At 72.7% G+C, this 230686-nt stretch carries 174 protein-coding genes, 5 pseudogenes and 1 riboswitch (1 of these 180 cut by a window edge); of the genes and pseudogenes, 90 read left to right on the forward strand and 89 right to left on the reverse strand.

The window, feature by feature from the left end; all coding sequences use genetic code 11:
• From AB0I06_RS00005 to AB0I06_RS00015, 3 genes are all read left to right on the forward strand, one after another.
• Positions 1-731, forward strand: a 731-nt coding sequence (locus AB0I06_RS00005) for a cbb3-type cytochrome c oxidase subunit I (protein ID WP_363116410.1), incomplete at its 5' end; no start/stop codon positions are given.
• Entirely contained in the window at positions 728-1087 is a 360-nt protein-coding gene (locus tag AB0I06_RS00010; protein WP_363116411.1) for a hypothetical protein, read from the forward strand. The genes AB0I06_RS00005 and AB0I06_RS00010, both read left to right, overlap by 4 nt.
• Before the next feature lie 88 nt (positions 1088-1175).
• The gene (locus AB0I06_RS00015; RefSeq protein WP_363116412.1) at positions 1176-1445 is read left to right on the forward strand and encodes a VOC family protein; all 270 of its coding nucleotides are present in this window, start codon (positions 1176-1178) and stop codon (positions 1443-1445) included.
• Here the strand turns inward: AB0I06_RS00015 and AB0I06_RS00020 are convergent.
• Both AB0I06_RS00020 and AB0I06_RS00025 read right to left on the reverse strand, forming a co-directional pair.
• Positions 1411-1827: a DUF4259 domain-containing protein gene (locus AB0I06_RS00020; protein ID WP_363116413.1), complete on the reverse strand. Its 417-nt coding sequence runs from the start codon at positions 1825-1827 to the stop codon at positions 1411-1413. The two genes, AB0I06_RS00015 and AB0I06_RS00020, sit on opposite strands and share 35 nt — an antisense overlap.
• Before the next feature lie 61 nt (positions 1828-1888).
• On the reverse strand, positions 1889-3490 hold the full coding sequence (locus AB0I06_RS00025) for an ISL3 family transposase (protein WP_363116414.1): 1602 nt from the start codon (positions 3488-3490) through the stop codon (positions 1889-1891).
• Between the two features lie 367 nt (positions 3491-3857).
• Between AB0I06_RS00025 and AB0I06_RS00030 the strand changes: the two genes are divergently transcribed.
• A complete protein-coding gene (locus tag AB0I06_RS00030; protein ID WP_363116415.1) occupies positions 3858-4412 on the forward strand; it encodes a GNAT family protein in 555 nt (184 codons plus the stop codon).
• Between the two features lie 92 nt (positions 4413-4504).
• Positions 4505-4924 (forward strand): annotated as a pseudogene (locus tag AB0I06_RS00035) (transposase); the annotation flags it as partial.
• A 24-nt stretch (positions 4925-4948) separates the two neighbouring features.
• Here AB0I06_RS00035 and AB0I06_RS00040 read toward each other — a convergent pair.
• A complete protein-coding gene (locus tag AB0I06_RS00040) occupies positions 4949-6118 on the reverse strand; it encodes a hypothetical protein (RefSeq protein WP_363116416.1) in 1170 nt (389 codons plus the stop codon).
• A gap of 646 nt (positions 6119-6764) precedes the next feature.
• Between AB0I06_RS00040 and AB0I06_RS00045 the strand changes: the two genes are divergently transcribed.
• Complete coding sequence (locus tag AB0I06_RS00045; protein WP_363116417.1) at positions 6765-8471, forward strand: M4 family metallopeptidase; 1707 nt, start codon at positions 6765-6767, stop codon at positions 8469-8471.
• Positions 8472-8824: 353 nt separating this feature from the next.
• Here AB0I06_RS00045 and AB0I06_RS00050 read toward each other — a convergent pair whose 3' ends face one another.
• Positions 8825-9484, reverse strand: a complete 660-nt coding sequence (locus AB0I06_RS00050) for a TetR/AcrR family transcriptional regulator (RefSeq protein ID WP_363116418.1) — start codon at positions 9482-9484, stop codon at positions 8825-8827.
• A gap of 180 nt (positions 9485-9664) precedes the next feature.
• Between AB0I06_RS00050 and AB0I06_RS00055 the strand changes: the two genes are divergently transcribed.
• A complete protein-coding gene (locus AB0I06_RS00055; protein ID WP_363116419.1) occupies positions 9665-10906 on the forward strand; it encodes a YncE family protein in 1242 nt (413 codons plus the stop codon).
• Here the strand turns inward: AB0I06_RS00055 and AB0I06_RS00060 are convergent.
• Positions 10899-12773 (reverse strand): cellulase family glycosylhydrolase, encoded by a 1875-nt coding sequence (locus AB0I06_RS00060; RefSeq protein WP_363116420.1) that lies wholly within the window; start codon positions 12771-12773, stop codon positions 10899-10901. The two genes, AB0I06_RS00055 and AB0I06_RS00060, sit on opposite strands and share 8 nt — an antisense overlap.
• 82 nt (positions 12774-12855) lie before the next feature.
• Positions 12856-14829: a translation factor GTPase family protein gene (locus AB0I06_RS00065; RefSeq protein ID WP_363116421.1), complete on the reverse strand. Its 1974-nt coding sequence runs from the start codon at positions 14827-14829 to the stop codon at positions 12856-12858.
• A gap of 190 nt (positions 14830-15019) precedes the next feature.
• Between AB0I06_RS00065 and AB0I06_RS00070 the strand changes: the two genes are divergently transcribed.
• A complete protein-coding gene (locus tag AB0I06_RS00070) occupies positions 15020-16126 on the forward strand; it encodes an XdhC/CoxI family protein (RefSeq protein WP_363116422.1) in 1107 nt (368 codons plus the stop codon).
• 85 nt (positions 16127-16211) lie between these two features.
• Positions 16212-16814 carry a carboxymuconolactone decarboxylase family protein gene (locus tag AB0I06_RS00075; RefSeq protein WP_363116423.1) on the forward strand — a complete coding sequence of 201 codons (603 nt, stop codon included), beginning with the start codon at positions 16212-16214 and terminating at the stop codon, positions 16812-16814.
• Here AB0I06_RS00075 and AB0I06_RS00080 read toward each other — a convergent pair.
• Complete coding sequence (locus tag AB0I06_RS00080) at positions 16807-17628, reverse strand: methyltransferase domain-containing protein (RefSeq protein WP_363116424.1); 822 nt, start codon at positions 17626-17628, stop codon at positions 16807-16809. The two genes, AB0I06_RS00075 and AB0I06_RS00080, sit on opposite strands and share 8 nt — an antisense overlap.
• Before the next feature lie 34 nt (positions 17629-17662).
• Positions 17663-18172 carry a metallophosphoesterase gene (locus AB0I06_RS00085; protein ID WP_363116425.1) on the reverse strand — a complete coding sequence of 170 codons (510 nt, stop codon included), beginning with the start codon at positions 18170-18172 and terminating at the stop codon, positions 17663-17665.
• A gap of 208 nt (positions 18173-18380) precedes the next feature.
• Between AB0I06_RS00085 and AB0I06_RS00090 the strand changes: the two genes are divergently transcribed.
• The gene (locus tag AB0I06_RS00090) at positions 18381-20327 is read left to right on the forward strand and encodes a glycosyltransferase (protein ID WP_363116426.1); all 1947 of its coding nucleotides are present in this window, start codon (positions 18381-18383) and stop codon (positions 20325-20327) included.
• 4 nt (positions 20328-20331) lie between these two features.
• Positions 20332-20937 (forward strand): dTDP-4-dehydrorhamnose 3,5-epimerase, encoded by a 606-nt coding sequence (rfbC, locus tag AB0I06_RS00095; protein ID WP_363116427.1) that lies wholly within the window; start codon positions 20332-20334, stop codon positions 20935-20937.
• 119 nt (positions 20938-21056) lie between these two features.
• Here rfbC and AB0I06_RS00100 read toward each other — a convergent pair whose 3' ends face one another.
• The 7 genes from AB0I06_RS00100 to AB0I06_RS00130 form a co-directional block, all read right to left on the reverse strand.
• Positions 21057-21860: a class I SAM-dependent methyltransferase gene (locus AB0I06_RS00100; protein WP_363116428.1), complete on the reverse strand. Its 804-nt coding sequence runs from the start codon at positions 21858-21860 to the stop codon at positions 21057-21059.
• Positions 21847-22734: a dTDP-4-dehydrorhamnose reductase gene (gene rfbD, locus AB0I06_RS00105; RefSeq protein ID WP_363116429.1), complete on the reverse strand. Its 888-nt coding sequence runs from the start codon at positions 22732-22734 to the stop codon at positions 21847-21849. Before rfbD ends, AB0I06_RS00100 begins: the two co-directional genes overlap by 14 nt.
• A complete protein-coding gene (gene rfbB / locus AB0I06_RS00110) occupies positions 22731-23711 on the reverse strand; it encodes a dTDP-glucose 4,6-dehydratase (protein WP_363116430.1) in 981 nt (326 codons plus the stop codon). The genes rfbD and rfbB overlap by 4 nt, the downstream gene beginning before the upstream one ends.
• On the reverse strand, positions 23708-24775 hold the full coding sequence (locus tag AB0I06_RS00115; RefSeq protein ID WP_363116431.1) for a glucose-1-phosphate thymidylyltransferase: 1068 nt from the start codon (positions 24773-24775) through the stop codon (positions 23708-23710). Before AB0I06_RS00115 ends, rfbB begins: the two co-directional genes overlap by 4 nt.
• 104 nt (positions 24776-24879) lie before the next feature.
• Positions 24880-25062: a hypothetical protein gene (locus tag AB0I06_RS00120; RefSeq protein ID WP_363117034.1), complete on the reverse strand. Its 183-nt coding sequence runs from the start codon at positions 25060-25062 to the stop codon at positions 24880-24882.
• Between the two features lie 180 nt (positions 25063-25242).
• Positions 25243-25662, reverse strand: coding sequence for a CBS domain-containing protein (locus AB0I06_RS00125; RefSeq protein WP_363116432.1), 420 nt, complete (start codon positions 25660-25662; stop codon positions 25243-25245).
• A gap of 74 nt (positions 25663-25736) precedes the next feature.
• Entirely contained in the window at positions 25737-26672 is a 936-nt protein-coding gene (locus tag AB0I06_RS00130; protein WP_363116433.1) for a LysR family transcriptional regulator, read from the reverse strand.
• 154 nt (positions 26673-26826) lie between these two features.
• Between AB0I06_RS00130 and AB0I06_RS00135 the strand changes: the two genes are divergently transcribed.
• On the forward strand, positions 26827-27522 hold the full coding sequence (locus AB0I06_RS00135; protein WP_363116434.1) for a type 1 glutamine amidotransferase domain-containing protein: 696 nt from the start codon (positions 26827-26829) through the stop codon (positions 27520-27522).
• Between the two features lie 31 nt (positions 27523-27553).
• Here AB0I06_RS00135 and AB0I06_RS00140 read toward each other — a convergent pair whose 3' ends face one another.
• Complete coding sequence (locus AB0I06_RS00140) at positions 27554-30001, reverse strand: SpoIIE family protein phosphatase (protein ID WP_363116435.1); 2448 nt, start codon at positions 29999-30001, stop codon at positions 27554-27556.
• 265 nt (positions 30002-30266) lie between these two features.
• Between AB0I06_RS00140 and AB0I06_RS00145 the strand changes: the two genes are divergently transcribed.
• On the forward strand, positions 30267-32423 hold the full coding sequence (locus AB0I06_RS00145) for a SpoIIE family protein phosphatase (protein ID WP_363117003.1): 2157 nt from the start codon (positions 30267-30269) through the stop codon (positions 32421-32423).
• 194 nt (positions 32424-32617) lie between these two features.
• On the opposite strand, the gene AB0I06_RS00150 is transcribed toward AB0I06_RS00145, so the two are convergent.
• Entirely contained in the window at positions 32618-34015 is a 1398-nt protein-coding gene (locus tag AB0I06_RS00150; RefSeq protein ID WP_363116436.1) for a S1 family peptidase, read from the reverse strand.
• Positions 34016-34759: 744 nt separating this feature from the next.
• On the opposite strand from AB0I06_RS00150, the gene AB0I06_RS00155 reads away from it, so the two are divergent.
• From AB0I06_RS00155 to AB0I06_RS00195, 9 genes are all read left to right on the forward strand, one after another.
• Positions 34760-34975 (forward strand): type A2 lantipeptide, encoded by a 216-nt coding sequence (locus AB0I06_RS00155; RefSeq protein WP_351416474.1) that lies wholly within the window; start codon positions 34760-34762, stop codon positions 34973-34975.
• A 117-nt stretch (positions 34976-35092) separates the two neighbouring features.
• On the forward strand, positions 35093-35899 hold the full coding sequence (locus AB0I06_RS00160; protein WP_363116437.1) for an HlyD family efflux transporter periplasmic adaptor subunit: 807 nt from the start codon (positions 35093-35095) through the stop codon (positions 35897-35899).
• Positions 35896-38121: an NHLP family bacteriocin export ABC transporter peptidase/permease/ATPase subunit gene (locus AB0I06_RS00165; protein ID WP_363116438.1), complete on the forward strand. Its 2226-nt coding sequence runs from the start codon at positions 35896-35898 to the stop codon at positions 38119-38121. Before AB0I06_RS00160 ends, AB0I06_RS00165 begins: the two co-directional genes overlap by 4 nt.
• 1 nt (position 38122) lies before the next feature.
• Complete coding sequence (locus AB0I06_RS00170) at positions 38123-40948, forward strand: NHLP bacteriocin export ABC transporter permease/ATPase subunit (RefSeq protein WP_363116439.1); 2826 nt, start codon at positions 38123-38125, stop codon at positions 40946-40948.
• Positions 40949-41025: 77 nt separating this feature from the next.
• Complete coding sequence (locus AB0I06_RS00175) at positions 41026-42033, forward strand: Ppx/GppA family phosphatase (RefSeq protein WP_363116440.1); 1008 nt, start codon at positions 41026-41028, stop codon at positions 42031-42033.
• A 43-nt stretch (positions 42034-42076) separates the two neighbouring features.
• Positions 42077-42277: a hypothetical protein gene (locus AB0I06_RS00180; RefSeq protein ID WP_363116441.1), complete on the forward strand. Its 201-nt coding sequence runs from the start codon at positions 42077-42079 to the stop codon at positions 42275-42277.
• Between the two features lie 86 nt (positions 42278-42363).
• Complete coding sequence (locus AB0I06_RS00185; RefSeq protein ID WP_363116442.1) at positions 42364-43371, forward strand: iron-containing redox enzyme family protein; 1008 nt, start codon at positions 42364-42366, stop codon at positions 43369-43371.
• 21 nt (positions 43372-43392) lie between these two features.
• A complete protein-coding gene (locus AB0I06_RS00190) occupies positions 43393-44049 on the forward strand; it encodes a HemK2/MTQ2 family protein methyltransferase (RefSeq protein WP_363116443.1) in 657 nt (218 codons plus the stop codon).
• A complete protein-coding gene (locus AB0I06_RS00195) occupies positions 44030-44239 on the forward strand; it encodes a CDGSH iron-sulfur domain-containing protein (protein WP_363116444.1) in 210 nt (69 codons plus the stop codon). Before AB0I06_RS00190 ends, AB0I06_RS00195 begins: the two co-directional genes overlap by 20 nt.
• A gap of 172 nt (positions 44240-44411) precedes the next feature.
• Here AB0I06_RS00195 and AB0I06_RS00200 read toward each other — a convergent pair whose 3' ends face one another.
• Positions 44412-44846 (reverse strand): protease inhibitor, encoded by a 435-nt coding sequence (locus AB0I06_RS00200; protein WP_363116445.1) that lies wholly within the window; start codon positions 44844-44846, stop codon positions 44412-44414.
• A gap of 463 nt (positions 44847-45309) precedes the next feature.
• On the opposite strand from AB0I06_RS00200, the gene AB0I06_RS00205 reads away from it, so the two are divergent.
• The gene (locus AB0I06_RS00205; RefSeq protein ID WP_363116446.1) at positions 45310-46479 is read left to right on the forward strand and encodes a lactate 2-monooxygenase; all 1170 of its coding nucleotides are present in this window, start codon (positions 45310-45312) and stop codon (positions 46477-46479) included.
• A gap of 58 nt (positions 46480-46537) precedes the next feature.
• Here the strand turns inward: AB0I06_RS00205 and AB0I06_RS00210 are convergent, their stop codons facing one another.
• The 3 genes from AB0I06_RS00210 to AB0I06_RS00220 form a co-directional block, all read right to left on the reverse strand.
• Positions 46538-48157 (reverse strand): RICIN domain-containing protein, encoded by a 1620-nt coding sequence (locus AB0I06_RS00210; protein ID WP_363116447.1) that lies wholly within the window; start codon positions 48155-48157, stop codon positions 46538-46540.
• A 329-nt stretch (positions 48158-48486) separates the two neighbouring features.
• On the reverse strand, positions 48487-48864 hold the full coding sequence (locus AB0I06_RS00215; protein ID WP_363116448.1) for a toxin Doc: 378 nt from the start codon (positions 48862-48864) through the stop codon (positions 48487-48489).
• 3 nt (positions 48865-48867) lie between these two features.
• On the reverse strand, positions 48868-49113 hold the full coding sequence (locus AB0I06_RS00220) for a hypothetical protein (RefSeq protein WP_030845137.1): 246 nt from the start codon (positions 49111-49113) through the stop codon (positions 48868-48870).
• A gap of 175 nt (positions 49114-49288) precedes the next feature.
• Between AB0I06_RS00220 and AB0I06_RS00225 the strand changes: the two genes are divergently transcribed.
• Complete coding sequence (locus AB0I06_RS00225) at positions 49289-50221, forward strand: sigma-70 family RNA polymerase sigma factor (RefSeq protein ID WP_363116449.1); 933 nt, start codon at positions 49289-49291, stop codon at positions 50219-50221.
• On the forward strand, positions 50218-51732 hold the full coding sequence (locus tag AB0I06_RS00230; RefSeq protein WP_363116450.1) for a cytochrome bc complex cytochrome b subunit: 1515 nt from the start codon (positions 50218-50220) through the stop codon (positions 51730-51732). The genes AB0I06_RS00225 and AB0I06_RS00230 overlap by 4 nt, the downstream gene beginning before the upstream one ends.
• Here AB0I06_RS00230 and AB0I06_RS00235 read toward each other — a convergent pair.
• The 3 genes from AB0I06_RS00235 to AB0I06_RS00245 all read right to left on the reverse strand — a co-directional run bounded on the left by AB0I06_RS00235 (position 51692) and on the right by AB0I06_RS00245 (position 58052).
• Positions 51692-52483 (reverse strand): alpha/beta hydrolase, encoded by a 792-nt coding sequence (locus AB0I06_RS00235; RefSeq protein WP_363116451.1) that lies wholly within the window; start codon positions 52481-52483, stop codon positions 51692-51694. The two genes, AB0I06_RS00230 and AB0I06_RS00235, sit on opposite strands and share 41 nt — an antisense overlap.
• A 76-nt stretch (positions 52484-52559) precedes the next feature.
• Entirely contained in the window at positions 52560-54803 is a 2244-nt protein-coding gene (locus tag AB0I06_RS00240; protein WP_363116452.1) for a glycoside hydrolase family 9 protein, read from the reverse strand.
• 153 nt (positions 54804-54956) lie between these two features.
• A complete protein-coding gene (locus AB0I06_RS00245; RefSeq protein ID WP_363116453.1) occupies positions 54957-58052 on the reverse strand; it encodes a glycoside hydrolase family 2 TIM barrel-domain containing protein in 3096 nt (1031 codons plus the stop codon).
• Positions 58053-58309: 257 nt separating this feature from the next.
• Between AB0I06_RS00245 and AB0I06_RS00250 the strand changes: the two genes are divergently transcribed.
• Together AB0I06_RS00250 and AB0I06_RS00255 are read left to right on the forward strand one after the other, a co-directional pair.
• Positions 58310-60700, forward strand: a complete 2391-nt coding sequence (locus AB0I06_RS00250) for a SpoIIE family protein phosphatase (protein ID WP_363116454.1) — start codon at positions 58310-58312, stop codon at positions 60698-60700.
• Positions 60701-60822: 122 nt separating this feature from the next.
• Positions 60823-62082, forward strand: coding sequence for an SLC13 family permease (locus tag AB0I06_RS00255; protein WP_363117004.1), 1260 nt, complete (start codon positions 60823-60825; stop codon positions 62080-62082).
• A gap of 37 nt (positions 62083-62119) precedes the next feature.
• Here AB0I06_RS00255 and AB0I06_RS00260 read toward each other — a convergent pair whose 3' ends face one another.
• Complete coding sequence (locus AB0I06_RS00260; RefSeq protein ID WP_363116455.1) at positions 62120-65056, reverse strand: ricin-type beta-trefoil lectin domain protein; 2937 nt, start codon at positions 65054-65056, stop codon at positions 62120-62122.
• Between the two features lie 372 nt (positions 65057-65428).
• Positions 65429-66340 (reverse strand): helix-turn-helix domain-containing protein, encoded by a 912-nt coding sequence (locus tag AB0I06_RS00265; RefSeq protein WP_363116456.1) that lies wholly within the window; start codon positions 66338-66340, stop codon positions 65429-65431.
• Between the two features lie 90 nt (positions 66341-66430).
• Between AB0I06_RS00265 and AB0I06_RS00270 the strand changes: the two genes are divergently transcribed.
• Positions 66431-67273 (forward strand): phytanoyl-CoA dioxygenase family protein, encoded by an 843-nt coding sequence (locus tag AB0I06_RS00270; protein ID WP_363116457.1) that lies wholly within the window; start codon positions 66431-66433, stop codon positions 67271-67273.
• A 16-nt stretch (positions 67274-67289) separates the two neighbouring features.
• Here the strand turns inward: AB0I06_RS00270 and AB0I06_RS00275 are convergent, their stop codons facing one another.
• The gene (locus AB0I06_RS00275) at positions 67290-68258 is read right to left on the reverse strand and encodes an aldo/keto reductase (protein WP_363116458.1); all 969 of its coding nucleotides are present in this window, start codon (positions 68256-68258) and stop codon (positions 67290-67292) included.
• Between the two features lie 138 nt (positions 68259-68396).
• Entirely contained in the window at positions 68397-68855 is a 459-nt protein-coding gene (locus AB0I06_RS00280; protein WP_363116459.1) for a nuclear transport factor 2 family protein, read from the reverse strand.
• Between the two features lie 92 nt (positions 68856-68947).
• Between AB0I06_RS00280 and AB0I06_RS00285 the strand changes: the two genes are divergently transcribed.
• Complete coding sequence (locus tag AB0I06_RS00285) at positions 68948-69499, forward strand: TetR/AcrR family transcriptional regulator (RefSeq protein ID WP_363116460.1); 552 nt, start codon at positions 68948-68950, stop codon at positions 69497-69499.
• 20 nt (positions 69500-69519) lie between these two features.
• Here AB0I06_RS00285 and AB0I06_RS00290 read toward each other — a convergent pair whose 3' ends face one another.
• Both AB0I06_RS00290 and AB0I06_RS00295 read right to left on the reverse strand, forming a co-directional pair.
• Positions 69520-69717, reverse strand: coding sequence for a ferredoxin (locus AB0I06_RS00290; RefSeq protein WP_363116461.1), 198 nt, complete (start codon positions 69715-69717; stop codon positions 69520-69522).
• A gap of 11 nt (positions 69718-69728) precedes the next feature.
• Entirely contained in the window at positions 69729-70925 is a 1197-nt protein-coding gene (locus AB0I06_RS00295; RefSeq protein WP_363116462.1) for a cytochrome P450, read from the reverse strand.
• A 351-nt stretch (positions 70926-71276) separates the two neighbouring features.
• Here AB0I06_RS00295 and AB0I06_RS00300 point away from each other — a divergent pair, with 351 nt between their 5' ends.
• Positions 71277-71909: a LysE family transporter gene (locus AB0I06_RS00300; protein WP_363116463.1), complete on the forward strand. Its 633-nt coding sequence runs from the start codon at positions 71277-71279 to the stop codon at positions 71907-71909.
• A gap of 103 nt (positions 71910-72012) precedes the next feature.
• Positions 72013-72462: a nitroreductase family deazaflavin-dependent oxidoreductase gene (locus tag AB0I06_RS00305; RefSeq protein ID WP_363116464.1), complete on the forward strand. Its 450-nt coding sequence runs from the start codon at positions 72013-72015 to the stop codon at positions 72460-72462.
• An 86-nt stretch (positions 72463-72548) separates the two neighbouring features.
• Here AB0I06_RS00305 and AB0I06_RS00310 read toward each other — a convergent pair whose 3' ends face one another.
• Complete coding sequence (locus AB0I06_RS00310; RefSeq protein ID WP_363116465.1) at positions 72549-73595, reverse strand: cation diffusion facilitator family transporter; 1047 nt, start codon at positions 73593-73595, stop codon at positions 72549-72551.
• 13 nt (positions 73596-73608) lie between these two features.
• Here AB0I06_RS00310 and AB0I06_RS00315 point away from each other — a divergent pair, with 13 nt between their 5' ends.
• Entirely contained in the window at positions 73609-74634 is a 1026-nt protein-coding gene (locus AB0I06_RS00315; RefSeq protein ID WP_363116466.1) for a glutathione S-transferase C-terminal domain-containing protein, read from the forward strand.
• A gap of 40 nt (positions 74635-74674) precedes the next feature.
• Positions 74675-74971 carry a DUF4235 domain-containing protein gene (locus AB0I06_RS00320; protein WP_363116467.1) on the forward strand — a complete coding sequence of 99 codons (297 nt, stop codon included), beginning with the start codon at positions 74675-74677 and terminating at the stop codon, positions 74969-74971.
• An 87-nt stretch (positions 74972-75058) separates the two neighbouring features.
• Here AB0I06_RS00320 and AB0I06_RS00325 read toward each other — a convergent pair whose 3' ends face one another.
• Positions 75059-75451, reverse strand: coding sequence for a VOC family protein (locus AB0I06_RS00325; RefSeq protein ID WP_363116468.1), 393 nt, complete (start codon positions 75449-75451; stop codon positions 75059-75061).
• Positions 75452-76097: 646 nt separating this feature from the next.
• Here AB0I06_RS00325 and AB0I06_RS00330 point away from each other — a divergent pair.
• The gene (locus AB0I06_RS00330; RefSeq protein ID WP_363116469.1) at positions 76098-77834 is read left to right on the forward strand and encodes a hypothetical protein; all 1737 of its coding nucleotides are present in this window, start codon (positions 76098-76100) and stop codon (positions 77832-77834) included.
• A gap of 106 nt (positions 77835-77940) precedes the next feature.
• Here AB0I06_RS00330 and AB0I06_RS00335 read toward each other — a convergent pair whose 3' ends face one another.
• The 6 genes from AB0I06_RS00335 to AB0I06_RS00360 all read right to left on the reverse strand — a co-directional run bounded on the left by AB0I06_RS00335 (position 77941) and on the right by AB0I06_RS00360 (position 83531).
• A complete protein-coding gene (locus AB0I06_RS00335) occupies positions 77941-79191 on the reverse strand; it encodes a cytochrome P450 (protein WP_363116470.1) in 1251 nt (416 codons plus the stop codon).
• Positions 79188-79790, reverse strand: coding sequence for an ATP/GTP-binding protein (locus tag AB0I06_RS00340; protein ID WP_363116471.1), 603 nt, complete (start codon positions 79788-79790; stop codon positions 79188-79190). The genes AB0I06_RS00335 and AB0I06_RS00340 overlap by 4 nt, the downstream gene beginning before the upstream one ends.
• A complete protein-coding gene (locus AB0I06_RS00345; RefSeq protein WP_031133588.1) occupies positions 79771-80142 on the reverse strand; it encodes a DUF742 domain-containing protein in 372 nt (123 codons plus the stop codon). The genes AB0I06_RS00340 and AB0I06_RS00345 overlap by 20 nt, the downstream gene beginning before the upstream one ends.
• Positions 80139-80549, reverse strand: a complete 411-nt coding sequence (locus tag AB0I06_RS00350) for a roadblock/LC7 domain-containing protein (protein WP_003994857.1) — start codon at positions 80547-80549, stop codon at positions 80139-80141. The genes AB0I06_RS00345 and AB0I06_RS00350 overlap by 4 nt, the downstream gene beginning before the upstream one ends.
• Positions 80546-82324: an ATP-binding protein gene (locus tag AB0I06_RS00355; protein ID WP_363116472.1), complete on the reverse strand. Its 1779-nt coding sequence runs from the start codon at positions 82322-82324 to the stop codon at positions 80546-80548. Before AB0I06_RS00355 ends, AB0I06_RS00350 begins: the two co-directional genes overlap by 4 nt.
• 262 nt (positions 82325-82586) lie before the next feature.
• The gene (locus tag AB0I06_RS00360) at positions 82587-83531 is read right to left on the reverse strand and encodes a helix-turn-helix domain-containing protein (RefSeq protein WP_363116473.1); all 945 of its coding nucleotides are present in this window, start codon (positions 83529-83531) and stop codon (positions 82587-82589) included.
• A gap of 71 nt (positions 83532-83602) precedes the next feature.
• Between AB0I06_RS00360 and AB0I06_RS00365 the strand changes: the two genes are divergently transcribed.
• Positions 83603-84553, forward strand: a complete 951-nt coding sequence (locus tag AB0I06_RS00365) for an NADP-dependent oxidoreductase (RefSeq protein ID WP_363116474.1) — start codon at positions 83603-83605, stop codon at positions 84551-84553.
• 555 nt (positions 84554-85108) lie between these two features.
• Here AB0I06_RS00365 and AB0I06_RS00370 read toward each other — a convergent pair.
• Both AB0I06_RS00370 and AB0I06_RS00375 read right to left on the reverse strand, forming a co-directional pair.
• Entirely contained in the window at positions 85109-86215 is a 1107-nt protein-coding gene (locus AB0I06_RS00370; RefSeq protein WP_363116475.1) for an NAD(P)-dependent alcohol dehydrogenase, read from the reverse strand.
• Positions 86216-86238: 23 nt separating this feature from the next.
• Positions 86239-87693 (reverse strand): aldehyde dehydrogenase family protein, encoded by a 1455-nt coding sequence (locus tag AB0I06_RS00375; protein WP_363116476.1) that lies wholly within the window; start codon positions 87691-87693, stop codon positions 86239-86241.
• 102 nt (positions 87694-87795) lie between these two features.
• Here AB0I06_RS00375 and AB0I06_RS00380 point away from each other — a divergent pair, with 102 nt between their 5' ends.
• From AB0I06_RS00380 to AB0I06_RS00395, 4 genes are all read left to right on the forward strand, one after another.
• A complete protein-coding gene (locus tag AB0I06_RS00380) occupies positions 87796-88233 on the forward strand; it encodes a MarR family transcriptional regulator (protein WP_363116477.1) in 438 nt (145 codons plus the stop codon).
• Positions 88234-88437: 204 nt separating this feature from the next.
• Complete coding sequence (locus tag AB0I06_RS00385; RefSeq protein ID WP_363116478.1) at positions 88438-88815, forward strand: anti-sigma factor antagonist; 378 nt, start codon at positions 88438-88440, stop codon at positions 88813-88815.
• Positions 88816-88943: 128 nt separating this feature from the next.
• Complete coding sequence (locus tag AB0I06_RS00390) at positions 88944-89606, forward strand: DUF4230 domain-containing protein (protein ID WP_363116479.1); 663 nt, start codon at positions 88944-88946, stop codon at positions 89604-89606.
• A gap of 184 nt (positions 89607-89790) precedes the next feature.
• On the forward strand, positions 89791-90336 hold the full coding sequence (locus AB0I06_RS00395) for a VanZ family protein (protein WP_363116480.1): 546 nt from the start codon (positions 89791-89793) through the stop codon (positions 90334-90336).
• A 33-nt stretch (positions 90337-90369) separates the two neighbouring features.
• Here the strand turns inward: AB0I06_RS00395 and AB0I06_RS00400 are convergent, their stop codons facing one another.
• Positions 90370-90606, reverse strand: a complete 237-nt coding sequence (locus AB0I06_RS00400; RefSeq protein ID WP_031133568.1) for a hypothetical protein — start codon at positions 90604-90606, stop codon at positions 90370-90372.
• Positions 90607-90673: 67 nt separating this feature from the next.
• Positions 90674-91483: an SDR family oxidoreductase gene (locus tag AB0I06_RS00405; protein ID WP_363116481.1), complete on the reverse strand. Its 810-nt coding sequence runs from the start codon at positions 91481-91483 to the stop codon at positions 90674-90676.
• 120 nt (positions 91484-91603) lie between these two features.
• Here AB0I06_RS00405 and AB0I06_RS00410 point away from each other — a divergent pair, with 120 nt between their 5' ends.
• The 4 genes from AB0I06_RS00410 to AB0I06_RS00425 all read left to right on the forward strand — a co-directional run bounded on the left by AB0I06_RS00410 (position 91604) and on the right by AB0I06_RS00425 (position 95927).
• A complete protein-coding gene (locus AB0I06_RS00410; RefSeq protein ID WP_363116482.1) occupies positions 91604-92644 on the forward strand; it encodes a PHP domain-containing protein in 1041 nt (346 codons plus the stop codon).
• A 39-nt stretch (positions 92645-92683) separates the two neighbouring features.
• Positions 92684-93349 (forward strand): HAD family hydrolase, encoded by a 666-nt coding sequence (locus AB0I06_RS00415; protein ID WP_363116483.1) that lies wholly within the window; start codon positions 92684-92686, stop codon positions 93347-93349.
• 166 nt (positions 93350-93515) lie between these two features.
• Positions 93516-94691 (forward strand): FUSC family protein, encoded by a 1176-nt coding sequence (locus AB0I06_RS00420; RefSeq protein ID WP_363117005.1) that lies wholly within the window; start codon positions 93516-93518, stop codon positions 94689-94691.
• A 207-nt stretch (positions 94692-94898) separates the two neighbouring features.
• On the forward strand, positions 94899-95927 hold the full coding sequence (locus AB0I06_RS00425) for an SDR family oxidoreductase (protein ID WP_363116484.1): 1029 nt from the start codon (positions 94899-94901) through the stop codon (positions 95925-95927).
• A 121-nt stretch (positions 95928-96048) separates the two neighbouring features.
• Here the strand turns inward: AB0I06_RS00425 and AB0I06_RS00430 are convergent, their stop codons facing one another.
• The 4 genes from AB0I06_RS00430 to AB0I06_RS00445 all read right to left on the reverse strand — a co-directional run bounded on the left by AB0I06_RS00430 (position 96049) and on the right by AB0I06_RS00445 (position 101976).
• The gene (locus AB0I06_RS00430) at positions 96049-96324 is read right to left on the reverse strand and encodes a hypothetical protein (protein ID WP_363116485.1); all 276 of its coding nucleotides are present in this window, start codon (positions 96322-96324) and stop codon (positions 96049-96051) included.
• A 61-nt stretch (positions 96325-96385) separates the two neighbouring features.
• Positions 96386-97675, reverse strand: a complete 1290-nt coding sequence (locus tag AB0I06_RS00435; RefSeq protein ID WP_363116486.1) for an ROK family protein — start codon at positions 97673-97675, stop codon at positions 96386-96388.
• Between the two features lie 116 nt (positions 97676-97791).
• Positions 97792-98754, reverse strand: coding sequence for an aminoglycoside phosphotransferase family protein (locus tag AB0I06_RS00440; RefSeq protein WP_363116487.1), 963 nt, complete (start codon positions 98752-98754; stop codon positions 97792-97794).
• A 30-nt stretch (positions 98755-98784) separates the two neighbouring features.
• On the reverse strand, positions 98785-101976 hold the full coding sequence (locus AB0I06_RS00445) for a cytochrome P450 (RefSeq protein WP_363116488.1): 3192 nt from the start codon (positions 101974-101976) through the stop codon (positions 98785-98787).
• Between the two features lie 152 nt (positions 101977-102128).
• Between AB0I06_RS00445 and AB0I06_RS00450 the strand changes: the two genes are divergently transcribed.
• The 5 genes from AB0I06_RS00450 to AB0I06_RS00470 all read left to right on the forward strand — a co-directional run bounded on the left by AB0I06_RS00450 (position 102129) and on the right by AB0I06_RS00470 (position 107257).
• Positions 102129-102776 (forward strand): PAS domain-containing protein, encoded by a 648-nt coding sequence (locus tag AB0I06_RS00450; protein WP_363116489.1) that lies wholly within the window; start codon positions 102129-102131, stop codon positions 102774-102776.
• Positions 102777-102880: 104 nt separating this feature from the next.
• Positions 102881-103375: an FBP domain-containing protein gene (locus AB0I06_RS00455; RefSeq protein WP_363116490.1), complete on the forward strand. Its 495-nt coding sequence runs from the start codon at positions 102881-102883 to the stop codon at positions 103373-103375.
• 111 nt (positions 103376-103486) lie between these two features.
• Positions 103487-104740 carry an aromatic acid exporter family protein gene (locus AB0I06_RS00460; RefSeq protein ID WP_363116491.1) on the forward strand — a complete coding sequence of 418 codons (1254 nt, stop codon included), beginning with the start codon at positions 103487-103489 and terminating at the stop codon, positions 104738-104740.
• 46 nt (positions 104741-104786) lie between these two features.
• On the forward strand, positions 104787-105935 hold the full coding sequence (locus AB0I06_RS00465) for a hypothetical protein (RefSeq protein WP_363116492.1): 1149 nt from the start codon (positions 104787-104789) through the stop codon (positions 105933-105935).
• A gap of 128 nt (positions 105936-106063) precedes the next feature.
• Positions 106064-107257, forward strand: a complete 1194-nt coding sequence (locus AB0I06_RS00470) for a lactonase family protein (protein WP_363117006.1) — start codon at positions 106064-106066, stop codon at positions 107255-107257.
• On the opposite strand, the gene AB0I06_RS00475 is transcribed toward AB0I06_RS00470, so the two are convergent.
• The 12 genes from AB0I06_RS00475 to AB0I06_RS00530 all read right to left on the reverse strand — a co-directional run bounded on the left by AB0I06_RS00475 (position 107225) and on the right by AB0I06_RS00530 (position 119619).
• Positions 107225-107953 (reverse strand): DUF2470 domain-containing protein, encoded by a 729-nt coding sequence (locus AB0I06_RS00475; RefSeq protein WP_363116493.1) that lies wholly within the window; start codon positions 107951-107953, stop codon positions 107225-107227. The genes AB0I06_RS00470 and AB0I06_RS00475 overlap by 33 nt on opposite strands.
• A 90-nt stretch (positions 107954-108043) precedes the next feature.
• Complete coding sequence (locus tag AB0I06_RS00480) at positions 108044-108886, reverse strand: pentapeptide repeat-containing protein (protein WP_363116494.1); 843 nt, start codon at positions 108884-108886, stop codon at positions 108044-108046.
• Between the two features lie 30 nt (positions 108887-108916).
• On the reverse strand, positions 108917-109828 hold the full coding sequence (sigJ, locus tag AB0I06_RS00485; RefSeq protein WP_363116495.1) for an RNA polymerase sigma factor SigJ: 912 nt from the start codon (positions 109826-109828) through the stop codon (positions 108917-108919).
• A 33-nt stretch (positions 109829-109861) separates the two neighbouring features.
• Positions 109862-110596 carry a PIG-L deacetylase family protein gene (locus AB0I06_RS00490; protein WP_363116496.1) on the reverse strand — a complete coding sequence of 245 codons (735 nt, stop codon included), beginning with the start codon at positions 110594-110596 and terminating at the stop codon, positions 109862-109864.
• A gap of 50 nt (positions 110597-110646) precedes the next feature.
• Positions 110647-111948 (reverse strand): alpha/beta fold hydrolase, encoded by a 1302-nt coding sequence (locus AB0I06_RS00495; protein ID WP_363116497.1) that lies wholly within the window; start codon positions 111946-111948, stop codon positions 110647-110649.
• Positions 111949-112057: 109 nt separating this feature from the next.
• Positions 112058-113083 carry a LacI family DNA-binding transcriptional regulator gene (locus tag AB0I06_RS00500; protein ID WP_363116498.1) on the reverse strand — a complete coding sequence of 342 codons (1026 nt, stop codon included), beginning with the start codon at positions 113081-113083 and terminating at the stop codon, positions 112058-112060.
• An 86-nt stretch (positions 113084-113169) separates the two neighbouring features.
• Positions 113170-114594, reverse strand: a complete 1425-nt coding sequence (locus AB0I06_RS00505) for a BNR repeat-containing protein (protein ID WP_363116499.1) — start codon at positions 114592-114594, stop codon at positions 113170-113172.
• 16 nt (positions 114595-114610) lie between these two features.
• Positions 114611-114931, reverse strand: coding sequence for an L-rhamnose mutarotase (locus AB0I06_RS00510; RefSeq protein ID WP_062930800.1), 321 nt, complete (start codon positions 114929-114931; stop codon positions 114611-114613).
• Positions 114932-114948: 17 nt separating this feature from the next.
• A complete protein-coding gene (rhaS, locus tag AB0I06_RS00515) occupies positions 114949-116031 on the reverse strand; it encodes a rhamnose ABC transporter substrate-binding protein (protein ID WP_363116500.1) in 1083 nt (360 codons plus the stop codon).
• A 30-nt stretch (positions 116032-116061) separates the two neighbouring features.
• Complete coding sequence (locus tag AB0I06_RS00520) at positions 116062-117072, reverse strand: ABC transporter permease (protein ID WP_363116501.1); 1011 nt, start codon at positions 117070-117072, stop codon at positions 116062-116064.
• Complete coding sequence (locus tag AB0I06_RS00525; protein ID WP_363116502.1) at positions 117065-118105, reverse strand: ABC transporter permease; 1041 nt, start codon at positions 118103-118105, stop codon at positions 117065-117067. The genes AB0I06_RS00520 and AB0I06_RS00525 overlap by 8 nt, the downstream gene beginning before the upstream one ends.
• The gene (locus AB0I06_RS00530; RefSeq protein ID WP_363116503.1) at positions 118102-119619 is read right to left on the reverse strand and encodes a sugar ABC transporter ATP-binding protein; all 1518 of its coding nucleotides are present in this window, start codon (positions 119617-119619) and stop codon (positions 118102-118104) included. Before AB0I06_RS00530 ends, AB0I06_RS00525 begins: the two co-directional genes overlap by 4 nt.
• Positions 119620-119879: 260 nt before the next feature.
• Here AB0I06_RS00530 and rhaI point away from each other — a divergent pair, with 260 nt between their 5' ends.
• From rhaI to AB0I06_RS00580, 10 genes are all read left to right on the forward strand, one after another.
• Positions 119880-121040: an L-rhamnose isomerase gene (gene rhaI, locus AB0I06_RS00535; protein WP_363116504.1), complete on the forward strand. Its 1161-nt coding sequence runs from the start codon at positions 119880-119882 to the stop codon at positions 121038-121040.
• A gap of 113 nt (positions 121041-121153) precedes the next feature.
• Entirely contained in the window at positions 121154-123193 is a 2040-nt protein-coding gene (locus AB0I06_RS00540; protein WP_363116505.1) for a bifunctional aldolase/short-chain dehydrogenase, read from the forward strand.
• On the forward strand, positions 123190-124638 hold the full coding sequence (locus tag AB0I06_RS00545; RefSeq protein WP_363116506.1) for a rhamnulokinase family protein: 1449 nt from the start codon (positions 123190-123192) through the stop codon (positions 124636-124638). The genes AB0I06_RS00540 and AB0I06_RS00545 overlap by 4 nt, the downstream gene beginning before the upstream one ends.
• 70 nt (positions 124639-124708) lie before the next feature.
• On the forward strand, positions 124709-125464 hold the full coding sequence (locus tag AB0I06_RS00550; RefSeq protein ID WP_363116507.1) for a (Fe-S)-binding protein: 756 nt from the start codon (positions 124709-124711) through the stop codon (positions 125462-125464).
• Positions 125461-126939 carry a LutB/LldF family L-lactate oxidation iron-sulfur protein gene (locus AB0I06_RS00555; protein WP_363116508.1) on the forward strand — a complete coding sequence of 493 codons (1479 nt, stop codon included), beginning with the start codon at positions 125461-125463 and terminating at the stop codon, positions 126937-126939. The genes AB0I06_RS00550 and AB0I06_RS00555 overlap by 4 nt, the downstream gene beginning before the upstream one ends.
• On the forward strand, positions 126936-127586 hold the full coding sequence (locus AB0I06_RS00560) for an LUD domain-containing protein (protein ID WP_363116509.1): 651 nt from the start codon (positions 126936-126938) through the stop codon (positions 127584-127586). Before AB0I06_RS00555 ends, AB0I06_RS00560 begins: the two co-directional genes overlap by 4 nt.
• Before the next feature lie 144 nt (positions 127587-127730).
• A complete protein-coding gene (locus tag AB0I06_RS00565) occupies positions 127731-128516 on the forward strand; it encodes an ABC transporter ATP-binding protein (RefSeq protein WP_363116510.1) in 786 nt (261 codons plus the stop codon).
• A gap of 4 nt (positions 128517-128520) precedes the next feature.
• The gene (locus tag AB0I06_RS00570; protein ID WP_363116511.1) at positions 128521-129831 is read left to right on the forward strand and encodes an FtsX-like permease family protein; all 1311 of its coding nucleotides are present in this window, start codon (positions 128521-128523) and stop codon (positions 129829-129831) included.
• A 167-nt stretch (positions 129832-129998) separates the two neighbouring features.
• Positions 129999-130856 (forward strand): MoxR family ATPase, encoded by an 858-nt coding sequence (locus tag AB0I06_RS00575; protein WP_363116512.1) that lies wholly within the window; start codon positions 129999-130001, stop codon positions 130854-130856.
• Positions 130853-132211, forward strand: coding sequence for a VWA domain-containing protein (locus tag AB0I06_RS00580; protein ID WP_363116513.1), 1359 nt, complete (start codon positions 130853-130855; stop codon positions 132209-132211). The genes AB0I06_RS00575 and AB0I06_RS00580 overlap by 4 nt, the downstream gene beginning before the upstream one ends.
• An 82-nt stretch (positions 132212-132293) precedes the next feature.
• On the opposite strand, the gene AB0I06_RS00585 is transcribed toward AB0I06_RS00580, so the two are convergent.
• The 3 genes from AB0I06_RS00585 to AB0I06_RS00595 form a co-directional block, all read right to left on the reverse strand.
• On the reverse strand, positions 132294-132653 hold the full coding sequence (locus AB0I06_RS00585; protein ID WP_363116514.1) for a cupin domain-containing protein: 360 nt from the start codon (positions 132651-132653) through the stop codon (positions 132294-132296).
• Positions 132654-132714: 61 nt separating this feature from the next.
• Entirely contained in the window at positions 132715-133689 is a 975-nt protein-coding gene (locus tag AB0I06_RS00590) for a pyridoxal-phosphate dependent enzyme (RefSeq protein ID WP_363116515.1), read from the reverse strand.
• Entirely contained in the window at positions 133686-134366 is a 681-nt protein-coding gene (locus tag AB0I06_RS00595; RefSeq protein ID WP_363116516.1) for a PAS domain-containing protein, read from the reverse strand. Before AB0I06_RS00595 ends, AB0I06_RS00590 begins: the two co-directional genes overlap by 4 nt.
• A 186-nt stretch (positions 134367-134552) precedes the next feature.
• On the opposite strand from AB0I06_RS00595, the gene AB0I06_RS00600 reads away from it, so the two are divergent.
• The 3 genes from AB0I06_RS00600 to AB0I06_RS00610 are packed head-to-tail and all read left to right on the forward strand — an operon-like array spanning position 134553 to position 137196.
• On the forward strand, positions 134553-135473 hold the full coding sequence (locus tag AB0I06_RS00600; protein WP_363116517.1) for a zinc ABC transporter substrate-binding protein: 921 nt from the start codon (positions 134553-134555) through the stop codon (positions 135471-135473).
• Positions 135470-136318, forward strand: coding sequence for an ATP-binding cassette domain-containing protein (locus tag AB0I06_RS00605; protein ID WP_363116518.1), 849 nt, complete (start codon positions 135470-135472; stop codon positions 136316-136318). The genes AB0I06_RS00600 and AB0I06_RS00605 overlap by 4 nt, the downstream gene beginning before the upstream one ends.
• The gene (locus AB0I06_RS00610) at positions 136315-137196 is read left to right on the forward strand and encodes a metal ABC transporter permease (RefSeq protein ID WP_363116519.1); all 882 of its coding nucleotides are present in this window, start codon (positions 136315-136317) and stop codon (positions 137194-137196) included. The genes AB0I06_RS00605 and AB0I06_RS00610 overlap by 4 nt, the downstream gene beginning before the upstream one ends.
• Positions 137197-137202: 6 nt before the next feature.
• Here AB0I06_RS00610 and AB0I06_RS00615 read toward each other — a convergent pair.
• Positions 137203-137673: pseudogene (locus AB0I06_RS00615) on the reverse strand (amidohydrolase family protein); the annotation flags it as partial.
• Positions 137674-137680: 7 nt separating this feature from the next.
• Between AB0I06_RS00615 and AB0I06_RS00620 the strand changes: the two are divergent.
• A pseudogene (locus tag AB0I06_RS00620) lies at positions 137681-138397 on the forward strand (glutamine synthetase); the annotation flags it as partial.
• A 28-nt stretch (positions 138398-138425) separates the two neighbouring features.
• Positions 138426-138725: pseudogene (locus AB0I06_RS00625) on the forward strand (cytochrome P450); the annotation flags it as partial.
• Between the two features lie 84 nt (positions 138726-138809).
• Here AB0I06_RS00625 and AB0I06_RS00630 read toward each other — a convergent pair.
• The 4 genes from AB0I06_RS00630 to AB0I06_RS00645 all read right to left on the reverse strand — a co-directional run bounded on the left by AB0I06_RS00630 (position 138810) and on the right by AB0I06_RS00645 (position 141286).
• Positions 138810-139418 carry a sigma-70 family RNA polymerase sigma factor gene (locus AB0I06_RS00630; protein WP_363116520.1) on the reverse strand — a complete coding sequence of 203 codons (609 nt, stop codon included), beginning with the start codon at positions 139416-139418 and terminating at the stop codon, positions 138810-138812.
• Positions 139419-139634: 216 nt separating this feature from the next.
• Positions 139635-140348, reverse strand: coding sequence for a hypothetical protein (locus AB0I06_RS00635; RefSeq protein WP_363116521.1), 714 nt, complete (start codon positions 140346-140348; stop codon positions 139635-139637).
• 311 nt (positions 140349-140659) lie between these two features.
• Positions 140660-140797, reverse strand: coding sequence for a hypothetical protein (locus AB0I06_RS00640; protein ID WP_363116522.1), 138 nt, complete (start codon positions 140795-140797; stop codon positions 140660-140662).
• 12 nt (positions 140798-140809) lie between these two features.
• Complete coding sequence (locus AB0I06_RS00645) at positions 140810-141286, reverse strand: DUF4396 domain-containing protein (RefSeq protein ID WP_363116523.1); 477 nt, start codon at positions 141284-141286, stop codon at positions 140810-140812.
• 59 nt (positions 141287-141345) lie between these two features.
• Here AB0I06_RS00645 and AB0I06_RS00650 point away from each other — a divergent pair, with 59 nt between their 5' ends.
• Entirely contained in the window at positions 141346-142203 is an 858-nt protein-coding gene (locus AB0I06_RS00650; RefSeq protein ID WP_363116524.1) for an SDR family oxidoreductase, read from the forward strand.
• Positions 142204-142254: 51 nt separating this feature from the next.
• Here AB0I06_RS00650 and AB0I06_RS00655 read toward each other — a convergent pair.
• Positions 142255-142464, reverse strand: a pseudogene (locus AB0I06_RS00655) (SAM-dependent methyltransferase); the annotation flags it as partial.
• Positions 142465-142657: 193 nt separating this feature from the next.
• Between AB0I06_RS00655 and AB0I06_RS00660 the strand changes: the two are divergent.
• The 14 genes from AB0I06_RS00660 (at position 142658) to AB0I06_RS00725 (ending at position 157699) form a co-directional block, all read left to right on the forward strand.
• Positions 142658-143455, forward strand: a complete 798-nt coding sequence (locus AB0I06_RS00660) for a VOC family protein (protein ID WP_363116525.1) — start codon at positions 142658-142660, stop codon at positions 143453-143455.
• A 218-nt stretch (positions 143456-143673) separates the two neighbouring features.
• Entirely contained in the window at positions 143674-144210 is a 537-nt protein-coding gene (locus AB0I06_RS00665; protein ID WP_363116526.1) for a GNAT family N-acetyltransferase, read from the forward strand.
• 64 nt (positions 144211-144274) lie between these two features.
• Positions 144275-145777 (forward strand): ABC transporter substrate-binding protein, encoded by a 1503-nt coding sequence (locus AB0I06_RS00670; protein ID WP_363116527.1) that lies wholly within the window; start codon positions 144275-144277, stop codon positions 145775-145777.
• Positions 145778-145797: 20 nt separating this feature from the next.
• Positions 145798-147675, forward strand: coding sequence for an ABC transporter permease subunit (locus AB0I06_RS00675; RefSeq protein WP_363116528.1), 1878 nt, complete (start codon positions 145798-145800; stop codon positions 147673-147675).
• Complete coding sequence (locus AB0I06_RS00680; protein WP_363116529.1) at positions 147672-148964, forward strand: MFS transporter; 1293 nt, start codon at positions 147672-147674, stop codon at positions 148962-148964. The genes AB0I06_RS00675 and AB0I06_RS00680 overlap by 4 nt, the downstream gene beginning before the upstream one ends.
• Before the next feature lie 292 nt (positions 148965-149256).
• The gene (locus AB0I06_RS00685) at positions 149257-150660 is read left to right on the forward strand and encodes a serine/threonine-protein kinase (protein WP_363117007.1); all 1404 of its coding nucleotides are present in this window, start codon (positions 149257-149259) and stop codon (positions 150658-150660) included.
• A 129-nt stretch (positions 150661-150789) separates the two neighbouring features.
• Positions 150790-150975: riboswitch (cobalamin riboswitch) on the forward strand.
• A gap of 29 nt (positions 150976-151004) precedes the next feature.
• A complete protein-coding gene (locus AB0I06_RS00690; RefSeq protein ID WP_363116530.1) occupies positions 151005-151706 on the forward strand; it encodes an energy-coupling factor ABC transporter permease in 702 nt (233 codons plus the stop codon).
• Positions 151703-152071: an energy-coupling factor ABC transporter substrate-binding protein gene (locus AB0I06_RS00695; RefSeq protein ID WP_363116531.1), complete on the forward strand. Its 369-nt coding sequence runs from the start codon at positions 151703-151705 to the stop codon at positions 152069-152071. Before AB0I06_RS00690 ends, AB0I06_RS00695 begins: the two co-directional genes overlap by 4 nt.
• Positions 152072-152077: 6 nt before the next feature.
• Positions 152078-152827 (forward strand): cobalt ECF transporter T component CbiQ, encoded by a 750-nt coding sequence (cbiQ, locus tag AB0I06_RS00700; RefSeq protein WP_363116532.1) that lies wholly within the window; start codon positions 152078-152080, stop codon positions 152825-152827.
• A complete protein-coding gene (locus tag AB0I06_RS00705) occupies positions 152824-153678 on the forward strand; it encodes an ATP-binding cassette domain-containing protein (protein WP_363116533.1) in 855 nt (284 codons plus the stop codon). Before cbiQ ends, AB0I06_RS00705 begins: the two co-directional genes overlap by 4 nt.
• An 827-nt stretch (positions 153679-154505) precedes the next feature.
• On the forward strand, positions 154506-155162 hold the full coding sequence (locus AB0I06_RS00710) for a maleylpyruvate isomerase N-terminal domain-containing protein (protein ID WP_363116534.1): 657 nt from the start codon (positions 154506-154508) through the stop codon (positions 155160-155162).
• A gap of 73 nt (positions 155163-155235) precedes the next feature.
• Positions 155236-156039 carry an alpha/beta hydrolase gene (locus tag AB0I06_RS00715; protein ID WP_363117008.1) on the forward strand — a complete coding sequence of 268 codons (804 nt, stop codon included), beginning with the start codon at positions 155236-155238 and terminating at the stop codon, positions 156037-156039.
• Entirely contained in the window at positions 156039-157361 is a 1323-nt protein-coding gene (locus AB0I06_RS00720; RefSeq protein WP_363116535.1) for a SpoIIE family protein phosphatase, read from the forward strand. The genes AB0I06_RS00715 and AB0I06_RS00720 overlap by 1 nt, the downstream gene beginning before the upstream one ends.
• Positions 157358-157699 (forward strand): STAS domain-containing protein, encoded by a 342-nt coding sequence (locus AB0I06_RS00725; RefSeq protein WP_363116536.1) that lies wholly within the window; start codon positions 157358-157360, stop codon positions 157697-157699. Before AB0I06_RS00720 ends, AB0I06_RS00725 begins: the two co-directional genes overlap by 4 nt.
• A 79-nt stretch (positions 157700-157778) precedes the next feature.
• Here the strand turns inward: AB0I06_RS00725 and AB0I06_RS00730 are convergent, their stop codons facing one another.
• On the reverse strand, positions 157779-158114 hold the full coding sequence (locus tag AB0I06_RS00730) for a tautomerase family protein (protein WP_363116537.1): 336 nt from the start codon (positions 158112-158114) through the stop codon (positions 157779-157781).
• A gap of 332 nt (positions 158115-158446) precedes the next feature.
• Here AB0I06_RS00730 and AB0I06_RS00735 point away from each other — a divergent pair, with 332 nt between their 5' ends.
• Positions 158447-160261 carry an ABC transporter ATP-binding protein gene (locus AB0I06_RS00735; protein WP_363116538.1) on the forward strand — a complete coding sequence of 605 codons (1815 nt, stop codon included), beginning with the start codon at positions 158447-158449 and terminating at the stop codon, positions 160259-160261.
• A gap of 10 nt (positions 160262-160271) precedes the next feature.
• Here the strand turns inward: AB0I06_RS00735 and AB0I06_RS00740 are convergent, their stop codons facing one another.
• On the reverse strand, positions 160272-160973 hold the full coding sequence (locus tag AB0I06_RS00740; protein ID WP_363116539.1) for a TetR/AcrR family transcriptional regulator: 702 nt from the start codon (positions 160971-160973) through the stop codon (positions 160272-160274).
• A gap of 361 nt (positions 160974-161334) precedes the next feature.
• On the opposite strand from AB0I06_RS00740, the gene AB0I06_RS00745 reads away from it, so the two are divergent.
• From AB0I06_RS00745 to AB0I06_RS00765, 5 genes are all read left to right on the forward strand, one after another.
• Complete coding sequence (locus tag AB0I06_RS00745; protein WP_363116540.1) at positions 161335-162831, forward strand: APC family permease; 1497 nt, start codon at positions 161335-161337, stop codon at positions 162829-162831.
• Positions 162832-162852: 21 nt separating this feature from the next.
• Complete coding sequence (locus AB0I06_RS00750; RefSeq protein ID WP_363116541.1) at positions 162853-164514, forward strand: amidohydrolase family protein; 1662 nt, start codon at positions 162853-162855, stop codon at positions 164512-164514.
• A gap of 72 nt (positions 164515-164586) precedes the next feature.
• On the forward strand, positions 164587-165333 hold the full coding sequence (locus AB0I06_RS00755; RefSeq protein ID WP_363116542.1) for a hypothetical protein: 747 nt from the start codon (positions 164587-164589) through the stop codon (positions 165331-165333).
• Positions 165334-165391: 58 nt separating this feature from the next.
• Entirely contained in the window at positions 165392-165961 is a 570-nt protein-coding gene (locus AB0I06_RS00760; protein WP_363116543.1) for a GNAT family N-acetyltransferase, read from the forward strand.
• A 70-nt stretch (positions 165962-166031) separates the two neighbouring features.
• Positions 166032-166856 carry a chromosome condensation regulator gene (locus AB0I06_RS00765; protein WP_363116544.1) on the forward strand — a complete coding sequence of 275 codons (825 nt, stop codon included), beginning with the start codon at positions 166032-166034 and terminating at the stop codon, positions 166854-166856.
• A 111-nt stretch (positions 166857-166967) separates the two neighbouring features.
• Here the strand turns inward: AB0I06_RS00765 and AB0I06_RS00770 are convergent, their stop codons facing one another.
• Both AB0I06_RS00770 and AB0I06_RS00775 read right to left on the reverse strand, forming a co-directional pair.
• Positions 166968-167741, reverse strand: coding sequence for a hypothetical protein (locus AB0I06_RS00770; protein ID WP_363116545.1), 774 nt, complete (start codon positions 167739-167741; stop codon positions 166968-166970).
• 244 nt (positions 167742-167985) lie between these two features.
• Complete coding sequence (locus AB0I06_RS00775) at positions 167986-169500, reverse strand: MFS transporter (RefSeq protein WP_363116546.1); 1515 nt, start codon at positions 169498-169500, stop codon at positions 167986-167988.
• A gap of 247 nt (positions 169501-169747) precedes the next feature.
• Here AB0I06_RS00775 and proP point away from each other — a divergent pair, with 247 nt between their 5' ends.
• The 3 genes from proP (at position 169748) to AB0I06_RS00790 (ending at position 172085) form a co-directional block, all read left to right on the forward strand.
• Positions 169748-171244, forward strand: coding sequence for a glycine betaine/L-proline transporter ProP (proP, locus tag AB0I06_RS00780; protein ID WP_363116547.1), 1497 nt, complete (start codon positions 169748-169750; stop codon positions 171242-171244).
• Positions 171245-171356: 112 nt separating this feature from the next.
• Positions 171357-171770: an SRPBCC family protein gene (locus AB0I06_RS00785; protein ID WP_363116548.1), complete on the forward strand. Its 414-nt coding sequence runs from the start codon at positions 171357-171359 to the stop codon at positions 171768-171770.
• A gap of 6 nt (positions 171771-171776) precedes the next feature.
• Positions 171777-172085 carry a hypothetical protein gene (locus AB0I06_RS00790; protein WP_363116549.1) on the forward strand — a complete coding sequence of 103 codons (309 nt, stop codon included), beginning with the start codon at positions 171777-171779 and terminating at the stop codon, positions 172083-172085.
• A 23-nt stretch (positions 172086-172108) separates the two neighbouring features.
• Here AB0I06_RS00790 and AB0I06_RS00795 read toward each other — a convergent pair whose 3' ends face one another.
• A complete protein-coding gene (locus AB0I06_RS00795; RefSeq protein ID WP_363116550.1) occupies positions 172109-172588 on the reverse strand; it encodes a MarR family transcriptional regulator in 480 nt (159 codons plus the stop codon).
• Positions 172589-172651: 63 nt separating this feature from the next.
• On the opposite strand from AB0I06_RS00795, the gene AB0I06_RS00800 reads away from it, so the two are divergent.
• Positions 172652-173491, forward strand: a complete 840-nt coding sequence (locus tag AB0I06_RS00800) for an alpha/beta fold hydrolase (protein ID WP_363116551.1) — start codon at positions 172652-172654, stop codon at positions 173489-173491.
• Positions 173492-173515: 24 nt separating this feature from the next.
• Here AB0I06_RS00800 and AB0I06_RS00805 read toward each other — a convergent pair whose 3' ends face one another.
• From AB0I06_RS00805 to AB0I06_RS00840, 8 genes are all read right to left on the reverse strand, one after another.
• Positions 173516-174673, reverse strand: a complete 1158-nt coding sequence (locus tag AB0I06_RS00805) for an aromatic ring-hydroxylating dioxygenase subunit alpha (RefSeq protein ID WP_363116552.1) — start codon at positions 174671-174673, stop codon at positions 173516-173518.
• Positions 174674-174865: 192 nt separating this feature from the next.
• Positions 174866-175402 (reverse strand): AAA family ATPase, encoded by a 537-nt coding sequence (locus AB0I06_RS00810; protein WP_363116553.1) that lies wholly within the window; start codon positions 175400-175402, stop codon positions 174866-174868.
• 51 nt (positions 175403-175453) lie between these two features.
• Positions 175454-175975 carry a GNAT family protein gene (locus AB0I06_RS00815; protein ID WP_363116554.1) on the reverse strand — a complete coding sequence of 174 codons (522 nt, stop codon included), beginning with the start codon at positions 175973-175975 and terminating at the stop codon, positions 175454-175456.
• 228 nt (positions 175976-176203) lie between these two features.
• Positions 176204-179143 carry a hypothetical protein gene (locus AB0I06_RS00820; RefSeq protein WP_363116555.1) on the reverse strand — a complete coding sequence of 980 codons (2940 nt, stop codon included), beginning with the start codon at positions 179141-179143 and terminating at the stop codon, positions 176204-176206.
• 2 nt (positions 179144-179145) lie between these two features.
• Positions 179146-181011, reverse strand: coding sequence for an HSP90 family protein (locus AB0I06_RS00825; protein ID WP_363116556.1), 1866 nt, complete (start codon positions 181009-181011; stop codon positions 179146-179148).
• A gap of 244 nt (positions 181012-181255) precedes the next feature.
• Positions 181256-182242: a hypothetical protein gene (locus AB0I06_RS00830; protein WP_363116557.1), complete on the reverse strand. Its 987-nt coding sequence runs from the start codon at positions 182240-182242 to the stop codon at positions 181256-181258.
• Positions 182243-182419: 177 nt separating this feature from the next.
• Positions 182420-184138, reverse strand: coding sequence for a SpoIIE family protein phosphatase (locus AB0I06_RS00835; RefSeq protein WP_363116558.1), 1719 nt, complete (start codon positions 184136-184138; stop codon positions 182420-182422).
• A gap of 304 nt (positions 184139-184442) precedes the next feature.
• Positions 184443-185309: an endonuclease/exonuclease/phosphatase family protein gene (locus AB0I06_RS00840; protein WP_363116559.1), complete on the reverse strand. Its 867-nt coding sequence runs from the start codon at positions 185307-185309 to the stop codon at positions 184443-184445.
• A gap of 152 nt (positions 185310-185461) precedes the next feature.
• Between AB0I06_RS00840 and AB0I06_RS00845 the strand changes: the two genes are divergently transcribed.
• On the forward strand, positions 185462-186157 hold the full coding sequence (locus AB0I06_RS00845; protein WP_363116560.1) for a GAF and ANTAR domain-containing protein: 696 nt from the start codon (positions 185462-185464) through the stop codon (positions 186155-186157).
• A 37-nt stretch (positions 186158-186194) separates the two neighbouring features.
• On the opposite strand, the gene AB0I06_RS00850 is transcribed toward AB0I06_RS00845, so the two are convergent.
• Positions 186195-186935, reverse strand: a complete 741-nt coding sequence (locus AB0I06_RS00850) for an SDR family oxidoreductase (protein ID WP_363116561.1) — start codon at positions 186933-186935, stop codon at positions 186195-186197.
• 134 nt (positions 186936-187069) lie between these two features.
• On the opposite strand from AB0I06_RS00850, the gene AB0I06_RS00855 reads away from it, so the two are divergent.
• Positions 187070-188755 carry a ribonuclease J gene (locus tag AB0I06_RS00855; RefSeq protein ID WP_363116562.1) on the forward strand — a complete coding sequence of 562 codons (1686 nt, stop codon included), beginning with the start codon at positions 187070-187072 and terminating at the stop codon, positions 188753-188755.
• A 162-nt stretch (positions 188756-188917) separates the two neighbouring features.
• Here AB0I06_RS00855 and AB0I06_RS00860 read toward each other — a convergent pair whose 3' ends face one another.
• The 8 genes from AB0I06_RS00860 to AB0I06_RS00895 form a co-directional block, all read right to left on the reverse strand.
• Positions 188918-189226: an SCO5918 family protein gene (locus tag AB0I06_RS00860; protein ID WP_363116563.1), complete on the reverse strand. Its 309-nt coding sequence runs from the start codon at positions 189224-189226 to the stop codon at positions 188918-188920.
• Between the two features lie 111 nt (positions 189227-189337).
• Positions 189338-190831, reverse strand: a complete 1494-nt coding sequence (locus AB0I06_RS00865) for a DEAD/DEAH box helicase (protein ID WP_363116564.1) — start codon at positions 190829-190831, stop codon at positions 189338-189340.
• A gap of 282 nt (positions 190832-191113) precedes the next feature.
• Entirely contained in the window at positions 191114-191317 is a 204-nt protein-coding gene (locus AB0I06_RS00870; RefSeq protein WP_023586116.1) for a cold-shock protein, read from the reverse strand.
• Between the two features lie 436 nt (positions 191318-191753).
• A complete protein-coding gene (locus AB0I06_RS00875; RefSeq protein ID WP_363116565.1) occupies positions 191754-191963 on the reverse strand; it encodes a DUF6243 family protein in 210 nt (69 codons plus the stop codon).
• 234 nt (positions 191964-192197) lie between these two features.
• Positions 192198-192710: a GNAT family N-acetyltransferase gene (locus AB0I06_RS00880; protein ID WP_363116566.1), complete on the reverse strand. Its 513-nt coding sequence runs from the start codon at positions 192708-192710 to the stop codon at positions 192198-192200.
• 102 nt (positions 192711-192812) lie between these two features.
• Positions 192813-193016, reverse strand: coding sequence for an MbtH family NRPS accessory protein (locus AB0I06_RS00885; RefSeq protein WP_309060599.1), 204 nt, complete (start codon positions 193014-193016; stop codon positions 192813-192815).
• 95 nt (positions 193017-193111) lie between these two features.
• Positions 193112-213025 carry a non-ribosomal peptide synthase/polyketide synthase gene (locus AB0I06_RS00890; RefSeq protein WP_363116567.1) on the reverse strand — a complete coding sequence of 6638 codons (19914 nt, stop codon included), beginning with the start codon at positions 213023-213025 and terminating at the stop codon, positions 193112-193114.
• A gap of 13 nt (positions 213026-213038) precedes the next feature.
• On the reverse strand, positions 213039-230686 hold the 3' portion of the coding sequence (locus AB0I06_RS00895) for a non-ribosomal peptide synthase/polyketide synthase (RefSeq protein WP_363116568.1). It continues 958 nt past the right edge of the window; the window shows 17648 of its 18606 coding nt (coding positions 959-18606); its start codon lies beyond the right edge, outside the window; it ends in the stop codon at positions 213039-213041.

Below are 230686 nucleotides of genomic sequence, written 5' to 3' on the forward strand. Positions count from 1 at the left end.
CCGGCGGTGTGCTGCTGCCGTTCTTCTCCTTCATGACGTTCCTCATCGCGGTCCCGACCGGTGTGAAGTTCTTCAACTGGATCGGCACCATGTGGCGCGGAAGCCTGTCGTTCGAGACGCCCATGCTGTGGGCGACGGGCTTTTTGATCACGTTCGTGTTCGGCGGGCTGACAGGTGTGCTGCTGGCCTCGCCGCCCCTCGACTTCGCCGTCTCCGACTCGTACTTCGTGGTCGCGCACTTCCACTACGTGATCTTCGGGACGGTGGTGTTCGCGATGTTCTCCGGCTTCCACTTCTGGTGGCCCAAGTTCACGGGGAAGATGCTGGACGAGCGCCTCGGAAAGATCACCTTCTGGACCCTGTTCACCGGCTTCCACGGCACGTTCCTGGTCCAGCACTGGCTGGGCGCGGAGGGCATGCAGCGGCGGATCCCCGACTATCTGGCGGTGGAGGGGCTGACGACGCTCAACACGGTGTCGAGCGTCTTCTCGTTCCTGCTCGGGATGTCGATGCTGCCGTTCTTCTACAACGTCTGGAAGACGGCCAAGTACGGCAAGCCGGTGGGCGTCGACGACCCGTGGGGCTACGGCCGCTCCCTGGAGTGGGCCACCTCCTGCCCGCCGCCGCGCCACAACTTCCTGGCACTGCCGAAGGTCCGCTCCGAGTCGCCCGCCTTCGACCTGCACCATGCCGAGGTCGCGGCGGCCGAGCGGGAGCTGACCCTCCGGTGACGGCGACGGACGAACCACCCGCCGATCTGCGGGCGTTCCACAACGAGGTCGAGGGCCATCTGCTCGCGGCAGCGGCACGCGAGGAGGCTCGCAGGGCCGCGGCCCGAGTGATGGCCGGGCTGGACTGGCTCCCGGAGACCCGACGGGCGGAGATGGAGGCGCTGTTCGCGGCGGAGCATCTGACCCTGGCCCGGACCTCCTGGCAGCGCACGGCCCGGCGCGGAGAGGAACTGCGCGGCGAGTACGAGGCGCGGTACCGCAGGCTGCGCGCACGACTGCTGGCCGGATCCCTGCTGGGGGTCACACTGCTGGTGGCGGTGGTGCTGGTGGTGTCGGCGACGGCTTGGAACACCTAAAGCAGGGCCGGAGCCCGCAAATCCGCAGCCGCCGGCGCTCATACTCCAGCCGTAGATCATGATCAGGTGTCGTGAGACGCTGCCCTTCGTGATCGCGAAGCTGCAGTGTGTGGTGTTGGACTGTGCCGATGTCGTTGAGCTGTCCCGGTTCTACCAGTCCCTTCTCGGCGGCGTGGTGAACCAGCCGGATCCGCGGTGGTCGCTCGGCGACGGCTGGGCGACGCTGATCCGGCAGGTCACCCGTTCTGTCTCGTCCGGGACTGACAGGAGTGGTTCTGTCCACGAGTACGGGTTCTGGCACGACTTCCGTGAAGCGGTCACGATTAGTGATCATCGGGTGCTTCGAGTGCTTGGATGATCTGTCGCACTTCCTGGCGCCACTGATCGGCCTCGGAGCTATCCACCCAGCCGGTTGCCATTTCTGATCCGTCCTGGAGAACCAGGTCCAGTGCGAGTCTCGCCGACGCGCGAAGGGAGGCTGGCAGTGTGGGCAGCGGTTCGCTGGGGCCGTCGTCTAGGTCGATCACGATGGGGCTGTCCGGGAGGGTGCTGGCGACGAGAGCGCCAGCGGCAACGGCTTCGGCCCCGTCTCCGCCGTCGACGCGTTCTCCCGAGTCGGTGACACGCTCGAATGCCCGCCCCAGCACGTCAATGACCTGCTGGTGGGGAAGTCCCGCAAGTTCATCGACGAAGTCTGCGGCGAGGTCGCTGTCGAACGGGCCGGCTCCCCACGTTCCCATGCATGGCTCCTGATACGGCTGTCTCGGACGCAGACATGGTTCCAAAAGCAACTGACATCGGTCACGGGGCGAGGAGGATCCGCTTGCGGACCAGTGCGAAGCCAGCGCGACCGAACATCTGGCGCTTGAGCATCTTGATCCGGTTGACGTGTCCTTCGACGACGTCGGAGTTCCAGGGCAGGGTCAGGCCGGCGATGACGGCGTCGCGGTCTCGGTCGATGCCCGCCGCGAGAGTGTGGAGGCTGGGAAGGTCGTCCTGGCGGACGGCGTCGAGCCACTGCGGAAGCCGTTCCCCCTGCCGCTCGGTGAGCATTTCGGCGAAGGACCGGACGTGACCGGTAAGGGCGTCGAGTTCAGGGCAGTTGGCCAGGACGGCCTTGAGCCGGAGCTGTTCGATCTCGGTCAGCGTCTCGGGTCGGTTGAGGATCCATCTCGTCACCACGCGGGGTGCCGGCGGTTGCGCGGTGACCGGCCGTGGTGAGGTGCGCTTCTCTCGCAGGTAGGCGCTGACGCGGCCGTAGCTGCCTCGATAGCCCAAGGGAACGATCTCCTCCCAGAGCTCCCAGGCGTTGGTGCAGCCCTCGTCCCAACGTTCGTCCAGGTAGGGCTTGTACTCGTCGAGGACGGAGGTCCTGTTGTGCTGCCACTGGCCGCGAAAGAGGTCTTCCGGCCTCGCAGCGTCGGCGAGGCTTTTGACGGTGCGGTGGATCATGTGGAGCTGACGCCCGATGGAACGGCGGGTGTGGCCAGCTTCCAGCAGCGCGTGAACCGTGGCGTGCCTGGCTCGGACGCGGTTGGCGAACCGCTCGCTCCGCCATGGAGAGTCCGCCTTCTCCTCGGGCGGCGCCGGTTCATCGACCTTCCCCTCGCGGTCGGGGACCAGGACGCGAAGGCACTGGCGGTGGCGGGCGACAGCCCGCTCAGCGGCCTCCCCGAGGTTGTGCCACAGATGCCAGCGGTCGGCGACCTGCGTCGCCTGGGGTGCCCCGGCTGTGGCGCCTTCCGCGAAGAACGGCGCGCGGTCCCGGCAGAGGATCTCGATCCCGGGACGCTTCTCCAGCCATGCGGCCAGGCTGGACGCTTCCCGGTCATGCAGCATTTCGACTGGCCGACGGGGCTCGACGTCGACGAGCACCGTGCCGTAGACCCGTCCTTTGCGTGTGGCGTACTCATCAACACCCACCACCCGCGGGGCGGGAACTTCGGGTTCGGGCAATGCATTGAGCAGACGCAACACCGCGCTGCGGCTGATGGACACCCCGAATGTCTGGGCCATCCGAGCGCCGGACCGGCCAGCGAGGGCGAGTCCCACCGCGGCGAGAGTCGACCGTAACCGCTCCATCCACCTGCTGTGCCCCCGAGTCAGCCCCGGCATCTGCTCAGCGAACGTCCGCCGAGCACACGAAGACTCCGGACAGAAGAACCGCCGGACTCGCACTTGGAGGACCACCAGACGTCCCCCACTCGGAACGTCCGCAGGAAACCGCAGGTAAGAGCTGTGCACCCGGGTCGACTCGCTCCCACAGTCCGGGCATGCCGCCCCGGCCGCCGTACTGCAGACGTCGATGCGTATTGCCTCGGGACTCACGTCCAGCGACAGCACCGACACGTCCGCGACGGACGGTAACAGCAGGCCCTCCAGACGGGGCGACGTCTCTTCCACGACGCCGCACTGTCGACCACACCAAGATTTTGGCCCTGGTCATTTTCAGGCAGCTTCCCCGAACCTGATCGGAGCACCAGCCTTTACTCAGCGTGCGCGCTTCACGGAAAGCGAGCCAGAACCCGAGAACGGGCAGCGGATGTACACCAGTTTGGGAGGCAGCCGCCATCCGAGAGGCAATCGAAATGTTCACGGGTTTCGACAGCAGCACCGGCACGGAGAGGTTGCTGCCGGGTGCGATGGTCGGCACGGCACTGCGGACTCACCGCCCATCTGGAGCGTCCGCCTTCGCCGCGGACGTACGCGCCCCCAACCGTCCAGATAAACGGATGGTCGAGGGCGAGGGTGACGCGGCAGGATGCTCCCCATGACCTTGCCCACCCCCGAGCTGCACACCGCCCGCCTGCGACTGCGGCCGTTCACCGACGCCGACGCGGCGTCGCTCTACGCGCTGCACAGCAGCACTCACGTGCTGCGTTACTGGGACTCCCCGCCGTGGACCGAACCGGCCCGCGCCCAGCGCTTCATCGCGACCTGCCGGACGATCGAGGAGGAAGGCACGGGAGCGCGGGTGGCCGTCGACCGCGTCTCCAACGGCGCGTTTATCGGCTGGTGCGGCCTGACCAGTTGGAACCCAGACTTCCGCAGCGCGTCCCTGGGCTACGTCTTCGATGCCACCGCTTGGGGCCACGGCTACGCCACGGAGACCGCGCACGCCGTCCTGCGGTGGGCGTTCGACACCCTGGACCTCAACCGCGTCCAGGCCGAGACCGACACACGCAATGTGGCGTCCGCCCGGGTACTGGAGAAGCTCGGATTCGTCCGCGAAGGCACCCTCCGCGAGGACTGCGTCGTCAACGGCGACGTCTCCGACTCCTGGGTCTTCGGTCTCCTCCGCCGCGAGTGGACGGCCGGCCGCTAGGACAGACCCGCCCGCCTTTCGGTCACGATGAGACGGTGGCCGCAGGTCACAGCACAGATCCCGACCGTTGGCGGGAGGCGTTCGAGGTGGCCATGGGCCGGATCGCGGGCCGGATCGCCCGGGTCGAACGACGGCTGCGGGCCGGGCGGTTGGTGCTGGGCCTGCTGTCGGATCTGCCGAGGAATAACTGCTGGACAATCGCGGAGTGGGCCGGGGAGGCCAGCCCGCACGGCATGCAGCATCTGCTGTGCCGGGCCGTCTGGGACGCCGACGCGGTCCGTGGTGACGTGCGCGACTACGTCGTCGAGCACCTGTATGACGAGGCCGCGGTCCTGGTGGTCGACGAGTCCGGCGACGTGACGAAGGGCAGCCACACGGTCGGGGTTCAGCGCCGGTACACCGAAACGGCTGGACGGATCGAGAACTCCCAGGTCGCGGTCTGCCTCGTCTACGCCGGCGAGCGCGGGCACGCGGCGGTGGACCGGGAGCTGTACGCCCCGCGCTCCTGGACGTGGGGAGCGCGAGTTCGGTTCTCGTCATCCTTTTCTTGTTGAGCTCGCCTCGAACCCGCGTTCGGCTCCACGTATGTTATTCAAGACGTCCTTGCCCTGTCGATCTACCAGCCGTGTGACGCTCTCTTGCAGAATTCCGAACAGGACTGCCCATGCAATAATCTGCGGTGCGCTATCCAGATTCGAAAGACCTGGAATAAATCCACCATGGATCAGAACAAGGCCCATGAGGGCAGCCAAGGCGCCGACCGGAATTCGAAGTAGTACCAGCATCAAGGGAACTGAATACGGGGTGGACGTCCCTTGAATACTTTTCAAGGAAACGGCCGCCGCGAAGGCTGCCGCACCTGATCCGAATGCCATGACAAGCAAGACGTCCTGACCCGTTTCCGAGCGCCCGATCGGGCAGATCTTAGGTTTGGCGGGGTCTGGAGTGAAGCAAATGTTCGACGCAATCGAGGATGGCGACAAAAAGCCCCAAAGGATGAACAGGCCAGAAATAACCGTTGTCGTTATTACTGACGCAAGCAATATATTTCGAAAGCTCCGAGCCTTCGCCCGCTCCTTTTCTTCTACCATCTGCGCAGCTAGCAGCGTAGTGACAGCGAGCTCACGCAAGTCTTCGGTGAGCTTATGGCCGTTGTTACGGAGCTGCTTCTCCAATTTGTCGCGGCGGGGATCTTCGCTGCCCAAATGCTGCCGGGCGTTTGCGAGTACGAATGGCCCCCATTCACTGAGCTCTTCCTTGGGAACGAGGCGAAGGATCTTGATTTCTGCCCGGTGTATATTAGCGAACGCCCGGTCGATGTCAGCTCCAGAAATTATCGACCAAAGATTCTTTTTGCGGTCTGCCGCCTGCCGCGCAGCATTGAGATGCGTTTCTATCTTGGCTGCGATTTCCCCTTCATGTGGCGCAAGCCCTTGAGGCTTGAGTGACCTGATTCGATTGAGCTGACACTGGAGTTCTGCTATGTGCGCAACGGTACGCTGCCACCATGAGGATCTAGTGTAGCCAACCACATCTTTATCTGAGTCCAGAGCCATGCTCCTACTGGGCGGCATGATTTGCCAACCTTTCGCATATGCAGGCGGTGACACTTCGGTGCCGAATGCGGTTCGGACAGTGCCTTTCATGCTAAGCACATCGCAGTCCAGTTGCATCTCAGAATTGGCGATACTGAAATCATCCGCCATTCAAACATCAAGAGGTGAAATCGTCGAAGTGTCAAACATTCATGGGGAGGCAGCACACGGCACCCATCCCCTGTCGCGATGCCCGGGGAATTCATCGACGCTACGGCCTTGATCGCAGGTTCAAGATGCGACGCGGATGCGCTGAACCTAATTTGGACATACGGAGTTCCGCTCGCAACTCGCCCGTTTTGACGCAGTCTCGACCGAGGAAGAAGAGGTGCGTTATGGCAGAGAAATTGTCACGGGCCTGGACGGCGGACGAGGATGCTGAATATCGGCGATCACGCGGTCCGGTCGAGCGAGGTCACCGGCGCGATTATCCTCGACCACGGGTCACCCTCCGACCCGCAGTCGCTGTTTGACGATCCATCGGGACCGCCTCGCCCGTCCACGATCAACCTCACCTGACCCGCAGGCTGGGAGCCTCGAGGTTATCGGCTTCGGACGGCTCCCGGCGTTTGATGGCACAGCGCCCTGCCCCCCTCGCCCACCGCCCGTTGGTGAGTGAGAGCGCGGCAGAGAGGGCGATGGCAACCCCGGTCGGTTTCCGGGTATCGCTCCAGCCCCTGCATCTGCATACGCTGCACCTCGTCGAAAGCGAGTTTTTTCGCGAAACCCCACACCCTGCTCCGTAAGGAATAAGGTCATGCCCAACCAACAAGCCGCAGACAATGGTCTGAGCAGCTTCTCGTTGCACACATTCGACGCGTCGTCGTCCCGCACCATCGCGCAATTGCAGGAGGAGCAAGCTGCACGCCCCAGCGTCAGGCCGGAGGGGCTCGAAAGTGAGCGCGACCTCGATCCTGAGATGGCGGCGCGTCGCTACCTCGACCAGGCCCTGGCAAGCGCGACGGTGCCGTCCTTCAGTGCTCCGGTGGCGAACGGAGTCACCAGCCGGTTCAAGACGATCGGCACGGAGACGATCCCGCTCACCGACACCCGCACGGTGAAGTTCCGTCAGACGCTGAATGACATCCCGGTCTACGGCTCACTGGTGACTGTAGAACTCGACAAGGCCAACGCTCTGATCGGCATCGACTCAGCTCTCGGCGAGCCCCAGGAGGTCGACCCGGTCGCCACCGTCTCGGCGAGCGACGCCCTGGCAGCCGCCGCCACCGCGCCGCATGGTTATGTACCCGTCCTGGCCGGTGTGGTTCCTCGCCTGAACCACTACTTCGACGCTACCGCGTCTCGCTGGCGGCTCGTGTACATCCTCGAAGACGTGCCGGTGACCGTGGACCACACAGTTGAGTCTCAGTTGGGCCAGGAAAGCACATTCGAGCCGCCCCGGTTCGTCGACTACGTGGTGGACGCTCACGACGGGCACGTCGTATCCGTCTTGCCGCGCACACCCAGCATGACCACTGGTGAAGAGCAGACGGCGACCGACAGCTTCGACGTCAAGCGCACCTTCCTCGTCTCACGGCAAGGCGAAAGCCTGGTCATGGACGACCCCATCCACAACGTGCAAACCTTCGGCTTCAACTTCGGTGACCCCTCCGTCGACCGTGATCGGCTGCCGGGTGCCCTCATCACCAATCCGCCGACCTGGACACCGAGCGCCGTCAGCGCCCACGCCAATGCCGTCGCGGTATCCGAGTTTCTGCGCAAGGTGCTGCGGCGGGACAACATCGACGGACGAGGTGGTCCCATGCGGTCGACCATCAACTGCGTCGTCGCCGACAGCAGTCCCGGCCTCAAGCAATGGATCAACGCCTTCTGGGACGGCCGGCAGATGGTGTATGGCCAAGTGCTGCATGGAGTCGAACTACGCTCTCTGTCCGCCAATATCGATGTGGTGGCGCATGAGATGTTCCACGGTGTCACGGACCACACCTCACGTCTGGAGTACGCATTCCAGTCAGGGGCCCTCAACGAGTCCTACTCCGACATCTTCGGAACGATCGTCGCCAACTCAGGGAAGGAGGATCCCCGCACCTGGGACTGGCTGCTGGGTGAGAACCTCCTGCCCGGGGACAAGCCGTTCCGTGACCTGTCGGACCCGCCTCGGTTCAGGCAGCCGGCGCACATGGATCAGTTCCGCGTGCTGCCCAACACCCAGGCTGGTGACTGGGGCGGGGTGCACGTCAACAGCGGGATCCACAACAAGGCGGCCTTCCACCTGTTCACCGCACAGGCCGACGACGGCTCACTCAAACTGAGCCCAGCCGAGGTGGCGGCCATGTTCTATCTGGCCCTCACGCAGCGCCTATCGCGAACCTCGCAGTTCACAGACAGCCGACGCGCGGTCGTGGCCAGCGCGCGGACTCTGTTCCGAGTACTGCCCGCAAACCAGCTGACCTTCAAGGTCGCCGCAGTCGAAGCGGCCTTCACTGCGGTCGGGATCCTTTGAACTTCGCGGCACGCTTCATGTTGAGGCACAGAAAGCGCCGCTGAGATTGATCTTGCTGAGGTGCTCGCCGGGCGGCAGGTGAACGTCACCGTCCCGGGCATGAGGAGGCAGCCGCAGCCGGCTCCGTGACCTGCGCCAGGATGTGCCGTCCCGCCCCGGTCAGCCACGAACCAGGCGACGTACTCCAGCGTCGCCGACCGCCGGTCCAACCCCCGACCGTTCCTGCTCGCCAGTCGCAGGCGGCCGACGCCCTGGACTGGACGCGAGCCTGCGTGGCCGGCCCCCGCCGACCGCCCACTCGGCAAGGGGACGGAACGGTCAGCGGTGACCGGAGAAGCCCCCGGTCCCCGGCCTCACCCCTCCGGCTTCCACCCCGGCGGCCACAGGATCCCCAGCAACTGCCGGACCAGTTCGTCGACGACCTCGTCGAGGGTCGCGTCGACCCAGCCGGCGCTCCAGTCGTGCAGCAGGCCGTTGACACTGCCGATGAAGCCCGTCGCGGCGAGGCGGTAGTCGCGGGGGGCGGCCTCTCCGCGTGCGGCGGCGGCGTCGGCCTCGGCGCAGATGAGGTCGACCCAGCCGGCCCGGCGGGCGAGCCGCTGCTCCTCCAGGCGCGGGCTGACGCCGATGATCTCCACGAAGGTGATGCGGATCCGGCGCGGATCGGCCGCGACGTTCCCGGCGTAGGCGCGGAATATCGCGGTGGCGCGTTCGACGAGCGGCAGGTCCGCCGCGCCCACTGCCGCCTCCAGCACCGCCGCCTCGGCCCAGCCGTTGACCTGGAGGTGCAGCGCGGCGAGGACGTCCTCGAGCGTGCGGAACTCCTCGTAGAACTGGCGCGTGGACAGCCCGGCCGTCTCGCTGAGCGCCGCGACCGTGGTGGAGCGGAAGCCGGGGGTGTCGCCGAACAGCTGGAGGGCGGCGTCGAGGAACCGACGGCGCCGCTCGGCCTGCCGTTCCTCGGCGGTCTTGCCGCCGTAGCGGCCGGTCGGCGCTCTGAGTCTGCCCGGCACCGGCTCTCCTTTCGTCGTTCGAACACTGATTTTGTCGTGCCCGCGGTCTTGTGGAGGAGCCGCCCCTTCCTTACTTTGCAGTAAGTTCGCTCTGAAAGCACCTGTGTTCAGAGTTTCGCGCGCCCAGCTTTGGCATGTCCCACTCACGCCGCTCACCCCACAGCAGAGAGGGGAGCAGTCATGCCCGTCTTCCGACGCCGGCACCTGTGCTCCATAGCCGCAGCCCTCGCCCTGACCGCCACCGCCACCGCGGCCGCCCCCGGCTCCTCCGCCGCGCTGCGCGAGGTGCTGTTCGTGGGAAACAACTGGGAAGGCACCGCCGACGTCATACGGTCCTCCGGTGACTTCGCGAAGATCGGGCGGATCGACGTCGTCCCCGACAAGGACGAGCGGATGGCTGTGATCAACGCCGATCCGATCAAGTGGATCTACTTCATGGCGATCCGCAACAGCGTCGGCGAGGGCCACGACCAGTTCGTCGACGACATGTACTCCACGCCGGACGGGAGGTCGGTGGTCGTGTCCCGGCCGAGCTTCGCCGACGTCGTCTCGATCGACCTCGCCTCCGGCAAGCTCAACTGGCGCTTCCCCGTGTCCGGTTACCGATCCGACCACATGGCGGTCTCCCCCGACGGCAAGCGGGTCGCCGTGTCGGCGTCGACCTCGAACACCGTCCATGTGCTGGACATCGTCTCCGGCAAGGAACTGGGCAGGTTCGGTACCGGCGACAAGCCGCACGAGAACATCTTCACGCGGGACGGCAAGTACATCTACAACATGGCGATCGGGGACGTGAACACGCAGACCGACGCCCCGTGGCTGGACTGGACGAAGGGTGACCGGCGCATCACCGTCGTCGACGCCACGACGTTCAAGCAGGTGAAGGTCATCGACATGCGCCCGCAACTCGACGCGCTCGGCCTCAAGGACTACTCCGACGCGGTCCGCCCGGCCGTCTTCTCGCCCGACGAGTCGAAGCTGTACTTCCAGGTCTCCTTCTTCAACGGTTTCTTCGAGTACGACATCGAGGCCGACAAGATCACCCGCACCAAGACCCTGCCGAAGAACCCCGCGACCGGCGACGACCGCACGACCTTCGTCAACGACTCGCGCCACCACGGCATTTCGATGAGCCCGGACGGGCGCAAGCTGTGTGTCGCGGGCACCATGGACGACTACGCCACCGTCGTCGACCGCGCCACCCTCCAGGAGGGCCCGCTCGTCACCGCCTCCAAGCCCTACTGGGCCACGGTCAGTGGTGACGGCAGGTCCTGCGTGGTCTCGGAGAGCGGCACCGACCAGGTCACGGCCATCGACTTCGCCACCGGGAAGAAGGTCGTGTCCGTGCCGGTCGGTGACCACCCGCAGCGCGTCCGGCTCGGCCATGTGGCGGCCGACTGGACGAGCCCGCCGGCTAGTTGACCCTCTTCGGGTCCACCTTCTTCGCCGCCCACGCCGTCAGTTCGGAACGGGCCTCGGCGAGCAGCTCCGCCGAGGGAGCCGTCGCCCCGTTGGTCACCAGCGCGTAGTGCAGGACGCCCGAGTCCGGCGCGGTGAGCAGCAGGCGGCGGCTTCCCGTGCCGCCGGGCTCCCGCGCCACGCCGACCGGGGTCGCCGCCGTGTAGGCCGGTGGGCCGTGGACCGTGTCCAGGTCGGAGACGACCGTGGTGGACGCGGTGGGGAAGCTCGCCGGCAGGTGCAACTCCGTGGGCGCCGGGCCGCCGTCCGAGCGCCACAGCAGCAGCCCGTACTGGCCGGATCCCACCAGCTGCCGCACGCTCGGCAGGGAGGCGGGGACCGGGTTCCAGGTCAGGGTCGCCGAGCCGTCCCGGGAGCGGTCCTCGTAGGTGAAGCCGACGGTCTCGCCGGCCGTGGCGCTCGGGTAGAGGCGGTCCAGCAGCCGGGCGTCCTGGCGCAGCACCGGCTTGCCCGCGTCGTCGAGGCGTACGGCGGACAGGTCCTCGTCGTTCCAGGCGTCGCCGGTGGTGAGCACCTTGTCGGGGTTGCCGTTCATCAGTTCGTGGTGGCGGCCGTTGTAGATGTCCCACTGCCATTGCGAGCCCGAGAGCACGGGCCCCGAGGCGCCCGGGTCGGACCACCAGTCGGCGCCCTTGAGGCGGGAGTCGAGGGCCTGGTACATCGCTTTGAGGACGGTCGGCGCCTTGTCGGACACGGATCCGGCCAGGGGGTGTCCGAACTCGCTGACCACGGCGGCCGTCTGCGCGGCGGCGGCCCGGTCCCGGACGGTGCGGAAGTCACCCGCGTACTGGCCGTCGGCCGCCTTGCCCCACATGAAGACGCCGGAGATGGCCTTCTGGTCGTAGAAGTGGGTGTTGAAGACGTAGCGCGGCCCGAGATTCCCGGCGTCCAGCAGGCCGCCCTCCTGACGCTGGAAGTCGAGGTTGGCGTTCCAGAAGAGGTTGGGCTCCACGAAGGCCGGTTTGTCCCGCCAGCCGGCCGCGTCCATCCGGGCCCGGAACTTCTCGTAGAACGGCCAGAGCACGTCCTTCTCCCAGGCACGGCTGGTCTGCCCCGAGTCGTAAGCACCCGCGTGCGGCTCGTTGTAGGGGTCGAAGCCGGCGATGCCCTTGAACCGGTCGGCGTCCAGGTGCTGCCGCACGTACGCCATGGTCTTCTCGGCGGTGGCGAGGAAGGCGTCCTGCACGCCGTGCGCGTTGTGCCAGAAGTCGTGGGCGGCTCGCTTCACGGCCTCGTTCTGGGTGATGTTCTGCCCCCAGAAGAGGCAGATCCCGCAGGACTCGTCCGGGTAGTTCCCGGCGTCCACCGCCCACTGGGGTGCGCCGTCGCCGGTGTACCAGCTGTCGTCGTCGAAGAGGTACCGGGAGTAGAGATCCTGGTGGAAGTCGGGGTAGACGCGGATGCCGGCGTCGAGGAAGGCCTTCATCTGGTCGGTGGCGGCGGCCAGGTAGGCGGTGTCCACCTGGCCGCGCCGGGGCTCGGCGTAGGCCCAGGAGAGCAGGAAGCGGACGGTGTTGCCGCCGCCGAGGGCGCGCAGGGCGGTCGCCGACGTGCGGGCGTCGGCGACCGACGCGAAGGGCAGGCCCTTGTTCTCGGCGAGTTTGGTCTCGCCGGAGACGTTGTAGCCGCGCAGCACGATCTCACGGCCGTGGGCGTCGGTGAAGCGGCCGTCCCGCACAGTGACGGTGGGGTCGTCGAACCAGAGCGCGTCGGGAGGGGGCGTGGCGGTGGCCGGCGGGACGCCCGCCACCGCCACGGAACCGAAGAGGACGATCAGGACGACCAGGAGACGCGCTCGGATAGTCGGCATGTCCACTACAGTCCGGCGATATCAGGACACCGTCAACACCCCTGACTCTGGAGTAAGTTCCCGCTCGGCCGACGCCCACACCTCAGCCGCCCACCCTTCGTGTCACGTTCAACAAGTACTCCTTCCTGTTCAGCGGGTTGTGATCGGTGCGCGGACGCTCAGGAGGCGTGCCGTGGGTGACCGGGGCGTAATGGGCGAAAGAACTCTCCAACTCCCCCTCACCACGGGTCAGTCCCGGCAGCCGCTGTTCGAGCGCGTGCACCTGGGCGGCCGGCACGGTGCCCTCCAGGACGCAGCGGTCGTCCCGGTTGCGGGTCGTCTCCGGTACGGCCGCCAGCCCGGCGAGGACCGGCAGCAGCGCGCCGAGCGTGTCGGCGGGAGCCTCGATGCGGAAGCGGTGCATCGGCTCGTGGACCCGCGTCCCGGCCCGCCGCAGCGCCTCGATCAGCACCAGTGGCGTCACGCCGCGGAAGTCGGCCCCCGTGCTCGACATGCTCTTGTCGAACCCCTGGTGGGCATGGCTCTGCCGGGGCGAGTAGCCGCTGTGCGTCATGGTGATCACGCAGTCGGTGACCTGCCAGCCGTGCAGCCCCTGGTCGAGCGTCTCCCGCACGGTGTCCTCGACGGCCCTGAAGAACGCGTACGGCATCGATCCGAGCTCCACCTCCAGCCGGAAGCCGACGCCCGAGCCGACCGGTGCCGGGTCGACGCGCAGGCCTACGGTCGCGAGGAACGGATTGGGGTCCACCTTGTTGAACTCCACCGCCTGCCCGGTGCCGACGGGGCGTTCCACGCACAGCGGTGTCGTCTCACGGAAGGTGACGTCGAGGCCGTACTCCTCGACGAGGGTGGCCTGGATGACCTCCTTCTGCACCTCGCCGTACAAGGAGACGGAGGTTTCCTGGCGGCGTTCGTCGTGGCGCAGGCCGATCAGCGGGTCCTGCTCGGCGAGGTGGGTGAGCGCCAGGTGGAGCGCTGCCCTGTTCACTCCCGGGCCGGGCACGACGACCGTCTCCAGGGTGGGCGGGGCGAAGAAGTGCTCGAAGGCCTTGCGGGGTTCGCCGATCGTGTCCCCGATCCGGATGCCGTCGAGCCCGGTGAGACGGGCGATCCGGCCGGCGGCGACGGACTCCTCCCTGCTGTCCGTGCCGTCGCCGAAGACGCTGATCCCGGTGATCCGGCCTTCGGCACCGTCCGCTCCGAACGGCACCCGGTCGCGCACCCGCAGGGTCCCGGAGAACATCCGCGCGTAGGCGGCCCTCTCCCCCGCCGGGCCCCGGTCGATCTTGAACACGGTGGCGGACACCGGACCGCCGGCATCGCCGTCGGCAGCCGGAAGCAGGGTCTCGACGCCGGACAGGAGCGCCTCCACCCCCGCGCCCGTCGCGGCGGAGCCGAAGTAGAGCGGGTGGACGAGCGCGTCCCGGGTCTGCGCGACGAGGGAGCCGTGCAGCAGGGCGTCCGTGACGGTGTCCTCGACGTACGCGGCCAGCAGGGCGTCGTCCTGCCCGGTCAGGACGTCGAGGGCGGCGGCCGGCCCCGGCCCGGGGATGAAGCGGGCCGAGCGGGTGCCGAGACCGGTGACGGACCCCATGGGCACGATCGCGGGGGTCAGCCGGGCCGAGATCTCCCGCAGCAGGTCCTCGTGGCGCGCTCCGCCGCGGTCGATCTTGTTGACGAAGAGCAGGGTGGGGATGCGCAGCCGCTGGAGCGTCCGCATCAGCACCCGTGTCTGCGCCTGCACCCCCTCGACGGCGGAGATCACGAGGACGACACCGTCCAGCACGCCGAGCACCCGTTCCACCTCGGCGATGAAGTCCGGGTGACCGGGGGTGTCGATGAGGTTGACGGTCACGCCGTCGAGCGGGAACGAGACGACGGCGGACTTGATGGTGATGCCGCGCCGGCGCTCCAGGGCGAGGGTGTCGGTGCGGGTGCTGCCGTCGTCGACGCTGCCGATCTCGTCGATCACCCCGGCCGAATGGAGCAGCCGCTCGGTCAGGCTGGTCTTACCGGCGTCGACATGGGCGAGAATTCCAAGGTTGAGCAGGTGCACGAAGCGTCATGTCCTTCACAGAGAGGTCCGTTCCTGGCTGGGGGGGACATGCACGCAGTGCGCATCGGGGCTCCTTCGGACTCGGTGACGTCGCTTCCTGTGCAGTGCAGCAGAACGGCACGGAGGGTCACAACGGAATTAACCGCCGCCGGGGGTACCCGGAGGGGTGCGCGACGGAGAGGAGCGGCTCGTGCGTGACGTTCTCCCGGTGCTCGGCCGCTGGTACGCGGCCGGCGTTCCGTTCGGGCTCGCGACGGTCGTCCAGGTCAGCCGCAGCGCGCCGCGCGACCCGGGCGCGGCGATGGCGGTGGGCCCGGACGGGGAGGTCGTGGGCAGTGTGTCCGGGGGCTGCGTCGAAGGGGCGGTGTTCGAGCTGGCGCGGGAGGCCGCCGCGGGCGGCGAGGCCCGGCTGGAGACCTTCGGCTACAGCGACGAGGACGCCTTCGCGGTCGGCCTGACCTGCGGCGGTGAGATCACGCTGCTGGTGCGGGCGGTCACGCCCGAGCGCGATCCCGCCTTCGGCGCGCTCGCGGACTCGGTCGCGGCGGGTGAACCGGTCGCCCTGGCGACGGTGACCGGCGGCCCGGCGCCGCGCGGGGCGGCGCTCGCCGTCCGGCCGGACCGGACCACCGGCACGCTCGGGTCGAGCGGCCTGGACGCGGCCGTGACCGCCGACGCCCGCGGCGAACTCGCCGTCGGCGCGACGGACCTGCGGCACTACGGTCCCGAGGGGCAGCGCCGGGAGGACTCCGTAGGCGTGTTCCTCCAGTCCTTCGCGCCGCCCCCGCGGATGCTGGTGTTCGGCGCGATCGACTACGCCGCGGCCGTGGCCCGTATCGGTGACTTCCTCGGCTACCGCGTCACCGTCTGCGACGCCCGCCCGGTCTTCGCGACGCCCCGGCGTTTCCCCGAGGGCGTCGAGGTGGTCGCGCAGTGGCCGCACCGCTATCTGCGGGAGACCCACACCGATGAGCGCACGGTCGTCTGCGTCCTGACGCACGACCCCAAGTTCGACGTGCCGCTGCTGACCGAGGCGCTGCGCCGTCCGGCCGCCTACATCGGGGCGATGGGCAGCCGCCGCACCCACACCGACCGGCTGACACGGCTGGCCGAGGCCGGGCTCACGGAACGCGAGCTGTCCCGGCTGCGCTCACCGGTCGGCCTCGACCTCGGAGCCCGTACGCCCGAGGAGGTGGCCGTGTCCGTCGCCGCCGAGATCGTGGCACTGCGCTGGGGCGGCACCGGCATGCCGCTCACCGCGACCGAGGGGGCGGTCCACCCGCGCGCCTCCCCCTGAAACCGAGCCGACCGGCTCCCGGCCCTTCACGGGCAGGCGTTCAGCCGGTCTCCTGGGACGAGTCCATCGGAGACTGGAGGCCCTCATGCCACAGCGTCACCAAGCCGCCCGAGACACCCGTCCGCGGCTGGAGCCGCTCCCCGAGAAGCAGTGGGACCCGCGAACCCGGGAACTGCTGGCCGCCGCCCCCCGCGACCCCGAGGGCGGCATCCCGAACATCTTCACCACGCTCGTGCGCCATCCCGATCTGTACGAGCGGTTCATGCCGTTCGGCGGCCAGCTGCTCGGCAGGGGCCTCCTGCCCGCGCGGGTGCGCGAGTTACTGATCCTGCGCACCGCGTGGAACACCGGCGCGCGGTACGAGTGGGGGCGGCACCTCCCCCTGGCCAGGGCGGCGGGCGTCACGGACGCGGACATCGACCGCATCGGCGAAGGGCCTGAGGCACCCGGTTGGACAGACCTCCAGCGGCACCTGATCCGCGCCGCGGACGAGCTGCACGGTGACGCCGGGGTGTCCGACGCGACCTGGGCGGGTCTGGCCGAGCACTTCGGCGACGCCGAACTGATCGAGATCACTCTGCTGGTGGGGCAGTACCACATGGTGGCCTACTTCCTGAACGCCACCGGGGTGCGACTGGAGCCCGGTTTCGACAGCACCGGGTTCGAGGAGCGGGCGGACTCTAGCTGAGCCGCCGTGAGCCGTCGCCCGCCGGTCTGCGCCCCCAGGCCGAGATCATCGGCGAGGTGGCGAGGTCCAGGCGTCCCGCCTCGACGGCGCTGAGATGCGCGTCGATCTCCTCGTCCGTGGCGAGACCCGCGGCGACGAGCCTGTCCCGTACCTGCCGGACGGTGGCCGCCTCCAGGGCGTCGCAGGCGGGCGAGGTGATCGGGAAGTAGGCGTCGGCCTCGACCTCCACGAGACCCGCCTCGCGCAGCAGCCGTGGCAGTCTGCGTCCGTAGGAGAGGTCCGCGCCGCGCTGCCGCAGCAGTTCGCGGAAGCCGGTGCGCAGCCGGTTGGCCCGCTCCTGCTCGGGACCGTGCTCATCCGGGCAGATCAGGGGCTGGAGCGCGGGGTCGGCGTCCTCGATCAGCAGCACCCCGCCGGGGCGCAGCGCCTGGATCATGGCGCGCAGCGCGGCGTCGCGCTCGGTGACGTGGACCAGGACGAGCCGGGCGTGCACCAGGTCGAAGGGACCGGCCGGAGGGGCGTCGCGGCCGACGTCGTGCCGCAGCACCTCGACGCCCTCGGTGGCGGCCGCGGCGGTCCAGGACACGTCGATGTCCGTGGCGAGCACACGCCCGGTGGGCCCGACGCGCTCGCGCAGCCAGGCCGCGACGCCCGGCCCGCCGGCCCCGACCTCCCAGCAGCGCCACCCCTCGGCGATCCCGGCCGCCTCGACATGCCGGAACGTCGAGGCGTCGAAGAGGGCCGACAGCGCGTCGAAGCGCGTACCGGCCTCGGCCTGCCGGTTGTCCAGGAGGTATCCGTCGTCCTGCCCCATGCGGCGATCATGTCACGCGCACAGCCGGGGCGTTTCAGCGCGGCGGGCGGGGCGGCAGCCGGTGCAGTTCCACGTCCGTGAGCAGCCCCTCGGCGACCGTGGCGGTCAGGTACGTGCAGTGGGGCTGACGGCGGCGGTCCGTCGGCGAGCCCGGGTTCAGCAGGCGCAGGCCGGAGGGGGCCGTGGTGTCCCAGGGGATGTGGCTGTGGCCGAAGACCAGCACGTCCAGGCCGGGGAAGCGGGCGGCGCACCGCTGCTCCCGGCCCTGCTTGGCGCCGGTCTCGTGGATCACGCCGAACCGCACCCCGCCCAGTTCGGCGTACGCCACCTCGGGCAGCCGGGCGCGCAGCTCCGGCCCGTCGTTGTTGCCGTACACGGCGACGAGCCTGCGACTGCGGGCCTCCAGCAGATCGAGGGTGGCCGCGTCGACCCAGTCCCCGGCGTGGAACACCACGTCGGCGCGTGGGAGTTCGGCGAGCAGCGGGGCGGGCAGTTCCCTGGCCCGCCTGGGCAGGTGAGTATCCGACATGAAAAGCAGGCGCACCTCCTCAGCCTAGGCGCCGCCGCACGCTGCCGCCTCCGACCCGCTTGACCGCGAACAGACAGACAGTGCAGCTCAGTTGCCGTGCCGCCGAGATGATCACGGCGAGGTCTCGAAAGGTGAGGCGAGCTCGCCGAGCGGGTTAGCATCGGGCAACACGCAGTACAACAGGACGTCTACGGCGAGCGACCCGAAGGGGCCCGGAAACCCGATGCCGGTCAAGGTCAGCGTCATCGTCCCCGTGTACAACCCGGGGATCTACATCGAGGACTGCATCTCCTCGCTGCAGCGGCAGTCGCTGCCTCCCGACGAGTTCGAGGTGATCTTCGTCGACGACGGCTCGACCGACGAGACCCCGGCCCGGCTCGACCGGCTCGCCGCCGAGGACCCCCGGATGAGGGTCATCCACCAGGAGAACTCCGGCTGGTCGGGCAAGCCCCGCAACGTCGGCATCGAGGCCTCCCGCGGCGAGTTCGTGATGTTCGTCGACAACGACGACTACCTGGGGGACGAGGCCCTGGAGCGGATGTACGACTACGGCGTGGCCAACGGCGCCGACGTGATCGTCGGCAAGATGGCCGGCAAGGGCCGCGGGGTGCCGGTGGAGCTGTTCCGCCGCAACCACCCGCGCGCCACCGTCGAGAACACCCCGCTCATCGACAGCCTCACCCCGCACAAGATGGTCCGCCGGGCCTTCCTGGACCGCATCGGTCTGCGTTTCCCCGAGGGCAGGCGGCGCCTGGAGGACCACGTCTTCATCGCCGAGGCGTACCTGCGCGCGGAGAACGTCTCCGTGCTCAGCGACTACGTCTGCTACTACCACCTCCGGCGCGAGGACGGTTCCAACGCCGGCTTCGAGCGCTTCGACCCGGTCGGCTACTTCGCGAACCTCCGCGAGGCTCTCGACGTCGTGGAGCGGTACACGGAGCCCGGTCCGGTGCGCGACCGGCTGTTCCGGCGCTGGCTGCGCGTGGAGATGGTCGAGCGGCTGCGGGCGCGGCGCTTGCTGAACCTGCCCGACGACTACCGCAGGGAGCTGTTCAGGGAGATCCACAAGGTCGTCGTCGAGCGGTTCGGGCCGGGGGTGGCCGCCGGTCTTCAGCCGACACAGCAGGTCATCGCCGCGCTGACGGCGGCCGACCGGTACGACGACGTGGTGGCCTTCGCGGAGTGGGAGGCGGGTGTCGCCCCCAAGGCGACCCCCGGGGACATCGAGTGGCGCGACGGCTCCCTCACCATCGGCTTCACCGCCGAGTACCTGTCCGGCGGCGAGCCGATGCCGTTCCCCGCCGCCGCCGAGTCCACGCCGCTGACGGATGTGCCGAAGGACGTGCCCGCGGCGGTGCGCTGGGTGGCCTCGGAGACCGCCGCGCGGTTCGGACAGGCCACCGCCGACCTGCTGCTGCGGGAGCGCTCCAGCGCCGCCCAGTACTTCCAGCCGGTGCGGTTCACGCGCGAGAGCGTGCCCGTCGGGGACGGCGAGGAGGTCCGGCTGGTCCTGCGGGCCACCGCCACCGTCGACCCGGCCGCCCTGCCGCGTGACGGCGCCTGGGACGCACTCGTCCGGGTGAAGTCGGGCGGCTGGACCAAGGAGTGCCGGCTGGGCCCGGTGCCGCCCGAGGACCGCTCCACGCCGGGTGCGGGAGTGGTCGGCGACCGCCCCGTCCTGCCGTACTGGACGGCACCGCACGGCAACCTCTCCCTGGAGCTCGGCGCGCACGGCAAGCGGCTCGGGCTCGGCCGTGTGCAGCTGGGGGACGTCACCGTCTCCGAGGGCCGGTTCCGGGTCCTGCTGCCGGTGCACGTCCCGGGCGAGACCCGGGTGCGGCTGAGGTTCGTCTCCTCCCGCCGCATCCTGGAGACGCCCGGCACCCTCTCCCCCCGCGATGACCGGCCGGGTTCGGTGCTGGCCGCCGATCTGCCCGCCGAGCAGGAGCTGTCGGGCGATGTCTGGCGGGTGGCCGTGTGCCTGAACCCGGGTGCCGAGCAGGCCCGCTTCGCCGGTCTGCCGTTCGCGCTGCGGGCCGGTGGCGGGAGCGTGCTGGTGACGCCGGTGCCGGGACCGGGCGTGGCGCTGCGACTGGCCCGGCGGGCGCGACGGGTGCTGCGTGCCGCGCGCCGGAAGGTCGATTCCCGTATCAGGAACGGAGGACGGTGAGGGCATGCGACCCCTGGGGATAGAGGGCGCCTGGGTTCTGGAGCCCAAGGTCTTCCCGGACGACCGGGGCAGCTTCCACGAGTGGTACCGCGGTGCGGAGTTCCGCGAGGCGACGGGCCGCGACCTGTCCCTTGCGCAGGCCAACTGCTCGGTCTCCAAGCGGGGTGTACTGCGGGGCGTGCACTTCGCGGACGTGCCGCCCAGCCAGGCCAAGTACGTCACGTGTGTCCGCGGTGCCGTACTGGACGTGGTGGTCGACATCCGCGTGGGCTCCCCCACCTACGGGGCGTGGGAGGCCGTACGGCTCGACGACGACACACGGCACGCGATGTTCCTGGCGGAGGGCCTCGGTCATGCCTTCATGGCCCTCACGGACGACGCGACGGTGGTCTACCTGTGCTCCGAGGGCTACGCCCCGGACCGTGAACACGGCATCCACCCGCTCGACCCGGCCCTGGGGATCGAGTGGCCCGAGGGCATCACCCCGCTGCTGTCCCCGAAGGACGAACAGGCCCCGACCCTCGCGGAGGCGGAGCGGCGCGGACTGCTCCCGTCGTACGAGGCCTGCCTGGCGTACTACGAGCAACTGCGCGGCGGACAGGGGGCGTAGCCCTCAGCCGACGCCGGACACACCGCAGGCCCGGACGCGAGCGGCGTCCGGGCCTGCGTTTCGTGCGGCCGGGAAGGCCATGGCGCCGGCCGCCCCCGGGCGGTGGCCGGCGCCGTCGTTCAGCGGCTCACACCGACCTGCTGGAGGGCCTTGCGCAGCGGCTCCCAGCCCACGGACCGGGGCAGGCCGCGGTTGCGGGCCTGGGCGAGGGGACGCCAGAACCCCGCTTCGAGCAGGGCTTCGGGGCGGACCGCGCCGGCCCGCTCCAGGATCGCCTCGGGCACCTTCTGCGGGTCGGGGACCTTGTACTCGGCCATGATCTCGTCGTACTTGTCGTGCAGGACCCGGTTGTCCGGGTCGGCGCCGAAGACGACCAGCTGGCCGGTGGGCGCGGTGTCCACCTGCACCGTGACCAGGTCGGGGCGGTAGCGCGCCAGCACCTCGGTGATCTTGTAGACGTCGCCGGTCCAGGCGTTGGTGTGCCGGTCCCGGGCCGCCTCGTCGATGCTGCGCGGCAGCATGTCGTCGAGGACAATCACACTGCCCCAGTCCGAGTACTTCTCGACGTTCATGAAGTCGCGCAGCGCGAACTCGAACAGGTGCATGCCGTCGATGAAGGACAGGTCCAGCGTCGTGCGGCGCCAGTAGCCGATGGGGCTGCGGCCGCGGCGCAGGTTGCGCAGCGGGTGACGGCCGCCCTTGAGGTGCTGGAGGGGGTTGTCGCGCGCGAAGAAGTCGTCACTGGTGGCCTTCACCAGGTGGACGTCGCACCGCAGCTCCGAGACCACCTTGAAGGCGGGGTCGATCGCGATGCTGGGGACGCGGGACAACGTCAGGCTGCGCCCGTCGTTGACGCCGATCTCCAGGTAGTTGCGATTGGCGCTGACCTTGTGCAGTTCCCGGAGGAACTCATGGCGTTTCACGAGGAAGACCTTCCTTGCGGATGCGGGGCAGTGCTTCGTGCAGGGCGGAGCGCCAGTCGCGCGGCGGCGGCAGGCCGATCTCCTGCCACCGGCGGTGTGCGAGGGCGCTGTACGCCGGGCGGGGCGCGGGCCGCGGGAAGGCCGCGCTGCTGGTGGGGCGCACCCGGTCCGGGTCGGCGCCGATGAGGGAGAACACCTCGCGGGCGAGGTCGTACCAGGTGGCCTCGCCGGAGCTGGTGGCATGGAAGACGCCGTGCGCGCCGGGGCCGAGCCGGGGGCCGAGGTCGGCGATGCGCTCGGCGACGTCGGCGCTCCAGGTGGGCTGCCCGCGCTGGTCGTCCACGACGTCGAGGGTGTCGCGACGGGACTCCAGCTCGATCATCGTCCGTACGAAGCTCCGGCCGTGGGCGCCGTAGAGCCAGGCCGTGCGTACGACGGCGCCGGCGCCGGGCAGTTCCTCCAGCACGGCCCGCTCCCCGGCCAGCTTGGTGCGGCCGTAGGCGGTGCGCGGGCCCGTGGGGTGGTCCTCCGGGTAGGGGGTGGTGCGGGCCTCGCCGGAGAAGACGTAGTCCGTGGAGACGTGGATCAGGCGGGCTCCGTGCGCGGCGCAGGAGCGGGCCAGCACCCGCGGGCCGTCGCCGTTGATCTCCAGGGCGCGGGCCTCGTCGGTCTCGGCGTCGTCGACGGCGGTGTACGCGGCGCAGTTCACGACGAGGCCGGGGCGGTGCTCCCGCACGGCGGCGTCGACGGCCGCCCGGTCCGTGATGTCCAGGGCAGCGCGGTCGAGGCCGACGACGCTCTCCCCGCGGCTCGTCAGTTCCTCGACGACGTCACGGCCGAGCATCCCGCCGGCCCCGGTGATCAGCCACGTCATGCCCGCTCCTGGGCGACGCGCCGCTTCAGGGGCTCCCACCAGGCCCGGTTGTCGCGGTACCAGGCGACGGTCTCGGCGAGGCCGGTGGTGAAGTCGTGGCGGGGTTCGTAGCCGAGTTCGTCACGGGCCTTGGAACAGTCCACGGAATAGCGCAGGTCGTGTCCCTTGCGGTCCTCGACGTACTCCACGCGGTCCCAGTCCGCTCCGCAGGCCTGAAGCAGGAGACCGGTGAGCTCCTTGTTGGTCAGCTCGGTGCCGCCGCCGATGTTGTAGACCTCGCCGGGCCGGCCCTTCGTGCGGGCGAGGTCGACGCCCTGGCAGTGGTCGTCGACGTGCAGCCAGTCGCGGACGTTGCGGCCCTCGCCGTACAGCGGCACCTTGTGGCCGTCGAGGAGGTTGGTGACGAACAGCGGGATGACCTTCTCGGGGAACTGGTGCGGGCCGTAGTTGTTGGAGCAGCGCGTGACGCGCACGTCCAGGCCGTGGGTGCGGTGGTAGGCCAGCGCGAGCAGGTCGGAGGAGGCCTTGGACGCCGAGTACGGCGAGTTCGGTTGCAGCGGGTGGTCCTCCGGCCACGAGCCGGACTCGATGGAGCCGTACACCTCGTCGGTGGAGACGTGCACGAAGGGGCCCACGCCGTAGCGCAGGGCGGCGTCCAGCAGGGTCTGGGTGCCGAGGACGTTGGTGCGGACGAAGTCGGCGGCGCCCGTGATGGAGCGGTCCACATGGGATTCGGCGGCGAAGTGCACGACCTGGTCCGCGCTCGCCATCAGCTTGTCGACCAGCTCGGCGTCGCAGATGTCGCCCTGGACGAACTCCAGCCGCGGGTGGGTCAGTTCGAGGTTGTCGAGGGTGCCGGCGTAGGTGAGCTTGTCCAGCACGGTGATGCGCGGCGCGTCGGGCGCGTCCGAGGCGAGCAGTGCGCGGACGTAGCGGGAGCCGATGAACCCGGCGGCGCCGGTGACGAGGAGGTTCATGAAGTGATCTGCACCTTGCTGTGATCTCCGAGGACGAAGCGGTGGGCGCTGGGGACGCTGGGCGCGGGGGTCACCTCGACGTGGCGGCCGATCAGCGAGGCCTCGATGCGGCCGACTCCCTGGATCGAGGAGTCCCGCAGCACTATCGAGAACTCCAGCTCGCTGTCGGTGATGCGGCAGTTCTCGGCGACGGAGGTGAAGGGGCCGACGTAGGAGTTGCTGACGACGGTGCCCGAGCCGATGACGACGGGCCCCACGACCCGGGAGTTGACGATCCGCGCCCCCTCTTCGAGCACCACGCGCCCGATGGTCTCCGAGGTGTCGTCCACCTCGCCGTCGATGCGGCGCTCCACGACTTCGAGGACCGTGCGGTTCACCTCGAGCATGTCACCGACGTTGCCGGTGTCCTTCCAGTAGCCCTTGACGACCGTGGAGCGCACGTCGGCGCCGGTGTCGATCAGGTGCTGGATGGCGTGGGTGATCTCCAGTTCGCCGCGCCAGGACGGTTCGATGGCGCGGACCGCCTCGTGGACGAGGGGCGTGAACATGTAGACGCCGACCAGCGCGAGGTCGCTCTTGGGCTGGTCGGGCTTCTCCTCCAGGCCGATCACCTGGCCGGACGGGTCGAGTTCGGCGACTCCGAAGGCGCGGGGGTCGGCCACGCGCGTGAGCAGGATCTGGGCGTCGGGCCGATGGCTGCGGAACTCGTCGACGAGGCCCGTGATGCCGCCGACGATGAAGTTGTCGCCGAGGTACATCACGAAGTCGTCGTCGCCGAGGTAGTCACGGGCGATCAGCACCGCGTGGGCCAGCCCGAGGGGCCGCTCCTGGGGGATGTAGGTGATCTTCAGGCCGAACGCCGACCCGTCCCCCACCGCTTCCTCGATCTCCTCGGCCGTCTCCCCGACGATCATGCCCACGTCGGTGATGCCGGCCTCGGCGATCGACTCCAACCCGTAGAACAGCACGGGCTTGTTGGCCACGGGCACCAGTTGCTTGGCCGACGTGTGGGTGATCGGCCTCAACCGTGTTCCTGCGCCGCCGGACAGCACGAGAGCCTTCATTCGGTTCACCTTAGTCGTGAACCGGCGGATGTGAACATCACTTCTTTCAGTTGTCGACGTGCGCAGTTGCTCGGATCGTCATCGCACTGTTCCGCGGGGAGGGGTCAGTCCTCACCCCGGACGATGTTCCACTCCGGCCCGGAGCTCACCGCCCCGGGGGTGCCCCGGTCCCCGACGGCGGGGAGGCAGGTCCGCAGCGCGGCCTTTCCGCGCAGACGGCGCGCCTTCGACCAGCCGGTCTCGTGCTGACGGACGACGGGCTTCTCACTGGTGTCCATGGACTCCACGACTCATCATCTTCCTTCTGCTTGCGCTCGTGTTCGAGTCCCCAGTGAAAATCCGAACAAACCCGGACCGGAGCGTCCGCGCCGCGGTCCCGAACTCCGCTCCCGGGGCCCGGTGTTGCAGGACGCACGACGGTCCCGCGCACGACGGGGTGCGCGGGACCGTGCGGGTGGGTGCCGCTGTCAGGCGTTGGGGCGCGCGGCGCTGATGTCGCCGAGCGCCGACTCCGGGTCGCGCTCCATGGCCAGGTCGCCCAGGGAGACGATGCCCACGGGGTGCCCGTGATCGACGACCGGGATGCGGCGCACCGAGTGCTCGCGCATCAGTTCCACCGCGTGCCCCAGGTCCTCGTCGGGGCCGACGGTGACCAGGTCGTCGCTGCACGCACCGGCCACGGTGGTCTGCTCCGGGTCGCCGCCCCGGCTGATGGACCGGACCACGAGGTCCCGGTCGGTGACCAGGCCGCGCAGGTCGTCGCCGTCCGTGACCAGGACGACTCCGAGGTCCTCGTCGCGCATGATGCGCGCCACCTCGGCGACGGAGGTCTGCGGCCCGACGGTGACCGGGTCGCCGGTCATGATGTCGCGGACGTGCTGAGCCATGACGTTCCTCTTCCTTCGGCTCGTGGCGGATTCTCCGTTCTGCGCCGCCACGGGTACCCGGCCGGGCCGCGGTGTCACCAGGTGCGCCCGGCCTCCAGCAGACGGTCGCGGACGAGGGCGACGTGAGGGTTGTCCGAGGTGCCGGGCCGCTGGACGAGGAAGCCGGTGTTGATCGGCGCGTCCTGCGGGGCGTCGAGGAGGACCAGGGCGCCCGACGCCAGTTCCCCGGCGCACAGGTAGCGCGGCAGCACACTGAAGCCGGCGCCGGCCGTGACCAGGGCCAGGACGGCCCTCAGGTCCGGCACCGAGACGGCGGCGCGGCAGTTCAGTCGCCGGCCGAACACGTGCCGCCAGTAGCGGCGCACGATGGGCAGGTCTTCGGCGTAGGTGATCAGCGGGACGTCGTGCAGCGCGGCGGGGGTGTCGGCCGCCGGGCGCTTCGCGATCCGCTCGGCCCAGGCGGGGGCGGCGACCAGGACGAACTCCTCGTCGGTCAGCGGCACCGCCGGCAGGGTGCGGCCGCGGGGCCGGGTGGTGGCGATCACCAGGTCGTGGCGGCCCGCGCGCAGTTCGTCGAGCAGGGGCTCGGTCAGCCCCGTGGCGACGCGCAGCCGTACGCCCTCGGTGACGAGCGGGGCGAGGGCGGGCAGGGCCCGGGTGGACAGCAGTTCGGCGGGCCCGGCCAGGTGGACCGGCTCGGCGCGTGACTCCGCCCGGGGGCCGTGGCCGGTGGCCTCGGCGAGCGCGTCGAGAGGGGCCGCGACCCGGGCCGCGAGTTCGTCCGCCACGGCCGTCGGGGCGACACCGCGCGGCAGTCGTTCGAACAGTTCACGGCGGGTCTGCCGTTCCAGTGAGCGGATCTGCGTGGTGACGGTCGGCTGGGACAGGCCCAGCAGCTGCGCGGCGGCCGTGAAGGAACCGGACCGGTAGACCGCCAGGAAGGTGCGCAGCAGGTTCAGGTCGGGCTGCGCGGGTGCGCCGGTCGCGCCGAGCGGGTCAAGGGGCCTCACGTGATCCGACCCTACCCGGTCCAGCCATTGGAATTCCTATGGCTGCCATTGCCCCTGTCATTGGAAAACCGGCGGTCCGGGCGCCTACGGTCGTGGTCGTCCCTGTCACCGCCGCTGTCCGACCGCGGCTCGTCCCCATGGAGATGCATCCACCATGTCGAAGATCCTCTTCGTCGTCACCGGCGCCGACACCTGGACCCTGGCCGACGGCACCGGGCACCCCACCGGCTTCTGGGCCGAGGAGGCCGTCGCCCCGTACGAGGCGTTCCGGGCCGCCGGGCACGAGGTCGTGGTGGCCACGCCCGGCGGCGTCGAGCCCACCGTCGACCGGGCCTCCCTGGCTCCCGAGGTGAACGGGGGGCAGGAGAACGCCGACCGGATCGCGAAGGCGCTGGAGTCCTTCACCGAGCTGCGGCGTCCCGTCCGGCTCGAGGACGTCCGGCTGGACGACTACGCGGCCGTCTTCTACCCCGGCGGCCACGGCCCGATGGAAGACCTCGCCGTGAACGCCGACTCCGGCCGGCTGCTGGCCCGGGCCCTGGAGTCGGGCAGGCCGCTGGGCGTCGTCTGCCACGGGCCGGCCGCGCTGCTGGCCGCCGTCGGGGCCGAGGGCACCAACGTCTTCGCCGGTTACGAGGTCGCGGCGTTCACCAACGCCGAGGAGATCCAGGGCGGCCTCGCCGACCGCGCCCCGTGGCTGCTCCAGGACCGTCTCACCGAGGCCGGTGTGCGGGTGCGGGCCGGGGAGCCGTGGGCCCCGCACGTGGTCACCGACCGCAACCTGGTCACGGGCCAGAACCCGGCGTCCTCGGCCCCGCTGGCCCAGGAGCTGCTGAAGCGGCTGGGCTGAGCCGCGGGCGCCGCCGGACCGGTCCGGCCGTTCAGCGGCCGAGCGTCAGCTCCGCCCACACCTGCTTGCCGCCGCTGACCGGCAGGGTGCCCCAGGTCGCGGTGAGTGCCTCGACGAGCAGGATGCCCCGGCCGCCGGTGGCCTCCCAGCCGATGCTGGTGGGCCGGACAGGTGAGCGCGGGGAGGCGTCGGCGACGGCGATGCGCAGCCGGTCGTTGACGAGGGTGAGGTCCATCCGGACCTGGCCGTCGGTGTGCACCAGGGCGTTGGTGACGAGTTCGGAGACGACCAGGAGCGCGGCGTCGTGGTCCACGGTGACGCCCCAGGAGCGCAGGGTGCGCCGGGCGAAGCGGCGGGCGTGGCCGACGGCCTGGGGCACGCGCCAGACCGTCCAGCTCTCCCTGAGCGGGCGCAGTTCCATGCCGTCGTAGCGCAGGAGGAGCAGGGCGACGTCGTCGGTGCGCGGGGCGTCGCCCAGGAGGCCGTCGGCGACGAGGCCCATGTCGGCCGGGGCGGCGTCGGCCAGCCGCCGGGCGAGGTGGGCCATGCCTTCGTCGATGTCGGAGTCGGGCGTCTCGACGAGCCCGTCCGTGGCCAGGGCGATCATGGTGCCGGGCGGGAGCCGGAGCGGGCTCATGGGGAAGTCGGCCCGGGTGACGACGCCGAGGGGCGGCCCGCCCTCGGCCTCCGCGATCTCGGTGCGGCCGTCCGGATAGCGCAGCACCGGCGGCAGATGTCCCGCGCGCACGCACCAGGCCGCGCCCTCCTCCAGGTCGACGTCGACGTAGCAGCAGGTCGCGAAGAGATCGCTGTCCATGTCCGTCAGCAGCCGGTTGGCGTGCGCGACGACCACGTCCGGCGGGTGGCCCTCCACCGCGTAGGCGCGCAGGGCGGTGCGCATCTGGCCCATGAGGGTGGCGGCGCCGGCGCTGTGGCCCTGCACGTCGCCGATGACGAGGGCGACGTGATGGTCGGGCAGCGGGATGACGTCGTACCAGTCGCCGCCGAGCTCGAGCCCGGCCGTGCTCGGCAGGTAGCGGGCGACGGCCACCGCGCCGGGCAGCCGGGGCAGGCTGCGGGGCAGCAGCTGGCGCTGGAGCATGCCGACGAGTTCGTGCTCGGCGTCGAAGGCCCGGGCGCGCACCAGGGCCTGTCCGGCCAGGCCCGCGCAGGCGGTGAGCAGGGCGCGTTCGTCGGTGCCGAAGTCGTGCGGGGTGTCCCAGCCGATCAGGCAGGCGCCGGCCATGCGGTTCCCGGCGGGCAGCGGCAGGACGGCGAGGCCGCCGGGGCCCACTTCGGCCAGGGCGCGTTCCAGGGGGCTGCCGGCGGGCCAGATGCGGGCCCTGCCCTCGCGCAGGGCGGCGGCGAGGGTCGGCATGGCGCGCACGGGCGCGTCGGGCCACTCGGTGCGCCACTCCGACCGCCACAGCTCGGGCCAGGCCTCGGGTTCGGGCGGGTCGAGGACGGTGACGACGAGCCGTTCGCTCTCCAGCTCGGCGAGCGCGATCCGGTCCGCCCTGAGCGGCCTGCGCAGCGCGGCGACCACGGCCTTGCCCACGTCGCGGACGGTGACGGCGGTGGCCAGCGCGGCGGCCAGGCGCTGGACGCGGGCCACGTCGGTGACGTCGGAGCGCAGGGTGGAGACGTCGACGACCGTGCCCACGAGCCGGGCCGGGCGCCCCTCACCGCCGGGCAGGAGGCGTCCGCGCAGCCGGAGCCACTTCGGCGGCCCGGCGGGCTGGAGCACCCGGAACTCCAGCTCCCGGTCGCCGATGGACATGTGGTCGGCCTCCACCACGGACATCAGCGAGGGCAGGTCCTCGGGCACGGTCAGGCTGAGCAGCGTCTCGATCCGGCCGTCGAACTCCACGGGGTCCAGTCCGAACAGCTCCAGCAGGTCGTCGCCGATCCGGACCCGGCCGGTGTCCATGGCGAGGCTGAAGGCGCTCGGGGGCAGGTCACCGGCCTCGGCGGGCGTGGGCGGCGCGGTGAAGGCGACCGCCTCGGAGATGAGTTCCAGGCAGCTGAGGTCGTCGTCGGCGAATCCCCCGGGGCGTTCGGTCACCGCCAGCAGGCAGCCGCCGTCCCCCTGCACGGGCAGGGCCGTGAGGAAGAATTCCCCGAAGGGCGTGCGCCGTGCCTGGGCGTGCTCGGCGAGTTCGGCCGGGCCCAGCGACACCGGGCGTCCGGCGCGGTGGGCCTCGGCGACCGGGGACCGTCCGGCGCGCGGGTAGCTGTCGCGCAGCCCGTAGAGCGTCCTCGGGACCCCCGCCGACTCCATGAGGCACAGCAGCTCGCCGTCCTGGCCGGGCGCGTACACGGCGGCGAACACCGCACCGGCGAAGACGAGGGCCTGTTCGAGGACCCGGCGCAGCCGGTCGGGCGCCTCGTGATCGACCGCGATCGCCTTGAGGGCACCTTCGGCACGCAGCGTTCGCGTTCCGCGCTCTCGGGCGCCCTGACTGACCACGTTGGCCATTACAGCGCTAATGAGACACCTGCGCAGCCCCTGTGGGCGTTCCGTGGACCGGCACCGGGGCGGACGCTCGAAAGAAACCGAACATGACGTGACACCTTGCGTTCCGCACGGTGTTCCCGTGACAGGCGTGAGTGATCGGGCACGGTCCGTGGCTGGCGCCCGTGACCGAGGGTGACCAGGCCCGTCACGGGGCCGCTCGTCGTGCGGGACGGGCCGTCAGGGGGGAGATTTGTTCCTGGACCCGGTCGCGCGGCCGTGCGAGGAGGTGGTCGGCGTGTCCGACGGGCAGTCGTCCGCACAGGCGCCGGCAGCCGCCAGGACGCCGGTCGGCCGTCCCCTGCTCTCGCTGGCGCTGGCGTCGATGATGGACGAGGTGCACGCCCACTCCGGCGCGGTCTATCTGATGGCGCCGGACCAGCCGGTGCTGGAGATGGCGGTGATGGCCGGCCTGCCGCGGGCGTTCGCGGCGCCCTGGGAGCGGGTCGGTCTGAGCGCGCCGATCCCGGTCGCCGACGCGGCGCGCGAACGGCGGCTGGTGTGGGTCGGCGGCGAGGAGCAGATGGCCCGCCTCTATCCGCGGATCGCCGTGGTGCTGCCCTATCCGTTCGCCCTGGCCGCCGTGCCCGTCGCCACCGAGACCACCGTCTACGGCGCGGTCTTCGTGACCTGGCCGGGCGCGCACCCGGCGGAGCTGTCCGATCACGAACGCGAGCACCTGACCGCGGCCTGCGGGCGGCTGGCGGTCCGGCTGGAGCGGGCGGCCGAGCACAGCATCCCGCCGCACCCCGAGGCCGATCTGCTCGCCTCTCCCCTCGTCGGCGGCATGGCCGGCACGCTGGGCACGGTCGAGGCGGCCCGGATGGTGAGCCGGCTGCCCTACGGGCTGGTCTCCCTGGACCTGCACGGGCGGATCGGCTTCGTCAACGCGGCGGCGGGCGAGCTGCTGAACGTCCCCGTCAGCCGGCTGCTGGGCACCCAGCTGTGGGCGTCGGTGCCGTGGCTCAACGACCCGGTGTACGAGGACCGTTACCGGGCCGCACTGCTGAGCCAGCACGTCACGTCGTTCGTGGCGCTGCGCCCGCCCGGCGAGTGGCTGTCGTTCCGGCTGTACCCGAGCACGACGGGCCTGAGCGTGCGCATCACGAGGTCCCGTGCCGTGTCCCGGATGAACCGGACCACTCCCCCGCCCGACGGGACCCCCTCGCGACTGGTCACCATCTCGCAGGTGCTGGATCTGGCCGGCGCCCTCACCGAGGCGGTGGGGGTGCAGGACGTGGTGCAGCTGGTCGCGGACGAGATCGCCCCGGCGGTGGGCAGCCAGGCCCTGGTGATGCTGGGCTCCCGGGCGAACCGGCTCCAGGTGCTGGGGCATCGCGGGTACCGGGACCCGCACGTGGTGGAACGCTTCGACGGGATGCCCCTGACCGAGCCGACACCCGGCACACAGGTGCTGCGCACGGGCGTGCCCGCGTTCTTCGAATCGCAGGAGCAGCTGGAGCGCCTGTACCCGGCGCGGCAGGCCACCCCGGACGGGTTCGCGGCCTGGGCCTTCCTGCCGCTCATCGCCCAGGGCCGCCCCGTGGGGACCTGCGTCCTGTCCTACGCCGAGCCGCACCCGTTCCCGACGGAGGAGCGGGCGGTGATGACCAGCATGGCCGGGCTGATCGCCCAGGCGCTGGAGCGGGCGCTGCTCTACGACGCCAAGCACCGCCTCGCGCACGGCTTGCAGGAGGCGCTGCTGCCGCACTCCCTGCCGTCGCTGCCCGGCATCGAGGCGGTGGGCCGTTACGTGCCGGCCACCCAGGGCATGGACATCGGCGGTGACTTCTACGACCTCGTGGGCAGCCGGGGCACGGCGGCGGCGGTGATCGGGGACGTGCAGGGCCACAACGTGACGGCCGCGGGGCTGATGGGACAGGTCCGCACGGCGGTGCGCGCCTACACGACGGTGGGGCAGGCTCCCGAGGAGGTCATGAGCAGCACCAACCGGCTGCTGCTCGACCTGGGGTCCGACCTGTTCACCAGCTGCCTGTACCTGCGGCTCGACCCGGCGCACGGGCGGGCCGTGATGTCCCGTGCGGGGCACCCCCCGCCGCTGCTGAGACGGCCGGACGGCCGGGTGCGCGTCCTCGACCTGGCGGGCGGCCCGCTGCTGGGCATCGACGCCTCTGCGGTGTATCCGACGACGGAGGTCGCCCTGGCACCCGGCTCACTGCTCGTCCTCTATACGGACGGCCTGGTCGAGTCGCCCGGCACGGACTTCGAGGAGGCCCTCGCCGATCTGGGCCGACGGCTGGCCGACGCGGGTGACCGGCCGCTGGACGAACTGGCCGACAGCCTCGTCCACCAGGAACGGCACCGCACCGACGGGGAGGAGCGGCTCGACGACATCGCCCTGCTGCTGATCAGGGCCCTCGGGTAGGGCGGGAAGCCCGCCCGCCGCGAGAGCGGCCCTCCGTCCGGAAGCCCGGCCCGACCGCCACCGGCCGACCGAGTCCGTCAGGGGACGGCCGCGAACGCCGGCGGCCGGCCCGGTCCCGCCGGGAAGGAGGCGGGACCGGGCCGGCCGTATCGGGCCGGTGGTGTCGGACCGGCTGCCGACGGCGTGAGAAGGCGTCAGCGGGACTCGGTCAGGCCGGAGTTGTCCTCGACATTCTGCCCCGCGTCGTGACCGGCACCGGCGTCCTCTCCGGCTCCGGCACCCGCTTCGTCGCCTCCGGCCTGCTCACCGGCACCGGCACCGGCTCCCTCACCGGCACCGGCTTCCTGCCCGGCACCCGCGCCGGCCTCGTCACCGGCACCGGCCTCGTCGCCCGCACCCGCGCCCGCTTCGTCGCCCGCGCCGGCTTCCTGGCCCGCGCCGGCCTCGTCACCGGCGCCGCCGCCCGCGGCACCGCCCGCGCCGAGGGTCGCGCCGACCGCCTCCAGGGCCGTGGTCACGGGCTGGAAGAACGTCTCCCCGCCGGCCGTGCAGTCGCCGCTGCCACCGGAGGTCAGGCCGATCGCGAGACCGTCCTGGGTGAACAGCGAGCCGCCGCTGTCGCCGGGCTCGGCGCAGACGTCCGTCTGGATGAGGCCCGTGACGGTGCCCTCCGGGTAGTTCACCGTGGCGTCGAGGCCGAGGACCTGGCCGTCGTTGAGCCCGGTGGTGCTGCCCATCCGGAAGACCTGCTGCCCGACGGTCGCCTCGGCGGCCTCGGTGATCTGGACCGTCTGGTCTCCGGTGTTGACCTCACTGGGGGCCTCGGTCGCCGGGTCGTCGTACTTCACGAGTGCGAAGTCACCGTTGCCGGGGAAGGTGGCCTGGTCGACCGTGGCGATCGGCTGGCCGCCCTGGGTGTCGGACCACTCGTTGCCGCCGAGGGTGCAGTGGCCGGCCGTCAGGAAGGCCGGGGAGCCGTCGCCCGCGGTGACGTTGAACCCGAGGGAGCAGCGCGAGCCGCCCGCGAAGATGGCGTCGCCTCCGGAGACGAACGGCTTGAAGGTCCCGGAGGACTTCTTGAGGGTGGCCATGCCGGAGCCGAGCTCGCGCACGGTGGACTGCAGTCTGTCCCACTTGGCGCCGGTCACGGTGCTGTCCGCCGTCACCAGGAGCTTGTTGGTGCGCGGGTCGATCGACCAGGAGGTGCCGGCGATGGTCGCCTCGGACTTCAGCGTCGAGGCCCCGTCCTGGAGCTCCGACCAGCTGTTGTCGACCTCGCGGACCTTCGCGCCGGCCGCCTTCGCCTGCACGATGACGTTGTTGTTGTCGCCCGGCACGACGTTGACGACGAGCTGCTTGCCGGCGCTGTCGTAGTAGGACCCGCCGAACGCCTCGCCGAGGAGCCCGGAGAGCCGCGAGGCGAGATCCGAGGCGTCGCCCGCCTTCAGGGTCTTCGGCGCCGCCGCCGCGTCACCGGACGAACCGTCCTGGGAGGCGTTGGCGTTGGGGAGCAGGATCGCGGCCGCGCCGAGCGCCACCACGCTGCCCGCCGCTATCGCGGCCTTGCGCTTCGGAATTCGCTTGTGACTCAAACTTCTCTCCTCCTGGGGAACGGAGTAGGTGCCGCCGTCCGGCAGCTGATGGGGGGCGCCTGGATGGCTGTTGGTACGCACGGGCCGCGCGGGGCGTTCAATTCCGTTTGCGAGTGGTCCCTTCGCATCGCGAAATCAGCCAACTCCCGCCACCCGCGCACCGACCGCGCGGTCTGTGATCGCCGCGCTCACCTGGGCCGGTGCGGCAGGGCGTCCGCGACGGGCGCGAGACGAGCCTTGGCCGGATGACGGCCTTTCAGCGGCGGGCGTGACGCCGGAACGGCGGAACGGAACGCTCCGCATTCGCCCGGGAACAGTCTGTCGATCTTGTGGAGTCGAATCCCGGCTTCAGCGAATCTGCACAGCGCGTGCTCAACCCGGTCACCGAAATCAGGGTTGCCCACAACCTGTCCGGGTGGGTCACGCCTTTGGGGCGGGAGTGCCGGATTCGCCGCCGGGGGAGGCAAGGGCCTGGATGCGCCGATGCGGTGCGGCATGTGAAGAACTCGCTCCCAAGTGGTGTCGAGACCTGCACGGATCGGTGCCCTTGGGGCGCAAGTTGCCTGGTGGGACGGTTGGTTGATTGGAAGCGCGGACCCGCAGCGTGCTTTGATCCATCGCACCGCGGGGGCCGCCCGGGGCACTTGGAAACGGGTGCCCGGCACTCGCGGTCGCGGCCGTCATCTGTCCCCAGAGGGGGCCGCTCCCCCCTTGTGAGATATCCATATGAAGGGAAGTTCCATCATGAACTCCACCCCCCAGGTTGAGACCGTCGAGATCGCCGACGCCGAGCTCGACGCCGTCTCCGGCGGTCTGTCCGTGAACGCCGTGAACACCGTCACCGACACGGTGAACGGCATCGCTCCGGTTTCCGGCCTGGTCGACACGGCCGTCGGCACCGTCGAGGGCGTCACCGGCCTGAACACGGCCCCGGTCACCAACCTGGTCGCCGGTCTCTGATCGAGCCCCAGTGCCGTCGAGTCCCGGAGCCGCAGCCGGCGGTTCCGGGTTCTTCGGCTGCCGTGACGGCTTCCGTCACGGCCGTCAGTACCTCTTCTACGGGTGAGGGAAGTTCCCTTGCAGTTCCGCCAACAGGCCCTCGCCAAGCTCCAGTCGCCGGAGGAACTCGACCTGCCGGTGCGGTTCGCGCGCCCGCAGGGCTGGCTCGTGCTGTCGGTGACCGTGGTCGCGATGGCGGCCGCCTCGGTGTGGGCGGTGACCGGTTCGGTGACCTCGACCGTCAGCGCACCCGCCGTCCTCACGCACGGGCAGGGCAGTTACGTCCTCCAGAGCCCCGTCGCGGGACAGGTCACCGCCGTACTCGCGAAGCAGGGCCAGCAGGTGCCCGCGGACTCCCCCGTGCTCAAGGTCCGTACCGTCAAAGGTGAGGCCGTCGTGCGCACGCTCGACGCGGGCCGGGTCTCCACGCTCGCCGCGACCGTCGGGCAGATCATCCGCACCGGCGCGAACGTCGCCGCCGTCGAGAAGATCGCCCACACCGACGACCCCCTCTACGCGACCGTGTACGTACCCGCCGAGAACGCCGCGTCGATCCCCGGCGACGCCGCCGTGGACCTGACCGTGCAGTCGGTGCCGACGCAGGAGTACGGCGTGCTGCGCGGCCATGTGAAGTCGGTGGACCGCTCGGCGCAGTCCCCGCAGCAGATCGCCGCGTTCCTCGGGGACAGTCAGCTGGGCGAGCAGTTCACCGAGAAGGGCAGGCCCGTGGCCGTGACGGTCCGGCTGGACAGGTCGTCCGCCACGAAGAGCGGTTACGCGTGGTCGTCCGCCGACGGGCCCCCGTTCAAGCTGACCTCCATGACCCTGGCCTCCGGTTCGATCCGGCTCGCCGACCAGCGCCCCGTCGACTGGCTGCTGCCATGAGCGCGACCGCACAGGAGCCGCGGAGCAGGAGACGCGCCGCCCCGCCCCGGCGCAAGGTGCCCAAGGCCCGGGCGAAGACGGTCCGCACACCCACCGTGCTCCAGATGGAAGCCGTCGAGTGCGGCGCCGCCTCCCTGGCGATGGTTCTCGGCCACTACGGCAAGCACGTCCCGCTGGAGGAGCTGCGCATCGCCTGCGGCGTCTCCCGCGACGGCTCACGCGCCAGCAACCTGCTCAAAGCGGCCCGCGGTTACGGCCTGACGGCCAAGGGCATGCAGATGGACCTGGCCGCCCTCGCCGAGGTGACGGCGCCGGCCATCCTGTTCTGGGAGTTCAACCACTACGTCGTCTACGACGGCATGGGCCGCCGGTTCGGCCGCCGCGGCGTCTACATCAACGACCCGGGCAAGGGCCGCCGGTTCGTCCCCATGGAGGACTTCGACGGCAGCTTCACCGGTGTCGTCCTGGTGCTGGAGCCCGGCGAGGACTTCGCCCGGGGCGGCCGCAAGCCCGGTGTCCTGGGCGCGATGCCCGCCCGGCTGCGTGGCACCGCGGGCACCATGCCGGCCGCCGTCCTGGCGAGCCTGCTGCTGGTGGGGGTCGGCGCGGCGGTGCCCGCGCTCAGCCGCACCTACATCGACGAGTTCCTGATCGGGAACAAGACCTCGCTGCTCGGCGTGCTGTTCACGTCGATGGCGGCGTGCGTGCTGCTCACCGTCGTGCTCACCTGGCTCCAGCAGGCCAATCTGCTGCGCGGCCGCATCATCTCCTCCACCCTGTCCAGCGCCCGGTTCCTGCGGCATCTGCTGCGGCTGCCCGTGACGTTCTTCTCCCAGCGCAGCCCCGCCGACCTGGTGCAGCGCCTGCAGTCCAACGACGCCGTGTCCGAGACGCTCTCCCGCGACCTCGCGGCGGCGGGCGTGGACGCGGTCGTGGTCGTTCTGTACGCGGTGCTGCTCTACACCTACGACCCGCAGCTGACGTTCGTCGGCATCGGGGTGGCGCTGCTGAACGTCGTCGCCATGCGCGTCGTCATCCGGCTGCGCGCCACGCGCACCGCGAAGCTGCGCGCGGACACCGCCCGTCTCACCAACACCGCCTACACGGGCCTTCAGCTCATCGAGACCATGAAGGCCACCGGCGGCGAGGACGGCTACTTCCGCAAGTGGGCCGGACAGCACGCCACCACCCTGGAGGAGCAGCAGCGGCTCGGCGTGCCGAGTGCGTGGCTGGGCGTGGTCGCGCCGACCCTCGCCACCCTCAACAGCGCGCTGATCCTGTGGATCGGCGGCATGCGGGCCGTCGAGGGGCACATCTCGGTCGGCCTGCTGGTCGCCTTCCAGGCCCTGGTCACCCGGTTCACCGCGCCGCTGACCCGGCTGAACGGCGTCGCGGGCCGTATCCAGGACTTCGCGGCGGACGTGGCCCGGCTGAAGGACGTGGAGAACTTCCAGGCCGACCCGCTCTACGGCCGCCCCGGCGCCGGCGAGTCCACCCGCCGTCTCCAGGGATACGTGGAGCTGGAGAACATCACGTTCGGCTACAGCCCGCTCGACAAGCCGCTGCTCAGCGGCTTCGACCTGACGGTCGGCCCGGGACAGCAGGTGGCGCTGGTGGGCGGTTCGGGCAGCGGCAAGTCCACGGTGTCCCGCCTGATCTCCGGGCTGTACACGCCGTGGGAGGGCGTGATCCGCATCGACGGGCAGCGCATCGAGGACATCCCGCGCGGGGCGCTGGCCGCCTCGGTCTCCTTCGTCGACCAGGACGTGTTCCTCTTCGAGGGCACGGTCCGCGACAACGTGGCGCTGTGGGACCCGTCGATCCCCGAGGACGCGGTGGAGGACGCGCTGCGCGACGCCGCCCTGTACGACGTGATCACGCGCCGCCCCGGGGGCATCCACAGCAGGGTCGAGCAGGACGGCCGCAACTTCTCCGGCGGGCAGCGCCAGCGCCTGGAGATCGCGCGGGCGCTGGTGCGCCGGCCGAGCATCCTGGTGCTCGACGAGGTGACGAGCGCCCTGGACGCGGAGACCGAGCAGGTCGTGATGGACAACCTGCGCCGGCGCGGCTGCGCCTGCGTGGTGATCGCGCACCGGCTCAGCACGGTGCGCGACAGCGACGAGATCGTCGTCCTGGAGCACGGCACGGTCGTGGAGCGGGGACGGCACGAGGACCTGGTGGCCCGCGGCGGAGCGTACGCGGCACTGGTCAGGGAGCGGTGAGATGACGGCCGTTCACGAAGGGCACGACGGCGACCTCGTGCTGGGTGCCTTCGGGCAGCTGGGCACGCGCATCGACTGCGCCGGGTTCAACCGCCTGGACCTGGAGGTGCCGCAGGTGCTGTGGCTGGTCGCCTCCGGGGCCGTGGACCTGTTCGCGGTCGACGCCGGGCAGCAGGGCCACTGGCACCATCTGGGCCGGCTGGAGGCGGGCTCGCTGGTTCTCGGCCCGGTGCCGGGCCCGCAGCACACCCTGGTGGCCCGGCCGCTGCGGGACTGCGTGGTGCACCGCATCGGCCTGCGCGAGCTGTACCAGCCCGCCGACACCGCGACCTGGTCGTACGACGCGTACGGCAACCCCCAGTACGTGCCGCCGACGACGAGCCCGCTGGAGTACGCGCTCGCCCTGGGGGTCGGCCGCAGCCTGTCGATCCTGTTCCAGGCGCCGATGGCCACCGAGCGGGCCGCGGCGCCCACCGACGACGACGTGTTCTGGATGCAGGTGCCGCCGGGCAGCGTGCAGTACGGCTCGCTGTACGGCGCGGAGGCCGCGGCCGACCTGCTGATGGACCCCGCGCTGTGGCAGTCCGTGGTCGACCAGCAGTACCGGCTGCTGACCACGCTGGACCGCTGGATCGAGCAGCTGGAGCGCACCCACGAGACGCGCACGGCCGAGGGCATCAAGGCCGGTGAGGCGGTGCGCGCCCAGGCCGACCGCACCCTGCTCGCCTCCATCGGCACACGCTCCTCGAAGCGCACGACCGCGGCCGACGCGGACGCCACGTACGCGGCCTGCGAACTGGTCGGGCAGGCTGCCGGGATCCGGATCACCGAGCCGACTCAGAAGGGCACCGGCGGCGACCGTCTCGACCCGGTCGAACAAGTCGCCCTGGCCTCCCGTGTCCGTACCCGGGCGGTACGGCTCGACGGCCGCTGGTGGCGCGACAACGTGGGGCCCCTGGTCGGTCAACGGGCCCTGTCGGGGGCGCCGGTGGCGTTGCTGTGGCGGCGCGGCGGCTATGTCGCGGTGCATCCGTCGACCGGCCGGGAGACGCCGGTCGAGAAGGCCAACGCCGACGAGTTCGAGCCGCGCGCGGTGATGTTCTACCGCCCGCTGCCCGAGCGGGGGCTCAGTCCGCTGCGGCTGCTGCGGTTCTGTGTGCAGGGCATGCGCGGCGACCTGACGGCACTGCTGCTCAGCGGTCTGGTCACGGTGGCGATCGGCGCGCTCGTGCCCATCGCCACCGGCAAGGTGCTGGGCGAGTTCGTGCCGAAGGCGCAGACCGGGCTGATCGTGCAGGTGTGTCTGGCGGTGATGCTGAGCAGCGTGGTGGCGGCGGCCTTCATGCTGTTGCAGAACCTGACCATCCTGCGGCTGGAGGGCCGGATCGAGGCCACGCTCCAGCCGGCGGTGTGGGACCGGCTGCTCCGGCTGCCCACGAAGTTCTTCACCGAGCGCTCCACGGGCGAGCTGGCCAGCGCCGCCATGGGCATCAGCTCGATCCGCAGGCTGCTGGCGGGCGTCGGTCCGACGGTCGCCCAGTCGGTGACGGTCGGTGCGATGAACCTGGGGCTGCTGCTCTGGTACAGCGTGCCGATGGCGATGGCCGCGATCGCCATGCTCGTCGTCATCGCGGCCGTCTTCCTGGCGCTCGGGCTGTGGCAGGTGCGCTGGCAGCGGCGCCTTGTGGTGCTCTCCAACAAGCTGAACAACCAGGCCTTCCAGACGCTGCGGGGTCTGCCCAAGCTGCGGGTGGCCGCCGCCGAGAACTACGCGTACGCCGCGTGGGCCTCTCAGTTCGCGCGCAGCCGTGAGCTCCAGCAGAAGGTCGGCCGCATCAAGAACCTCACGACGGTGCTGGGCGCGGTGTACCTGCCGCTGTGCACCCTGCTGATGTTCATGCTGCTGGCCGGCCCGGCCCGGGGCTCGATGTCGGCGGCGGCGTTCCTGACGTTCAACACCTCGGTGACGATGGTGCTGACCTCCGTCACCCAGCTGACCGGCGCGTTCGTCTCGGCGGTGGCCGCGCTGCCGCTGTTCGAGGAGATCAGGCCGGTCCTGGACGCCACGCCCGAGGTGCGGGCGGCGAGCACCCGCCCGGGGCCGCTGACCGGGGCGATCGAGGCGCGCCGGGTGTCCTTCCGCTACTCCGACGACGGTCCGCTGGTCCTGGACGACGTGTCGTTCGAGGTGCGGCCGGGCGAGTTCGTCGCGGTCGTCGGACCGAGCGGCTGCGGCAAGTCGACGCTGCTGCGGCTGCTGATCGGCTTCGACCGTCCCGTGTCGGGCAGCGTGCTGTACGACGGGCAGGACCTGGCGGCCCTGGACCAGTCGGCGGTACGCCGCCAGTGCGGTGTGGTGCTCCAGCACGCGCAGCCGTTCACGGGCTCGATCATGGACGTCATCTGCGGCACCGAGCCGTACACGCCCGAGGAGGCGATGGCGGCGGCCGAGATGGCCGGTCTCGCCGAGGACATCAAGCGGATGCCGATGGGCCTGCACACCATCGTCTCGGGCAGCGGGGCCGTCTCCGGCGGCCAGCGCCAGCGGCTGATGATCGCCCAGGCGCTGATCCGCCGCCCCCGGATCCTCTTCTTCGACGAGGCGACCAGCGCCCTCGACAACGAGACGCAGCGCACGGTCATCGAGAGCACCAAGGCGCTGCACGCGACCCGGATCGTCATCGCGCACCGGCTGTCGACGGTGATGGACGCCGACCGGGTGGTGGTGATGGAGGAGGGCAAGGTCATCCAGCAGGGCCCGCCCGCGCAGCTCCTCGCCGACACGAACGGCCGGCTGCACGAACTGGTGCGCCGCCAGATGGCGTGAGACCCGGTCGTCCGGATGTGACCGGTACCCCGCCGCGCCGCCTGTTGGCCGGCGCCGTAAATGGGTACCCACCGGCCATGCGAATCAGCGTGGTGGACGTGGGATCGAACACGGTCAGACTGGTGGTCGCGGACGCGGCGGACGGGGTGCCGCTGCCCGTGCACACCGCCAAGTGGCGACTCAGGCTGTCCGAGCAGGTCGCACCGGGGGGACCCATCCCGGAGCAGGCCGTGGGGCAGCTCGTCGAGGCGGTGGCCGAGGCGAGCAGGACCGCCGCCCGGTGGGGCGCGACGGGCCCGCTGGCGTTCGCGACCGCCGTGGTGCGCAACGCGCCGAACCGGCACGAGGTGCTCCAGACCGTCCGCGCCCGTACGGGCGTCGACCTGTGCACCCTGCCGGGTGAGGTCGAGGCCGAGCTGACGTTTCTCGGCGCCCGGCGCTGGATGGGCTGGCGGTCGGGGCCGCTGGCCCTGCTCGACATCGGCGGCGGAACACTCGAAGTCGCCTTCGGGCGCGGCCGGTTGCCCGACTTCGTGGCGTCGCTGCCGCTGGGCGCGCGGCGGCTGACGCACGAGTTCTTCGAGGACGAGGACCCGCCGTCGCCGGAGCGGGTACGGGCGCTGCGCCGCAAGGTCCGCCATCAGCTGCGGGACGTCGCGGCGCGGATCCGCTGGGAGGGCCCGCGCACGGCGGTCGCCACCTCCCGCACGTTCCAGCAGCTGGGGCGGCTGTGCGGCGCGGCGCCCGGACGGCACGGCCCGTTCGTGGACCGGCAGATGCACCGCTCCGACCTGCGGGCGGCCATCACGCAGCTGGCCGCCCTGCCCGCCGCGGAACGCGCGCACCTGCCCGGCATCTCCGCGCCGCGGGCCGCGCAGAGCCTGGCCGGGGCGGTGGTGGGGCACACCGCGCTGAAGCTGACCGGCATCAAGGCCGTCACGGTGTGTCCATGGGCGATCCGCGAGGGGGTGCTGCTGCGCCACATCGAGGACGGCCCCTCCTGGTGGGCGGAGGTCGCCCGCCGCAGTGAGGAGGCCGCCCCACCCGACCCCGTGCCGCTGCGCATCGCCTCCGCCACCAGCTGAAACGCTCACGACCCGACGTACCGAACGCAGGAAGGAGACCGCCGTGTCCGAGCACAAGGACCACGACCGGGACAAGGACCAGCACGGCACACCGCCGCAGACGGCTCTCGAAGAGGTGTTGCGGGAGGTCGAGGACGCCGAGAACCGCACCCGGGACTCCGCCGAGCAGCGCCGTCACCGGGGTGAGGCCGGGGAGGCCATCACCCCCAACGCACGCGCCCAGGAGGAGTCCGAGGGCGACTGACGGCGTCACGGCGGGCGCGCGCCACCGGGGGCAGGGCGGCGGCACCCGGCGGGTGACCTTCGCCGCCGGGCGGGTACCCGGCGCGCATGGAGCACGAAGGACCACCACTGCCCACCCCGCGCGGCCCGCTGAGCAGGGGCGTCGACGCCTGGCTGCGGGGCGCGGGGCGGTTGCCCCGCCTGGAGGACGTCGCCCGGGCCGAGGTGTACGGCGACGACCTCCAGCTCGCCCTGTACATCTGCTACGAGCTGCACTACCGCGGCTTCGCCGGTGTCCCGGCGGAGCGTGAGTGGGACGTCGACCTGCTGCGCGTCCGCGCGGCCATGGAGCAGCGCTTCCTGTCCGCGCTGCGCGCCGACGCCCAGGTCCACGACACCGTGGACGAGGCACTGGCCGACCTCCTGGTCGAGCCCGTCGAGGGCACCGGCGTCAGCCACTTCCTGCGCGAAGAGGGCGAGCTGTGGCAGATACGTGAATACGCGGCCCAGCGCTCCCTGTACCACCTCAAGGAGGCGGACCCGCATGCCTGGGTGCTGCCGCGGCTGTACGGCCGGGCGAAGGCCGGGATGGCGGCGGTGGAGTTCGACGAGTGGGGCGGCGGCCGCGCCGACCGCGTGCACGCCGCCCTGTTCGCCGATCTGATGAGGGACCTGGGCCTGGACACCACCTACGGCCGCTATCTCGACGCGTCGACCGCCGAGGCCCTGGTCACGGTGAACATGATGTCCCTGTTCGGCCTGCACCGGGCCCTCAGGGGCGCTCTGGTCGGCCATTTCGCGGCGGTCGAGATCACCTCGTCGCCGGGGTCGCGCCGGCTCGCCGAGGCGATGCGCCGCACGGGCGCCGGGCCCGCCGCCGAGCACTTCTACGACGAGCACGTCGAGGCGGACGCGGTCCACGAGCAGGTGGTGCGGCACGACGTCATCGGCGGGCTGCTGGAGGAAGAGCCGCATCTCGCTCCCGACGTCGCCTTCGGTATCGACGCGACCGAGTTCGTCGAGGAGCGCTTCGGCGCCCGGCTGCTCGCCCACTGGCGTGCGTCACGTTCGTCACTGCGCGAACCGCTGGCCCGGGAAGTCACTCATATCTCCTGATGACCGGGGTACTCGGCGTCCGTGATCGCACTCGTACTCCCGGGCGTGTACGCCCCGCAGGAAGACACCGAGCTGCTGGCCGGTGCCCTGTCCGACGAGCCGCTGCCCCCGGGCGCGGAAGTTCTCGACGTGGGCACCGGCAGCGGCGCCCTCGCCCTGGAGGCCGCGCGCCGGGGCGCCCGTGTGACCGCGGTGGACGTGTCCTGGAGCGCGGTGTGGGCCGCCCGGCTCAATGCCCGGCTGGCGAGGCTCCCGGTCCGCATCCGGCACGGCAATCTGTTCGATCCCGTGCGCGGGAGGACGTTCGACCTGATCCTGGCCAATCCCCCGTACGTGCCGGCTCCGGACGGCCGTCGCAGGCCGCCCCGCGGCGCTGCCCGGGCCTGGGACGCGGGTGACGACGGGCGTCTGGTCGTCGACCGGATCTGCCGGCAGGCACCCGGTCTGCTGCGGCCCGGCGGGGTGCTGCTGCTCGTGCAGTCGGCGCTGAGCGCCCCCGATGTGACCGTGGAGCAGTTGCGCGCGGCCGGTCTGAAGGCCGCGGTGACCCGTCGGCACCGGATCGAGTTCGGGCCGGTGCTGCGCGGCCGGGAAGCCTGGCTGCGGGAGCGGGGGCTGCTGCCCGCCGCCGATGACAAGGAAGAGCTGGTGGTCGTCCGTGCCGAACTCCCCGTCTGACCGGTCCGCCGCGACGCCGCGACGCGTCGCCGTCCAGCGCAAGGGCCCGCTGCTGATGGAGGGCCCGGTGGAGGTGGAGCTGGAGGACGGCTCCGTCGTCGCCTCCGACCGCTTCCGTGTGGCGCTGTGCACCTGCCGGCGCAGTCGCCGCTACCCGTGGTGCGACACCAGTCATCGCGACCGGGCCTGAGTTTCCGGTCCGGACGGACCGGAAAAGCCCAGAGGCCGGCGGGCGGCCCCACTCCGCCCGCCGGCCCCCTCGCGCGAGATCGCGACTCCCCGTGACAACGGCCCGGCTCCCCAGCCACGGCCCGCTGCGCTTCACGGACTCAGTGCGATCCCGGTCTGTGGGCTCGGCCCGCTCAGAAGGAGAAGACGCCCGTGCCGTAGGCGTTCTTCATGCAGTCGTTGGAGAAGGTGCGCTCGTAGGAGACGCGCTTGCCCTGCCAGACCCCGTCGACGGTGATGACGACCGGGTCGTACTGCTTGGTGCACATCACGCCCTCCTTCGCCGTCAGGGCGTCGAAGTCCCCGCCGACGCCGCGCAGTTCCGCGCAGGCCGGGCCGGCCGCCGGGTGTGTGCCGGCGGGCGTCGGGGCGCAGGTCAGGGTGACCGCGCGTTCCGGCGTCGTCGCGAGCGCGCTCTCACCGTGCCCCACGGTGAGGACGAGGGCCGACGGGGCGTAGAGCGCGGTGGGGGCCTGCCCCGGGGCGGCGAGCGCGGCCCCGGAGAGGGGGCCGCAGACGGCGGTGGCCGTCAGGCCGAGGGTCATGGCCCAGCGCGCGGTGTTCCGCATTGTGTGCATCCTTCCGCATCGATTACAGGGGGTGCCGGTCCGTGCTCGGTCGGTGCCCGGAGCGGCGAGCGCGAGTCTGCCGAGTCCGCCGCGGAAACACACATCGACCCCACGGGTTTCAGTAACCTTGCGTATTGAATCAGTGGCGCGAAGTTACGGAATCCGTGCGGGTGAAGCCCGTAACCGCACGGGCCCCGGGGTCACGAAGCGGCCAGATGGCCGAATTCCAGGTGTTCGTTAATCGGCCTGAAACATTCCGATTCCGCTCTCGGCCGACTGCTTCGTGACCCCTTGTGTTCATCACGCGGCCGGATATTTGTCATTACATGACGGGCTCCACCGCGGCGGGAGGAGCCGTCCGCTGTGCACGGAGACCGCCCTGATCCCCTCCGGGCGCATACCGCTCGGTATCGTCGCCCGCACGGCAGGTCCCGACGAGGAGACGACGAGAGGCGGGGCGTACGTGGGCAAGCACTGGGCCGACTTCCAGTACGAGATCTACCTGAACGGGATGACGGGTGCCGTACCGCGGCTGCCCACCGATCTGACCCGGCTCGAGGAACTCACCGAACAGCGGCTCGGGCCCGGTCCGGTCGGCTACGTGGCGGGCAGCGCGGGCGACGGCAGTACGGCCCGGGCCAACCGGGCGGCCCTGGAGCGTCGCAGGATCGTGCCGCGCATGCTGCGGGACGTCCACGAGCGGGACCTGTCCGTCGAGGTGCTGGGGCGTACCCTGCCCGCCCCTCTCGCGCTGGCCCCCGTCGGAGTGCTGTCGATCATGCACCCGGACGCCGAGTCCGCCGCTGCCCGGGCCGCCGCCGCACAGGGCGTGCCGTACATCCTGTCGTCGGCGTCCAGCACGCCCCTGGAGCAGGTCGCCGAGGCGATGGGGGACGCCGAGCGCTGGTTCCAGCTGTACTGGCCGAAGGACCCGGAGGTGGCCCGCAGCTTCCTCGCCCGGGCGAGGGCGGCCGGGTACACGGCGCTGGTCGTCACACTGGACACGCCCCTGCTGTCCTGGCGGCCCCGCGATCTGGACCAGGCCTATCTGCCGTTCCTGCACGGGGTCGGCACGGCCAACTACTTCTCGGACCCGGCCTTCCAGGCGGGTCTGGCCAAGCCGGTGCACGAGGATCCGGACGCGGCGGTGATGCACTTCGTCGGCATGTTCTCCGACCCCGCCAAGCGCTGGCCGGACCTGGCGTTCCTGCGGGAGAACTGGGACGGCCCGATCGTCCTCAAGGGCGTCCTGCACCCCGACGACGCGCGCCTGGCCGCCGACGCCGGCATGGACGGGGTGGTCGTCTCCAACCACGGCGGCCGTCAGGTGGCCGGCTCCGTGGCGGCCGCCGACGCGCTCCCCCGGGTGGCGAAGGCGGTCGGTGACCGGCTCACCGTCCTCTTCGACAGCGGCATCCGCACCGGCGACGACGTCTTCAAGGCCCTCGCCCTCGGCGCCCGCGCGGTCCTCGTGGGACGCCCGTACGTCTACGGCCTCGGCCTGGACGGCCGGTCCGGCGTCGAGCACGTCATCCGCTGCCTGCTCGCCGAACTCGACCTGACGCTCGCCCTGTCGGGCCACGCCACACCCGGCACGGTCGGCCCGGCCGACCTCGTCGAGGATCCGGTCTGACAGGGGGCCGCGCGGCGCGTCCGCGGCGCAGCCCCGCTCGGGCCGTGGGGCCCGGTCGTCAGGACGTCGCGCCGTGCGACAGCGTCACATGGCGGGCCGCCGGGTCCTGCTGCTCCTCGATCGACAGGGAACCCGACGCCGACGGCAGGGGCTCCGCCCGCCAGTGCTGGGCGTCGGACGAGCGGTCGCGGACCTTGACGACGATGTCGGCGTCCGGATCGTCGTCGGCCGGGGCGAGGGCGAGCCGCTCGTCCCAGCGGGGCAGCAGCTCCCCCCGCACGGTCAGGTCGTAGCGCACGTCGTCGCCCCGCTCGGCATCCTTGCCGGCGCAGGTGCCGAGGACGACCACACCGGCGTCCTTGTGGGAGTCCAGACACAGTCCGGGATCGGCGACGCTGCGCAGCAGACCGTCGTCCTCGTAGGTCCACTGCTGGGTCCACACCGTCGAGCACTCCGCGAGCTTCGTGCCCGAGCCCTCCTTCGGCAGGTCCCGGATGTCCAGGCACAGGTCGGCGCCCGCGTTGCGCAGCCTCGTCACGCCCTGCGCCGCGGGCAGGCCCGCGGTGCCGGGCGGTGCCACCGAGGCGTCGCCCTTGCCACCGGCCGCGCTGCTGGAGCCCGCCGGGTCGGCCTCACCCCCGTCGTGGGAGGACGTGCTGATGATGAGCACCGTCGCCAGCACCCCGGCCGACACCGCGCCCACGCCGGACAGCAGCGCCCGCGAGGAGCGCAGCCCCTGAGGAACCCGGGCCGGCACCGCAAGCCGGGACAGCAGGCCGTGCCGCCCGCCGCCCCGCCGTCCGCCACGCCGGCCCGTGCGGGCGCCCCGTGTGCCGTGCGAGGCCCGTCCGGGGCGCGAGTCGAGGTAGCGGCGGGCGCCCCAGCCGAGCACCGCCTCGGCGATCAAAGGCCCGAGCGGGCCCTCGAAATGGCTCAGTTGCTCGGCCGCGTTCCGGCAGTATCGGCACTCGTCGAGATGCTGCTGGACGTCCGGCAGCAGTGCGCCGCCCCGGCGGATCGGCACATCGAGGAGGCGGTTGTAGAACCGGCAATCATGGGTCGGGGCGAGTTCGCGATGGGCGAGTACACAGCCCTCGCGGAATTTGTCCCGCGCCTGTTCGAGGGCCGCCGACGCGATCTCGGTGTCCATCCCCAGGAGTCCGGCGGGAACGCTTATGGGATCCGCCTCGACCTCGACATGCCAGAGCAAACACCGCGCAGCCGCGGGAAGTGCCTGGAATGCCCGCTCCGCGAGGAGGCGATTTTCCGGGGTCATGGACGTCGCCGCGCGCAGTCCCCGCCCTCCGGCCGGTTTCTGCAAGGCCGGCAGAACGGCTGATATTCGATCGTCACCTGACCACTCGCGGATCGTGTCGCGCACGGTCACCAGCAGGGCCGGGCGCAGCGCGACGGCCGACTCGCCGAAGGCGAGACGGTTGAGGGTGCGGTGGAAGGCGATTCCGGTCACCATGGCCGCGACCTGCGACGACGAGGCCAGACAGATGACCGCGTAGTCGTGCGCCGACTGGTGGTGCCGGGCCATGAGCAGCGCGACGGAATGGGCGGCGACCTGGCCCTCCGGGCTGCCTCTCAGGGGGGCGGCGAGTGATTCATCGGATTCCCCTGGATCCCCGCCGGGCGGGGGATACGGAGGACGAGGGGGGTGGGGGGTGGGCACTGAGATGGTTCCTTCCCACGCGTGTGGCACACAGAAGTCCTGCCGCCGAAAAAGGAGGCCCGGTTGGTGCGTACCTTTTTTGGCGGGGCGCGGGAGGTGCGAATTCACCGACGGCGGGTCGGACGCGGTCAACAACTCACGTGCGACACCCGGCCATCCCCCCGCACGCGCGATTCACTCTTGCACAACCCCCACACGGCCAACAAGGCGCCCGGACAACATCCCCGCCATTGACAGAAAGTCAGAAACGGGGAACGGATACGCGCTGTTCGCACCCGTTTTCGACATTTCCCTGCGGCCCGTGTGAATCGGACACCGGGTCCGGTTCCTCAGATCTGCCAGGACCGCAGCCGGTCCGCCGCTCCGTAGACGTCGGTGGTGCCGGTCAGGAGGTCACGGGCCAGGTCAACGAGGGCGCCGTAGGGCGGGTCGATGCCGACGCCGCTGACGAACATGTACGCCACGGCGGTCGCGCAGGCGAAGCGGGCGTTGGCCGAGGGCAGCGGCCGGAGCACCGTGATGGTGTGCAGCAGCGCGGCGGCCCGCCAGGCCGCGTCGGAGTTCACCCCGAGGCGCGGCGGGTCCACGCGATGCCGGGCGACGGCCGCGACCAGCGCCGAGAAGTCGTTGACGGTGGGCTGGTCCGGCAGGACCTCCTCGTGACGCTGGAGCAGCCAGGGCACGTCGATGTGGATCACGGGTGCCATGGGTCAGGCGGCCCGCCCCTCGCCCTTGGCGGGTGGTTCGTCGTCGGGGAACGCGGCGGCGAACTCGTCGGCGTGGGTGGCGAAGAACCGGCGGAAGGCCTCGGCGCCCTCCTGGAGGGCCCGGTGACGGGCTATGTCGGCCGCGGCCGCCTCCCGCACGAGGGCCTTCATGGACGTACCGCGCTCCTTGGCGATCTGCCGCAGGTCCTCAAGTTCGCGGTCGCTGAACTCCACGTTGAGAGCTGGCATGTCTTCACGGTACCGCTCGGGTACTGGCACGTAAATATCCCCAGGTCAAGAGCGCCCCCAGAAGGTACCAGCCGGGCGCTGGGCCTGAGATGTGGGTCACATTCAGCCGTGCGATGTCACATTTCGGGGTCCTGCCCGGCTCGCAGTGGTGAGCGCGTACCTGGGAGGGCCACGCATGACCGAGATCTCCGCACCCGGCACGGACGCCCCGCTCGACGCGGCGACCGGGGTGTTCGTCGACCATCGCGAGCTGCTGTTCGGCGTCGTCTACAACATGCTCGGCAGTGTCGCCGACACCGAGGACGTCCTCCAGGAGACATGGCTGTCCTGGACGGCGCGCGGCGGCGGCGCGCCCCTGGACGGCGTCGACAACCCGCGCGCCTATCTCGTCCGGGTGGCGGTCAACCACGCGCTGCGCCGCCGTGCCGTGATCAACCGCAGGCAGGAGACGTACGTCGGGCCGTGGCTGCCCGAGCCGCTGGTGGACGCGGAGGACGCCGAGACCGCCGAGACCCCGGCCCTGCGTTCGGAGTCGGTGTCGCTGGCGATGCTGGTGGTCCTGGAGTCGCTGACACCGCTGGAACGGGCCGTGTTCGTGCTGGGCGAGGTGTTCGGCTACCCGCACGCCGAGATCGCGGAGATCATCGACCGCTCCCCCGCCGCCGTACGGCAGTTGGCGCACCGGGCGCGGGGGCACGTACACGCGCGGCGGCCGCGCTACGAGGCGCATCCTCGGGTGCGACGGGAGGCGACCGAGCGGTTCGTGCGGGCGGCGCTCGGCGGGGACATCGCCGAGCTGATGGAGGTGCTCGCGCCGGACGTCACGGCGTGGACGGACGCCGGCGGCAAGCGCCGGCGGGCCGGCCTGCGCCCGGTGCACGGCCGCGACAAGGTGACCCGGCTGCTCACCGCCGGCCGGGGCGGCCCCGACCACCCCGTCTGGCGCTACCGGCGGGTCAACGGCGACGACGCGGCGGTGCTGTTCGACGGCGACGCGCCGTTCGCCGTCCTGGTCCTCGACCTCACCCCGGAGGGCGACCGGGTGCGCGGCATCTACGTCGTGGCCAACCCCGACAAGCTGGCCCACCTGCCCGGGGCGGCGGCGTGAGCGCCGGGCGCGGTGAGCGGCTCGCCGACTGGTTCGACGGGCGGCTCGGCATCCACACGCTCGGCAGGAAGTACCTGCGCAAGGTGTTCCCCGATCACTGGTCGTTCCTGCTGGGCGAGATCTGCCTGTACAGCTTCGTGGTGCTGGTCCTCACCGGCGTGTATCTGACGCTGTTCTTCCACCCGTCGATGAACGAGGTGACGTACCACGGGAGTTACGTACCGCTGAACGGTGTGCGGATGTCGGCGGCGTACGCGTCCACGCTGGACATCAGTTTCGACGTGCGCGGCGGGCTGCTGATCCGGCAGCTGCACCACTGGGCGGCGCTGGTCTTCGTCGCCGGGATGCTGACGCACATGATGCGGCACTTCTTCACGGGCTCGTTCCGCAAACCGCGGGAGATCAACTGGCTGTTCGGCTGGTTGCTGCTGTTTCTCGGCCTGTTCGAGGGGCTGTTCGGCTACTCGCTGCCGGACGACCTGCTGTCGGGCACCGGCCTGCGGTTCGTGCACGGCGCGCTGCTGTCGGTGCCGGTCGTGGGGACGTACCTGGCGATGTTCCTGTTCGGCGGCGAGTTCCCCGGGGACGACATCGTGGCCCGCTTCTACGCGCTGCACGTGCTGCTGATCCCCGGCGTGATGGCGGCGCTGGTCGTGGCCCACCTGCTGCTCGTCGTCCATCACAAGCACACCCAGTTCGCGGGGCCCGGGCGCACCGAGCGCAACGTCGTGGGGACGCCCTTCATGCCGGTGTACCTGGCCAAGGCGGGCGGCTTCTTCTTCCTGGTGTTCGGGGTGCTCGCGCTGATCGCCGGGGTGGCGACGATCAACCCGGTGTGGTCGTACGGTCCGTACCGCGCCGACCAGGTCTCCACGGGGGCGCAGCCCGACTGGTACCTCGGCTTCGCGGAGGGCCTGGTGCGGATCATGCCGGGCTGGGAGGTCACGCTGTGGGGTCACACGCTGGTGCTGGGCGTGCTGATCCCGATCGTGGTGTTCCCGCTGCTGTTGGTCTTCATCGGCGTGTACCCGTTCCTGGAGGCCAGGTTCACCGGCGACCGGGACGAGCACCATCTGCTGGACCGGCCGCGCAACCGCCCGGTGCGCACGGCGATCGGGGCGGCCTGGATCAGCCTCTACCTCGTGCTGCTCGCGGGCGGTGGGAACGACATCGTCGCGACCCGCCTCCATCTGTCGATCAACACCGTGACCTGGGCGGTGCGGACCGGGATGTTCGTCGTGCCGGCGGTGGTCTTCGTCGTCACCCGGCAGATCTGTACCGGGCTGCGGCTGCGCGACAGGGAGCTCGTGGCGCACGGCAGGGCGACCGGCGTGATCAAGCGGCTGCCGCACGGCGAGTACGTCGAGGTGCACGAGCCGCCCGACCCCGGCCGGCTGCACACCCTGACCGCCCATGAACGGCCCGGTGAGCCGGTCGGCCACACACCGCGCCGGGCGGTGGCGGGCCCGGTCAGGAGTGGGCGCGGCAGAACTCCCGGACGGTCCGGTTGAACGGCTCCGGCGCCTCGACGTTGGTGAGGTGCCCGATGCCGGGCAGCACGACCAGCGTGGCCTGCGGGATCGCCGCGAGGAACTGGTGGGCGACCGGCTCCACGGGCGAGCGGGCGTCGAGCTCACCCCACAGCAGGAGCGTCGGCACCTCGATCTTCGGCAGGAGCTCGCGCTGGTCGGCCTCGGCCATGACGGTGAGCTCGGCCCGCATGCTCCGGGCGCGGGTGTCGGCCGACATCACGGACAGCAGGCGGACGGCCTCGGGGGACGGCTGCCCGGCGAACAGGCCCGGCAGGGTCGGCGCGAACTCCTCGGGCGGAACGGCGAGCATCCGTTCCGCCCCCTCCACCCGGGACCGCACCTCCGCCGCGGGCAGCGAGCCCTTCCAGCCGGCGTAGGTGTCCACGAGGAGCAGGGTGCGGACGAGTCCGCGGTGGTGCCGGTAGAGCTCCAGCACGACGGTCCCGCCCCACGACACGCCGAGGACATGCGCCGGGCCGAGGTCCGCGTCCTCGATGACGGCCGCCAGGCAGCGGGCGTAGTCGGCCAGGGCGAAGCCGGGCGGGACGTCGCCGGAGCGCCCGGCGCCCGGTTCGTCCCAGGCGATCACGGTGAACTCGTCGGCCAGCTCCTCCAGCTGGGGGCGGAACAGGCGCGCGTCCGTGAGGGCGCCGTGCGCGAGCACGAGAGGCGGGCCCTGGCCCACCCGGTCGTAGGCGACCTCGATGCCGTCGACCCGCACCGCTGGCATGACACCAGGCTACGCGCGGGTGCCGGGGGCGTCCTGTCGGCGGACTCCCCCGGCACGCGTCGCAGATGTCCGGTCCCTATCCCTGGTCCGCCACGAAGGAGGCCATGCGGGTCAGGGCCGCGTTCCAGTTGATCGTGTGCTCGTTGGTCGACCAGGACTGGATGTCGTCGATGTAGCAGAACTGGCCGACGCAGCCCTGGAGTTTGTTCTGTGCGTAGGGGTCCTGGATCCCGGAGTTCGGCCCGCCCGCGAGGGTGCCCTTCGGCGGGTTGGGCTGAGCGGGGTCGAGTTGGTGGGCGTACCAGCGGCTGTGCTGGTTCTGGGCGCTGACCTCGCCGTAGCCGGTGACGTAGGAGATGTTCAGCGCGTTGCGGCCCAGGATGTAGTCCATGCTCTGGAGCGCGCCGTCCCGGTACTTCGAGGCGCCGGTGAGGTCGTACGCGGTGGCGAGGACGACGGCGTTGTTGAGGATCTGGTGGCTGGAGCCCCAGTCGTAGATGTTGCCGTCGGGTGCGTACGGCATGCCGTAGGGGTGCGCCTTGAGGGTGGCCAGGTAGCGGTCGGCGCCCTTGACGACGGACTCGCGCACCTTGTCCCGGCCCGGCAGCCTGCTCGGCACCGTCGCGAGGTCGAGCCGGCCGGCCGCGCCGGTGCGGGCCCAGTCGAAGCCGATCGGCTTGAAGAGGTCGGCGGTGTGGACCGGGGACTTCTGGATGTACTCCTCGAACCGCTTCTCCCCGGTGGAGAGGTACAGCTCGGCGGCCGCCCAGTAGAAGTCGTCGGTGACGTCGCTGTCGGCGTAGGCGCCACCGCCGACGCCGTCGCTCTCGGAGGCGAGGCGGTCGGGGTGGGCGAGCGCCGCCGCCCAGGCCTTGCGTGCGGCTGCCAGGGCCTTGTCGGCGAAGGACTTGTCATAGGGGCGGTACAGACGGGCCGCCTGCGCGGCCGTGGCTGCCAGGTTCAGGGTGGCGGCGGTGGACGGCGGGTGCAGTTCGCGCTTTTGCGGGTCGTCGCTCGGCAGCAGCGGCAGGCCGGTCCACTGCTCGTCGTGCATCTTGTGGTGGGCCATGCCGGCCAGCGGCTTGCCGTCGGGCACCTGCATCCGCAGCAGGAACTCCAGCTCCCAGCGGGCCTCGTCGAGGATGTCGGGCACCTTGTTGCCGCTCTCCGGGATGGCGAGCGTGCCGTCCCCGAGCCTGTTCGCCTGCCCGGTGCGGGCGTGCCGGGCGCGTTCCCAGGTGCTCAGCAGTTCCCAAGTGGAGATGCCGCCGTTGACGACGTACTTACCGTGGTCGCCGGCGTCGTACCAGCCGCCCCTGACGTCGAGGGTGTAGTCGCACACGCCCGGCTGGCAGGGCACGGCGGTGTCGCCCTGGTTGGGGGCCACGCCCAGGTGACCGGCCGGGCGGCCGTAGCCGGGCCGCAGGTCGTCGCGGATCGCGAGGCCGCTGCGCTGGGTGTAGTAGTACTTCGCCGAGTCCAGCCGGAGCCGCTCGTAGGCGCCCGTGCCGATGTCGAACGGCCGGCTGGTCTCACCGTCGGCGACGAGCGTGAAGCCCGTGCCCTTCTTGCGGTAGGTGCCGAAGTCGATGGTGTGGACGTTCTGCCCGGAGGAGGCGTCCACGCCGCGTGGCACGGTGGTGCCCCGGGCGACGACCGTCCCGCCGGAGTTCTTCAGCTGCCAGGGCAGCTTCGTGGTGGCGTCGGTGACCAGGGTGGCGTTCTTCGGACCGGCCGGCAGGTAGGCGACCTGGTTGACGCGGACCCGGGGCCCGGTGTCCGGCTCGTACGGTTCGGGCGTCACACCGCCGAGCAGCGAGACGTCGTCCATGCAGAAGCGCCAGGCGTCCGCGCTGCCGCCGAGCTGGAAGCCGACCTGCCCCTGGGTGGTGTCGACGGGCGAGGTGAAGGTGTAGGAGTAGGTGTCGCCGGAGACGCTGAGCTGCGGTGACACCTCGTGGTAGGTGTCGTACGGCGACACCGACAGGCCCACGATCGCCCGCACCACGTGCCCTGCGGGTGTCCCGGTCGCGCTGAACGAGAAGCGGTACGACTCCCCCTTCACGAGGGTGATGTCGTTCTGTCCGACGGCGGCGTCCCAGCGGTTGGTGGTGCCGCCGGGGACATCGGCGCAGAGCCGCCCCCCGGACAGGCCCGCGGTGACGTTGCTCGTCGTCCACCAGGGTTCGATCGCGGTGTCGAAGGTGCCGTTCTTGACCTGCTCGGCCTCCTCGGCCCCGGCCGGCGCTGAGGGCAGCGCGGTGAGCGCGGTCGCCAGCAGGGCCGTCAGGGACAGCAGGGCGGTTCTGCGTCGTTTCACGTCTGGGCTCCTCTGGGGAGGTGGGGTGGCGCTCGCCGTGGGAGCGCTCCCAGAAGCGGGCTGCACGCCATGGTTGTGGCTGATGTGACGCCACGTCAATGATCCGGACGGGACTGGCTGTTCACCGCCCGTCCGGATCGGGACGCTCGGGGCTCAGGCGGCCGGGGCGTCCAGCCTGCTGACGCGGATCGCGCCCCTGGGCTCGCCGGGGTGGCGGCTGGTGAGGGTGAGCCGGATCCGGGAGCCGCGGACGGCCTTGAAGGTGATCACCGTGGGGGCGTCGGAGGCGGTGGCCCAGCCGATCTCGGTGTCGCGCACGGCCTGCCAGGTGCGGCCGTCCCACACCTCCACCTCGATCGCCGCGGGCAGGCTGTGCGCGGCGTCCACGGTGAAGGAGACGTCCACCCGGTCGTAGCCGCGCGTGCGACCGTGGTCCACCGAGACCCAGTCCTCGGCCCGCGCCCCCTCGAAGGCGGGCAGCAGGGCCGTGGCCTGCTTGAAGAAGCCGTTGGACCAGCCGGTGGCCGGGTCTGCGTCGAGCATGGCGGCGGGCAGGGTGTCCGGGCGTCCCGAGTAGCTCGCGTCCGCGTGCGGAAAGCCGGCGGGGGCCGGGCGTCCGGGCTCGAAGGCGGCCGGGGCCGTCCGGGCCCGGTCCCGCGCCCGGGTGGCCCGTACGGTCACGGTGCCCGTGCGCAGGCCGTCGGCGCGTGCGGTCACCTTCACGGCGCCCACCCGGGTGCCGGACCGGACGATGGCGAGGGCCTTGCCGTGGAAGGCGGTCCGGGTGCTCGCCTGGTAGCGCTCGGCGCTCTCCTGGCGGCCGTTGTCCAGCCCGGCGATGGAGCCGCCCGCCACCTCGAAGGACAGCAGGTGCTCCGCGCCGGGCACCACCACACCGCGGCGGTCGACGACCTCGGCGGTCACGAAGACCAGGGAGCGGCCGTCCGCGGCGACGGACTCGCGGTCCGCGCTCAGGCGTACGGCGTGCGGGGCGCCCGCGGTGCGCAGCACGTCGGTGGCGACCACCTTGCCGTCCTGCCGGGCCACGGCCTTGAGCTCGCCCGGGGCGTAGGGCACCTTCCAGGTCAGGTGGAGCTTGCCCGCGCTGCCGTTGGGGCTGGTGTAACTGCCGGGGTAGGGGCCGTCGGTGAAGGTCTTGTCGTCGCCGGTCGCCTCGGTCGTCTCCAGGTAGGTGCGGCCGTCGACGGTCTTCTTGGTGTCGAACCGCCTGACCCCCAGGGACTTTCCGTTGAGGTAGAGCTCGACGGTGTCCACGTTCGCGTACGCCCACACCTCGACGGTGTCGCCCTCGGCGTGGTTCCAGGTCATCGGCAGCAGATGGACCATGGGCTCGCTGGTCCACTGGCTCCGGAACAAGTAGTACATGTCCTTGGGGAAGCCCGCGGTGTCGACCGCGCCGAAGAAGGAGGCCTTGACCGGGAAGACGTCGTACGGCGTGGGTTCGCCGATGTAGTCGATGCCGGACCAGAGGAACTGCCCGGCGAACCACCTGCGGTCCCGGTCCTTCTTGTGGCCGTACTCGCCGCTCATGGTCCAGGAGGCGAGGTTGTTGTCGTAGGAGGAGGTCGCCCGTCTGCCCGGAGTGTGGTTCTCGCCGGTGTTGAGGTGCTCGGGTTCCTGGTAGGCGCCGCGGGTGGAGGTCTCGGAGGAGGACTCGGACTCGAAGAGGAAGAGGTGCGGGTAGGCCGCGTGCAGCTGGTCCACCGACTTGGCGGTGTTGTAGTTGAGGCCGAGGCCGTCCAGTTTGGCCAGCATCAGGTCGGCGGCCGAGCCCTTGGCGGGCAGCCGGCGGTACTTGTCGGAGCCGATGACCAGCGGGCGGGTGTCGTCGGCGGCTTTGATCGCCCGGATGATCCGGTCGGCCATGGCGAGGCCGGCGGTGGAGGTGGAGTCGGGCACCTCGTTGCCGATGGACCAGCTCAGCACGGCGGGCGAGTTGCGGGCCGCCAGGACCATCTCGGTGGCGTCCTTCTCGCACCACTCGTCGAAGAACCGGCCGTAGTCGTAGCGGTTCTTTCCGGTGCGCCAGCAGTCGAAGGCCTCCACGAGCATGATGACGCCCAGTTCCTCGCAGACCTGGATCACCTCGGGCGCGGGCGGGTTGTGCGAGGTGCGCAGGGCGTTGACGCCCATGGAGCGCATGATCTCCAGCTGGCGGCGGACGGCGTCGATGTTCACGGCGGCGCCGAGCGCGCCGAGGTCGTGGTGGAGGTCGACGCCCTTGATCTTGTGGTGGGTGCCGTTGAGGGAGAAACCCTCGTCCGGGTCGAAGCGGAAGGTGCGGAAGCCGAAGACGGTGCGGTAGGTGTCGACGGTCCGGCCGCCGACGCGCAGTTCGGTGTGCAGGGTGTAGCGGTGCGGGCTCTCGAAGTCCCACACCTCCGGTCGCCGGACGGTGAGTTCGTGGGTCTCGGTGTGCTCAGCGGCGACGGCGGCGGTGGAGGAGGCGCGCGCGACCGTCCGGCCCTCGCGGTCGGCGATCCGGGAGACGACCTCGACGTCGGCGTCCGCGCCCGAGGCGTTGACGACGGAGGTGGCGACCCGTACGAGGCCCCGCCCGGCGGTGATCTCGGGCGTGGTGACCCGGGTGCCCCAGCGCGCCACGTGCACCGGCTCGGTGATCACGAGGCGGGCCTCGCGGTAGATGCCGCTGCCCGAGTACCAGCGGCTGCTGGGGAGCTGGTTGCGGACCTTGACGGCGATCACGTTCTCGGTGGTGCCGTCGGTGTGGACCAGGTCGGTGAGGTCGAGGGCGAAACCGGTGTAGCCGTAGGGGTGGCGGCCGGCCTCCTTGCCGTTGCAGTGGACGACGCAGTCCATGTAGACGCCGTCGAACTCCACCGAGATCCGCTTGCCGGCGAGGGTGGGCGGCAGGGTGAAGGCCAGGCGGTACCAGCCGAGGCCGCCGGGCAGGAAGCCGGTGCCGCTGGTGGTGCCGTGCTCGGTGGTGGGGGTCTGCTCGATGCTCCAGTCGTGCGGCACGGCGATCTCGCGCCACCCGGAGTCGTCGTACCCGGGCAGATGGGCGTCGGCGTAGGCGCCGGTGGGGTCGGTGATGCCGCCCGGGTTCACCAGCGCGAAGCGCCAGCCGTCGCGCAGGGCGACGGTGCGGCGGCCCGACGCGCCGCGCGCGTCCCCGGCGGCCCACGCCTCCGGGGTGCCGAGCAGCGCTCCGGCCGCGGGGGCGGCGGCGGAGGCGAGCAGGACCGATCTGCGCGTGACCGACATGACGGCTCTCCCTCATGAGAACTCAGAAGCACTCACAACTCATCGCGAACAAACAGATTCTGTCGATGTGTCACACGGGGCCGTCAAGGGTGCGGGAGCATCCTTCTGTCCCGGGGGCCGCTTGGGCCGGATGCGCTCCCCCACCCGGCCGGGGAGGGCCGTACGGGGGTTACCCGTCCACGCCGGCCGCCTACGGACTACGCTGGAACTCAACTGGCCTCCCTGTTCACTGTGAGTGTCCGTATGGAGTCGCGACGATGAGCCCGGACGAGGCGTTCGACGATGGCGTGGCCGCCCGTGCCGTCATCGCCGCCGACGGCACCCTCACCGGTTGGAGCGAGGGCGCCCGCCGCCTCCTGGGCCACACGGCCGACGAGGTCGTCGGCCGCCCGGCCGCCGCGCTGCTGGCCGACGGCGCCGACCCGCCGCCCGTCCCGGCCGACTCCCGCTGGAGCGGCACCCTCACCCTGCGCCACCGCGACGGCCGTGCCGTGTCCGTGTGGGTGCTCGCGCACAGCAGACCGCCGGACGGAACACAGACGACGGACTGGCTCGCGGTGTCCCCGCCCGAGAGCACAGGCCAGGGCCTTCCGGACGACCCGCTGGTGCGGATGGCCCTGACCCAGTCGCCCTGCGCCACGATGATCTTCGACGAGCGGTTGCGGCTGCGCGGTGTCAACGAGGCCATGGCCGACCTCGTGGGGCTGCCCGCCGGGCGGCTGCTGGGCCTGCGGCCCACCGACATCGGCAGCCGGCCGCAGAACGCCGAGCTGGAGGACCATCTGCGCCGGGTGCTCAGCACCGGCCGCCGCCAGGACATGCAGACGCACATGAAGGCGAGCGGCGAGAGCCGGGGGCCGCATGCCTGGCTGGCCCGGCTGGCACCGCTCACCGACACCACCGGCCGGGTGCGGGGCGTGTGCGTGACCGCCCACGACTTCTCCGACCAGTACCGGTCACGGGAACGGCTCCAGCTCGTCAACGAGGCGAGTGTGCGCATCGGCACCACCCTCGACGTCACCCGCACGGCCCAGGAGCTGGCGGACGTGTGCGTCCCGGCGCTCGCCGACTTCGTCAGCGTCGACCTGCTCGACCCCCAGGAGCACGGCGGCGAGTCCGCCGGGCCGCCGGCCCCGCCGGTCAGCCTGCGCCGGGCGGCCCACCAGTCGGTCAACGCCGGCAGTCCCGAGGCCGTCGCCAAGCCGGGGCAGGTCGACGTCTACCCCGAGAGCTCACCGCAGGCCGCCTCGCTGGCCGCCGGGCACACGGTCGTGGCCTCGGGAGCCTCCGGCGACCTGGAACAGTGGCTGGCCTGGGACCCCGCACGCTTCCGGCGCATCCGCGAGTACGGCATCCACTCCACGATGTCCGTGCCGCTCCAGGCCCGGGGCACCACCCTCGGCGTCGCCGTCTTCACCCGCTTCAGGCAGCCCGAGGGCTTCACCGACGACGACGTGCTGCTGGCCGAGGAGGTCACAGCCCGGGCCGCCGTCTGCATCGACAACGCGCGCCGCTACTCCCGCGAGCGCGAGACGACCCTCACCCTCCAGCGCAGCCTGCTGCCGCGCACACTGCCCCGTACGGCGGCAGTGGAGGCGGCCTCCCGCTATCTGCCGGCCACCCGCTCGGGGGTGGGCGGCGACTGGTTCGACGTGATCCCGCTGTCCGGGATGCGGGTCGCCATGGTCGTCGGGGACGTCGTCGGCCACGGCATCCAGGCCTCGGCGACCATGGGCCGGCTGCGCACCGCCGTCCGCACCCTCGCCGACATCGACCTGGCTCCCGACGAACTGCTCACCCACCTCGACGACCTCGTCGTGCGGCTGTCCCAGGAGTCCGGCGGCGGCGACGCCGGCACCGGAGAGGTGGGCGCCACCTGCCTGTACGCGGTGTACGACCCGGTGTCGCGGCGCTGCACCCTGGCCCGGGCCGGGCACCCGCTGCCCCTGCTGGTGCCGCCGGACGGACCGGCACGCCAGCTCGACCTGCCCTCGGGTCCCCCGCTGGGCGTCGGCGGCCTGCCGTTCGAGTGTGCCGAGGTGGAGCTGCGGGAGGGCAGCGTCCTGGCGTTCCATACGGACGGGTTGCTCGTCAGCCGCGAGCGGGACGTCGACGCGGGCACCCGGATACTCCGTGAGGCCCTGTCGGCGCCCTCCGACTCCCTCGACGAGACCTGCGACCGCGTGCTGCACACCCTGCTGCCGCCGGGCGGCTCCACCGACGACGTGGCCCTGCTGCTGGCCCGTACCCGTGGCCTGCCGTCCGCCCAGGTGGCGACCTGGGACATCCCCGCCGACCCGGCGCTGGTGGCCCCCATCCGCAAGCAGGTCGTCGACCAGCTCGAACGGTGGGGGCTGCTGGACGCCACGTTCACCGCGGAGCTGGTGGTCAGCGAGCTGGTGACCAACGCCATCCGCTACGGCGCCCCGCCCATCCGGCTCCGGCTGATCCACGACGCTGCCACGCTGATCTGCGAGGTGTCCGACACCAATCACACGGCGCCGCACCTGCGCCGGGCCAAGACCTGGGACGAGGGCGGCCGCGGTCTGCTCCTGGTCGCCCAGCTCACCCAGCGGTGGGGCAGCAGGCACACCGCCGAGGGCAAGACGATCTGGGCGGAGCTGGCCCTGCTCGACGACGAGTTCTGAGGCCGGACGGCGCCCGGTACGGGTGAGGGGCCCCGGCCGGCGCCGGGGCTCCTCACCGGTCTCTTACCGGTGCCTGATTACATGGACGGGCACCACCTGACCGCGCCCCGGAGGACCCCGCCCTGAACGCCCCGCTCGCCGAAGTCCTGTCCGTGGCGCTGCTGGCCGCCGTCCTCGTCTGGGCCGTCGCCCGCCCGAAGGGGCTGCCCGAGGCCGTCCTGGCGGTGCCTGCCGCCGGGCTCGCCGTCGCCCTGGGAGTGATCTCCCCGGACCACGCCTGGGAGGAGGTCCAGCGGCTGGGGTCTGTGGTCGGCTTCCTCGCGGCCGTGCTGGTGCTCGCGCACTTCTGCGACGTCGAGGGACTGTTCACGGCGTGCGGGGCGTGGATGGCCCGCTGGGCGGCGGGGCGCCCCACGCGGCTGCTGACCGCCGTGTTCGCACTGGCGTCCGTCATCACGGCCGTGCTCAGCCTGGACGCCACGGTCGTCCTGCTGACACCGGTGGTGCTCGCCACCGCGACCCGCATGGGCGTGCGGGCCCGGCCGCACCTGTACGCCTGCGCCCATCTGTCGAACACGGCCTCGCTGCTGCTGCCGGTCTCCAATCTGACGAACCTGCTGGCCTTCACGGCGAGCGGCCTGAGCTTCACCCGGTTCGCGGTGCTCATGACCCTGCCCTGGCTGGTCGCGATCGCCGCCGAGTACCTGATCTTCCGTCGCTTCTTCGACGACGAACTCACGGCGCCGCTCCCCTCCCCCGACGAGGCCTCGCGTCCCGAGCCGCTCCCGCTGTTCGCCCTCGTCACGGTCGGCTGCACGCTCGCCGGGTTCGTGGTGGCGTCGGCCGTGGGCGTCGCGCCCGCGTGGGCCGCGCTGGCCGGTGCCCTCGTGCTGGCCGGGCGGGCGCTGCTGCGGCGCCGGGCCACCCCGCTGACGGTGGTGCGCTCGGCGAGCCCTGCGTTCCTGGCGTTCGTGCTCGCGCTCGGTGTCGTGGTGCGCGCGGTCGTCGACCACGGGCTCGCCGACGCGCTCCGGCGTGTGCTGCCCGGTGGGTCGGGTCTGCTCGCGCTCCTGGGCGTGGCCGCGCTGGCCGCGGTCCTGGCGAACCTCATCAACAACCTGCCCGCGGTGCTGGTGCTGCTGCCCCTGACCGCCGGGTCCGGGCCCGGCGCCGTGCTGGCGGTGCTGCTCGGTGTGAACATCGGCCCGAACCTGACCTACGCCGGATCGCTGGCGACCCTGCTGTGGCGGCGGATCGTGCAGCAGCACGGGCAGCGGGTGGGGCTCGGGGAGTTCACACGGCTGGGGCTGCTCACCGTGCCGGGCGCGCTGGTTCCGGCCGTGGTGGCGCTGTGGCTGTCCCTGACCGTCGTCGGGGCGTGACGGCGGGGCCGCAACGCCGGCGCCGAGCGCGCGGGGGTCAGCGGCGCCCTCCGTAGCCGTATCCGCCGTACCCGTACCCGCCGCCGTACCCGTATCCGGGGTAGCCGTAGCCCGGGCTGCCGTACCGGCCGTCGCTGTCGCAGTAGTACCCGTGGCGTTCGCAGGCCGGGTCGGTGGCGGCCGGGCTGCTCGGCGCCGGCTGCGGTGACGCGGAGGTCGGGGACGGGGTCGGGGTCGGCTCGGGCGTCTTCGACGGGGTCGGAGCGGGGGGCGGCGTGGGCGTGGGACGCGATGCCGGGACGGCGGCGTTCCAGTTGACGGACTCCATCTGGAGGTCGGCCCTCGAGGTGTCGATCACCCAGCGCTGGGCCTCGTCGTCCGTCCGGTTCTTCAGGACCAGGGCTCCCGATCCGTCGGTCGCGGCCGGGGCCAGGGCGAGATCCTGGTCCGAGCGGGGCACCAGGGCGCCCTGGAGGGTGAAGTCGTAGCGGATGTTTTCGAGCTCGGGCCGGGACGGGCCCGAGCAGGAGGCCAGCCGCACCGAGTAGCCGAGCCCGGAGTCCAGGCACAGGTCCGGGGCGGCGCCGTTGCGCAGCAGCCCGTCGGTCTCGTACGTCCACTGCTGGGCGGACTCCGCCGAGCAGGCCGTGAGCTCGGCCTCCCCGCCCTGGACGGCCTTCTTGCCGTCGATGCCGACGCACAGCCCCGAGGCGACGTTGTGCAGCCGGCCGCGCAGGGCGCCCTTCTCGGCGTCGCCCGCGTCGGCCCACGACGGGTCGGTGGCCGACTCGCCGGCGTCGGAGTCGGGGGCGCCCTCGGAGGGACGGTCCTGCCCGGCCGGGGCTCCGTCGCCCGAGTTGCCGGTGGACCACAGGACCAGGGGCAGGACGACGAGACCGCTGACGGTCAGGATGCCGACGGTGAGGTTGCGTCGCCGGTTGGCACGGCGGGCCGCCTTGTGGGCGGTTCTCCGTGCGGCGGTCCGTGGGCCGACCGGTCGCGGACCCGGGGGCGCGGTGGCGGGCGGTGCGGGCAGCCCGGGGGCGGCCGGGGCGGGAGACTGCGCGGCGTTCCCGGCCGTGTTCACGCCCTCCGCCGGAGCGGGGCGCGGTGGCACGCCCGCCGGACCGCCTGGATCCGTGAACGACTCACCGACGGCACCGGCGAGGGCGACCGGGTCCGGGAAGACCTCGCGCCCCGTGCCGGCAGGGCCGGGGAAGCCCCCGTGAGCCGCCGTACCGGCAGGGTCACGCACCGCGCGATCGGAAGAGCCCGGGGTCATCGCATGGGGCACACCAGCCGCGTCCGGGTAGAGACCCTGCGGCCCTCCGGAAGGCGCCTGGAAGGCCTCCCCGGCCACATCGGCCGCGTCCGGGACCGCCCCGTGTGTCCTCCCGGAGAGGTCCGGGAACACCTCGCCGGCCCCACCCGCCGGTTTCCGAGAGCCTCGACGACCCCTCCCGGAAGGACCCGAGGAGGCCCCGTCGGCCCCACCACCCGCACTCGGGACCACTCCACTCGCCCTACCGGACGAGTCCGGGAACACCTCGCCGGCCCCACCCGCCGGTTTCCGAGACCCTCGACGACCCCTCCCGGAAGGACCCGGGGCAACCCCGTCGGCCCCACCACCCGCGCCGGGGGCCATCCCGGAAGGGCCCGGGGAGACCTCGCCGGCCTCACCCGCCGGTGTGCGGGACCCTCGACGACCCCTCCCGGAAGGGCCCGACAGGGCCTCGCCGGCCGGTTTGCGGGACGCTCGGCGCGTCCTCCGGGTGGGGCCCTGGAAGGGCTCGGACGCCGAGCCGGCCGGGTCGGGAGAGACCTCGCGCGCCCCGCCCAGCGGATCCGGAAACGCCCCGCCCGCCGTACCGGAAGGGTCCGGGGACAGACCGTGCGCCGCACCCGTGCCGCTGGAAGGGTCCGGGAACACCTCGTCCGCCGCACCCGCCGGGTAGCGGGACGCCCCGCGCACCCTTCCCGCCCGGGGCGGAATGATCTCGTGCGCCACCACCGGCGGGTCCGGGAAGACCTCGCGCGCCAGACTCATCGGGTCGGGGAAGAGCTCTCGTGCCGCACCGGCCGGCATGCTCGCCGGGGCCGCACCGGCCCCCTCCCCGGGCCGTCCGCGGCCGCCCTCGGCGCTCTCCCCCGCCTCGCTCGCCCGGCTCTGCGCGTAGCTCCGGCCGCCCCAGCCCAGTACCGCCTCCGACAGGGCGGTACCGAGGGCGTGGTTGAACTGGTCGAGCTGGTCCGCGGTGGCGCTGCAATGCCCGCAGCCCTCGATGTGGGCGCGCAGGTCGGGGTCGATGGCGGCGCCCCCGCGCCGGTAGGTCACGTCGAGCAGCCGCAGATAGCGCCGGCACTCCTCGTCGGGGGCGAGTTCACGGTGCAGTTGGAGGCACTCCTCGCGCAGCCGGTCCCGGGCCCGGCCCAGTTCGACGCGGGCGCCCTCCTCATCCAGGCCGAGCAACCCGGCCGGGGAGGAGAGGGGTTCGGCCTCGACCTCGACATGCCACAGCAGGCAGCGGGCGGACTGGGGCAGCCGCTGGTACGCCCCGGACAGCAGACGCCGGTGCGGCGAGGGCAGCAGCCGGGCGGCGGGCCGCTCGGTCCCGGACAGCAGCTCCGGGTGGAGCGTGTCGCACCTGTGGTCACCGGCCCACTCGGCCGCGATGCGCCGCACGGTGACGAGCAGTTGGGGCCGCCAGGCGGAGGTCGGGCCGTTCTGACGGAGGGTCTCGCCGAAGAGCCGGGTGAACGCGGCCGTGGTGAGCATGCCCGCGGCGCGGGGGCCGTCGGTGCACAGGCGGGCGTAGGCGAAGGCCGCCTCCCAGTGCCGGTCCAGCAGTTCGCCGACGGGATGGAGCGCGGGCGTCGCCCCGGTCCACTTCCTGAGCTCCGCGCTCAGTTGCTCGTCCGTCGCGCCGAACCCGCGGGCCGAGGCCGGAGAATTCGACGGGCCTGCGTCTTTCACGGCTGCATTCCTCTCAAGGACATGCGGAATAAAGTCCGTACCAAGGGGTATGCCGGTCCGGCGGCCTCGCGCATACGAGGAAAGGCGTGGTGTGGACACGCCGACACGCACACCTTTGCACAGCTCAGGGACAGGGAACAAGTGATCGCACAGTTTCGCGCATTGCCTGCGCGGCCGCAGCCTTTTGACAAAATGTCAATCAACGGAGCGAAAGGCATTTCCGTGCCGTCTGCCCCCTTTTAGCGGCTCGCATTTCCCGCCCGGCAGTGGCCACCCGGAAACCATTGGATCACCGCCTGCCCAGCAGCTCACGCGGTTGCCGCCCTTTCCGCGCCGGTCTTTCCGGGACGCCCGAGAAACCAATGGCGGTGGTCAGCCGGGCAGGCCGGCGTGGGTCGTGCGGTACGCCCCGGGCGGGGTGCCGTAGCGCGCTCGAAAGGCGCGGTTGAAGTGGAAGGGGCTGACGAAGCCCGAGGCCGCGCCCACCCGTTCGACGGGCAGGTCGGTGTTCTCCAGCAGCCGGGCGGCATGGCGCAGCCGCGCCTCGCGCAGAGCGCGCATGGGTGACTGGCCGACCTGCCGGCTGAACAGATGGGCGAAGCGGGAGGGTGACAGCGCGACCGCCTCGGCGAGGGAGCGGACGGTGTGCGGGGCGCCCGGGTCGGCGTCGATCAGGTCCCGGGCGCGGCGGATCCGCGGGTCCAGCCCCGGCCGGGGCGCCGTCGGCCGGGCGGCGGCGGTGGTGAGCAGGACGATCTCCTCCAGGGCGCACAGGGCCAGTTCACGGGCCGCGCTGCCGTGCGCCACGGCGACCTGCCCGTCCTCGGACGCCCCGTCGGGCGGCGCCCCGGAGCCGGTCCAGCGGGCGTCGGCCTGCATCCGCCGGAACGCCGCACCGACGCGGTCGTGCACCCCGGCCGGTGCGGAGGTGACCACGTACATCCCGTCGCCGGCCTCGTACGGCCGCAGCCACGCGCCCCAGGACGGGCGGGCCTGGCAGTGCACCCACCAGAACCGCCAGTGCCGGGCCCCGGCCTGGACCTCGTAGCCGTGCCGAACGCCGGGGGCGAGTACGACGAGGTCACCCGCACCGGCCGAGGCCCGCGCCCCGCCCTGCCACAGCCGTCCCCGGCCCGCCGTGGTCCAGGTGAAAAGCCAGCTCGCGGACCCGCGCGGCCGGCTGACGCCGTAGCCGGGCGGCTGGTCGTAGTGGCCGAGCACGACCAGCCCGGGCGGCGGAGCGGGGACGCCGGGGTCATCGTTGTCCGGCCGGTCAGCAGGCACGGGCAATCCGTCAGCACGCACGGGCATCCTCCTCTGCGGCCCGCAGGCCTAGCGTTTCGCACCGAGGACACCTGACCGAGGAGTACGTTCATGACAGTCACGGGCAAGGGCGCCACCGGCGCTTCCATCCTGGACCCGACCGGGCTCGCGCGGTACCGGGAGGCTTTCGAGGAGGACGGTTTCACGGTGGTGCGCGGGCTCTTCGGGGCCGACGAGATCGACCGGCTGTGCGACACGTTCGCGGCGCTGCGTGCGGCCGGCCCTGTCCCGGGGCACTTCGAGCCGCGCGCGGCGGACACGCCGGGCGCCGATCCGCTGCACGTGTGGCCCCGGGTGATGCACCCGCACGAGATCGACGACCTCGCGGCCGAGGTGCTGCTGGACGCCAGGCTGCGGACGGTGCTCGAGGTGCTGCTCGGTGAGGAGGTGCTGGCCGCGCAGAGCATGTTCTACTTCAAGCCGCCGGGCGCGCGGGGACAGGCGCTGCACCAGGACAACTTCTACCTGCGGGTGGAGCCGGGGAACTGTGTGGCGGCGTGGGTGGCCTGCGATGTGATCGACCGGGAGAACGGCGGGCTGGAGGTCGTGCCGGGCACGCACCTCATGGACCTGTTCTGCCCGGAGCTCGCCGACCCGGAGGTGTCCTTCGCGCGGGAGTACGTCCCGCCGCCGGCCGGCCTGGCGCCGGTGCCGGTGGACATGGCTCCGGGGGACGTCCTGTTCTTCAACGGGAGCCTGGTGCACGGGTCGCGGCCCAACCGGTCGGCACAGCGGTTCCGGCGGTCGTTCATCGGGCACTACGTGGGGCGGTCGGCCGAGCGGATCGGGCGGTTCTACCGGACGCTGGCGATGAGCGGGGCGAGGGTGGAGCTGGCGGAGAGCGAGGGGGCGGGCCCCTGCGGAACGGAGTTCGCGCCGCAGGGGCCGCACTGACCTCCGGGGCGTGTGTTCAGTGCCCGGCGACGGGGTGGGGGCCGTAGGGCAGCTGGAGCTCCTCCAGCTCCTTGTCGCTCAACCGGAGCTCCACCGCGTCCACCGCGTCCTCCAGGTGCCCGGGCTTGGACGCCCCGACGATCGGGGCCGTCACCGTGGGCTGGTGGAGCAGCCAGGCCAGGGCGACCTGCGCGCGGGGGACGCCCCGCTCCTGGGCGATGCGGGTGACCGCCTCGACGATGGCGCGGTCGCCCTCCCGGTACAGGCTGCCGCCGAAGGCGTCGGTGGCGCTGCGCTCGGTGGTGGTGTCCCAGTCCCGGGTGAGGCGGCCACGGGCCAGCGGGCTCCACGGCAGGACGGCCACGCCCTGGTCGGCGCACAGGGGGAGCATCTCCCGCTCCTCCTCGCGGTAGATCAGGTTGTAGTGGTTCTGCATGGAGACGAAGCGCGTCCAGCCGTTGAGCCGCGCGGTGTACTGGGCCTTGGAGAACTGCCAGGCGTACATCGAACTCGCCCCGATGTAGCGGACCTTGCCCGCCTTGACGACGTCGTGCAGCGCCTCCATCGTCTCCTCGACGGGTGTGTGCGGGTCGAAGCGGTGGATCTGGTAGAGGTCGACGTAGTCGGTGCCGAGGCGGCCGAGGCTCCGGTCGAGCTCGGACAGGATCGCCTTGCGGGACAGTCCGCCGCCGTTCGGCCCGGGCCGCATCCGGCCGTGCACCTTGGTCGCGAGGACGATCTCGTCGCGGCGGGCGAAGTCGCGCAGGGCCCGGCCGACGATCTCCTCGCTGGTGCCGTCGGAGTAGACGTTCGCCGTGTCGAAGAAGTTGATCCCCGCTTCGACCGCCTGCCGGATCAGCGGGCGCGAGGCCTCCTCGTCGAGGGTCCACTCGTGCGTGCCGCGGTCCGGAAGGCCGTAGGTCATGCACCCCAGACAGATCCGCGACACGTCCAGGCCCGTCGAACCGAGCTTCACGTACTGCATCGTTGCTGCTCCTGCCTTCGGGAGGATTCGTCTCGGGAGCCTACGCGTCCGCGATGAACGGCCGGGGCCGGCCGGGTCGAGACAGGGCGGGCGCGCGGCCTGTCCGGTCACCGGGGAACCCCGGCGACTGCCCCGGGGTCACCGGACGGGGAGGGTGTCCGCGCGTTCCGTCTCCGGGCGGGGGCCGTGGATGCGGCGCTCGTTCTCCTCGATCGGGACGTCGTTGATGCTCGCCTCGCGGCGGGTCATCAGGCCGTGCTCGTCGAACTCCCACAGTTCGTTGCCGTAGGAGCGCCACCACTGCCCGTCGGTGTCGCGGCACTCGTACTGGAAGCGGACGGCGATGCGGTTGCCGTCGAAGGCCCACAGGTCCTTGCGCAGGGCGTACTCCTGCTCGCGCTCCCACTTGCGGGTCAGGAACGCCACGATCCCGGCGCGGCCGGTGACGAAGGTGTCGCGGTTGCGCCAGACGGAGTCCGGTGAGTAGGCGAGGGAGACCTTGTGCGGGTCGCGGGTGTTCCAGGCGTCCTCGGCGGCCTGCACCTTGCGCGCGGCACTCTCGCGGGTGAAGGGCGGCAGCGGCGGGCGGTCGGTCATGGATCCTCCCCGGGAGCGCGGGAGAACGAGCGTTCTCCGGCTGGCTGCTACCGTAGGAGAACGCTCGTTCTCGCGTCAAGGAAGGGTCGTTCATGGACAGCGCAGCGGCCCGGGAGCGGGCCTTGGACGCCGCCGAGGAGCTCTTCTACGGGCGGGGGGTGCGCGCCGTCGGCATGGACGACGTCCGCGGCACCTCCGGTGTCTCGCTCAAGCGGCTCTACCAGCTGTTCCCGTCCAAGGAGCATCTGGTGGTGGCGTATCTGGAGCGGCGCGACACGCGCTGGCGCGGTCAGCTGGCCGCGCATGTCGAGCGGCACGGGGAGCCGCGGGAGCGGATCCTGGCCGTCTTCGACCGGCTCGGCGAGTGGTTCGGCGAGCCGGGCTTCCGCGGCTGCGCCTGGCTGAACGCGTACGGCGAGCTGGGGGCCGGCTCGGTGCGCGTGGCCGCCCTGGTGCGCGCGCACAAGCGGGCGTTCCGGGAGTACCTCGGCTCGCTCACGGCGGACGCGGGGCTGCCCGACGCGCTGGCCGGGCAGCTGTTCCTGTTGGCCGAGGGCGCCATGGTCACGGCGGGGGTCACCGGGAGCGCCGGGCCCGCGGCCGAGGCACGCGAGGCCGCCCGGCGGCTCCTGGACGCCGTGTGAGATCCCGCCTCAAAGCACCGTCAGCGCACCGTCTCGGACACGGTGATGGCGCTGACCGGGCAGGCGCGGGCCGCCTCCCGCAGCAGCGGACTGCCGCTGTCCGACGCACCCGGCAGGAGGGTGCTGAAGCCCTCGTCGTCCTGGGTGAACACCGCCGGGGCGGTGAGGGCGCACTGCCCCGCGCCGATGCAGAGGTCCTGGTCGATGTCGATGTGCACGGCGCACGCCCTTACCAGGTCACGGGGAGTTCCAGCATCCCCTGGATCGTGTCGCCCGGCTTGAAGGGGATCTCCTCGGCCGGTACGGCCAGGCGCAGGGTGGGCAGCCGGTCGAAGAGGCTGTGCAGGGCGATCTCCAGCTCGGCGCGGGCGAGGTTCTGCCCGAGGCACTGGTGGATGCCGAAACCGAACGCCACGTGGTGACGGGCCGGGCGGCTCCAGTCGAGTGTGTCCGGCTCCGGATAGACCGTCTCGTCGCGGTTGATGAGGGAGGTCGCGAAGACCACGCCCTCGCCCTTGCGGATGGTCGTCCCGGCCACCTCGATGTCCTCGACGGCCAGGCGCAGCATGCCGTCCGCGATCGACAGCATCCGCATCAGCTCCTCGACCGCGGCCGGCAGCAGCCGCCGGTCCGCGCGGAGTTCGGCGAGCCGTTCGGGGTGCTGGAGCAGGGTGAAGGTGCCGAGGGAAATCATGTTGGCGGTCGTCTCGTGTCCCGCGACCAGCAGGATGAGGGCCATGGCGATCAGGCCCTCGCGGTCGAGGACGCCCTCGCTCGGCCGGCGGTGGACCAGGTCGTCCAGCAGGCCGGTGCCGGGTTCGCGCCGCTTGCGGTCGATCAGCTCGCCGAAGTAGGTCTCCAGCAGGTCGCGGGCGTCCAGCACATCGGCGGTCTCCGGGCCGCGCAGCAGCCGTCGCGACTGGGTCTCGAAGAAGTCGTGGTCGGCGTACGGGACGCCCAGCAGGGCGCAGATCACCATGGACGGCACGGGCAGCGCGAAGGCGCTCACCAGGTCCGCGACGGGGCCCTCGGCGATCATCGCGTCGAGTCGTTCGTCCACGATCTGCTGGATGCGTGGCCGGAGTTCGACGGCCCGCTTGAGGGTGAAGTCCCCGACGACCATCCGCCGCTGGGCGCGGTGCTCGGGGTCGTCGACGCCGAGGAGGGCCGTCCTGCGGTTGCGGATCCCGGCGAAGCGCTCGGTGGGGGCGGGGAAGCCGGGCCGGTCGCGGTTGGACGACAGGCGCGGGTCGGCCAGCAGCGCGCGGGCGGTGGCGTGTCCGCTGACGAGCCAGGCCTCGCGTCCGTCGAAGAGGGTGATCCGGCTCAGGGGGCGCTCGGCGCGCAGGGCGTCGTAGGCGGCGGGCGGGTGGTAGGGGCAGGTCCGGCTCTGGGGGAAGGCGACGGGTGCGGTCGTGTCCGTCATGAAGACCTCGCAGACGAGTAGTACGTCGTGCCGATCTTCATTAGATGCCCCAGGCATCTAAGGGGGCGACACGAAGTTCGGCCAGATCGGCCGCGGGGTGGACATGGCCGGGGAATGCCGTCCTCGTGTTCGAACCGGGGGACCGTCACAGGTGGTACGGCCCCGATGCCCCCCGTCTCCGGGCCCACAGACGCCGGCGCGGTGCGAAAACCGGTTGTCCGCGCGGCGGGTCAGGCCGCAGGATCCGGCCATGTCTACGTTCACCGCTCTCCTGCCGCCGTCCGTCGCCGCTCCCGCCGCGGCCCGACAGCAGCGCACCGGCCGCCGGGGAGGACCGACGCCGCCGCGGTCATGACGGCCGCGCTCGTCGCCGGGCTGCTCGCCGGGTACGGCATCGCCGTGCCCGTGGGCGCCGTCGGGACCTACCTCGTCTCCCTCACCGCCCGCACCTCCCTGCGCACCGGCGTCTGCGCCGCGCTCGGCGTCGCCACCGCCGACGGGCTCTACGCCCTCGCCGCCACCCTCGGCGGCACGGCCCTGGCCTCCGCGCTGCGGCCGGTGCTCGGGCCGCTGCGGTGGGTCTGCGTGCTGGTGCTGCTCGCGCTCGCGGCACGGGGCGCGGTCACCGCGTTGCGCGAGTACCGCGGCCGGCGGCTCGCGGCCCGTACCGCCCCCGCTCCCCCGGGCCCCGCCCGGGCCTATCTGGGCCTGCTGGGCATCACCCTGCTGAACCCCACCACCGTCATCTACTTCGCGGCCCTCGTGCTCGGTTCCCGGGCCACCGGTCCCGCCGGTCTGCTGGAACAGGGCGTCTTCGTCCTGGCGGCCTTCGCCGCCTCCGCGAGCTGGCAGGTGCTGCTGGCCGGGGGCGGAGCCCTGCTGGGCCGCGCGCTGACCGGCCGTCGGGGGCGACTGGCGACGGCACTGGTGGCGAGCGCCGTGATGACGGCTCTGGCCGTGCGGATGGCGCTCGCCCCGGGGTGAGGTCCGGTTCCGGCCGGATCCGGCGGGGGCGGATGATTCCCGCGTGTACGGGTGTTGACGACAGGTGGCAAGGAGCCGCGGACGCGACGATGGGACGGATGTCATGCCTCTCGAGGGCGAGTACGAACCCAGCCCGACACAGTGGGTGCGCAAGCAGGTGGAGCTGTACGAGAGCTCCGGCGGCACGGAGGGGACGACGCTTCAGGGCTCGAACATGCCGGTCGTCGTCCTGACCTCACGCGGTGCCAGGAGCGGGAAACTGCGCAAGACGCCGGTGATGCGCGTGGAGCACGAGGGACGTTACGCCGTGGTGGCCTCCCTCGGCGGGTCGCCCAAGCACCCCGTCTGGTACTTCAACCTGCTGGCCCACCCGCACGTGGAGCTCCAGGACGGGCCCGTGAAGCAGGACATGACCGCCCGTGAGGTCACGGGCGAGGAGAAGGCGCTGTGGTGGGAGCGGGCCGTCGCGGCCTATCCCCCGTACGCCGACTACCAGAAGAAGACGGACCGGGAGATCCCGGTGTTCGTCCTGGAGCCGGCCACGGCCGGCTGAGACGGGTCCGGCCGCCCGGTCGGGGCAGCCGGCGCAGAACTTCCTCCCCCGTGGGTGTGAACCTGCCTCGACGGGGCACGCGAGGTTCAGGCCCCGCCGCGTTCCCCCGTCGCGGCGGGGCTTTCCGCTGCCTCGCGCGCGGGCCGGTCGGTCACGTCCAGGAATATCTCGTCCGCCTCGGGCACCGTATGGGCGATGGAACGCTTGATGCGGACGGCGACCTCCTCCACGCGCTCGCTGTCCAGGCCGGGCATCAGGTCGACGCGGGCGGCCACCAGGGCCGTGTCGAGGCCGGTCTTCATCGTGAACAGCGCCTCCACGCTGTCGATCTCCGGCTGGGCCCGCAGCAGCGACTCGATCCGCGCACTCGACTCCGGGTCGGCCGCCTCGCCGATCAACTGGTCGCGGGCGTCACGGCCCAGCCGGAAGGCCACGTAGACCAGCAGCGCGCCGATCGCGAGCGAGGCCGACGCCTCCCACACCACCTGGCCGGTGACCATGTGCAGCGCCATGCCCACGATGGCCAGCGTGACGCCCAGCACCGCCGTGCCGTCCTCGGCGACGACCGTGCGCAGGGCCGGGTCGCGCATCCCGGCGCCCGCACCGCCCTGCCGGCGCACCTGGTACAGCGCCCGCACCAGTGAACCGCCCTCCGCGAGGAGGGCGATCCCGAGCACGATCAGGCCGGCCACATAGCCGCCGAGTTCCTCCTCCGCCCCGCTCGCGAGGGCCTCGAAGCCCTGGAAGAAGGAGAAGCAGCCTCCCATCACGAAGATCCCCACGGCGGCGAGGAGCGACCAGAAGAACCGCTCCTTGCCGTACCCGAAGGGATGACGGCGGTCGGCGGGGCGCCGGCTGCGGCGCAGCGCCGCGAGCAGGAACACCTCGTTGAGACTGTCGGCCACCGAATGGGCTGCCTCGGACAACAGGGCCGGCGACCCCGCTGCCAGTCCTCCGATGGCCTTGGCCACCGCGATCACCAGATTGGCCGCGAGCGCCACCAGCACGGTGACGCGTGTCCTGCGATCACTTCCCTCATCAGTCACCTCCGCCGATTGCCCCGGTCGGCGGTGCTCACACCGTGCCGTCGGCGGAAAACGGGGAACGCGTTCACCAGGGTCCACGTACGGCAAGGAGGTCACCCCCATGAGCCGCGACGACGGCGACGACGGCAACACCGGTTACGGCAGGAAGGCGTTCAAACGGTCCAAGGCGCATTTCGCGGACCGCATCACCGCGGACGGCCGGGACGGCTGGCCGGTGGAGGCCGGCCGCTACCGCCTGGTCGTCAGCCGCGCCTGCCCCTGGGCGAGCCGGTCGCTGGTCTCCCGTCGGCTGCTCGGGCTGGAGGACTCCCTGTCCCTGGCCGTCGCCGACCCGATCCAGGACGACCGCAGCTGGCGCTTCACCCTGGACGAGGACGGTCGTGACCCGGTCCTCGGCATCCGCTATCTCAGCGAGGCCTACGACCGCCGCGAGAGCGACTACCCCGGCGGGGTCAGTGTGCCGGCGATCGTGGACGTGCCCAGCGGGCGGCTGGTGACCAACGACTACCAGCAGCTCACCCTCGACCTCGCGACGGAGTGGACGGCCCTGCACCGGGACGGCGCCCCGGACCTGTACCCGGACAAGCTGCGCGACGAGATCGACGAGGTGATGGCGGACGTCTACGAGGACGTCAACAACGGCGTCTACCGAGCGGGTTTCGCCACCGGGCAGGAGGAGTACGAGGCAGCCTGCGCGGGCGTGTTCGGACGGCTGGAGTCACTCGCGGCCCGGCTGGAGCGGCAGCGGTACCTCGTCGGCGACACGATCACCGAGGCGGACATCCGGCTGTTCACCACGCTGGTCCGCTTCGACGCGGTCTACCACGGCCACTTCAAGTGCAACCGCTGGAAGCTGACGGAAAATCAGGTGCTGTGGGGTTACGTCCGCGACCTGTACCAGACGCCCGGGTTCGGCGACACCGTCGACTTCGACCACATCAAGCGCCACTACTACCAGGTGCACACGGGCATCAACCCGACCGGCATCGTGCCGCTGGGCCCGGACCTGTCCGGCTGGCTGACCCCGCACCGGCGTGAGGAGCTGGGCGGCAGGCCGTTCGGTGACGGCACACCGCCCGGGCCGGTCCGCGCCGAGGAGCGGATCCCGGCGGCACACACCCCCTGACCACCTCATCCCCCCTTTTACGAGCGATCAAGGAGTTCTCGTGGCCAAGAAGAAGAAGATGTCCCTCGCGTACCAGCCCATCGGGTTCGTGCTCGGCTGGTCGGGCGGCTGGCTGGGCGGGCTGGCCTTCCGCAAGGCGTGGATGGCGATCCGGCACGAGGAGGACGCGCCGGACGCGCTGGACAAGGACCGCGGCTGGGGCGAAGTGCTGCTGGCCGCCGCGATCCAGGGCGCCATCTTCGCGGTGGTGCGCAGCGCCGTGGACCGGGCGGGCGCCAAGGCCATCGAGCGTTCGACGGGCACGTGGCCCGTCGGCGAGAAGGGCGGCCGGGACTGACGACGGCGCGGCCCCGCCCGGCTTCTGCCGGGCGGGGCCGTTTCCTGTGCGCCCTGCCGTCCGCCGCCGTCCGTGGGGTGCTGGTGCTCAGCCCTGTTTGGGCGCCGTCGGCGCGGTGCGCCGCAGGGTGAAGGAGTGGCCCGCCGGGTCGGCGTAGCCGCGCTCCTCCAGGGGACCCGAGGGCTCCTTGGCCTCCAGGGGGCGGCCTCCGAGGCCGATGACACGGCGTTCCACCGCGTCGAGGTCGTCGACCACGAACTCCAGGTGGGCCTGAAGGGAGTTCTCGGGACGTGGCCAGCTGGGCGGGGTCGCGTTGACGTCCCGGCGCAGTGCGATCCGGAAGCCGTCGGCGCTCTTGATCTCCACCCGGTTGGCGGTGGCGTCCGACTCCTCCCCTTCCAGCAGTTCCTTGTAGAACACGGCGAGTTTCTCGGGCTCGGCGCAGTCGAGCACGAGGACCCCCGCTTTCACCAGTGCCATGTCTCCTCCGCAGGATTCCGGTCGCGGAGCGGTCGTGCCCCGCGGACCCGTACCTTGCGGATATCCCGGACCGGCGGATTCAGTCGGTCTTCAACCACCGTCCGTCGCGCGTGAGTTCGCGCCGCGTGTGGGGGCGGTGAGGTTCTGGTTCCGGTGTGACGGCGTCTCCCCCGCGCTCCCGCCGCCCGACCGGGGATTCCGGTTGTCCGAGGGAGGGTGGGAGTGTACGCAGCTCAAGACCTTTCGGCAGTAACCGAGATCACGGTCCGGTCACGAATGGCGCATTAGCGCCTTGGGCAGCCTCGTACCGCTTCTCGCTTCAACTTTCGAGGCGGGAAGCCCAGTTCGAGTGTGCGGGCGGTCCTGCTGACCGTCCCCTCCCAGGAGTGGGGGGACTGCGCGTTCCGTCTCCCGAAAGGAAACGCATGTCTCAGGACGTCCGGTTCGACCTGCCCTACGACACCTCGTGGTGTCGACGCGGCGGTCGTGCCCCCCGCGGTCGTTCGTAGCAAGCCGAAGCCGGTCGCGTGAGTCCGGCTGTCCGGCGAGGCCGTCGCGGAAAGTACAGAAGATTCCCGGACACGGCCGTCAACGACCACGGTCGATCGATTCCGTTGCCAGGACCACAGTTCATTGGGAGACCGGTGTGAAATCTCGAGTCGCAGGTGCCGTTCCGAAGACGTCCGCCGACAACTCGCTGCCGGCGCAGCCGAGCGCCCAGCTTCAGCCCACGGAGGCGGCGAACGCCCTGGCCCGCCTCCTGGTGGACCACATCAACGGGAGCACGGAGCAGTACCGAAGGTCCCGGGACGCCGTTCAGCAGCGGCTGAACGCATGGGGCTCCCCCCACTCCTCCAGCACCACGCTGCATGTGGAGGGAGCCCTCCATCTGGCGCGGCCCGCGTTCCTCCCGCCCGACGAGGAGGGCTACGCCAGGTTGCGGCACCTGGAGGCCGGTCTGCGCATGATCGAAGCAGCCTTCCCCCAGGTCAGCACCGACATCGAGGTCTGCAGACTCGCCTGCGCGATGCTGGAAGGGGCCTGGAGGAGCCGGGCGCTCACCCCGCCGCCGCGCGAGGAGGAGCAGACGACCGCCTGTGCCTGCCCTCTGTGCCGCCGGCTGCCCACGCCCCCCGCGCGCACGCTGGACGACTACCGCTGGCGGCAGAGCGCCGGCCGTCCCCTCACCGTCAAGACCTGGCCGTACCGCCGGGAACTCGACAGCGTCCTGACCGGTGGCTGGTCCTGGACCCGGCAGATGAACGACCTCGAACGAGACCTCGGCCATCGCCACCGCTTCGAGGACGACATCCTCGTCTTCCACGAGTACAAACGCGTGGTCGACACCATCGACACAGCGCTCCTCACCCGGCACGTCGAAGGCCGCCTGGCCGAGGAGTTCAGCACCAACAGCGCACGGGCCCTGGTCTCCGGACTCTTCGCAGCCCACAAGCGATCCGTCGACGAGTACTGGCTCCAGCAGCACGAGGCGGGCAGCGTCGTGCTGCCCCAGACCAACCCGCTCAGCCAGAGCGCCTACTCGGCCCTGCAGATGCTGGACTGCCTGTTCTGGCACGTCGCCCCCGACACCGAACTGTGGCAGGAGGAGAACCTCGCCTCCCTGCTGCTGTGCCGCGTCATCGACGACATGGCCGATGTGCGGGCCGACGCCCTCACCGGCGAGATCAGCAACTTCTGGCTCGCCGACATGCCCACCCACACCAAGGCGCTCTACGCCGCCTGCGCGATAGCCCTCGTCAAATACGGCTGCACGCCCGAGGCCCACAGCGCGATGTGGAACACCTGGCTGATGACCACCACCATCGTCTGGATGGGGCTCACGGGCCGCCACGCCCTGTGGTTCGACGGCATCACCGAGGGCCTCCCCCCGGCCGAGGAGTGCCCGCTGTGCGACCTCCAGCCCAACCCGTGCACCGGCATCCTCACGAACGGCACCACCCTCACCATCGCCCCGCGGCCCACCGCACCGGAACTGAGCCCCCGCACGGCCGAGCTGTCCGCACGCTGCCGGGCCCAACACCCCGGGGCATGGGCCCTCTTCGACGCCGAGCTCCATGCCTTCGAGGCACTGCACGGCCCCTGGCACGGCAACACGGACAGCACCTGGGAGATCCTGCGCCGCACCTACATCGCCGCCGTGGAGGCATCCAGCGCCGCCCCCTCGCCGGACCGCGCCCGTCAGATCCAGCAGGACGCCGGCGTAGTCGGATCCGAGACGTTCCACACCCTGCACGATCACCGGACCGGGCGGGAGGACACCGCACTGCTCGCCTACATGTTCGGCTGTGCCCACCCGCATTTCCTCTGGAACGCCACGGGCTACCGTCCCACGGGCGTCGCGGGCGACTGGCTCGACGGCTGACGCCTCGATGCGGTGACGGCCTGCCGAGCGGATGAGCCGCCGCCCGCACCCACGCACGAAAGCCGCCCGGCCGGAAGCCGGCCGGGCGACGGACTCGCGGTGTGGCCTAGACGGTGAACTCGACCGGCAGGCTGTCCAGCCGGGACTCCCACGTGGAGGCGGTCGAGCTCAGTTCGTCCGGCGGTACGGCCAGGCGCAGGTCCGGCAGCCGGTGCAGCAGGACGTCCACGCCGATCTCGATGATGGACTGGCCGATGTTCTGCCCCGGGCACTCGTGCGGTCCTGCGCTGAACGCCAGGTGCGACTGGTTGCCCTGCACGGCGACGGCCGCTTCGGGCCGTACCTCCGGGTCGACGTTGCCGGCGGCCAGGCCCAGGATGAGCAGTTCTCCCTCCTGGACGTGATGGCCTCCCAGCTCCAGGTCGGCGGTCGCGAACCGGCCCGGCAGCACGGACAGCGGCGGGGCGTCCCACATGACCTCTTCCACCACCGAGGAGATGTTCAGCTCCCCGCTGACCAGGCCGGACAGCCGGGCGGCGTCGGTGAGGACCCGTTGCAGGACCCGGGCCAGCAGATTGCTGGTGGTGGTGTGCGCGGCGATCAGCACCAGGCGCAGATGGCTGACGACCTCGTCGTGGTCGAGGCCGGCCGGGTGCTCCAGCAGGGCCGTGGCGAAGTCGGAGCCCGGCTCGGCCCGCTTGCGCTCGGCGAGTTCCGCGAGGATCTCCATGATCCGCTCGTTGTGCTCCAGGGCGCCCTCACCGCCCTTGAAGACCTGGGCGCACGACTCGATCAGGCGCAGCCCGTCCGCCGCGGGAAGGCCCAGCATCCTGGTGAGCACGAGCATCGGCAGCTGCTCGGCGTAGTCGGCCACGAGATCGGCGCGCCCGGCGTCGGCGAACGTGTCGATCCGCTTGTTCGCGAAGTACGCCACGTGCCGCCGGATGCCCCGGGCGGCTGCCGCCTGCAACCCGTCGGTGACGGCGCCGCGCAGCCTGCGGTGCGGTTCGCCGTCCTGGGACACGCAGTCGGGGCGCCAGCCGACCATCGGCATGATCGGCGAGGTCTCCTCGATCCGGCCCTCCCGCCAGTCCCGCCAGATCCGCGCGTCCCGGCTGAACTGGCGGGGGTTGTCGAGCACCCGCCGGTTGTCGCGGTAGCCGAGGACCAGCCACGCGGGGACGTCCCCTTCGAGCAGGACCGGCGCGATCGAGCCGTGCTCCTTGCGCAGCCGCTCGTAGATGCCCGCCGGGTCGGTCGCGGCGTCCGGTCCGTACAACCGGGTCAGATCGGCCCCGTGGTGGGCGACGGGGCAGCCCCGCACGGCCTGGAGGCCGGATTCGGTCGAGTCGTTCATCGGGGCTCCATGGCCACGGCCGAGCGTTCCTTCAGATGGTGGATCAGGGCGACGAGGACATCCCGGCTGGAGGCCCGGTCGCGGGCGTCGAAGGCCACGACCGGGGTGTGCTCGGGGATGTCCAGGGCGTCCCGGATCTCCTCGACCGGATAGTTGCGGGAGTCGGGGAAGACGTTCAGGGCGACGACGAAGGGGACGTCCAGCCGCTCCATCTCCTCGATCGCCCGGAAGCTGGACTCCAGGCGGCGCGTGTCCACCAGGACCACCGCGCCGAGGGCCCCCTTGAACAGCCCGTTCCACAGGAACCAGAACCGTTCCTGCCCGGGCGTGCCGAACAGGTACAGCACCAGGCTCTCGTTGATGCCGATCTTGCCGAAGTCCAGGCTGACGGTGGTCTGCGTCTTGTCGGCGACGCCGATGAGGTGGTCGACGTCGGCGCTGGCCTGGGTGAGCGTCTCCTCGGTGGTGAGCGGCTTGATGTCGCTGACCGACCGGACCATGGTGGTCTTCCCGGTGCCGAACCCGCCGGCGATCATCACCTTCACCGAGCGGGTGTCCCCGGCCGAGCCTCCGGGTTGGTCAAAGCCTTTCAAGTCCACTGAGTACCTCCTCAAGGAGCGCGAGGTCGGGCCCGCGGCCGGCTTGGTGGGCCGGAATGGGGTTACGGGCTTCGACGCGACCTGCGTCCAGCAGGTCGGACAGCAGCACCGCGAGAATGTTGAAGGGGAGCCCGAGGTGAGCGCCGAGTTCGGCGACCGACAGCGGGTCGCGGCAGCGGCGGAGGATCTCCTCGTGCTCGTGCTGCATGCCCGGTAACGGAGCGGCGCGGGAGACGACGAGAGTCGCCACGTCGAGACTCGACGCCGAACCGCCCGGTCCGCTGCGCCCGCCGGTGAGGACGTAGTAGCGCTCGAGACCGGACGGGTCCGACGGCCTGCGGGGAGCACTCATCCAGAGTGCTCCTCCAGGCGCGGAGTGGTGCCGAGGAGCTCACCCATCCTGCGGGCCAGGTCCCTCATCTGATGCCCGAGCAGGCCCTGGTCGAGGCCTTCCCTGGCGAGGACACCGAGGTACGTCTCCACACCGGCGCGCACGACGAAGAGGTGCCCGCCGTCCACCTCGATCATCGCAAGGCGCAGCTGCCCGGCGTACTTGGGGAACTGCTCGGCGACCGGCTGGGCCAGGGCCTGCAGTCCGGCCACCACGGCGGCGAAGCGGTCGACGTCGTCGGGGTCTTCGGCGCCGTAGGAGGTGATGGCCTTGCCGTCGCTGGAGGCCACGAGGGCGAAGCGGATCTCCTGGATGCTCTCGACGAGATCGCGGAGCGCCCAGCTCACGTCTGTTCCTTGTTGCGTCATGAGGAGTGGTCGCTCTCTTCGGTGCGGTGCTCGGTGTACGCGCGGCCGGCGCGGGTGTCGCCGTCGTCGGCCGCCGGGGAGGCCTCCGCCGCGTCGCGTCCGGCGGTGGCGAAGGCGGCGAGGCCCGAGAAGGACGCGTCCGGCGGGACGGCGGCGACGGTTCCCCGGCCGGTCCGGTCGGTCCGCTCGGCCGGCTTGGACGCCTCCGTCTCGTTACGCCTGCTGCGGCGCCGGGGCAGCCCGCCGGGCGTGGTCTCCCCGGTCTCGGCCGGCGCGGCCGGCGGGGCGGACGTGGTGACCGTCTCGCGGGCCGGGGCGGCCGCGGCGGCGCGGACCTCCTGGGCGGGTGGGGCCGGTGCGGTCACGGCCGTGGGCAGCGGGCTGAAGTACTTGTGCGGGACCACGACCACCACGGAGGTGCCGAGCCACGGCGAGTCCGCGAAGGTGACGCGGATGCCGTAGCGACGGGCCAGGGCGCCGACGACCCGGAGGCCGATGCTGGCGTCCTCGGTGATGCCGCCGAGGCCCGCGCCGGGAGCGGTGCCCGCGAGGGCGTGCTCGGCCTCGCGCTTCTTCTCCTCGCTCAGGCCCTTGCCGGAGTCCTGGATCTCGATGCCGACGCCGTTGGGCACCTCCTTGCCGGAGATGAGGACCGGCTCGGTGGGCGGCGAGTAGCGGGCCGCGTTGTCCAGGAGGTGGGCAAGGATCAGCGTGAGGTGATCCACCAGGCCGCCGTCCACGCCGAGTTCGGGCAGATGGCGCACCTGGATCCGGTGGAAGTCCTTGATCCGGCCGATGCCTCCGCGCACCACGCTCAGCAGCCGCTGCGGCTCCTGCCACTGCCGGCCGGGCCGGTCCGAGCCGCCGAGCACACCGATGCTCGCGGCGAGGGAGTCGGCGGGGCCGAGCTCCTGGTCGAGCTCCATCAGGCCACGGGCGACGGCGGGCAGCCGGCCGTGCTCGCCCTGCATCTCGTGCAGCCGGCCGCGGAGCTTGCTGGTCAGGACGTGGATGCGGTTGCCGATACTGATCACGGCCTGCTCGGCGGAGGTGGAGCGGTCGAACTCCGCCTCCAGGCCGATCAGGGAGGTGCGCAGCAGTTTGCGCAGTTCGGCCTGGAGTTCCGCACTGACCTTGGCGCACTGGTTGACCGTGGGCAGCAGGTCGTCGATGGCCTCGCCGGCGCGCAGCTTCTCCATCGCGTCGGGCAGCTGCTCGTCGGCGAGCAGGGCGACGGCCGTGAGCTGGTGGGAGAGCTGCTCCTGCCAGGCCTCGGCCTGCTCGGCGAGCCGGGCCTCGTAGGAGGTGACCTGTTCGGTCAGCCGCTCCTCATAGGCCCGGGACCGCTCGGTGAGCTGTGCCTCGTACGCGGCGCTCTGGTCGGCGAGCTGCGTCTCGTACGCGGCGCTCTGGTCGGCCAGGCGGCGTTCGTAGGTCGCGTTCTGCTCGTTGAGCCGGGATTCCAGGCCGGCGCGATCGGCGGTGAACTTGCGTTCCAGGCCCGCCACATGCTGCTGCCACTGCTGGTTGTGCTCGGCCTGCGTGGCACGGAAGGAGGTCTCCGCCCGGTGCAGTTGGGCCCGGGTGCGCAGCAGCAGGCGTACGCACACGGCACCGGCCGCCGTCGCCGCGACTCCGGCGACGGCCGTGGTTATTCGCTCCGAGCTCATGAACGTGGCGGCAACGGTCCCGCCTCCCAAGCCCAGCGGCAACAACCACCAGCTGTACCAGGCGACAGGGGCCCGCGCCGCCGGTGGCGGAGTGGCGAGTTCCATCTGCATCCTTCGAGGCAACACGATCGAACGGGGGGGTGTGTGGACCGCACTCATGAGTACGCACCGCGAGTCGGCCGAACGCGATCGCGTCAACTCGCAGCGCCGATCGGAACCTTATCGGGTTTGGACGCGAAAGGATCAACCTCGCCCCCCGGCCGGAGGTGAGGGTTCCGTCACGTCATGACGGAAGGCAACACGTCGACAAATGTCCTTGCTGGCAGCCGAATTGGATGAGCAGCAGGTGGGGCGGGTGGCCCTGGCGTCAGCGGGCCGTCTGGAACGTGCGGCGGTAGGCCTGCGGGGAGACGCCGATCGCCGCGTTGAGGTGCTGACGCAGGGAGGCGGCCGTCGCGAAACCGACCCGGCCGGCGATCTGATCCACCGTCAGGTCGCTGGACTCCAGCAGGTGCCGGGCCCGGGACACGCGCTGCTGGATCAGCCAGCGGCCGGGGCTGAGACCGACCTCGTCGTGGAAGCGGCGGGCGAAGGTGCGCTGGCTCATCCGGGCGTGGCCGGACAGATCGGCCAGAGTGAGCGGTTCACCGAGGCGCTCCAGGACCCAGGCGCGGGTGGCGGCGGTGCTCGCGGGGCCCTGTTCGGGGACGGGCTGCTCGATGTACTGGGCCTGGCCACCGTCCCGGAAGGGCGGGACGACGCAGCGGCGCGCGACGCTGTTGGCCAGCCGGCTGCCGTGGTCCTTGCGCACGAGGTGCAGGCAGACGTCCACGCCGGAGGCGGCTCCGGCGGAGGTGAGGAAGGGATGGTCGTCCACGAAGAGCACGTCCGGGTCGAGGTCGACGCGCGGGAACATGCGCCGGAACCGGTCGGCGACCTGCCAGTGGGTGGTCGCCCGGCGCCCGTCGAGCAGGCCGGCGGCGGCGAGGACGAAGGCGCCGGTGCAGATGGAGACGATGCGGGTGCCGGGGCGGATGAGCGCCAGCGCGGCCAGGACGTCGCCGGACACCTCGTCGGTGAGGTGGGCGGGCGCGACGGGTGCGATCACCACCGTGTCGGCCGTGGCGAGGGCCTCGGGGCCGTGCTCCACGGTGATGCCGAAGTCCGCGTTGGTGCGCACCGCACGGCCGTCGACCGAGCAGGTCAGGACCTCGTACCGGTCGTCGGCAGCGCCGAGGATCCGGCTGGGGATGCCCAGCTCGAAGGGGTACACCCCGTCCAGGGCCAGGACCACCACACGTTCACGTCGCATGGCACGATCCTATCGAAGGTTGGCAATCTTGCCATTGGCGGCCGGCGTACGGACCGGCACGCTGGTGGACCATGAGCACACAGAACACGATGCGAGCCATCAGCCAGGACGTCCTCGGCGGCCCCGAGGTCCTGAAGGAAGTGGAGATCGAGCGCCCGGCACCCAAGCCCAACGAGGTGCTGGTCCGGGTGCGGGCCGCCGGGGTCAACCCGACCGACTGGAAGCACCGCGCCACCGGCGGATTCCTGGGCGAGCCGCCCTTCGTCCTCGGCTGGGACGTCTCCGGGGTGGTGGAGGCGGTCGGCATCGGTGTCGTGGCCTTCGCGCCCGGTGACGAGGTCTTCGGCATGCTGCCGTACCCCTACGGGCACGGCTCGCACGCCGAGTACGTCATCGCCCCCGTCCGGGCCCTGACCCGGAAGCCGGCCGGCGTCGACCACGCCCAGGCGGGCGCGCTCCCGCTGGTCTCGCTCACCGCCTGGCAGGCGCTGACCGAGCACGCGGACCTCCGGCCCGGGCAGCGGGTGCTGATCCACGCCGCGGCGGGTGGAGTCGGACATGTGGCGGTGCAGATCGCCAAGGCGCGAGGCGCCTACGTGATCGGCACGGCGAGCGCGGGTAAGCACGGGTTCCTGCGCGAGCTCGGCGTCGACGAGCCGATCGACTACCGCGAGACGGACGTCACCGAGGCCGTGAAGGACGTCGACGTCGTCCTGGACACGATCGGCGGCGACACCTCCCTGCGCTCGCTGCGGGTGCTGCGCGCGGGCGGTGTGCTGGTGTCGATCCTCCCGGGCGGCTCGGACGAGCTCTACGAGGAGGCCGGGCGGCTCGGGGTGCGGGCGCTGCGGATGCTGGTGGACGCGGACCGCGGCGGCATGGAGGCGATCGCCGGCCTGATCGAGCAGGGGAAGCTGCGCGCCACGATCGCCGGGACGTTCCCGCTGTCCGACGCGGCCGGGGCGCACACCCTGGGAGACACCGGCCGCACGACGGGCAAACTGGTGCTGCTGAACGACTGACCGGGCGTCCGGCGCGGTTTGGGCGGCCAGTCGGGCGAACCGGACGCGCAGGACCGGGCCGCGCGAGCACGCGGGCCAGGACACACCGAGCCGCACGGGCACGCGGGCCCCAGGGCACACCCAACTGCGCGGGCACGCGGGTCGGGGCAGACCGAACAGCGCGGGAACACTGGCCAAAGCCCACCCAGCCGCGCGTGCTGCGGGTCGGGGCACACCGGACAGCGCGGGCGCGCAGGCCAGGACACGCCGAGCCACACGGGCACGCGAACCCAGGGCACGCCCAGCCGCGCGGGCACGCAGGCCGGGGCTTGGCTGCGGGCGCTGGGGTCGGCTTCGGTTCGCCCGGTGGGGCGGTCGGGTCGCCGTGAACGGCGCATCCCGAGACGGACGAGTTGCCGGAGGACCTGGCGGCCGGCCGCCCGGATCTCGAGTTACCGTCCCGAGCCGTACGGCCAGGCGGGCGTGCGGGGGATGGGCCCGAGGGGCCGGTCAAGCGCCGGCCCCGGCACGGTCCGCAACCAGGCCCGCAGGGCCGCGGAGCCGCCTGTGGCGGTGTCAGAACGTCAGAACCGGCTTGATCGTCTTGCCCGACCGCATGTCCTGGACCGCCCGGTCGATGTCCCCGAAGGGATACGTGCTGATCAGGCGGTGCAGCGGGAGGCGGCCGTCCTTCACCAGGCGGACCAGGGCCGGGATCATGGTCTGGGTCTCGCTGTCGCCGAGGGTGAGGCCGACGATCCGCTTGCCACCGAGGAGACCGTTGACGTCGAGGGCGACCTCCGTGCCGAAGGGCGGGGCGCCGACGACGACCAGCGTGCCGCGGGCGGCCAGCGCGTCGACGCCCTGGCGCAGGACGCCGACGTTGCCGGTGGTCTCCACGATCCCGTCCGCGCCCTGCCCGCCGGTGATCTCCGCGAGGGCGGGGGCGAGGTCCGTCCCGCTGGTGTCGACGGTGTGGGTGGCGCCCAGTTCCGTGGCCAGCGACAGGCGTTCGGCGACCCGGTCGACGGCGACGATCCTGGTGGCGGGGGTGAGGGCGGCCGCCATCACGGCGGACAGGCCGACCGCTCCGGCGCCCAGGACCACGACGGTGCCGCCGGTCTGCGGTTTCAGGACGTTCCACACGGCCCCGACACCGGTCTGCACGCCGCAGCCCAGCGGGGCGATCGACTCCAGCGGCACGTCCGGGTCGACCTTGACGAGGCTGCGCTCGTCCGCCAGGGCCCGCTCGGCGAAGGAGGACTGGCCGAAGAAGTGGCCGCCGAGGGCCTGGCCGTCCCGGCTGATGGTGCTCGTCCCGTCGGCCCGGCTGCCGCCGATCAGGTTCAGCGGCAGCCAGGTCGCGCAGTAGGCGGGGTGCCCGCCGCGGCAGTTGCGGCAGTCACCGCAGGAGGTGAAGGAGAGCAGGACGTGGTCGCCGGGTGCGACGCCGGTGACGGCGGGGCCGACGGCTTCCACGACGCCCGCCCCTTCGTGACCGAGGACCCCCGGCAGGGGGAAGGGCAGTCCGCCGCTCGCCACCCCGAGGTCGGTGTGGCACAGACCGCCGGCGACCATGCGGACCAGCGCCTCGTGCGGGCCGGGCTCGTCGAGGACGACGTCGGAGAGGGTGAAGGGCGCGCCGCCGGACTCGACGACCGCGGCACGGGTGGTGGTGGGCATCGCGATGACTCCTTGACGGTGTCTCAGCCGAGCGAGACGACGACGGACTTGACCTTGGTGTAACCGGCGAGGGCTTCGGGCCCGTACTCGCGGCCGTAGCCGGAGTCCTTGACCCCGCCGAAGGGCACCGCGGGGTCGAGCATCGCCCAGTCGTTGACCCAGACGATGCCCGCCTGGAGCCGGTCGGCGACCCGGTGGGCGCGGGCGAGGTCGGTGGTCTGGACGCCCGAGGCCAGTCCGTACGGCGTGGAGTTGGCGAGGGCGACGGCCTGGTCCTCGTCGTCGAAAGGCTGGACGGTGAGAACCGGGCCGAAGATCTCCTCCTGGATCACGCGGGAGTCGTTCGCCAGGTCGGCGATGACGGTGGGCTTGTAGTAGTAGCCGCCGTCCAGGTCGAGCCGCTCACCGCCGCAGACGATCCGGGCGCCCTCCTTGCGGGCCAGGGCGACGTACTCCTCGACCTTCTTCAGGTGCTTCTCGGCCGCCATCGGGCCGACGACCGTGGCCGGGTCGCGCGGGTCGCCGACCGGCACACCCGGCACGGCCTCGGCGAGGATGCCGAGCAGGGTCGGATACACCGAGCGGGCCACCAGCAGGCGCGGGCCGCCCATGCAGAACTGGCCGGTGTTGAAGACGAAGCCCTTGATGACGGCGCCGACCGCCTTCTCCATGTCGGCGTCCTCGAAGACGAGGTGGGCGGCGTTCCCGCCGAGCTCCATGGTGACGGGCTTGAGGGCCTCGCCCGCGACGCTCGCCACATGCCGGCCGATCGCCGTGGAGCCGGTGAAGGCGACCTTGTCGACGCCCCGGTGCCGCAGCAGCGCCTCCCCCGCCACCGGGCCGGTGCCCGTCACGACGTTCACCACGCCGTCCGGCACCCCCGCCTCCTGGAGCAGCCGGGCCATGTACAGGGCGCTCAGCGGGGTCTCGTCGGCGGGCTTGTGGACGACGGTGTTGCCGGCCGCAAGCGCCGGGGCGAGCTTCGAACCGGCCAGGATGAGGGGGAAGTTGAACGGTGTGATCGCGGCGACCACGCCCAGGGGCTCGCGCTTGGTGTAGGCGAGGGCGTTCATCGGGACGTCGCGCAGGGCGCCGTCCTGGCTCTGGGCGAGGCCGGCGTAGTACTCGTAGTCGTTGGCCGCGTTGGCCACGTCGACCGCGCCGCACAGGGTGATCGGCTTGCCGACGTCGAGGCTCTCCAGGGCGGCGATCTCGTCGGCGTTCTCGCGGATCAGCCCGGCGACCCGGTGCAGCACCCGGCCGCGCTCCCGGCCGCTGAGACCGGACCAGGCGCCGTCGTCGAAGGCCTCGCGGGCGGCGCGTACGGCCGCGTCGACGTCGGCGGGGCCGGCCTCGGCCACGGTGGTGACGACGGTGCCCCGGGACGGGTCGACCACTTCGGTGCGTGCCCCATCGGCTGCCTCGCGCCATCGGCCCCCGATGAACAACTGCCCGGGTGTGCTCTCGAAGGTGGTCATCGCCGCTCCCAGCGTCGTCGCCAAGACTTCAACAAACAGGTTTCCTGTCTGTGCACAGACTGCGCACAGACAGGAAACCTGTCAATGGTCTAGCCTGCCTCCATGCTCGACTCACAGGTGACCAAGGCGCCCCCTTCCCTGCTCTACATGGTCAAGCAGGTGGAGCTCGTCGTGCGCTCCCATCTGGACGAGCTGGTCAGACCCTCCGGCATCACCGCTCTTCAGTACACGGCGCTGACCGTGCTGGAGCGGCACGACGGGCTGTCGGCCGCCCAGCTGGCGCGCGACTCCTTCGTCACCGCGCAGTCCATCGCGGACCTGGTCCGCTCCCTGGAGGGCCGCGGACTGGTGCGCCGGGAGCGCAACCCCCGCAACCGCCGTGAGCTGCTGATCCTGCTCACCGACTCCGGTCGCGAGCTGCTGGCCCGGCATGCCGGACCCGTCCGGGAGCTGGAGGACCGGATGGTGCGCGACCTCACGGCACACCAGGCGGAGCAGTTCCGCCAAGCGCTCACCAAGGCCTGGCACGCCCTGTCGTAACCCCCGGCCCTCCGCGGCGCACCCCCCGCAACGGCACCGGCGCACACTCCGGCGCGAACCTCGGCCATCTCGGCCGCAATTCAAAGACATATGTCAATCGAACATGCTGAAATTCACTCGATGGGGGGTAACTTGCGGGACGGGGAACGGTGTTGAGGCCGTAGCCCCCCCCCACGCACGGAGCAGGCTGGAGGCGATCTCGTCGTGCGGCAGGAACCTGCACCGCTCACCCGGCATCTGCGCGTCCGCCAGGAACGGGGGCACACGGTGCTGGAGTTCCGCGGCGAGATCGACCTCGCCGCGGCCACGGAGATCACCCCGCATCTGGACCGGGAGACGGGCCGCCCCGCCGCCCGGGTCGTGATCGACCTCAGCGGGATCGAGTTCTTCGACTGCTCCGGCCTGCGCCTGCTGTACCGGGCCCGCAGCCGGGTGCTCGACCGGCGCGGACAGGTGCTCCTGGTCTGCTCCCACCCGCTGACCCTGCGCGTCCTGCGGATCACCGGGCTGTCCCGGCTGCTGCCCCCGCAGCCGACGCTGGAGGCGGCACTGGAGCGGCCGGAGGCGACCTCCCACCCCTGACCGCGTGCGCCCCGATCAGCCGCGTCAACAACGCTGCGGGTCAATACACCTAGGTCGCCCGATCCTGAACCCGGCGGTCTGGCGGCGGAAGTGGCGGGCATCCGGACAGTAGGAAGGAGGGCCGTCGCATGACGACTCCCGTCAAGCGCCTCCCTGGGCGCATGCCCGGCTGGGCGAAAGTGGTGGCCGCGCTCGTGCTGGTGCTCGTCGTGTTCTTCGCCGGGCTCCGGCTGAGCGTGCTCCCGGGCCTGAAGGACCTGTTCGGCACCGAGACGCACGACCGGTCCGGTCCCGCGCTGCTGAAGTCCATCCAGGACATCAGCCGTTACGACGCGGCCTCGGGCAACTTCCAGGTCGTCGTGGACCTGGAGAAGGACACCAAGCTCCTGCCCGACGCGATCCGCGGCACCCGCACGCTGTACGTCGGCGCGGGCACCGTCGACGCCTACGTCGACCTGGGCAAAATCGGCGAGAACGACGTGAAGGTCAACGAGGACCGCACGTCCGCCACCCTCCGGCTGCCGCACGCGCGGCTGGGCAAGCCCGCCCTCGACCCCGACCGTTCCTACGCGGTCTCCAAGCAGCGCGGTCTCCTCGACCGCCTCGGCGACATCTTCTCGGACAACCCCAACGGCGAGCAGGCCGTGCAGAAGCTCGCGGTACGGCACATCGGAGACGCGGCGAAGGAGAGCGAGCTGACCGCTCGCGCCGAGTCGAACACCACCGGCATGCTTCAAGGCCTGCTGCGCTCCCTGGGGTTCAAGGAGGTGCGGGTCTCCTACGGCAGCTGATCGGCCTCCGCGGAGCCGGGGCGGCGGTGGAGTGCCCCGGCGCAATGCGGGCAACCGAGGGTGGGAGCGGTCCCCGGCGAAGTCGCCGGGGACCGTGGCCGGTAACGACCCCCCACGGCATCGTCGGCCCGCTCGGGGGTAACCGCCTTGTCACGCCGGGACGTTGAAGAGTGGAGGACACCTCATGGCCAGTGCAGCCTCACGTCCCCGGACCACCGGGTCCGGGAGCGAGCGACGCCCGCTCCCGTGGCCCGCCCGGCTGCTGGCGATGCTGTGCGCGTTCCTGTTCATGGTCGCCTTCGCCGTGGTGCTGGCCCGGCTGACCCTCCAGCCCTCCCCCGCCTCGGAGGCCCTGACCCACAGCAACCTGACACCGGGCAACTCCCTGAAGGCCTATCTCGACCAGCCCGAACTGCGGGACGCCGTCAAGCAGATCGGCGGCAACATCCTGCTGGGCATTCCCTTCGGCGTCCTGGTGCCCGTGGTCGCGCCCCGCACCCGCGGCATTCTGCGCGTGCTGTTCCTGACCGCGATCGTGATGCTCCTGGTGGAGTTCGCGCAGGGCGCCCTGATCACCGGGCGCGCCTTCGACATCGACGACGTCATCCTCAACACGACGGGCGCGCTCATCGGCTACCTGCTCCTGGGGCGCCGCCTCAGCAGGGCCGTGCACGCGCGCAAGCCGCGACGGAGCCGCGCGGAGAGGGAACCGTCGGCCGGCAAGGCCTGACGCACGGCCGCCGGGGCCGGGCGCGGACACGGCCTAGTGCACGGTCCAGGTGAACTTGTCGCCGCCCACCCAGCGGACCACGTCCGGATCGTCCATGTCGTGCACGGTGATGCCGAACGCGGCCGCGGCGGCCAGCACGTCGGTGACGGCCCGGGCCTCCCCGACCACCTGGCCGTCGATCTGCACGATCCGGAACGGCGGTGTGCCCGGCTGTACCCCGAGCACCATGATCCGCGGGTGGGATATGTACGGGCTCGCGCTTTCGGTCATGCTTCGAGCGTAGAACGCAACCGGCGCCCGCGCGGGTTCAGGGCGCTCGCCGGACCGGCCGGGCCCTTCAGGGGCGACGCCAGTCGTGGCCGGTCAGATGGGAACCGGCCTGCGGGCCCATGCGGAGCATGCCGCCGTCGACGCTCCAGGACGCCCCGGTGACGTACGAGGCGTCCGGGCCGGCCAGGAAGGCGATGACGGCGGCGACCTCACGGGCGTCACCCGGCCGGCCGAGCGGGATGCCAGGGCGGCTCTCGGTGTGCGGGTCGGTGTCCTCCTGCCCGGTCATGGGCGTGGAGATCTCCCCGGGCGCGACGGCGTTGACGGTGATGTGGTGCTCGGCCAGTTCGAGCGCCATGACCTGGGTGAGCAGCCCGAGACCGCCCTTGGCGGCGCAGTAGGGGGCGGCGCCCACCCGCGGCTGGTGCTCGTGGACCGACGTGACATTGATGATCCGGCCGCCCTCACCGTGCCCGATCATGTGCCGGGCCGCCTTCTGCCCGCACAGGAACGGTCCGACGAGGTCGACGTCCAGGACCTCGCGCACGTCGGACAGCTCCAGGTCGAGGAAGGGCGTCATGGTGCCGGTGCCGGCGTTGTTGACCAGCACGTCGATGCGGCCGAGCCGCTCGCACAGCTCGTCGACGGTGTCGGCGGCGTCGGGCAGCCGGGTGAGGTCCATCCGGGCGACCTCGGCCCGCCGCCCGTGCGAGCGCACCTCGTCGGCCGTCTCCTCGGCGCCCTCGCGGTCGCGGTGGTAGGTGATGCCGACGTCCATGCCCGCCTGTGCCAGGCGTACGGCGGTGGCCCGGCCGATGCCGGAGTCGGCGCCGGTGATCACGGCGACTTTGCCGGGTGACGCGCTGGGGTCGGGCATGAGGGGGCCTCCAAGTCGGCGGGGTCGGGACGATCGCAGTACCCGGGGGGAAACCGGGCAAACGGCGCCTGCCGGGTGCGGCCCGCGGGGCGCTGGGGAACCCTTGAGGTGGAGGTGGCGATGGACCCCGTCGAGGCACTGGACCGGATCGCCTTCCTGCTGGAGCGGTCCCTGGCACCGACCTACCGCGTACGCGCCTTCCGTACGGCGTCGCGGGTGCTGAAGGACCTGGGCGAGGACGAGGTGCGTCGGCGGGCGGCAGACTGCTCGCTCGAGGGGCTCAAGGGGGTCGGCCCGAAGACCGCGCAGGTGGCGCGGGAGGCGCTGGCCGGGCAGGTGCCGGGCTATCTGGAGAAGCTGGAGGGCGAGGCGCACGAGCCGCCCGCCGTGCGGGGCGGGCAGCAGCTGCGGGCGCTGCTGCGCGGGGACTGCCATCTGCACTCCGACTGGTCGGACGGCGGCAGCCCGATCGAGGAGATGGGGCGGGCCGCAGCGGAACTCGGTCACGAGTGGGCGGTGCTGACCGACCACTCGCCCCGGCTGACGGTCGCGCGCGGGCTGTCGCCCGAGCGGCTGCGGGAGCAGCTGGACGTGGTCGCGGAGCTGAACGAGACCTGGGCGCCGTTCCGGCTGCTGACCGGCATCGAGTGCGACATCCTCGAGGACGGCACCCTCGACCAGGAACCGGAACTGCTGGACCGGCTCGACGTGGTGGTGGTGTCGGTGCACTCCAAGCTGCGCATGGACGCCCGGTCGATGACCCGGCGGATGGTGGCCGCCGTACGCGATCCGCACTCGGACGTGCTCGGGCACTGCACCGGGCGGCTGGTGACCGGCCGGGGGCGGCCGGAGTCGGAGTTCGACGCGGACGAGGTGTTCGCGGCGCTCGCGGAGACCGGCACGGCCCTGGAGATCAACAGCAGGCCGGAGCGGCTCGACCCGCCGCGGCGGCTGCTGCGCCGGGCCGTGGACGCGGGGGTGCTGTTCTCCGTCGACACGGACGCGCACGCGCCCGGGCAGCTGGACTGGCAGATCAACGGATGCGCGCGGGCGGAGGAGTGCGGGGTGCCGCCGGAGCGGGTGGTGACCACGTGGTCCCTCGATGAACTTCTGGCCTGGACACGTGAGCGGCGGCTGCCGTCCGGCGTGGCGGGCGGCTGACGTGGTACCCGCGCGGCCGGAGAGAAAGGGACTGCACTTATGGGAAGCGCGGGACGGGCGGCCGTGTTCGATGTCGACGGCACGCTGGCGGACACCAATCATCTGCATGTCGTGACCTGGTGGGAGGCCTTCAGGCAGGCGGGCCACCAGGTGCCGATGCACGCCCTGCACCGGGCCGTGGGCCTGCCGTCGACCGACCTGATCGCCCATGTGCTGGGCGACGACCGGGACACGGACCAGGACGCCGACATCAGCGCCGGGCACAAGGCGCTGTACGGGCAGTACTTCGACCGGCTCCCCGCGCTGCCGGAGGCCGGGGCGCTGCTGCGGCGGCTGCACGGGGACGGCTGGACGGTGGTGCTGGCCACCTCGGCGGGCGGGGCGGAACTGGGCGCGCTGCGCCGGGCGATCGACGCGGACGAGGCCATCGCGGCCACGGCGAGCGCCGACGACGTCGACGAAGGCAAGCCCTCCCCCGAGCCGGTCGAGCACGCCCTGGAGCTGGCGGGGGTGCCGGCGGAGCGGGCGGTGTTCGTCGGCGACACCGTGTGGGACATGCGCGCGGGAAGCAGGGCCGGGGTGCGCTGTGTGGGCGTCCTGTGCGGCGGCGTCCCGCGTGCCGACCTGGAGGAGGCCGGCGCGGACGCGGTCTACGCCGACCCCGCCCACCTCCTGTCGGTCCTCGACGGCAGCCCGCTGTCGTGAAGGGGCGTGAAACCCCCGGTCACGCGGATACCCGCAGCGCATGACGCGTGTGACGAGTGCCGTACGGCGGGTGACGGGAGGCCTGCGCGGCCGAAGGAACGGGGACGGGGACACGGACAAGGACACGGGAGCGCGACCCCGGGGAGCGCCGACGGCCCGTGGGCGGATGCGTGACCTGGAGCGGGGAGCGCGCGCCGCGCGACCGGTGGATGCCGTGCGGCGTGACGCGCGAGGCGCCTGGAACGCCGTACGGGCGGCGTGGCACGGGCCCGGGCGGGAGCGGGATCTGGTCGTCCAGTCGCTGAAGGCGGCCGGGGCGGCGGTGCTCGCCTGGCTGGTGGGAGGCGTCTGGATGGGCGATCCACTGGCCCTGATGGCCCCCTGGGTGGCGCTGGTGCTGGTGCAGGCCACCGTCTTCAGCTCACTGGTCCAGGGCGCCCGGCAGTTCGGGGCGATCTGCGTCGGCACCCTGGTCGCCTCGGGGGCGCAGGCGATCACCGACGACACGACGGGCGCGCTCGCCCTGTCCGTGCCGGTGCTGATGCTGCTGGCGAACTGGCCCCGCTTCGGGGACCAGGGCATCTATGCGGCGACCACGGCACTGTTCACCCTCTCCTCCGGCATGGTGAGCCTGTCCGCCGTCGGGCACCGGGTGGGCCAGGCGGCGATCGGCGCGGTCATCGGCGTCGCCGTCAACGCGCTCGTCCTGCCCCCGATCCATCTGCGGGACGTGCGGGAGAACCTGGCGGCGCTGGCCCGGGAGGCGGGGGACGTTCTGCACACCGTCGCCGCCGACCTGCGGAAGGGTGAGTGGGACGCGCAGACCGCCTACGGCTGGGTCCGGGCCTCGGCCGGGCTGGACCACCGGCTGAAGGCGCTGCGTTCGGCGCGCCGGTGGAGCCAGGAGAGTCTGCGCCTGACCTACGCGCCGCTGCGCGCCCTGCACCGGGTGCCGCACGAGCTGCCGTCGGTGGACGAGGACGAGCGGCTCGGCCGGGTGACCGGGCATGTCACCACGCTCACCCGGGCCCTCGCGGTGTCGGTGGACGACAACCGGACGCCGGCCCCGCCGGAGGGGCCCGCCCTGCGCGCGTACGCGCGGCTGCTGGAGCTGATCGGGGACGCCCTGCGCGCGGAGGCCGACAGCCTGCGCGACGGCGGCGAGACCGCGCAGCCGGACGAGGAGGCGGAGAAGGCCATGCGGGAGCTGCACGAGGAGTTGCAGGAGAAGTTGCGCCGTCAGGCCGGGGAGGGGGCCGCCCGTACCGCCGTCCTGGGCACGCTGCTCCTCCAGGCGGAGAACCTGTGGGCCGAGACCGCCCCGGGCGAACGGGAGCGGTGACGCACCTCACCGGCCGGGGGTCCCCCGCGCGGAACACCCGGCGGTTGTTGCCCGTTGAACAAGACGTGGGTCCGGGCAGGACCCGTCCCTGAGCCGCCCCGGCCGTGATTCCCCCGTCCGGCCGGGGCTTTCCCTCGTCCACGTGCAATCCGCTCCACCCGGGTACTCGGCACCTCACGCGGAACACGCGGCCGAGAGGAGCGCACGGTGAGCAGCGGAACGGGCAAGCGCGTCGTCGTCACGGGGGCCACCGGCAACGTGGGTACCAGCGTGGTGCGCCTCCTGTGTGAGGATCCGGAGATCGACTCGGTGCTGGGGCTGGCCCGGCGGATCCCCGACTGGTCGCCTCCGAGGACCGACTGGGCCGCCGTCGATCTGGCCTCCGAGCGGTCCGACCTGAGGGAACGGTTCACGGACGCCGACGCGGTGATCCATCTGGCCTGGGCGTTCCAGCCGACCCATGACCCCGCGGCGACCTGGCGCACCAATGTGCTCGGCAGTATGCGGGTCTTCGAGGCGGTGGCGGCGGCAGGAGTGCCGACGCTCATCCACGCCTCGTCGGTCGGCGCGTACTCGCCGGGTCCCAAGGACGAGGCGGTGGACGAGTCCTGGCCGACCCACGGCTGGCCGGACGCCGCGTACTGCCGGGAGAAGGCCTATCTGGAACGCGCGCTGGACACGTTCGAGCGCGACCACCCGGGGACGCGGGTGGTGCGGATGCGGCCCGCCTTCCTCTTCCAGCGGGAGTCCGCGAGCGAGCAGCGCCGCATCTTCGGGGGACGCTTCCTGCCCGGCCCGCTGGCCCGCCCGGAGCTGCTGCCCTTCCTGCCCGACATCCCGGGGCTGCGGGTGCAGGCGCTGCACACGGACGACGCGGCGAACGCGTACCGGCTGGCCCTGCTCTCCGACGTCCGGGGCGCCTTCAACCTGGCGGCCGACCCGCCGGTCGACGCGGGGCTGCTGGGCGAGATGTTCGACGCGCGTCCGGTGCGGCTGCCGCGCACCGCGGCGCGGTCGGCGATCGCCGCCGCCTGGGGCCTGCATCTGCTGCCCGCCTCCCCGCACCTGTTCGACGCGGTGCTGCGGCTGCCCCTGATGGATGCGGCGCGGGCGCGCAGGGAGCTCGGCTGGCGGCCGGAGCACACGGCGCCCGTGGTGCTGGAGGAGTTCCTGCTGGGCCTCCGGGAGGGCGCGGGGGCGAGCACCGAACCGCTGCGCGGGCGCAAGGTGGGCTGACTGAGCCGGGGCGCTCGACGGGGGCACCACGCAGGCCCTCGTCGAACGCCCCGGGACATGCCCGAGGGCCGCAGCCGACCCCCACAGCCGGCTGCGGCCCTCGGTGGGATGCCCTCCTCCGTCAGGCGGAGGGCTCGTCCGGCACCGGGTGCTCGGGGTGAACCGCTCCCGAGCGCGGTGCTCCTTGCCGGCCCGTCCCCGCTTCGTCCGTGTCGGGGACGTCACCGGCGGGCTCGTCGGTCTCGTCGTCGCTGTGCTGCCGCTCGTTCTTCCCGGTGCCCGTGAAGCGCGGGGCGACCTCCCACGGGTCCTCGCCGTCGTCGGCCTGCTGGTCCGGCATGTCCCGCGGTATGGGCTCACCGTTCTCGCCGGGTCCCTCGAGGCGGTGGTCGGTCACGGCGTGCTCCCTTCTGTGGTCCGGGCGCCACGCGAGTACCTCCGCGGTGATCGGCGAAACCTCAGCGGGGAATCCGTTCCTGAAGTGCCGTCCGCCAGGCGGGGAGCTGGTCTTTCGGTGCCGGGTCGGGGCGCCGCCCGCCACGCGCGAAGAAGTCGGCCAGGGGCAGGATCGCGGCACCGACCGTGACCGCGTCGGGCCCGAGCCGGCCGAGGTCGACGGTGACCTTCCCGGCCGGGTGGCGCAACGCATACGACATGGCGTGCCGGCGTACGGCGGGCAGGAAGCGCGCGCCGAGCGCCAGACCGGCCCAGCCGCCGATCAGGATCCGCTCGGGCTGGAAGAGGTTGATCAGGTCGGACAGGCCGGCACCCAGGTACTCGGCGGTCTCCTCCAGGACGGCCAGCGCCACGGGGTCGGCCGCCGTGCCCTCGGGCGGGTAGGCGGCGGCGAGCATCGTGGTCAGGGCGGTCTCCTCGTCGGTGCCGTCCGGGACGCGGCCGCCCTCCTCCCGCCAGCGGGCGAGCAGTGACTCGGCGCCCGCGTACGCCTCCAGGCAGCCGGGGGCCCCGCACCGGCAGCGGCGGCCCCGGACCCGTACCGTCAGATGCCCCCACTCCACGGCGCGGCCCTGGTCGACGTCGGGGGTGACGAGGCTCGCGCCGACGCCGGAGCCGAAGAGCACCACGACGGCGTTGCGGGCGCCGCGTCCGGCGCCGAACCACATCTCGGCCTGGCCCAGCGTCTTGGCGCCGTTGTCGATGAAGTACGGGACGGTGTCGGGCAGCGGGGAACCGGCGCGCAGCAGCGCCTCCAGCGGGACGGCGTCCCAGCCGATGGTCTGCCCGTGCACGAGGGCGCCGCGGTCGGGGGTGCGCTCGACGATGCCGGGCACGCCGATGCCGACGCCGAGGAGCCGCTCGGGGGCGAGGTCCGCGGTGTCCAGTACCTCGGCGATGCCCTGCCGGATGTGGTCGACGATGACCTCGACTTCGTACCGCTGCGGCGCGAGCGGGTGCTCGGCGCGGGCGAGTTCGGTGAGGGTGAGGTCGAACAGCTCCACGCGGACCCGGGTCTCGCCGACGTCGACGCCGATCATGTGGCCGCTGCCGGGCGCGACGCGCAGCAGGGTGCGGGGGCGGCCGCCGTCGGAGTCGACGCTGCCGGCCTCCTCGACCAGACGGTCGGCGACCAGGTCGGCGACCACGTTGCTGACGGAGCCGGAGCTCAGCCCGGTCGCCGGACCGAGTTCGAAGCGGCTGAGCGGACCGTCGAAGTAGAGCCGTTGCAGCACCGCCGTGCGGTTGGCCCGCCTGAGGTCGCGTACCGTGCGCCCGTTGCGCGCCACCATGTGAATCCCCTCGCATCCCCTGTCCGACCTGCAACATACCGTCGGGCGGGGCTCGGCGCGACATTCCTCCACCCCTTATTTCACGATGTGAGCTAACCGGTGACCGACCGGGCGGTTCAGGAGCCCTCGGCGATCTCGTCCAAGGCCGCGACGAGCTCCGGGCCCACCCTCTCCCGCACCCATCGCTCCTGCTCCTCGCCGGCCTGCCGGGGAACCGTCTCGGTGAGCATGATCAGGTACAGGTAGGCGCGGTACAGGGCGAGCCGCAGGCGGCCCGTGACGCCGAAACCGGTCCGGCCGCCCTCCTCCCGGTAGCCCGCGAGGAACGCCTCGTCGTCCCGGATGTCCCCGAGCAGCGCCAGGGAGACGAAGTCGGCCAAGGGGTCGCCCCAGAACATGCGCTCCCCGTCGATGAGGCCGCCGATGCGGGCCCGTCCGCCGGTGCGGTCGACGAGGATGTTGCCCCGCCACAGGTCGAAGTGGACCAGACACGCGTCGGTGACCTCGTCGAGGGCGCCGTACGCGGACGCGGCGGTGGCAGCCACCGCGTCGACCGGGCGCGGCAGCCGGGCCCCGTAACGCCGGGCGTCGTCGAGGACGGCGTCGAACATCGTCGTGAACGCGGTCCGCCAGTCGGCCGCGAGCGGGCCGAGGGCGCCGGAGGGGTAGCCGAAACCGGGTCCCCTCACGCAGTGCAGGCGGGCCACCTGACGTCCCAGTTCCGTCCGCAGGGCGGTGTGCTCCGCGTCGGTGAGCGTGTCGTCCCACGGCTCGCCCGGGACGGCCGTCATCAGCAGGTAGTCCTCCCCCGCGGACACCTCCCGCGGGGCGGGGACCCCGGCCCGGGCGGCCGAGCGGTAGAACTCGGCCTCGGCGACCAGCAGCCGCTTCTCGTGCCGCATGCCGGGGACGGCCGCGGCGGGCGGGATCTTCAGCACGTAGCGGACGCCGTCGGTGAGGCGGAGTTCCTCGACCGTGTTGTAGGTGCCGCCGGTCAGCGGGGCGAGGTGGGCGAGACTGCCGGGGTCCAGGCCCGCCGCCTGAAGGATGTGCCGGGCCCGTTCCCAGGAGTCCACCACCGTGTGCCCACCTCTCCCCTGCCGTCGCGGTCAGCCGGCCGCGTACACGTCCTCGACGTAACGCCCGTCCGCGATCAGCTCGTCGAGCCACTGCTCGGCGGCGGCCTCGTCGGTGCCGTCGGCGGTCCGCGGGTGCTTGCGGTACAGCGTACGGAACGCCTCCCGCACCCCGGGCGCCATTCGGGAACCGTCTCCGCAGACGTACACCCGCGCTCCGGCGTCCAGCAGGGCCATGACCTCCTCGGCCTCGGCGGCGATCCGGTGCTGCACGAACCGCACCTCGCCCTCGGGGGTCTCGCTGAACGCCGGGCGCAGGGAGACGGCTCCGGCGGCCTCGGCGGCGCGCAGCTCCTCGGCGTGCAGGAAGTCCGCGTCGGGGGCGTCACAGCCGAAGTAGCACAGGGCGGGGGCGAGTTCGGCGCCCGCGGCGACGGCCGCCGTGCGGTCGGCGATGACACCGCGGAACGGGGCGAGGCCGGTGCCCGCCGCCACCATGACGACCGGTGCCGCATCGCCGGTGACGTCGATGCGGAAGGCCTCCCGGCACGGCTGCACGCGTGCGTACACGGTGTCACCCGGTTCGAGGGTGGCGAGGTGGCCGGAGCCGGTGCCCCGGTAGACGCCCCTGCCGGAGCGGGCCGGTGCCTCCAGCAACGAGACCATCAGATCCACGTGGCCGGGGTCGACGGCGGGCGAGGAGGAGATGGAGTAGTGGCGGGGGCGCAGCGGGGTGAGCAGGTCCAGCAGCTGCGGCCAGTCCAGCGCGCCGCGCAGCGCCGGGTGGTCCTCCAGGATCTCCACCAGGGTGCGCGGGTCGTCGGTGAGGGCGGCCAGGGCCGCGCGCTCCGGCGGGCACGGGTTGGCGGCGGCGAGCGCGGCCAGCTGCCCGGCGCTCGGGCGCTCCTGGAGCTCCACGTGGTGGGTGAGGAGCTGCCGTACCGTCAGGGGCCGGTCCACGGCGATGCCGTCGCGGCGCGGGCGGGTGGCGCGGATGTCCAGGACGGTGTCGAGGTCGGCGCCCAGCGCGGTGGCGGCGCGGGTCACGAGGTCCGGGGCGTTGGCGGGCAGGACGGTGAGGTGGTCGGCGGTGCGGTAGGTGACGCCGTCCGGCAGCGCCACCCGGACGAACCGCTTGCGGCGGGCGTATCCGGGCGCCGTCAGGTCGCGCGCCTCGGTGACGCGCATGGGGACGAGGCCGTGCCGTTCGGCGAGGGCGTCCAGCGGGCCGCCGGTCAGGGCGCGGACCTCGTAGGCGGTGGCGGGTCCGGGGTCGGCGTCCGTGGCGTCCGGGTCGCCGTAGCGCTCCAGCAGGGCGGTGCGCAGGGACGCGGTGAAGGCGCGGACGGTGCCGGCGAGGTCGCCGGAGGCGTCGGCGGCGGCGCGCTCCAGCAGGCGGCCGGCGCCGGACGCGGCGAGCCGCTCGTCGATCCGGGTGGGGACGTGCTGGTAGGTGGCGGCCCAGTTGCGGTCGCCGACGCCCAGGACGGCGTACGTCACGCCGGACAGGTCGTGGGTCTCCTCCAGCCGGGCGGTGAAGGCGGTGGCGTCGTCGGTGGGGCGGCCGTTGTAGGAGGCGGCGGTGATGACGACGGGGCGGTCGGCGGGCAGGCCGCCCGCGTAGGCGTCGAGAGGCGCCACCTCGGTGGCACAGCCGATCGCGGCGGCCTCGTCGGCGAGTTGGGCGGCGAAGTCGCGGCAGGTGCCGTAGTTGCTGCCGTGCAGGAAGAGGGCGGCGGTGCCTGGGCGGACGCGGGCGGGCAGGCCCTGCGGCTCGGCCGACTCGGCGTCCTGGACCGGGGCGGCGCCGGGCAGCGGCGGGTGGACGCGGTCGGCGGCGGTGCGCGGGGTGAGCGCCAGGGTGAAGCCCTCGGGCTTGAGGGTGAGGGTCTCCTTGACGGTGAGCCGGTAGTCGGCGTGGTCGCTGAGCCGGTAGCGGTGGACGATCATCGCCAGCAGCATGGTCGCCTCGTGCAGGGCGAACTGGCGTCCGATGCAGGCGCGTTCACCGGTGCCGAACGGCTTGAAGGCGTGTACCGGCCGCTCGGCCTCCGCCTCGGGCGTGAAGCGGGAGGGGTCGAACAGCTCGGGGTTGTCGCCCCACACCGGCTGCCGGTGCAGCATCGGGGTGAGGACCAGGGCGGCCTGCCCGGCGCGCAGCGGGATGCGGCCGCCGAGCAGGGTGTCCTCGCGGGCCTGCCGGGCGAACACGGCGGCCGTGGGCCACAGGCGCAGGGCCTCGTTGAGCACCTGCCGGGTGTAGGTCAGCCTGCCGACCTCGTCGTACGTCGGCTCGGGGTCGGCCCGGTCGCCCCACAGCGCGTCGACCTCGCGCTGCACCAGCCGGAGCGCCGTGGGGTGCTTGGCGAGGTAGTACAGCGCGAAGGACATGGCGCCGGAGGTGGTCTCGTGGCCGGCGATTAGGAAGGTGATGACCTGGTTGCGGATGTTGGCGGTGTCGAGGGTGGTGCCGTCGGCCGGGTGTGCGGCGGTGAGCATCAGGGCCAGGAGGTCGTCGGCGTCGCCCTGGCCGGTGCCGGTGCGGGCGGCGATCACCTCGTCGACGACCCGGGCGAGATAGGCGGAGTCGTCGCGGAAGGCCGCGTCCCGCGCCGAGTAGTCCTGGCCCGGCACGCGGGCGAGGCGGGTCATGCTCCACTCCAGGCAGCGGACCATCGACTCGACGAAGGGATGCGGTTCGTCCCGTTCGAAGGAACCGAAGTCGTAGCCGAAGCCGGCGAGCCCGATGGTGTCGAGCGTCATGCGGGTCATGTCGTCGGGGACGTTCACCGGCTGCCCGGCCCGGGCGTCGCGGTCCCAGGACGCGATGAGCCGGCGGGCCACCTTCAGCATCACCGGGTGGTAGGTGCGCATGGAGCCCAGCGCGAAGGCGGGCATCAGGATGTCGTGCGCCTTGGCCCAGTTGGGTTCGTCGTTGTAGGCGGTGAACAGGCCGTCGGCGGCGAACTCGCGGACGTTCTCCAGACCGGGCCCGATGTGCTTGGCGAACCGCTGCTCGTCCGCGAGGTCGGCCACGAGATCGAGGTCGCCCACGAACAGGATGTCCCGCCCGTACAGCCGCCGCACGAACACCGGCCCGTGCTCGCGCATCAGGTCCATGGCCTGCTGGACGGGCGCACCGCCGGGGCCGGTGGCGGAGATGTCGGCGACGGGGACGCCGGGGAGGGCGTCGGCGGTCGGGGGAGTCTGTCCGGTGGGGGGCATGACGCGGCAACTGCCTTTCGCGCTACGGAAGTACTGCGCTCCAGCGTGATCCACGGGGCCCCGGGGACGGTGCCGTGGCCCTACATGATTGTGTAGGGGGAGCAGGTGCGCCGCTCTTGCGCGGGAGCGGCCCGGCATGGCAGGAGAGGCTCGTGGACCTGGCCCGTCAGGAGGCCGTGACCTGGCGCAACCGCGCCCTGCTCCTGTTCGACCGGGTGGCGATGCCGGTCGCGGTGTGCGACGTCTACGGCGCGGTGCTGCTGGCCAATCCGGCGATGGCCGCGGAGTGCGGGACGACGCCGGGGCGGCTGCGCGGGCGTGACGTGCTGGACCTGTTCAGCCCGCGGGAGGCCACGCAGGTGGAGCGCATCGCCGAGGCCCTGCGCCTGCGCCACCGCTCGCGCTATCAGGTGTCGGTGCGCTGGCGGGCACCCGGCGGCGCGGAGCGGCACGGCGAGCTGACGGCGGATCCGGTCAGCGACACCGCGGAGGACACCCCGGCCCTGCTGGTGATGCTGCGGGTGGACGCCGAGCCGGTCCCCTCCCCCGCCGCTCCTGCCGAGCGGGAACGGGTGACACCGGGGGAAGCGCGCATCCTGGCCCTCCTGGCCGCCGGCGCCACGACGGCCCGGGCGGCCCGCGAGACCGGCCTCACCACCGACGGGGTGACCTATCACCTGCGTCGCCTGTCCTCCCGCTGGGGCGCGTCGAACCGTACGGAGCTGGTGGCCCGGGCGTATGCCCTGGGGGTGCTCGGGGCCGGGGTGTGGCCGCCCGCCCCACCGGCGGACGAGGCCTGACGAAAACTCGGTGGCACCGCTTCACCGCGGCTGCCTACCCTGGCCCGGTCCACGAAACCTAGACCCCCTAGGTTTCGCACCGACCACTCCCGAGGAGCCCTCCCGTGCAGCCGCTCACCGAGCAGGACATCCGTGCCTCCTTCATCAACTGCTCGAAAGGAGAGGCCAAGCGCCTGACCGTGCCCCGGGACCTCGACGAGCGACCCTGGGGCGACCTCGACTTCCTCGGGTGGCGGGACCCGGGAGCACCGGATCGCAGCTATGTGGTGACCGAGCGGGACGGGCGGCTCGTCGGCGTCGCGATGCGGTTCCAGGCCGCGCAGCGCGGGTTCCTGCACCGCAGCATGTGCTCGCTGTGCCTGACGACCCACCCGCGGGGCGGCGTCGCGCTGATGACCGCGCGCAAGGCCGGCCCGGCCGGGCGAGAGGGCAACTCCGTCGGGGTCTACATGTGCACCGACCTCGCCTGTTCCCTGTACGTACGCGGGAAGAAGACGCCGGAGACCGGGTCACGGTTCGAGGAGAGCCTCACCCTGGAGGAGCAGATCGCGCGGACCACACGCCGGCTGGCCGCCTTCCTCGACAAGGTGTCCGCCTGACCGCCCTCGGTCGCCCCCGCTTTCCCCCGGCACTAACGTCCTTCGTGAACGTCCTGCATGGATGTGATCATGGATGCGTTCGTGACGCCGGGGAAGGGGAACTGCCCGAGGATGCGAGAGGTACGTGAGTGGACGGCGCACGTCGAGCGGATCCTGCGCAAGCGCCGTGATCCGGTGGTCGTGCAGACGCTGCGGTCCGCGACCGCGGCGACGATCGCGTATGTCATCGCGCTGCGGCTGAGCCCGGAACCGGCACCCCTCACCGCTCCCCTGACCGCGCTGCTGGTCGTCCAGGTGACGCTCTACGCCACGATCACCAACGGCTTCCGGCGGGTGAACGCCGTGGTGACCGGCGTCCTGGTCGCCATCGCGTTCAGCCTGCTGGTGGGTCTGACCTGGTGGAGCCTGGCGCTGCTCCTCGTGGCGTCGCTGGCCGTGGGACGGCTGGTCCGGGTGGAGGAGTACGTCCCCGAGGTCGCGATCAGCGCGATGCTCGTCCTCGGCGTCACCACCGTCGGGGACACCGCCTGGGCCCGGGTGGTGGAGACGCTGATCGGCGCGGGCGTCGGACTCGCCTGCAACCTGCTGCTGGCTCCGCCGGTGTGGGTGGAGGAGGCGGGCGAGTCGATCGAGGGCCTGGCGCGCCGCCTGCGCCAGCTGATGCTGCGCATGGGGGAGGAGGCCGCCGACGGCACGCCCGTGCACCGCGCCGAGAAGCAGCTGCACGAGGCGCGCCGGCTGGACCACGACATCGTCGAGGTGGACGCGGCCCTGCGGCAGGCCGAGGACAGTCTGCGGCTCAATCCGCGCGTGCAGGACAGCGTGCTGCACCGGGTGGTGATGCGCACCGGCCTGGACACACTGGAGATCTGCACGGTCGTGCTGCGGGTGCTCGCCCGCTCCCTCACCGACCTCGCCAAGGAGCGTGAACCGGAGCCGCTGTTCGAGCCCGAGACGGGCGCCGCCCTGGAACAGTTGCTGTCCGAGATCGCGGACGCGGTGGTGAGCTTCGCGGTGCTGGTGACCACCCACCTCAGCGCGAGCGCGGAGTCGGCGGAGGAACGTCTCGCCGCGGAACTGCGCACGGCGGCGGGCACCCGCGACAAGCTGGCCCTGCTGCTGCGCGAGGAGGCCGAACGCGACCCCGGGCACTGGCAGCTGCCGGGCGCCGTCCTGACGGAGGTCAACCGCATCCTCGACGAGCTCGACACCGAGCACCGCACCCGGCGCCTGTTCGAGGAGCTGGACCGGGTCTCGCGGGAACAGCGCGCGCGGATGCCCCGGCTGACACGGCTGCGGGAGCGGCTGGGCGTCACGGAGCAGCTGTGGCGGAACCGCGCGGGGTTCGGCGGGCGTTCTCGCTGAGGGAGCGCCGGCAGGGGGCCGGCCCCCTGATGCGAGGAGCGGGCCGATGGCCGACACGACCGTGCGGATCGACGGGAACACACTGCGGCTGCCGGGCGGGGTGGCGGTCCGCTTCATCCGCACCCTGCGCCTGCCGGAGACCGGCACCCATCCGCTGCCTCCGGGGCTGGGCGAGTTCCCGGTGCGGCGGGTCGCGGACTACGCGGACCGGGTGCCCGAGGAGTGGCGGTCGCGCGGCGGTGTGATGCTCCCCGTGTATCTGCGTGAGGCGATGTGGCTGAGCTTCGCGGGCACCTCGGAGCCGGCCGCCCTCCAGGTCGGCGTCGGCAAGGTGTGCGCGGTCTCGGGCCGCCCCTGGAGCGACCGCCTGGCGCGCGGCCCGCAGAACTACGTGGTGCTCCCCCGCCAGCCCTGGCTGGACGGCATCAACTCCGGCACGGGGACGGTCCGGCAGTTCGTGGCCGTCCCGCTCGGCCTGGGCGCCACCGTCGAGGGGCAGGTCACGGGCGAGGAGGTGTGGGGCGGGGTCCAGTTGCAGTCCTTCGCGCTGAACCAGCGGGAGCTGGCGCGGTGGCGCGAGGAGGAGCGGCAGCGCGCGAAGCGGACTCGGCTGATGCCGCCGCCGGGTGGCTACGGTGCCGCGACGCCGGGCGGCCTGCCCACCGCCGCGTCCGGCGGCTTCGGCGCCGCGATGCCCATGGCGGCCCCGCCCGCGTCCTTCGGGGCCCCGATGCCCATGGCGGCCCCGCCCGCGCCGGGGGCGGTCCCGGCGCCCGCAGCCGCTGCCGCACCGGCGAGTGCTCCGCGCGCGGCCGTGGCGATGGGCCTGGGCGTCGGCGGCTCCATGCGGCAGGAGGTGTACCAGGACGACCGACCGCTCTCGGACTGGTCGCAGGCCCCGGCCGGGCGGGTGTTCGTGCACCTGGTCACGCCGCCGGAGTGGCGCCGCATCACCGGCGAGGCAGCGCCGCCGTCGCCGGTGGACCGGGCCGCGTACACCCGCGCGGGCCTGCCCTGGTTCGACTGGTTCGACCAGGACGCGGAGGATCTCGCCCCCACGGACACGCTCCAGTCCGTCAAGCCGGTCGGTGACTGGATCGGCGACGACCACGAGCCGTGGCAGCCGCCCACGCCGGGGCAGACCCGGCGGCTCAAGGACGCCCCGGGCGAGCCGATCGAGGACGGGAACTGGTAGCCCGCCCTTCCCGGCGCCCTTTTCGGCCCTCTCCCCGCGCGCCACCCCGCTGCCGTGTTTGCACCCGACGGCGGTGAAACGCCAAGGTGGCTGTCACGACGGGGACCGGTGACGACCTGAGGGGCGACATGGACAGTGGTGGCTGGAGCAGGCGCCGGTTCGTCGGCGCACTGGCGGGCGGGGCCGCCGCGGCGGCCCTGCCGTCCTGCGACGACGCACCCGCGCCCACGTCGCCGCCGAGCACGGCGCCCGAGGTGAGTGCCGGCCCGTCCCGCGCGGACCGGCGCCCCTCCGGGCCCCGCCCGCTCCACCTCGGCACCTACACCTCCGTCGAGGGCGGCGGCAAGGGCATCGGCCTGGCCACGTACGACCCGGACACGGGCCGGATCAGCGCCGACGGCACGATCACCGGCGTCGGCGACCCGTCGTACCTCGCTCTCCACCCGGACCGCGGCACGCTGTACGCGGTGGACGAGCGCGACGCGGGTGCCGTGACGGCCGTCCGGCTGTCCGACCGGAAGGTCCTGGGCAGCCGCGGTACCGGCGGCGCGGCCCCCTGCCATCTGTCGGTGCACCCGGGCGGACGCTGGCTGCTCAGCGCGAACTACGGCTCGGGCAGTGTGGCGGTGCACCCCATCGACGCCTCGGGCGCGCTCGGCGAGCGCACCGCCCTCGTACGGCACTCCAGCCCGCTGCCCGGCCCCGGCCAGGAGGGCCCACACGCCCACCAGTTCGTCACCAGCCCGGACGCAGGCCATGTGCTCGCCGTCGACCTGGGGACGGACACCGTCTACACCTACCGGCTGGACGAGAAGGCCGGCACGCTCACCGAGGTCGCGCAGGCGCACACCCGGCCGGGCGCCGGACCGCGCCACCTCACGTTCCACCCGGGCGGCCGGTACGCCTACCTCGCCAACGAGGCCGACAACACGGTGGCGGTCTGCGCGTACGACCGGGCCTCCGGCCGGTTGACCGTGGGCGAGGCGCAGTCCACGGGCACGGGTTCGGGCACGAACTATCCGGCGCAGATCCTGGTGACCGCGAACGGCAGGTACGCCTACCTCGCCAACCGCGGCCACAACAGCCTCACCCGCTACGCCGTCGAGGCCGGCGGCGCCCGGCTCAGGCTGCTCGACACGGTGCCGGTCGGCGGGGACTTCCCGCGTCAGATCGCCTTCTCGCCGGAGGGCACACTGCTGTTCGCGGCGAACCAGAAGTCCTCCACCGTCACCGTCTTCCACGTGGACGAGGCGAGCGGCGAACTGCGCCGCGCGGGCGTGCCCTTCCCCTCACCCGTCGCCGTCTGTGCGCTGCCGCTGTAGGGCCCGCGGGCAGGACGCCGCACTGGCCTGCGACAGCAGGGTGTGCATGCGCTCGGTGAGCTGCGCGACGTCGTCGGCGGGCGCGTGGAACGCCAGGCGTACGTCGCCGTGGGCGCGGGCGCGTTCGATGCGCAGGGTCAGTCCGTGCCGGTCGACCGCGAGCGGCTGGACCCGGACGGCGCCGTACAGGCTGCCGGAGTCGACGAGCCGGGTGAGCCGCTCGACGGCGTCGGCGTGGCAGTCGGCGAGGTGGGTCAGCAGCCGGGCCTCGGCCGTGGTGAGCGGGTCGGGCGCTGCGCCGGCGAACTCGTCGAGGTCCACGACCACGGAACCGGACGGCCTGCGCAGCACCACCCGCGTGGGCGTGAGGACGAGTTCCTCCCCCTCGGCGGCGAACCAGCCGGCCAGCCACAGCCGGGCGCGGATGCGGCTGCGGACGGAGACGGGTGCGACGTCGGCGAACTCCAGCACCGCGGACGGCTCGCCGCGGGGCGCGCAGATCGCGGCCGCGAGCAGGGCACTGTCCTCGGGCACGGCCAGACGCACCCGGCCGTCCTCGTCCACGCTGTGCGCGCCGACGAGTTCCTCTCGCATGCCCTGCGCGGTCACCGCGCAGGACCACGCGGCGGCGAGCACCGAGCGCGCCCGCTCCGCGGCGGCGGGAGCCGCCGTCCAGCCGTGGCTGTCGTCACCCATCCCAGACCTCCTTAGGTAAGCCTTACCTAACCTACCGAAGATCGAGGTGCACGCCAACCACGACGGGTTCTTCGGCGATCGGGAGCTGCCTCAGACCCGCGCTGTCCAGTGCCCGGGGCGGGCGACCGACGTGGGCAGCCGGGTCCCGGCGCTCCCCCGCGCCGCGTTCAGCTGCGGCTGGGTGAGGAAGAACGCCCCGGTCAGGTCGGCGTCCGTGAGGTCCGCGTCGCGCAGATCGGCGCCGATCAGGTCGGCGCCCCGCAGGTCAGCGCCGGTGAGGTCGGCGGCGATGAGGTAGGCGCCGCGCAGGCTGGCACCCCGCAGGTCGGCACCCTTGAGACGGGCGCCCATGAGGTCCGCCCCCCGGCGGTCCTTCTTACGGCCCCCGATGCCCGCCCTGGCCAGCTCGCTCGTCCTCAGCAGCAGGACGTTGACCTCTTGGCGGTGCGCCGCCACGTCCAGCGCGGCGAGCTCCTCGGGGGTCATGGCGGTGAGTTCCCGGGTCTTGTCCAGCGCCTTGCGCAGGTCGGCGTGGACGGGGCGGGCCGCCGGCAGGGTGAGCGCCTCGCTCAGGTACCACAGCAGTTCGTGCAGCTGCCGGACGACCGGGAACACCTCGAACATGCGGCGGGCCCGCTCCGGCGGACCGGTCCGCCAGTCCTGCCCGCCGAAGGTGATCTGCGAGACGTGCTGCCCGGCGCCGAAGCAGTCGTAGACCGTGCAGCCGGTGAACCCCTTCTGCCGGAGCCTGGCATGGATGCCGCAGCGGTGGTCCTCCCGGAGATTGCGGCAGGGCGTGCCTGCGGCCTTGTCGACCGCGAAGTCGGCCGAGGCGGCGAAGGGCAGGGCGACGCAGCACAGCCCGAAGCACCGCTCGCAGTCGCCGCGCAGTTCCGCCTGCCCGGCCTGATGATCTCGCATGCCGTTCAGCATACGAAACGACAACTCGCGGTCGAGGTGGGGTCACCCCGCTCCCCCGGGCACCTCCAGCCGCTCCAGCCGCTCCGGGTCGGCCAGGATGTACAGGTCCGTGATGCGGCCGTCGACGATCGTGACGCCCATGACCGACCGGATGCGGCCCCCCTGCGCGTCGACCATTCCGACCGAGCCGTTGACCAGGACCAGCTCCGCGGACTGCGCGAACGGGGCGAACAGGAGCGCCTGCTCCGCCACCGCCTTCGCGCCTCGCACCAGCTTGGAGGCGGCGGCGCCCCGGACGAGCGCGCCCGAGTCCGCCCGCAGCAGCACATCCGGGTGCAGAAGGGCCACCAGCGCCTCGAAGTCCCCGGCACGTGAGGCGGCCAGGAAGGCGTCGAGCACCTGCTTCTGCCGGCCGAGGTCCGGCTCGGACGACGGGGTGGCCCCGCGCACCCGGCGCCGGGCGCGGCTCGCCAGCTGCCGGGTCGCGGCCGGGCTGCGCTCCACGATCGGTGCGATGTCGTCGAACGGCACGGCGAACAAGTCGTGCAGCACGAACGCGAGCCGCTCGTCGGGCGCCAGGTTCTCCAGCACGACGAGCAGGGCCAGGCCCACGGAGTCGGCCTGGAGCACCTCCTCGGCCGGGTCGATGTGCGACAGGGGCCGCAGCACGGGGTCCGGGACGAAGGCTCGCACCGTGTCGTGGGTGTCCCCCATCGGCTCCTCGCGGCGGGCCGTGCGCGAGCGCAGCAGGTCCAGGCAGACGCGGCCGGTCACCGTGGTCAGCCAGCCGCCGAGGTTGTGGATGTCGTCCGCCTCGGCGCGGCTGAGCTTGAGCCAGGCCTCCTGGACGGCGTCCTCCGCCTCCGCGAGCGATCCGAGCATGCGGTAGGCCACCGCCTTGAGATGCCCCCGGTGTTCCTCGAACCGGTCGGCCAGTTCCACGCTGCCTGTCATGGTCTCCCCCGTCATCCGTCGATCAGCCGCTGATCATCTGCTGAACAGTTCGAACGCCACCGCCGGCCGGCCCCCGAACCTCTCCCCCGTCGCCTCGGCGTGCCCTGTCAGGAAACCGCGCACGTACGTTTCCGGGTCCTCGCTGGTCAACACCTCGATGTAGGTGCGGTGTTCCAGCAGGGAGCGCACAGCCCGTTCCATCCCGGCCGTGGCGTCGACGGCGTGGGTAGGCGTGCTGGAACCGGCGACGGCGACCCAGCGCACACCGTCCCAGGGATCCAGGCCCTGTTCGACGAGCTCGGGGAAGATCCACCGGTTGCCGGCGTCGCCGGCCGCGTCGAGCGTGGCCCGGCCGACGGCCACGTGGTCCGGGGTGTTCCAGGCGACGCCGCCCCAGGTGTCGCGGTGGTTGAGCGTGATGACCAGCTCGGGCCGGTGCCGGCGGATCGCGGCGGCGATGTCGCGGCGCAGGGCGGTGCCGTACTCGATGACGCCGTCCCTGTGGTCGAGGAACTCCACCTCCGACACGCCGACCACCGCCGCGCTCGCCCGCTGCTCCCGCTCGCGCAGCGGCCCGCACCGGGCGGGTTCGATCGTGTCGATGCCCGCCTCGCCGCGGGTCGCCAGCACATAGGCGACCTCGCGGCCCTCGTCGGTCCAGGCCGCGATCGCCGCCGAGCAGCCGTACTCGAGATCGTCCGGGTGGGCCACGACCGCGAGGGCACGCCGCCAGTCCTCGGGCATGGGCTGGAGTTGAGTGGTCGTCATGTCCGCAGACTAGTCCCCGCCCCCGGCATCACCGGGCACACGGCACGGCATCACGCCTCGCCCCGGGCCAGTGCGAGCAGCCGGTCGAGGACGCGGGGGCCGCCGGTGCGGATGCCGTCGTGTTCGTACTCGTCGGTGATCCAGGTGCGCAGGCCCCGGATGGAGCGCGCGGTGCGCAGGGAGTGGGCCGTGTCGACGTACATGTCGTCGTGGTAGACGGCGGCCACCACCGGCACCGTGTTGGCGGCGAGACGGGCGGGGTCGTACAGGGGCGTCCAGTCGGTGCGGGCGGCGAGCAGGTCGGCGGTCTCGCGCAGGGGGCGCAGCGCCGGGTCGCAGTCGAACATCCAGGGGTGAATCGATTCTCCGGTGAACAGGAGAGGCTCGTCGCCCGCGAGGGCCTTGGCGGCGTCGAACTGCGGGAACTCGGCACGGACCCGCTCGGCGGACCAGGCGGTGGGGCGGGCGTCCTGGCCGTAGATCGACTCGTGGATCAGGGCGTACAGCGGGTGGCGGGCGTAGGAGAGCATGGCCTGCGCCTGCTCCTGGAACGCGTCGGAGAGCGTGAAGCCCTGCGGGGTGCGCACAAAGGCGTTCTCCAGCAGGTAGTGCAGGCGGTGGGTGCCGTCGCCGGTGCCGAGGGCGATGCCGAGGGACTGGAAGGCCTCGACGGTGAGCCGGTAGCCGTTCGGCAGGACCACGTCGTGGTGCAGCAGGTGGTCGGCGATGCGGCGGGCGCGCTCGGCGTCCTGCGGGTAGCGGGCGTAGTGGGCGGTGACCTTGCGTTCGATGCGCGGGAACGCGGCGCGGTAGACGTCGTCGGCGTGGGCGTCCAGGGAGGGCAGCCCGCCGGTGATCACGGCGGTGGTCAGTCCCTCGGGGGCGAGGGACAGGTAGGTGGTCGCGCAGAAGCCGCCGAAGCTCTGGCCGAGGACGGTCCAGGGCTCGCCTCCGGTGAGCTGCGCGCGGACGGCCTCGCAGTCGCGGACGATCGAGTCGGCGCGGAAGTGCGTGAGGTAGTCGGCCTGCTCGGCGGGGCCGCCGCGCAGCGGGAGCGTCTGGCGGTTGGCCGGGGTGCTGTGACCGGTGCCGCGCTGGTCCAGGAGCAGCACCCGGAACTCCTTCAGGGCCCTGCCCAGCCAGCCCGGCCGGCCGACGGACCGGTCCGCGCCGAAACCGGGACCGCCCTGGAGGTAGAGCAGCCACGGCAGGTCCTGGTGCGTCCGGTCGCTGGCGACGACCTCGCGGGCGTACAGCTCGATCGTCTCGCCCTCGGGCCGGTCGTGGTCGAGGGGGACGGTGAAGCGGCGGTCGGTGAGGACGACTCCGGGCTGGCGGTAGCTGAGGGTCAACAGGGCTCCCGGGACGGACGGATTTTCGGGCCGCGTCCCAGTTCATCACAGCGATCGTCGGCGGGTGAGCCGTTCGATCATGAAACCTTGCTGAACGGCGCTTCAGGGTTCAGCGGGCGGACAGGCTGGAGCGGCGCACCACGAGTTCCGGCTGGAGGACGACCCGCCGGTGCTCGTGCGGGCGCGACGTGCCCTCCTCCTCGGTCTCCTCCAGGAGCAGGTCGGCGGCCATGGCGCCCATGGTGACGGCGGGCTGGCGGACCGAGGTGAGCGGGACGGCGGCGGCGGCCGCGAACTCGATGTCGTCGTAGCCGACGATGGCGAGGTCGTCGGGGACTCCGACACCGGCCGCGTACATGGCCTGGAGGACTCCGAGGGCGAGCAGGTCGTTGGCGCAGAACACTGCGGTGGGCCGGTCCGCGAGGCCGAGCAGCCGGGCTCCGGCGTCGCGGCCCGCGGCGACGTCCAGCCGTTCGGTGGGCAGTTCGCGCAGCGCGTCGGGCCCGAGCCCGGCCTCGGCGAGCGCTTCGAGGGCGCCGGTGCGGCGGTCGCTGACCTGGTTCAGGCCGGGCGGGCCGCTGACGTAGGCGATCGAGCGGTGTCCGGCGTCGACGAGGTGGCGTACCGCGAGGGCGCCGCCCGCCACGTCGTCGACGGAGACCGAGCACTCGGTGGTGCCCTCGGCGACCCGGTCGACCAGGACGAACGGGATGTTGTGCCGGCGGAAGGTCTCGATGTTGCGGCCGGTCGCGTCGGCGGGGGTGAGCAGCACACCGCGCACGCGCTGCTCGGCGAAGAGCGAGAGGTACTCGGCCTCCTCGTCCGGGCTCTGGGCGCTGTTGCAGACCATCACGCCGAGTCCGGCCTGCCGGGCGGCGCGCTCGGCGCCGCGCGCGACGTCGACGAAGAAGGGGTTGCCCATGTCGAGGACGAGCAGCCCCATGATGCGGCTGCGGCCCGCGCGCAGCTGGCGCGCGGACTCGCTGCGGACGTAGCCGAGCCGGTCTATCGCGGACAGCACCCGGGCCCGGGTCTCGGTCGCGACCGTGTCCGGGCGGTTGATCACGTTCGAGACCGTGCCGACGGAGACTCCGGCGACGCGGGCGACGTCCTTGATACCCACCGACTGGGCCATCGGGCAGGGACCTCCAGAAGGAAGACGGGGGCGGCGGGCGGGGCGGCATCACATTACCGGCATGCCGCCCCGTCGACCGGATGCGGTCAGGCGGGCAGGCGGAAGTCCGTCACGTGCAGCGCCGAGGGCGTCGTGCCGCTGGACTTCTCCTGGTACATGAAGGACAGCACCCCGTCCTGCGCGACCCGTGTCTCGTCGATGACGACCTCGCCGAAGGCGCCCAGGCCGCTGCCGTCGAAGAGGAGCTTCCAGTCGGTGTGTCCGGAAGCCGCGGAGGCGGCGGCGATCCGGCCGAAGGGGAAGATCGCGTACGCGTTGTCGTACTTGTCCAGGATCAGCTTGGTGCGCTGGCTGGAGTTCAGCGGGACCGGTATCTCGGTCTTCTGCCACGCGCCGGAGGCGTTCTTGCGGACGTGGAAGGCACGGCCGTTCGCCGTCCGGTCCGCGACGTAGTTCGTGGTGCACTGGCCGAAGCGGCCCGGGACGTAGGAGATGATCGCGTGCGGCCGGCCCGCGGAGTCCGTGAACTGGCTCTCCTGGTTCATCAGGGAGTGGTCCGGGTTGAGCGGGTCGATCACCAGGCCGGCGTCGGTCACGGACACCTTGTCGGAGCCGCCGGTGACGCCGACGACGGTGCCGGCGTTGTTGCGCCAGGTGCGGCCCCGGTCGTCGGAGTAGACGTAGCCGGTGTCGTGGTTGGTGATGCCGCCGCCGTTGCACATCACGGCGCCGTTCTGCTCGCGCCAGGTGAAGAAGGAGTGCAGCCGGCCGTTCCGGTCGTAGTCGATGCCGTGCAGGTACATGTTGCGGGCCGTCGAGGAGCCGTGCTCGCTGGTGTAGGTGCCGGTGGAGGCGGACCACTCGCCGAGGTTGGTCCACTTGGTGCCGTCGTACTCGGCGAGGGCGTTGCGGCCGTTGCCGGAGACGGCGACGCGGTAGCTGAGCTGGAGCTTGCCGTCGGGCGTGGAGACGAACTGCGGGTAGGTGAACTGCGAGGTGAGCGCCAGTCCGTCCAGGGTCGACTGGGGCGCGCCGAAACGGCTCGCGGTCCAGCTCAGCCCCGCCGGGATGTCCATGAGCCCGGCGACCGACTTGACGTAGGTGAAGCCGTCGCTGTGGGAGTCCATGTTGAGGTGGAGGCGGCCGTCGACCTTGGAGACGCCCATGGAGATGACGTTGTGGGAGTCGTCGTAGCGCAGGGTGTGCCCGACCTTCACGGTCGACCAGGTGCTCGACCCGAGGGCGCGGCGCCCGACGACGGCGTTGCGGTCGGCGGTGTACCAGACGGCGTACTGGTAGCCCTTGTAGGTCAGCAGACCGTTCTTCTGGAAGGCGTTGTTGTTCACCAGCCCGTCGTACGACACGAAGAAGAGGGCCTGGCTGTCGAGGGTGGTGGTGCCGGTCCGGGTGACGGAGGGGCCGGGGTCGGCGGCCCGCGCCGTGCCGGAGGCGAGGGCGGGGGTCACCACCGCTCCCGCGAGGGCGGCGGCCAGCAACGTACGTCTGTGCATCTCGTGGACTCCATCGTCATGCGAGGTGGAACACTTCGGTGAGCGGTTTCATGGCCTCGTCGGGCCGGGCGCCGTCCAGCGACTCGAAGAACGGCGCCATCTCCGCCTGCCAGCGGGCGTTGACGTCGGTGGCTTCCATCCCGGCCTGGGCGGCGGCGAAGTCCTCGGTCTCCAGGTATCCGACGAGCAGTCCGTCCTCGCGCAGGAAGAGCGAGTAGTTGTGCCAGCCGGTCTCCGAGAGTGCCTGGAGCATCTCGGGCCACACGGCGGCGTGCCGCTCGCGGTACTCGTCGAGGCGCTCCGCCCGGACCTTCAGCAGGAAGCACACGCGCTGCATCAACAACCCTCCAGGAACTAGAAGTTGAACTGGTCGATGTTCTTGGCGTCGAACACGGTCGGCTTGCCGAGGCTGATCACGCCGTCCTTGCCGATGGTGTACTCGCCCATGGAGCCGGCCTTGAAGGTTTCGCCCTCCTTGCCGGTGATCTGCCCGGAGGACAGGGCGACGGCGGTACGCGCGGCCAGCTCGCCGAGCTTCGCCGGGTCCCACAGCTCGAACGCCTCGACGGTGCCGTTCTTGACGTACTTGCGCATGTCGTTCGGGGTGCCCAGGCCGGTCAGCTTGACCTTGCCCTTGTACTTGGAGCCGGACAGGTACTGGGCGGCGGCCTTGATGCCGACGGTGGTCGGGGAGATGATCCCCTTCAGGTTCGGGTACTCCTGGAGCAGGCCCTGGGTCTGCTGGAAGGACTGCTGGGCGTCGTCGTTGCCATACGCGGTCTTGACCAGCTTGATGTTCTTGTACTCGGGCTTCTTCAGCTCGTCCTTCATGAAGTCGATCCAGGTGTTCTGGTTCGTCGCGGTCTGCGCGGCGGACAGAATCGCGATCTCGCCCTTGAAGCCGATCTGCTTGGCGAGCAGTTGCACCTCGGTACGGCCGAGGTCCTCGGCGGAGGCCTGCGAGACGAAGGCGTTGCGGCAGTCGGGCGTGGTGTCGGAGTCGTAGGTGACGACCTTGATGTCGTTCTTCATGGCCTGCTTGAGCGCGGTGCACAGGGCGCCCGGGTCCTGCGCGGACACCGCCATCGCGTCGACCTGCTGCTGGGTGAGCGTGTTGACGTAGGAGACCTGCCCGGCGGTGTCGGTGGCGCTGGAGGGGCCGACCTCCTTGTAGCTGGAGCCCAGTTCCTTCAGTGCCTTCTCGCCGCCCTTGTCGGCGCTGGTGAAGTACGGGTTGTTGACCTGCTTGGGCAGGAACCCGACGGTGAGGCCCTTCTTCGTGGCGGCGTTCGGGTCGGCCTTGCCGGCGGTGGCGGCCGAGGCGTCCTCCTTCGCCACGTCCTTCTTGGTGGTGCCGCCGCAGGCGGTGAGGGCGAGCGCGAGACAGGTGGCGGTGGCGAGGGCCGCGCAGGAGCGGCGGAGGGTGGACTTGCGCATGTCGATGGTCCTTTACGAGGAAGGGCTGGGTTACGAGGTGGGAGTCGAGGCGGCTCGTCGGCCCGCCCTCGCGGTGGAGATCTGCCGTACGAGCCGGGGGCCGAGCACGGACAGAACGAGCAGGACGCCGGTGACGACGATCTGGGACTGGGCGGACACGTCCTGGAGGCTCATCACGTTCTGCAGCGCGCCCAGGAGGAACACGCCGGCGATCGCGCCGCCCAGCGTGCCCTTGCCGCCGTCGAAGTCGATGCCGCCGAGCAGCACGGCGGCCACGACGGACAGTTCGAGGCCGGTGGCGTTGTCGTAGCGGGCGCTGGCGTAGTGCAGCGCCCAGAAGATGCCGGTCAGGGAGGCCATCAGACCGGTCAGGGTGAACAGGATCAGCTTCTGCCGCTTGACCCGGATGCCGGCGAAGCGCGCTGCCTCCTCGCTCGCGCCGATCGCGAACAGCGACCGTCCGAACGGGGTGGCGTGCAGCGCGACCACGGCGATGGCGAGCAGGACGAGGAACGGCAGCAGGGCGTACGGGACGAAGGTGTCGCCGATGCGTCCCGAGGCGAAGTCCAGGTACTGCGTCGGGAAGTCGGTCACCGCGTCCGAGCCGAGCACGATCTGCGCGATGCCCCGGTAGGCGGCGAGCGTGCCGATGGTGACGGCGAGGGACGGCAGCCCCAGCCGGGTCACCAGCAGTCCGTTGACCAGCCCGCACACCACACCGAGCAGCAGGCACACCGGGATGATCGACTCGATGGTCATGCCCTGGTTCCACAGGGCGCCCATCACCGCGCCGGACAGACCGGCGGTGGAGGCGACCGACAGGTCGATCTCGCCGGAGACGACCAGCAGGGTCATCGGCAGCGCGATGAGTGCGATCGGGAGCGTGTTGCCGATGAGGAACGACAGGTTGAGGGCGTTGCCGAACCCGTCGACGAACCCGAAGGAGAACAGCAGGACCACGACGAGCAGGGCGCCGACGGCGGAATCCCACCTCTTCAGGCCGGACCAGCCGGCCGCTCGGCTCGGGGAGATGTCAGCCATGGCGGGCGTTCCTCTTCTTCAGGGCGGAGGCCACGCGCAGCGCGACGACCCGGTCGACCGCGATCGCGAGGATGAGCAGGATGCCGTTGATCGCGAGCACCCAGACGGAGCTGACGCCGAGGGCGGGCAGCACGCTGTTGATCGAGGTCAGCAGCAGCGCGCCGAGGGCCGCCCCGTAGACGCTGCCGGAGCCACCGGTGAAGACGACGCCGCCGACCACGACCGCGCTGACGACGGTCAGTTCGTAGCCGTTGCCGGTGCCGGAGTCGACGTTGCCGAAGCGGGCGAGGTACATCGCTCCCGCGAGTCCGGCGAGCGCGCCGCAGAAGGTGTACGCCCCGAGGATCCGCTTGCGGACGGGGATGCCGGCGAGGCGGGCGGCCTCGGGGTTGGAGCCGAGCGCGTACAGCTCGCGGCCGCCGGCGAAGTTCTTGAGGTGGTAGGCGGTCGCGATGAGCACGGCCAGCGCGATCAGCGCCAGGTACGGCACCGCCGAGATGCCGCCGGAGCCGAAGTCGACGAAGCCGCCGGGCAGGTCGGCCGCGGTGATCTGCCGGGAGCCGACCCAGATGGAGTCGATGCCGCGGATGATGTACAGCGTGCCCAGGGTGACGACGAGCGCGGGCACCTGGCCGAGGCTGACGAGCAGGCCGTTGAGCAGGCCGAAGCCGATGCCCAGCAGCACGGCCAGCGCGATCGCCACGACCGGGTTCCCGCCGCCCTGGAGATAGCTGCCGGCGGCGAAGGCGCTGATGCCGAGCGTGGAGCCGACGGACAGGTCGACATTGCGGGTGATGACGACGAGCGACTGGCCGGTGGCGACCAGGACCAGGATCGTCGCGTTGAGCAGCAGGTCCTTGATGCCCTGCTCGGACAGGAACTCGCTGTTGCCGGCCTGGGTGATGCCGATCATCACCAGGAAGACGACCAGGATGGCGAGTTCGCGCATCTTGAAGACGCGGTCGGCCAGCCGGGTGCCGCTCGACTTGGGCACCTCGGCCACGGGGGCCTCTTGCGGGGTGACGACCGTCATGCGGCGGCCCTCCCGGTGGCTGCGGCCATCACGGTTTCCTCGGTGGCGTCGGAGCGGGGGATCTCGGCGGTGAGGCGGCCCTCGTGCATCACCAGCACGCGGTCGGCCATGCCGAGGATCTCGGGCAGGTCGGAGGAGATCATCAGGACGGCCACGCCGTCGGCGGCCAGCTGGGACAGCAACCGGTGCACCTCGGCCTTGGTGCCGACGTCGATGCCGCGGGTCGGCTCGTCGACGATCAGCACCCTGGGGCCGGTGGCGAGCCACTTGGCGAGCACGACCTTCTGCTGGTTGCCGCCGGAGAGGGTGTTGACCGTGTCGGCGATCCGGGCGTACTTGACCTGGAGCTTGACGGCCCAGTCCAGGGAGCGGCTTCGCTCGGCACCGCGGTCCATGAGCCCGGCCTTCACGGTCGTGCGCAGCCCGGTGAGGCCGATGTTCCGCTCGATGGACATGTCCATCACCAGGCCCTGGGCGCGACGGTCCTCGGGGACCAGGGCGAGTCCGGCGGCCATCGCGGTGGAGGGCGCGCCGTTGACCAGGGCCTTGCCCTGGACCGACACCTCGCCGGCGTCCCAGCGGTCGATGCCGAACACGGCCCGGGCGACCTCGGTGCGCCCGGCGCCGACCAGTCCGGCCAGTCCGACGATCTCGCCGTGCCGTACCTCGAAGGAGACGTCGGTGAAGACGCCCTCGCGGGTCAGCCGGCGCACGCTCAGGGCGACCTCGCCGGGTGTCACGTCCTGCTTGGGGTAGAGCTCGTCGAGGTCGCGGCCGACCATGCGGCGCACCAGGTCGTCCTCGGTCATGCCCTCCAACGGCTCGCTGGCGATCCAGGCGCCGTCGCGCAGGGTGGTGACCCTCCCGCAGATCTCGAAGATCTCCTCCAGCCGGTGGGAGATGAACAGCACGGCGGCGCCCTGGTCGCGCAGAGTGCGCACGACGCCGAAGAGGCGGGCGACCTCGCTGCCGGTGAGGGCGGCGGTCGGCTCGTCCATGATCAGGACGCGGGCGTCGAAGGAGAGGGCCTTGGCGATCTCGACGATCTGCTGGTCGGCGATGGACAGGCCGCGGGCGGGCCGGTCGGGGTCGAGTTCGACGCCGAGGCGCTGCATCAGGGCGGCGGTGGCGTTGTGCGTGGCCTTGTGGTCGATCCGGCCGAGGGCGCGGCGCGGCTGGCGGCCCATGTAGATGTTCTCGGCGATCGACAGGTCGGGGAAGAGCGTGGGCTCCTGGTAGATCACGGCGATGCCGGCGTCGCGGGCGTCGCCGGGTCCGTGGAAGGCGACGGGCGCACCGTCGAGCAGCACCTGGCCGGCGTCCGGGCGGTGCACGCCGGCGAGGGTCTTGATGAGGGTGGACTTGCCGGCACCGTTCTCACCGGCGAGTGCGTGCACCTCCCCGGGGAACAGCTCGAGGGAGACGTCCCGCAGTGCGCGGACCGCGCCGAAGGACTTGGAGACGTCCCTCAGTGCGAGAACCGGGGCCGGACCCGTGGTGGACGGGTGGGTCATGAGGGCTCCTCGACGACGTCGGCGGGTCGGCCCTCTCGACGTCGTGAAAGGTTTCAACTGGGTTGCCGGGACGTTAGGCGGGCCGCGCATGTCACGTCAATGGGTTCCGGTCGAAAAAGTTTCGAGGCCGCCAGGTCACGCATGTGTCACGGAATCCGTCTCGACCGGAGGGGTTGACACCCCTTCGGAGGGCCCATAGCTTCGCGTCCTGAATCGTTTCATTCAGTGGTCGTCACGACCCCATGTCACAGGAGCCTGACGTGACCGAGCTCGCAGCGGCGAAGGCCGCTCTCAAGACACAGGCCGTCGAGACGCCGTCGTGGGCCTACGGGAACTCGGGCACGCGGTTCAAGGTGTTCGCCCAGCAGGGCGTGCCGCGCACCCCGTTCGAGAAGCTGGACGACGCGGCCAAGGTGCACGAGTTCACCGGGGTCGCCCCCACGGTGGCCCTGCACATTCCCTGGGACAGGGTCGACGACTACACGGCGCTGGCCAAGCACGCCGAGCAGCGGGGCGTGAAGCTCGGCGCGATCAACTCCAACACCTTCCAGGACGACGACTACAAGCTCGGGAGCATCTGCCACCCGGACGCGGCGGTGCGGCGCAAGGCCGTGGACCACCTGCTGGAGTGCGTCGACATCATGGACGCGACCGGGTCCACGGACCTGAAGCTGTGGTTCGCCGACGGCACGAACTATCCCGGCCAGGACGACATCCGCGGGCGGCAGGACCGGCTCGCCGAGGGGCTCGCCGAGGTCTACGAGCGGCTCGGGGACGGGCAGCGGATGCTGCTGGAGTACAAGTTCTTCGAGCCGGCGTTCTACACGACGGACGTGCCGGACTGGGGCACCGCCTACGCCCACTGTCTGAAGCTCGGGCCGAAGGCGCAGGTGGTCGTGGACACGGGGCACCACGCGCCGGGCACCAACATCGAGTTCATCGTGGCGACGCTGCTGCGGGAGGGGAAGCTCGGGGGGTTCGACTTCAACTCGCGGTTCTACGCGGACGACGACCTGATGGTGGGCGCGGCCGACCCGTTCCAGCTGTTCCGGATCATGTACGAGGTCGTGCGCGGAGGCGGGTTGTCGCCGGAGGTCGCGTTCATGCTCGACCAGTGTCACAACATCGAGGCGAAGATCCCGGCGATCATCCGGTCGGTGATGAACGTGCAGGAGGCCACGGCCAAGGCGCTGCTGGTCGACGGTGACGCGCTGGCCGCGGCGCAGCGGGCGGGGGACGTGCTGGAGGCGAACGCCGTGGTGATGGACGCGTACAACACGGATGTGCGGCCGTTGCTGCGGGAGGTGCGGGAGGAGATGGGGTTGGACCCCGAGCCTCTTGCCGCGTACCGGCGGTCCGGGTGGGGCGAGAAGATCGTCGCCGAGCGGGTCGGTGGGCAGCAGGCCGGGTGGGGGGCGTAAGCGTCTGCCGAGATCTGTTGTCTGCGGGGTGCGGGTCGGTTGTGGTCGATCGCGCAGTTCCCCGTGCCCCTGAAAGCGAGACCCCACCCCCTCTCTTCTGAAAAGGAACTGGCATGGCTGTTCATCCCGAAGCCGCCGCTCTTCTCGACCGGTCGCACCGGCTCGGCAGCGATCCACGCAACACCAACTACGCGGGGGGCAACGCCTCCGCCAAGGGCACCGAGACCGATCCCGTCACCGGCGGGGACGTCGAGCTGATGTGGGTCAAGGGGTCAGGCGGTGACCTCGGGACGCTGACCGAGGCGGGCCTGGCCGTGCTGCGGCTGGACCGGATGCGGGCGCTCGCCGGCGTCTACCCGGGGGTCGAGCGCGAGGACGAGATGGTCGCCGCGTTCGACTACTGCCTGCACGGCAAGGGCGGGGCCGCCCCCTCCATCGACACCGCCATGCACGGGCTGGTCGACGCCGCGCACGTCGACCATCTGCACCCGGACTCGGGGATCGCGCTGGCCTGCGCCGCCGACGGGGAGAAGCTGACCGCCGAGTGTTTCGGGGACACGGTCGTGTGGGTGCCCTGGCGGCGGCCGGGCTTCCAGCTGGGGCTGGACATCGCCGCCGTGAAGAAGGCCAACCCGCAGGCCGTCGGGTGCATCCTCGGCGGGCACGGCATCACCGCCTGGGGCGACACCTCCGAGGAGTGCGAGCGGAACTCGCTGCACATCATCCGCACCGCCGAGCGGTTCCTCGCCGAACGGGGCAGGCCCGAGCCCTTCGGACCGGTGCTCGACGGGTACAGCGCGCTGAGCGCCGGTGAGCGGCGCGAGCGCGCCGCCGCCCTCGCCCCGTACGTGCGGGCCCTCGCCTCCCAGGACCGGCCCCAGGTGGGGCACTTCGACGACTCCGAGGTCGTCCTCGACTTCCTGGCGAGCGCCGAGCACCCGCGGCTCGCCGCGCTCGGCACCTCCTGCCCCGACCACTTCCTGCGCACCAAGGTCCGGCCGCTGGTGCTGGACCTGCCGCCGGCCGCTCCGCTCGACGAGGCGATCGCCCGGCTGAAGGAGCTGCACGCCGAGTACCGCGAGGAGTACGCCGCCTACTACCGGCGGCACGCCGAGCCCGACTCCCCCGCCATGCGCGGCGCCGACCCGGCGATCGTGCTGATCCCCGGGGTCGGCATGTTCTCCTTCGGCAAGGACAAGCAGACCGCCCGGGTGGCCGGCGAGTTCTACGTCAACGCCGTCAACGTGATGCGCGGCGCCGAGTCCGTCTCCACCTACGCGCCCATCGAGGAGTCCGAGAAGTTCCGGATCGAGTACTGGGCGCTGGAGGAGGCCAAGCTCCAGCGGATGCCGAAGCCCAAGGCACTCGCCACCCGGGTCGCCCTGGTGACCGGCGCCGGCAGCGGCATCGGCAAGGCCATCGCGCACCGGCTCGTGGCCGAAGGGGCGTGTGTGGTCGTCGCCGACCTGAACACGGAGAACGCCCAGGCGGTCGCCGAGGAGCTGGGCGGCTCCGACAAGGCCGTCGCCGTGACGGTGGACGTCACCTCCGAGGAACAGATCGCCGAGGCGTTCCGGGAGGCCGTGCTGGCCTTCGGCGGAGTCGACCTCGTCGTCAACAACGCGGGCATCTCGATCTCGAAGCCGCTGCTGGAGACCTCTGCCAAGGACTGGGACCTTCAGCACGACATCATGGCGCGCGGCTCCTTCCTCGTGTCGCGGGAAGCGGCCCGGGTGATGATCGCCCAGGAGCTGGGCGGTGACATCGTCTACATCGCCTCGAAGAACGCCGTGTTCGCCGGGCCCAACAACATCGCCTACTCCGCCACCAAGGCCGACCAGGCACACCAGGTGCGGCTGCTCGCCGCCGAGCTGGGCGAGCACGGCATCCGCGTCAACGGGGTCAACCCGGACGGTGTGGTGCGCGGCTCGGGCATCTTCGCCGGCGGGTGGGGCGCCAGGCGGGCCGCCGTGTACGGGGTGGAGGAGGAGAAGCTGGGCGAGTTCTACGCGCAGCGGACCATCCTCAAGCGCGAGGTGCTGCCCGAGCACGTGGCCAACGCCGTGTTCGCGCTGACCGGAGGGGACCTCACCCACACCACCGGCCTGCACATCCCGGTCGACGCCGGCGTCGCGGCCGCCTTCCTGCGATGAGCGGGGCCGTGAAGTCCTACGCCGCGGTCGACCTCGGCGCGTCCAGCGGACGTGTCATGGTCGGCCGCGTCGGCCCCGACTCGCTGGAGCTGAGCGAGGCGCACCGCTTTCCCAACCGGCCCGTCCGGGTCCCCGAGGGGCTGCGGTGGGACGTGCTCGGGCTGTACGCCGGGGTGCTGGACGGACTGAGGGCGGCCGGGCAGGTCGACTCCGTCGGCATCGACAGCTGGGCCGTGGACTACGGGCTGCTCGACGCGGACGGGGCGCTGCTCGGCAACCCCGTGCACTACCGGGACACCCGTACGGAAGGGGTCGCGGAGAAGGTGTGGGCGACCGTGCCCGCGCGGGAGCTGTACGCCGCGACCGGGTTGCAGTACGCGCCTTTCAACACCCTGTACCAACTGACCGCCGCGCGCTCGACGGCCCAGCTGGCGCAGGCCCGGCGGCTGCTGCTGATGCCGGACCTGCTGGCGTACTGGCTCACCGGCGAGCAGGGCACCGAGCTGACCAACGCCTCCACGACCCAGTTGATCGACCCCCGCACGCGCGACTGGTCGTACGACATCGCCTCCCGGCTCGGTGTCGACCTGAGCCTGTTCGCGCCGCTGCGGCAACCCGGCGATCCGGCCGGGCTGCTGCGCGGGGAGGTACTGGAGGAGACCGGGCTCGCCGGTCCCGTGCCGGTGACGGCCGTCGGGTCGCACGACACCGCCTCGGCGGTCGCCGCCGTACCGGCGTCGGGCGAGCGGTTCGCCTACATCTGCACGGGCACCTGGTCGCTGGCCGGTCTGGAGCTGGACGCGCCGGTGCTGACCGAGGAGAGCCGGGCGGCCAACTTCACCAACGAGCTGGGACTGGACGGCACGGTCCGCTACCTGCGCAACATCATGGGCCTGTGGCTGCTCCAGGAGTGCGTGCGGACCTGGGGCGACCCGGATCTGGGCGCGTTGCTGCTGGAGGCGTCCAAGGCTCCGGCGCTGCGGTCGGTCGTGGACGCGGGTGACGCGGCGTTCCTCGCGCCGGGGCGGATGCCCGAGCGGATCGCCGAGGCGTGCCGTGTCTCGGGGCAGCCGGTGCCCGAGACGCCGGCCGAGGTGACGCGGTGCATCCTCGACTCCCTCGCCCTCGCCCACCGTGAGGCGGTCCAGGACGCCCAGCGGCTCGCCGGGCACGCGGTCGACGTCGTGCATGTGGTCGGGGGCGGTACGCGCAATGCGCTGCTGTGCCAGCTCACCGCCGACGCCTGCGGGCTGCCGGTGGTGGCGGGGCCGACCGAGGCCGCCGCGCTCGGGAACGCCCTCGTGCAGGCGCGGGCGCACGGGCTGGTCGGCGACCTGGCCGGGATGCGGCGGCTGCTCGTCCGCACCCAGCCGCTCACGCGGTACGAGCCGCGCGGCGGCACCGAGCGCTGGCGGGCTGCGCGGGCCCGGCTCGCCGGGCACTGACGGGGCCTCCCCAGCGCCGTCCGCCCGGATTACGCTGCACCCATCCGATGACCGAACACAAGGAGCCGCGATGCGTGTCGCCCTGTTCCTGACCTGCGTCAACGACACGCTGTATCCGGACACCGGGCGCGCCGTGGTGAAACTGCTGACCAGGCTGGGCGTCGATGTCGACTTCCCGAGCGCGCAGACCTGCTGCGGGCAGGCGCACTACAACACCGGATACCGTCACCAGGCCGAGCCGCTGGCGCGGCATTTCTCCGATGTCTTCGGCGCGTACGAGGCGATCGTGACGCCGTCCGGGTCGTGCGGGGCGATGGTGCGCGAGCTGTATCCGCGGATGGGCGAGCGGGCCCGGGCCGAGGGGCGCGGGGACACCCTCGCGGCCACGCTGGCGCCGGTGGTGCCCAAGACGTACGAGCTCACGGAGTTCCTGACCGACGTGCTGGGCGTGACGGACGTCGGGGCGTACTACCCGCACAAGGTGACCTACCACCCGACCTGTCACGGGCTGCGCGGACTCGGGCTCGGCGAGCGGCCGAGACGGCTGCTGGAGGCGGTGAAGGGGCTGGAGCTCGTCGAGCTGCCGGGCGCGGACGAGTGCTGCGGGTTCGGCGGCACCTTCGCGCTGAAGAACCCGGACGTCTCGGCGGCGATGGGCGCGGACAAGGTGCGCAACGCCGAGTCGACGGGCGCCGAGGTGCTGTGCGCGGCCGACAACTCCTGTCTGATGCACATCGGCGGGACGATGACCCGGCTGCGGACCGGCATGCGGCCGGTGCACATCGCGGAGATCCTGGCGAGCACGGAGGAGGAACCGGCCGAATGAGCGGGACGTATCTCGGGATGCCTGCGTTTCCACAGGCCGCGCGGGAGGCCGTGGCGAACACGACCCTGCGCGGCAATCTGCGGCACGCCACCCACACCATCCGCGCCAAGCGGGCCAAGGCCGTCACGGAGGTGTCCGACTGGGCCGAGCTGCGCGAGGCGGGCAAGCGGATCAAGGACCACACGCTGCGCCATCTCGACCGCTATCTGGTGCAGTTGGAGGAGTCGGTCACGGCAGCGGGCGGCGTCGTGCACTGGGCCGCCGACGCGGCCGAGGCCAACGAGATCGTCACCCGGCTCGTGAAGATGACCGGCGAGTGCGAGGTCGTCAAGGTCAAGTCGATGGCCACGCAGGAGATCGGGCTCAACGAGGCGCTGGAGGCCGAGGGCATCCACGCCTACGAGACCGATCTCGCCGAGCTGATCGTCCAGTTGGGCAAGGACCGGCCCTCGCACATCCTGGTCCCGGCCATCCACCGCAACCGGGGCGAGATCCGGGACATCTTCACCCGCGAGATGGGCGAGTGGGGCCGCCCCGCTCCCGAGGGCCTGACCGACACACCGGCCGAACTCGCCGAGGCCGCCCGGCTGCACCTGCGGGAGAAGTTCCTGCGGGCCAAGGTCGGCATCTCCGGCGCCAACTTCATGGTCGCCGAGACGGGCACGCTCGTGGTGGTGGAATCCGAGGGCAACGGCCGGATGTGCCTGACCCTGCCCGAGACGCTGATCTCGGTCGTCGGCATCGAGAAGATCGTGCCGACGTGGCAGGACCTGGAGGTGTTCCTCCAGACCCTCCCCCGCTCCTCCACGGCCGAGCGCATGAACCCCTACACCTCGACCTGGACCGGCACCACGGACCAGGACGGGCCCGGCACGTTCCACCTCGTGCTGCTGGACAACGGCCGCACCGACACCCTCGCCGACGAGGTCGGCCGCCAGGCACTGCGCTGCATCCGCTGCTCGGCCTGCCTCAACGTCTGCCCGGTGTACGAGCGGGCCGGCGGTCATGCCTACGGCTCGGTGTACCCGGGGCCGATCGGCGCGATCCTCAGTCCCCAACTGCGGGGCACGGGCAGCGAGATCGACGCCTCGCTGCCCTACGCGTCCTCGTTGTGCGGGGCGTGCTACGAGGTGTGCCCGGTCGCCATCGACATCCCCGAGGTGCTGGTGCACCTGCGGGAGCGGGTCGTCCAGGGCGGCACGGTCACCCGGGAGGGCAACAAGGTGGTGCTGCGGCCCGCGAAGGGGCACGCCGCCGAGCGGGCTGCGATGCGCGCGGCCCGCTGGGCGTTCAGCCACCCGGGCGCGCTGCGCACCGGCCAGCGCGCCGCCTCGCGCACGCGCCGTTTCCATCCCCGTACGCTGCCCGGCCCCGGCCGGGCCTGGAGCGGGACCCGGGATCTGCCGCCGGTGCCGCCCGAGCCGTTCCGGGACTGGTGGCAGCGGACGCGTGGCGGGAAGGACGGCGGCAAGTGAACAGCAGGGAGCGGATCCTGGGGCGGGTGCGGCGCGCGCTGGCGGACGTACCGGCCGACGAGCCACCCCTCACGCGGGACTATCTGCGCGAGCACGGCCGGCGGACCGTCGCGGAGACGGTGGAGCTGCTCGCCGAGAACCTGGCCGACTACCGGGCGCTCGTGCACCGCACGGACGCCGACGGGCTGGCCGCCCTGCTCGCGGGGCTGCTGGCGGGGCACGGCTCCTCTTCGGTGCTGGTGCCGCCCGGGCTGGACGAGGGGTGGCTCGCGGCGACGGATGTGCCGCGTGTGACGGACCGGGTGGAGAGCACCCCGGCCGAACTGGACCGGGTGGACAGTGTGGTGACGGCCTGTGCGGTCGCGATCGCCGAGACCGGCACCCTCGTGCTGGACGGCTCACCCGACCAGGGGCGCCGCCGGATCACCCTCGTCCCGGACCACCACATCTGTGTGGTGCGGGTCCCCGACCAGGTCGTGTCGTCCGTGCCGCAAGCACTCCAACGCCTCGACCCGGCACGCCCGTTGACCTGGATCTCCGGCCCCTCGGCGACCAGTGACATCGAACTGGACCGGGTCGAGGGGGTGCACGGTCCGCGCACTCTGGAAGTGGTGCTGGTGGGTCAGGCCGGGATCGAGTCCACGTAGCCGCCGGGCCCGGGAGACCGAGCATCCGGGGGTGTCGCTGGGTACACCCCGCGATACGGGTTCTGCGGCCAGTGTGGTCACGCCCCCTTCTCCGTAGCGTCGAGGTCGTGACACAGGGCGTGTCGACGAAGGGGGACGACGACGATGTTCCGCACCGGCCCACGACAGGACCAGGACCCGGAACCCGCGGCCGAGGCGCTGCGGCTGGTCAAGGTCACCAGGACGTACGGGAGCGGCGACGGCGCCGTGACCGCCCTGGACGGGGTGACGCTCGGCCTCGGGCGTGGCACGTTCACGGCGGTGATGGGGCCGTCCGGCTCCGGCAAGTCGACGCTGCTCCAGTGCGCCGCGGGGCTCGACCGGCCCGACGGCGGGATCGTACGGGTCGACGGCACCGAGCTGACGGGGGGTGGCGAGGCCGAGCTGACGCGGTTCCGGCGCGGCCGGATCGGGTTCGTGTTCCAGCAGTACAACCTGCTGGAGACGCTGACCGTCGCGCAGAACACGGTGCTGCCGCTGAAGCTGGCCGGGCGGCGCGTGGACCGGCGGCGGGTGCGGGAGGTGCTGACGGCCGTGGGGCTCGGCGACCGGCTCGGGCACCGGCCGGAGCAGCTCTCGGGCGGTCAGCGCCAGCGGGTGGCGATCGCCCGGGCACTGGTCACCGAACCGCGCGTGATCTTCGCGGACGAGCCCACGGGCGCGCTGGACACCCGCAGCGCCCGGGGCGTGCTGCGGCTGCTCCAGGACGCGGTGCGGACGCACGGCCGCACGGTGGTGATGGTGACGCACGACCCGGTCGCCGCCTCCTACGCCGACTCCGTGCTGTTCCTCGCCGACGGCCGGCTCGCGGGCCGGATGGACGCCCCGACCGCGGACGCGGTCGCCGAGCGGCTGGCGCACCTGGGTGACGACGTGACGGCGGGGGTGTGAGGTCGTGTTCATGCTGGCGATGCGGTCGATCCGGCGGCGGCCCGGGCGGTTCCTGGCGACCCTGCTGTCCGCGTTCCTGGGCGCGGTGATCATCATGACGTTCAACGCGATGCACGACACGGCCGGGCAGCCGGGCGTGGACGAGGTCAGCTCGCACACGCTGTCCACCGCGGCGGGCGTGGTCGGCGGCTACGGCACCCTGCTGGTGTTCTTCGCGATCGCCTCGGCGTTGACGGTGAACGTGCGTCAGAGGGCGGCCGAGATGGAGTTGCTGCGCTGCTCCGGGGCGACTCCGGCGCAGCTCAAGCGGATGGTCGTGGGCGAGGCGGTGGTGGTGGCGCTGGTGGGCGCCGCGCTCGCGGTCGGCCCGGCGATGGTCGGCGGCCGGGTGCTGCTGGAGGTGTTCCAGGACAGCGGCCAGGTCGCGCGGTCGGTGGAGTTCTCCTTCGGACCCGTGGCGTTGCTGACCGGTTTCGACGTCACCCTGCTCGCCGCCGCGGGCGCCGCGTTCCTCGCCGTGCGGCGGGCCGGCTCCAGGAGCCGGCGGCGGGGCCGGGCGCGGACGGTCCTCGCCCATGCCGCACTGGGCACCGGTGCTGTCGCGGTGACCTCGACGTTCATGTTCTCGGCGACGGACGCCGCGCTGATGGCACCACCGGCGTACGGGGCGATCCTGCTGTCCGTCGGGTGCGCGCTGAAGGCACCGCGACTGCTCGCGGCCGTGCTGGACCGGCTGCCGCTCGATGGTGCGGCCGGCTGGCTGGCGGTGCGCAACCTGCGGCAGCGGGCCGGACAGCTCGCCGGGATCCTGATGTCGCTCATCCTGTTCACCGCGGTCGCGACGGCGACCCTGACCATGCAGGCGGTGGAGAGCGACGCCGTCGCCGCGTCGGGGGCGGTGAAGTCGGTCGACGCGAAGAACCTGGAGACGCTCAACTTCACGGTCGTCGGCATCATCGTGGTCTTCGTCTGCGTCATGCTGGTCAACTCCCTGTACGCGGCCACCAGTTATCGCGAGAGTGAGTTCGGCCGGCAACGGCTCTCCGGGGCGACTCCCGGGCAGGTGCTGGGCGTGGTGGGCGTCGAGGGACTGATCCTGACGGTCGTCGGTGTCTTCTTCGGCACCACGGCGGCGCTCGCGGGCATCGTCCCGTTCACGGTGGTGCGCACCGACGGGGTCCTGCCGGAGCAGGCGTTCGGCGTCTGGCTCGTGGTGGTGGCGGTCGGCGCGGCGGCGACGACGGGAACGGTCCTGGCCACGGCCCGGCGGGTGCTGCGCACTCCGGCGGTGCGGGCGGTGGCGTCGGCCGTGTGAGCCGAGGGCCGGTGCCGGCCACCCGGGCCGGCGCAGATCGCCACGGACTGCGGGCAACGGACCGTTCGTGGCGATCGTCCTGACGGCAACCCCGTGACAGCCTGGCTGAACAAGCGCTTAGATAGTGCGTGTCCGTTCGCCCGACGCCGCCGTCCTGGAGGCCCCCGTTGTTCACATCCGTCGACGACGTCTCCGCTCGCCTCGCCGAGACCGGCTACCTCGCCTCCCCGGCCGTCGCCACGACCGTCTTCCTCGCCGACCGTCTCGGCAAGCCGCTGCTGGTGGAGGGCCCGGCCGGTGTCGGCAAGACGGAACTCGCCAAGGCCGTCGCCGCGGTGGCCGGCGCCCGGCTCGTCCGCCTCCAGTGCTACGAGGGGGTCGACGAGTCCCGGGCGCTGTACGAGTGGAACCACGCCAAGCAGCTCCTGCGCATCAGCGCGGGCCGTGACGAGACCTGGGACCAGGCCCGTACCGACATCTTCAGCGAGGAGTTCCTGCTCACCCGGCCGCTGCTGACCGCCATCCGGGGCGAGGACCCCAAGGTGCTGCTGATCGACGAGACGGACAAGGCCGATGTCGAGGTGGAGGGCCTGCTGCTGGAGGTGCTGAGCGACTTCCAGGTGACCGTCCCCGAGCTGGGCACCATCGCGGCGACGCGCCGCCCCTTCGTCGTCCTGACCTCCAACGCGACCCGGGAGCTGTCGGAGGCGCTGCGCCGCCGCTGCCTCTTCCTGCACATCGGGTTCCCGGACGAGGAACTGGAGCGCCGGATCGTACGGCTGAAGGTGCCGGGCCTCGACGAGGCGCTGGCCCGCTCGGTGGTGCGGGTCGTGGGCGCCCTGCGGGCGATGGACCTGCGCAAGGTGCCGTCGGTCGCCGAGACCGTCGACTGGGCGCGCACCCTGCTCGCGCTCGGCGCCGACTCGCTGGAGGAGACGGTCGTGCGGGCCACGCTGGGGGTGCTCCTCAAGCATCAGGACGACGTCGTCAAGGCGTCCGCGAAGCTGGACCTGGACGCGCTGTGACCACGCGGGCGGGCGTCGCCGAACGGCTGACGTCCCTGGTCGCGGCGCTGCGCGCGCACGGCATGCGGATCGGCACCGGCGAGAGCGTCGACGCGGCACGGGCTGTCGAGGAACTCGGCCTCGCGGACCGGGAGCTGCTGCGCGAGGGTCTCGCCGCGACGCTGCTGCACGGGCCCGGGCAACGCCAGGTGTTCGACCCGGTCTTCGACCTCTACTTCCCGAGCGGTGTCGGCGGCCCGGAACAGCGGGCGGCGGGGCGCGAGGACCTGCGGGACAGGCTGGCCGAGGCACTGGCGGCCGACGACCGGGCGATGCTGGGCCGGCTGGCGATCGAGGCCGTGGACGGTTTCGGTGGCTACGGCTCCTCGCCGGGGTCGGACGGCTGGTCTTCGTACCAGACGCTCGAACGGCTGCGGCCGCAGACGCTGCTGGCCAGGGTGCGCGACGACATCCGGGGGCAGGGTGGTCGTCAGGGATTCGCGGACCGGCTGCTGGAGGACGAGATCCGGCGGCGCATCGACGTCTTCCGTGCTCTGGTGGCCGCGGAGGCACGGCGGCGGGTCGCCGAGCGGCGCGGCAGGGACGAGATCGCCCGGCGGGCGGTCGCCCCGACCGCCGACCGGGTCGACTTCCTGTTCGCCGGGAAGGACCGGCTGGCCGAGTTGCGCAGGACCGTGCAGCCGCTGGCCCGTAAGCTCGCGACCCGTCTGGCGGCCCGTCGACGGCGCGCCTCCCGGGGCTCGATCGACCTGCGGCGGACCCTGCGCGGTTCGCTGTCGACGGGCGGTGTGCCGATGAAGCCGGTCCTGCGCCGGCGTCGTCCCGCCCGCCCGGAACTGGTGCTGCTGTGCGACGTGTCGGGCTCGGTCTCGGGTTTCTCGGACTTCACGATGCTGCTGGTGCAGGCGCTGCACGATCAGTTCGCCAAGGTGCGCGTGTTCGCCTTCGTCAACCGGATCGACGAGGTGACCGCGCTGCTGGAGCACGGCCGGGCCGACCCGGAGGGGCTGGGCCTGCGCATCCAGGCGGAAGCGGCGATCACCGGCTATCACGGCAGCAGCGACTACGGCATGGCGCTGGGCGAGTTCGCCGAGCGGTACGCGGACGCGGTCGGTTCGCGCACGACCGTGTTCGTCCTCGGTGACGCCCGCACGAACCGGAGCGACCCGAACCTGCCCGCCCTGCGGCGCATCGCCGAGCGTGCCCGCCGTGTGCACTGGCTCAACCCCGAGCAGCGCTCCCGCTGGGGCACCGGCGACTCCGCCGCCCCCGCCTACGCCGAGCTGGTCGAGATGCACGAGTGCCGCAACGCTCGGCAGCTGAGCGCGCTGGTGGCTCGGCTGCTGCCGGTGTGATCAGGCGGGGGTCGTCGGCTTGCGGGCACAACGCCGCGGGCCCGGCCCCCACCTGCCGCCAGACGTCGCCGGTGGCCGTCGTCTAATCCTTCTTGGCGTACTCCTTGGCCATGCTGCCGGCGAAGTCGTACACCACGCACTGCTCGTCGCCGACGACCCAGGCGTCGTGGCCGGGCGTGCAGACGAAGACGTCGCCGGGGCCCACCTCGCCCTCCGCGCCGTCGTCCATGCGGATGTGCATACGGCCCGAGACGACGTAGCCGTTGTGGTGGATCCGGCAGCTGTCCGTCCCGGCGATCGGGGCCACGGACTCGGACCAGCGCCAGCCCGGTTCGAAGGTGGCCACGGCGAAGTCCAGCCCCGTCATGTGGACGGCTTCCAGGTGGCCTCGGGGGTAGTCGCGCCGCTCGTCCGGCTTGTCGAGCGTCTTCACCTCAAGCATGACGCTCCTCCTCGGTGAGGGTGTGCCTCCATCGTCCGTCCGGCAGGAGGGCCGCGCCATTTCAGCAGGCGCCGCCGCAGAGTTCGGCGAAGCGCCCGGCGTCGATGTTGCCGCCGGAGACGATCACGCCGACCCTGGGCGGCAGTGGGCCCGCCCGGCCGGTGAGCAGGGCGGCCAGGGGGGTGGCGCCGCTCGGCTCGACGACCGTCTTCAGGCGTTCGAAGGCGAACCGCATCGCGTCCCGGATCTCGTCGTCGCTGACCAGGACGACCTCGTCGAGGAGGCGCCGGTTGACCGAGAAGGTCAGCTCTCCGGGGGTGTGCAGGGCCTGCCCGTCGGCGATGGTGCGCGGGACCGGGACGCTGACGCGCCGGCCGGCCTCCAGCGAGCGCTTGGTGTCGTCGCCGGCCTCCGGTTCGACGCCGATGGTGCGGATGCCGGGGTGCAGGGCCTTGGCCACGGTGGCGCTGCCGGCCATCAGCCCGCCCCCTCCGACCGGGGCCAGCAGCGCGCCCAGCTCCCCCACCTCTTCGAGCAGTTCGAGTGCGGCCGTGCCCTGCCCCGCCATGACGTGCGGGTGCTCGTAGGGCGGGATGAGGGTGAGGCCGCGCTCGGCGGCGAGGGCCTCGGCGATGGCGACGCGGTCGCCGGTGTAGCGGTCGTACGACACGATCTCGGCGCCGTAGCCGGCCGTGGCCGCGCGCTTGGACGGCGGGGCGTCCTCGGGCATGACGATCACGGCGGTGGTGCCGAGCTCGCGGGCGGCCAGGGCGACGGCCTGGGCGTGGTTGCCGGAGGAGTAGGCGGCGATGCCCCGGGACAGCTGCTCGGGGGTGAGGCGGGAGGCGGCGTTGTAGGCGCCGCGGAACTTGAAGGCGCCGACGCGCTGCTGGTTCTCGCACTTGAGGAAGATCTCGGCACCGGCGAGCGCGTCCAGGGTGCGGGAGCGCAGCACGGGGGTGCGGTGGGCGACGCCCCGGAGCCGCGCGGCGGCGTCCCGGACGTCGTCGAGGGTGACCGGCGGGGTGGTGGTCACGTGGGTCCTCCGGTGGTGGTGTCGTGGGCGGCCCGGGCCTGGGACAGGTAGTGGTAGGCGGATGCCCGGGAGATGCCGAGCCGGGCGGCGACCTGTTCGACGGCGCCGCGCACGGCGAAGACCCCGCGGGTGTCCAGCCCGCCGAACAGCTCCAGGCGCTCCGCGCGGTCGAGCTCCGCCCAGCTGCCCCGCTGCTTCGACTGGTGGGCGTCGAAGAGGGCGTCGACGACGGAGTCGATGTCGTTGCCGAACGTGGTGGTCGGCACCTCCGCCGGGGTGGCCCCGAGGCCGGCGAGCGCACCGAGGAGATCGTGGACCCGGGTGACGGCGCCGACGTCCACATTGACGCAGAGAGCGCCGAAGACGGCTCCGGTGGAGTCCCGCAGGACCATCGTGGAGGACTTCACCCGTGTCCCGTCACGGGTGCGGGTGACGTAGTTCAGCTCGTCGGACGCCGCGTCACCGCGAGCCAGGACGCGCATGCCGATCTCGCTCATCGCGCCTCCGACCGTCCGCCCGGTCACCGAACCGGCCACGGCGACGACCGACTTCTGCGGGTTCCGGTAGTCGTGCAGCACGACCTCGCAGACCGGTCCGAAGGTCGCTGCGATCCCCTCCACGACGGGCGTCAGCGCCGCGAGGATCGCATCCCGCTCGGCGTTCGGTTCGACGGCCATTCCGCCTCCTCTCACCCCGCCACTTTAGACCAGAATTCCAGTCTCTGGATAGACAGTCCAGCCAATCTCCAACAGTTGGCAATGGTTTTCACATGACTTCGACCCGAACACGCTTTTGACATTCATTCCCATCTAGCGTGTGGTCGTCTGCCGATCATCCCTGTGCACATCCGCCCTGGAGGAGCCATGCCCCTGTCCACGTCCCGCCGCCTCGCGCTGCTGACCAGCGCGTCACTGGCCCTGCTCGCGGGCTGCGGCAACGCGTCGGACACCGCCGACGGCAAGGGCGCACCGGCCCGGGTGACCGTGGTCGCCTCCACCGACGTCTACGGCGACATCGCCCGGCGCATCGGCGGCGACCGGGTCGACGTCACGTCGATCATCAGCGACCCGGACCAGGACCCGCACTCCTACGAGGCCGATCCGCAGAACCAGTTGGCCCTGTCCAAGGCGAAGGTCGTGATCGAGAACGGCGGCGGCTACGACGACTTCGTCGACCACATGCTCAAAGGCGGCCACAACGACTCCGCCGAGGTGATCAACGCGGTCCGGGTCTCCGGCAAGACGGCGCCCGAGGGCGGCGAGCTCAACGAACACGTCTGGTACGACTTCCCCACCGTGGCCAAGCTCGCCGACCGGATCTCCGCCGCCCTCGCCAAGGCCGACCCGGACCATGCCGCGGCCTTCGGCAAGAACGCCGGCGCCTTCAAGGCGAAGCTCGCTCCGCTGGAGGAGAAGGAGGCGCGGATCAAGAAGGCGCACGGCGGTGAGGGCATCGCCATCACCGAGCCCGTGCCGCTGTACATGACCGAGGCGAGCGGCCTGGTGAACCGCACGCCCCCGGCGTTCAGCGAGGCGATCGAGGAGGGCGACGACGTCTCCCCGCGGATCCTCCAGGAGAGCCTGGCGCTGTTCAGCGGCAAGAAGGTGAAGGCACTCGTCTACAACCAGCAGACCTCGGGCCCGCAGACCGAGAAGGCCGAGGCGGCGGCCAAGGCGGCCGGCATCCCGGTCGTCCCCGTGACCGAGACCCTCCCGAAGGGTGAGAGCTACCTCGGCTGGATGACCGCCAACGTCGACGCGCTCGCCGGAGCGCTGGCCGAGTGACCCCGATACCCGGCCAGGACGGCACCCCCGTCGTCGCGCTGAGGGAAGCCGCCCTGTCCTACGGCGACCGCGAGGTGTGGAGCGGCCTCGATCTCGACGTGCGGCCCGGTGAGTTCCTGGCCGTACTGGGGCCGAACGGCGCGGGCAAGACGAGCTTCGTCCGGGCGCTGCTCGGCCGGCAGCCGCTGTCGGCCGGCACCCTGGCCGTCCTCGGCCGGCCCGCGCGTGAGGCCGCCCGGCACATCGGCTACGTCCCCCAGCAGGCGGCGCTGTCGGCGCAGGCCATGCTGCGCGCCCGCGACCTCGTCCGGTTCGGCATCGACGGCCACCGCTTCGGGCCGCGTCCGCGCACCGGCGGGATCCGCCGCCGCGTGGACGAGATCCTCGAGTCGGTCGGCGCGTCGGCCTACGCGCACGTCCCGCTTGGGATGCTCTCCGGCGGCGAACGGCAGCGGGTGCGCATCGGACAGGCCCTGGCGACCGACCCGCGTCTGCTGCTGTGCGACGAGCCGCTGCTGTCGCTCGACCTGCACCACCAGCGGGCCGTCACCGAGCTGATCGACGCCCGGCGCCGCTCCCACGGCACGGCCGTGGTGTTCGTGACGCACGAGATCAACCCGGTCCTGGGGCTGGCCGACCGCGTGCTGTACCTGGCGCCCGGCGGCCACCGGGTCGGCGCCCCCGAGGAGGTGCTGACCTCCGAGTCGCTGTCCCGCCTCTACGGCACTCAGGTCGACGTGCTGCGCGTGCGGGGCCGGGTGGTGGTCGCGGGAGCACCCGACGGGACGGCCGGCCCGCCGCACCACCCCGAGCAGACCCACGAGACGGACGGAGTGCGGGTATGACACTCGCCGACGGGATCTGGCACCAGATCTTCGACTTCACCGATTACGGCGAACTCCTCGTCCTGGTCCGCAACTCCCTGGTCGCCGGCGTGGCGCTGGGCCTGGTGGGCGGGCTGGCCGGGGTGTTCGTGCTGATGCGGGACCTGCCGTTCGCGGTGCACGGCATCAGCGAGCTGTCCTTCGCCGGGGCGTCGGCGGCGCTGCTGCTGGACGCGAACATAGTGGCGGGCTCGATCGCCGGTTCGCTGCTCGCGGCCGGGGTCATCGGCGTCCTCGGGACACGGGCCCGGGACCGCAACTCGGTGATCGGCATCATCATGCCGTTCGGCCTGGGCCTCGGCGTGCTCTTCCTCGCCCTCTACAAGGGCCGCGCGGCCAACAAGTTCGGGCTGCTCACCGGGCAGATCGTCGCCGTGGACACCCCGCAGATGTCCTGGCTGCTCGGCACGTCCGTCCTGGTGCTGGCGGCCCTGGCGGTCATGTGGCGACCGCTCGCCTTCGCCAGCACCGATCCGGAGGTCGCGGAGGCCCGCGGGGTGCCGGTGCGCGCGCTGTCCCTCGCGTTCATGCTGGTGCTCGGGCTCGCGGTCGCCCTGTCGGTGCAGATCGTCGGCGCCCTGCTGGTGCTCTCCCTGGTCGTCACCCCGGCGGCGGCGGCCGCCCGCGTCACCGCCTCGCCGGTGCTGCTGCCCGTGCTGAGCGTGGTGTTCGCCGTGGTGTCCATCGAGGGCGGCATCCTGCTCGCCCTGGGCAGCAGCGTTCCCATCAGCCCCTACGTCACGACGATCTCGTTCACGGTCTACGCGGTGTGCCGGGTGGCCGGCCGGTATCGCACCCGGCGGTGGGGGGCCCGGCGCACGGCGGTGCGGGCGGCCTGAGGCGCCTCACCGTTCGAAGACGACCTGCCCGTCGAACACGGTGAGATCCACCCGCACCCGAGTGATCTCGTGCGGGTCGAGGCCGAGCAGCGGCCGGTCCAGGACGCACAGGTCGGCCGCCCGGCCCGGTTCGACGGTGCCCTTCCAGTCGTCGGCGAAGTCCTGCCAGGCGGGGGTCGAGGTGTAGGCGCGCAGGGCGTCGGCGAGGGGCACGCACTGCTCGGGACCGCTCGGGCGGCCGCTGGCCTTGGACTCGCGCAGCATCATCGAGGCCACGCCCTGGCGCCAGTCGGGTTCGGTGATGGGGGCGTCGGAGCTGGCGCAGACCCGCACGCCGGCGTCGAGCGCGGAGCGCACCGGCCATTGGTATGCGGAGCGTTCGGGTCCGACGATCTCGTCCATCAGGTCGGAGATGGTCCACTTGATCGCGGGGTTCATGTTGACGCCGTAGCCGTGCGCGGCGAGCCCGGCCAGGCTCCTCGCCCACTCGGAGGCCGTGTCGGCCGCAGACCGCTCCTTCCGCTTCAAGGCCGCGATCAAGGAACTGGCCCGCAAGGAAGGCCGGCTGGCCACCTTCATGGCCAAGCCCTTCAACGACGCGGGCGGCTCCGGCTTCCACCTCCACCTGTCCTGTGACGACGAGCAGGGCCGCAACACCTTCGACGACCCGTCGGGCGCGTACGGCCTGTCCGCCACCGCCCGGCACGCCGTCGCCGGTGTCCTCGCCCACGCGCCCGCCCTCGCCGCGTTGCTCAACCCCACGGTCAACTCCTACAAGCGCTTCGGCCCGGGCACCCTCGCGCCCTGGCTGATCGACTGGGGGCTGGACAACCGCAGCGCCATGGTGCGCGTCCCGCCCGAGCGCGGCACCGGCGCCCGGCTCGAACTACGCCTCGGCGACGCCAGCGCCAACCCGTATCTGGCGATCGCCGGGATGACGGCCGCGGTGCTGCTCGGCGTGCTGGCCGGCGAGGAGCCGCCCGCCCCGCTGAAGGGCTACGGCTACGACACCGCCCGCTCCGCCGTCCTGCCGCAGACCCTGTCCGCCGCGCTGGACGCGCTGGAGGCGGACACCGCCCTGACCGAACTGCTCGGCAAGGGATTCACCGCGTCCTTCCTCTCCTACAAGCGCGACGAGGTCGAACGCTTCCACCGGCACGTCACCGACTGGGAGTTCACCGAGTACGCCTACCACCTGTGACGCCCCCTGTGACGCCGAGGAGCTGCCGATGACCACCGAGACCCCGACCGACGCCGTGCGTGAACCGCTGCCCCTTGCCGAGGTGGACCTCGCCGACCTGGACCGCTTCACCGACGGTGTCACGCCCTGGCGGATGTTCCACACCCTGCGCCCCGAGGACCCGGTGCACTGGCAGCCCGAGGAGGCACCCAACTCGGGTTTCTGGGCGCTGACCCGGCACGAGGACATCGTGCGGGTCGACCGCGACGCCGAGACGTTCACCTCGGCGAAGTTCGTCGACCTCGAAGAGGTGGACGACGACCAGATCAAGAAGCTCAGTGGGGTCGTCGGCGGCGGGCCGCTGCCCCACGGGCGCAGCCGCCACCGGCGATGCCCGGCCGGCAGGGCCGGGGGCACCGCCGGCGGCAGTGCGTCAGGCGGCGACGGCGGGTTCCGGTTTCTCCGCGTCGGCGAGCAGGGTCACGAGTTCCGCCCTCGCGCGGGCCACCCGGGAACGGATCGTGCCGATCGGGCAGTCGCTCAGCGCGGCGGCCTCCGCGTAGGGCAGGCCGAGCAGTTGCGTGAGGACGAACGCCTCACGGCGTTCGTCCGCCAGCCCGGCCAGCAGTTCCAGCAGGGCCACGCCGTCGTCGAAGCCGGGCAGGCCGCGCGGCTGGGCGAGTTCGGCCGCCGGCCGCCAGTCCGGCAGGTCGGCCGGGCGGGGGCGCACGGCCCGGTACCGGATGCTGTCGGCCACCGCGCGCCGGGCGATGGCCAGCAGCCAGGCGCGAGCCGAGGAACGGCCCTCGAAGCGGTGCAGGCTGCCGAGCGCCCGCAGGAACGTGTCCTGTGCCAGATCGTCCACCGCCTGCGGATCGGCGCACAGATGGGCGACGTACCGGATGACGTCACGGTGCAGGGCGCGCACGAACCGGTCGACGGCCTCGGCGTCGCCGCCGCGGGCGGCCAGCGCCCAGGCGGTTATCGAGGCGTCGGCCGACGCCGATCTCTCGTGCGGAAGGGGCAGGGCAGGAGTGATCACCTGATGTCCTTCGGAGGAAATCCGGGACCGCGCCGGAGCGGGCAGGCCGTGATGCCGGGCGTGCGTGTGTGCGGGCGCGGTCCCGTGAGCGGGGGGTGCGGGCGTGCCCCGTACGGCACCCGGGGAGGCGGGACCACCTGGGGGTGCGCCGAAGTACGGAGGGAACGACCGCGGCCGGGGCGCGCAGGGGCTGCCCCGGGTGATGACCGGCTGCCGTCAGGCGGCAGCGGCTCCCGCGGGTGGTCCCCTGGTGGTGATCGCGTGGACGAGCAGGAGGGTGTGCGGCGTACGGTGCGAGGGCCGTCGTCGTCCGCGCACGGGCGGCGGTGGCGGTGCGGGGAGAGCGGTCAGGAGCCGCAGGGGTGCGGCGAGCCGGCTGCCCAGGGCGCGCAGCAGCCGGAAGACGGCCCGTTCTCCGTGTCCCAGCCACAGGCCGCACAGCAGCGCGGCCAGGAGGTGGGCGGCGAGCATGCCGAGGGACGCGTCACCGCCCGGAGCGTGCCCCGCGTGCCCGAGGGGCAGAGGCAGGGAGCCCATGTCGTGCGTCATGGATCCCATGGCGTGGCTCATGGAGCCCTCGCCGTGCCCCATGCCGTTGCCCCTGGGCATGGGCATGGGCGGCGTGGTGTGGCCCATGGACGGCATGGTCATGGAGTGCATGCCCTGGACGGACGGTGTCCGCGGCCCGAGCGAGAACGCCGAGTGCAGAGCCGTCTGGACGGCGACGGCGACGGCCACGACCGTCCGCAGCCCGCGCTCACGGCCCGCCAGGCACCAGCCCGCCACGCCCGTCAAGGCCCATCCGGCCCCCAGCGTCACCGGGGGCACGTGGTCGCCGGACATCATGACGTGCCCCAGGGCGGCGAGCACGACACAGGCGGCCGCGAACACCGCGGCCCGTATCGTGCGAGCACACCACCCAGCAGTCATGGCGCCTCATCCTCGCATCCGGACCCGCTCCGACACCCATGGGTACGGACATCGCCCGGGCGGGGCACTCACTACCGGCCATGTGATCCGGGCCACTGTCCTGGAGCCGAGGCCGCCCCACCGCGGAGCCCGGGCCGCCCTTCGGACTGCGTCCCGATCTGGCCGCGTCACCCCTCGCGGGTGGCGCTCCGGTGCCACGCCCGGAGTCGGCGGCGCAGTCCGCTCCGGCGGCCGGTGCGTCGTGGCCGCCCGGCGCCGCCCAGGGTGTGCCGGGCGGAGCGCCAGGGGTCGCCGGGTACCGCGGCGGGGCTCTATGCCCGCGCCTGGGCCTGGATCTCCTGGTGGGCGTCATGGGCCGTCACCTGGAAGGCCTCTTCGTACGAGGCCATGGCCGCGCGGATCCCGGAGCCGGCGAGCCCTCGACGCCGGACCACGGACGCGAGCCGCACGATGACAGTGCGTCAGTGGTGGGCGTGGACCACGGCGTGCCCCCTGCCGCGGCCGATCATCCACTTGTTGACGGGGGTCGTGATCAGGAAGGCGACCGCGAAACCGCCCAGGAGGGCGTACCAGAAAAGTCCTTCCGACAGGTGGGCGTCCATGGCGCCGGGAGTGAGGGCGATGATCACGTTGTCGACGAGTTCCATCACGGCGATCGAGACCGTGTCCGCGGCGAGCGCGATCCGGATCGCCGCCTTCAGGCGGAGGCCGACCCGGACCACCGCGAACAGCGTGAAGGAATAGCCGAAGAGGAACGCGAGCCCGATCGCCAGAACCATCGTGGGCACGTTGCCCCACGCCAGCGCTGTGCCGATGACCATGCCGAGGATCTCGCCGATCGCACAGCCGGTCAGGCAGTGCAGGGTCGCCTTGACGGCGGTTCCCCAGGACGCCGTCCCGTGCGCATGCTTCTCAGGTTCGTGAGCGGTGTGGTCCATGAGCTCCACTATATACCCCCCCGGGGTATACGCATCGGATCCGGCTAAGGTGGATCGCCATGACGACCCAGCCGACCCAGCAGACCCAGCAGACTCGTCCGACGCCGCAGACGCCGATCCAGCCCACGCCGCGGGCGCCCGCGGCCCAGGCCTACCTCGCCGAGCTGTTCTCCCTCGAAGGCCGGGTCGCGGTCGTCACCGGGGGGAGTTCCGGCATCGGCCGCGCCATCGCCGGTGCCCTGGCGCGTGCCGGGGCGAGCGTGGTGGCCGTGGCCCGCGGTGAAACCGGCCTGAACGCGACGGTCGAGGAGCTGACGGCGCAGGGCTGCCGCGCCGCGTGGGTCGGCGCGGATCTGAGCACCCGGGAGGGCGTACGGACGGCCGCCGAGCGGGCGGTCGAGGCCTTCGGGGAGCCCGACATCCTCGTCAACAGCGCCGGGATCAATCTGCGTCCGCCGATGGACGAGCTCACCGAGGACGTCTGGGACGCCACGATGGCCGTCAACCTGGAGGCACCCTTCCTGCTGGGGCAGCGCTTCGGCCCCGGCATGGCGGAGCGGGGGTACGGGCGGATCATCCACATCAGCTCGCAGCAGGCGCATCGCGCGTTCGTCCAGAGCGGCGCCTACGGCGCGTCCAAGGGCGGGCTGGAGGCACTGGCCCGGTCCCAGGCCGAGGCGTGGTCGCCGCGCGGCGTCACCTGCAACCTCCTGGTGCCGGGCGTCGTCTTGACACCGCTCAACGCGCGCCTGTCGTCGGACCCGGAGAAGGTGGCCGCCCTCGCCGCCCGCACGATGGTGGGGCGCAACGGCCTGCCCGGGGACTTCGCCGGGGCCGCGGTCTTCCTGGCGAGTGCGGCGTCCGCCTACGTCACCGGTCAGTCGCTGTTCGTCGACGGCGGGCTGTCCGTCCACTGACGCCGGCCCTCCGGTCGCGCGATGCGCCTGCCGAGGGCGGCGGCCGGGGGGTCAGGCTCCGGGCGGGTCCCTCCACCACACGAACACCTCCGTGCTCGGACCCCGTTCGCAGAACAGGCCGGACGGTGACGCCTCCCGCAGTGAACGCCGCAGCTCCGCCTCGAAGGCGTCACGGCGGCCCGCGAACAGGTGGGGAGCGGAGAACGACATCGAGAACACCCCGTCGACGACGTCGTCGCAGGTCCGCTCCAGCGCCTGCCCCCAGCCGGTCACCACGCCCGCCCACCGCCCTCACCGCACACAGGTCCGCGGCCACCCGCCCGGGTGACCGTTCCGAGGATTCCATGAAGGGGCCGGCCACCGGCGATCCCCCGAACGGACAGCCACCGGCAGGCGATGACCGGGACCCGGTGCCACGCTGGGCAGACACGACCCGTGGAAGGGAAACATCGCCATGATCACGACGGAGTACGTCCCCGGTTCCCCCTGCTGGCTCGACCTGGGCGCTCCGGACGTCCGGGCCGCCGCCGCCTTCTACGGTGCCGTCCTCGGGTGGGACTACCAGCCCATGGGCGAGAGCGAGGACTTCGAGGGTGGGCTGTTCAAGAAGGACGGCAAGATCGTCGCAGGGCTCGGCAAGCTCACCGAGGAGGGCGCCCGCCCGGCCTGGATGCTCTACTACAGCGTGAGCGACGCCGACGCCACCACCCAGGCGGTGCAGCAGGCGGGCGGCACCGTGCGGGTCGCGCCGATGGACCTCGACGACTGGGGCCGGATGGCGCAGTACAGCGACCCGCTGGGCGGCCAGTTCGCCGTCTGGCAGCCGGGGACGAACAAGGGCCTGGAGCTGGTGGACCAGCCGGGCTCGCTGTCGTGGACCGAGCTGATGACGACCGACGCGGCCGGTGCGCGGGAGTTCTACGGCGCCCTGTTCGGCTGGCAGTTCAGCGACATGCCGCTGCCGGGTGACGCGGGCACGTACACCCTGATCACTCCCGCCGGGCTGTCCGAGGACCGGATGCACGGCGGCCTCATGGAACTGCGCGCGGAGGACCTCACGCCGACCGGCGGGCGGCCGTACTGGCACCCGGTGTTCGCCGTCGACGACTGCGACGCGGCGGTGGCCGAGGTGACCCGCGGCGGCGGCAGCGTGCAGATGGGGCCGGTGGACATGGAGGGCGTCGGCCGGCTCGCCGTCTGCCTCGACCCGGCGAACGCGGACTTCGTCGTGCTCGCGCCGTCCGAGAGCTGAACCGGCTCCCTCGCAGGGCCGATCGCCTCTCCTCCCGGGCCGACCGGCTTCCTCGCAGGGCCGATTGCGTCTCCGACCGGGCCGACCGTCCCTCCTCCCGGCCGACCGCCCCTCCTCTCGGGCCGACCGCCCCCCAGCCGGGCCGATCCGCGGCCGTCCCGTGCATGCCGACGGACCCCCGGCCCGGCCTGAGATCTCTTCTTGCATATGATGCGCAAATGCGTGACTACAGCATCAGGCAGGCCACGGAGGCCGACGTCGACGATGCCCGGGCGGTGATGCTCGACACGGTGTACCGAGACTTCGCCACCGGCTATGTGCCACGGTGGCACGCCGACATCATCGACCCGGTGTCGTTCTACCTCACGCCGCCCCGGCACACCCTCCTGGTCGCCGTCGACGAGCGGGACGGGACGGTGGCGGCCACGGCGGCACTCGACGCGCGCGGCCCGGCGCACCCGCCGAACCCGCGCTGGCTGGCCGAGCGATTCCCTTCGGGTGAGACCGCCCAGCTCCGGCGGGTGTACGTGCGCCCCGAGCACCGGCGCCGCGGGCTGGCCCGTCAACTGGTCGACGAGCTGCTGGAGTTCGCCCGGGCCGACGGCGGATACCGGTCCGTGTACCTGCACACGTACCCGCACTCCCCCGGCGCGATGGGCCTGTGGCGAGCACTGGGCAAGGAGCTGTGCGACGAGCGGGAGGAGGTGCCCGGCGGGGGCAGCGGCGCCGTGCACTTCGAGGTGCCGCTGGCGTGACGCCGCGCGGCCGAGGCACCCCGCCCGTACCGCCCATCTAACGAAAATGATATTCATATACTCTATGAGAACCACCCGCCTCCGGCTCATGTCCGGCCTGCTCGCGCTGCCCGTGCTCTCCGGTTGTTTCGCGTCCTCCGGTGACGACACCTCGGCCTCCTCCGACTCCCCCGCAGGCGCACGTCTGCGTGTCGCCCTCCCCTTCGCCCCGACCGAGAACTACTCGCCGTTCGGCCAGGACGCGATGCTCCTGTCCCGGCTCGGTGTCGTCGAGGGGCTGACCAAGCTGGACGCCAACGGCACGGCCGTTCCCGCGCTCGCCGAGTCGTGGAGCAGTGAGAACGGCGGCAGGAGCTGGGTGTTCACCCTGCGGGACGCGAAGTTCCAGAACGGCGAGGCCGTCACCGCCAAGGCCGTCGCCGGGGCCCTCACGGCCGCCGGGAAGGCCGACCCCGCGCCGGCGGCGATATCCGGCGTGCAGCTGACCGCCACGGCCGAGAACGACAGGCGGGTCCGGGTCGCCACCGCGAAGCCCGACCCCGTGCTGCCGCTGCGCCTGTCGAACCCCTCCCTCTCGGTGTTCGCCCCCAAGGCCTACGGCGCGAAGGGCACGGTGGACGTCGTCGGCACCGCGACCGGCCCCTTCGCACTCACCAGGATCAATGGAGACACCGGGGCCACCCTGGACCGCTTCGACGACTACTGGGGCGGCCGGGCCCAGGCGTCCGGCGTGACCGCCAGGTTCGTCTCCGACGGCACCGCCCGCGCCAACGCCCTGCGCACCGGCGACGTCGACATCGCCGAGTCCCTCCCCGTCGCCCAGGTCGCCTCCCTGGACAAGGACGACGTCCACGAGATCAACACCGCCCGCAACACCAGCCTTTACCTCAACACCAAGTCGGGCGCCTTCACCGACGCGGGGCTGCGGGCCGCCGCACGCGAGGCCATCGACACCTCCGTCATCGCCAAGGGCGCGTACGAGGGGTACGCCGTGCCCGCCCAGGGCCTGTACGGGCCCGCCCTGACCTGGGCCGCCGGCAAGCGCGTCGAACCGGCCGGACGGGCACGGGCGACCGACCCCGACGGCAAGAGCATCACCCTCGCCACCTACAGCGACCGGCCCGAGCTGCCGGAGGCCGCCCAGGTGCTGCAACAGCAGCTCCAGAAGGCCGGTTTCAAGGTGAAGCTGGAGGTGCGCACCTACGCGCGCCTCGAAGGGGACATGATGGCTGGCGCCTTCGACGCCGTCGTCTTCTCCCGCAACATGATGCTGGACACCGGCGACCCGGTCACCGTCCTCGCGAGCGACTACACCTGCGACGCCCCGGGCAACCTGTCGTTCCTGTGCGACAAGAAGGTCGACAAGCTGGTGGCCGACGCCCAGGCCGAGGCGGACACCGCCCAGCGGCAGGCCGCCGCCATGAAGGCGGAAGCGGCCGTCCTCGGCACCGACGCGGTGATCCCGCTGGTGCATCTGAAGCTGGTCGCGGGCATCGCGACCTCCGTGCGGGGCGCGCTGCCCGACCCGTACGAGCGCACCCTCATAGGTACGGGGACCCGGCGCTGAAAAGCTCGCACACACCCTCGATGAACAGCGCGTCCGCCGCTCTGCGCGCACTCGCGGGCGGCGCCGCCCCGACGCTGCTGTGGCGGGCCGCGCTCATGGCCGCCCTGGTGTGCGGCATCGGTCTGCTGCCCTGGCTGTCGCACACCGATCCCGCGCTGACCGTCCTGCGGGCCCGGTCGGCGGACCGCGATCCCACTCCGGAGACCCTGCGCGCCATCCGGGACCAACTGGGCCTCGACGACGGCCCGCTGCCGCTGCTCGGCCGCTGGCTGGGCGGGCTGCTGCACGGGGACGCGGGCACCTCCTGGGTGTCCGGCGGCCAGGTGCTGCCGGGCGTGGTGCAGGCCCTCGGCGTGTCGCTGCTGCTGATGGCCGGGGCCCTGACGGTCGCCGCGGTCACGGCCGCCGCCGTCTGCGCCCGTACGCTGCGGCTGGGCACGCGGGGCGGGCTCGGGGCGCGCCGTCCCGGCGGGACCGCCACGGCCGTGCTGGCCGCGCTGCCCGAGTTCCTCGTCGCCTCGGTACTGGCCTCGGTGATCGGCGTGCAGCTCGGCTGGCTGCCCGCGCTGGGCTGGTACGGGCCGCAGTGGATGGTGCTGCCCTCGCTCGCCCTGGGCCTGCCCGCCGGGGCGGTCCTGGGACGGATGCTCGACGACCTGCTGCCCGGCGCGTTCGGCGAGCCCTGGGTCATGGCGGCCGCGGCACGCGGTGTGCCGCCGAGGTCCGTGGCGCGGCAGGCGGTGCGCCGCTGCGTGCCCGGACTGCTGACCAACCTGGGGCTGTTCGTCGTCGGTCTGACCGGCGGCTCGGTCGCCGTCGAGCAGATCTTCGACATCCCGGGGCTGGGCCGGCTCACCCTGCACGCCGCCCTGGCCCAGGACCTGCCCGTCCTGCAGACCGGCACGCTCGCCCTGGTGCTGCTCGCGGCCACCGCCGGGGTCCTCGCCCGGCTCGCCGCCCGGCTGCTGGTCGGGCCGGCGCTGCGCGACGGCGCCCTGCAGTCCCTGCACCGGCCCCGGCCGCCCGCGCCCCGCGCCCTGCCGCTGCTCTACGGAGCGCTGCTGGCCGCCGTCATCGGATCCGGGCTGGCCCGCGACCCGCTCGCCCTGGACACCCTCGCCCGGCTGCGGCCCCCCTCCCCGGCGCATCCCTTCGGGACGGACGCGCTCGGCCGGGACGTCCTCGCCCGGATCTCCCACGGGGCGCTGACCACCCTCGGCCTCGCCGTCGCGGTGAGTGCCGCCGCCCTCGTCGTGGGGCTGCTGCTGGGGCTGGTGCCGAGGCTGTCCGGGCCGCTGGTCGACACCGTCAGCGCGCTGCCGCCGGTGCTGGCCGGTCTCCTCGTCACCGGCATCGCGGGCAGCGGCCCCTGGACACCCGCCCTGGCCGTGGCCGTCGTGGCCTGGTCCCCGCTGGCCGCGCACGCCTCCTCGCTGCTGCGGGAGGAGCGTGCGACCACCCATCTGACGGCCACCCGGGCGCTGGGCGCGGGCCGCTGGTACCTGCTCCGGCACGAACTGCTGCCCGCCGTCGTGCCCCCGGTCGCCCGCCACGCCCTGCTGCGGCTGCCGGGCGTCGCGCTGGGTCTCGCCGCGCTCGGCTTCCTCGGGCTGGGCGCCCAGCCGCCGTCCCCCGAGTGGGGCCTGCTGCTCGCCGAGAACCAGCCGTACGCCGAGCGCGCCCCGTGGGCCGTCCTGTTCCCCGCCGCCGTGCTCGCCCTGCTCGGGGCGCTCGCCGTGACGGCCGCGGGGGGCCTGCGCCTGCCCCGGCGCCGCACCCGGCCCACGCCCCCGGCCGAACCGCCCGCCGACCGGGCCGCACGGGTCCGGCTCGGGCGGCCGGACCGCCCCGCCGCCCTCCTGACGCCCATGTCCGCCTCACCGACAGAAGAACGATGACCGGTCTCCTCTCCCGTGCCCTCGCCCGCAAGTCCGCCCGTACCTCCGACGCCGGGGTGCGCGACGGCACCTGGCGTCTGTGCAGGGAACTGTCGCCGCTGCTGCGGCTGCTGATCCTCACGCAGCTCGCCTTCAACATCGGTTTCTACGCGGTGCTGCCGTTCCTCGCCGAGCACCTCGGCACCGCGATCGGCATGGCGGGCTGGCTGGTCGGGTTCGTGCTCGGCCTGCGCACCTTCAGCCAGCAGGGCCTCTTCGTGGTCGGCGGGTGGCTCGTCGACCGGTTCGGGGTGCGGCCGGTGGTGCTGGCCGGCTGCGTTCTGCGCGTCGCCGGGTTCGTGTGGCTCGGGTACGCGCAGGCGAGCGGTGCCGTGATCGGGGCGGTGCTGGTGATCGGCTTCGCCGCCGCGCTGTTCTCCCCGGCCGTGGAGTCCGAGGTGGCCCGCCAGGCGGTGGTCTGGGAGGAGGAGGGGCACGGTCCGCGCACCCGGGTCCTGGCCCTGTTCAGCGTGGCGGGCCAAGTCGGGGCGTTCGCCGGGCCGCTGCTCGGGGCGCTGCTCCTCGCGGTGGACTTCCGCACGGCCTGCCTGGCCGGCGCCGGGGTGTTCGTGCTCGTCCTCGCCGGGCACCTGTGGCTGATGCCGCAGCACATTCCCGGCCGGGTCCGCGTCCGGGAGCGCGGCGGGATGCGTGTCCTGCTGCGCGACAGGCGTTTCCTCGCCCTGTGCTGCGCGTACGGCACCTATCTGCTCGCCTACAACCAGCTGTATCTGGCCCTGCCGGACGAGGTGCAGCGTGCGGCGGGCTCCCAGGCGCCCCTGTCCTGGCTCTTCGCGCTGTCCTCGGTGCTGGTGGTCTTCACGCAGCTGCCGGTGACCCACTGGGCGGGCGAGCGGCTGGATCTGCGCCACTCCATGGCCGCCGGACTGCTGCTGATCGCGTCCGGTTTCGCGGTGGTGGCCGCCGCCCGGCCCGCGGGCTGGACGGGCACCGCGGGGCTGCTGCCGGCCGCGGGCTTCGTGATCTTGCTCACGGTGGGGCAGATGCTGGTCGTACCCGCCGCGCGCGCCTGGGTGCCGGACCTCGCCGAGGAGGGGCGGCTCGGCCTCTACATGGGTGCGCTGTCGTCCGTCTCCGGCCTGATCGTCCTCGCCGGCAGCGCGGCCACGGGCTCCCTGCTCGATCTGGGCCTGCCGCCCGCCGTGCCGTGGCTGGTCCTCGCGGCCGTACCCGCCCTGGCCGTGTTCCTGCTGCCGCGCCGGGTGAAGGAGGCGGGCGCGACGGCCTGAAACGGGGTCGGGAGGCGCCCCGCGCGCGGCGGGAACCGGGTGCGCGGGGGTGTCACCCGGCGTGCGGCCGTCCCGCCCGGCGTTTTCCGCGGCCGTACCGTCCGGGGACACCGCTGTGGGGCTCCGTGGTCATACCGCGCCAGTATCCTGGGTCGGCTGCGGCGCCCCTGCCAATCCCCGCGCACGAGCGGGGAGTTCGGCCTGCGGCGACGACCTTCCCACACGCATGAGACGAGGACGAGTGCTGCTAGCGGGCCGCTACCGGCTGGATGTTGAGATCGGGCGCGGTGGAATGGGAGAGGTCTGGCGCGCGTACGACGAGACGCTCGCCAGAGCGGTGGCCCTCAAGCTGCTGCTGCCCCAGGACACCGACGCCACGGCGACCTCCCGGTTCCGACTGGAGGCGCAGACCGCCGGGCGTCTCAACCACCCCAACGTCGTCGGTGTCCTGGACTTCGGCGAGTACGACAACCGGCTGTACCTCGTGATGGAACTGGTCGAGGGCGACAGTCTCGCCGGGGTGCTGACCAAGTCCGGCGCGCTTCCCGCCGAGGAGGTGGCCCGGCTCGCCGCGCAGGCGTCCGCGGGGCTCGCCGCCGCCCACGGGCAGGGCATCGTGCACCGGGACGTCAAACCCGCCAACCTGCTGCTGGACACCCAGGGCACGCTGAAGATCGGTGACTTCGGCATCGCGCGGTTCCTCGACGACCCGGGCGCCGCGCTCACCGCCACCGGCCAGATCGTCGGCACCGGCCTCTACCTCGCGCCCGAACGGGCCCTGGGCAAGCCCGCCGGGCCCGCCTCCGACATGTACTCCCTGGGCTGTGTGCTCTACCAACTGCTCAGCGGCCGTCCTCCGTTCCAGGCCGACACCGCCGTCGCCCTTCTCCACCAGCACCTCGACTCGGCCCCCGTGCCGCCTCGCGACCTCGGTGTCTCCGGACTGCCCCCGGCGTTCGAGAACTACCTCCTCGGGCTGCTCGCCAAGCAGCCCGAGGACCGGCCCACCGCCCAGCAGGCCGCCGAGTGGTTCGCCGGGGGCGCCTGGCGGGGCCTGCCCGAGCCGTTGCCGGAGGTCTCGCCGCCGCCGCTGCGGCCGCGGCCCGCGCCGACGGCGCTGTCCGCGCCCCCGGGCCGGTACGCCGCCGAGGCGGGCAGCCCGACCACGTACGCGCTGCCCGCGACCACGGGGCACCGCACCGCGGCCCGGGCGGCCCAGGCGGGGCGTTCGGGCCGCTCGCGCGGGCGCGGCGGTCCCGGCAACCGGCCGAGGCTGGTCGCGACGGCCGCCGCCGCGGCCCTCTTCCTCGCCGCGATGCTCATCGGCATGCGCTGGTTCTCCCCCGACACCACGGCGGAGGGCACGGAACCCGACGCGTCCCCGTCCGCGAGCAGTCCGGCCGCGACGCCGTCCGCCGGCTCCGCCGCGTCCCCCTCCACCGAGCCCGCATCCGGCCAGGGGGCCGGTCCGGGGTCCGGCCAGGGGGCAGCCGGCACGCCGGCCACCGGAACCGTGGCCGATGTCACCGCGTCCGCGCCGGCCGCTTCCCCGACCCCTGCCGCGGCCCCGCCCGGCGCCGCGCCTCCGGCGGAGGAGGCGGGTGACGGCGGCCCGGCGCAGCCGAACCCGCAGGACCCGCAGGCCGGGCAGGACGGGGAGGGTGACGACGGCGGGGACGAGGGCGGCGACGACTGACACGGCCCGGACGCCGGACGACGCGGCCGTGCGCGCAGCGCGTGGATCAGCGGGGGGATGCGCCGGCGTGCGAGCGGACGCCCCCTCGCGCGCCCCCATGGGTGGCTTGTCATCGCCCTTACCCCGGCCTTATTGTCACCAGGCCTTGGTGAACGGGAAATCCGGTGTGATGCCGGTGCGGCCCTCGCCACTGTGAATCGGGAAGTCCGGCTCCGGCCCTCACGGGCAGCCACTGGGTCCTTGTGACCCGGGAAGGCGGAGTCCGGGCGGTGGTACCCGTCAGCCAGGAGACCGGCCAAGGCGCGTCAACCATCCACGAGGTGCTGGAGAGGGTCTGCTGAGCCATGCACATTGCCGAGGGTTTCCTTCCTCCGGCGCACGCGGTCGCCTGGGGCGTCGCGTCGGCGCCGTTCGTCGTCCACGGGGTCCGGTCGCTCACCCGTGAAGTGCGCGAGCACCCCGAGAGCACCCTGCTCCTCGGTGCGTCCGGCGCCTTCACCTTCGTCCTGTCCGCCCTGAAACTGCCCTCCGTCACCGGCAGTTGCTCGCACCCGACCGGCACGGGCCTGGGAGCCATCCTGTTCCGGCCGCCCATCATGGCGGTGCTGGGCACCATCACCCTGCTCTTCCAGGCGCTGCTGCTCGCGCACGGCGGTCTGACCACGCTCGGCGCCAACGTCTTCTCGATGGCGATCGTCGGCCCCTGGGCCGGATACGCCGTCTACCGGCTGCTGCGGCGCTACGACGTGCCGCTGATGGTGACGGTGTTCTGCGGCGCGTTCGTCGCCGACCTGTCCACCTACTGCGTCACCAGCGTGCAGCTGGCGCTCGCGTTCCCCGACCCGGGCAGCGGCTTCCTGGGCGCGCTCGCCAAGTTCGGCTCCATCTTCGCCGTGACCCAGATCCCGCTCGCGGTGAGCGAGGGCCTGCTGACCGTGCTCGTGATGCGGCTGCTGGTGCAGTCCAGCAAGGGCGAACTGACCCGGCTGGGCGTGCTCCTCGCCGACAAGCAGGCCCCTGCCGAGTCGGAGGCGGTGGCCCGGTGACCAGGAACACGAAGATCAACCTGATGCTGCTCGCCGCCGTGGCAGCGCTCGCGGTGCTGCCCTTGGCGCTCGGCCTCGGTGACCACAAGAAGGAGCCGTTCACGGGTTCCGACTCCGAGGCCGAGACGGCGATAACCGAGCTGAAGCCGGACTACGAGCCGTGGTTCTCGCCGCTGTACGAGCCGCCGTCCGGCGAGATCGAGTCGGCGCTCTTCGCGCTCCAGGCGGCCCTCGGCACCGGTGTCCTCGCCTACTACTTCGGTCTGCGCCGGGGACGCCGGCAGGGTGAGCGGCGGGCGCTGGAGCGGGAGACCGACAGCGCGCTGTCCGGCGCCGCCGCGAAGTCCGCCGCGGAACGGGACTGATCCCGGGTGCTGCCGATCGACGCGGCGGCGCACAGCAGTCGCTGGCGCCGCCGCCATCCCGTGGACAAGGCCGTGCTCGGGCTCGGCCTCACCGTGCTCGCGATCTCCCTGCCGCCCTGGCCGGGCGCGGCCCTGGTGCTCCTGACGGCCCTGGTGGTGCTGCTGGGGCCGGCCGGGGTGCCCGCGCGGCGGCTGTGGCGGGCCTACCGGGTGCCACTGGGCTTCTGCGTGACCGGCGCGGTCACCCTGCTGGTCCAGGTCGGCGGGCCGGGGGGTTTCTTCTCCTTCGCCCCCGACGGCCCCGTCCGGGCCGGGGAGTTGCTGCTGCGCACCTCGGCGGCCTCCCTGGGCGTGCTGCTGTTCGCCTTCACCACACCCCTGTCCGACCTGCTGCCGCGCCTGATCCGGGCCGGGATCCCGGCGCCCGTCGTGGACGTCGCGCTGGTGACGTACCGGATGAGCTTCCTGCTGCTGGACTCCGTGCGCCGCATCCGGGAGGCCCAGGCGGCCCGGCTCGGGCACACGGGCCGGGCCGCGGAGTGGCGTTCCCTGGCCGGGCTCGGCGCCGCCGCGTTCGTCCGGGCCTTCGACCGGGCCACCCGGCTCCAGGCCGGGCTCGCCGGACGCGGCTACGACGGCACCCTGCGCGTCCTGGTGCCCGAGGCCCGGGTCTCCGTCCGCTTCACGACGGCCAGTTGCGCGCTGCTCGCGGGGCTGGCCGTCCTCACCCTCGTACTGGAAAGGCCGCTGACATGAGCGAGCCCGCCCTCGTCGCCCTGCGGGGCGCGTCCTTCGCCTACGAGGACGGCCCGGCCGTGCTCAGCGGCCTCGACTTCGAGATCCGCGAAGGGCGCGCGCTCGCGCTGCTCGGCCGCAACGGCAGCGGCAAGACCACGCTGATGCGGCTGCTCTCCGGGGGACTGCGGCCCCACCAGGGGCGGCTGACGCTCGAAGGGCGGCCGGTGTCGTACGACCGCAAGGGTCTGACCCTGCTGCGGACGACCGTGCAGCTGGTGGTGCAGGACCCGGACGACCAGTTGTTCGCGGCGTCGGTGGAGCAGGACGTGTCGTTCGGGCCGCTGAACCTGGGCCTGGACGACACGCAGGTGCGGGCGCGGGTGGCGGAGGCGCTCGCCGCGCTGGACATCACGGCCCTGGCCGACCGGCCCACCCATCTGCTCTCCTACGGGCAGCGCAAGCGCACCGCCATCGCGGGCGCGGTCGCGATGCGACCGCGGGTGCTCGTCCTCGACGAGCCGACGGCCGGGCTCGACCCCGAAGGCCAGGAACGGCTGCTCACGACCCTCGACGGACTGCGCGCCGCCGGCACCACGGTGGTGATGGCCACGCACGACGTCGACCTCGCCCTGCGCTGGGCCGACGACGCGGCGCTCCTCACCCCCTCCGGTGTCCGCACCGGACCCGCGGCCACGGCACTGGCCCGCACCGATCTGCTGCGCGAGGCCGGGCTACGGCTGCCATGGGGCGCGGCGGCGGCGGAACTCCTGCGCGCCCAGGGGTTGTTGTCCACCGCGGAACCGGGACCGCGGACGCCGGACGAACTCGCCGCGCTCACGGCGGCGCGGCCGGGGGGCGTTGCGGGCTGAGCCCTCCGCGCGCGAACGCACCGGCGGGCACGTCGGCCCCGCCGGGCGTTGGCCCCCACCCCGGCGCGTCAGGCTCGCCGGGCGGCTTGCCCCACCTGGTGCGTTCGCCCCCGGGCACGCTTTTCCAACCGGGGCGCGCAGCCGCCGGGCGTTGACCCCACCCCGGCGCGTCTGCCTCGCTGGGCGCGGCTTGCCCCGCCGAGCGCGCTCGCCCCACCGGGGCGCGTCCCACGCTTGCCCCACCGGGGCGGCGTCAGCCCGCACGAGCTCGCTCGCCTCGCTGAGCTCGGGCGCCCCACAGGGCGCTTCCGCCCGCTGGCACTGCTTGCCCCGTAGGGCTCCTTGACCTACCAGGCGCGTGGCCCCATCTCGATGGGTCCGCCGTCAGGCGCGCTTGCCCACCGGGGCACGTGGCTGCGCATGGCGCCCGCCGAACGCGTGGGGTCCCAGGGATTGCGGGCGGTGCCCAGCACGCCGTCCGTCGTGCCGAAGACACACAGTTCGGGGACGTTCGCGCTTGCCCCACCGGGGCGCGTCAACCCTGCCGAGCTCGCTCGCCTCGCTGAGCTAGCGTGCCCCACAGGGCGCTTCAGCCCCGACTGGCACCATTTGCCCCCTAAGGCACGCTTGCCCCACCGGGGCGCGTGGCCCCACCCGCGCGCTCGCCTCGCCGGGCGCGCTTGCCCAACCGGGGCGCGTTGGCCCCATGCCGGCGCGTTCGCCCTCGCCGGGCGCCACCGCACCACCGCACCGCCGGGCCTCCGCCGACCGGGCGGTCGTCCGATATGTGGTTGTCCGGTGTCGCGGCGCGGCACTACGGTGCCGAGGTGGATCTCTTCTCACACACCTGGGCGGCGTTGCGGGCGGCGGTGGCCGAGCTGGCCGACGAGGACTTCGGGCGGCCCTCCGGCTGCACCGGCTGGCTGGTGCGGGACCTGGTGTGCCATCTGATCGTCGACGCGCAGGACGTCCTGATCACGCTGGCCACTCCGTCCGACCGGGAACCGACCCGTGACTCGCTGACGTACTGGGACGTCTCCGACACGCCGCCGACCGGTGACGACCCGCTCGACGCGCTGACCGTCCGGCTGGCCGCCGCGTACGAGGACCCGCACCTGCTGAAGTTCCATCTGGACGACGTCGGGTCCGCCGCCGGCCGTGCCGCACTGCTCGCCGACCCCGCGGGCCGCGTCGGCACCCGTGACGAGGTCCTCACCGTGGGTGACTTCCTGTCCACGTACGTCATGGAGTGGACGCTGCACCACCTCGACCTGATCGCCTACCTCCCGGACGCGGAGCAACCGCCCGCGGAGGGGCTCGCCCGGTCCCGGGAGATGCTGGAGCGGATCGCGGGAGGCCCCTTCCCGTCCACCTTCCACGACGTGGACGCACTGCTGATCGGCACCGGCAGGCGGCCGCCGACCGCAGCGGAGCAGGCCGGGCTCGGCGCGCTGGTCTCGAAGGTACCGCTGTACCTGGGCTGACGTCGCCGTCGCGAAGACCCTGCTCACCGGCCCGCCGTCGAACGGCCCCGGCCGAGGTGGGAGCATGGGCAGTATGGACATCCGCAGCAGGAACAATGTCAACGTCATCGGCCGCGACGACGCGCCGGTGCTGCTCCTGGCACACGGGTTCGGCTGCGATCAGAACATGTGGCGACTCGTGGTGCCGGCGCTGGCCGAGCGCTACCGGGTGGTGCTGTTCGACTACGTCGGTTCCGGCGGCTCGGACCTCGGGGCTTGGAGCGAGGAGCGGTACTCCTCGCTCCAGGGCTACGCCGCCGACGTCGTCGACGTCTGCGAGGAGCTGGACCTGCGGCAGGCGGTGTTCGTGGGGCACTCGGTCAGTGCCATGGTCGGAGTGCTGGCCGCGCAGGCCGCCCCGGAGCGCATCGGGGCGCTCGTCATGGTGACCCCCTCCCCCTGCTACCTCGACGACGAGGGCTACCGCGGCGGCTTCAGCACGGAGGACATCGACGAGCTGCTCGCCTCCCTGGAGGCCAACTACCTGGGCTGGTCGTCCGTGATGGCACCGGTGATCATGGGCAACCCGGAGCGGCCGGAGCTGGGCGAGGAGCTGACCAACAGCTTCTGCGCCACCGACCCCGACATCGCCCGTGTCTTCGCCCGCACGACGTTCCTCACCGACAGCCGCGAGGACCTGAAGAACGTGTCCGTGCCGACGCTCGTACTGGAGTGCGAGCAGGACGCCATCGCACCCCGTGAGGTCGGCGCCTACGTGCACGCGGCGATTCCCGCGTCCCGCCTGGTCACGCTCGACGCCACCGGCCACTGCCCGCAGCTCAGCGCGCCGCAGGCCACCACGGAAGCGATCCTCGGCTTCCTGGAGTCACTGAAGTGATGTGCCGTACGGGCGGCGTACCGGAGCCCGCCGGGACGGGGGGCCACGCGAGCACGGACGCGGCCTTCTCCGCACTGCTGGAGGACTGCGCGGACGACCTGTACGAATCCGCGCCCTGCGGTTACCTGTCCACGATGATGGACGGCACCATCGCCAAGATCAACACGACGCTGCTGGACTGGCTCGGCCTGGACCGTGAAGCCGTGGCGGGCCGCAAGCGCTTCACGGACCTGCTCACCGTCGGCGGCAAGCTGTACCACGAGACGCACTTCGCTCCGCTGCTGCGCATGCAGGGCGAGCTGCGCGGCATCGCCCTGGACATGCGGCGCCGCAGCGGCGGTCCGCTGCCGGTGCTGGTCTCCGCCGTGATCAAGCACGGCACCGAGGGCGAACCGCTGCTGATCCGCATCACCGTCTTCGACGCCTCCGACCGCCGCGCCTACGAGAACGAGCTCCTGCACCGCCGCCGGGAGGCCGAACGGGCCCGCGCCGAGGCCGACGAGGCACGGCGGCAGGCCGAGGCCGACCGGGTCAGACTGGCCGACGCACTCGCCGTCCTTCAGCGCTCCCTCGTGCCGGACTCGCTGCCCGTCGTGCCGGGCCTGGAGACGGCCGTCCACTACCACACGGCCGCGCCGGACCAGCTCGGCGGCGACTTCTACGACCTGTTCCCCGTCACCGGCGACCGGTGGGCGTTCTTCCTCGGCGACGTGTGCGGCAAGGGCCCGGAGGCCGCCTCCCTGACCTCGCTGACCCGTTACACGCTGCGCGCCGCGGCCCACCACGACCCGGATCCGGCCTCGGCGCTGAGCACGTTGAACGCCGTGCTGCACGAGCGGTACACCGGTGACGGCAACCCCCGGTACTGCACCTGCATCGTCGGGATCGTCGAACCGGGCGGCGAGCACGGGCCGACGCGCGTGCGTCTCGCCTCCGGCGGTCACCCGCCGGCGCTCGTCCTGCGCTCCGACGGCCGCGCCGAGTTCCTGCCGACCCCCGGGGGACTGCTCATCGGCGTGCTCCCCGACGCGCCGATCGGCACCGCCGAGACCGTCCTGGCGCCCGGTGACACGCTCGTGCTGTACACCGACGGCCTCACCGAGGCCCGCCTCGGCGTGGGCCGCGACGACCTGTACGGCGAGGACGCCCTGCACGCCTTCGCCGAGAAGCACGCGCCCGCCGGACCGCAGGAGGTGATCAACGCCCTCACCGAGCTGCTCGAGAGCTTCGGCGACGGCCTCGACGACGACACCGCCCTGCTCGCCCTCGGCGTTCCCGCCGCCCCTTCCGTCAACGCTCCGGCCACGCATCACACCTCATGAACCCACTCACCGTCAGGCAGCACGACACCGCGACCGGCCCCGTGCTGCACGTGGCCGGCGACCTGGACTTCGACCAGGCCCCCGTCCTCCGCGGCAGGCTCGACCAGCTCTCCCTGTCGCCGGGGCAGTGCCTGGTCATGGACCTGTCCGGACTTCGGTTCTGCGACTCCTCGGGCATCACCGCGCTCCTCGCCGCCCGCCAGCACGCCCTGGCCGCCGACGCCGACCTCGTCCTGACCGCCGTACCGGCGAACCTGCTGCGCGTCCTCACCCTTGTCGGCCTCGACCAGGTTTTCACCCTGCGCCCGGGCTCCAGCGCCGCGTCAAGGCCGGCTTGAGGTGTTTCTCCGGCAGCGGCTGGGAGCTTCGGGTCGGGCGCCTCACGCCACTCGACGGTGCCGGGCGACGTAGGTCGGTTCACGCATCGGCCCGCTTCGCCAGCGCCACCAGAGCTGCGTGGCGGACGACGGCGCCGCCGGCGCCCCAGGTGCCGTCGGGCTGTTCGTGCACCAGGACCCACACGCGCAGGGCGTCGTCCGTGGTGAGTCCGGCGGCGGACAGGACGGTCTTCGTCGCGTCCTCGACCAGACCCGCCCGGCGGCGCTCGGACAGGACGCCCTGCGGCACGGTGACCTCCACCAGGAAGCGCGCTTCGTCGTCCTCGGCGGTGCGCTGGGCGCCCTCGGGCAGCTTGACGAGGTAGCTCGCCTTCGTGCCGTTCTTCCCGCTGCGCGGCGGCTTCGGCGACCTCACCGGTGGCCGCCTGGCCAAGGCGGCGGAACGGCACGGGGCGAGCGTCCCGCAGATCACCCTGACCGCGCGGGACCTCTCCCACCTCACCTGACGCACCGGCAGGGCACCACGCCCGCCGCTCGCCGGAGCGCGCGACCGTCCCACCCCGAATCCGCCCGCCGCGCCCCAGAGCGCTCCCCGCACACCACTCACCGGCCGGAAAAGGCTTGGACGCCATGGCCGGCATCGCGGGACACTTCCGGACTCGACCCGAAACCTCACACATCCGTTGCGGCGATGGCCCCTGCCCGCGCGCGGCTTGGCGGGCGGCCACAGGACGACACAGGGGTGGGATGGAAACGCCGGAAACACACAGGGTTTTACCGGGCAGGCGCTCGGTGCTGCTCGCACTTCGCTACTACGGACGGGAGTTGTCCCGGCTGCGCCGGTGGACGGCACCCGCGATGCTGCTCTCGGCGCTGGGCAACATCGGAATCAACTACATCGCGCCGCTGATCGTCGCCAGGCTCATCGGCGACATCGCGGGGGGCGAGGACGTCACGGCCGGCTCGATGCTGCCGTACGTGCTCGCCTTCGCCGGTGTCCTGCTGGTCGCGGAGGCACTGTGGCGGATCGCGCTGCACTGCCTCAACCGTCTCGACGCCCTGGGCATCGAGCACCTCTATGTGATCGGCATGGACGAACTGTTCGCCAAGGACGCCGCGTTCTTCCACGACAACTTCGCCGGTTCGCTGACCAAGCGCGTCCTCAGCTTCGCGTCACGGTTCGAGCCGTTCGTCGACACGCTGACGTTCCAGATCATGGGCAACCTCGTGCCGCTGACCTTCGGAGCGGTGGTGCTCTGGGGCTACGAACCGCTGCTCGTGGCCGGACTGCTGGTCATGATCGCGCTGACGGCCGTGCTGGCCGTGCCCCTGATCCGGCGACGGCAGCGGCTCGTCGACCAGCGTGAGGAGGCGATCGCCCGGGTGTCGGGCCATGTCGCCGACAGCCTCATGAACATGGACACGGTCCGGGCGTTCGCCGCGGAGGAGCGCGAGGCCGCCGAACACCGCTCACGGGTCGCGATGTCCCGCCGGCTCACCATCCGCTCGTGGGACTACGGCAACCTGCGGATCGACACGCTGGTCGCGCCCATGTCCGTGCTCACCAACGTGATGGGCCTGCTGCTCGCGGTCCTGCTCGCCGGGGACGCGCACGGGGTGGAGGCGATCGTCGTCGCCTTCGCCTACTACAACAACGCGACGCGGATCATGTTCGACTTCAACCAGATCTACCGGAGGCTGGAGAGCTCGATGACGGAGGCGGCGCAGTTCACCGAGCTGCTCCTGACACCGCCGACCGTGCTCGACCCGAAGACGCCGGAGCCGTTGCGGCCGCGGGCCGCCGACGTCCGCTTCGAGAAGGTGACCTTCGCCCACCGGGGCGGCCGGCCACTGTTCGAAGGCCTCGACCTGCATGTGCCGAGCGGGGCCAAGATCGGCCTCGTCGGCCGGTCCGGCGGCGGCAAGACGTCCCTCACCCGGCTGCTGCTGCGGATGACGGACATCGACGGCGGCCGCATCCTGGTCGGCGGCCAGGACATCAGCAAGGTGCGCCAGGCCGACCTGCGCGCGCGGATCGCCTACGTGCCGCAGGACCCGGCGATGTTCCACCGCACCTTGCGGGACAACATCGCCTTCGCCCGGCCGGACGCGACCGACGCCGAGATCCGCCGGGCGGCCGAGGCGGCCCATGTCACCGAGTTCGCCGCCGCGTTGCCCGACGGCTTCGACACCATGGTGGGCGAGCGCGGCGTCAAGCTGTCCGGCGGGCAGCGCCAGCGGGTCGCCCTGGCGCGTGCGATCCTCCGGGACGCGCCGATCCTGCTGCTCGACGAGGCGACCAGCGCCCTGGACTCCGAGAGCGAACTGCTGGTCCAGGAGGCGCTGTGGCGGCTCATGGACGGGCGGACCGCGCTGGTGGTGGCGCACCGGCTGAGCACGGTCGCCGGCATGGACCAGCTCGTCGTCCTCGACCGCGGCCGGATCGTCGAGCAGGGCACCCACCAGGAGTTGCTCGCGGTCGGGGGCGCCTACGCGAAGCTGTGGCAGCACCAGTCGGGCGGCTTCCTGGACGACACCTCCGGGCGGGCCGAGGTGCTGTAGCGCGGTTTCGCTACCCGCCCGGGATAGCCCGTGCCCGGGCCGCAAGGGCCTCCAGCAGGAGGTCCACCGCCTCTTCGAAGGAGCTGTCCGCCATCGCGGGCAGCTCCGGTCGTACCGCGGTCAGGGAGGGGTAGGCCACCGGGTCGAGGTCCTGGTAGACGTCACGCCACGACCGGTGGTCCGCCTCGCGCCGCTGTGCGGGGAGCGCGTGGAACGCCGCCTCCGTGGCTGCGTGGCTGAGCACGGTGTCGATGAAGGCCAGGTAGAGCCGGGCGGCGTCGGCCGGCGGGAAGCCGGCGCCGAGCAGCAGGCCGATCCCGGTCTCGACGGCACGGATCTCGTTGCGGCGCCGGGTCACGCGGTGGGCGGCCATCGCGGCCGCCCGGGGATGGGCGAGGTAGCCCGCGCGGACCCGCAGGGCCATCTCGCGCAGTGCGGCCACCCAGTCGTCCCCGGGCGCGAATCCGGCCATGGCGTCGCCGATGATCCGGTCGGCGATGGCGAGCACCAGGTCGTCGGTGCCGTGGAAGTAGCGGTAGAGCGCGGTCGGGTCACAGCCCAGGGCCGCGCCGAGCCGGCGCACGCTCAGCGCCTCGGGCCCGTGCTCGCCGATCAGCCGCAGCGCGGTCTGGACGATCAGCTCCTCCGACAGCAGGACCCCCGACCGGGTCGGTCTGCGACGCCTGCGTTCCTGCGGGACTCGGGTGCTCATGGCCGGGCTCCTCTCCTGAACACGCCAGAGGCGTGGCGTACTTGAAGCTTGTGGCGCGCCCAAGGCCCTGCGGCCCGCCCAAGGCCAAGGCCCTGTGGCCCGCCTGAGGCCCATGGCCCGCCTGAGGCCCATGGCCCGCCTGAGGCCCATGGCGCACGCAAGACCCGCGGCGCGCCGAAGGCCTGGGGCGCACCTGACATCTGTCGCGCACCGGCGGCCGCACGCCGTCCGGCGACTCGTCGCTCAACGCAGTGAACGGCCCCCGGCGCCTTACGTCAACAGGGTTGACCCAATACGGGCCCCGGCTGTTCCATCACAGTCCCGCGCGGCTCTTCCCACCCCGTCCCCCGAGGAGCCCTTCATGTCGTCCGCACCGCCCCCGCCCCGCCCCGCGCTGCGCCGTTCCCTCGGCGTCGTCGACGGCGTCGCCATCGCCGCGTCCAGCACCGCGGCCACCACCAGCATCGCCATCGGCATGGGCACGATCGCGACCGTCGTGGGCCTCCAGGCCCCCGCGCTCCTGCTGCTGGCGTTCCTTCCGGTGCTGGGCATCGCCCTCGCCTACGCCCGTCTCAACCGCTCCGAACCCAACTGCGGCAACGGCTACACCTGGGTGGGCAGATCCCTCGGACCATGGCCGGGCTTTCTGACCGGCTGGGTGACGCTGGCCGGTTCGGTGATCTTCTGCGCCTACACCAGCGCGATCATGGGCTCGGTCGTGCTGGCCTTCGCCAACAAGGCGGGGCTGCGCAGCCTGGCGGGTGTCGCCCTGGACCCGGCGTCCACCGGTGTCTGCACGGCGGTCGGGCTGGTGGTGCTGCTCGCCCTCACCGCCCTGGCCGTCACCGGCGTCCGCGGCGCGACCCGGTTCCAGTTCGCCCTGCTGGTCTTCGAGTACGCGGTGCTGCTCGGCTTCTGCGGCTGGGCCCTGGTCACCGGCGACCACGCGGTGTCCCTGTCCTGGTTCAACCCGTTCGAGATCTCCAGCGGCACCGCCTTCGCCCAGGGCATGGTCCTCGCGGTGTTCTTCTTCTGGGGCTGGGACGCGGCGTTCAGCGTCACCGAGGAGACCAAGGACCCGGGCGACTCGGCCCGCGGCGGCCTCATCGCGCTGTTCGCGATGCTCGGCCTGTTCCTCTTCGCCTCGGTCGCCTTCCAGCGGGAGATGAGCCTGGCCGAACTCGTCCGCAACGGCCCCCAGGCCCTCGGCCACCTCGGGGAGAAACTGGCCGCCGAGCCCTGGGCGACCCTGCCGCTGCTCGCCCTGATGTTCTCCGCGGTCGCCTCCGTGCAAGCCACCCTGATCCCCACGGCACGCGGCCTGCTCGCCATGGGCCGGGACCGCACCATGGGCCCGCTGTGGACCCGCGTCCACCCGCGCTACGGCACACCGGCCGCCGGGACGGTCGTCGTGATGTCGGTCGCCGCCGTGATCGCCCTGCTCGCCTTCGCGCTCCCCCAGTTGAGCGACATGCTGCTGGCCGCCGTCAACGCCATCGGCCTGATCGTGGCCCTCTACTACGGCCTCACCGCACTCGCCTGCGCGGTGCGCTTCCGCTCGGCGCGGCACGAAGGAGCACGCGAGGCACTGCTCTGCGTCGGTGTGCCCGCCGTGTCGGGGCTGGTGCTGCTGGGGCTGGGCGGTTACCTCGGATACTCGTACCTCACCATGAGCGACCACTTCGAACTGAGCCCGGACAACGGCTGGTTCATGTTCTCGCTGCCCGCCGTGATCGTGCTGGCGGGCCTCGGCATGGCCGCCGTGGCCAAGTACGTCCGGCGCTCGCCCTACTTCACCACCGGGCGCGGCACCGACGCCGACGCCCTCACCCTGCCGATGGACCGCACGGCGGCCTGACCCTTTTTGGAGTTCACCCCGATGTCACACCCCCCTGCCCAGGGCCCCGCGGACCTCGTCCTGACCGGCGGTCCCGTGCACACGGTCGACCCGGCCCGCAGCCGCGCCACCTCGGTGGCCGTGCGCGGCGGGCGGATCGTCGCCGTCGGTCACGACGAGGTGCGCGCGCTGATCGGGCCGCGCACCGAGGTCGTCGACCTCGCCGGGAAGCTGCTGCTGCCCGGCTTCCAGGACGCCCACGTCCACCCGATGGGGGCGGGTCTCGAGCTCGGCCAGTGCCATCTCGGCGACACCACCGACCCGGACGCGTACCTGCGCAGGATCGGGGCGTACGCCGACGCCCACCCGGACGTCGAGTGGATCACCGGGGGCGGCTGGTCCCTGGAGGCGTTCCCCGGCGGCTCCCCCACGGCCGCCGCCCTCGACGCGGTCGTCCCCGACCGGCCCGTCTTCCTGCCCAACCGGGACCACCACGGCGCCTGGGTGAACAGCCGGGCCCTGGAACGCGCGGGCATCGACGCCCGGACCCCCGACCCCGCCGACGGCCGCATTGAGCGTGACCCCCGGGGCAACCCGACCGGGATGCTCCAGGAGGGCGCGGTCCACCTGGTGGGCCGGCTGGTGCCGGACCCCACACCCGAGGAGCAACTCGCCGGTCTGCTGCGTGCCCAGGCCGTACTGCACTCCCACGGCGTCACCGCCTGGCAGGACGCCATCGTCGGCACGTACGCGAATCTGACCGACCCGGCCCCGGCCTATCTGACGGCGCTGGAGCGGGGGCTGCTCACCGCCCGGGTCGTCGGCGCCCTGTGGTGGGACCGTGAACGCGGTGCCGAGCAGATACCCGAACTCGTGGCCCGCAGGGAGGAGTTGAGCCGGGACAGGTTCCGGGCCGGCACGGTGAAGATCATGCAGGACGGCATCGCCGAGAACCACACCGCCGCCATGCTCTCGCCCTACCTGACCGGCTGCGGCTGCTCCTCGGACAACAGCGGCATCAGCTTCGTCGAGCCGGGCGAGCTGCGGAAGTACGTCACCGAGCTGGACGCGCACGGCTTCCAGGTGCACTTCCACGCGCTCGGCGACCGGGCGGTGCGCGAGGCGCTCGACGCCGTGGAGTCCGCCCGGGCCGCGGGTGGCCACCGCGACACACGTCACCACCTGGCGCACCTCCAGGTCGTCCATCCCGACGACCTGCCGCGCTTCCGGGCACTGGGGGCGAGCGCGAACCTCCAGATGCTGTGGGCCGCCCACGAGCCGCAGATGGACGAACTGACCCTGCCCTTCCTGGGGGCGGAACGCGGCGGGTGGCAGTACCCCTTCGGGGATCTGCTGCGGGCCGGGGCCACCCTCGCGGCCGGCAGCGACTGGCCCGTCAGCTCCCCCGATCCGCTCCAGGCCATCCATGTCGCCGTCAACCGCGTCTCCCCCGACGCGCCCGAGGGCACACCGTCCTTCTTCCCGGAGCAGCGCCTCGACCTGGGCACCGCCATCGCCGCGTACACCGCGGGCAGCGCCCATGTGAACCACCTCGACGACCTCACCGGCAGCATCGCCGTCGGCAAGGCGGCCGACCTCGTCGTCCTGGACCGTGACCCGTTCGCGGGCCCGCCCGAGGAGATCGCCCGAACCCGGGTTCTGGAGACGTTCGTCGAGGGCAGGCGGGTCCACAGCGGCGCCTGAACCGTGTTCCAATGCTCCGGGGTCCGTGCGCGGAGGGGGTGGGACGCGGTGGGGTCGTCGGGGGACGGGACCATGCGGTCCGTGGTGTGGCTGCTGATGGCCGTCGTGACGCTGGGCGTCGGAGTGGCGTCGGCCCGTGAGGTCCGCGGGGCGCTGGAGCGGGAGCGGGAGTACCACGCGGCGCCGGTCTGTACCGCGGTCCCCGTCGAGGCCTCGGGATGCCGGTGGGAGCAGGAGTTCACCGTACGGAGCGCCGCCGTGAACCGCGGGAGGCGAAGCGAGTCTCCGGAGGCGGAGCTGGTGCTGCCGTCCGGCAAACCGTGGGAGGTGACGTTCCGGCGCACCGAGCCCGTGATGTCCGAGATGGAGCGGGGCGAGAAGGTCGTCGGTGTGATCTGGCACGGCCGGGTCGTCGAGGTGCGCGACGCCGAGGGACGGCGCCAGCAGACGTCCGACGGTCCCGTGGGGTGGCCCGAGGACCGGCTGGGCGGTGCGCTGGCCTGCCTCTCGTTCGGCCTCGCGGCCCTCGTCGGCGGCCTGTGGCCGCTGTTCGCGCGGGGCAGGGAGCGTCACGTGAGGGCCGCGAGGATGGTGCGGTGGCACGGCGTCGGTCTGGGCGCCACAGCGATCCTGACGCTCTGGGCACAGGCCTCCAACTACTGGCCGCTCTGGGCCCTGCCGGCGATCTGGGGCCCGCTCGCGCTGCTGATCCTGGCGTCCATGACCGCTTTCGCCCTCGGCGCGCTGCGCGGCGAACTGGACGACGACACGCCCGCCCCACCGCACCCGCAACCACAGGCCGCACCCGACTGGCCCTGACTGGGCCCGCCTTGATCCTTCCGGCAGGAGGAGACGATCCCCCGCATACGATCGGCCGATGGAGAAGATCGCTGCACGGCTCCAGGCGGACGCAACACCGTCGGCCCCTGCTCTCATACTGCGTCCCTGGAGCCCGGCGGACGCTGCCGACCTGGTTGGGCTGCATCGGGATGACGCCCTGCGCCGGTGGACGAGTTCAACCGTGGACGACCGGGCGGGCGCGGCTCGTTGGATCCACGAACAGCAACGGGGATGGGAGGCGGGACACCGCTTCGCGTTCGCCATCGTCGAATCCCACCCTGCGGACGCCGACGGCAGGTTGGCGGGGCACGTGGTCCTCAAGAACGTCACACCGGGCGCATCGTCCGCCGAGGTCGGTTACTGGACGGCAGCGCATGCGCGCGGCCGGGGAGTGGCGCCCCGAGCGCTCGAGGCACTGACGAACTGGGCCTTCACCGCTTTCCCCGGCCACGAACTGACGCGCCTTGAACTGCTGCATCGCGCGGACAACACAGCGTCCTGCCGCGTCGCACAGAAGACCCGGTACGTACTGACCACGCGCCTGCCCTCGGCACCGCCCGCCCACCCCCTCGCCGGTCACCTCCACACACGGGCACGCGACCTCTGAGCCGACGTAGGGTGGGATCCCCTGTCGCGAATCCCCTGTCGCGAAGTCTCGTCGAGCCCCCGGGGGTGGAATGCTCGCCGACCTGTCGGCGCTGGCGGCCGGAAGGCGTCATTCGGTCGGGCTGCGCCGGGATGGAACCGTTCTCGCCGTGGGCGATGACGCAGCCGGCGAATGCCGGGTCGAGCGATGGGAGAACGTCGTCGCGGTGGCCGCCGGCAACGTCCACACCGCCTCGAACACCGGCAGGTCTCACACGGTGGGGCTCCGGTCGGACGGCACGGTGCTGGCAACGGGGTGGAACGCCGACGGGCAGTGTGATGTCGCCGGATGGCGAGGCGTCACGGCCGTGGCCGCGGGCTGGCGCCGCACGCTCGGACTACTGGCGAGCGGCCGCGTGCTGGCCGTTGGCAGGGGTTCGGAAGGACAGTGCGACGTGCGGTCCTGGCGCGAGATGGTCGCCCTCTCGTGTGGTGACTGGCACTCGGTCGGCGTCCGGTCGGACGGTTCCGCACTGGCCACGGGGAACAACCGGCGGGGGCAGTGTGCCGTTGACGGGTGGCGTGACCTGGCCGCCGTTTCGGCCGGGTATCTCCATACCGTCGGCCTCAGAACCGACGGGCGGCCCGTGGCGACCGGGGACCGGGCGACCGGGGCCTGCGAGGTCGACGAGTGGGAAGACATGGTGGCGCTCGACGCGGGCAGCTACCACACCGTCGGGGTGACTGCGTTCGGACGGGTCCTCGCAGCGGGAGACAACAGCCACGGGCAGTGCGACGTCGGCGACTGGCGCGACATCGTCGCCGTGGCGGCCGGTTCGACGCACACGCTCGGCCTGCGTGCCGACGGCACAGTTGTGACCGCGGGGAACAATGCCGATGGACAGTGCCTCCTGTGAGGTCCGGTCAGAAAGCGCCCCTCCCAGACCGGTTGGCTCGAAGACCCGCTCCCGACCAGCAGAACCGCGGTCATCGCCCGCGACCGGCCCATGGCTGCGGGGCCTCGCCGTTCAGGCCCGCCGGTGGACGACCCGTTCCCACCGCCCGTCCTGGGCGTTCCAGGTGACGGTGACGATCCGGCCCCGTGGATCGGGCTCGGCGAGGGCTTCGATGCCTTGATCCCCGAGGGCGACGAGTGCGTGCAAGGCCGCGTCGGGGATGTCGCTGGGCATGCGGATCTCGACGCGGCCGTCGCGCTCCTCGACCACGAGGTGCGGTCCGGCGATTCTGCCTCCCCTGCCGCTGGGGAGCGACGCCCGGATCGTGGCACGCGCGATGTCGAACGTGCGCTGCCCGGCCTGCGCGGCGATCGTCTGAAGGAACGGTACGAGTCCCACCGCAACCGCGAACCCCATCGCTGCCAGGGCTTCGTCGGGGAGCGCGCCCCCGTAGGAAGGGCCGCCTCGCCCATCGGAGGGCTCAGGCATCTGACGCACGGGCGGCACCGGTGGAGGGAACTCGTCGGATGCGGTGATCACGGGCGCCGCGAACACCGGGTGGGCGAGCAGCCGGTTCCATGACTCACCCGTCTGCCCGGCGAGTTGCACGAGATGGCCGGCGGCCCGCCCGAGCTGAAAGGCGAAGTCGCGCTCCTCGTGCCGACTGGACCGCGGCCGGCGTGCCTGGGCCGCGTCCAGCCAGGTCTGTGCGGCTTCGAGGGTCACTCCTTCCACAGCCTCACGCTCCTCCGGCCGGCCGTAGCCGGCGAGATGGCGTCTGAACAGCAGGTCCTGGATCGCCTCGATGTCTCCCCGAACGGCCCGCGCTGGTAGGTCCTCAGTCATTCCGGTCCCCCTCGATCAAGTGTCAGCGAGGCTATACAAGGCGGATCGGCCCAGGTGTCATGCCCGCCTCACCTTTCCGCCGAACTTCCAGCCATGGGCCCGGCGATGCGGCCCAGCGCTGAGCGCGGGCGAGCAAGGCACGCATCACCTGTGCGACGTCGCGGGCGTCGCCGAGGGCGTCGGGTCGGCCGAGAGCTTCGCGGCGAGGTGGACGAGGTGGCCGACGCTCGTGCCGGGTGACCGCTCAGGTCTGCCGGGCGTGCACCGGGTGGTGGGCGACGTCGTCCGGACACCGGCCGTGCGGCTCCCCCGTACGCCGGTGGCGCCGCCAGTCGTACGCCGCGAGGGCCAGGGACGCGGCCATCCCGGCGAGCCCGGCGACCAGCGCGAGGAACAGGGCACCGCGGTAGTCGTCGCTCCTGCTGCCGAGCACCAGGTAGTAGAGACCGGGCAGGGCGGCGGTGCCCACCGCGGCGCCGAGCCGCTGCCCGGTCTGCAGGGCGCCGCCCGCCGCTCCCGCCATGTGCACGGGCACGTCGCGCAGGGTCATGGTGATGTTGGGTGAGATCACGCACCCGCCGCCGACGCCGCCGAGGAAGAGGACCGGGGCGGCGAGCCAGGGGGCGATGTCGAGGGGCGCGAAGCGCAGCAGCAGCGCGGTGCCGCCCAGTCCGAGGATCACGCCCGTGAGACCACCCACGGTGAGCAGGCGGCCGAGCCGGTCCACCAGCCGCCCCGAGACCGCGGCGGCGACCGCGGAGCCGAGGGCGAAGGGCGTCACGGCGAGGCCGGACCGGAGCGGGCTGAAGCCCAGGCCGTGCTGGTAGAACAGCGCGAACACCAGCCAGACACCGCTGAACCCGATGAAGTAGAGCGTGCCGACGCCGGCGCCGACGGCATAGCCGCGCACGGTCGTGAACAGACGTGGGTCGAGCAGCGGCTGCGTTCCGCGGTCGACCAGGCGCCGCTGCCATCGGGTGAAGACGACGAGCAGTGCGGCACCGACGAGGAACAACCACCACAGCCGGGTGAGGCCCCCGGACTCCGCCTGGACCAGCGGATACATGAGCGCGAGGACGCCGAGACCCAGGAGCAGGACACCGGGCAGGTCGACGTGCTCGCGGCCCGAGCGGCGGGTGCGGGGCAGCAGGTGGCGGCCGAGGAGGACCGCGAGGATGCCGATGGGGACGTTGACGTAGAAGATCCAGCGCCAGCCCTGGGCGCCGTCGGCCAGGGCGAGGATCAGACCGCCGGCGAGCGGGCCGACGGCTGAGGAGATGCCGACGGTGGCGCCGAAGAAGCCGAAGGCCCGGCCGCGCTCGCCGCCCCGGAACATCTGCTGGATGAGCGCGGAGTTCTGCGGTGCCATGAAGCCGGCCGCCAGGCCCTGGGCGAGCCGGGCCACCACCAGCAGCGTGATGTTCGGGGCAGCCCCGCAGGCCGCGCTGCACAGCACGAAGCCGCTGAGGGCGAGCAGGAAGATGCGGCGCCGGTCCAGGGCGTCGCCGAGGCGGCCCGCGGTGACGAGGGCGAGCCCGAAGGAAAGGGCGTAGCCGGACACCACCCACTGCACCTCGGCCGCTGAGGCGTGCAGCTGCTGCTGGACGGTGGGCAGGGCGACCGCCACGATCGACACGTCCAGCAGGCTCATGAAGCCGGCCACCAGCGTGACCCACAGGGCCCGCCACCGGTTCGGGTCCGGCTCGTAGCCGTCCTGCTGCCCGCCCTGGTTCCGGCCGCCCGCCGCCGACGCTGCCACTTGGGCTCCTCTCACCAGGCACGCACCCGGCGGAACAAGTTCCCCACCAGGTCGGCCGCACACCCCGCCGCACACCCGCCGCGCAATCGTCCCGGAGTGCTCCCGGAGTGCTCCCCTGCGGCGTCTCACTCCGGGCGCCCGCACGTCACGCTGGGTGGCCGGCCGGATGCCGCGCGAAGGGGTCCGTTTGATCACGCGAGAACTGCGCAGGCGTGCTGGGTAGTACGAACGGCGAAAGGACCACGTGATGGCGGAGACCGACAACGACGAGTCGGTGGATCCCGCGGCGGTGAGACGACACCGGGTGCTGTTCCGGGCGATCGAGAAGCGACGTCACCCCAGACTGCGCCGCAGCGACATCACGGTGACCGATGAGGCGGCGGTCAAGCGCGCCACCAAGGCCGCCGCCCTCGGCAACGCGATGGAGTGGTACGACTTCGGCATCTACAGCTATCTGGCGTCGACCATCGGGAAGGTCTTCTTCCCCTCGGGCAGCGACACCGCCCAGCTGCTCGGCTCTTTCGCGACCTTCGCCGTGGCCTTCCTGGTGCGTCCTCTCGGGGGCATGGTCTTCGGCCCGCTCGGGGACAAGGTCGGGCGCAAGCGCATCCTCTCCCTCACCATGATCATGATGGCGGTGGGCACGTTCGCCATCGGTCTGGTGCCCTCGCATGCGGTCATCGGCCTGTGGGCCCCGGCGCTGCTGATCTTCTTCCGGCTGGTGCAGGGCTTCTCGACCGGCGGGGAGTACGGGGGCGCCTCGACGTTCATCGCGGAGTACGCGCCGGACAAGCGGCGCGGTTTCTTCGGCAGTTTCCTGGAGCTCGGCACCCTCGCCGGCTACGTCGGGGCCTCCGGCCTCGTCGTCGTCCTCCAGATGCTCCTGAGCGACGACCAGATGCTGTCCTGGGGCTGGCGTGTGCCGTTCCTGGTCGCGGCCCCGCTCGGCCTCATCGGCCTCTACCTGCGGCTCAAGCTGGACGAGACGCCCGCCTTCAAGAAGCTGGAGGGCGGCCAGGCCAAGGCGAGCGAGGCCGCCGACGCCGTGGAGACCTCGGCGGCGGCCGACCTCGGCAAGATCTTCACCCGGTACTGGAGGCCGCTGCTGCTGTGCCTGGCGCTGGTCGCGGCGTACAACATCACCGATTACATGCTGCTGTCGTACATGCCGACGTACCTGTCCGACGAGCTGGGCTACGGGACCAACCACGGGCTGCTGATCCTGCTCGTCGTGATGGTGCTCCAGATGTGCGTCATCAACCAGGTCGGGCGGCTCTCGGACCGCTTCGGGCGCAAGCCGCTGCTGATGACGGGGATGCTCGGTTTCCTGTTCCTCTCACTGCCGTCGTTCCTGCTCATCCGGCAGGGCAGCGTCGTCCTCATCACCCTCGGCCTGCTGCTGATGGGGCTCTCGCTGGTGGCGATGCTCGGCACGATGTCGGCGGCGCTCCCGGCGATATTCCCCACCCAGGTGCGCTACGGGTCGCTCTCGGTGGCCTACAACCTGGCCACCTCGGTCTTCGGTGGCACGACACCTCTGGTGATCACCGCTTTGATCAGCGCTTTCGACTCGACCCTCATGCCGGCGTACTACGCCATGGGCGCCGCGGCCATCGGCGTGATCGCCGTGCTGTGCATGCGGGAGACGGCCAACCAGCCCCTGGCCGGGTCTCCGCCGTCCGTGGAGACGGAGGCGGAGGCGCGGGAACTCGTCGAGGCGCAGTCCCCTCAGCCGCGGTTCTGACCGAGGACCGACGCGAAGGGCCCCGTCCGGTGCGGACGGGGCCCTTCGCGGTTGGGCCCGGGCAGGCCGGGAACGCGGTGCGCGGAACGACCCCGAGGTGAGGTCCGAGGCCATGACCGAGTACGAACGCTCCCGAACGATGCCCGCACAGCCCGAGCACGTCTTCGACCAGGCCGCGAACGTCGGCCGGCTGGACAGCTGGCTGCCGGACGCCCTGCACGTGCGGGCCGAGGAACTGCCGACCGTCACCGTGCACGAGGACCGCACGGACGAGGACACCTCCGCCGTGCTGCGCGCCCGGCGGGACCAGATGCGGCTGGAGTGGGGCACCCGCGAGCAGGGCGGCTACGCGGGCTGGCTCCAGGTCGCCGGGCTCGGCAGCGGGGCCAGCGAGGTGACCGTGCACCTGTCGTTCTTCGACGACGGCCACGATCCGGGCGAGCAGGCCGTCGGTGACGCCCTGGACACCAGCCTGCGGAGGCTGGAGGAGCAGGTGCGGCTGCACACCGGCCACGCGGCCGGCTGAACCGCCGTGGCCCGCGCGAAACGGTACGCCGTCGCGGCGTCCGGGCAGTGGACCGACGAGGAGGAGGGACGCCGCCGCCTGCCCTCCGGTGAGGTGCACGCCTGGGAGCCGGGACACAACGAGACGGTCTGCGGTCTGTCCCTCAGCCGCTCCCGGCTGGCCCGCTTCCCGCACGTCGACTGGCCGGACACCTTCCCCGAGTCGGGCGGCGCCGCGGACCGGGTACGGCGCCTGTGCCCACGCTGCGCCTCGGTGGCCGGCCGCCGCGGCCCCGACGCCCGGCCACGCTGGCATCGCACCAACCCCCGGCCATGAGATCGAGCGCCCCGGCTCCGACCTCACCGTCCCCCGGGCCCGTCCCGCCGGACCCCGCGTCCCGCCGCGGCCACATCGCGCATGGCCAGCAGGAATCGCCGCACCACGGCCAGTTCCGCTTCGTCGAAGGAGCGCATCGAGTCGACCATCTCGTGGATCAGCGGTCCGAAGAAGGACCAGCCCAGAGTGACGGCTTCCTCGCGCACGACCAGCAGCACACGTCGGCGGTCCTGTGTGTCCCGCTCCCTGCGCACCAGCCCCAGGCGCTCCAGCCGGTCGACCAGGGCCGTGGTCGACGCCGAGTTGATCCCCAGCTGGGCGCCGAGCCACCCGGGCGTGGCGCGCACGTCCTCCCGTGCGGCGTCCAGCAGGTGGACCAACGCCCGCACGTCCGTGGGATGAAGACCGTGGCGACCGGCGAACTCGGCTGCGAACAGGTCCAGTTCCATCGTCACCGCCCGCAGCAGATGCACCAGCCGCAGCCCGGGGTCCTGGTCGTCCATGGTTCACTCCCCTAATATCTCGGTGGCCGAGAATATCGCCAGGCGAGTCATACGGGGTGGGACATGGACGACCAGACAGCCTTCTTCGCCGCGTACGACGCGGTGCTGCGACGGTGGCCCGTGGACGTGCGCGGCGTCGACGTCCGCACCCCGTACGGCAGCACCCGCGTCCACATCAGCGGCCGCGAGGACGGGGTGCCGCTCGTACTGCTGCCCGGCGGCGGCGCCACCTCGCCGGCCTGGTTCGCCACCGTCGGCGCCCTGGCACCCGCTCACCGGGTGTACGCCGTCGACCTGATGGGCGACATCGGCCGCAGCGTGCACGACGGAGCACCGCTGCGGGGTGCCGCCGACCTGTCGGCCTGGCTCGACGCCCTCTTCGACGAGCTGGACCTGGACGGCGCGCACCTGTGCGGGCACTCCTACGGGGCCTGGATCGCCCTCACCCACGCACTGCGCGCGCCCCGTCGGCTCGGCAGGCTCGTGCTGCTCGACCCGGTCAACTGCTTCTCGGGCATGAGTCCTCGCTACCTCGCCCGCGCGCTGCCGATGCTGCTGAGGCCCACCCCGCAGCGGGTGCGCGCGTTCCACCGGTGGGAGACCGGCCGTGAACCCGAGGACCCGGTCTGGCAGGCGTTCCTGGACAGCACCGCGACCGCCCGCCGGTCGAAGGTGGTCGCCATGCGGCGCCCGGCGGCGCGGGAGCTTGCGGGCTGCGCCGTCCCGGCCCTGGTGGTCCTTGCCGGACAGAGCCGGGCGCACGACCCGCGACGCGCGGCGACCGCGGCACGCCGCCTCCTGCCCGGGGCGCGCGTCGTCACCCTGCCCGGCGCCTCCCACCATTCGCTCCCCACCGAACAACCCGCCGAGCTGAACCGGCTGTTGACGGAGTTCCTGGCCTGAAGACCGGCGGGCCCGCCGCCCGGGTCAGCCGCGCCCCGGGCCGTCGCAGAGCGAGGCGGCGCCGCACCCGGTGGTCCGGGGCCGGATGGGGACGCCGTTGGTGCGCAGCACCTCGCGGACGTCAAGGATCAGCGAGAACACCTCGCGGTTGCGGTCCTCGCCCTGTTCGTCCCAGGCCCGCTGCTCGGCCTCCACGGCCATGCGGTCCTCGGCGAACACGCGCTCGGTGAAGCGCCTGATGAGCGGCCGGGCCAGGCGCAGCACGCCGGGAATCCTCGGTTTCTCGATCATCAGCAGGCCGAAGGTGTGGCACCTGCGCTGCTCGGCGTCCTCGGGCACATAGGCGACCCAGAGGCGGAAGGCGGGCCGCTCCGCGTTCTCCGGGACCAGGTCGAGGGTCTGGTACGGGTACTCGGTGCGGATCGTCATGACGTCCCGGGAGTCGCTGCCGCCGAGGCCCTCCGAGGCCAGCAGGCTGGCCCCGCGGTTGCGCTTGCCGCCGGTGTGGCGGAACAGGTACCTGGCCTCCACCGACCGCTCGTCGGTCCGGTGGTCCAGCAGTTCGGGGTGGAGTCTGCCGACCACGCCCCGGTGAAGGAACTGGTGGTTCATGTCGAGCAGGTTCTCGTGCATGAACGAGTAGTGGCAGCGCACGGTCCGGGAGTAGGTCATCGTGCTGTAGCACGGTGAGCCGAACGCCGGCAGGTCCGGCAGCGGGGTGACGGCCGCCTTGTCGGGGTCGCCGGGGAAGGCGAACACCAGGCCGTACGCCTCGCGGACGGGGTAGCCGCGCACGCCGCGCGGCGGCCTGCCGTCGCCCTTGGCCAGGTACGGGATCTGCGAGATGCGGCCGTCACCGCGATAGGCCCAGGCGTGATAGCAGCAGCGCAGGGCCTCGCCCTCCACGACGCCCATGCTCAGCGGCACCTGCCGGTGGGCGCAGCGGTCCTCCAGCGCGTACACGGTGCCGCTCTCGCCGCGGTACAGCGCGATGCGCTCACCGGCGAACGCCGTCGCGAACGTCCCCGTGGCGCGCACGTCCTTCGACAGTGCGACGGGATACCAGAAGTCCGGGTGCGCGCCGACGCGCCGGAGGTCGATCATGCCGGTGACCGGGTCGCGGTGCTCCGAGGGCCAGTCGGCCCCGGCAGAGAAGGTCCCGGCCTCGTCGGTCTCGGTCATACCTCTCCCTCGCGCGGTACGGGCGGCGACAGCCACGCGCGTCACATCGGGCAGCACCGGGCTGCCGGTCCGGACGCCCGGGCACCGCCCATCCTGGTCGCGGCGCGCCGCTCACGCCCTGCCCAGCGCGTACGGACGGGTGACCTCGGGAGGCGGCGGTACGCTCGGCGGCCGGCCGGATGCGGACACGGCCTAACGGTCGAGGGAGGGCAGGCCGGCCATGCCGGTGTCGACCATGATGCGGTCCACGGTCTCCCGCAGAGTGCTCTCCGCGCCGATGACGGTCTCGAATCCGCCGGGCAGCAGATCCCGTTCCCGGTACCAGTCCCGCAGTTGTGCCTCGCCGACCTCGTGCGCGATCGGCTTGGTGGCGTGGCGCAGGAGGGTCTCCTCGAAGGGCACGTGCAGGTAGTAGGCGTGGGTCGGGCCGCGGTGGTCGGCCCGCAGCCGGGTGAGCATCTCGCCGTAGTGGTCGGCGTACAGGATCCCTTCGACCACGACGTGGTACCCGGCGTCCAGGGCGTAACGGGCCGTCAGGTCGATCAGACCGATGTTCGCCGCCCCCGGCCGGTCCCTCTCCCGCAGCACGACCCGGCGCAGATTGTCCTGCCCGACCAGCGCCAGCCCCCGCCCGAACCGCTCACGGATCCCGTCCGCCACGGACGACTTCCCCGACCCGCTGTTCCCCCGCAGGAGCACGAGCCGGGTCTCCTCACTCCCGGTCCTCAACCGGCCGCCTCGGCGTCGGCGTGTGTGTCCCGCCTCGTCGCACGGGCCATGTCAGGGCCGCACCAGCCCGCCGACCCACCAGTCGTGGGGCTTTCCGTCGTTGGCGATGCCGCGTCGGCGCAGTGTTCCCTCGAGGGTGAAGCCCAGGCGCTCGGCGACGGCACGTGAGCCGGTGTTCCCGGTCATGGCCCACCACTCGATGCGGTGGACGTCGAGCGTCGCCCACCCCCAGTCGCACAGCGCCCGCGCCGCTTCCACCGAATACCCCCGGCCGCGCTGCTCCTTGACGGCCCAGAAGCCCAGTTCGTACACGCCCCGGCTCACCTTGGTCAGGCAGTGGGAACCGACGAGGTCCGAGGTGTCCTTGCGGAAGGCCCCGAGGACGTAGTCCTTGTCGGTGGCCCAGGCCTCGGGCCACTCCTCGAGAACTTGCCTCTCGGCGTCCCGGCGTTCGAAGGGCACGGGGACCGGCGTGTAGAACCGGATGTCCTCGTCCTGGCAGGCTTCGTACACGGCGTCCACGTCGCCCGGCTCGAAGGGCCGCAGGATCAACCGCTCGGTCGTGAGAGTCACCGGATGCACCGCGTCAGTATGGGCGCCGCCCGGGGCCGGCGACCAGCGAATATCGCCGAGGGCGGCGTCGGCGCAGGTCACGGGCGCCGGAGCCGTGCGGTGCGCCTGGACGGATCCACCCAGCGGGTCACCGCCGCTGACCCGCACCGCAGGGCACGCGGAGCGAACGATCCGGACGAAAGGCCCGGGGCGGGGGTGATGGTCCGTCCCCGCCCCGGGCCTCGGGTGTCACTCCTCGTCGCGCAGCCGGGCGGCCAAGGTGGTCAGTGACTCCGTCTCGTCCGTGTGGCCGAGGGCGGTCAGCCGGACGATCGCCGCGTCCAGACGCGTGAGGGCGGGGGCGGGACGTTCCAGATACAGACCCTCCACCACACCCGCGAGGCGGACGCACTCGGCCCACTCGCCGACGCGGTCGTCGTCCCGGCCCGGCTCACCGAGCAGGCCGAGCGCCTTCTCCAGGGCGGCCAGCGCGTCCTCGTACTCCCCGGCGTAGGCGTTGACCCGCCCGTGTTCGTAGGCCAGGGCGGTGTCCAGGGAACGGCCGTGGGCCTGGTATCCGGCGGCGCGGGCCTCGTCGGCGATCCGGCCGGCGTCCGCGAGCAGTGCGAGGGCGGCGGGCAGGCCGTCGGAGCCCTGCTGCTGCGCCTGGAGGCGGGCGATCTCGCGCAGGGAGTTGCTGAGGAACTCGTAGCGCGGGTCCCGGGCGTGCGCGGCGAGCGCCTGGTCGGCGGCCTCCCGGGCCCGGTCGAACTCGCCGGACTCGGCGAGGAGTACGGCCGTCTCCGCGGCGATCACGGCGTGGCTGCCCGGGTCGTCGTCCCAGCCGGCCGACTCGGCCGCGAGCGCGACGAACTCCGCCGTGGCCGCCTTGAGGTCCTCCCCCGCGTGCAGCGCGCGGGCGCGGGTCAGACGCAGCTGGGCGACGAGCCGGTCGTCCAAGTCTCCGGCGACGACGTCGGGTTCGGCCAGCAGGGAGTCGAGCAGGGCGATGCAGTCCTCGACACGGCCCAGGTCGAGGCTGAGCTGCGCGGCGTTGCTGTACGTGCAGAACGCCTCGGTGCGGTTGCCGCCGCGCAGGTCCAGCTCGGCCGAGCGCGTCAGGTGCCGCAACGCCTCGTCGGGACGGCCCAGGCGCATGCAGGTCTCGGCCAGGTCCGCGTGCAGGCGCGTGGTGCCGACGGCGTCGGCCGGCCACTCGGCGGCCAGGCGCAGCCCCTCGGACAGGTCGCTGTAGGCGGCCTCGGGGTCCTGGAGGACGAGCTGGACCCGGCCGCGCAGTCCGAGCGTGCGGGGCAGGTGCCAGGCGGGGCCGTGCGCCCTGAGGTGCTCGAGCAGCGCGTCGGCCTCGGTGACCGCGGCGGGCAGGTCGCCGGCGATGGCGTGGGTGGTGACCCGCAGCAGCCGGGCGCCGGAGAGCTGTCCGGCGAGGTCGTGCCGGGATGCGAACGCGCCCAGCAGGTCCGCCTCCGCGAAGACCGGCTTGACGTGCTCCTCGCTGCCCGTGCTCTGCAGGCGGAGGGCGAGCGCGGTCGCCCGCAGTCGCAGCAGCCGGGCCTCCTGATACGGGGTGAGACCGGGTGTCTCCTCCTGCAGACGCGCCACGTGGGCATGGGCGGCGGTCAGCGCGGCGGCCCTGGCCTCGGGTCCGTCGGCGCCTTCGGCGGGGATCTCGGCCGTGGCGAGCAGGACGCCGGCACGGGCGATCGCCGCGTGCCCCGGTGCGCCGGCGTCGTCGTACAGGCCGGCGGCCTCCTCGTGGAGGGCCGCGGCGTCGGTGTACTCGTCCTTCTCGTGCGCCTTGTTCGCCTCGTCGGCGAGCAGGTCCGCGCGCAGCCGCACGAGCGGGCCCACGGCCGGGTCGTCGGGGTGGGCGTAGTCGCGGGCGGCGACGAGCGTGCGCAGCCGCGCCCAGCAGGCCGTCGCGTCCGGGTGCCCCTGCTCGTCCAGCTCCCTCGCCTTCAGGATGAGTTCGGACAGGGTCTCGGGGACTGCCGGGGCTGTGCGGGAGGCGGGCGCGGGGAGCGGGGCGGCCGGGGCCACCTCCTCGAGGCCGCGGGTGCGCAGGGTCAGCTCCAGGGCGTCCAGGAGCGGGGCGCGGTCCAGTCGGATCCGGCGGCGGTCGGCGTGGGCCGTGGTGCCGTTGCGGGCGTCGAAGCGGGCGGCGAGGTCGTCGGCGCGGCCCCGCACCTCCGCGCGCAGCCCGGTCACGGTCCAGGTGCGGCCGGCGTACCCGGCGGCGGGCAGGTCGCCGTGCCCGAGGAGCTCGACACGCTGGAGGAGGACCTCCACGCCGGTGAGGAAGTCGAACTGGTCCAGCGGGGAGTCGACCTCGTCGAACAGGCTCCGGTTCTCGGCGAGCAGTTCCAGGCCGCGTGCCTCGTTGCCGGTCAGCGCGCAGAACTCCAGGTGACGGCCGACCTCCCCGGACATCGAGGGGTTGCGGCGGCAGCCCCGGTAGCCGGCGAGGTGCAGTTCACGGGCCCGGTCGGCTTCGCCGCTGCGCAGCAGGGGCAGCAGCGCGTAGGACATGGAGCGGGCCGGCTCCTCCTGGCAGGACTCCTTGCCGGCCAGGACCGGCTCCCAGGCGCGCAGGGCGCGCTCGTCGTCGTCGGCGGTGAGGTGGTGCAGGGCCCGCTCGCAGATCTCGCAGGCCTCGCAGTCGCTGAGCCGGGTGCGGGTGCGGCCCGCCCACAACTCGTAGGCGAGGGTGGTGTCCTCGCCCACGTGGGCGGCGAGCTGGTACGCCTGGCCGTAGTAGGGGTGGAGGCCGAGGCCGGCCTTCTCGTAGCGGTCGCGCATCTCCGTCAGCCACTGGCGCAGGCTGGCCAGCGGGATCTCGGGCAGCTGGCGCAGGGCGTGGCCCACCCACTTGAACCGCCAGAAGAGCATGTGGCGCAGCCGGTCGTCGAAGACGTCGGGCTGCTCGTCGAACAGGGTGAGCAGCCGGGCGAAGACGACGGGTGACTTCCGGGGCTCGGAGCCGTAGGTGTACGCCTCCTGGAGCTCGAAGAGCGCACGGACGAGCGGCAGGGGCTCCCCGAACTGTTCGGCGGCGTCGACGAGTTCCTCGGCGGTGACGGTGCGGGTGCGGCCGTAGGGGCGCCGGTCGTTCTCCTGGAGCGCCTGGTACAGCTCGTCGGTGGTCTGGGGGTGGGACGCGGTGGGCATCGTCAGCTGTCCTTGCGGAGGGCGTGGGCGAGCAGGTCGAGGAAGGAGCGGTTGATGAGGCTCGACTCGGCGGGCCTGAGCGGGCGCCGGGACAGCATCGCGGCCTGTCCGTAGAGGGCTTCGGCGCTGGTGCGGGCCAGTTCGGGCTCGTCGATCGAGACGGCCGTGCGGACCAGCGGGTTGAGCTGGTTGAGGATCAGCTGGGCCCGCGGCGCCTCCTGGCGCAGAGCGCCGAGGATGTCGCCCCACAGGCCGCCCTCCTGCTCGCGGGCGAGCTGGGAACGGGTGCGTTCGTGCCGGGCCTCGCGGCTGTCGATGAGCAGGGCGGGCGCGGAGACGGGCTGGAAGGTGCGCAGCGCGACGTCGCAGTCGAAGACGGCGAGGGCGTCACGCGCCTGGGCGAGGTAGGCCGCGGCGGCGAGTTCCGTCTCCCGGTCGACGGGGTCGAGGTGGGCGGTGAGGGTGGCCGGGTCGAGGTCGGCGACGGTGGCCTCGGGCCTGATCTCGGGCAGCCGGTGGACCAGTTCGCGGTCGTAGGTGTAGCCGCCGTTGACGACGCCGAGTCCGGCGGCCGAGGCGATCGCGGCGACCTGCCGGAACTCCTCCACGCTCGACGTCACGAGCACGGTGCGGTGGGTGCGGGCGAACTCGTCGAGGGTGGTGTGCCCGTCGGTGGTCTCGAACGGCAGCCAGGGCAGCAGCATCCGCAGGATCTCGTCGTCGTGCACGGCAAGCGACTTGACGGCCAGGTGGTGGGCCTGGAGGAAGCGGTGCAGCAGCTCCGGGTCGCTGGCGGCGGCCCGGGCGATCCAGTCGCGCAGCCGCTCGGCGAGGGCGTCGCGGACGGCGGCCAGGGTGTCGTCCTCGTAGAGGGACTCGCGGGACGCCGTCGGGCGCAGGCTCTCCGCGTCGACGACGCAGCGGACGAAGAACGCCCACTCGGGCAGGATCTCCTCGGCCTGCTCGGACAGCAGCATGCCCTTGACGTGCACGCGGTGGCCGTGGCGGCGCCCGGCCGGCACCGTCTCGGGCAGCACACAGGCGATGCCCTTGAGGCCCACGGCCGGCAGGTCCAGTTCGATGGTGTCCAGCGGCTTGAAGCCGAAGACCTCCTCGCCGTACGCGGCCAGCGCGCGGGAGCGGGCCCCCGGTGTGGGGTACGTCCGCGCCCAGGGGGCGGGTTCGGGGTTGACGGACGTGGCCGTGCCGCCGGTGCCGTTCGTCCCGCCCGTGCCGTCGTCGAAGGTCACCGGGTGACGGAGGAGCGAGCCGAAGTGGCGTGCCAGCGCGTGCACCTGCGCCGGGCTGGTCCACTCCCCCGCGTCGGCGCGCGGGGTCAGCGTGACGGTGGTGCCCGGCCGGGGCCGGGCGGTGGCGGGCAGGGTGCGGACGCTGTAGCTGCCGTCGCCGCGGCCCCGCCACTCGACGGCGGGTGCGTCGGGGGTACGGGCGGAGCGGCTCAGGACGTGGATCTCGTCCGCCACGAGGAAGCAGGAGAGCAGGCCGATGCCGAACTGCCCGATGAAGTCACCGCGTTGCTCGGCGATCCGGTCGGCCCGCTTGCTGCTGCGGCCGATGGTGGCGAGGAAGCTGTGCACATCGGCCTCGGTGAGCCCGACGCCGTCGTCCTCGACGCGTACGACCGAGCCGTCGGCGTACAGACGGACACCGAAGGCGCCGGTGGGGGCGGCCGGTTCGAGGGTGTGCCGGGCGGTCAGCGCGTCCACCGCGTTCTGCATCAGTTCGCGCAGGTACACGCGCGGGCTGGAGTAGAGGTGGTGGGAGAGGAGATCGACGAGGCCGCGCAGGTCCACCTGGAAGGTGCGGTCGGCTCCGGGCGGGGTCGGGGCGGTGTCGGGGAGAGTCATGAGGCAGTCCGGGGGTGGGATGGGTGGTGGGGTGGGGCAATGACGGTGGGGCGGCGCGGGGCCGGGCGGGGAGGGGCGTGTGCGGCTGGGGTGTGAGCGGCGGGCCGGGGTGGTTGCGACGCGGTCCCGGCACAGGCGCTCGGCACGGGTGCTGAAACGCGTACGCCCCAGCACGGCTCGGCCGGACCGGTCGGCCGGACCCCGCACGCCCTCGGGTCGCTGCTCGCGGGTCGCTGCTCGCTGCTCAGGCTCGGCGGTGCGCTCGGGCGAACTGCTTCTCGGGCTCGGCGAAGTACGTCCAGGGCCACGGTGTGTAGGCGCCGTCCAGCGTCTGGAAGACGCGGCGCACGGTGTGGCGCTCACCGGACAGGGACAGGGCCATGGCGAACATGTTGAAGTCGTGCTGCCAGCCCGGGCGCCACACGTAGGCGGGGTGGAGGATGCTGTGGTCGGCCGCCTCGCGCAACTGCGCCTGGATCTCGGAGGTGACGAGGTAGTCCCCGCGCTCCGCCTCGACCCACTCCTCGATGTACGCCATGGCGATCACACAGCCGAGGGGATGCCCCTGCGGGGCCCGGGAGAACGCGTCCTGGGCGAACGCCAGGGCCTGCCCCGGCTTCCCGCCCCAGCGCGGCTGGAGCTGCGACAGCCATCCGAGGTGGGCGTCCAGGTTCAGCGGGTCACGGCGCAGGGCGGCGTCGCGGCGGGTCTCGTTCACCGCGCGGTCCAGCGACATGCCGCGGCCGGAGGTGAGGAGGTGGCACCAGGGGGTGACCCATTCCGGCCGCAGCTCGGCGGCCTCAAGCAGCTGCTCCTCGGCGATCTCGAGCCGCTCGTGGAAGACCCGCCACTGCTCCCGCGTGACGTTCACGGCGCGTTCGGCGGTACGCGCCTCCCAGCCCCAGGTGATGTGACGGGCCCCGGATATCAGCAGGGCGGTCGCCCGGTGCTCCTTGTCGTCCTCGACGGCCCGCCCGATCCAGTCCTGCACGCCGTCCAGCTCGGCGAGCTCCGCCAGGACCCGGCGGTCACGGCCGAGATCGAAGGGGGCCAGCGCCGCCTTGACCGCCTCCCAGTCCCCGGCGTCGGCGGCCTCGACCAGTGCGAGCACCCGTGTGTCCCCGAGCGCGCGCAGCGTGTACATCCCGTTCTTCTGTCTGCGCGGCGCCGGAAGGACGTGCGGATCCGCCGCCGGTCTCTCCGCACCCCTGCCGAACAGCTTGCCGAACATGCCGCGCCCTCCCCTGGTCCCGCGTGATCGTCCGGTGCAGCATAAGGGGGCCCACCGACACACCCTCCACCGGGTTTTCACCATGACTTCACGAGGTCGGAACGCCTGTCGGGAGGGCGCCGCCCGCGGGTCACAGCGCAGGGACGAGCGACACGGCCCCGATGTCGCAGGGGCCGGTCAGCCCTCGGGCACCCGTATCGCCAGGACGGCCACGTCGTCGTCGTTGCCGGGGGGCCGGACGCGGCGCAGGAGTTGGTCGGTGAAGGAGGTCAGAGGGCGGTGTGCGAGGGCGGCGGCGTGCTGGCGCAGCAGGTCCAGACCCTCGTCGAGGCTGCGGCGGGGCGCTTCGACGAGGCCGTCCGTGTAGAGCACCAGGGTGGAACCGGGCGGGAGCAGCGCGGTGGCGTCGGGGCGCCGGGTGCCCGTCTGGGTGCCCAGGAGGATGCCGTGTCCGTCGGTGAGGTAGCGGGCCAGGCCGTCCCTTCTGATCAGCAGCGGCGGAGGATGGCCGGCGTTGGTCCAGGACAGTTGCCAGTCGCCGTCGTCGGCCGGTTCGACCCGGGCGAAGATCGTGGTGGCCATGGTGACGTCGGTGATGTGCTGGATCGCCTCGTCGAGCCGTTCGACGATCCGGCTGGGGGGTTCGTGCTGGGACCAGGCGTAGGCGCGGAGCATATTGCGGACCTGCGCCATGCCGGCCGCCGCCTCCAGGTCGTGACCGACGACGTCTCCGATGGCCAGGGCCGTGGACGCGTCGGACAGCGGGAAGGCGTCGTACCAGTCACCGCCGACCTGTGACGCGTCGGGCGCGGGCAGGTAGCGCACGGTCATCTGCAGGCCCGCGACGCCCGGCATCTGCGGCAGCAGATGGTTCTGCATGGTCTCGGCCACCTTGCGCTGGCGCTGGTAGAGGCGGGCGTTGTCCAGGGCGAGACCGGCACGGCGTGCTATGTCCTCGATGAGGGGCAGGTCCACGGGCGTGAAGGCCGCCGGGTTCTCGTCACGGCCGAGGGTCAGCGCTCCGAGGACCGAGCGGGTGCTGCGGATGGGCGCGATGGCCGCGGAGTGCATGCCGGTGACTTCGAACAGGCGGCGCTGCTCGACCGCGATGCCGGAGTCCGGAGCTCCCTGGTAGGTCTGTGGCCCGGCCAGATTGGAGGCGACACCGCGCAGGGCCCTGGACAGCGGCATCGGCGATTCCTCCGGGATCGGCGGCATGGGGCCCTGGAGGTCCTCGTGGTGGACGAGCGTGTCCCCGTCGGCGTGGACCACGACGCTTCGCCACACCTCGTCCCGCTCGGTGATCAGGTCGATGACCGCCCAGTCCGCGAGGCGGGGCAGCACCAGGCTGACCAGGCGCCGGAGCGCTTCCTCGACGTCGAGGGTGGAGGTCAGCTGCGCGGTGGTCTCGGCCAGCAGGGCCAGCCGGTGCAGTTCCGACAGCGGCTGGGCCACCGGTTCCGGGTGCGGCTCGCCGGCCTGCGGACGGCCGGGCGTGTGGAACACCACGAGCGTGCCGCCGGGCCGGCCGTCGACGTCGTACGGCGTGATCAGCCAGGAGATCCGCAGCAGGGAGCCGTCGGAGCAGGCGAAGTAGTCCTCGTCGGCCTGGGCCGTGCGACCGGCGTGGAACGCCTGCCGCATGGCGCACTGGGTGCGGGGCAGAGGCTGTCCCTGCGGGCCGCGGTGCAGCAGGTCGTGCGCGTCGTGCCCGATCATGTCCTGCGCGGGCAGGCCCAGCAGGTGCTCGGCGCGGGCGTTCACGGCGATGATGCAGCCCTGCTCGTCCACGACGTAGGCACCGGTGCCGATGGCTTCCAGAGACCCGGTCAGCGCGATGGACGCTGTCGACACGGACGGCCCGTGAACGGCGTCCGTGTGCTGCGGCCCCGTCATCGCGGCCTCCCTGCTCCTCGGGCCGGCGTCCCGCTCGCCGGCATGCCCTGCTTGCTTGCCCTCCCCGTATGCCCCTGCGAGCGAGAATTCCACGTCGTACGGTCGGAACGCCCTGTTCCGGCCGCTCGCCCGAGTCGCTGACCTGCGGTTTCGCTGCACCGGGCGGTCCTGGGAGGTCGAGGCCGCACGCGCGTTCCCGCTCTCCGTGAGCAGGTCGACGAGCGCGGTGGCGGTCAGCTCGGCAAAGCTGGCTCGTGCCGGGCGGCGGATCCCGGCAGCGGCCCGGAGAACCCGGGGCGGCCGCTCACGTCAGGTCCAGATCGGCGTAGAGGGGGTGGTGGTCCGAGTACGGGCTCGGCAGTACCCGGTGTCCGAGCGGGGTGATGCCGCGCAGGAAGACGTAGTCGAATTTGCTCTGCCAGTCGGTGGTCGGCAGGCAGGTCCCGGTGGGCGAGGGACGGCACTGCGGGTCCGCGTCGGTGGCCAGTGCCCAGATGCGACCGAGCTCGGGGGCCTCCGGCACGGCGTTGAAGTCGCCGAGCAGGATCGCGCGGTCGTGCCGGGCGACCTCGGCGGCGAGCACGCGCGTCTGCTCGTCCCGGACCGTCTCCTGGCGTCGCTGGGCGAGATGGGTGTTGAAGACCCGCACGGACCGGCCGCCGACCGTGGTGGTGACCGCCATGTAGCCACGGTCCTCGGAGCCGCCGTCGGGATACTCCACGGTGACCGGGTCCGTCATCGGAGCGGCCGAGAGGATCGCCTGACCGTAGGCCCCCGGGTTCCACGGCGCGCCGCCGCAGCGGCCCCATTTGCGCAGTACGGTCCCGTACTCGACGCGGTAGACCAGTCCGTGGAGGTTCTCCAGGTACTCCCGGATCCTCTCGACGTCGCGCACGCACGCTTCCTGCACGCCGATGACCTGGGGCGCGTACGCGGCGATCTCCGCGGCCCGGTCCACGTCGCTGGTGTCGCAGGGGTTGCAGAGGTTCCACGTCATGACCCGGTTCGGTACGGCGTCCCGGGCGGCCACGGCGGGCCGTCCCCCGGCGTAGAGGGCGCCGCTCGGGGCACTGGGACCGACCAGCACCACGCAGATCGCCGCCAGGGCGCCCGCGAGCAACCGTGCGCCCGTGCCGCTTCCGAGCACCTTCGCCTCCCCACGGTGGAACACCCGAATTCTCCCGCACGAGGTTATGGGACGCGGCTGTGGATCCCGCGCGCGGTGCCCTCCCGGACACGGGACCCGGCCCTGGCGTCTTCGCCGGTGAGGGGTCAGGCTGTGCGTAGGGTGGGCGGATCGATGATCGACACGGGCGGTGGCACATGGAGTGGCAGAAGTTCGCCGAGGACATGGCCGTGCTCGCGCGGACCTTGCTGAAGCAGGACTCGGTGCAGCAGACGCTGGACGAGATCGCGGCGTCGGCCGTGAAGCTGGTGGAGGGCTGTGACGCGGCCGGGATCCTCGCGGTGCGCAAGGGCCGTGCCGTCACCCTGTCCTCGTACGGCGACATGGTCGAGGAGTCCGACCGGCTCCAGGGCGAACTGGGCGAGGGGCCGTGCTTCGATCTGGCCCGTCGCGCCGGCGACGACCGCGTGTTCCGGATCAAGGACATGACACGGCCCCAGCCCCACTGGCCGCGGTACGCCAAGGCCGCACGCGACCTGGGCATCGGCAGCATGACCGGGGTCCTGCTCTACACGCACGACGAGGACTTCGGCGCGCTCAACCTGTACGCGCGCCGGCCGGGCGTCTTCACCGAGGAGAACGCGACCGCCGGCTGGCTGCTGGCCTCGCACGCCGCCGTCGCCCTCGCGGACGCCCGCACCATCGACCAGCTCGAACACGCCCTGGAGACGCGGCACGCCATCGGCGAGGCCATGGGCATGCTCATGGAGCGGCACGGAATGAGCGAGGACGACGCCTTCAGCGTGCTGCGCAACATCTCGCAGCACCACAACATCAAGCTGCGCGACGTCGCCCAGCGGATCAGGGACAAGCGCACCGGCGACCCGGCGTGATGCGCCCGGCCCCTCAGCGGCGTGTGTCGGCGCCCCCTCAGGTCAGGTTCAGCCCGCCGTCGAGGACGACGACCTCGCCGGTGAGATAGGTGCCGGAGATCAGCGAGGCCACCAGGTCGGCGACGTCTTCGGGGCGGGCCGGGCGACGCATGGGGGCGCGCTCCCGCCACAGCTCGTGCGCCTGGGTCCAGTCCTTCGTCATCGGCGTGTCCACCAGCCCCGGCGCCACCGCGTTCACCCGCACCTGAGGCCCGAGCGCGGCGGCGAGCAGCCGGGTCACGTGGTTGAGCGCGGCCTTGCTCGCCGCGTACGGCACCGAGGAGCCCTTGGGGCGGACGCCGGCGTGGCTGGTGATGTTCACGATGCTGCCGCCCGCCGGGGAGCGGCGCAGCGCCGGAACGGCCGCGGTGCACAGCACCCAGGGCGCGATCAGGTTGACCTCCAGCAGGTGCCGCCAGTCCGCCGGTGTCGCCGCGGCCAGGTCGTCGTGCGGGATGGGCCGGCTGACGCCGGCGTTGTTCACCAGCACGTCGAGCCGCCCGCACCGGCCGAGAGCCGTCTCGACCAGTGCCCGGGCCTCTTCCTCCTCGGCCAGATCCGCCTGTACGTACGTCCCGCCGAGCTCCGCCGCCAGGGCCTCTCCGGCCTCGGTGCTGCGTCGCGAGTGCACGACGACGCGCATCCCGTCCGCCGCCAGCCGCCGGGCGACGGCCTCTCCGATGCCCGAGGTGGACCCGGTGACCAGGGCCACGGGCCGATCCGCTTGTTCGAACTCCATGCCGCCGGATCCTGCCACGCCGGTGCCCGCCGGGTGAGCGGATGTTCCTCGGCGGGCCTCAGGTTTCACCCGTTGCCCCAGGGAGAACACAGGCAACGGATCATGCCGCCCCCAACTCCGGGTACCGTCAGGGTATGAGTCACCCGCACCCCGAACTGAAAGCCGCCCCTCCCCTTCCCGAAGGAGGTCTGCGGGTCATCGCCCTGGGCGGCCTGGGTGAGATCGGCCGCAACATGACCGTCTTCGAGTACGCCGGCAAGCTGCTCATCGTCGACTGTGGCGTGCTGTTCCCCGAGGAGACCCAGCCCGGCGTGGACGTGATCCTGCCGGACTTCACCTCGATCCGGGACCGGCTGGACGACATCGTGGGCATCGTCCTCACCCATGGCCACGAGGACCACATCGGCGGCGTGCCGTACCTGCTGCGCGAACGGCGCGACATCCCCGTCGTCGGCTCCAAGCTGACACTGGCGTTCCTGGAGGCCAAGCTCAAGGAACACGGCATCCGGCCGCGCACGGTGCGGGTCCGGGAGAGCGACCGGCGCGGCTTCGGACCCTTCGACCTCGAGTTCGTGGCGGTCAACCACTCCATCCCGGACAGCCTCGCGGTAGCGATCCGCACCGGCGCCGGCATGGTGCTGCACACCGGCGACTTCAAGATGGACCAGTTCCCCCTCGACGACCGCATCACCGATCTGCGCGCCTTCGCCCGGCTCGGCGAGGAGGGCGTGGACCTGTTCCTCACCGACTCCACCAACGCCGAGGTGCCCGGCTTCACCACCTCCGAGCGTGAGCTGAACCCGGCGATCGAGCAGGTGATGCGCACCGCGCCGCGACGGGTCATCGTCTCCAGCTTCGCCAGCCATGTGCACCGCATCCAGCAGGTTCTGGACGCCGCCCACCAGTACGGCCGCAAGGTCGCCTTCGTCGGCCGTTCCATGGTCCGCAACATGGGCATCGCCCGCGATCTGGGCTATCTGAAGGTCCCCTCCGGCCTGGTCGTGAGCACGAAGGAGCTGGAGAAGCTCCCGGATCACAAGGTCACTCTGGTGTGCACCGGTTCCCAGGGCGAACCGATGGCCGCGCTGTCACGGATGGCCAACCGCGACCACATGATCCGCATCGGCAAGGGCGACACCGTCCTTCTCGCCAGTTCCCTCATCCCCGGCAACGAGAACGCCATCTACCGGGTGATCAACGGACTCACCCGGTGGGGTGCCCACGTCGTCCACAAGGGCAACGCCAAGGTGCACGTCTCCGGGCACGCCAGCGCGGGCGAACTCGTCTACTGCTACAACATCGTCAAGCCCCGCAACGTCATGCCCGTACACGGCGAATGGCGCCACCTGCGGGCCAACGGCGACCTCGCCATCCGTACCGGTGTCGACCCCGACCGTGTCGTCATCGCCGAGGACGGCGTCGTCGTCGACCTCGTCGACGGGCGCGCATCCATCACCGGCAAGGTCCCCGCCGGCAACGTGTACGTGGACGGAATGGAAGTCGGCGGCGCCACCGAAGCGTCCCTGAAGGACCGCCTCACCCTCGCGGAGGAAGGCGTGGTCACGGTGGTGGCCATCGTCGACGCGGACACCGGCGCGCTCGCCGAGGCCCCCGACTTCCTGGCCCGCGGCTTCGTCCACGACGACGCCACCTTCGAGCCGGTCATCCCCGTCATCGAGAAGACCCTGGCCACCGCGGCCGAGGAAGGCGTCGGGGACGCGCGCCAGCTCGAACAGCTCCTCGCCCGCGCCGTGGCGAACTGGGCCTTCCGCACGCACCGCCGCAAGCCCCTCATCATCCCCGTCATCATCGACGCATGAGCCACGGGCCGGGGAGGTGATCGGTCAGTCCCTCGCCACATCAGGTATGTGCGACCACTGGCCGACGCCGACGGGAACCGGCTGCACACAGTGTGGGCCCGACCGGTGCACCGGTCGGGCCCACACTGCCGCTCAGGTGCCGGCTCGTGTCTGTTGACCCGGTCAGACCGTGACGGGGGTGCCGAGCATCGCGGAGGCCTGCTGCATCGGGCTGAGATCGTCCTGGGGCGCTGCCTCGGGTACGACGCGGCAGGTGAAGCCGAGTTGAGCCATGGCCCGCAGGACTTCGGCGGCGCTGAAGTCACGGCGGTCCTGGCGCGTGATGACCTGGCCGACCTGCTTGACGGGGTAGTGGCGGCGGCCGATGATCACCGATTGGCCGGTGACCGGTTCGGGCTTGACGCCCTTCATCGATTCCAGCACGCCGCCCTTGGTGAGCTCGAAGGGGAAGCGGGCGATGACGCAGCGCATGTGGCCTCACAGAGAGAAGGGAAGAACGGTCCGGGCAGGGGCCAGGTGTTGGAGCGGGAGAGGGCGAGGATGCCCCGGGCGCTGCCTTGCCGCTTCCTGACCACGAGGGTTCTAGGCCACCGGGCCGAAGCCGGACTGGCGTGCGGGGGTGCGCCTGGTCGCGGAGGTGGGGCGGCGGCGACCTCGGGAGGTGGCGCTGCGCTTGGGGCGTTCGACCACCGGTGCGGTGATGACGACCGGGATGCCGGACGGGGTCTGGGCGCCGGTGATCCGGTTCAGGGCCTCGTCGCCCGAGCGGACCTGGGTGGTCTGCGGCCGGATTCCGGCGTCCGACATCAGACGGACCATGCCTCGGCGCTGGTTCGGCGTGACCAGGGTGACGACGCTGCCGGACTCGCCGGCGCGGGCGGTACGGCCGCCGCGGTGGAGGTAGTCCTTGTGGTCGGTCGGCGGATCGACGTTGACGACGAGGTCGAGGTTGTCGACGTGGATGCCGCGCGCCGCGACGTTGGTCGCCACCAGCACGGTGACGTGCCCCGTCTTGAACTGCGCCAGCGTGCGGGTGCGCTGGGGCTGCGACTTGCCGCCGTGCAGCGCGGCGGCCCGCACCCCGCTGTCGAGCAGGTCCTGGGTCAGCCGGTCGACGGCGTGCTTGGTGTCCAGGAACATGATCACGCGGCCGTCACGGGCGGCGATCTCGGTCGTGGCGGCGTGCTTGTCGGCGCCGTGGACGTGCAGGACGTGGTGCTCCATCGTCGTGACCGCACCGGCCGACGGGTCGACCGAGTGCACGACGGGGTCGGTCAGATAGCGGCGCACCAGCAGGTCGACGTTACGGTCCAGGGTGGCGGAGAACAGCATTCGCTGTCCCTCCGGGCGCACTTGGTCGAGCAGCGCGGTGACCTGGGGCATGAACCCCATGTCGGCCATCTGGTCGGCCTCGTCCAGCACCGTGATGCCCACGTGGTTCAACCGGCAGTCGCCGCGGTCGATGAGGTCCTTGAGCCGCCCCGGCGTCGCGACGACGACCTCGGCTCCGCCGCGCAGCGCGCCGGCCTGCCTGCCGATGGACATGCCGCCCACCACCGTGGCCAGCCGCAGCCGCACGGAGCGGGCGTAGGGGGTCAGCGCGTCGGTCACCTGCTGTGCCAGCTCACGCGTGGGGACGAGGATCAGCCCCAGCGGCCGGCGGGGCTCGGCACGCTGTCCGGCGGTGCGGGCGAGCAGGGCGAGGCCGAAGGCGAGGGTCTTGCCGGAACCGGTGCGGCCGCGGCCCAGGACGTCACGGCCGGCCAGGGAGTTCGGCAGCGTCGCTCCCTGGATGGGGAACGGTGCGGTCACACCCTGCCGCCGGAGTTCGGCCAGGAGCTGCTCGGGCATGTCGAGATCGGCGAAGCCCTCGACGGCGGGCAGCGCGGGGGTGATCGTCCTGGGCAGCGCGAACTCACCCTGCGCCGCGGCGGGCCGACGGCCGTAGCCGCCGGAGCGGACGGGCCCGCCGGTACGGCGCGGTGCCTGCGAGCCGTAGCCGCTGCCGGCCCTTCCGGCATCGGCGCGGCCGTCACGGGTGCGGGCGGGGCGGTCGTTCGTGTACGTGCGGTTCATGCGGAACCTTCCTCGATGTGGCGCATATCAAGGAATTCCCGCCGCGATGAACGGCACGGAGAATTACAAGTATGGACCGGTGGCAAGAGAAAGCAGATCTGGCCGACCGAAATATTTTCCGGGGGGCGCAGGTGCTGAATGGGTGACGCGATGGGGACCTTGCGATCCGGGCGCCGGCTGTCCTCCGGGCGTCCCGCGGGTGAAAACCGCCGCGGGATACGCGTGCAGCTGGGGCCCGCACCCCGGAGGATGCGGGCCCCAGCTACAGATGGTGCGTGAGCGTCAGGCCGGAACGATGTTCTCGGCCGTCGGGCCCTTCTGGCCCTGCGCGATGTCGAAGGTCACCTTCTGGCCCTCGAGCAGCTCACGGAAGCCCTGCGCGGCGATGTTCGAGTAGTGGGCGAACACGTCGGCGCCGCCACCGTCCTGCTCGATGAAGCCGAAGCCCTTTTCCGCGTTGAACCACTTCACGGTACCAGCAGCCATGTCATATCTCCTTTGGGGCAGTGCATCGGCGTCCGCACTGTGCGGACGCCGTGTCGCCGCGATGATTACCCCGCCCGGAAATGACCGGAAATACAAAAGTGCTCCCGGTCGGCAGAAGCCTGGCGGGGGCACTTGAAGTTTCGGGAACCACAACTGCAACTGAGATCGACAGTAGCACGCCGAAACGGCCCGTGCACGCTTGATAATTCCACTCTGCTTCTCGCGGCAAAAAACTCCCGCTGCACGGCCCTCCAAAACTGATCCACGGGGAACAGATATTGTGAATTTGGCCCGGGGAATCCATCAGATCCGGACGATGCGGGGCTCGGCCGAGAGCTGAGCGGGACCGGCCGCGCCCGGTACGGCAGCAGGGCCCGGACCGCGCGTCGCGGTCCGGGCCCTGCCCCGTGCGGTGCCGCCCCGCGGCGGCGGTGCGTCAGCTCTGTGCGGTGTCGTCGCTCGTCTGCCCGGCGCCCTCGGCTGCGCCTGCCTTCTCGCGCATCTTGCGCACCAGCTCAGCCTTCTGCTCGGCGGCGCCCTGGCGGTCGAGGTTGCGGTGCGGACCGTTGTTCTGCCGTTCGGCGCGGGACAGCCTCTTGCGCTTGCCGCCGCCCATGCCCACGGGGTTGTTGATGTTCTTGCTCACGGGTTCTCCCGGAATGAAGTGAAGTGATCTACGGATTCATCGGTGGGGGACGGGCGCGGCGACGCCGGAGGACATCAGCAGGGGCCCGTCACGCTCTCACTCGTAAATCGGCGTCGGGAAGAACATGACCGAGACGTTACCCGGTTCCGCCGGCCCCGCACACCAGCTTTTCCGCCGTCCCTCGTCGGCCGGTGCCGGGCGGGACCACTGGGCCGGCTGAGACACCCTCCTGGGTCATGCGGCTTCGGTGGTCGCGATCACCATCAGCTTGGTCACCTTCCCGTCGTCGCCGGTCACGTCCCGTACGTGCCGGAAGCCCAGGCGGCGGCACATGGCCAGGCTGGCGGCGTTGTCTGCTCCGACCATGCCGTATGCCTCCTTCAACCCCAGGTTGTCGGCGGCGTGGCGCAGCAGGCCGTGGACCGCTTCCGTGCCGAGACCGCGACCCCAGTAGGGGGGCGCGAGGGCGGCGATCAGCTCGTGTCCGTCGACGTTCCCGGTCTTCTTCACCTCGGCGTGCCCGACGAAGACGTCCTCCTGCCACAGCCCCCACACGTCGAACAGGCGCTGAGGGTAGACGTCCTTCAGGATGGCGCGGAACAAGGTGCGGATGTCCGCCTCGGGCACGCGTTCCTGGCCCATCCAGCGGCAGACCTCCTCGTCGCGCAGCAGGGCCACGAAGGCGTCCTCGTCCTCGGGACGATAGGGGCGGAAGGTGAGTCGTGCGGTGTGCAGGACCGGTGTCATGAGGGCTCCTCGGGATGGGCGGACAGAAGGGCGGACCGGGCCGGGGCGCGCTGCCGAAAAGGCGCGCCCCGGCCCGGTCCCGTCTGACTCCGCGCGGGCGCGTCAGGCTTCGGCGTTCTCCATGCGCTCACGCAGGCTGCGCGGGCGCATGTCGGTCCACACCTCGTCGACGTAGGCGGAGCACTCGGCCTCCGTGCCCTCCTTGCCCACGGGCTGCCAGCCGGCGGGGACCTCGATGTCGGCGGGCCACAGCGAGTACTGCTCCTCGTCGTTGCGCAGCACCTGGTAGCGGGTGTTCTCGTCCATGTCTGTCGGCTCGCTCTCTTTGTTCGTGACGGGTGACGGCGGTTCGGGTCGGTCGTGCGGTGACGGCGGTGGGGCTCGGCCCCCGGGGCGGGGCGTCATCGGCGGTCGCGGGCGTGGTGGGCGATGTGGCGCAGTGCCTGGGCGAAGTCCTCGGCGACCTGGCGCACGGTGTCGGTGGCGTGCAGGGCGGGCCGGTGGTGCCAGGTGAAGGACAGCCGGCCGCGCTGGACGGCGCCGACGATCTCCAGCGGGTGGGAGCCGCTGTCGCGCGGGTCGTGGTGGCGGCCGAACGAGCCGTGTTCGGCGCGTACGAGGCCGTCCCCGGGGTTCTCCGGGCGGGCGTCCCACTGTCCGAGGTAGTTGAAGACGACCTGTCCGTGGGCGGCGCGGCCCAGGCGCTCGCGCACCTCGGGCGGACCGAAGGTGCGCAGCGCGCCGAAGCCGAGGCCGTTGCCGGGTACGGCGCGCAGCTGGCGGCGTACGGACTTCACCAGGGTGCGCCAGTCGCGGTCGGGGCTCAGGTCGGCGGGCTCGGGGACCTGGAGGGCGACGGGGTGGACGGTGGTGAACCAGCCGACCGTGCGGGTCAGGTCGACGTCGTCGAGGACGTCCTCGCGGCCGTGTCCCTCCATGTCCAGGCGGACGTCCTCGTGGCCGGTCCAGCGGGCCAGGGCGAGGGCGAGGGCGGCGAGGAGCACGTCGTTGACGCGGGTGCGGTAGGCGGTCGGCGCGGCGCGCAGCAGCGCCTCGGTGTCCGCCTCGTCCAGTTCGACGGTGAGCGTGTCGACGGCGCCGGTGTCCGGCCCGGCCGCCGGTTCGGCCGGTAGGGGTTCGGTGTCCACCGCGCGTTCCCAGTAGGGCAGTTCGTGGTCCAGGGCACCGGAGGCGACGTGCGCGGCGAGGCCCCGGGCCCAGTCGCGGAAGGAGGTGGTGCGTTCGCCCGGTGTCACGGTGTCGCCCTGGGCGGCCTGCCGGTAGGCGGCCTCCAGATCGTCGCGCAGGATGCGCCAGGACACGGCGTCCACGACCAGGTGGTGGCCCACCAGGAGGAGGAAGTCGGGCCGGTCGGCGGCGCCGGTGAACAGGGCCGCCCGCAGCAGCGGGCCACGTGCGAGGTCGAAGCCGGTGTGCAGGTCGTCGGCGGCCTTCTCCATCGCCGCGTCGGCATCGGTGGACGTCAGTCCGCCGAGGTCGTGACGGGTCAGGAGCCCGTCGCGGTCGGTGTCGGCCGCCGGTGGGTTGTACTGGCGCCATCCGTCCCGGCCCGCGGTGAACCGCATGCGCAGAGCGTCGTGGTGGTCGAGCAGGGCGTTGAGGGCGGTTTCGAGGGCGGTGGCGTCCACGCCGGGGGCGAGTTCCACCAGCAGGGACTGGTTGAAGTGGGAGTGGCTGGCGCGCGGTCCGGTCAGGAACCACTCCTGGATCGGGGTGAGCGGCACCTCCCCGCTCACCGCCTCGTCGCCGGAGTGCCGGGGTGCGGTAGTGACGACGCCGGCCAGCTCGGCGACGGTCTGGTGGGTGAACAGGTCACGGGTGGTCACGTGCAGTCCGTCGCGTCGCATCCGGGAGACGACCTGCATGCTGAGGACGGAGTCGCCGCCGAGGTGGAAGAAGTTGTCGTGTGCCCCGACGTCGGCCACGCCGAGGACGTCGGACCAGATGCGGGCGATGCGGCGTTCGGTGTCGGTGCGCGGTGGGGTGTGCGGCCCGGTGGCGGTGTGGGCGGGTCCCGGTTCGGGCAGCGCGCGGCGGTCGGTCTTGCCGTTCGGGGTGAGCGGCAGCTGGGCCAGCGGTACGAACGCCGAGGGGATCATGTGCGCCGGGAGCAGCCCGGCGAGGTGCTCGCGCAGCTCGGGGACCGGCAGGGTCTCCGGGGTGCCGTCGGCGGGGACGACGTGGGCGACCAGCCGTGCGCCGGAGCGGCCGTCCGGGTCGCTTCCGCCGGCGCGTACGGTGACCACCGCGTCGCGCACCAGCGGGCTGCCGCGCAGCGCGCTCTCGATCTCCCCGGGTTCGATGCGGAAGCCGCGCAGTTTGAGCTGGGCGTCGGCGCGTCCGGCGAAGCGGAGTTCGCCGCTCGCGTCCCAGCGGGCGCGGTCGCCCGTGCGGTACATGCGCTCGCCCGGGGCGCCGAACGGGTCGGCGACGAAGCGGGACGCGGTCAGGCCGGGCCGGTGGAGGTAGCCGCGGGCCAGGCCGGGTCCGGACACGTAGAGGTCGCCGGTGACGCCGGGCGGGACGGGGCGCAGGGCGGCGTCGAGGAGGTGGACGCGGGTGGCGCCTGCCGGGCGTCCGATGGGCGGGGCGCCCGTGCCCGGGGTGAGCGGGCCGGTCCAGGTGGCGACGACGGTCGCCTCGGTCGGGCCGTAGGAGTTGATCATCCGTCGGCCGGGGGCCCACCGTTCGACGAGGTGGGCGGGGCAGGCCTCGGCGCCGACGATGAGGGTGCGCAGGTGCGGCAGGGCGTCGGCGGTCCCCGGGTCGACCGTCGCGAGGGCGGCGGGCGGGATCAGGGTGTGGCTGACGCGCCGCCCGGCGAGGACCTCGGCGAGGCGCTCTCCGACGAGGGGGCCCTCCTCCCCGGTGAGCAGGGTCGCGCCGCTCAGCAGGGACACGCACAGCTCCAGCACCGAGGCGTCGAAGCTGGGTGAGGCGAACTGAAGGACCCGGTCGCCGGGGCCCGCGTCGTAGCGGTCGGCGGCTGAGGCGGCGAAGGCGGCGAGGCCGCGGTGCGTCACCGTGACGCCCTTCGGGGTGCCGGTGGAGCCGGAGGTGTAGATCACGTACGCCGGGTGGTCGACGGTCAGCGGGGCCGTGCGGTCGGCGTCCGTGGGCGCGGTGTCCGGGCCGTCCGCGTCCCACACGGCGGCGGGGTCGTCCAGGACGAGCCAGGCTGCGGCGTCGCGGAGCATGAACTCCCGGCGCTGCTGCGGATAGTCGGGGTCGACGGGCAGGAAGGCGCCGCCGGCCTTGGTGACGGCGAGCTGCGCCACGACGGTCTCGGCACTGCGGGGCAGGGCCAGCGCCACGATCCGCTCGGGTCCCACGCCCCGGGCGATGAGGCGGTGGGCCAGCCGGTTGGCGGCGCGTTCGACGTGCGCGTACGTCAGCTCCCGCCCGTCGGCGTCGGCCAGGGCCACGGCGTCGGGGGTGTGGGCGGCCTGTCGTTCGAACAGCTCGGGCAGGGTGGCCGCCGGGACCGGGCGGGCGGTGCCGCGGCCCTGGTCGAGGACGGCCTTGAGGGTCTCGTCGGTGGCGAGGGGCAGGGCGCCCAGGGGCCGTTCGGGGTCGTCGGCGACGGCGGTCAGCAGGGTGCCGAGCTGGTCGGCCATGCGTTCGGCGGTGGCCGCGTCGAACAGGTCGGTGTTGTACGTGAGGACGCCGTGCAGTTCGCCGGTGCCGGTCTCGGCGAACTCCAGGGTGAGGTCGAACGCGGCGTGCCGCAGCTCGGTGTCGACGTCGCCGGCCTCCAGGCCGGGCAGGTCGAGGTCGGCGGCCGGGGCGTTCTGGAGGACCACCATGACCTGGAACAGCGGGGTGCGGCTGGTGTCGCGGACCGGCTGCACCTCGTCGACGACCTGCTCGAACGGCGCCTCCTGGTGGGCGAAGGCGTCCAGGACGGTCCCGCGGACCTCGTCGAGGAACTCGGGGAACGGGCGGTCGGGTTCGACGCGGGAGCGCAGGACGAGGGTGTTGACGAAGAAGCCGACGAGGTGCTGGACCTCGGCGCGGTCGCGGCCGGAGGTGACCGTGCCGACGGTGATGTCGTCGCCGCCGGTCAGCCGGGCCAGGTAGGCCTGGGCGGCGGCGACCAGCGTGGTGAACAGGGTGGCCTGCCGGTCGCGGCCCACCCGGGCGAGGCGGCGGGTCGTGTCGCGGGGCAGGACGAGCCGTACGGAGGCGCCGTGGTGGGTGCGCACCGCCGGGCGGGGCCGGTCGGTGGGCAGGTCCAGCGTCTCAAGACCGGCCAGGTGCTCCTTCCAGTACGCGAGGTGGTCGTCGGTGCCGCGCCCGCGCTGCCAGTGCGCGTAGTCCGCGTACTGCACCGGCAGCGGCGGCAACGTGCCCGTCTCCGCACCGAGTTCGGTCCGGTAGAAGTGGGCGAGATCGCCGGTGAGGACGCCGGTGGACCAGCCGTCGGTGACGATGTGGTGCAGGGTCAGCGTCAGGACGTGCTCGTCGTCCGCGAGCCTGAGCAGCCCGGTGTGCAGGAGCGGGCCGCGCCGCAGGTCGAAGGTGCGGGCGCGTTCGGCGTCCAGCAGCTCCGCGAGCCGGGCGTCGCGTTCCCCGTCCGGGAGCGCCGACAGGTCGTGCAGGGTCAGCGGCACGTCCCCGGCCGGGTGGACGATCTGCACGCCGTGGCCGTCGACCGCGTCGAAGGTGGTGCGCAGCGCCTCGTGCCGCTCGACCAGCGCGTGCAGCGCCGAGGTGAGGGCCGGCACGTCCAGCCGGCCGCGCAGCCGCAGGGCCAGCGCGGTCACGTACTCGCCGCTGCCCGGCGCGAACTCCTCCAGGAACCACAGGCGTTGCTGGGCGTACGACATGGGGGCGGGCGTGTCCCGGGTGACGGGGACGATCGCCGTGGGCGCGGTGTCGCCGGGGCGTTCCTCGGTGAGCAGGGCGGCGAGGGCCTCGGGGGTCGGGTGGGTGAACACCGCGCGCGGGGACAGTTCGGTGCCGAACGCCTCGGACAGGCGAACGGCCAGCCGGATGCTGAGGATGGAGTCGCCGCCCAGCTGGAAGAAGTCGTCCCGCACACCGGGTCGCGGCACGGACAGGACGTCGGCGAAGACCTCCACCGTGCGGCGCTCCGCGTCGGTGCGCGGCTCCGCCGGTGTGCCCTCGGACGCGCCGCCCGCGGGCTCCGGAGCGGGCAGCGCCGCCCGGTCGACCTTGCCGTTGCGGCTGAGCGGCAGCTCGGGCAGGACGACGAACGCCGACGGCACGAGGTAGTCCGGCAGGGAACGCCGGGCGAACTCCCCCAGGGCGGTGACGTCTTCGGTGCCGACCACGTAGGCAACCAGGCGGCGGCTGCCGGGCCGGTCCTCGCGGGCCAGCACCGTCACGTCGCTGACGGCGGGATGCGCGGCGAGGACCGCCTCGACCTCGCCGGGTTCGACGCGGAAGCCGCGGATCTTCACCTGGTCGTCGGCGCGGCCGAGGAACTCCACGGTGCCGTCGGGGCGTCGGCGGGCCAGGTCGCCGGTGCGGTACATACGACTGCCGGGCGGACCGGCCGGGTCGGCGAGGAAGCGGGCCGCGGTGTCGCCGGGGCGGCCCAGGTAGCCGCGGGCCACACCTTCGCCGGCGAGGTACAACTCGCCCGGGCAGCCCGGCGGCACGGGCCGCAGCCGGCCGTCGAGGACGTGCACGCGCATGTCGTCGAGCGGGTGGCCGATGGGCACGGTGTCGGGGACGGCGGCCGCGTCGGCGAGCGGGAAGGACGTGGCGAACGTGGTCGTCTCGGTGGGGCCGTAGCCGTCCACGACGGCCAGGCCCGGGCAGGCCGCCAGGACGCGGCGTACGGCTGCGGCGGGCACGACGTCGCCGCCGGTCCACACCTGGCGCAGCCCGGTGAAGCAGTCCGGTGCGTCCTGCGCGAGGAGCCGGAACAGGCCGGCGGTCAGCCACAGCGCGCTCAGGCCGCAGTCACGGACCAGCTGCCGCAGCAGCGCGGCGTCCAGCGGCCGTGGCGGTGCCACGACGACGCAGCCGCCGGTGAGCAGCGGCGCCCACACCTCGAAGGTGGCGGCGTCGAAGGCCACCGGGGAGTGCAGCAGCACCCGTTCGCACACACCGCCGGTGAAGCGGCCGTCGGTGGCGAGGGCGGCCACGTCACGGTGGCGTACGGCGACAGCCTTGGGTTCGCCGGTCGACCCGGAGGTGAACATCACGTAGGCGAGCCGGTCGGGGTCAGCCGGTGCGGCGAGGGGCGCGTCCGGCACGGGAGTGCGCGCGGCGGTGACGTCCTCGGTGGTCAACTCGGCTGTCACGCCCGCCCGTTCGATCAGCGTGCGGCGCCGGTCCTCGGGGGCGCGGGCGTCCACGGGCACGTAGGCGCCGCCCGCCTTGAGGACCGCGAGCTGGGCGACGACGAGTGCGGCACCGCGGTCCATGAGCAGGGCCACCCGGTCCTCGGCCCGCAGTCCGCCGGCGAGGAGCTGGGAGGCCACCGCGTCGGACCAGGCGTCGAGGTGACGGTATGTCAGCTCCGTGTCGCCGTCGCGCAGCGCGGGTGCCGCGGGGTTGCGGCGGGCCTGCTCGGCGAACAGGTCGACGGGGCTGCGCGGCTCCGCCGGGCGGACGGGGGTGTTCCACCGGTCCAGCACGGCGTGGTCGTCCTCGGACAGCGCTTCCAGGCCGGTGACGGCCGCGTCGGTCTCCAAGGCGTCGGCGAGGGCGCGCAGGACGACCGTGAGCCGGTCCGCGAGGTGTTCTGCGGTGTCCGCCTCGAAGAGGCCGTCGTCATAGGCGAGGTCGATGCCGAGCCGGTCGCCGAGGTGGGCGCGCAGGCACAGCGGGAAGGTGGGCGCGTCCTCGGCGCGCACCTCCTCCACCTGTACGCCCGTGCGGGCCGTGGCGGACTCGTCGACGGGGTAGTTCTCGAACACCACCATGCTGTCGAACAGCGGCTCGCCGGCCGGTGTCTCGCTCAGCGCCTGGATGCGCGGGAGGGCGAGGAAGTCGAAGCGCCGGGTGTCGCTCTGGCGCTCCTGCACCGCGCGCAGCCAGGCCACCACTCCCCCGCCCGTGACGCGGACGCGGGTGGGCACGGTGTTGATGAACATGCCGATCATCGACTCCACGCCGGGCAGTTCGGCGGGGCGTCCGGAGACGGTGGTGCCGAACACGACGTCGTCGCGGCCGCTGTGACGGGCCAGGAGCAGCGCCCAGGCGCCCTCGACCACGGTGTTCACCGTAAGCCCGGCCCGGGCGGCGCTCTGCCGCAACCGCGCCGAAAGGTCCTCGTCCAGCCGCCGGTGGGTCAGGGCGGCGGCGCGGGCGCGGTGCTCCTCGGCCGGCGTGCGGTCGTACGGCAGCGGGGTGCGGTCCGTGAACCCGGCGAGGGCCCCGGCCCAGTGGGCCTCGGCGGCGTTCTCGTCCTGGTCGTGCAGCCAGCGCAGGAAGTCGGCGAACGGGCGCCTGACCGGTGCGGGGGCCGCCCGGCCGCCGGTGAGGGCGGCGTAGCGCTCGCACACCTCGGTGAGGAGCTGTCCGGTGCTCCAGCCGTCCAGGATCAGGTGGTGCGAGGACCACAGGAGCAGGACCTCGTCGCCGGGCAGCGCCGCCAGGGTGATGCGAGTCAGCGGTGTCGTGGTCAGGTCCATGCCCGCCGCCCGGTCGGCGGCCAGCAGTTCCCCGGTGGCCGCCTCGCGCTCCTCGGGCGTGAGGCGCCGCCAGTCCAGGTGGGTGACCGGCAGTTCCACGCGCCGGTGCACGACCTGCACCGGATGCGGCAGGCCCTGCCAGTGGACACTGGTGCGCAGGGCCTCGGTACGGTCGGCGACCTCTTGCCAGGCGGCGGCGAAGCCCTGCGGGTCGCTCACCCCGGACAGGCGCACGGCCACGCGGTCGGAGTAGGCGCCCTCGGTGTCCACCAGGCCGTGGAAGAGCATGCCGGCCTGCAGCGGTGTCAGCGGCAGCACGTCGGTCACGTGCCGTCCGTCGCCCACCAGGCGGTCCAGTTCGCTCTGGGCGAGCCCGGCCAGCGGGAAGTCGGACGGGGTGCGGCCACCCGCGTCCGGGCGGGCGCAGTGGGCCGCGATCTCGCGCAGCGCCGCGCACATCTCCTCGGCGAGCGCGCGGACGGTGGACTCGTCGTAGACGGCCGGCGGGTAGGTCCAGCCGAGTTCGAGCCGGCCGCCCTGGACCACGCCGGTGATGTCCAGCAGGTAGGGCCGGGGGGCGTCGGGGTCGGTGTCGGAGCCGGCCGGGGGCAGGGCGGCGCCGTACAGGCCGCTGCCGCCGCCGTCGGCGTCCCACTGGCCGTGATAGTTGAACCCGACCTGGGGCGCCGGGGCGCCGGCCAGGGGGCTGTCGGGCAGCAGGTGGCGCAGCGCGCCGTGGCTCAGCCCGTGCAGGGGCACCGCGCGCAGCTGCTCCTTGACCGAGCGCAGGGTGTCGTGCCAGCCGGCGTCGGGGGTGACGGTCAGCGCGAGGGGGAACTCGGCGGTGAACCAGCCGACCGTCCGGGACAGGTCCAGGTCGTCGAAGAGGTCCTCGCGGCCGTGGCCCTCCACACCGACCAGCACGCTGTCGCGCCCGCACCAGCGGGCCAGGGTGCGGCCGAGGGCGCTGAGCAGGATGTCGTTGACCTGGGTGCGGTAGACCTCCGGGACCTGGCGCAGCAGGGCCTCGGTGGTCTCCGGCTCCAGTTCCACGGTGACCGTGGCGGCGGTGCCGTGGGTGTTGGGGCCGGGCCGGCCGGTGGGCAGGTCGGCGGGGGCCGTCGTGGTGCGCCGCCAGTGGCCGAGGTCGCCGTCCAGGGCGCCGGAGCGGGTGTGGGCCTCCAGGCGGGCCGCCCAGTGGCCGTACGCGGTGGTGGCCGGGGGCAGCTCGACGGGGTGTCCGGCGGCGGCCTGCCGGTGGGCGGTCTCCAGGTCGGCCAGCAGGATCCGCCAGGAGACGCCGTCGACAACCAAGTGATGCACTGCGAAAAGGAGTTGTGCAGGCGCGTGCGGGCCACGGTCGAGGATGAGGACGCGCTCCACCCGACCCTCGGTGGGGTCCAGGCCGGCGCGGGCCTCGTCCGCGAGGCGGGCCGCCTCGGCCTCCAGGGCGGGGCCGTCGAGCCCGGTCACGTCGTGCCGGGTGACGGTGCCGTCCTCAGGAGCGGGCAGAACCTCCTGGCGCCAGCCGTCCTCGGTGCGGCGGAAGCGGGTGCGCAGCGCCGGGTGGTGGCGCACGAGGGCGTCGGCGGCGGTGCGCAGGGCGGACAGGTCGGTGCCGGGGGCGAGTTCGAGGCGCTGCGACATGGTGAAGCGCAGCGGGTCGCCGGGGCCGCGGTCGTCGAGGTACCAGTGCTGGATGGGGGTGAGCGGCGCCTCGGCGGGGGCGGTCGTGTCGGTGGCGACCGGCGCCGACTCGGTGACCCGCAGGGCGAGTTCGGCGACGGTCTGGTGGCGGAAGACGTCCTTGGTGGTCAGCGCGAGTCCGGCCTGGCGGGCCCGGGAGACGATCTGGATGCTGAGGATCGAGTCGCCGCCGAGCGCGAAGAAGTTGTCGCGCGCGCCCACCCGTTCGACACGCAGGACGTCGGCCCAGATCGAGGCCAGCGTCTGTTCGGTGCCGGGGCGGGGAGCCACGTAGGCGGCGGTGGAGTCGGGCTGCGCGGGCGGCGCGGGCAGGGCGCGCCGGTCGGTCTTGCCGCTGGTGGTGCGCGGGATCCGGGTCAGCGGGACGAATGCCGCGGGCACCATGTGGTCCGGCAGGGTGCGGCGCAGTGCGAGGCGCAGTTCGTCGGCGGCCGGGGCGGTGTCCCGGGCGGGCACCAGGTAGGCCACGAGCATCAGCCGGCCCGCGTGCTCGCGTGCCGTGACGACGGCCTCGGTGACGTCCGGGTGGGCGAGCAGCGCGGCCTCGACCTCGCCGGGCTCGATGCGGAACCCGCGGATCTTGATCTGTTCGTCGGCGCGGCCGAGGAACTCCAGCACTCCCTCTTCGTCGCGGCGGGCGCGGTCGCCGGTGCGGTACATCCGCTCCTCCGGCGCGCCGAAGGGGTCGGCGAGGAACCGCGTCGCGGTCAGCCCGGGGCGGTTCAGGTAGCCGCGGGCGACCTGCGCGCCGGCGAGGTACAGCTCGCCGGGTGTGCCGGGCGGCACCGGGCGCAGGGTGCCGTCGAGGACGTAGGCGCGCAGGTTGGCGCCGGGGCGTCCGATGACCGGCCGGGCGGGGCGGTCGGTGACGCGGCCGTAGGTGGCGTCGACGGTGCACTCGGTGGGGCCGTACATGTTGTAGGCCGTGACGCCGAGTTCGGCGGCGGCACACAGTTCGCGCCAGGTGTCGGGGCCCGTCGCCTCACCGCCGACCAGCAGGACGCGGGGGTGGTGACGGCCGGGCGCGAGGAGTCCCGCGGCGAGCAGTTCGCGCAGGAAGGACGGGGTGACGTTGACCAGGTCGAGGCGCCGTTCGGTGATCTGCGCGCAGAACGCCTCGGGGTCCAGGCGTACGTCGTCGTCGACGAGATGGACCTCCTGGCCGAGGGCGAGCAGCAACGGCCCCTCCCAGGAGGTGTCGAAGGAGAACGAGGCGCTGAGCGCGGCGCGCAGCCGCTGTCCGTCCGCGGTGTGCGGGGCGACGAGCCCTGCGCGGTGGTCGTGGCAGAGGTTGACCAGGTGGCGGTGTTCCACGACGACGCCCTTGGGGCGGCCGGTGGAGCCGGAGGTGTAGACGATGTAGGCGGCGTGCTCCGGGCGCAGGGGGGCCGGGCGGTCGCTGTCGGTCGGGTTGCGGGCGGGCAGCCGGTCCCAGGGGGTGACGCGCAGCGCGTCGGCGGTGAGCACGGTGTGCGGGGCGGCGTCCGCCAGGAGCCCGGCGGCGCGTTCGGCGGGCAGGTCGGGGTCGAGGTAGAGCAGGGTGGCGCCGGCCTTGGCGACGGCGAGGACCGCGACCATCAGCTCGGAGGTGCGCGGGAGCCGGACGGCGACCACCCGCTCGGGGCCGGTGCCCTGGGCCAGCAGGTGGTGGGCGAGCCGGTTCGCTCGGTCGTTCAGGGCGGCGAAGTCGAGGGTGGTGTCCCGGGCGACCAGCGCGGTGGCATGCGGGGTGCGGGCGGCCTGGGCCTCGAACAGGGCGGGGAAGGTGGTGGCCGGGACGGTCAGGAGCGGTCCCTGCTCGTCGTGCAGCACCCGCCGCCGTTCGTCGGCGGTCATCAGCTCCAGCGCCCGTACGTCGCGTTCCGGTTCCCGCACCGCCGCCTCCAGCAGCAGGCGCAGGCGGGCGGCCAGGCGGCGGACGGTGTCCTCGTCGAACAGGCCGGTGTCGTACTCCAGGTGGCCGGTGACGCCGCCGTCGCCCTCCACGAAGTCGAAGGCCAGGTCGAAGGTCGCGTGCCGGACCGGCGGCAGGAGCGGCTCGGCGTCCAGACCCGGCAGGACGGGGGCTTCGGCGCCCAGGTTGTGCAGGGCGACCATGACCTGGAACAGGGGGGTGCGGCTGGTGTCCCGCTCGGGCTGGAGGGCGTCCACCAGCCGTTCGAAGGGGACGTCCTGGTGGGCGAACGCGTCCAGGACGGTGCCGCGCACCCGCTCGAGGAGCGCGCGGAACGACGTGCCGGGCCGCACCTCGTTGCGCAGCACCAGCGTGTTGACGAACATGCCGACGACATCGTGCAGTTCGGGCCGCTCCCGGCCCGCGGTGACGGTGCCGACGGCGAAGTCGTCCTGATCGGCCCAGCGGGACAGCAGGACCGTGCACGCGGTGAGCAGGGTCATGTAGAGGGTGGCGTCGGCCTCCCGGCCCCGCTCGCGCAGCCGGTCGGTCAGCTCGGCGGGCAGGGTGAAGGTCACGAGCGCGCCCTCGCGGGTGCGTACGGCGGGACGCGGCCGGTCGGTCGGCAGCTCCAGGGGCGGTACGCCGGCCAGCTTCTCGCGCCAGTGGGCGAGTTGGCGCTCGACCTGGTCGGTGCGGGCGCGTTGCCAGGCGGCGTGGTCGGCGTACCGCACGGGCAGTTCGGGGAGTTCGGGACGGCGGCCCTCGTGGGCGGCCGCGTACAGCTCGCCCAGGTCCCGGCCGAGGACGCCGAGCGACCAGCCGTCGGTCACGATGTGGTGGACGGCGAGGGCCAGCACATGCTCGTCGTCGGCGGTGCGGGCCAGGCGGGCGCGCAGCAGGGGTCCGGTCGCCAGGTCGAAGGGCGCGGCCGCCTCGCGCTCCAGCAGCTCGTCCAGTGCGGCCCGCGGATCGGATGCGGTGGTGAGGTCGTCCACGGTGAGGGCGGCCGGGTGCGGTGGGTGCACCATCTGCCGGGGCTGCCCGTCCTGTTCGGTGAAGGTGGTGCGCAGGGCCTCGTGGCGGGCGACGAGGCCGTCCAGGGCGGTGCGCAGGGCCCGCTGGTCGAGCGGGCCGCGCAGGCGCAGCACGGACAGCGTCGTGTACTCGGTGCTGCCGGGCTCGAAGCGGTCGAGGAACCACAGGCGTTGCTGGGCGTACGACAGGGGCGCCGGGGTCTGCGGGGCGGTCGCCGGGATCGCGTCGGCGGGCGGCTCGGAGGGCTCGCCGGCCGGTTCGCCCAGTTCGGCGGCGAGCGCGGACAGCGTGCTGTGGGTGAACAGCAGGCGCGGGGAGACGTCCGGGCCGAACGCGGCGCGCAGCCGGGCGGTGACGCGGACGGCGAGGATGGAGTCGCCGCCGAGCGCGAAGAAGTCGTCCCCGGCGTACACCTCCCCGACCGCGAGGACGTCCGACCAGGCGGCGGCGACGGCCCGTTCGGCGGGGGTGCGCGGTGCGGTCCGGTCGGTGTCGGCGGCGTAGCCGTCCGCTGTCGGGGCGGGCAGGGCGCGCCGGTCGAGCTTGCCGTTGACGGTGAGCGGGAGGGCGTCCATCGGGACGTAGGCGGCGGGCACCATGTGGGACGGCAGCAGCCGTTCCAGGTGGGCGCGCAGCTCGGCCGCCGGAGGTGTGGCGCCGCTGGTGCCGACGACGTGCGCCACCAGGCGGCGGGTGCCGGAGGTGTCCTCGAACACGCCGACGGCGGCGTCGGCGACACCGGGGTGGGCGTGCAGGGCGGCCTCGATCTCGCCGGGCTCGATGCGGTAGCCGCGGATCTTCACCTGGGCGTCCGCGCGGCCCAGGTACTCCAGGGTGCCGTCGGCCCGCCACTTCGCCCGGTCGCCCGTGCGGTACATGCGGCTGCCGGCCGGGCCGAACGGGTCGGCGAGGAACCGGGTGGCGGTCAGGCCGGGGCGGCCCAGGTAGCCACGGGCCAGGCCCTCTCCCGCCACGTACAGTTCCCCGGTCGCGCCCGGCGGCAGGGGGGTCAGGCCGGCGTCCAGCACGTACACCCTGAGGTCGGGTATGCCGACGCCGATGGGGCTGGCGGGGCCGTGCGCGGCGGTGGCGGGGTCGAGCGGGGCGTGGGTGACGTGCACGGTGGTCTCGGTGATGCCGTACATGTTCACCAGGCGCGGCGCGTCGGCCGGGTGGCGGGCCCACCAGTCGGCGAGCCGGCCGACGTCGAGGGCCTCACCGCCGAAGATCACCGTGCGCAGGGCGAGGCGGGCACCGGTGTCGGGGTGTTCGGCGTCGGCGCGCACGAGCGGGTAGAACGCGGACGGCGTCTGGTTGAGGACGGTGACCCCCTCGTCGGCCAGCAGCCGCAGGAAGTCCTCCGGGGAGCGGGCGGTCTCGTCGGGTACGACGACGAGCCGGCCGCCGTGCAGCAGCGGGCCCCACAGTTCCCACACGGAGAAGTCGAACGCGTAGGAGTGGAACAGTGTCCACACGTCCTGCGGACCGAAGTCGAACCACGGGCGGGTGCGGGTGAACAGCCGCACCACGCTGGCGTGCGGGATCACCACGCCCTTCGGACGGCCGGTGGAGCCGGAGGTGTAGATGGCGTAGGCGGGGCTCTCCGGCAGCGGGCGGCGGGCCGGGACGGGTCCTGTGGCCGGGCGCCGGGCGAGGCCGGCCTCCTCGTCCGGGGCGTCGAGCAGGACGACGGGCACACCGGTGCCGTCGACGCGGGCCGCGGTGTCGCGGGTGGTCACCAGGGTCACCGGGGTGGCGTCGGTGAGGAGGTGCGCGATGCGTTCGGCGGGCGAGTGCGGGTCGATCGGCAGGTAGGCCGCGCCGGACTTCAGCACGGCGAGGACCGCGACGACCTGGTCGGTGGAGCGGGGCAGGGCGAGGGCGACGAACCGCTCGGGTCCGGCGCCGAGTTCGGCGAGGCGGTGGGCGAGCCGGCCGGCGCGGGCGTCGAGGGTCGCGTAGTCCAGGTGCTCGGTTCCGCAGGTGACGGCGATGGCGCCGGGGGTGCGGGCGGCCTGCGCCTCGAACAGGTCCACCAGTGTTTCGGCGGGACGGCCGGACTCGGTGCCGTTCCAGTCGGTGAGGATCCGGCGCCGTTCCTCGGCCGTGGTCCACGTCAGGGCGCGCAGCGGCCGGTCGGTGCCGTCGGCCAGCCCGTTGAGGAGCAGGCAGAGCCGGCCGGCGAGGGCGCTGACGGTCGCCGCGTCGAACAGGTCCGGGTCGTAGGCGAGGTCGAAGCCGAGGCGCTCGCCGTGGTGGGCGCGCAGGACGAGCGGGTAGTTGGTGGCGTCGCGGGAGGTCACCCCGGCCAGCCGGATCCCGGACCCGGCCGTGCGGGCCTCGTCGAAGGGGTAGTTCTCGAAGGCGACCATGCTGTGGAAGAGCGGACTGCCGGACGGCACGTCGCTCAGCTGGGTCAGCTCGGCGAGCGACGCGGCAGCGAATCGCCTCGACTCGGCCTGCGCGTCCTGGAGTTCACGCAGCCAGGCCCCCGCCGGACGCCCGGCGTCGACGCGGACCCGGGTGGGCACGGTGTTGATGAACATGCCGACCATCGACTCGACGCCGGGCAGGTCGTCGGGCCGCCCGGAGACGGTCGTGCCGAACACCACGTCGTCCTGGGCGGCGTAGCGGGCCAGCAGCAAGGCCCAGGCGCCCTGGACGACCGTGTTGAGGGTGAGGCCGGCCGCACGGGCGGTGCGCACGAGACGGGCCGACGCCTCCGCGTCGAGACCGGCCGTGTGCACCTCCGCGGAGCGGGCCTGATGGGCATCGCGCAGGGGGCGGTCGGTGGGCAGCGGGGTGGGTTCGGCGAAGGCGGCGAGGACGCCCTGCCAGTGGGCGCGCGCGGCGTCGGGGTCCTGCTCGGCCAGCCAGCGCACGTATGCGCCGAAGGGGCGCCGCAGCGGCGGCCGCAGCTCGGTGCCCGCGGTGAGCGCCGCGTACTCCTCGCACACCTCGGTCAGCACCTGGGCCAGGCTCCAGCCGTCCAGGATCAGGTGGTGGGAGGTCCACAGCAGGTGCAGCCGGGCATCCGGCAGCCGGACCATGGTCAGCCGCATCAGGGGCGCGGCGGCGAGGTCGATGCCCCGGGCCAGGTCGTCGGCCCGCAGCCGGTCCAGGCGTTCGGCGCGTTCCGTCTCGTCCAGATCACGCCAGTCGAGGTGGGTGACCGGCACCCGCACGTCGCGGCGCACGACCTGGAGGGGCACCGGGACCTCCTCCCAGACCACGCAGGTGCGCAGGGCGGGTGTGCGGTCGGTGACACGCTGCCAGGCGACGGCGAAGGCGTGCGGGTCGGCGACGCCGTCCAGCAGCAGTCCCGCCTGGTCGACGTAGACGTCGTCGGGGCCGCCGACCAGCCGGTGGAAGAGCATGCCCTCCTGGAGCGGGGTCAGCGGCAGGACGTCCTCCACGTCGCGGCCGTCGCCGACCAGCCGGTCCAAGCGCTCCTGGTCGAGGCGGGCAAGCGGGAAGTCGGAGGGAGTGCGGCCGCCCGCGCCGGGCCGGGCGCAGTGCTCGGTGATCGCGGCCAGCGCGCGGGTCATGCCGTCGGCGAGGGCGCGGACGGTGTCCTCGTCGTGCACCTGGTCGCTGTAGTGCCAGGTGATCCGCAGTTCGCCGTCGGTGACCACGGCGGAGACGTCCAGCAGGTGGTCCAGCGGTTCGTCGGGGGCGATGTCGCGGCCGGGTGCCTCGCCCGCCGGGGCGAAGTCGCCGCCGTCGGAGGCCTCCCACTGGCCGTGGTAGTTGAAGCTGATCTGCGGCAGCGGCACGTCCCGCAGGGCTCGGGCGGCCGGGTCGGGCGAACCGAGGCGGGCCAGGGCCTCGTAGCTCAGGCCATGCCGGGGCACGGACCGCAGCCGTTCCTTCACCGCCTTGAGGGTGGCGCCCCAGTCGGGCGCCCCGGACGGTCCGGCGGGCGCGAGGGTGACGGGGTACTGGGCGGTGAACCAGCCGACCGTGCGGGACAGGTCCAGCGTGTCGTCCTCGCGGCCGTGGCCCTCCAGCAGGACGGTCACGCGCTCGCCGCCCGTCCAGTCGGCGAGGACCCGGCTCAGCGCGCCGAGCAGCACGTCGTTGACCTGGGTGCGGTAGACGGCGGGCACCCGGCGCAGCAGCGCCTCGGTGGTAGCGCGGTCCACGCGGGTGTCGAGGGTGCGGACCGAACCGGCCGGCGGGGTGCCGGGGCGGTCCACGGGCAGCGGGCTGCGGGGCTCGGCGGCCTCGGCCGTCCAGTGCGGCAGGTCGGCGTCGAGGTCGCCCTCGCTCACCCGGCGCGCGAGGTCCGCGGCCCAGTCGGTGAATGGAGTGGCGACGGGCTCCAGCCGGACCGCCTCTCCCCCGGCGGCCTGCCGGTAGGCCTCGGCGAGGTCGGCGAGCAGGATCCGCCAGGAGACGCTGTCCACCGCCAAGTGGTGTGCGGTGACGAAGAGTTGGGGGCGCTCGCCGGTACGGGTGAACAGGACGGCGCGCAGCAGGGCGCCGGTTGCCGGGTCGATCGAGGCGCGGGCGGCCCCGGCGGCGCGTTCGCGTTCGGCCGCCGGGTCCGTGGCGCCGGAGAGGTCATGGCGGGTGAGCAGCCCGGTGGCCGGGCCCTCGCCGGGGTGCTGGAGCCAGGTGTCCCCCGAGCGGGCGAAGCGGGTGCGCAGCGCCGGATGGTGCGCGGCCAGCGCCTCCAGGGCACGCTCCAGCGCCGGGGCGTCGAGGTCGTGCGGCAGGTCCAGCAGCATCGACATGGTGAAGTGCCGCAGCGGGCCGTGGGTGGCGAGGAACCACTCCTGCACGGGGGTCAGCGGCGCCGGGCCCCGCTCGGCGGGGCGGCGGGGCGCGGGCGCCTGCGCGGTGCGCACGGACGCGGCGGCGGCGAGGTCGGCGACGGTCTGGTGGCGGAAGACGTCCCGCGAGGTCAGGTGCAGCCCCGCCGCGCGGGCGCGGGAGACGGCCTGGATGCTGAGGATGGAGTCGCCGCCCAGCTCGAAGAAGTTGTCGGTCACGCCGACCCGGCGCGCGCCCAGCACCTCGGCCCAGATGCGGGCGAGGGTCTCCTCCTCGGGGGTGCGCGGGGCGACGAACTCCCGCTCTTGCTCGGCGCCTTCGAAGTCGGGCGCGGGCAGGGCACGCCGGTCGACCTTGCCGCTGACGGTCATCGGCAGGGCGTCGAGCACGGTGAAGGAGGACGGCACCATGTGGTCGGGCAGCACCCGCCGTACGGCGGACCGTACGTCGCCCGCGGCGGGCGGCGCGTCGGGGTCAGCGGGAACGAGGTGGGCGGCGAGCCGGACGTGGCCGTGCGGGTCGGTGACGGCGACGACCACGGCGGCGGAGACCTCGGGCAGGTCGGTCAGGGCCGCCTCGACCTCGCCGGGCTCGATGCGGTGGCCGCGCACCTTGACCTGGTCGTCGGCGCGCCCCAGGTAGTCCAGGCGTCCGTCGGCGCTCCAGCGGGCCAGGTCGCCGGTGCGGTACATGCGGGTACCGGGCGGCCCGAACGGGTCGGGCAGGAACCGCGCGGCCGTCAGTCCCGGCCGCCCGCTGTAGCCACGGGCCAGTTGCACACCGGCCAGGTACAGCTCACCGCCGACGCCGGGCGGCACGGGCCGCAGCCGGTCGTCGAGGACGTAGGCGCGCACGTTGGGCAGCGGGCGGCCCACGGTCGGCCGGCCCTCGCCCTCGATCCGGCAGGCCAGCGCGTCGACGGTGCACTCGGTGGGCCCGTAGAAGTTGTACGCCGCCACGTCGTGCCGCGCCGCCAGTTCCCGCCACAGCGCGGGTCCGACGGCCTCGCCGCCGAGCATGAGGACGCGCGGGTGGTGGCGCGGGTCGTCGAGCAGTCCGGCGGGCAGCAGCTGGCGCAGGTAGGTGGGGGTGAGGTCGAGGAAGTCGACGCGGTGCTCGACGACGTACTCGACCAGCGCGGCGGCGTCGAGGCGGGTCGTCTCGTCGACCAGGTGCAGCGGGTGGCCGTCGGCCATCAGCAGCACGCCCTCCAGCGAGGTGTCGAAGGAGAACGACGCCGTGAGCGCCACGTTCAGCGGCCCGCCGCCGGCCTCGGCGACGAACCCTTCGCGGTGGCCCGCCAGGAGGTTCGCGGCGGAGCGGTGGGTCACGGTCACGCCCTTGGGGCGGCCGGTGGAGCCGGAGGTGTAGATGACGTAGGCGGTGGTGTCGGGGTGCGGCGGGGCGAGCGGACCACCGATGGTGTCGTCGGCCTCCCGCAGGGCGGCCTCGTCGAGGACGAACGCGGGCCGCGCGTCCTCCAGCAGGAACCGCACCCGGTCCTCGGGCAGCGCCGGGTCGAGCGGCAGGTAACCGGCGCCGGCCTTCCAGACGGCGAGGATCGCCACGATCATGTCGGCGGTGCGCGGCAGTCGCAGGGCGACCAGGCGCTCGGGTCCGGCTCCCCGCGCCACCAGGTGGCGGGCCAGGCGGTCGGCACGCGCGTCGAGCGTCGCGTAGTCCAGGCGTACGTCGCCGGCGACGAGGGCGGTGGCGTGCGGGGTGCGGGCCGCCTGCCGTGCGAACAGCTCGGGCAGGCTCTCCCCGGGCACCGGACGCGCGGTGGCGTTCCAGTCCCGCGTCACCTGCCGCTCCTGCTCGGGCGAGAGCAGGGGCAGGGCGCCGAGCGGCCGGTCGGGGCCGGCGGCGGCGCCGTCCAGGGTGCGCAGCAACTGGTCCGCCATGCGCTCGGCGGTGGCCGCGTCGAACAGGTCGGTGCGGTACTCCAGCAAGCCGGTCAGCCCGTCGCCGTCGGGCACGAACTCCACGCTCAGGTCGAACGTGGCGGCTCGCCGGGGCACGGCGACCGGGGAGGCGGTCAGGCCGTGCGGGTCGGGCGCGGTGGGCGGCGCCGGGTGCAGCAGCACCATCACGTCGAACAGCGGGTTGCGGCCCGCCTCGCGGGTGGCGCCGACGGCCTCCACCAGCCGCTCGAACGGCGTGTCGCCGTGCGCGAAGGCGTCGTTGACGGTGTCGGCGGCGGCGGTGAGCAGGTCACGGAAGGTGCCGCTCGTCTCGACGCGGGTGCGCAGCGCGACGGTGTTGACGAAGAACCCGACGGCCCGCTCCAGGTCGGTGCGTCCGCGCCCGGGGGTGAGCGAGCCGACGGTGATGTCGTCCTGCCCTGACCAGCGGGCCAGCAGGGTCTGGCAGGCGGCGACCAGGGCGGTGAACAGGGTCGTGTGCTGCTCGGCCGCGAGCTGCTTCAGCCGGGCCGTGGTGGCCGCCGGGACGGTGAAGGTGTGCACCGCGCCCGCGCCGGACTCCTCCGCGCGGCGCGGCCGGTCCAGGGGCAGTTCGGGTGCGACCGCTCCTGACAGTCTCTCCTTCCAGTGCGCCAGCTGACGCTCCAGCCGGGTGCCGGACAGCTGCTCGCGCTGCCAGACGGCGAAGTCCGGGTACTGCGTGGCCACCGGCGCCAGTGCGGGCCTCGCGCCTTGGGCGAGGGCGTCGTAGGCGGTGCACAGTTCGTCCAGCAGGACGCCCATCGACCAGCCGTCGGTCACGATGTGATGGGCCGTCAGCAGCAGGACGTGGGTATCGGGAGCCTCCCGCAGGAGCAGGGCGCGCAGCAGCGGCCCTGCCTCCAGGTCGAAGGGCCGCTCGTACTCGGCCAGCAGCGCCGCCTCGGGGTCGGCGCCGGCCGCACCCGTGAGGTCGTGCACGGGCAGCGGGAGCGGGCCGGCGGGGTGGACGGTCTGCGCGGGGGTGCCGTCGTGCTCCTGGAACGTGGTGCGCAGCGCCTCGTGCCGCCCCACCACGTGCTCCAGCGCGGCGGACAGGGCGGTGCGGTCGAGGGCGCCGGTCAGGCGCAGCGCGACGGCGCTGTTGTAGCGCGGGTCGCCGGGGCGCAGCCGGTCCAGGAACCACAGGCGCTGCTGGGCGAAGGACAGCGGCAGCGGCCGAGTGCGGTCGGCGCGCGGGATGGCCTGCCGGGCGGCGCCGGGGGCGCCCGCGGCGGCCCGTCCGGCCAGCCGGCGGCGGAGTGCTTCCTGGAGGTCCTGCGGGAGGGCCTCGGCACGGTTTCGCTTCGAAGACGTCATGGTCGTCCGGTCCTCACCGTTCATCGTGGTCGCTGTCGCCGCGTGCGGCGTCTTCGAGTTCGCTCAGCACCTGTTCCTCCACCAGGTCCGCCAGGGCGGCGACGGTGCGGCCCACCAGGACGTCGCGGGGCGTGAGGGTCACGCCGAAGGTGTCGTTGGCGCGGGAGGCGATGAGCAGGGCGCGCAGGGAGTCGCCGCCCAGGGCGAAGAAGTCGTCCTCGGCGCCCACGGTGGTCTCCAGCGCCTCCTCCCACAGGGCGGCGACGGCCTCCTCGGTGGGCGTGCGCGGCGCTACGTACCCCGCGTCGGGCTCCCGGGTCTCCGGGACGGGGGCGGGCAGCGCGGCCCGGTCGGTCTTGCCGTTCTCCGTGAGCGGGAAGCGGTCCATGACCACGAACGCCGAGGGCACCATCGGCCCGGGCAGGGTGCGGGCGGCGAGGGCCCGCAGATCGGCGCCGGTGGGCGGTTCGGCGCCTGGGGCGGCGAGCACGTGGGCCACCAGGCGCGGCAGTCCCGGTTCGTCCTCGCGCACGCTCACCACGGCGTCCAGTACCGCCGGGTGGCGCACCAGGGTGGCCTCCACCTCACCGGCCTCGATGCGGTGGCCGCGCAGTTTGAGCTGGTGGTCGGTGCGGCCCAGGTAGCGCAGTTCGCCGCGGGCGTCGCGGCGGACCAGGTCGCCGGTGCGGTACATGCGCGTGCCGGGCGGCCCGAACGGGTCGGCGGTGAAGCGGGTCGCCGTCATGCCGGGGCGGCCCAGGTAGCCGCGGGCCAGGGCCGGTCCGGCGAGCCACAGTTCGCCGGGGACACCGTCCGGGACGGGACGCAGGCGCGCGTCGAGGACGTAGGCGGCGGTGGCGGGCAGGGCGCGGCCGATGGGCGGTGCCTCGCCGTCGGGTTCCAGCGGGTCGGACCAGGTGGCGACGACGGTGGCCTCGGTGGGGCCGTAGGAGTTGACCATGCGGTGGTGCGGTGCCCACCGGGTGACCAGCTCGGCCCGGCAGGCGTCCGCGCCGACGATCAGGGTGTGCAGGTGGGGCAGGGTGCCGGGGGTGTCCGGCGGGAGGGTGGCGAGCGCGGCGGGCGGCAGCAGGGTGTGCGTGATGCGCGCGTCGCGCAGGACGCCGGCCAGGTCGGCGCCGAGCAGCGGCCCGGGCGGTGGTACGACGAGGGCCGCGCCCTGCGGCAGGGACATGCACAGCTCCAGCACGGAGGCGTCGAAACTGGGCGTGGCGAAGGCCAGCACGCGGCCCCCGGCACCCACCTGGTAGTGCGCGGCCTCGGCGGCGGCGAACGCGGCCAGTCCCCGGTGGGTGACGACGACGCCCTTGGGGGTGCCGGTGGAGCCGGAGGTGTAGATGACGTACGCCGGGTCGTCCAGGTGCAGCGGGCGCACGCGGTCGGTGTCGGCGGGCCGGTGGCCGGGCGTGCCGTCGGGCGGTGCCGCGAGCAGGCCGGCGACCTCCTCGGCGGTCAGGGTGACGGCGGGCCGCGCGTCACGCAGCATCAGCTCGACCCGCTCGGCCGGGTAACCGGGGTCCACCGGGAGGAACGCGGCGCCCGCCTTGGCCACGGCGAGCTGGGCGAGGACCATGTCCGCCGAGCGCGGCAGGACCAGCGCGACGAGGTCGCCGGGCCCCGCACCGCGCGCGATGAGCCGGTGGGCCAGCAGGTTGGCGCGGGCCTCCGCCTCGGCGAAGGTGAGCGTCGACTCCCCGGCTTCGAGGGCCGGTTGATCGGGCCACCGGTCGACGGCGGCCTCGATCAGCGTGGGCAGCGTCGCCGGGGGCGGAAGCGGGAGGTGCGGGCGGGCGGGGCCGTGCAGCAGCCGGTGGCGCTCGGCGGGCGGCAGCACGTCCACCGCGTGCAGCGGCGCCTCGTCACCGGACGCGGCCAGGGCGGTCAGGCCGTGCACCAGCCGGGCGGCCAGGGCCTCGGCGGTGGTCTCGTCGAAGTACCGGGGGTCGTAGCCGAGTTCCACGGTCAGCTCGTCGCCGGGCGAGATCACGACGGTCAGCGGGTAGTTGGTCGCCTCGCGGGCGTCGAGGCCGTGCACGCGCACACCGTGCGCACCGGCGGTGGCGTCACCGACCGGGTAGTTCTCGAACACCAGCAGGCTGTCGAACAAGGGCGTGCCCGGCGGCAGTTCGCTCCACTGGTGCAGGTCCGTCAGCGGCACGTGGTCGAAGCGCCGGTCCTCGGCGCGGGCGGCCTGCAGCTCCCGCAGCCAGGCGGTGCACGGCGTGGACTCGTCCACCGTGACCCGCGCGGGCAGGGTGGTGATGAACAGGCCGGTGATGGTGTCCGCGCCGGCCAGGTCGGCGGGCCGTCCGGAGACCGTGGTGCCGAAGCACACCTCCCGGCCGCCCCCGGCGCGCGCCAGCAGCAGCGCCCAGGCACCTTGGGCCAGGGTGTTGAGGGTGAGCCGGTGGCGGCGCGCGAAGTCGGTCAGCCGGGCGGTGCCGTCCGCGTCGAGCCGCTGCGACAGCCAGGTGCCCGACCGGGCGGCGGCGCCCGGGGCGGGCCTGCGGTCGTACGGCAGCGGGGTCGGCGCGGCGTATCCGGCGAGGGCGGCCTTCCAGTGCTCCTCGGCGGCGGCGGTGTCGCGGCCGGCCAGCCAGGCGGCGTAGTCGGCGAAGGGCCGCCGCTGAGGCAGCCGCGGCTCGGTCCCGGCGGCGAGCGCGGCGTGCGCCTGAAGGACGTCCGACAGCACGTGGAAGACGCTCCAGCCGTCCAGCAGGACGTGGTGGAAGGTCCACACCACGCGCACCTCGTCCGCGCCGAGGCGGATCAGGGTGACGCGCAGCAGCGGGGGGCGGTGCAGGTCGATGCCGCGGGCCTTGTCCTCGTTGAGCAGCCTGCGCAGTTCGCTTGCCTGCCGCGCCGGGTCGAGGTCGCTCCAGTCGAGCCGGCTGACGGGCAGCGGGACGCGGCGGTGCACGGTCTGCAGCGGCGTCGGGACCCCGGTCAGGGCGACGGCGGTGCGCAGCACGGGCGTGGCGTCCACGACGTGCTGCCAGGCGTCCGCCAGCAGCGCGGGGTCGCGTACGCCGTCGGCGACGAAGGTGATCTGCTCGACGTACAGGCCCTCACCGGGCTCGTCCATTCCGTGCACGACCATGCCGGTCTGGGTGGGGGTCAGCGGGTAGACGTCCGTCACGTCCCGGCCGTCGCCGACGAGCCGGTCGACTGCGGATTGCTCCAGGGCGGCCAGCGGGAAGTCGGACGGCGTGCGGCCGCCCGCGCCGGGCCCGGCGCAGTGCCGGACGATCCGGCGCAGTTCCTCGGCCGTCTCCTCGGCGAGGCGGGCGACGGTGTCCTGCCGGTGCACCGCGCGGGAGTACGACCAGGTGAACTCCAGCCGCTTGTCGGTGACCCGGCCGAGCACGTCGATGAGGTGGGGCCGGTCCGCCGAGCGGTCCATGCCGCCGGTCAGGCCCTCGTGGGGTGCCCGCAGCAGACCGTCTCCGGTGGCGCCGAGGTCCTGCTGCCCGAGGTAGTTGAAGCCCACCTGCGGCAGGTCGGGCAGTTCGGGTCCCTCGGGGTGCAGGTGCCGCAGCGCGCCGTAGCCCACTCCCCCGCGCGGTACGGCCCGCAGGTTCTCCTTGACGGTCTTCAGCGCGGTGCCGAGGCCGGCGTCGCGGGGCACGTCGAGGCCGACGGGGAACATGGTGGTGAACCAGCCGACGGTGCGGGACAGGTCGACGCCGTCGAAGAGGTCCTCGCGGCCGTGCCCCTCCAGCGCGACCACCACCCGGTCCCGTCCCGTCCAGCGGGCGAGGACGCGGCCGAGCGCGCACAGCAGTACGTCGTTGACGCGTGTGCGGTAGGCGTCGGGCACCTCCTTCAGCAGACGCTCGGTCTCCTCGGCGCCGAGGCTCACCGTCACGGTCTCCTCGTCGGCGGCGGTGTTGCCGCCGGGGAGGTCGGTCGGCAGGCCGGTCGGGTGAAGGGCGCTCCAGTGGGCGGCCTCGTCGTCGAAGCCGCCGTCGGCGGTGTGCGCTGCCAGGCGCCGGGCCCAGTCGCGGAAGGAGGTCGTCTTCGCGCCCAGGTCGGGGGTTCCCCCGGCGAGCAGTGCCCGGTAGGCGGTGTCGAGGTCTTCGAGGATCACCCGCCAGGACACCGCGTCGACGACCAGGTGGTGGGCGGCCAGCAGCAGGACCGGCGGCAGGTCGCCGTCCCGGTGGCACAGGGCGGCCTTCAGCAGCGGCCCGCCGGTCAGGTCGAACCCTGAGCCGAGAGCGGCGGCCACGGCGGCCGGTTCCTCCGGGGCGCGGTGCACCTCCAGGTGCGGTGCGGCGCCGGGCGGGGTGCCCAACTGCCGCCACCGGCCGTCGCCCGTGTGCTCGTACCGCGTGCGCAGCGCGTCGTGCTGCTCCAGCACCGCCGCTAGGGCGGCGCGCAGCAGGGTCTCGTCGGTGTCGGGCGCCACCTCGTAGGAGACCGCCTGGGTGAAGTGGGCCGGGTCGCCGATGAGGGTGTCGAACAGCCAGTGCTGTACGGGTGTGAGGGGGACGTCCCCGATGACCGGGCCCTGGTCGGCCGTGGCGGTGGCCGGGCCGCCCGGTGAGGCGTCGACCGCGGCGGCGAGTTCGGCGATCGTCTGGTGGGCGAAGAGGTGACGAGGTGTCAGGGTCAGTCCGGCCCGGCGGGCCGCGGAGACGATCTGGATGCCGAGGATGGAGTCGCCGCCGAGCGCGAAGTAGTTGTCGGTCGCGCCCACTTCGGGCACCCCCAGCACCTGTGCCCAGATCGCGGCGAGGGTCTGCTCGGTGGCGGTGCGCGGCGGCCGGGTGTCCTGCGTGGTGGGAGCCGCGGACCACACCGGTTGCGGCAGGGCGCGCCGGTCCAGCTTGCCGGTGGCGCCCAGCGGCAGCCGCTCCAGGGGCATCACGGCCGCCGGGACCAGGTGGTCGGGAAGGGTGCGGGCGAGGAACGCCCGCAGCTCGGCCGGCGCCGGGAGGTCGCCGGCGCGCGGCACGGCGTAGCCGACGAGGCGTTTGTGGCCGTCGTGTTCGACCACGCGGGCGGCGGCCGCGGCGACCTGCGGGTGCCGGGCCAGCGCGGCCTCCAGCTCGCCGAGTTCGATGCGGAAGCCGCGCACCTTGACCTGGTCGTCGGTGCGGCCCAGGTACAGCAGGTCGCCGTCGGCGGTCCAGCGGACCAGGTCGCCGGTGCGGTACATGCGGCTGCCGGGCGGGCCGAAGGGGTCGGCGAGGAAGCGGCCGGCGGTCAGGCCGGGCCGGTTCAGGTAGCCGCGGGCCACCCCGGTCCCGGAGAGGTACAACTCCCCGGGCGCCCCGACGGGCACGGGGCGCGTGCGGGCGTCGAGGACGTAGGCGCGGGCGCCGCCGACGGGCCGGCCGATGGGCGGGACGCGGTCGGGGTCGGCCGGGTCGCAGGTGAAGGCGGTGGCGTAGACGGTGGCCTCGGTGGGGCCGTAGATGTTCATCACGCGGCAGCCGGGGATCGCCTCGCGCACCTGCTGGACGGCGCGGGCGGGCAGGGCCTCCCCGGCCAGGACGACGGTGTCGGCGCCGACGTGCACGGTGTCCTCGGCCAGCAGCCGGCCGAGGGCGGAGGGCACGGCGCTGAGCAGCCCCGCCCGCCACGGCCCGGACCGCTCGGCGAGGGCCAGCAGGTCGCGGACGACCTCCACCCGGCCGCCCGCCAGCAGCGGCGAGAAGATCTCGAACACCGACACGTCGAAGTTGAGCGAGGTGGACGCCACGACGTGGGCGAGTCCGCGGCCGGTGAACTCGGCGGCGGCCCAGTCGGTCAGCGCCACCACCGAGGCGTGCGGGACGACGACGCCCTTGGGCCGGCCGGTGGAGCCGGAGGTGTGGATGACGTAGGCCGGGTGGTCCGGCAGCAGCCGGGCGCGCCGCTCGTCGTCGCCGACGGGTGCGGCGGACGCGGCGGCGATCCGGGCGGCGCAGGCCGGGTCGTCCAGGGCGATCCGCGTGTATGTGCCCTCCGGGAGCCGCGCGGAGGTCTCCGCGCAGGTGATGACCGCGTCGGGGCGTACGTCCTCGAAGAGGAACGCGATGCGCTCGGCCGGGTAGCCGGGGTCGACGGGCAGGTAGGCGGCGCCGCTCTTGAGGACCGCCAGGAGCGCCACGATCAGGTCGGCGGTGCGGGGCAGGGCCAGGGCGACGAACCGCTCCGGCCCGGCTCCGGCGTCGATCAGCAGGCGGGCGAGCCGGTTGGCGCGTTCGTCGAGTTGCCGGTAGGTGAGGTGCTCGGCGCCGGAGCTGACGGCGGGCGCGTCGGGGGTGCGGGCGGCCTGGGCCGCGAAGGCGTCCGGGAGGGTGTGCCGCGGGAGCTGTGCGCCCGGTCCGGCGAGTCGGTCCAGCAGGCGGCGCCCGTCGGCGGCCGAGAGCGGGGTGAGGTCGGCGAGGGGGCGGTCGGCGTCTGCGGCGAGCTGCGTCAGGAGGGTGCGCAGGCTCGCGCCGATCCCCTCGACGGTGGCCGCGTCGAAGGCGGCCGGGTCGTAGTCGAGGCTCACGGTGACGTCGTCGCCGGGGGCGACGACCACGCTGAGCGCGTAGCTGGTCGGCTCGACGTCGCGTTCCTGCTCGACGGCGAGTCCGTGCCGGGCCAGGGCGCCCGCGTCGAACGGGTAGTTCTCGAAGACGACGATGCTGTCGAACAGACCGGTGCCTCCGGGCACTTCGCTCCACGACTGCAACTGGGCGAGGGACACGAAGTCATGGCGCCGGGACTCCGACTGGGCGGCCTGCACCTCGCGCAGCCACTCCAGCAGGGGGCGGTCCCGGTCGATGCGCAGCCGGGTGGGCAGGGTGTTGATGAACAGGCCCACCATGGAGGTCACGCCGGGCAGTTCGGCCGGGCGGCCGGACACGGTCGTGCCGAAGACGACGTCGTCACCGCCGCCGTAGTGGTGCAGCAGCAGGCCCCAGGCGCCCTGGAGCACCGTGTTGACGGTCAGCCCGGCCCGCTGCGCGGTGTCCCTCAGCCGTGCCGACACCTCCGTGCCGAGAGTCACCCGCACCGTGCCCGACGAGGACGCGCGGTGGGCGTCGGCGGGGCGCCGGTCGCGGGGCAGTTCGGTGGGCACGGCGAATCCGGCGAGGGTCTCGCGCCAGTGCTGTTCGGCCCGGGCGGTGTCCTGGGCGGTCAGCCAATCCAGGTAGCGGGCGAAGGGGGCCCGGTCGGGCACCTGCGGGCGGCGGCCGGCGGTACGGGCCGCGTACCGCTCGCACACCTCGTCGAAGACCTGGGCCGCGCTCCAGCCGTCGAGCAGCACGTGGTGGAACGTCCACACCATGCGCACCCGGTCCGGTGCCAGCCGGATCAGCGCGAGCCGCATCAGCGGGGCCGCGCCGAGGTCGATGCCGGCCTCGCGGTCGGCGTCGAGCAGCGCTTCGGTCTCGTGCGCGCACCGCTCGGCGGTCCGGTCGGTCCAGTCGTGGTGGGTGACCGGCACGACGGCCCGCCGCTCGACCACCTGGAGGGGTTCGGCGGTCTCCTGCCACACCAGGCGGGTGCGCAGGATCGCGTTGGCGTCCGCCGTGTCCTGCCACGCCGCGGCGAGTGCGTGCGGGTCGGTGACGCCGTGCAGGACGACCTGCACCTGGTTGACGTAGGTGCGGCCCTGGGGGTCGAGGAGGCTGTGGAACAGCATGCCCGCCTGCATCGGGGTCAGCGGGTACACGTCCTCGACGCCGCGGCCGTCGCCCACGACCCGGTCCACGGCCGCCTGGTCGAGCCGGGCCAGCGGGAAGTCCGAGGGGGTGCGGCCGCCGGCCTGCGGAGCGGCGCAGTGCGCGACGATCTCCTCCAGCGAGCGCAGCATGCCCTCGGCGAGGGAGGCGACGGTCTCCTCGCGGTGGCGGCCGCCGCTGTAGTGCCAGGTGACCTCCAGCTCGTCGTCCTCGACGCGGGCCACCACGTCCAGCAGGTGCGGGCGGGGCGCCGCGGGGTCCTCGGCGCCGTCCAGGCCGCCGGGCACGGCCCGGACCAGCTCGGCGTCGGCGGCGGACCAGTCGAACCGGCCCAGGTAGTTGAAGCTGATGCCGGGCAGCGGCGCGGCGGCGAGCCGTTCGTCGCCCGCGAGGTGACGCAGCGCGCCGTAGCCGATGCCCCGGTCGGGCACGGCCCGCAGTTGTTCCTTCACGGCCTTCAGCGCGGCGCCCCAGTCGCCCTCGGGCAGGTCGAGGGCGACGGGGTAGAGGCTGGTGAACCAGCCGACCGTGCGGGACAGGTCGAGGTCGTCGAAGTGCTGGTCCTCGCGGCCGTGCCCCTCCAGGCCCACGGCGACGGTGCGGCGGCCCGTCCAGTCGGCCAGGACGCGGCCGAGGGCGGTCAGCAGGACGTCGTCGACGCGGGTGCGGTACACGCCGGGGACCTTGCGCAGGAGGTCCTCGGTGCGCTGCCGGTCGAGGCGTACGGTCACGGCGCGCAGGTCGGCGACGGTGTTGCCGCCGTCCAGGTCCTCCGGCAGCGGTTCGGCGCACTGCCGGGCGACGTCCGCCCAGTGGGCGCGCTGCGCGGCGAGGTCCGCCTCGCCGGTGCGGCTGGTGAGCCGCCGCACCCATTCCCGCACGGACGTGGTGCGCTCCGGCAGCCGGACCGGCTCCCCGGCGCGGGCCTGCCGGTAGGCGGTCTCCAGGTCCTCCAGCAGGACGCGCCAGGAGACGCCGTCGACGATCAGGTGATGGGCCGTCAGCAGCAGACGCGGGGTCCGGCCGGCGCCGGTGAACAGGCGCGCGGCGATCAGCGGTCCGGTGTCCAGGCGGAAGCCGGTGTGCGCCTCGTGGGAGAGGCGGGCTTCGGTCTCCGACGCGGCCTGCGCGTCGTGATCGCTCAGGTCGTGCACCCGCAGCAGCTCCGGCACGTCGGTGTCCGCGACGGTGTACTCCTGGCGCCAGGTGCCGTCCGCCGCGCGGGTGAAGCGGGCGCGCAGGGCGTCGTGGTGGGTCCACAGCGCGGCCAGGGCGGCGCGCAGCGCACGGGGGTCGACGTCCTCGCCGGTCTCGACGACCACCGACTGGTTGAAGTACTCGGGGCGCGGCGGCTCGGCGTCCAGGAACCAGTGCTGGATCGGGGTGAGCGCGACCTCCCCGGACACCGGGCCGGTGTCCGCGACGGCCGCGCGGGCGCCGGTCGAGGCGGCGGCCAGGGCGGCGAGCGTGGGGTGGCGGAACAGGTCCCTCGGGGTCAGCGCGAGCCCGGCGGTGCGGGCCCGGGAGACGACCTGGATGCTGACGATCGAGTCGCCGCCCATCATGAAGAAGTGGTCGTCGAGGCCCACGCGTTCCACACCCAGCAGCTCGGCCCAGATGCCGGCGAGCACCCGTTCGGCCTCGGTGCGCGGCGCGCGGTAGGCGGCGTCGGCCGCCGCGGACCACTCGGGTTCGGGCAGTCGGCGCCGGTCGACCTTGCCGTTCGCGGTCAGGGGCAGCTCGGCCAGGGGGACGAACGCGGCCGGGACCATGTAGTCGGGCAGCTCGGCGGCCACGTGGGCGCGCAGCTCGGCCGCTTGCGGCACGGCGGCGCCCGGGGCCGGCACCAGGTGCGCGACCAGGCGTTTGCGTCCCTCGTGCCGGGACACCGACACGACCGCCTCGGCGATCGCCGGGTGGGCGGTGAGCCGGGCCTCGATCTCGGCGGGCTCGACGCGGAAGCCGCGGATCTTGATCTGGTCGTCGGCGCGTCCCACGAAGTGCAGGTCGCCGTCGGCGCTCCAGCGCACGATGTCGCCGGTGCGGTACATCCGCCCGCCGGGCGGTCCGTAGGGGTCGGCCAGGTAGCGGGCCGCGGTGGCGCCGGGACGGCCGATGTAGCCTCGGGCCAGGCCGGCGCCCGCGAGGTACAACTCCCCCGGCACGCCCGGTGGCTGCGGCTGGAGGGCGCCGTCCAGGACGTAGGCGCGGGTGTCGTCGAGGGGGCGGCCGATGGGGAGCGCCGCGGGCAGGGTGTCACCGGCGCGGAAGGGCCGGCGGGTGGCGAAGGTGGTGGTCTCGGTGGGGCCGTACACGTCGACGACGGTGAGGTCGGGGCAGGCGTCCAGCACGCGCCGTACGGCGGCGCCGGGCACGGCCTCGCCGCCCGTCCACACCTCGCGGGCGCCGCGCAGGCAGGCGGGGTCCTCCTGGGCGAACAGCCGGAACAGGCCGATGGTCAGGAACACGCAGCCGACGCCCTGTTCGGTGATCGCGTGGCGTACGGCGGCGGCGTCCAGCTCTCCCGGCGGGGCGAGGACGGCCGTGCCGCCGCGCAGCAAGGGAACCCACAGCTCGTAGGTGGACGCGTCGAAGGCGTGCGGGGAGTGCACCAGGACGCGGTCGTGGCTCGTGAAGGCACGGTCGAGGGCGAGCGCGGCGACGTCCCGCTGCCGTGCGGCCACGCCCTTGGGGTTGCCGGTGGAGCCGGAGGTGAACATGAGGTACTGGACGTTGTCCGGGTGCACGCGCGGCACGGTGGCGAGGTCCGCGGTGGGCCCGTCGGTGTCGAGGTCCGCGCGCAGGACGTGTCCCTCGGGGAGCAGGTCCGCGGCCGTCCCGTGCCACTCGGCGTCCGTGAGCAGCAGCTCGGCGCCGGCCTCTGCGAGCATGGTGCGCAGCCGGTCCCCGGGGGCCCGGCCGTCGAGCGGGACGTAGACGCCGCCGAGGCGGGCGAGGGCGAGCTGGGCGACGACGAGGGCGGTGGAGCGGTCCATGAGCACGCCGACGGCGACCTCCGGGCGCACCCCGAGCGCGGCCAGCCGGCCGGCCAGGGCACGCGCCCGGGCGTCGAGGTCGCGGTAGGTCAGCCGCTCGTCGCCGGCCAGCAGGGCGACGGCGTCCGGGGTGCGTTCCACCTGGGCGGCGAAGAGGTCCGCGGTGGTCGTGACGGGCGCGTCGGTGGCCGTGTCGTTCCAGGTGTGCAGCACCTGCTCGCGGCGGGCGGCCGTCAGCAGGGACAGACGGGCGGGGACGGACCGCGGGGTGGTGGCGAAGCCCTCCAGCAGGACGGTGAGGTACTCGGCCATCCGCTCGACGGTGGCGGCGTCGAAGAGGTCCGGGTCGTAGCCGAGGCGCAGGGCGAGTTCCGTGCCGGGGTAGGCGACCAGGCTGAGCGGGTAGTTGGTGGTCTCGACGCCGTCCAGGCCGGTCAGCCGCAGTCCGTGCGCGGCGGCGAGGTCGTCGTCGACCGGGTAGTTCTCGAACACGACGATGCTGTCGAACAGGGCGGCCCGCTCGGGCAGGTCGGTGTACGCCGTCATCCGGTGCAGCGGCACGTGGTCGTGGCGCCGGTCCTCGCTCTGCTCCTGCTGGAGCCGGGCCAGCCAGGTGAGCAGCGGCTCGTCGCGCGGCACCCGCACCCGGGTGGGCAGGGTCGCGATGAACAGGCCGGTGATGGCGTCGGCCCCGGGCAGTTCGTCGGGCCGTCCGGAGACGGTGGTGCCGAAAACCGCCTCGTCGCGGCCCGCCTGACGGCTCAGCAGCACCGCCCAGGCGCCCTGGACGAGGGTGTTCATCGTGAGGCCCGCCGTCCTGGCCAGGTCCTGCAGCGCCTTCGTGGTGGCCTCGGGCAGGGTGACGCGCACGGCCGCCGTCGACTCCGCGCGGTGGCTCTCGCGGGGCTCGCGGTCGAAGGGAAGCGCGGTGGTCTCGCTCAGGCCGTCCAGACGGGTCCGCCAGTGCCGTTCGGCGTCGGCGCCGTCGGTGTGCTCCCGCAGCCAGGCGACGTAGTCGCGGAACGGGCGGCGCTCGGGCAGCGTCATCGGTGCGGTGCCGGACAGGCCCGCGTGGCAGGCGAACACGTCGGACAGCACCTGGAACAGGCTCCAGCCGTCCAGGATCAGGTGGTCGAAGGACCACACGACGCGCACCGCGCCGTCGGAGACCCGGGCCAGCACCAGGCGCTGGAGCGGTGCGCGGGTCAGGTCGACGCCCCGGGCGCGGTCCCGGTCGAGCAGGTCGCGCAGTCGCTCGTCCTGCTCGGCGGCGGTCAGGCCGCGCCAGTCGGCGAACTCCACCGGTACGGCGGCCCGGCGCTGCACCACGAGCAGCGGCTCGGGCACGTCCTCCCACACCACCCGTGCGCGCAGCACCGGGGTGCGGTCGGTGATCCGCTGCCAGGCGCCGGCCAGCACCGCCGGGTCGGGTACGCCGTCCAGGACGAACGTCAACTGCTGGAAATACACGCCGCGGTCGGCCTGGGAGAGCCGGTGGAAGAGCATGCCGGCCTGGGTGGGCGTGAGCGGGTGGACGTCCTCCAGGCCCGCCGGGTCCTCCCCCGCGATCCGGTCGACGTGGTCCTGGTCGAGCCGTGCCAGCGGGAAGTCCGAGGGGGTGCGTCCGGCGGCGCCGGGACGGACCGCGTACCGGGCGAGACCGGCCAGCGCGTCGGCGTAGCGTTCCGCGAGGTCCGCGACGGTCTCCGGGCGGTGCAGCCGGTCGGAGTAGAACCAGGTGAACTCCAGGCTGTCGCCGTCGAGCCGCCCCACCACCTCCAGGGGGTGCGGGCGCGTCGAGGCGGGGTCGGCGTCCAGCTCCAGCGGACGGGCCAGTCCGCGGAACAGGCCCTCGGCAGAGGTCTCGGACAGGCCGAACCGGCCGAGGTAGTTGAAGCTGATCTGCGCGCCGGTCGCCGCGAGGGGTGCGCCGTCGCGGCCCGGCAGGGCAAGGGCGCCGTGGCCGATGCCGTGCCGGGGCACGGCGCGCAGGTGTTCCTTGACCTGCTTGAGCACGCTGTCCCAGCCGGCCTCGGGCGGGACGGCCAGGGCGACGGGGTGGCGGGTGGTGAACCAGCCGACGGTGCGGCTGGTGTCGAGGTCGGCGAAGAGCTCCTCGCGGCCGTGTCCTTCGACGTCGACCAGGACCCGTTCGTGCCCGCTCCAGCCGCACAGCACCCGCCCGAGCGCGGCGAGCAGGACGTCGTTGGCCTGGGTGCGGTACGTCTCGGGGAGCGTCCGCAGCAGCGCTTCGGTGTCCTCGGGGCCGAGTCGCACCGTCACCGAGCGCTGGGAGGCGTAGGTGTTGGTGCCCTCCCGGTCCGCGGGCAGGGCCGCCCCGGCGCCTTCGGTCTCGCGGATCCAGTACGCCCGCTCGTCGTCGAAACCGCCGGCGGCGGTGTGCGCGGCCAGGCGCTCGGCCCACTGGCGCAGCGGGGAGGACTTGCGGGGCAGCGCGGCCGCGCCGTCCCGGCCCTCGCGGCGGGCCCGGTAGGCGTGTTCGAGGTCTTCCAGGAGCAGGCGCCAGGAGACGCCGTCCACGACGAGGTGGTGGACGGACAGGTGCAGCACGGGCGGCCGTCCGTCGCCCCGGTCGTGCAGGACGGCGCGCAGCAGCGGGCCGTGGTCCAGGTCGTACGGGCCGAGGTGCGGGGCGTCGGTGTCCGGGCCGGTGTGGCGGGTGAGGCGGCAGCGCGAGGCCGGGCCGTCGATCAGCCACCGTACGCCCGTGCCCTCGGCGAGGAAGCGGGAGCGCAGTGCGTCGTGGTGGGCGACCACGTCGTCGAGGGCGGCCTGGAGCGCGCTTTCCTCGACATCGGCGGGCAGTTCCAGCGACAGCGTCTGGGCGAAGTGTCCGGCCCGCTCGCCGGCGCTGTCGAAGAGCCAGTGCTGGATGGGTGTCAGCGGCGCGGCGCCGGTGGCGTCGAAGGGGGCGGACGGGGCGGCGGTCCGGGAGGTGCCCGTCTCGTCGGCGCGGCGGGCCAGGGCGGCGACCGTCTGGTGCTGGTAGACGTCCCGCGAGGTGATCGTCAGACCCGCCTGCCTGGCCTGGGCCACGACCTGGATGCTGAGGATGGAGTCGCCGCCCAGCGCGAAGAAGTTGTCGTCCGCTCCGACCCGCTCCACGTGCAGGACGGCGGCCCAGATGGCGGCGAGGGTTCGTTCGGTGGGGGTGCGGGGCGCGACGTGGCGTGCGGCGGGTTCGGCCGGTGCCGGATCGGGGAGCCGGCCGCGGTCCAGCTTGCCGTTGGGGTTGAGCGGCAGGGCGGGCAGCACCAGGATGGCCGAGGGGACCATGTAGTCGGGCAGGGTGCGCCCGAGTTCGCGGCGTACGGCCTCCGGCTCCACCCGGGCGCCGGGGGCGGCGACCACGTATCCGGCCAGGCGGCGGTGGCCGTCGGCGTCGCGGACGGTGGCGGCGGCCTCGGTGACGCCCGCGCAGCCGCGCAGGGCCTCCTCGACCTCGCCCAGTTCGATGCGGAAGCCGCGCACCTTGACCTGCTGGTCGACCCGGCCGAGGTACTCGAGCCGGCCGTCGGCGCTCCAGCGCACCAGGTCGCCCGTGCGGTACATGCGATCCCCGGGTGCGCCGAACGGGTCGGCGACGAAGCGGGCGGCGGTCAGCCCGGGCCGGCGCAGGTAACCGCGTGCGAGTCCGCCGCCGCCGAGGTACAGCTCGCCGATGACGCCCGGCGGCTGGGGGCGCAGCAGCCGGTCCAGCACATAGGCGCGGGTGCGGGCGACGGGACGGCCGATGGGAGGGGCCTGGTCGGGGAGGGTGCCGTCGGCGAACCAGGCGGTGGCGTAGACGGTGGCCTCGGTGGGGCCGTAGATGTTCGCCACCTCGGCCGCGGGCATGGCGTCCTTGATGTCCCGGACGGTCCGGGCGGGCAGGGCCTCGCCGGCCAGGACGACGGTGTCCGCCTCGATGGCGCCGTCGCCGCCGAAGACGCGGGACAGCGCGGACGGCACGCCGCTGAGCAGTCCGGCCCGGCGCGGGCGGGAGCCGTCCGTGAGGTCGGCGAGGGCGGTGAGGTCGGCGACCACTTCGACGCTGCCGCCGGCCAGCAGGGGGCACAGCAACTCGAACACGGACACGTCGAAGTTGAGGGAGGTGGAGGCGACGACGTGGGAGAAGCCGCGCGAACCGAACGTGTCCCCGGCCCAGGCGGCGAGCGCGGCCACGCTGCGGTGGGTGACGACCACGCCCTTGGGCCGGCCGGTGGAGCCGGAGGTGTAGATGACGTAGGCGGGGTGGGACGGGTGGAGGGGTGCCGTGCGGTCGGCGTCCGTGAGGTCGGCGTCGGCACCGGTCGGGGCGTCGGCTGCGGTGTCGGCGACGAAGGGCGCCACGTCCTCCAGCAGCAGCGGCTCGCAGTCCTCGGGCAGCGCGTGCGCGGTCTCCCGGGTGGCGAGGACGAGGGCGGGAGCCGCGTCGCTGAGCATGAAACGGATGCGCTCGGCCGGGTAGCCCGGGTCGACGGGCAGGTATCCGGCGCCCGACTTCAGTACGGCCCACAGCACCGGGAGCAGGCCGGCGGTGCGCGGCAGGCACAGCGCCACCAGGGACTCAGGCCCCGCACCGCGCGCCGCCAGCAGCCGGGCGAGACGGTTGGCACGCCGGTTCAGCCCGGCGTAGTCCAGCCGGGTCTCGCCGCAGGTCACGGCGGTTTGGCCGGGAGTGCGGGCCACCTGCTCCTCGAAGAGCGCCGGGAGCGTGGCGCCGTCTGCCCGGTCCTCGCCCGACGCGGGTGGGTTCCAGGACTCCAGGAGCACGTGCCGCTCGTCGTCGGACAGCAGCGGGAGTTCGGCCAGCGTCCGGTGCGGGCCGTTCGCCATGCCTTCGAGCAGGTGGTGCAGTTGCCGGGCCATCCGGGCCACGGTCGCCGTGTCGAACAGGTCGGTGTTGTACTCGACCGTCAGCTCGTGGCCGCCGTCGGCGCGCGGCGCGAACTCAAGCACGAGGTCGAAGCGGGCGGCCGGGCGGGGCAAGGGATGTTCCTCGATGTGTACCCCGGCTGCGGCCGGCGGCCGGGCGGGCGCCGCCTGCTGGACCACGAGCGCCTGCACCAGCGGGGTGCGGCTGGGGTCTCTCGGCGGGGCGAGTTCTTCGACCACCCGGTCGAAGGGCACGCGGTCATGGGCGAACGCGTCCAGCACGGTCGCGCGCATGGTCTGCACGAACCGGTCCACGGTGGCGGCGTCGTCGACCTCGCCGCGCAGCACGACGGTGTTGGCGAAGAAGCCCGCCACGTCCTCCAGTTCGCGGCGGTCCCGCCCGTTGGTGACGGTGCCGAACGCGACGTCCCGCTGCCCCGAGTAGCGGGCGAACAGCACGGCCGCCGCCGCGGCGAACACCGTGAAGACGGTGGTGTCGCGGCCCGCGGCCAGCTGCCGCAGCCGGTCCACCAGATGGCGCGGTATGTCCTGGCGGTGAGCCGCGCCCGCGGTGGTGCGCACCGCGGGGCGCGGCCGGTCGGTGGGCAGGTCGAGCTGCTGGAGGCCGGCGAGGTGGCGTTTCCAGTAGACGAGGTCGTCCGCGTCGGCGTCGGACGTGTGCCGCTCGACCTCCCACAGCGCGAAGTCCGGGTACTGCACGTCCGGCCGGGGCAGGTCGGCGGGTTCGCCGGCGGCCTCCGCGCGGTAGAGCGCCGCCAGGTCCCGGGTCAGGACGCCGACCGACCAGCCGTCGGTGACGATGTGGTGCTGGGCCAGCAGCAGCACGTGGTCCTCGGGTGCCCGGCGGATGAGCAGCGCCCGGGTCAGGGGCCCGGTCGCCAGGTCGTGGGGCCGGCGGAGTTCCTCGGTCAGCAGGCGCTCGACGGCCTGCTCACGCCGGTCGTCCGGCACATGGCCGACGTCGGTGGTGCGCAGCGGCAGCTCCGCCTCGGCGGCGACGAGCTGGACACCCTGTCCGTCGACGGTGGCGAAGGTGGTGCGCAGTGAGTCGTGGCGGGCGGCGAGCCGGTGCAGGGCGCGTTCCAGGGCCGGTGTGTCGAGGGGGCCGCGCAGCCGCAGCGCTACGCCGGTGTTGTACTCGGTGCCGCCGTCGGCGAGGTCGTCGAGGAACCACAGGCGCCGCTGGGCGCTGGAGAGCGGGACGGGCTCCGAGCGCGGGGCGGCGGGGATCGGCTCCGGCGGGGCGGCGGCCGGATCGGCGGTCAGGGGGGCGAGCGCGCCGACGGTCCGCGCGGTGAACACGTCGCGCAGGGTGAGCCTGGCGCCGAACGCCTCCCGGATGCGGGTCAGGGTGCGGGCCGCGAGGATCGAGTCGCCGCCCAGGTCGAAGAAGTCGTCGGTGACGCCGACGGTGTCGACGCCGAGGACGTCGGCCCAGATCGCGGCCAGGGTCCGTTCGTCGTCGGTGCGCGGTTCGACATGCTGCTCGGCCGGCGCGCCGCCGGGGGCGGGCAGCGCACGCAGGTCGATCTTGTGCTGTGGGGTGAGCGGCAGCGCGTCCAGCACGACGACGGCGGAGGGCACCATGTGGGCCGGCAGGGCGGCGGTGAGGCCGGCCCGCAGCCGGGGCGGGTCGGGCCTGCGAGCGGGGTCGGCGGGGGTGACGTAGCCGATGAGCCGGCCCCGGGCGGGTTCCTCGTCACGTACCACGACGACGGCCTCGCGGATCTCTGGGTCCCGCATCAGGGCGGCTTCGATCTCGCCGGGCTCGATGCGGAAGCCGCGGACCTTGACCTGCCGGTCGGCCCGGCCGAGGAACTCCAGGTCGCCGTCGGCGCGTCGGCGCACGCGGTCACCGGTGCGGTAGAGGCGGGCGCCGGGCGGCCCGGACGGGTGGGCGACGAACCGTGCCGCGGTCAGACCGGGGCGGTTGAGGTAGCCGCGGGCCAGTCCGTCGCCGCCCACGTACAACTCGCCCTCGGTACCGGGCGGCACCGGGCGCAGCGCCGCGTCCAGGATGTGCGCCTCGGTGCCGGGAAGCGGGCTGCCTATGGCGGGTGTCCCGGTGCCGGCGGTCA

The sequence above is a fragment of the Streptomyces sp. NPDC050674 genome (assembly GCF_040654575.1).
Classification (GTDB): Bacteria; Actinomycetota; Actinomycetes; order Streptomycetales; family Streptomycetaceae; genus Streptomyces.

Coding starts and splice junctions, on each gene's coding strand:
- AB0I06_RS00020 (WP_363116413.1), bottom strand. CDS start 1,827: ATGGGAACGTGGGGAGCCGGCCCGTTCGACAGCGACCTCGCCGCAGAC.
- AB0I06_RS00030 (WP_363116415.1), top strand. CDS start 3,858: ATGACCTTGCCCACCCCCGAGCTGCACACCGCCCGCCTGCGACTGCGG.
- AB0I06_RS00040 (WP_363116416.1), bottom strand. CDS start 6,118: ATGGCGGATGATTTCAGTATCGCCAATTCTGAGATGCAACTGGACTGC.
- AB0I06_RS00045 (WP_363116417.1), top strand. CDS start 6,765: ATGCCCAACCAACAAGCCGCAGACAATGGTCTGAGCAGCTTCTCGTTG.
- AB0I06_RS00055 (WP_363116419.1), top strand. CDS start 9,665: ATGCCCGTCTTCCGACGCCGGCACCTGTGCTCCATAGCCGCAGCCCTC.
- AB0I06_RS00060 (WP_363116420.1), bottom strand. CDS start 12,773: ATGCCGACTATCCGAGCGCGTCTCCTGGTCGTCCTGATCGTCCTCTTC.
- AB0I06_RS00075 (WP_363116423.1), top strand. CDS start 16,212: ATGCCACAGCGTCACCAAGCCGCCCGAGACACCCGTCCGCGGCTGGAG.
- AB0I06_RS00080 (WP_363116424.1), bottom strand. CDS start 17,628: ATGGGGCAGGACGACGGATACCTCCTGGACAACCGGCAGGCCGAGGCC.
- AB0I06_RS00090 (WP_363116426.1), top strand. CDS start 18,381: ATGCCGGTCAAGGTCAGCGTCATCGTCCCCGTGTACAACCCGGGGATC.
- rfbC (WP_363116427.1), top strand. CDS start 20,332: ATGCGACCCCTGGGGATAGAGGGCGCCTGGGTTCTGGAGCCCAAGGTC.
- rfbD (WP_363116429.1), bottom strand. CDS start 22,734: ATGACGTGGCTGATCACCGGGGCCGGCGGGATGCTCGGCCGTGACGTC.
- rfbB (WP_363116430.1), bottom strand. CDS start 23,711: ATGAACCTCCTCGTCACCGGCGCCGCCGGGTTCATCGGCTCCCGCTAC.
- AB0I06_RS00115 (WP_363116431.1), bottom strand. CDS start 24,775: ATGAAGGCTCTCGTGCTGTCCGGCGGCGCAGGAACACGGTTGAGGCCG.
- AB0I06_RS00125 (WP_363116432.1), bottom strand. CDS start 25,662: ATGGCTCAGCACGTCCGCGACATCATGACCGGCGACCCGGTCACCGTC.
- AB0I06_RS00135 (WP_363116434.1), top strand. CDS start 26,827: ATGTCGAAGATCCTCTTCGTCGTCACCGGCGCCGACACCTGGACCCTG.
- AB0I06_RS00140 (WP_363116435.1), bottom strand. CDS start 30,001: ATGGCCAACGTGGTCAGTCAGGGCGCCCGAGAGCGCGGAACGCGAACG.
- AB0I06_RS00155 (WP_351416474.1), top strand. CDS start 34,760: ATGAACTCCACCCCCCAGGTTGAGACCGTCGAGATCGCCGACGCCGAG.
- AB0I06_RS00165 (WP_363116438.1), top strand. CDS start 35,896: ATGAGCGCGACCGCACAGGAGCCGCGGAGCAGGAGACGCGCCGCCCCG.
- AB0I06_RS00170 (WP_363116439.1), top strand. CDS start 38,123: ATGACGGCCGTTCACGAAGGGCACGACGGCGACCTCGTGCTGGGTGCC.
- AB0I06_RS00175 (WP_363116440.1), top strand. CDS start 41,026: ATGCGAATCAGCGTGGTGGACGTGGGATCGAACACGGTCAGACTGGTG.
- AB0I06_RS00185 (WP_363116442.1), top strand. CDS start 42,364: ATGGAGCACGAAGGACCACCACTGCCCACCCCGCGCGGCCCGCTGAGC.
- AB0I06_RS00200 (WP_363116445.1), bottom strand. CDS start 44,846: ATGCGGAACACCGCGCGCTGGGCCATGACCCTCGGCCTGACGGCCACC.
- AB0I06_RS00215 (WP_363116448.1), bottom strand. CDS start 48,864: ATGGCACCCGTGATCCACATCGACGTGCCCTGGCTGCTCCAGCGTCAC.
- AB0I06_RS00220 (WP_030845137.1), bottom strand. CDS start 49,113: ATGCCAGCTCTCAACGTGGAGTTCAGCGACCGCGAACTTGAGGACCTG.
- AB0I06_RS00225 (WP_363116449.1), top strand. CDS start 49,289: ATGACCGAGATCTCCGCACCCGGCACGGACGCCCCGCTCGACGCGGCG.
- AB0I06_RS00235 (WP_363116451.1), bottom strand. CDS start 52,483: ATGCCAGCGGTGCGGGTCGACGGCATCGAGGTCGCCTACGACCGGGTG.
- AB0I06_RS00245 (WP_363116453.1), bottom strand. CDS start 58,052: ATGTCGGTCACGCGCAGATCGGTCCTGCTCGCCTCCGCCGCCGCCCCC.
- AB0I06_RS00250 (WP_363116454.1), top strand. CDS start 58,310: ATGAGCCCGGACGAGGCGTTCGACGATGGCGTGGCCGCCCGTGCCGTC.
- AB0I06_RS00270 (WP_363116457.1), top strand. CDS start 66,431: ATGACAGTCACGGGCAAGGGCGCCACCGGCGCTTCCATCCTGGACCCG.
- AB0I06_RS00275 (WP_363116458.1), bottom strand. CDS start 68,258: ATGCAGTACGTGAAGCTCGGTTCGACGGGCCTGGACGTGTCGCGGATC.
- AB0I06_RS00280 (WP_363116459.1), bottom strand. CDS start 68,855: ATGACCGACCGCCCGCCGCTGCCGCCCTTCACCCGCGAGAGTGCCGCG.
- AB0I06_RS00285 (WP_363116460.1), top strand. CDS start 68,948: ATGGACAGCGCAGCGGCCCGGGAGCGGGCCTTGGACGCCGCCGAGGAG.
- AB0I06_RS00295 (WP_363116462.1), bottom strand. CDS start 70,925: ATGACGGACACGACCGCACCCGTCGCCTTCCCCCAGAGCCGGACCTGC.
- AB0I06_RS00300 (WP_363116463.1), top strand. CDS start 71,277: ATGACGGCCGCGCTCGTCGCCGGGCTGCTCGCCGGGTACGGCATCGCC.
- AB0I06_RS00305 (WP_363116464.1), top strand. CDS start 72,013: ATGCCTCTCGAGGGCGAGTACGAACCCAGCCCGACACAGTGGGTGCGC.
- AB0I06_RS00315 (WP_363116466.1), top strand. CDS start 73,609: ATGAGCCGCGACGACGGCGACGACGGCAACACCGGTTACGGCAGGAAG.
- AB0I06_RS00325 (WP_363116468.1), bottom strand. CDS start 75,451: ATGGCACTGGTGAAAGCGGGGGTCCTCGTGCTCGACTGCGCCGAGCCC.
- AB0I06_RS00335 (WP_363116470.1), bottom strand. CDS start 79,191: ATGAACGACTCGACCGAATCCGGCCTCCAGGCCGTGCGGGGCTGCCCC.
- AB0I06_RS00345 (WP_031133588.1), bottom strand. CDS start 80,142: ATGAGTGCTCCCCGCAGGCCGTCGGACCCGTCCGGTCTCGAGCGCTAC.
- AB0I06_RS00350 (WP_003994857.1), bottom strand. CDS start 80,549: ATGACGCAACAAGGAACAGACGTGAGCTGGGCGCTCCGCGATCTCGTC.
- AB0I06_RS00355 (WP_363116472.1), bottom strand. CDS start 82,324: ATGGAACTCGCCACTCCGCCACCGGCGGCGCGGGCCCCTGTCGCCTGG.
- AB0I06_RS00360 (WP_363116473.1), bottom strand. CDS start 83,531: ATGCGACGTGAACGTGTGGTGGTCCTGGCCCTGGACGGGGTGTACCCC.
- AB0I06_RS00365 (WP_363116474.1), top strand. CDS start 83,603: ATGAGCACACAGAACACGATGCGAGCCATCAGCCAGGACGTCCTCGGC.
- AB0I06_RS00370 (WP_363116475.1), bottom strand. CDS start 86,215: ATGCCCACCACCACCCGTGCCGCGGTCGTCGAGTCCGGCGGCGCGCCC.
- AB0I06_RS00375 (WP_363116476.1), bottom strand. CDS start 87,693: ATGACCACCTTCGAGAGCACACCCGGGCAGTTGTTCATCGGGGGCCGA.
- AB0I06_RS00380 (WP_363116477.1), top strand. CDS start 87,796: ATGCTCGACTCACAGGTGACCAAGGCGCCCCCTTCCCTGCTCTACATG.
- AB0I06_RS00390 (WP_363116479.1), top strand. CDS start 88,944: ATGACGACTCCCGTCAAGCGCCTCCCTGGGCGCATGCCCGGCTGGGCG.
- AB0I06_RS00395 (WP_363116480.1), top strand. CDS start 89,791: ATGGCCAGTGCAGCCTCACGTCCCCGGACCACCGGGTCCGGGAGCGAG.
- AB0I06_RS00400 (WP_031133568.1), bottom strand. CDS start 90,606: ATGACCGAAAGCGCGAGCCCGTACATATCCCACCCGCGGATCATGGTG.
- AB0I06_RS00405 (WP_363116481.1), bottom strand. CDS start 91,483: ATGCCCGACCCCAGCGCGTCACCCGGCAAAGTCGCCGTGATCACCGGC.
- AB0I06_RS00410 (WP_363116482.1), top strand. CDS start 91,604: ATGGACCCCGTCGAGGCACTGGACCGGATCGCCTTCCTGCTGGAGCGG.
- AB0I06_RS00415 (WP_363116483.1), top strand. CDS start 92,684: ATGGGAAGCGCGGGACGGGCGGCCGTGTTCGATGTCGACGGCACGCTG.
- AB0I06_RS00420 (WP_363117005.1), top strand. CDS start 93,516: ATGCGTGACCTGGAGCGGGGAGCGCGCGCCGCGCGACCGGTGGATGCC.
- AB0I06_RS00435 (WP_363116486.1), bottom strand. CDS start 97,675: ATGGTGGCGCGCAACGGGCGCACGGTACGCGACCTCAGGCGGGCCAAC.
- AB0I06_RS00445 (WP_363116488.1), bottom strand. CDS start 101,976: ATGCCCCCCACCGGACAGACTCCCCCGACCGCCGACGCCCTCCCCGGC.
- AB0I06_RS00460 (WP_363116491.1), top strand. CDS start 103,487: ATGCGAGAGGTACGTGAGTGGACGGCGCACGTCGAGCGGATCCTGCGC.
- AB0I06_RS00465 (WP_363116492.1), top strand. CDS start 104,787: ATGGCCGACACGACCGTGCGGATCGACGGGAACACACTGCGGCTGCCG.
- AB0I06_RS00470 (WP_363117006.1), top strand. CDS start 106,064: ATGGACAGTGGTGGCTGGAGCAGGCGCCGGTTCGTCGGCGCACTGGCG.
- AB0I06_RS00475 (WP_363116493.1), bottom strand. CDS start 107,953: ATGGGTGACGACAGCCACGGCTGGACGGCGGCTCCCGCCGCCGCGGAG.
- AB0I06_RS00480 (WP_363116494.1), bottom strand. CDS start 108,886: ATGCTGAACGGCATGCGAGATCATCAGGCCGGGCAGGCGGAACTGCGC.
- sigJ (WP_363116495.1), bottom strand. CDS start 109,828: ATGACAGGCAGCGTGGAACTGGCCGACCGGTTCGAGGAACACCGGGGG.
- AB0I06_RS00490 (WP_363116496.1), bottom strand. CDS start 110,596: ATGACGACCACTCAACTCCAGCCCATGCCCGAGGACTGGCGGCGTGCC.
- AB0I06_RS00500 (WP_363116498.1), bottom strand. CDS start 113,083: ATGGCCCAGTCGGTGGGTATCAAGGACGTCGCCCGCGTCGCCGGAGTC.
- AB0I06_RS00505 (WP_363116499.1), bottom strand. CDS start 114,594: ATGCACAGACGTACGTTGCTGGCCGCCGCCCTCGCGGGAGCGGTGGTG.
- AB0I06_RS00510 (WP_062930800.1), bottom strand. CDS start 114,931: ATGCAGCGCGTGTGCTTCCTGCTGAAGGTCCGGGCGGAGCGCCTCGAC.
- rhaS (WP_363116500.1), bottom strand. CDS start 116,031: ATGCGCAAGTCCACCCTCCGCCGCTCCTGCGCGGCCCTCGCCACCGCC.
- AB0I06_RS00520 (WP_363116501.1), bottom strand. CDS start 117,072: ATGGCTGACATCTCCCCGAGCCGAGCGGCCGGCTGGTCCGGCCTGAAG.
- AB0I06_RS00525 (WP_363116502.1), bottom strand. CDS start 118,105: ATGACGGTCGTCACCCCGCAAGAGGCCCCCGTGGCCGAGGTGCCCAAG.
- AB0I06_RS00530 (WP_363116503.1), bottom strand. CDS start 119,619: ATGACCCACCCGTCCACCACGGGTCCGGCCCCGGTTCTCGCACTGAGG.
- AB0I06_RS00540 (WP_363116505.1), top strand. CDS start 121,154: ATGGCTGTTCATCCCGAAGCCGCCGCTCTTCTCGACCGGTCGCACCGG.
- AB0I06_RS00545 (WP_363116506.1), top strand. CDS start 123,190: ATGAGCGGGGCCGTGAAGTCCTACGCCGCGGTCGACCTCGGCGCGTCC.
- AB0I06_RS00550 (WP_363116507.1), top strand. CDS start 124,709: ATGCGTGTCGCCCTGTTCCTGACCTGCGTCAACGACACGCTGTATCCG.
- AB0I06_RS00555 (WP_363116508.1), top strand. CDS start 125,461: ATGAGCGGGACGTATCTCGGGATGCCTGCGTTTCCACAGGCCGCGCGG.
- AB0I06_RS00565 (WP_363116510.1), top strand. CDS start 127,731: ATGTTCCGCACCGGCCCACGACAGGACCAGGACCCGGAACCCGCGGCC.
- AB0I06_RS00585 (WP_363116514.1), bottom strand. CDS start 132,653: ATGCTTGAGGTGAAGACGCTCGACAAGCCGGACGAGCGGCGCGACTAC.
- AB0I06_RS00595 (WP_363116516.1), bottom strand. CDS start 134,366: ATGGCCGTCGAACCGAACGCCGAGCGGGATGCGATCCTCGCGGCGCTG.
- AB0I06_RS00600 (WP_363116517.1), top strand. CDS start 134,553: ATGCCCCTGTCCACGTCCCGCCGCCTCGCGCTGCTGACCAGCGCGTCA.
- AB0I06_RS00610 (WP_363116519.1), top strand. CDS start 136,315: ATGACACTCGCCGACGGGATCTGGCACCAGATCTTCGACTTCACCGAT.
- AB0I06_RS00635 (WP_363116521.1), bottom strand. CDS start 140,348: ATGACTGCTGGGTGGTGTGCTCGCACGATACGGGCCGCGGTGTTCGCG.
- AB0I06_RS00645 (WP_363116523.1), bottom strand. CDS start 141,286: ATGGACCACACCGCTCACGAACCTGAGAAGCATGCGCACGGGACGGCG.
- AB0I06_RS00650 (WP_363116524.1), top strand. CDS start 141,346: ATGACGACCCAGCCGACCCAGCAGACCCAGCAGACTCGTCCGACGCCG.
- AB0I06_RS00660 (WP_363116525.1), top strand. CDS start 142,658: ATGATCACGACGGAGTACGTCCCCGGTTCCCCCTGCTGGCTCGACCTG.
- AB0I06_RS00665 (WP_363116526.1), top strand. CDS start 143,674: ATGCGTGACTACAGCATCAGGCAGGCCACGGAGGCCGACGTCGACGAT.
- AB0I06_RS00670 (WP_363116527.1), top strand. CDS start 144,275: ATGAGAACCACCCGCCTCCGGCTCATGTCCGGCCTGCTCGCGCTGCCC.
- AB0I06_RS00675 (WP_363116528.1), top strand. CDS start 145,798: ATGAACAGCGCGTCCGCCGCTCTGCGCGCACTCGCGGGCGGCGCCGCC.
- AB0I06_RS00680 (WP_363116529.1), top strand. CDS start 147,672: ATGACCGGTCTCCTCTCCCGTGCCCTCGCCCGCAAGTCCGCCCGTACC.
- AB0I06_RS00685 (WP_363117007.1), top strand. CDS start 149,257: ATGGGAGAGGTCTGGCGCGCGTACGACGAGACGCTCGCCAGAGCGGTG.
- AB0I06_RS00690 (WP_363116530.1), top strand. CDS start 151,005: ATGCACATTGCCGAGGGTTTCCTTCCTCCGGCGCACGCGGTCGCCTGG.
- AB0I06_RS00705 (WP_363116533.1), top strand. CDS start 152,824: ATGAGCGAGCCCGCCCTCGTCGCCCTGCGGGGCGCGTCCTTCGCCTAC.
- AB0I06_RS00715 (WP_363117008.1), top strand. CDS start 155,236: ATGGACATCCGCAGCAGGAACAATGTCAACGTCATCGGCCGCGACGAC.
- AB0I06_RS00720 (WP_363116535.1), top strand. CDS start 156,039: ATGTGCCGTACGGGCGGCGTACCGGAGCCCGCCGGGACGGGGGGCCAC.
- AB0I06_RS00725 (WP_363116536.1), top strand. CDS start 157,358: ATGAACCCACTCACCGTCAGGCAGCACGACACCGCGACCGGCCCCGTG.
- AB0I06_RS00735 (WP_363116538.1), top strand. CDS start 158,447: ATGGAAACGCCGGAAACACACAGGGTTTTACCGGGCAGGCGCTCGGTG.
- AB0I06_RS00740 (WP_363116539.1), bottom strand. CDS start 160,973: ATGAGCACCCGAGTCCCGCAGGAACGCAGGCGTCGCAGACCGACCCGG.
- AB0I06_RS00745 (WP_363116540.1), top strand. CDS start 161,335: ATGTCGTCCGCACCGCCCCCGCCCCGCCCCGCGCTGCGCCGTTCCCTC.
- AB0I06_RS00750 (WP_363116541.1), top strand. CDS start 162,853: ATGTCACACCCCCCTGCCCAGGGCCCCGCGGACCTCGTCCTGACCGGC.
- AB0I06_RS00755 (WP_363116542.1), top strand. CDS start 164,587: ATGCGGTCCGTGGTGTGGCTGCTGATGGCCGTCGTGACGCTGGGCGTC.
- AB0I06_RS00760 (WP_363116543.1), top strand. CDS start 165,392: ATGGAGAAGATCGCTGCACGGCTCCAGGCGGACGCAACACCGTCGGCC.
- AB0I06_RS00765 (WP_363116544.1), top strand. CDS start 166,032: ATGCTCGCCGACCTGTCGGCGCTGGCGGCCGGAAGGCGTCATTCGGTC.
- AB0I06_RS00770 (WP_363116545.1), bottom strand. CDS start 167,741: ATGACTGAGGACCTACCAGCGCGGGCCGTTCGGGGAGACATCGAGGCG.
- proP (WP_363116547.1), top strand. CDS start 169,748: ATGGCGGAGACCGACAACGACGAGTCGGTGGATCCCGCGGCGGTGAGA.
- AB0I06_RS00785 (WP_363116548.1), top strand. CDS start 171,357: ATGACCGAGTACGAACGCTCCCGAACGATGCCCGCACAGCCCGAGCAC.
- AB0I06_RS00795 (WP_363116550.1), bottom strand. CDS start 172,588: ATGGACGACCAGGACCCCGGGCTGCGGCTGGTGCATCTGCTGCGGGCG.
- AB0I06_RS00800 (WP_363116551.1), top strand. CDS start 172,652: ATGGACGACCAGACAGCCTTCTTCGCCGCGTACGACGCGGTGCTGCGA.
- AB0I06_RS00805 (WP_363116552.1), bottom strand. CDS start 174,673: ATGACCGAGACCGACGAGGCCGGGACCTTCTCTGCCGGGGCCGACTGG.
- AB0I06_RS00820 (WP_363116555.1), bottom strand. CDS start 179,143: ATGCCCACCGCGTCCCACCCCCAGACCACCGACGAGCTGTACCAGGCG.
- AB0I06_RS00825 (WP_363116556.1), bottom strand. CDS start 181,011: ATGACTCTCCCCGACACCGCCCCGACCCCGCCCGGAGCCGACCGCACC.
- AB0I06_RS00830 (WP_363116557.1), bottom strand. CDS start 182,242: ATGTTCGGCAAGCTGTTCGGCAGGGGTGCGGAGAGACCGGCGGCGGAT.
- AB0I06_RS00835 (WP_363116558.1), bottom strand. CDS start 184,138: ATGACGGGGCCGCAGCACACGGACGCCGTTCACGGGCCGTCCGTGTCG.
- AB0I06_RS00845 (WP_363116560.1), top strand. CDS start 185,462: ATGGAGTGGCAGAAGTTCGCCGAGGACATGGCCGTGCTCGCGCGGACC.
- AB0I06_RS00850 (WP_363116561.1), bottom strand. CDS start 186,935: ATGGAGTTCGAACAAGCGGATCGGCCCGTGGCCCTGGTCACCGGGTCC.
- AB0I06_RS00855 (WP_363116562.1), top strand. CDS start 187,070: ATGAGTCACCCGCACCCCGAACTGAAAGCCGCCCCTCCCCTTCCCGAA.
- AB0I06_RS00860 (WP_363116563.1), bottom strand. CDS start 189,226: ATGCGCTGCGTCATCGCCCGCTTCCCCTTCGAGCTCACCAAGGGCGGC.
- AB0I06_RS00865 (WP_363116564.1), bottom strand. CDS start 190,831: ATGAACCGCACGTACACGAACGACCGCCCCGCCCGCACCCGTGACGGC.
- AB0I06_RS00870 (WP_023586116.1), bottom strand. CDS start 191,317: ATGGCTGCTGGTACCGTGAAGTGGTTCAACGCGGAAAAGGGCTTCGGC.
- AB0I06_RS00880 (WP_363116566.1), bottom strand. CDS start 192,710: ATGACACCGGTCCTGCACACCGCACGACTCACCTTCCGCCCCTATCGT.
- AB0I06_RS00885 (WP_309060599.1), bottom strand. CDS start 193,016: ATGGACGAGAACACCCGCTACCAGGTGCTGCGCAACGACGAGGAGCAG.
- AB0I06_RS00890 (WP_363116567.1), bottom strand. CDS start 213,025: ATGACGTCTTCGAAGCGAAACCGTGCCGAGGCCCTCCCGCAGGACCTC.